The organism is Lysobacter sp. GQ73, from assembly GCF_059758755.1.
Genome location: NZ_JCAXEE010000004.1, coordinates 287,686 through 518,371, shown reverse-complemented (window position 1 = coordinate 518,371; position 230,686 = coordinate 287,686). Strand labels below are relative to the sequence as shown.

Here is a 230,686-nt window from a genome sequence, read left to right as displayed (position 1 = left end):
ACCACCAGCGGCATCGACTTGCCGCTGCTGTCCTTCGGCGTGGTCAGCAGGCCCGACAAGGCCAGGCCGTCGCGCGCGCGCAGGTTGACCGCGCGCATCGGCGCGCGCTGCGCAGGGTCGAACCAGGAGCGGCGGCTCAGCACATGCGAGGCGTGCTTGTTGGCCCGGTCGAACAGGAACAAGTCGCCTGGGCTGCGCTCGTTCCAGACCTGCACCAGCGCCAGCTGGCCGTCGGCGCTCTGCGAGGTGATGCGCACCGCGTCGCCCGGGAACGCCGCCTCCAGGCTGCGGTACTGGCGCGCTTCCGGCGAGGCGTTGTCGAAGAACACCGCGCGCGGCTTGCCGTCGGCGAAGAACACGCCGACCGGGATGCGGGTGTTGTTGCGATAGATGATGCGCTCCGGATCGGCGGTCTTGTCGCGCAGGACTTCCTTGCGGGTGCGGGTGGCGAGGTCGTAGGCAACGATCGCGTCCGGTCCTTGCGTCTGTTCGCTCTGGAAATACGCCACGCTATCGTCGGCGGAGAAGCCGATCGGGTGGTCCATGACCTCGTCCTGGGTATCCGAGCCCAGCAAAGCCCACTCGGCTTTTTCATCCGCACGGTAGAACAGCTTGCGCCTCAGATCAGTGCCGTAGCCGAGCGCGAAGCGGACCACGCCGGCGTTGTCGGTCATGTAACGGGCGTTGCGCACCGGCGCGATCGCGAGCCGGTTGCGCTGGCCGGTGATCGTGTCGAGACGCTCGGCGCGAGTGTAGGCGTCGGCGCTGAACTGCTGCACCGAAATCACCACGCTCTTGTCGTCGCCCGGCAGATCGTCGACCAGGAAGCCGGCGACGTCCTCGACCTTCTTCGGCTGGATGCGCGTGCCGGAGCCGCGGCTTTGCACGCGGTAGCCGATCAGCACGTCGGCGCCGGTGCCGTTGGCGTTGATCGCGAACAGCTCGCCGGTCGAGATCGGTTCGTCGCGCGAGCCGAGCTTCTGGGCCATGCCGATCAGCACGCGGGTCGGGCTGACCCACCAGAAGTCGTCGACGTGATTGTTCTTGCCGACCCGGAAGACGCCGGTGCGCTTCATGTCGGCGCGACTGAAGATCACCAGCGCGGTCTCGTCCTCCATCGGCACCGAGGCGGCGTAGAACTCGCCGGTCGGCGACAGTTTGACGTCGGTGAAGGTGTCCGGCTTGACGAAGGCTTCCACGTCCACCGTCGCAGCGGCGGCGTTTGCGTTCGCCTCGGTGTCCGCCGCGCCCGCGACCGGCGCAGCCGCCAGCCCCGCCAGCAACAACGCGCTTGCCCAATGCTTCATTGCGATCCCCTGTAGTCCATGAGTGGTTCCGTCCAGACGGCCCCGTCAGAACCGACGGCATCCGCCGCCGGCCGGCGCGGACTGCCGTCGTGGAGAAACGCTCGCAAGCCGCGCACTCCTACGCCTTCGCAAGCCGGCTCCCACCGGCCTGCCGCTCCGCCCGCCCCCGCCCCGCGGCGACGCGTCGGCCCGTCGCGTCCGCGACGCAGCGATCATAGAAGGCCGACGGCGCTCACACAATTGGGCCGCGGTAGTGTGCCGCGCGGCCCACGCAGACGTGGCGTCCGCGCGGACAGGCGGATCAGGCGACCGCGGCGTCGAGCGTGGTCTTGAGCGCGTCGCGCCAGTGCGGAATCGACAGACCGTACTCGGCCTGCAACCGGCCGGTGTCGAGCACCGAATAGTTCGGCCGCCGCGCCGGCGTCGGATAGTCGGCGGTGGTGATCGGCAGCACCCGCGGGCGGCGCCCGATCAGGCCGCGGGCCTGGGCGTCTTCGAAGATCGCTTCGGCGAAACCGTGCCAGCTGGTCTGCCCGCTGGCCACGATGTGGCGCACGCCGGACTCGCCGAGGCCTTGGCGCAATACCGCCGCCGCGACGTCGGCGAGCAGCCAGGCCGGGGTCGGCGAGCCGTGCTGGTCGGCGACCACGCGGAGCTCATCGCGCTCGGCGCCGATGCGCAGCATGGTGCGCAGGAAGTTGTGGCCGTGGGTGGCATAGACCCAGGCCGTACGCAGGATCAGATGGGTGGCGCCGCTGGCGCGGATCGCCTCTTCGCCGGCCAGCTTGCTCTCGCCGTAGGCGCTGAGCGGACCGGTCGGATCGGTTTCGAGATACGGCCGGGTGCCGTTGCCGTCGAAGACGTAATCGGTCGAGTAATGGACCAGTTCGATCCCATCGGCGGCGCAGAGCTCGGCCAGCCGCGCCGGCGCCTGCGCATTGACCGCGAACGCCAGCTCGCGCTCGGTTTCGGCGCGGTCCACCGCGGTATAGGCAGTGGCGTTGACGACCCGGTCGGGACGCACACGGCGCAGCAAGGGCTCGATCGTTTCGGCCTGGGCCAGATCGAGCGTTTCGCAGGCGCTGCCGTCGGCGGCCAGGCGTCCGCTGCGGGTCGTCACGACCAGCTCGCCGAGCGGAGCGAGGCTGCGGCGCAGCTCATGGCCGACCTGGCCGTCGCCGCCGAGCAACAACACCCTCATCGCCTGACCTTTCATGGCCCGGCCTTTCATGGAATGTAGACCGGCAAGCGGTCTTCGGCGATGTCCTTGAGCAAGGGCGCAACCGCGTCCTTGGCGGACAACGATGGGTCGCTGACCGGCCAGTCGATCGCCAACTGCGGATCGTCCCAACGCACGCCGGCATCGGCCTTGGCGTCATAGGTGTTGGTGCACAGATAACTGAACACCGCGCGCTCGCTGAGCACGGCGAAACCGTGCGCGAACCCTTCCGGAATCCAGAAATGGCGCTTGTTCTCGGCGCTCAACACCACCGCGGTCCAACGTCCGAAATGCGGCGAGCCGCGACGGATGTCGACCGCCACGTCCCAGACCTCGCCCTCGATCACCGAGACGTACTTGCCTTGCGGGTTGGGCCACTGGTAGTGCAGGCCGCGCAGCACGCCGCGCGCGGACGAGGAGACATTGCCCTGGACGAAGCGCGGGTTGAGGCCGGCGGCCGCAAGCTTGTCCTGGTTGAACGACTCGTAGAAAAACCCGCGGGCATCGCCGAACACTTGCGGTTCGATGACGACGCAGCCGGGCAGATCGGTTTCGATAATCTTCAAAAGCGGTTCCTTTACGGCACGAAGCCGCGCTCGGCCAGGCCGAGCAGATATTGACCATAGCCGTTCTTCGCCAGGGGACGAGCGAGCTCGGCCAGCTGATCGTTGTCGATCCAGCCGTTGTTCCAGGCGATTTCCTCGGGGCAGCAGATGCGCAGACCCTGGCGGGCTTCGATGGTTTCGATGAAGTTGGAGGCTTCGAGCAAGGATTGATGGGTGCCGGTGTCGAGCCAGGCATACCCTCGACCCAACTGCTCCAGATGCAGCGAGCCTTCCTCGAGATAAACCCGGTTGAGGTCGGTGATTTCGAGCTCGCCGCGCGCCGAAGGCTTTAGGCTCGCGGCGAAATCGCTGGCGCGGCCGTCGTAGAAATACAGGCCGGTCACTGCGTAGTTGGAGCGCGGCTTGAGCGGCTTTTCTTCCAGACCGACGACCTTGCCTTCGCTGTCGAAGTCGGCCACGCCGTAACGTTCCGGGTCGCTGACCCAGTAACCGAACACGGTCGCGCCGTGCTGGCGCTGGTCGGCGCGCTTGAGGATCGAGGTCAGGCCGGGGCCGTGGAAGATGTTGTCGCCGAGCACCAGGCAGCTCGGCTGGCCATCGACGAATTCGCGACCGATCAGATAGGCCTGGGCCAAACCGTCCGGGCTAGGCTGCTGCGCATACTCGATGCGCATGCCCCATCGCGAACCGTCGCCGAGCAGAGTCTTGAACAGCGCTTGCTCGTGCGGCGTGTTGATGATCAGCACGTCGCGGATCCCCGCCAGCATCAGCACGCTGAGCGGGTAGTAGATCATCGGCTTGTCGTACACCGGCAGCAGCTGTTTGCTGATGCCTTGGGTAATCGGATACAGCCGCGTACCGGAGCCGCCGGCAAGGATGATGCCCTTACGGTTCATGCGTGATTCCTCTTGAGCGGCCGCTTCAGGCCTGGCCGATGCGTTCCAGTCGATAGCTGCCGTCGAGCACGCGCTGAACCCAGGCCTGGTTGTCGAGATACCAGTCGACCGTACGGGCGATGCCTTCCTCGAAGGTCACCGTGGGCGCCCAGCCGAGCTCGCTCTTGAGCTTGTCGGCGTCGATCGCGTAACGGCGATCGTGACCCGGGCGGTCGGCGACATAGGCGATCAGCGACTCGCGGGCGCGGCCGTCGGCGAGCGGACGACGCTCGTCGAGCAGTGCGCAGATGGTCTTGACTACGACGATGTTGGCGCGCTCGGCGTCGCCGCCGACGTTGTAGGTCTCGCCGATGCGGCCGGCTTCGAGCACGCGCGAAATCGCCGCGCAGTGGTCGCCGACGAACAGCCAGTCGCGAACGTTAAGGCCGTCGCCGTAGACCGGCAACGGCTCGCCGGCCAGCGCCTTGGCGATGATCAGCGGGATGAGTTTCTCGGGGAACTGGAATTGCCCATAGTTGTTCGAGCAATTCGTGGTCAGCACGGGCAGACCGTAGGTGTGATGGAAAGCCCGCACCAGATGGTCGGAAGCGGCCTTCGACGCCGAGTACGGCGAGTTCGGCGCGTACGGGGTGGTCTCGGTGAACTTACCGGTGTCGCCGAGGCTGCCGTAGACCTCGTCGGTCGACACGTGCAGGAAACGGAACGCGTCGCGGGCCGAAGCATCGAGCTGCTTCCAGTAATCGCGCACCTGTTCGAGCAGGCTCAGGGTGCCGACGACGTTGGTCTGCACGAACGCCGCCGGACCTTCGATCGAGCGGTCGACATGGCTTTCGGCGGCGAAATTGATCACCGCCTGCGGGCGGTGCTCGGCGAGCAGCCGCTTCAGCAGGGCGGCGTCGCCGATGTCGCCCTGGACGAACACATGGTTCGGATCGCCGTCCAGGCTGCTGAGGGTGTCGAGATTGCCGGCATAGGTCAGCGCATCGAGATTGACGACCTTGATCCCCTTGCGGACGGCATCGAGGACGAAGTTACCGCCAATGAATCCGGCGCCGCCGGTCACAAGCCAAGTAGGCACTCAGGACACTCCTTATTGATCGACTGAGATCGAACCGGCCAAAGGCCGCAGATGCCTCGACACTGAACCGCAGTCTGAATGCACTGCTGTCCAGCACAAGGCCGGCTCGACAAGTGCGCGATTGTAATGCCTATCCGGGTGAGCCCCGCAAACGACAGGGCCGGCACTTAAGACAGCTGACAGCTTCCTGTCGCGACTCCGGCACGGTGCGAACGTGATGCCGGACGGTCCGGGACCGCCTGCTTCTGAGCCAGCCGGGGGTCGCCTCCCTCTTCACGCCCCGAGCCCGCATGCTGCCGATAAAGCTCGGGCCCGGGGCCAGAAGCTCGGCCATATCACGCGGAAAGCCACGCAATATAAAAAACATCAATTAAAACAATTAGATATAAAGCCAACCGTATCGCAGCATTCATCGGCATTAGTAACTCACGCTCATCTGCCGCATCGCGTCCGACCAGGCACAGCCCCGTCCGGGTCATAGACAGCTCAAGGGCCGGGGCCTCAGGCGCTCGATGGCTTCATTTCGGCCAACGCGCGCACAGGCGAACCGCAGCTTCTAGTCCAGATAAGCCGGGAATACCGGCAGCGCCTTGAAGTCATCCATGGAGTGTTGAATCACCACGCGGGCGCGCTGGTTGTTGACGATCCGTTCGATGCGGTCCATCGACGCCAGGGTCTCGCTGCGGCTGACGTTGAACACCGGCATGCGTTTCTCGGCGCGGTTCTCGCGCGAGTGATACAGGTCGCCCGACAGCAGAACCGGCCCCGAACGCGGCAGGCGCAGCAACAACACCTGGTGGCCCGGCGTGTGCCCGGGCGCTTTCAGGATGCGGACGCTGCCGTCGCCGAACACGTCGTGGTCGCCGTCGATCAACACCGTGGCGGCCTGCTTCTGAGTTTCGATCAGCTTGGCGTTGGTGCGCGGCGGCGCCGGAACGGATTGGATCCATTCGAGCTCCCTGCGATTCACGATCCAGGTAGCCTTGGTCAGGGCGTTGGCGTTGCCGAGATGGTCGCCATGGGCGTGCGAGAAGGCGAAGTACTCGACGTCGTCGAAACTCAAGCCCAGTCGTCCGAGTTGGGCGGCGACGGCGGTATCGACGACGGCGCGGTAGAGAGGAAGCTGAGTGCCGCCCGCCGGCTCGGCGTAGCGGTCGCCCAGGCCGGCTTCCCATAGCAGGTCGCCTTTGGGGTGACGGATCAGGAAGCAGGGCGTCATCAGGGTGCCGGGATGACCGTCGTACTCGCCGGTGTCGGCGAACGGCCCGAGGTCGGCGAACTGGGCGCGACCGCAGTCCATCGCATACAGCTTGATATCCGGCTCGCCGGCCGAGGCCTGCGAAAGCGACGCGAGCAGTACGGCGGGCAGCAGGAAACGTTTCAGCAACGAGGTCATGACCTTGCTCCGAGTGGGGCGATGGCGGGGTGGTAGGCGATCGCGCGATCGCGGGTCAACTGCGTTGACGTCGCCTGGCCAGGCGCTCTTCGATCAGGATCCGGGCGATCTCTTTCGCCGACGAGGACGCTTCCGCAGAGCCGGTGCGCAGGGCGGTGACGATCGCGCCGTCGATCAACATCATCAGTTGATTCGCCAGGTCCGCGGCCGGGCGCACTTGCGCCTCGACCAGCAGGCGTTCGAGATAAGCGGTGACTCGTCGCTTGTGATCGTGGGCGACCGCATGCCCGGCGTGTTCGCGATCGGCCAGTTCGACGATCGAATTGATGAAGACGCAGCCGCGAAAACCGCTGCTGCTCAGGCGCTCGCCTAGCGCGTCGAACACCGCCAAGGGGCGGGCGCTCGGGTCGCCGGACCAGCGATCGACCGCATCGGCCAGCCATTGCCGCCAGGCGACGCCGAGCCGGGTCAGGACTTCGGCGACCAGGTCGTTCTTGGACGGAAAGTGTTTGTAGAAGCTGGCCTTGGCGACGCCCGACCGATCGATGATGGTGTCGATGCCGACCGCGCGTATGCCCTGCGCATAAAACAGCTGCGAGGCGACCGCCAGGATGCGCTCGCGCGGAGGAGGATTCGGGGTTGGCTCGGCGGAGGCCATGGGCCAAATATACAGACAGGTCTGTCTATGTCAAGCGATGCGATCGGGATCGTCGTGCGCCCTGCCCCGGGACTGCCGCCGTCGGTGATCCCGCCAGACTTTTCGACCTGTCCAGACAAAGCAAAGGCAGGAGCCGGAGCCCCTGCCTTTGCGTCAACGCCTGAATGGAGCGCGTTACGGCTTTGGGTCAGAACTTGTAGCCGACGGTGACGCTGTAGCTGCGGCCGAGGATGCTGACGTAGTCGCTGGAGTCGCCGAGGAAGCTGTTCGGGTCGTAGAAGGGCTGGCGATCGAACAGATTCTTGATGGTGAAGCCGACGTTGAGCTTGTCGGTCGGACGCCAGGCCAGGCTCAGGTTGGCCGTCCACCACGACGGCACGTCCTCGCACTGCGCTTCGGGCAAGGGGAGGTAACCGGCGGTACAGGTCTCCGGGTTGTTGTCCTCGGCATCGACGCGGTCCCAGGCCCACTTGGTATGGCCGACGTAGTTGACGAAGAAACTGGTGGTGAACTGGCGATAAGTCCAGTCGGCATTGATCGTGGCGCGCAGGCGCGGATTGCTGTGGTAGCCCACGGTGTTGCCGTAGTACCAGCCGTTCTCGTCGTCGAGGTAGGCCTCCTTGCGGCGCGCGATGGTCGCGGCCACGCCGACGTTGAGGCTGCCCCACTCGCCCAGCGAGAAGCGGGTGCGGGCGTCGATGTCGAAGCCGTCGACCAGGGTGCGGCCCCGGTTCTTGTACTGGCCCACGACGCTGGCCACGTTGCCGACACTGTAGCCCGGCAAGGTGCCCGGACAGGCCACGCCGCTGGCCGGGTCGGCGCACATCGCCGCCAACGCCGCTTGCGCGGCGCGGTCGGAGTCGGTGATCGGCGAGCGGGTCATCGATGCGATGTCTTCGGCCTTGCTGTAGTCCGGCGCGGCGATTTCGTTGCGGCGATAGATGAACCAGTAGTCGGCCGACACCGACAGCCAGTCGAGCGGCTCGAACACGAAACCCAGGGTGGCGATCTTGGCCTTCTCCGGCTTCAAGTCCTGGTTGGGCTGGGTCATGCGCGCCACGGTGCGGCTGCAGTCGCTGTTGAGCAGCGAGTTGCCGAGGTCGACGTCGCCGCCGCGGCGCGACTGGCGCAGCAGGTTGGCGATGGCGTTGGTCTCGGCGCAGCGGACTTCGTCGCGGTAGCCGCCGAGCTGGGCGAACACGCCGCCGGTGCCGGATTCGGCCAGGCTCGGCGCGCGGAAGCCTTCCGAATAGGTACCGCGCAGCAGCAACTGCGGCAGCACCTGGTACTTGAGGCCGATCTTCGGCGCCAGGTTGGCATTGAAGTTCGGGTACTTGTCCACGCGCAGCGCGGCGTCCAGCTCGAGCTTGTCGGTCAACGGCGCGACCGCCTCGGCGAACAGCGCGTAGGTATTGCGCTTGCCGTCGAACCAGGAGCCGCCCTGCTGGGTGATCAGGCCGTTGGCGGCGTCTTCGTTGCCCGGGGTGTAGAAGGTCTCGCGGCTGACGTTGAAACCGAACGCCGCGCGCACCTCGCCGGCGGGCAGGTTGAACAGCGGGCCTTCGATCTTGCCGTCCAGGGTGTGCAGGCGGGTCCAGGACTGGATGTCGAAGGTCGGATAGGCCTCGCGCAGCAAGGCCGCATTGGCTTCGCTGATCTCGCCGAACTTGTACGCCGGATGATCGGAGATGATCACTCGTCCGGTGCCCGGATCGACGGTGAACGGGCCGAACGCCTTACGGAAACCGTCGATGTTGACGTTGACGGTCTGGTAGGTCACCGAATGCGTGCCGGCGGAGGCGAACGCGGTTTCCCAGTTCCAGTCGCCGATGCTGCCGCGCAGGCCGAACAGCCCGCGGTAGCTCTTGTCGGTGTTGCGCTGGCCGAAGTAGTTATCGCCGACGTCCTGCAACAGGTACTGCAGGCCGACCACCCCGCCGTTGATCGCCCTGAGTTCGGGGCTGGCGCGGTTGTACTCGTTGTTCGGGCCGAGGAAGGGATAGCGGAACTGGTTGACCGTGGTGCCGGTGTCGCGCGAGAACCAACTCGTCGGATTGCCGGTGGTGGTGCCGAACGAACGCGGCGTGCCGCCGTTGGCGCGCAGGTCGATGTCGGTATAGGTCAGCTCGGCGAAGGCCTCGGTGTTCTCGCCCACCAGGAAATGGGCGTTGACGTAGCCGGTGAAGCGCTCGGTCTCGGCGCCGGCATCGATCTCGTTGTTCATCCAGGTCTGCCAGATGCAACGCGGGCCGGCGGCTTCGCCGGTCAGCACGTTGTTGCAGCCCGGCGCGGCTTCCTGCACGCGCGCGCCGGTCCTGGGATTGATCGCGAAATAGGTGCCGGGGTTGAACACGCCCGGCTTGCTGCCGGTGCCCAGGCGCAGGTTCTTGAGATAGTTGGGGTTGTTGACGTAGTACTGGTCGGGGCGCTTGTCGTAGAAGTCGCTCAGCGGAATCGCGTCGCGGCGATACATGTTGACCGAGGCGTAGACGTTGTAGCGGTCCTCGTCGAGGTCGCCGAAGCCGGCGGTGATGCTGGCCTGGTGCTCGCCGTAGGAATCGATGCGCGAGGACTTGTCGGTGGTCACGCTGACCTCCGCGCCCTGGTAGTTGCGCTTGGTGATCACGTTGATCACGCCGGCCACCGCGTCGGTGCCGTACACGGCCGAGGCGCCGTCGGTCAGCACCTCCATGCGCTCGATCGCCGCGGCGGGAATCGCATCGATGTTGACGAACTGGGTCTGGAAGCCGGCCGGCGCGCCGTAGTACGACAGGCGGCGGCCGTTCAACAGCACCAGGGTGCCCTGCGCGCCGAGACCGCGCAGGTTGGCCTGCGAGGCGCCGTCGGAACCGGTGAACAGCGAGCGCGAATCCTGCTGCGCCGGACGCGCCGCCGGCAGGTTGTCGAGCACCTGCAACAGGGTGCGCGCACCCATGTTCTCGATGTCCTGCTTGCTGATGACCTGCACCGGCGAGGCGGTCTCGACATCCAGGCGGCGGATGTTGGAGCCGGTCACTTCGATGCGCGACAGTTCGGTGGTCTTGCCGGTGGCGTCCGTGCTGTCGGTCGTGCTCTGGCCATCCTGTGCGGCAGCAAGCGAGACGTGGCCCAGCAGTGCGACGGCCAGGGCCAACGACAGCGGGGTGGCGGGGATACGGGATGGGCAGTGGGCGCGTTGACGGCGCGAACGGCGGCTTGCGGGCAACATCGGAACTCTCCTGGCAGGATCTGCGGCGCGGATGGCGGACGAAAGGCAACAGCGATCCCGGGCCACGGCCAAAGGGCCGCAGTCGGTGTGGGCGGGGGGAGGAGCGGTGTTACGTATTCAGTGGCAGGTATTCGGCGGCGGGTATTCGATGTACTTAGCGGGTGTCGGGTGCTCGGGTCGGATGTTCGAATCGGGTGCTTCTGGCGTTGGCGTTTAGGGTCGAGTGCTCGCTGGGCTCAGGGCGGGAGGATGCTGACGCTGTCGCCTTCCTGGCCGATCAGCGCGGCGTTGGCCCAGTTCGCGCAGACCTGGGCGGGTTGGCTGCCCTGCGCGCCCAAGGTGCGCAGGCTCAGCGAAGACAGGCCGCGGATGTCGAGCTCCGGCTTGACCACGCCGGGCGCTTTCACCAGTCCGCTGTCGTAGAGCAGTCGGTCGTCGCCCCAGACCTGGAACTGCAGGCCGCCGGCGGCGCGACAGGCATCGTCGATGCCGAGGTCGGCGCGCAGCAGACGCCACTGGCCTTGCAAGCGCAGGTCGATGCGGCTGCTCGGGCCGACGCCCAGGCCGCGGCGGAACAGCAGGCCGTTCATGCGCAGCCCGGCGTCGCCGTGGAAGGCGCGATCGGCGCGCGCTTGCCCGGCCAGCGCGGCCGGCAACGGCAGCTCGGAGAGATAGCGCTGCTGTGCCGGCCGCTCCGGCTCCTGGTGTTCGAGGATGTGGAAACTCGACAGCGCGATCGGGCCGACGTCGCGCGGTTGCAAGGCATCGACCGCGCGCGCCGCGCTGCCCTGGGCGGCGGTCACCATCGGGTCGGTGCTGGAGGCGCCGTCGCCCTCGGGGTTCTGGACGCTGAGCACGCGGAAACGCAACAGGCGGCCGGCACGGGCCGGGAAGTCGATGCGCTGCAGCTCCTGCTTCAGTTGCAGGCGGCCGTGCGCGACCGGCTGGCCCCACTCGCCGTTGCTGTCGCCGAGGTAGACCTCGTAGTCGCGCACCTGGCCGTGCTTCCAGTTCTTGTCGTTGCGTGGCGCCAGCTCGATGCCGTCGATCAACTTGCGTTCGCCGAAGCCCACCGTCCATTCGTGCGCGCCGGTGCGCACAGCTTGGTTACGCACGCTGCGGAACCAGGTCTTGGGGTCGTCGTCGAACGCATTCTCCAGCGCGTGACCGGGCTCTTCCGCGGGGCGGTTGACCACCAGCAGGCTGTCGGACGGCAAGGCGCGGCCCTGCGCCGGCGCCGCCGGGAACGCGTCGTCGGCCGCGGCCGCGGCGACCGGGATGTCCAGCGCGAACTCCAGAGGCTTGCGGATGTCGGTGACCGCGGTGCGCACGTGCACGCTGCCCTTGCGATCGGCCGCATCGAAATACCAACCCTCGCTCGCCGCTTGCAGCGCCGCGGCATCGGCCAGCTGCGGCAAGGCGCGCCCGTCCAGCGACACCGCCCGCGGTGTCTGCCGGCTCAGCACCCGCAAGACATAGCGGCGTTGCGGCAACTGGCCTCGGTACTGGCCCTGCACCGCCTCGATGCGCACCGTCACCGGGCCGCTGCCCTGCGCCGGCGCGCTCATGCGCACCTGCTGGGTGCTCGACTCGCCGTGTTCATGGCGACGGGTGTTGCCGTCGTCCTCGTACATCGCGTACTGCGATTCGCCCTGCGGATACAGGTCGAAGGTGATCTCGTCGAGCGGCTTCTCGCCGTCGAACAGCATTGCCGGGTGCATCGGCAGGATCGCACCGGCGCGCACGAACAAGGGCAAGGTGGCGAGGTCGACCTGGCGGTCGAGTTCGCGACCGGCAGCGCCGGCCTGCACGCTGCGCCCGTCCCAATAATCGATCCAGCGGCCGGCCGGCAGATGGATGCCGCGTCGCCAGCCGCGGCTGGCGGCCTGGCTGCGGTAGACCGGCGCCACCAGCAGGTCGCGGCCGAGCAGGAACTGATACTTGTAGGCCTCATCCTGAGCGTGCGGGTCCTGCGGATAATCCCACATCAACCCGCGCACCGGCGGCGCGCCGGTCTGCGCGGCCTGCTGGGTCAGGCCGTACATGTACGGCGTCAGCCGCATCTTCAACTTCAGGTAATCGCGGTTGATGCTGCGGTACGGCTCGTCGAACCACCACGGGTGCTTGCGCGCATTCGACGACCAGCCCGACATGCCCATCAGCACCGGGGTGAACGCCTTCCACTGCAGATCGCGGGTGTAGGTCTCGGCGCTGCCGCCGAAGATCGCGTCGACGTCGCCGGTGGCATAGGCCATGCCCGACAGGCCCGAGCCGATCAGGGTCGGCACGTGCCAGCGGATGTAGTCCCAGCTCGCGCTCTGGTCGCCGGTCCAGGCCACCGCATAACGCTGGATGCCGGCCCAGCCCATCACCGTCCACAGGAACGGGCGCGAGTCTGAGTTGTGGAGGATGCCGTTGAACGCCGACTGGTTGGCGTCCATCGCGAACTGATAGCCCTTGCCGGTCCAGGCCACGTCGAGCTTCTGCACCCGGCTGCCGGCGGTGCCGACTTCCCAGGCGATCTTGTCGACGCCGTTCTCGGTCCACAGGCCGGTGCGGAAACCGTACTTGGCCAGGCCCTTCACGGTTTCCGGCAGTTGCTTGTAGCCGCAACCGTAACCGTCGTTCGGCAGGATCCAGCCGCCGGGCATGTCGTGTTCGCGATACTGGCGCGCGACGCTGTCGACCACGTCCGGCGTAGTGCCGGTGGGACCGTCGTGCCAGCCTTCCGGCACGGTGCCGGGCTTCTTGCCGTTGTCGCCGTCGTTGTAGCAATCGGCATCGCCGTACGACAGCGCCCAGCGCGCCAACAATCCGGGACGGCCGGTCAGCCGGGTGTACCGCTCGAGCAAGCGCGGCAGTTCGCCGACGAAGTAATACGCGTCGAAGCGATCCTCGCGATGCAGCAAGGTGGCCTGGTCGGACTGGCGCAGGTCGTAGCTGCCGTCGCTCCAGGTGTTGCGCAACATGCCCCAGCCGCGCGAGCTCAACAGCATCGGCGCCGGGCTCGGGCGATCGCCTTCTTCCCAGCCGCCGGAATAAGACACTTCCAGTTCTCGGCCCTTGAACTGATAGCGGCCGTTCTGCTGGCCGCCGCCGTAGAACGCCTCGTCGGCCTGCGAAGACAGCACTTGCACGCTCTGCGCGGCGTCGAGGTCGAGCGGTTGCAGTTCCTGCCACAGCGGCGTGCGGCGCTCGCCGTCGATCCGCTCCAGCCGCAATTTCAGCGGTTGCCGTTGAACGTGCAGCACCAGGGCGCCGGTGCGCACGCGCACTTCGGCGTCGTCTTCTTCCAACGCCGCAGCGATTTTTTCCGCCGGCTGCGGCAGCACGATCGGCGCGGCCTTGTCGCCGGCCGGCGACAACTTGCCGCGGCGCCCGGCCTGCACCCGCACGATGTCGTCGGCCAGGACCTCGATGCGCACCACGCTGCCGGTGTCGGTGCTCAGCTCCCAACCCGGCGTCGCGCCGGCCGCGGCGCGCACCGCGCGCAGGTTGCCGACCGGCTCGGCCGCGACCGGCAGCGCCGACGCGGCCAGCGCGGCGAGGATCGCAATCGACAGTCGCGGACGACACACGCGGAATTCCACCTTGCCCCCAGCGCCCGCTCGTCGGGCATAAAAATGTGCTGCGGCCGACTCTAGGGCAGGCTTTCGAAAGCTGTCAATGAATTGAAAGAAAAAAGGAAGAAATTATTTTGTGAAACGAAAGTTTGTGCACCGCAATACTTTCCAAAGTCAGCGAAAAACCCCATTAAGCCTGCAACGAAAGCCGACCCAAGCGAATCTTTCGTTTTATTTCGGAGCAGTCGATCACTAAGCGAATTCGGTCTATTTCTTTTGTTTTACTTTCGATAATTGACATTCCGAAAGAAAACACAGATCGTGCCCTCGCTCAACAGGAATCATCCATGGACGTCACTCCGCTCTCCGACTCCTCCGCCTGGCAGCGCCTGGGCGGAGCCGACACCGCCGCCGAAATCGCCCAGCAACCGGCCTTGTGGAACCGTCTGGCCGAAGATCTGGCGCAGGCCGGCGAACGCGTGCAGGCCTTCCTCGGCGATTGCCTCGACGACCCGCGCCAGCGCGTGCTGTTCACCGGCGCCGGCAGCTCGGGCTTCATCGCCGACCTGGTCGCCGACCGGATCAACGCGCAGTGGCCCGCCGAAGTGCGCGCCGTGCATACCACCAGCTTGCTGACCCATCCGTCGCTGTACCTGCAACGCGACCGCCCCACCCTGCTGGTGTCGTTCGCCCGCAGCGGCTCCAGCCCGGAGAGCGTGGCCGCGGTCGAACTGCTGCGCGCCGAAGTCGAGCACGCGCGCTTTCTCGACATCACCTGCAATCCGGAAGGCGAACTGGCCAAGCGCGGCGCCGGCCGCGAGGACACCTGCACCCTGCTGATGCCGGCGGCGAGTTGCGACCGCGCCTTCGCCATGACCAGCAGCCTGACCTGCATGCTGCTGGCGGCGCTGAGCGTGTTCGACGACGCGCCATGGCCGCAGCGGATCGAACGCCTGCCGCAACTGGCCGGCTTGGTGCGGGAAGGTCTGGCGCAGTGGGACGCACCCGCCGCGACGTTGGCGCAACGTCCGTTCCACCGTGTCATCTATCTGGCCAGCGGCCCGCTCGAAGCGCTGGCGCGCGAAGCCGCGCTGAAGCTGCTCGAACTCACCGCCGGACGCGTGCTGGCCTTGGCCAACACGCCGCTGGGCTTCCGCCACGGCCCCAAATCCACGCTCGACGGCGACACCCTGGTGGTGGTGGTGCGCAGCGCTCACGCCCTGGCGCGCCGCTACGAGCAAGACCTGCTCGACGAACTGCGCCGCGACGGCATCGCCGGACGGGTGCTGGCGATCGGCCCGCATGCCGACATCGGCGCGGACGACGACCACACCCTGCGCGTGCCGGCGCTGGACGACACTTGGCTGGCGCCGGTGTGGCTGAGCTTCGCGCAGATGTACGCTTTGCAGCGCTCGGCCGCGCTCGGCCTGACGCCCGACAACCCCTTCCCGGACGGCACCGTCAACCGGGTGGTCAAGGGCGTCACCATCCACCATGGCTGAAGCACCCATCGCAGAAGCATCGATCGCCGACGCATCGCCCGCGGCGATCTGCTACGGCATCGACATCGGCGGCACCAAGATCGAACTGGTCGCCTGCGATGCCGCGCTGGAGGTGCGCCATCGCCGGCGCATCGCCACGCCGCAGGGCGACTACGCCGCATTCCTGGCCGCGCTGGAGGCGCTGGTGGCCGCGGCCGACGCCGACCTGGGGCTCGTCGACACCGCGATCGGCATCGCCCTGCCCGGCGTGCGCGACCGCCGCAGCGGCCGCCAGCTCAGCGCCAACGTGCCGGCCCTGACCGGCCACAGCGTCGCCGCCGACCTGCAGGCGCGGCTGCGGCGGCCGCTGCACTTCGGCAACGACTTGCAGTGCTTCGCCTTGTCCGAAGCCCACGGCGGCGCCGCCGAGGGCTACCCGAGCATGTTCGGCGCGATCCTCGGCACCGGCGCCGGCGGCGGTTATTGCCTGCACGGCCGTCTGATAGCCGGCTTCAACGGCCTGGCCGGCGAATGGGGCCACTGGAGCGTGCCGGCGCATCTGCTGCAGCGTCACGGCCTGCCGGTGCTGGACTGCGCCTGCGGCCTGCGCGGCTGCGTCGAGCGCTATGTCTCCGGCAGCGGCCTGGTCGCGCTGCATCAGCACTTCGGCGGCGACGCCGTCGATGCCGGCGCAGTGTTCGCCCAGGCCGACGCCGGCGATGCGCGTGCCCGCGAGGTCCTGGCCGTCCATCTCGACCTGCTCGGCCACAGCCTGGCCGCGTTGGTGCTCGCACTCGACCCGCACGTGATCGTGCTCGGCGGCGGCCTGTCGCAACACGCGCCGTTGTACGACGTGCTGCCGGCCGCGGTGTCCGCGCATCTGTTCGCCGGCGTGCAGGTGCCGCCGATCGTGCCGCCGCGTTTCGGCGGCGCCGGCGGCGCGCGCGGCGCGGCGCTGCTGGCCTGGCGCCCGGCTTTGTCCTGAATTCATCTCGTCTGTCTCGTCTTTGCTACGTCGTTTCGACCGCGTTGGAGTTCCCCATGTCGCCCGTGCAATCGCTGATCGCCTCCCACCGCCAGGGCTGCAGTGTCGGTCTATACAGCGTGTGCTGCAGCAACGAACTGGTGCTGCGCGCCGCGATGGACGTGGCCCGCCGTCACGACACCTTGCTGCTGATCGAAGCGACCTCGAACCAGGTCGACCAGTTCGGCGGCTACACCGGCATGACCCCGTCGCAGTACCGCGACTACGTGCTGGGCCTGGCGCGCGATGAAGGCTTCCCGGTGGAACGGCTGGTGCTCGGCGGCGACCACCTCGGCCCCAATGCCTGGCAGAAGCGCCCGGCCGATGAAGCGATGGCGCATGCGCGGGTATTGATCGAGGCCTATGTCGCGGCCGGCTTCCACAAGATCCACCTGGACTGCAGCATGTCCTGCGCGGACGACCCGACCCCGCTCGCCGACGCCACCGTCGCCGCGCGTTCGGCCGATTTGGCGCGCATCGCCGAACGCACCGCCGCCGAACACGGCCTGCCGCCGCCGGTGTACGTGATCGGCACCGAAGTGCCGGTGCCCGGCGGCGAAGCCTCGCTGGCCGGCGGCCTCGCGGTCACCACGCCGCAGGCGGCCGAACAGACCCTGATCATCCACCGCGAGGCTTTCGCCGCACCCGATCTGGCCGGCGCCTGGGAGCGGGTGATCGCGATGGTGGTGCAGCCCGGCGTCGACTTCGACCACAGCAGCGTGCACGACTACGACCCGGCTGCGGCCGCAGACCTGGCCGACTTCCTCGAACGCCAGCCGCGCATCGTGTTCGAAGCGCACTCCACCGACTACCAGCGCGAATCCGGCCTGCACGCGCTGGTGCGCGACCACTTCGCCATCCTCAAGGTCGGCCCGGCCGCGACTTTCGCCTACCGCGAGGCGCTGTTCGCGCTGGCCGCGATCGAGGCCGAACTGCTGCCGCCTGAGCGATGCTCGGCCGTGCCGCAGGTGCTGGAGCGCTGCATGCTCGACAACCCGAAGCACTGGCAGCAGCACTACCACGGCGACGAGCGCGAGTTGCACTTGCTGCGCCTGTACGCGCTCAGCGACCGCTGCCGCTATTACTGGGGCGAACCGGCCCTGGTCGCCGCAGTGCAGCGCCTGTTCGACAACCTGCGCGCGCATGCGCCGCCGGCATTCCTGCTCAGCCAATACCTGCCCGAGCAATACCGCGCGGTGCGCGCCGGAACCTTGGCCAAAACCCCCGAAGCCCTGGTCCGCCACCGCATCGGCCTGTGCCTGGACGAGTACGCCCGCGCCTGCGCTTCGAACGCTGCCGGCGAGCGAGCGGCCGGCGAGCGCACGCAGGCCACGGCCGACGCCGCGGCGAACGGCTGATCTTCGCTTCTTCCCGCGGATCCAGAAATGGCCATACGCAATACCCGCTCGCGCCGGCAACAGATCCTGCAGCGCCTGGTCGAACACGGCTCGGTGCAGGTCGCCGAGCTGGTCGAGCAGTTCGAGGTGTCGGCGGTGACCATCCGCGCCGACCTCAGCCATATCGAATCGCAGGGTCTGGCCACCCGCACCCACGGCGGCGCCACCCTGGTGCGCACGCCGCCGCAGGAACAGGACATCCACGAGAAAGACGCGCTGAACCTGCCGCTGAAGGAATGCATCGGCGCGCGCGCCGCGCAACTGGTGCAGGCCGGCGACAACATCATCATCGATTCCGGCTCCACCACCATGACCCTGGCCCGCCACCTGCGCGGTCATCGCGACGTCGCGGTGATGACCAACGGCCTCAACATCGCCTGGGAACTCGCCAACGCCCCCGGCGTGGACGTGCTGCTGACCGGCGGATTGCTGCGCAAGCAATCGCTGTCGCTGCAGGGCAGCCAGGCCGAGGCCAGCCTGACCGCCTACAGCTTCGACACCCTGTTCCTCGGCGTCGACGGCCTGGACCTGCAGTTCGGCCTGACCACCCACGACGAAGCCGAAGCCCGCCTCAACCACCGCATGGTCGAACGCGCGCGCCGCATCGTGGTGCTGACCGACGCGTCGAAGTTCGGCCGGGTCAGCCTGCACCGCATCGCCCACCTCGACCAGGTCCACGCCATCATTACCGATGCCGGCATCGACGACCGCTACCGCGAGGGCCTGGAGCAACGGGGCATCGAATTGATCATCGCCGAGCCACTGCCGTGACCGAACTGCGCTGCCTGCAAGGCCGCATCCTGACCGCTGAAGGCTGGCGTCGCGGACGCATCGGCTTCGATCACAGGATTCGCGCGATCGAGGAGGGCCCATTCGCAGCGAGCACCGATGCGGACGCCGCCGGCGACGAACTCATCGTCCTGCCCGGCTTCATCGACCTGCACGTGCACGGCGCCGCCGGCGTCGATCTGATGCAGGGAGGCGACGCCGCACGCACCATCGCGCGCACCCACGTGCGGCACGGCACCACCGCGTTGCTGGGCACGACCATGACCGCCGCCGAGGCCGACATCGTCCACGCCTTGCGCGGCCTGGCCGCCGCTATCGCCGCACCCGACCCGGACGCGGCGCAGATACTCGGCGTGCACCTGGAAGGCCCCTTCATCAGCCCGCAGCGTCTCGGCGCGCAGCCGCCGCTGACCGTCGAAGCCACCTTCGAATCCGTGCAGCGCCTGCACGCGCTGGCGCCGATCCGGGTGCTGACCCTGGCCCCGGAAATCGGCGGCCACACTGAGCTCATCCCGCGCTTGAACACGCTCGGCATCCGCGTCCAGATCGGCCACAGCGCCGGCACTTACGAAGAAGGCCTGGCCGCACTGCGCGCCGGCGCCGCCGGCTTCACCCATCTGTTCAACGGCATGACCGGCGTCGACCACTACCGGCCCGGCATCGCTGCGGCCGCCCTCGCCCACGCCGAATACGCCGAACTGATCCCCGACCTGCAACACGTGCACCCCGGCGCCATCCGCCTCGCAGTGCGCGCCATCCCGCGCCTGTATGCGGTCACCGACGCCACCGCCGCCACCGGCATGCCCGACGGCGAATACGCACTCGGCTCGCAGCGCGTGCACAAATGCCTCGGCTGCGTGCGCCTCGCCAGCGGCTCGCTCGCCGGCAGCGCACTGACCATGGACCAAGCCCTGCGCAACCTGGTCGAAGTCGGCCTGGACCTCGCCGATGCCGCGCACCGCGTATCCACCTTTCCCGCCGACTATCTCGGCCTGAGCGACCGCGGCCGGCTGGCGCCTGGGGCTTGCGCGGACCTGGTGGTGTTGGATGCTCAGTTGCGGGTGGTGCGGGTGGTGGTTGCCGGGCGCGAGATCGACCTGTCCTGATTCGGCGACCTCCCCTCGATTGTCTTGCTTGCCGGGCGCGCACCGCCTTCGACGCAGAGCCACTGGCGATATGTAACCGCACGCCCGTCCGCGGACAAACGCGGACGATCGCCCCGCCGCGATCGTGAAGATCATCGGCGAGGACTTTCGAAAGCCCCCGACCCGAACTGGACGGCGATCGGCGCGACCCTGAAATCCCGCATTTCGTGAATGCTCCAGTGGAAAATCGCAGGTATCCGCGGAGCCCAGACGCAAACCCGCGGGAGATCGGCGTGAGCGTCGGTGAGTGAGCGGCGAAGTAGAACCCGCATCACAACGCTTCATACCCACGCCCGATAAACCTGCATCGGACCAAACTCGCGACGCTATCCATCGCGCCCGAGTCTCCTCTTGCGCTTATCGGTCAGGCAAGGAAGTTTCGTACAAGTGTGCGCGTAAGAGCGGACAGGTGGCGGGCGACCGACGGCACCGACCCCACGGGCGCGTTTCTCGGCGGATGAGCTGCCCACTGCGCGAAAAATCCAGCTTTCCAGGAAGCGTTCGCGCCGTCGGGAGCCCGCAATGAATAACGCCACGCAGCACCACTGTAAAACGGTGTCGGACCAGAAATGGTCGCTCAGTACGTTCACGGAGTTTTACGAGCGCGTCCTCGGCCCCCGGCTCTTCAAGCCCTACGGTGAACTGCTCGTCCGGGAGATTCGCAAGGACATCCGCGCGGAAGCGCCGCCTGCGAACATTCTCGAAGTCGCTTGCGGGACCGGCCGCATCACCACCCATCTCTACGAAGACCTGGCCAAACCACTCGACATACGGCTCGTCGCCACCGATCTGTCGAGGATCGCCATCGATATGGCCAAGAAGGTGGTCGGCGAGGAGCTCAGACGAAACGTCGCCTTCCATTCCGACGTGGACATGGCGGAAATGCCGTTTGCGGACGACAGCTTCGACATCATCGTCTGCGGCTTCGGACTGATGTTCCCGCCGGATAAGGCGCGGGTCGCACGGGAGTTCAAGCGGGTGCTGCGTCCCGGCGGAAAGATCTACGGCACCGTCTTTCATTACAACGAGTTGTTCGACCTTGCGCGGCTCCAATCGCAGAAGCACTTCGGAACCCCGTCCGCCATCATGGAGGCGGCGCTCAGCCTGAGCGATCCCACCCCCATCACCCACGCCTTCGCGCTCGAGGGCCTTTGTCGGGGAGTCGACGAGGTACAGACCTCATGCCCCCTGACGTTCTACCTGGACGACGCGGACACCCGCGAGTTTCTCTTCAATGCCTGCATCCTCCTGGAAGAGTTCAACCAATGCGACCGCTCCGCTCGAGAGGGGTATCTGGACACGATGCTCGCGGAGTTCCGCGCGCAAGTGCCCACGCGGCACTACCAGGTCAAGGCCTGGCTGGTGCGCGGGCAGGTCGATCAGGCCTGCAAGGAGTTCGTCGCTTCGAGCTTGGGGCCCGATTTTTCCGAGCTGAGCGCTTTCAGCCGCATGAGGCCGGAACCGGCCGACGATCAGGACCGATCGCTCCAACTCGAAGGCTCCCGCCTGTCGGGGACTTATCAGGCGGGAACTTTTCAGGCGATGAAGGCGGGCTTCCTGGCCGAGTACCCGGCCTACCCTGAAGCCGAAGTCGAAGCCTTGCGCCGAAGCGATTTCTCGCGGCTGGACGTCCATGAGGCCACTTACCTGGACCATGTGGGCGGCACGCTCGCGCCCGAGAGCCTTATCGAGGACGACTATCGCGTGCTCAGGAACACCATCCTCGGCAATCCGCACAGCGGTTCCAGGTCGTCCGGCCAAGCCTACGAGAAGGCCCGCGCGGAAATATTCCGGTTCTTTCGTTGCGCGCCGGATGAGTACGAAATCCTGTTCACCGCCAATGCGAGCGCCGCCATCCGGCTGGTGGCGGAGTCCTTTCCTTTCGAGCCCGGCTCGGAAGTCCTGCTCACCAAGGACAACCACACCTCGGTTCACGGGCTCCGGGAATATGCGAAGTCCAAGGGAGCTTCAGTGAAGTACATCCCGCTGGACAAGGATCTGCGGATTCTCGACAGCTCGATGCGACGCTCGCTGGAGAACCTCGCTCCGGGTCATCCGCACCTGCTGGCCTACCCCGCGCAGTCCAACGCCACCGGCGCGAAACACAGCCTGGAGTGGATCCGGCTCGCACAAGCGCATGGCGCCATGGTGCTGTGCGACGCGGCAGCCTTCGTTCCCCAATCCGTCTTGGACTGTTCCGTGCATCACCCGGACTTCATCGCGATTTCCTTCTACAAGATGTTCGGCTATCCGACCGGGGCCGGGTGCCTGATCGGCAAGCGGTCGTCGCTGCGCAAGCTGACCCCGCCGTCCTTCGCGGGCGGCTCGGTCTGCTACTACTCGGGCCCGTGGTCTCCCACCGACCGACTGCTGCACCAGGAGGACGAAAAGCGTTTCGAGGTCGGCACGCCGAACTACGCGTCGTTCCATGCCATCGCCCAAGGGCTGGAGTTCCTGTCGCGCCACGGACTCGAACACCTCGGCGCGCGCTCAACGGCGCTGGCGAGATGGCTCGAGGCGCGACTGCTCGAGCTGCGGCACGACATCAAGGGCGAGACCCCGCTCTGCCGCATCTACGGCCCTGCGTCCGAGCACAAGGGTGCGACGATCATGTTGAATTTCTTCGATTGCTACAACGCCGTATTTCCGCACGCCCTCGTCAAGCGGGTCGCCGAAACTTTCGGCATCACGGTCCGCAACGGCTGTTTCTGCAACCTCGGCGCGGTGCAGCAGGCCACCTACACCACCGCCGGTGCGGAGCATTGCGAGCTCGACAAGACCGAGAAGATCCTCGACTGCAAGACCTTCGACGACAAAATCCTCAACAAGGGCAATTGCGGCGCCGTCCGTGTCTCCTTCGGTCTCGGCTCGAACTTCCGGGATGCCTATCGCTTCTACCTGTTCGCCAAGGGCCTGATGAACATCGAAGCTGCGCGGCTGGAAGAGGCCCTGACCGACTACCCTGCGAGCAGAGCTTCCGCCCCGCCAGCGGTAGATGCGCTCGAATGCGAGGTATAGCGATCAGGAGTCGCCGAGCGCCCCCCCGGGTTTGAGCGTCTCGCACGACCGCGATGCCCATTCCCGGACCGAGTCGTGGTGGATCGACCAAGCCTCCAGGCGCAGGCCGCCCAGTCCCTTACCGCTTGCTTACGGTCGCTGACCGATCGAGTGCCGGCCACGTCTGCGACGGTGATCGCGCGCGCGACTGCGGCGGCTCCAGCCAGATGCAGCTGTGTTTTCCTTGGCTGCAGCGAGCATCGCGGCATTCGCCTTTTCGGGGGCGAGCCCTTGTTCCGGGAACAGGTGCAAACGCACCAGATGGACGCCGACGGACTGGATGCTTTGCCGGCACGGACGCCCGGGGTGCTGGACCGCATAGGCGTCTACGGACAGGCGATGGATGTCGAAGTACACCGGGTCGCTGTATTCACGCGCAAGCACGTCGCCGAAGGCGGCCCAGCACCCGGGCGACGATTCCATATACGGATGCGTCGGGCCCGGAACATTCGGGAAACAGGCAGCGCAGCCGGAGCATCTTGCCATCGCCATCGCGAGTGGGGCTCTCGGGGTTCAGGGTCGGTAGACGTCCGGGATCATTTCATAGTCTTGGGCGACGACCCGATCGGATGGCGAGGCAGGCTGCGTCGCTCCGGTCTCGGCCCCAATCCGGCGGGCAAAAAAAACGGGAGGCCGAAGCCCCCCGTCTTTGAACGCAGTGATCGGCGCGCCGACTCAGAACGGGATGTCGTCGTCCGCGAAGTCGTCGCCGAAGTCGTTCGACTTGGCCGGGGGCGCTTCGCGGCGCGGCGCGGAGTCCTGGCGTCCGCCGCCATAACCGCCACCGCCGCCACCCGACGGACGCGCAGAACGCTCGCCACCGCCGCCGGAGGAACGCGAGGGGCGTTCGCCGCCACCGCCGCCCGCGTCGCCGCCGCCGAGCATCTGCATCTCGTCGGCGATGATGTCGGTGAAGTACTTCTCGACGCCGTCCTGACCGGTGAACTTGTCGTAGCGGATCGAGCCTTCGATATAGACCTGGCGGCCCTTGCGCAGGTATTCGCCGGCGATTTCGCCGAGCTTGCCGAACAGCTTGACCCGGTGCCACTCGGTGCGTTCCTGGGTCTGGCCGTCCTTGTCCTTGCGGACGCTGGTGGTGGCCAGGCTGAGGGTGGTCACGGCCATGCCGCCCTGGGTGTATTTGGTCTCAGGATCGTTACCGAGGTTGCCGACCAGGATGACCTTGTTGATGCCGCGTGCCATGGGATTCCTTACAAATTGCCGGGGGTACGGCCGGGATGATGGATTATAGCGGCCTCCCCCGCCATCGGAGCCCGGCGCGGCCTGGGGTGGGGTTTGTCCGATGGGGATGTCCGGATTGAGCTTGGGACGGGCTGGGCCGGGAGGGGCTGGAGGCTTGGCTGGCTTGGGTTTGGGGCTCGAGGGAGCGTCTGGGGTAAGCGGGTTCCGTTGGAGACGCGGCGGGGTCTGGAGGCCGGCCTGGAGCCGGGCTGGACGGGCGGAGGCGGTTGCGGGCGCCTCGGGCCAGGTCTGTCTGCCCTGTCTCAGGGGTATCCGTCTTACGCGGCAAGCCGCGCATGGCGGTCGCGGCTTGCGCCGCTCCTACCCGGCGACAGTCGATCGCTTCGCTCGGCGGCACTGGCTCTGTTGCCTCTGCGCGTTCCTTGGTCGGGGCTTGCGTCGCTCCTACAGGGGCTGTGGCCGGATACGCTGCAAGAGCTGTGCGCCGCGGTCGCGGCGGCCCGAACGCACGGTCAAACGCCGGTCCTTGACCCGCCCCCGCTCCGGCCGCCGCGGAATCGGTGGCCCGGCCTGGTTTCGGCGTTCGGCAAGCCCCGCCGGCCCAGTCGGCAAAACCGCCCCGCCTTCACAGCTTCGGGCTCGGGCTTAAGCTCGACGGCGCTCACACTCTATAATCGCGATTCCAACCACTCGGCCGTCCCATGCCTCCCAGCGCCACGATCATGTCCGTCGCCGATCTGGCGACCATTCAATCCCTGGCCCGTGACGACATGGCGGCCGTCGATGCGCTGATCCGCCGGCGCCTGTCTTCCGACGTGGTACTGATCAACCAGGTCGCCGAGTACATCGTCGGCGCGGGCGGCAAGCGCCTGCGGCCGATGCTGTTGCTGCTGGCTGCCGGCGCCCTCAATCATCGGGGCCCGGACGCGCACCAGCTCGCCGCGGTGGTCGAATTCATCCACACCGCCACCCTGCTCCACGACGACGTGGTCGACGAGTCCGACCTGCGGCGCGGGCGCAAGACCGCCAATGCGGTCTGGGGCAATGCCGCCAGCGTGCTGGTCGGCGACTTCCTGTATTCGCGCAGCTTCCAGTTGATGGTCGAACTCGACCGCCTGGAAGTGATGAAGATCCTGGCCGACACGACCAACCAGATCGCCGAAGGCGAAGTGCTGCAGCTATTGCATGTGCGCAACCCGGACACCGACGAGACCGCCTACCTGCGCGTGATCGAGCGCAAGACCGCGGTGTTGTTCGCCGCCGCCACCCGCCTGGGCGCGGTGCTCGCCGGCTCCGACGCCGCGGTGCAGCAGCGCATGCACGACTACGGCATGGCCCTGGGTTACGCCTTCCAGATCGCCGACGACGTGCTCGACTACGCCTCCGACGCCCAGACCCTGGGCAAGAACCTCGGCGACGACCTCGCCGAAGGCAAGGCCACCCTGCCCCTGATCCACGCCATCGCCCACAGCGACGACACCACCCGCGCGCGCCTGCGCGCCGCGGTCGAGCACGGCGACACCGAAGCGATGCCGGAAGTATTGGCCGCGATCCACGCCACCGGCGGCCTCGACTACAGCCGCAAGCGCGCCTGCGATTACGCCGCGGCCGCCGAGGCGGCATTGGATGCGCTGGAGGAGAACGACTACACCTCCGCCTTGCGGGGTTTGGCGCGGTATGCGGTCAGCCGCGACCACTGAGTCGCGGGGGGTGGTTCGGTGGAAGGTCAGCTTCTGTCTGTAGGAGCGGCGTGAGCCGCGACCGCGGGACGCGCGGAATCGACAAGGCCGACAGCGCTCATCGAAGCGGCGCACTCCCGCCAGGGTAGGAGCGGCGCAAGCCGCGACATCGCCGTTACGGTCTGCGGCGCATCGCTCATCGAGCGAGATCAAGATCAAGATCAAGATCAAACCCAAAGCTTCCGCCACTAAAGCGGCGGGTTACTTTCTTTTGTCTAAAGCAACAAAAGAAAGGTAACCAAAGAAAAGTGCTTTCCTTTGAATCACAAGCCCGCACGAGCGGTGCCTCCGCGGTGATTTTTCATACGGGACATCCTTTTCCCGATGAAAAACGGTGCGCATCCCTGCGCGCCGCCCTCCGGGTCTTCGATTGTCTTCGCGAGTGCTCGGCGACGCCAAGCCAAGGCCAAGGCCAAGGCCAAGGCCGGTAATAGTGCATCGGAGCGCGGCGACGTCCCCTGTAGGAGCGGCGTGAGCCGCGACCTCGGGCGCGCAGAATCAATAAGGCCGACGCCCCCCATCGAGACGGCGCGCTTTCGCCGGGGTAGGAGCGGCGCAAGCCGCGACCGCGAATCTGCGGCCGCCGGCGCGGGTGCGAGGTGGCGCGGTCGCGGCTTACGCCGCTCCTACAGTGGACGGTACGCGGCGCCGTTGCCGTGATTTTGATCTTCGCCTCTGCCTTGCCGGTCAAAAGCAGACCCGGAGGGCGGCCCGCAGGGATGCGGGCCGTGCGCAAGCAGGCCATGGATGGCCTGTCTGGAGCATCCCTGCGTCGGCACCGATCGCGCGGGCCTTTGACTCAAAGAAAAGCACTTTTCTTTGGTTACCTTTCTTTTGTTGCTTTAGACAAAAGAAAGTAACCCGGCCGCGTCAGCGGACGGAAGCTTTAGATGTTGATGATGCTTCAAAGCTCTGCGGCCGGGGACGCAACAACCGCCAACGGCGCAGTCGCGACCTGCGTCGCTCCTACCCTGATGGGCTGCCATCGGCGTCGCCGCGAGATTGACGCATCGCGGTCGCGGCTCACGCCTCCTCCAGGAGGCTGCGGCCGAACCGCGAGGTCGAGGCGGCGCGGTCGCGACTTGCGTCGCTCCTACCCTGACGGACGCCGTCGACATCGGCGCAAGATTGACGCATCGCGGTCGCGGCTCACGCCGCTCGTACAGAAGGCTACGGTCGAACGCCGCGAGGTCGAGGCGGCGCGGCCGCGGCTTGCGCCGCTCCTACCCTTCGAAGGCGAAGCGGCGCCGCCGTCAGTTCGCGCCGAACCGCTCGGCGAAGAACGAACGCATCGCCTGGAACGAGCGACGCGCCGCGCGTTCGTCGTAACGGCAGTTGTCGCCAACCGGGTTGTCGGCATCCTCGATCTGCGAGAAGCAATGCACCGCGCCGCTGTAGTTGACGAACTGCCAGTCGGCGCCGGCTTCGTTCATTTCCTTCTCGAACGCGACGATGTCTTCCTGCGGCACCGATTTGTCGGCGGCGCCGTTGAGCACCAGCAGCGGAGTGTTGACCTTGACGCCGTTGCTCGGCAGGTGCGACTTCAGGCCGCCATGGAAGCTGACCACGCCGGCCAGGTTGGCGCCGGTGCGGGCCAGTTCCAGGGCGGCGGAGCCGCCGAAGCAGAAGCCCAGGGCGCCGACCTTGGAGGCGTCCAGCGGCGCGGTCTTGTCCTGCGCCTTCAACGCCGCGACCGCTTCGCCGACGCGCTTGCGCAAGGTGGTGCCGCCATCGGCATAGGCCTTGCCGACCGCGGCCTTGGCCTCGGTCTTGTCCTTCGGGCGCACGCTCTTGCCGTAGACGTCGGCGACCAGCACCACGTAGTCGTCGCCGGCGATGCTCTTGGCCAGCTTGACCGCGTCGTCGGTGACGCCCATCCAGTTCGGCACCATCACCAGGCCCGGGCGCTTGATCCTGTTGACGTCGTCGTAGACCAGCACACCGCTGAAGCTGTCGTCGCCGATCTTCCATTCCACGGGCTTGGCCTGCATCGCCGCGAACGCGGGCGAGGCGCACAGTACGAGCGACAAGGCAAGGGCGAGACGGCGCATGGCAGGGCTCCGGGTTGGCGAGGTCCGCCGGAGACTAGCGCGTTTGGGTTGCCTGGTGTGTGATGGCTAGGGGCCAGGAACTAGTAATCAGAAACTAGGAACTAGTGGTTAGGAACGAGGAACGAGTAAAGGCAAAGGCCAAGACGGCTCCGGCGGCCGCGCCCCGCTCACTACTCAAACTAGTTCCTAGTTTCTGATTACTGGTTCCTGCCTTAATGCCTTAACCAATGCCCAGCCCGGCAATCGCACTGATCGAGTCCGGGTCGAAGCCGGCCAGTTCGGCGAAATGGCGGCCGCGGGCGACGTAGTCGCGGTAGGGGCCGTAGCTCGGCGCGCCCGGCGACAACAGCACCACCCCGTCCTCGCCGCCGTCGGCGCGCAACGCCGCCTGGGCCTGGGCCATCGCCTCGGCGAGGTCCTTGGCCGCGGACAGGCGGAAGTCGGACTGCGCCGCGATCGAGGCCAGCAGTTCGTGGATGCGCGGGCCGTTCTCGCCCATGGTCACGATCGCGACCGGCGCCTGCCGGCGCATCGCGTCGGCGAACACCTGCCAGTCGATGCCGCGATCGTGGCCGCCCAGCAGAATCGCGATGCGGCGACCGGCGAAGCAGTCGAGCGCGGCCAGGCTGGCGTGCGGCGTGGTGCTGATCGAGTCGTTGACGTAGACCAGGCCCTCGCGCTCGCCGAGCGGCTGCAACCGGTGCGGCAGGGGACGGAAGCTCGCCGCGTGCGGCGCCAGCGGCACGGCGTCGACGCCGAGCGCTTCGATTGCGGTCAGCACTGCGCACAGGTTGCCGCGGTTGTGGCGGCCGGGCAGCGGCAGAGCCGAGGTGTCCATGACTTCGCGCGCGCCGCGCCACAGCACGTCGCCGCGCAGATGCCAGCCGTCTTCGCGGCCGAACCAGCGGACCTCGCTGTCGGGCAGGTCGAGGCCGGCGAGCACCGCGTCGTTGGCGTTCAACACCGCGATCTTCGGCTTGCTCGCGGTCAGCAGGCGCAGTTTGTCTTCGACGTAGCGCGCCTGGGAGCCGTGCCAGTCCAGGTGTTCGGGGTAGATATTGAGGGCGATCGCGACCTCGGGACGGGCCCCGCCCGCGGCGACGTCGCCGGTCTGGTAGCTCGACAGTTCGATCGCCCAGAACTCCGGCGGCTGCGCCGGGTCCAGCACTTCGAGCAAGGGCAGGCCGATGTTGCCGGCCAGCGCAGTGCGGTGGCCATCGGCGCGCAGCAGATGCGCGAGCAGCGAGGTGGTGGTGCTCTTGCCCTTGGTGCCGGTTACGCAGATGGTGCGCGCATCGGCATGCTCGCCGAACCACAGCGCGGTACCGCCGATGAAACGGGTGCCCTGCTCGGCCGCGGCCAATGCTTCGGCGCGGTACGGGCTGATGCCGGGCGACTTGACCACCCAGTCGAACGCACTCAGGCGTTCGGCGGTGGCGGCGGTCTCGATCGCCAGGCGGGCATCGTTCAAGCCGCGCGCGTCGGCGGCTTCATCGGCCGGACAAAACAGGGTCAGGGCCAGCTCGGGCAGGCGCGAACGGATCGCCTGATACGCCGCGCGGCCTTCGCGGCCCCAGCCCCACAGCGCGACGCGCTGCCCGTCAAGCTGCGAAATGCGCACGCAGCCGCTCCCACAGTGCCGGCGGCAGGCGCTGTTCGTCGTCCGGCACCAGCAGCGGTTCGATGCGCAGGTCGTCGCCGCCGAGTTGCGGGCGGATCTCGCGGGCGAAGCGTTCGACCAGGGTGTCCTCGCGCCATTCCGGACGCTCGGCCAGCGCCGCCATCGCCGCGCGCGACTCGCGGCCTTCGCCGACGCATTCGAACGGCTTGTGGTTGCGGTATTCCAGCAGCGCGTCGAAGCCGCCGGTCTGGGCCGGGTCGTCGAGCAGGTTGCGGCCGAAGATGCCGACCAGACGCGGCTTGGGCATGAACGGCGCCAGCGCCAGGAACACGAAATGGCACTTCGGGCAGACTCCGCACCAGCGGCTGGCGGGACGCTCGCCGAGAATGTGGAAGTTGCGGTTGCAACTGCTGAAGTGGGTGTCGTAGCGGTCGGTGCGGGCGAACTGGCGCGCCACCGCGAGCTCGCTGAGCGGGCGCAGCAGCGAGTAGTAATGCAGGTCGGCGGCGACGCGGTGCTGGACGTAGTCGCCGAAGGCCTGCTCGCAGGCCCAGCCCTTCGACCACTGGTGATTCACCTCGCCGGTGCCTTCGATCAGGCTGCCGTAACTGGCCGAGCGTTCGTTCGAAAACACCACTTGGTCGACGCCGTGCAGCAACGCGGCCAGGACCATGATCGCCGAGTTCACCACCGTCACCGGGATGTGCCCGTTGTAGGCGCCCTGGCGGTTGAGCTCGAACAACTGCGGCGCCAGCGCGCGGCCGAGGTTGAGGGTCGGCAACTCGGTGCGCTGGGCGCAGGCGGCGATCAGTTGCGAGCCGCCGATCCAGGTCACGGTCTGTTCGACCCCGAGCGTGCGCAGCGCCTCGATGCTGACCAGCGAGTCCTTGCCGCCGCCGATCGCGACCAGGGCGTGCGGTTTCAGGCCGAGCGGGGCCGCCTTGGCGTCGGCCGCGGCGGCCTCGACCGGAAACCGGATCTTGCCGTGCAGGTTCAGCCCGTTGCGGTAGGCGAACTCGCCCAGGCCGTTGACGTAGATCAACTCCAGCAGCGCCGCAGTCTCGGCATCGATCGCATACGAGTCGATGCGGATGGTCCCGGGCACCGCCGCCTTGTAATAGCTCACGCCGGCGATCAGGTGCAGCAGGCGCAGGGCGCGTTCGACCGCGTGCGCACGCGCGCCGGCCAGAGCGAACGGCGCGCCCGGCACGGTGATGGTCTCGATCAGTTCCGGACCGTCGTCGAAAGCGTAGACGAGTTCGGCGACGCCGGTGGCGGCGTCGAGCCCGCAACGCACGAAGCGGAACACGTCGGCTTTGAAGGAACTCTGGGTCGGGATCATGCGTCGGCTCCGGCGGGCGCGGTTGCAGCGATAAACCGGAAAACACGCCGGGCCTGCGACAGCGCCGGGAGATATCCGAACAGGGGTTTGGGTGCGCTCAGGCGCGAGCGCGAGGTGCCGGCGAGGATCATTCGATCACTTCCTCCACCGGCAGCGCGCGCAGGTTGTAGGTGTTGGCCATGGCCATGCCGTAGGCGCCGGCATCGGCGACCAGGATCGTGTCGCCCTCGGCGGTCGCGGCCGGCATCAGGCGTGCGCGTCCGAGCACGTCGCTGCTTTCGCAGACCGGGCCGACCACGTCGAAGGTCGCGGTCTGCCCATCCTCGAAACGGCTGAGGTTGTGGATGCCGTGGTAGGCCTCGTACATGGCCGGGCGCATCAGGGCGTTCATACCGGCATCGCAGCCGATGCGCAGCACGCCGTCCTTCTCGATCACCTGGGTCACGCCGAGCAGCAACACGCCGCATTCGGCGACCAGGTAACGGCCCGGCTCGATGATCAGACCGTAGCGCGGATAGGCGGCCTTGATCTCTTCCAGGCCGGCGCGCCATTGCGCCAGGTCGAACTGCGGCGCTTCCGGGGTGTAGGCGATCGGCAGGCCGCCGCCGATGTCGATGGTCTCGATGGTGCCGACGCTGTCGGCCAGCCCGGCCAGGCTGGCGTAGACGCCGCGCCAGTGCTGCGGGTCGTCGATGCCGCTGCCGAGGTGGGCATGCAGGCCGCTGATGCGCACGCCGAGCTTGCGCGCTTCCTCGACGAAGGCATCGAAGCGCGACAGCGGCAGGCCGAACTTGGCCGCGACCCCGCCGGTGCGCACTTTTTCGTGATGGCCTTCGCCGTGGCCGAGGTCCAGGCGCAGCCACAGCGTGCGGCCCCGGAACACCTCGGGCCAGCGCTTCAGCGCTTCGATGTTGTCGAGGGTGACGATCACCCCGCGCTGCAGCGCCGCTTCGTACTCGTGGCGCGGGGCGAAGCTCGGAGTGAACAGCACCCGCTCCGGCGCCATGTGCGGCACCGCGGCGAACACGCGTTCGATCTCGGCCAGCGACACGCACTCCAGGCCGAAGCCTTCGCCGACGATGGCCTTGAGGATCGCCGGGTGCGAATTGGCCTTCATCGCATAGAAGCAGCGGTCGACCGCTTCGGTGCCGATCAGCGAGCGGGCGCGCTCGCGCACCGTCGCCAGGTCGTAGACATAGCGCGGCGTGCCGGTTTCGGCCATCGCGAGCAGGCGCTCGCGCTTGCCCTGCCACCAGGCCGCCGCGCGCTGCGGCTTGCCGTGCGCGATTTCGCGCCAGCTCGGCCCGAACACGCTGTCGTCGCGCACCGGCATCGCGCCGCTGCGGATCAGCTCGTGGTGCAGATGCGGCAGCAGCCCGTCGGCGTCGGCCTCGTCGATGACGAAGGTCAGGTTGAGGTCGTTCGACGACTGCGAGATCAGGTGCACGCGCTCGCGCCCGAACGCCGCCCAGATGTCGGACAAACGGTGCAGCAGCGAACGCATGCCGCGCCCGACCAGGGTGATCGCCGCGCACGGCGCGATCACCTTGACCCGGCAGACCTCGGCCAGGTCGGCCGACAGCGCTTCGAGCACGTTGCTGCTGACCAGGTTCTCGCTCGGGTCGAGCGAGACGGTGACGTTGGTTTCCGACGAGCCGATCAGGTCGATCGACAGGCCGTGGCGCTTGAAGCGCTCGAACACGTCGGCGAGGAAGCCGACTTGCTGCCACATGCCGATGCTTTCCATCGACACCAGCACGATGCCGTTGCGGCGGCTGATCGCCTTGACCCCGGGCACGGTGACCGCGCTGGCATCGATGCGCGTGCCCGGCAGGTCGAAGCGCTCGGTGTCGAGGATCGCCATCGGTACGCCGGCGTCGCGGCACGGCGCGATCGAGCGCGGGTGCAGCACCTTGGCGCCGGTGGTGGCGATTTCCTGCGCTTCGGCGTAGTCCAGCCGCGCGAGCAGGCGCGCGTCCGGCACTTCGCGCGGGTTGGCGCTGAACATGCCCGGCACGTCGGTCCAGATTTCCACCCGCTGCGCTTTCAGCAGGGCGCCGAAATAGGCGGCCGACGTATCGGAACCGCCGCGGCCGAGGATCGCGGTGCCGCCGTCGCCGTGACGGGCGATGAAGCCCTGGGTGATCAGCATCGCGGTCGGCTGCGCATCGAAGCGCTCGCCGAACCCGGTATCGCCCTGGTGGCGGCAGTTCACCGACAAACGCTGGGCCCAGTCGCTGGCGTTCGGCAGCGACACCGCATCGAGCCAGTCGCGCGCATCGCACCAGCCGAAGTCGTGCCCCTGCGAACGCAGGTAGGCCGAGCCGATGGTCGAGGACAGCAGTTCGCCCTGGCCCAGCACTTCGGCCTGCCAGTCCAGCGCGCGGCTGGCCGCGCGCGGATCGGTTTCCAGTGCGATCAGTTTCGCCAGGCGTTCGCCGAGCACCGCGTCTGGATCGAGCTCGAGTTCGCCGCAGAACGCCCTATGGCGCTCGACCAGACTCGCGAAACGCGCCGCGAAGCCTTCGTCCTGGCCGGCCGGCGCATAGGCGATCGCCTGCAATTCGTTGGTCACGCCCGACAACGCCGAGACCACCACGAGGACGCGGCGGCCTTCCTCGTGCATACGTTTCGAGGCCAAGCGCCCGATCGTGTCCCAACGGTTGCGGCGGGATACCGAAGTACCACCGAACTTGAGCACCACCCAGCCTGTCGCTTGCGCCACCACGTATTCCTCGGTTGTCGTTCCATTCGTCGTACGCCCCGGCACGCTGCCGGAGCGGCTAGATTCAGTTGCAACTAAATCGGCCCGCAACCGGCCTGTCCGGCCGCCGCGGGATTCCACACTTGCAGGCTCGTCGCGCCTAGAATCACGCGCTCGCCCGGGAGCCCGGGCACGAAGCGACGATTCTAGTCGAAACCTGCCGGCTCACGAGCGTGTTCCCGACGCTGTATTCCGGGCCCTGCCGCCCTCACCGCCTGTGTACCGCCACCTGCACGGACTCTTCGGAACCCCAACCGAAATGACGCAACGCCGCTATCTGCAACTGGACGTGTTCGCCGACCGCCCCGGCGCCGGCAATCCGCTGGCCGTGGTCCTCGACGCGCAAGGCCTGGACGACGACGCCATGCAGGCCATCGCCCGCTGGACCCGCCTGCCCGAGACCACCTTCGTGTTCCCGCCGACCCAGCCCGGCGCCAGCTACCGCATCCGCATGTTCAGCCCGCGCCGCGAGGTGCCGTTCGCCGGCCACCCGAGCGTCGGCACCGCCTGCGTGGTGCTCGAGGCCGGCCTGGCCGCGCCGGTCGACGGCCACCTGCTCCAGGAGGGCGTGGTCGGCCTGTTGCCGCTGTCGGTCGACGGCGACGGCGACGCCCGCACCATCGCCGTGCGCACGCCGCGCGCGCGGGTGCTGGAAACCGCTACCGCCGGCGACCCGCGCCTGGCCGAAACCCTGCGCGGGCTGCCGCTGGGCGCCCTGCCGCCGGCCTTGATGGACGGCGGACGACGCTGGTGGCTGGCCGAACTGCGCGACGAAACGGCCCTGCGCGCCGCGACCCCGGACTGGGCCGCGATCGGCCGTCTGGCCGAAGCCACCGAGAGCATGGGCCTGTGCGCGTTCGCACGCGCCGACGCCGGCCAGGACTACGACCTGGTCGTGCGCGCCTTCGTCGGCGCGCCGGCGCAGTTCGAGGACGCCGCCTCGGGCGCGGCCAACGCCACCCTCGCCGCCTGGCTCAACCACAACGGCGCCCTGCCCGGCCGCGACGGCCGCTACACCGTCAGCCAGGGCCGCGAAGTCGGCTTCGATGCGCGCCTGCAACTGCGGGTCGACGGCGACGGCGAAGTCTGGTCGGGCGGCCGGGTCAGCAACGTGGTGCGCGGCCAGATCGACTGGCGCTGAGCGCGATGCGGGTGGCGGGTGGCGGGCTTGGCCGTACCCGGCGGCCCGCCGACCTGGCTCAGGCCGCGCCGACGGCCTCGGCCCGCTCGCGGCGCGCCACCGCACGCCGGCCCAGCGCGACCGCGATGAAGGCCGGCAGGTACATCAACAGGCCGTAGATCGCCGCGGGCACGGCGATCTGCGGCGACTGCAGCAGGGTCAGCGCGATCACGATCGCCAGGGTGCTGTTCTGCACGCCGACTTCCATGCCGACGGTGATCGCATCGCGCAGCGCCAGGCCGGTCAGCCGCGCCAGCAGGAAACCGCCGCCGATCGCCGCCGAGCACATCGCCAGCGCGGCCGGACCGAGCTCCGGCAAGGTGCGCAGCAACAACTCGCTCTGGGTCACGCTGATCGCCACGATCAGCAGCAGCAACAACAGCAGGGCGAAGCGGCTGACCCAGGGTTCGACGCGCAGGGCGAAACCGCTGGCGTAACGGCGCAGGGCCATGCCGAGCAGCACCGGCACCAGTACCAGCGCGGCCAGGTGCATCACGGTCTGGCCGACCGGCAGGCGGATCTCGCGGGTCTCGCCGCCGAACCACTGCAAGGCCAGGTTCACCAGCAAGGGCACGCTGAGGAAGGTCACCAGCGCGCTGATCACGGTCAGGGTGACCGCCAGGGCGACGTTGCCGCGGGCCAGATAAGTCAGCGCGTTGGAGCTGCTGCCGCTCGGGCAGGCGGCGACCAGCACGAAGCCGACCGCGAATTCGAGCGAATGCGGAAACAGCCAGGCGACCGCGAAACCGAGCAGCGGCAGCAGCAGGTAATGGCCGATCAGGCCGACCGCGACCGGGCCCGGATTGCGCCCGATGCGCTGGAAATCTTCGCCGCGCAGGGTCAGGCCGATGCCGCACATGATGATGGCGATCGCGATCGGCAGACCGATCTTGAGCAACACGCTGTCCTGCATGGCGATCTCCTTGAATTCGGTGGGAGTCTGCGCGCCGGTCGTCGCGGCCGTCGTCGATGCCGCATCGGCCGGCCGCGGCCCATCCGAGGATGAGCATGGCGTTGTTGCCGACTTTCGCACATCCGATGCACTGCGGTCGCCCTACCGCGTCGCGGGTTGCGCGACGAGTTGCGTTGCGGGCTCGCGGGCCGCGCGTCCGCGGTCGGCGCGCACGAACGAAAACGCCGGAACCTTTCGGTCCCGGCGTTCGGCCGCGGCGGCGCAGCGTTGCATGCGCCGCTAGAGGCGCGGCTCAGTCCGGCCGCACGTCGACGCGCACGCGGATGCGGTCGCCAGGGTTGTGGTTGGTGCGGGTGCGATAGGTCTTGCCGGCGTATTCGTAGGTCACGTCGTAGGCGCTGACCGAGCGCTCGCCGCCCGAGTAATAGTTGCCGCCGCCGTTGGCCGGCACCGGATCGCAGACCCGCACCGTGCCGGTGCGCGGCTCCTGGCTGCGCTTGCTCTGCTCGTAGATGCTGCGCCCGGCCATGCCGCCGACCATCGAGCCCAGGGCCGAGGTCGCATAGCGCGCGCTGCCGCCGCCGACCTTGCTGCCGAGCACCGCGCCGACGATGCCGCCGACCACGGTCGCGGCGGTGCGGCCGCCCTCGGTGCCGACCGCGCGGCGCTGGTTGCCGTACTGGTCGTAATAACCGTCGTCGCGACGCGGTTCGTATTCGTTGCCGTAATACGAGTCGCCCTGGACGTAGGTCGGGCGCTCGTAGCAGCGCTGGCCCTGGTTGACCGGCTGCGAGCTGTAGTGGTCGAACACCGGGTCGACCCGGATCACTCGCGCGTAGTCGACCTGGCTGCTGTAGTCGCCGGCCGGCTGCGAGGCGCCATAGGACGAACCATACGACGAACCGTAAGGCTGGCCGTACGACTGGGCCGACGCGACGCCGGTGGTGGCGGCCAGACCCAGGCCCAGGGCGGTGACTAGCAAGCGGTTCATCGTGAGCTCCAGGCGCCGACATGGCGCGGGATGGATCGTCGGGCCGCAGCGGTCAACCCGGGCTGAATGCAGTCGGGGACGTGTCGGCGGGGCCGGTATCGTTTACCTCGCCGACAGCCAGTCGGCCGCCTGCGCGGCCAGCCGGGCGGCGTCGCGCCCCAGCAAAGGGCCGACATGGCTCGGCGACGGCCACGTTAACAAAGTCGCGCCGATCGCCGCTGCGAACTGCGCCGACACTTCCGGCGCGACGTCGTCGTCGCGCTGCGAGGCGATGCACAGCACCGGCAGTTCGAGCGCCGGCACCGCGACGCCGGCATGGGCCTCGCGCAGCACCGCGCCGGACTCGTCGCGCCAGCGCCGGAACGCGTACAGCGCGGCGGCCTCGTCGGCGTCGTCCATGGCGCGGCGGGTGGAGGCCAAGCGCGCATCGCGCCGCCACGGCACCACGGCGGGCCAGTCGCGCGCCGGCAACCGCGCCGCCCATGGCGCTGGCGGCAACGGGTTGATCAGCACCGCCGCGTCGGCCAGGTCGGCGCACAGCCAGGCCAGCAGGCCGCCGAGGCTGGCGCCAATCGCCGCGCGCGGCCGCGGCAAAGCGTCGAGTTCGGCGCGGACCTGGCGCCGGTAGTGGTCGAGCGTGGTCGCGGCCAAGCCTTCCGGCGCCGGCCGCAAGTCCGGCGCGGACGTGCTCATCCCACGCGCGCGCAGCACCTCCTGCCAGCAGTTCCACTCCCAGCCGCCGGCGCCGGCCCCGTGGATCAGCAGGGCATGGCGAATGCGGGCGGGTGGCGTCATGGGCGGCGGCGGGCTGGGATCGATCGACATGGAGACCCCTCGCCCGCGGGAAGAGCGAGGCCCGCGGGAAGAGCGAGAGGCTGGAGGAGTACCGGGACGGCGACCGAGTCGAACGACGAACCCGTCTTCCGGCGCCTTGCTGCGAGGCCGGTCCGTTGCCCGCCGACGCGGGAACGGCCGTCCGGTTCAGACCAGTTTCGCTTCCAGGCTGACCGGCACCGCGCTCAGCGCCTTCGACACCGGGCAATTGGCCTTGGCGTCCTCGGCGATGGCCTGGAACTTGGCCGCGTCGATGCCCGGGACCTCGGCGGTGAGCTTGAGGCGGATCTGCGACAGGGACGGCCCGCCTTCCATCGACAGATCGACTTCGGCGCGGGTGTCGAGCTTGGCCGGCGGATGCCCGGCCTCGGTCAGCTTGGCCGACAGCGCCATGGTGAAGCAGCCGGCATGCGCCGCGGCGATCAACTCTTCGGGGTTGGTGCCCTTCTCGTCGCCGAAGCGGCTGTTGAAACCGTAGCGGGTGTCGGCGAGCAAACCGCTCTGCGGCGTGCTCAGGCGGCCCTGTCCGCTTTTCAGATCGCCTTCCCAGTGAGCGGTGGCGTGGCGCGATATACCCATGGTGCCGTTCTCCAACGATGAGGGGCGGCCAGGGTAACCGGTAGAACGTTACCGGCGAGACAAGGGTCCACAAGGAAAAGTGAGGGAGGAGAAGTGAGGAGTGAGCGGAACACAGTGCTCCTGATCTCGCTCACTCCTCACTCCTCACTCCTCACTCCTCGCTCCTCACTCCTAGCTCCTCGCCGCACTGCAACACGCGCAAACGCCAAGCCGTGCACGCTTCGCCGCGCCGGGCTTGACCCACCCCCCCGCCTGCGGGAGGCTGTGATCCCGGCCCCCGCCGGCAGCAACCCGCCATGACCGCCCGCCGAGCGCCGCGCTCGGGCGCGCAGCGCGGACAGCCATGACGGCCTTCCCACCCTAGCCTCAGGGAGAAGTCCGCTCATGTCCTACAGCACTCAATCCATTCGCAACGTGGCCTTGGCAGGCCACCCCGGCGCCGGCAAAACCACGCTCTTCGAAGCCCTGCTGCAGGCCGGCGGCGCAGTCCAGACGGCAGGCAGCATCGAACGCGGCACCACGGTGTCGGATTTCGATCCGATCGAGAAACAACGCGGCCACTCGCTCGACGCCGCCATCGCCAGCACCGATCACGCGGGCATCCACGTCAACCTGATCGACACCCCGGGCTATCCCGACTTCCGTGGCCCGACCCTGTCGGCGCTGGCCGCGGTCGAGACCGTCGCGGTGGTGGTCGATGCCGACAGCGGGGTCGAATACGGCACCCGCCGGATGATGGAACACGCTAAGGCGCGCCGGCTGTGCCGGGTGCTGGTGGTCAACAAGATCGACCACGACGGCGCCGACCCGGGCGCAGTGCTGGACGCGATCCGCGAAAGCTTCGGCCCCGAATGCCTGCCGCTCAACCTGCCCGCCGACGGCGGCAAGGCGGTCGTCGATTGTTTTGCCACCCCCGGCGGCAACGGCGCCGGCGACAGCGATCTCGGCCCGGTCGCCGACTGGCATCAGAAGATCATCGACCAGGTGGTCGAGGTCAACGAAACGGTGATGGAGCACTACCTCGACCTCGGCGAAGGCGGCCTGTCCGGCGAGGAACTGCACGACGCGTTCGAGCAATGCCTGCGCGAAGGCCACCTGGTGCCGGTGTTGTTCTGCTCGGCGCGCACCGGCGTCGGCATAAAGGAACTGCTCGACGTCGCCGAACGCCTGTTCCCGCATCCCGGCGAAGCCAATCCGCCGCCGTTCGTCAAAGGCGTCGGCGAAGACGCCCAGCCCATCGTCGCCACGCCCGACCCGAACGCGCACGTGATCGCCGACGTGTTCAAGATCGTCAACGACCCCTTCGTCGGCAAGCTCGGCGTGTTCCGCGTCTACCAGGGCACGGTGCGCAAGGACACCCAACTGTTCGTCGACGACGGCAAGAAGCCGTTCAAGGTCGGCCACCTGTTCAAGCTCAAGGGCAAGGAACACGTCGAAGTCGACCAGGCGATCCCCGGCGACATCGCCGGCGTGGCCAAGGTCGAGGACCTGCATTTCGATGCAGTCCTGCACGACAGCCACGACGAGGACCAGATCCACCTCGCGCCGCTGAATTTCCCGCGGCCGATGTTCGGCCTCGCGGTCGAGGCGGCGAGCAAGGGCCAGGAGCAGAAGCTCGCCACTGCCCTGCACAAGCTGTCCGAGGAGGACCCCTGTTTCCAGGTCGAGCACGAGGCCGAGACCAACGAGACCGTGATCCGCGGCCTGTCCGATCTGCACCTGCGCATCAACATCGACCGGCTCAAGGACAAGTACGGAGTCGAGGTCACGGCGCGGCCGCCGCGCATCGCCTATCGCGAGACCGTCAGCGGCAAGGCCGAGGGCCACCACCGCCACAAGAAACAAACCGGCGGCGCCGGCCAGTTCGGCGAGGTGTTCCTGCGGGTGGAGCCGCTGCCGCGCGGCGGCGGCTTCGAGTTCGTCGACGAGGTCAAGGGCGGCACCATCCCCGGCCAGTTTCTGCCGGCGGTCGAAAAAGGCGTGCGCCAGGTGCTGCACGACGGCGCGCTGGCCGGCTATCCGATCCAGGACGTGCGGGTGACCGTCTACGACGGCAAATACCACACCGTCGACAGCAAGGAAGTCGCCTTCGTCGCCGCCGGCAAGAAGGCCTTCCTCGATGCGATCGCCAAGGCCCGCCCGCAGGTGCTGGAGCCGATCGTCGACCTGGAGGTCAACGCGCCCGAGCAGCACATGGGCGACATCAGCGGCGGGCTGGCGAGCAAGCGCGCGCGCATCAACGGCACCGACAGCGTTCGCGGCGGCGAGATCGTCGTGCGCGCGCAGGTGCCGTTGTCGGAGCTGGAAGGCTATGCCGCCGAGCTCAAGTCGGTGACCGCCGGACGCGGCCGCTACTCGCTCGACTTCAGCCACTACGAGCCGGTCCCCGGCAACGTCCAGCAGAAACTCATGGAGGCCTACAAACCCAAGCACGAGGAGGACTGAGCGGGGCCCGCGCTGCTAACGTTCGCGGTGCACAGCACCGAACCGCGAATGCCCCAGCACGAGAGCGACCACCGCAGCGCCCGCGAACGCTCCGAGATCCTCAACCGGTACGCGCAACGGCTCTTCCATCGCGGCGGCGAGCGCGAGCTGCATTGGTGCCGGGGCGCGGCCCAGGCCGATCCGACCTGGGCCGCGCCCCGGTTCGACTTCGGCCTGGCGCACAAGTACCGCGGCGAGTGGGCCGAGTCGCTGCAGGCCAACCGCGCCGCGCTGGAACGCCGGGGCGACCACCGCGGCGCCTGCTGGAACCCCGGCATCGCCGCGACCGCGTTGCGCGACCGGAACAGCGCCCGCGAGGCCTGGCGCCGCTACGGCTTGGCCCTGCCGGACGGCGACGGCCCGATCGACGCGCAACTCGGCGCGGTCGGTGTCCGGCTCGACCCTGGCAACAGCGGCGAGGTGGTCTGGGCCGAGCGCATCGACCCGGCGCGGGCGCGCATCCTCAACGTGCCGCTGCCGGGCAGCGGTCATCGCTACCGCGACATCGTCCTGCACGACGGCTCGGTGCAAGGTACGCGCAAGGTCGAAGGCCACGAATACCCGGTGTTCAACGCCCTCTGGCTGCGGCAGGCCTCGGCGTATGCCACCTTCGAAGCACTGATCGAGACCGAGCCGCCGGACACCCTGGCGGCCCTGGTCGAGCGCGTGCGCGAGGGCGATGCCCAGGGTGGGGGCCAGGTCGAGGACTGGACCCACACGGTGCGCTACCTCTGCCGGACCTGCTCCGAAGGCGAGCAAGATCACGAACACCCGCAAGCACCCGCCGCGCACACGCGCTTCCAGCTCGGCATCGCCGCGACCGACGAAGCCTGGCTGCGCGGGGTGCTCGACGAGTGGCTTGGCCGCCACCCGCAGGCGCGCCTGCTGGAGTTCGGTCGCGCCTTTCCCGCCGACGTCACGCCCTGAGGCCGGACAATCGCGGCGGTGCGGTCCCGCCGCTCCGCCGCGGCGGCGCTCACAGCGGCGCTCACAAGCGCCGCGCCGCCTCGTTACCATCGTAAAAAGGAGCGCCACCATGCTCACGACTTCGCCGTTCGATCGTCGCAGTACCCCGGGCCACGCCGCGGGGCCGGCCTGCCTGGTCGCCGTGTTCGCCCTGCTGCCCATGCTCGCCGTGGCCGCCGGCGCCACACCGGCATCGCGCACCGCCCTGCAGAACCGCTGCGGCTGGTTCATCAACCCGACCCCGGCCAACGCCTGGCTCGAGGATCGCGACGGCAGCTGGACGATCGCGCTGCAAGGCGGCCACCAGGCCGACGGCGATTGGCCCGAGTTCGCCGAGAAGGATTTCGTCCACACCAACGGCGCCAGCTATGGTTACGGCTGCGCCTGCATGAAGGTCAAGGCGGATCGCAAAACCATGACCGTGCTGCGGATCGCCTCGGCGCAGAGCAAACCGCTCGCCCAGTGCCGGCGCGACCCGAAACTCAGGGAACCCAAGGACTGAAACGCATCCGCCGCCCATGACCGCCGCCCCGACCGCCCACGCGCCGCCGTCGCTGGAAACCGACCCGGAGATGATGAAGATCGTCTCCGATGCGTTGACGGTCGTTTCCAACCCCACCGATCTGTTGATCACCGTAACGCTGGTGCTCGGCAGCGTGCTGGCCTCGGCGCTGATCACGCGCCGGGTCCGGCCGCGGCTCAAGCACCGCTTCGTCTGGCTGACCCTGCTCGACTACCTCGCCACGCCGCTGCTGACCCTGGCGTTGCTGTCGCTGTTCGGCCTGATCGATCTGTTCGACAACCCGCTGATCGAACTCGGCGCGACCCTGATCGCGCTGTTCTGCGTCCTGCGGGTGTTCGGCGCGACCGTCGAACTGCTGTTCCGGCCGACCGCGACCCTGCGCTTCATGCTGCGCGTGGTCACGGTGCTGTTGTGGATCTATCTGGTGCTGCAGATCTTCGGCACCCGCAACCCGCTGATCGGCGAGTTCTTCGCCGCGCAGTGGAGCGTCCTCGGCTTCAGCCTGACCACCCGCCACATCCTCGACGGCCTCACCGCCGGCGTGGTGATCGTGATCGTCGCGCTGTGGGGCGACAAGGCCATCGGCAATCTGCTGCGGCGCAACCGCACTCTGCAGCCGAACTTCGTCCTCGCCCTGTCGCGCATTTTCAGCGTGTTGATGTGGATCGCCGCGCTGGCGCTGATCTTCTCGATCAGCGGCATCAACTTGACCGCGCTGGCGGCGTTCAGCGGCGCGCTCGGCATCGGCCTGGGGCTCGGCCTGCAGCGGCTCGCGGCGAGCTACATCAGCGGCCTGATCGTGTTGTTCGAGCAGTCGGTGCGGGTCGGCGACAATATCGCCACCAACAACATCGTCAGCCGGGTCACCCGCATGACCGTGCGCTACACCATGATCCGCACCCGCGACGGCGTCGAGGCGATCGTGCCCAACGACAGCCTGACCAGCAACGTCATCGTCAACCAGTCCTGGTCCGACCGCAATCTGCGCCTGGTCTGCGGCGTACTGGTCAAGGGCGACACCGACACTCAGGCCGCACGCGCGCTGTTCCTGGAAGCGATGAACGCCCAGGACCGCGTGCTGCAGCAACCGCCGCCGCACATGTACGTCACCGGCGTCAACGACAAGGGCATCCAACTGGACGGCCACTTCTGGATCAACGACCCCGAGAACGGCCAGCACAACGTCGCCTCCGACATCTACGACGCGGTGCTCCAGTCGTTCCGCAAGAACGGTATCGCCCTGGTGGCGCAGTAAACCTGCGCAGCATCGGCCGGGAGGTGGCCGCGCTGCAGGGCCATGCTTGCGGCGGCGATGCACCGCGGCCTTCGATCGCGCACCGCACTCTCCGGCGCGTCGATGACGCGCGCGTTGCAGATGCTCCGGCAGGAGTAGGATGCGGGCATGAACGACGGTTCCCACCCGCGCTTCTTCTGGCAGTTCCCGATGCGGCCGATCCGCGAGAAGGGCTTGGCCGAAGCCCTGCCCGACGACGGCCGCCTGCGCATCCTGTTCCTGTGGGGCAAGGACTGCCCGAACTGCGACGTCGCCAAGGGCCAGATCCTGCTCACGCCGGAGCGCTTCGTCTGGCCCGATGTCGAATGGCTGCACGCCAACGTCTACGAAGACCCGGCCATGGGCACGCATTTCGGCCTGCACGGCATTCCGGCGTTCTTCGTGTTCCGCGGCGCCAAGAAACTCGGCCGGATCGGCCAGTGGCCCGGCACCGACGCCTTCGTCGCCGCGATCGAGAAGCTGCGCGAGCCGCCGGCCGCTCCGCAACCGCTCTGAGGGCAGGAGCGACGCGAGTCGCGACTACCGCAGCGACGTACGCGAGCGCGGGGACCGAAGACGGGATGTCCGAGCGCGACCCGGGAGGACTGCCGCTTCGGCAGGCACGTGGGATGCGGCCTCTTCGGTGGTTCTCGACTCGCGCCGCTACCATCCCGGAGCGTCGGCGCCCCTGCAACACAGCTTCCCGCCCGGCAGCGAGCGGCGGGCTTGGCGCCCGCGCCGCCGCGGAGCAGACTGGCTCCACCCGCCGCGACCGCACGACGCCGCCATGTTCGATCTCGCCACCCTCGCCGCCTACCTCGCCGCCGCCGCGGTCCTGGTCCTGATTCCCGGGCCCGGAACCGCCTGGATCATCGCCCAGAGCGCCGCCGGCGGGCCCATGCGCGGGGTGCAGGCGGCCTTCGGGCTCGAGACCGCGACCCTGATCCACGCGCTCGCCGCCAGCCTCGGCCTGTCGGCGCTGCTCGCGACCTCGGCGCTGGCGTTCGAGGCCATCAAGTACGCCGGCGCCGCTTATCTGATCTGGCTCGGCATCAAGGCCTGGCGCAGTCCGCCGCCCGCGCCGGCCTCGGCCGACGATGCGCCGCAAGCGGCGAACTCGGGGCACAACATCTACCTGCGCTCGGTGATGACCGGGGTCCTCAACCCGAAGGTCGCCTTGTTCTTCCTCGCCTTCCTGCCGCAATTCGTCCATCCCGAACGCGGCATGGTCTGGCTGCAGTTCCTCGTGCTCGGCGCCTTGCTGTCGTTGATCGGCCTGACCCACAGCGTGATGCTGAGCCTCGCCTTCGGCCATTTCGGCCGCCGCATCGGACGCCGTTTCTCCGGCGGCGGGCGCTGGAAGGAGCGCCTGACCGGCAGCGTGTTCATCGCCCTGGGTCTGCGCCTGGCGGTGCAGCAGCGCAACTGAAGCTCGTCTGCGAACCATCGGACCGCCCGCCACGCCCAACCGCGGATGTACGGCGCCGGCTCTCGAGTCGGCGATGGCCGCGCTTCGGCTTGAAGCCTCGGCCCGGCGCCCACAGGTCGGAGATCCACGACCTCATTCCACGGAGCGCCGCGCATGAAGACACAGGGTTTTCTCGACCAATTGCTGAAGACCGCACAGAGCAGCCTGGGCGGGGCCGGCGGACTCGAAGGCCTGCTCGGCGGCGGCAAACCGCCGGTGCCCTATCAGGACAAGTACGCACAGAACAAATACGCACGGTCTGAACAGCCCGAAGACAAACGCGGCCTGCTCAACGCCGATTTCGGCAAGGGCGCGCTCGCCGGCGGCGCGCTCGGTCTGCTGCTGGGCCATCGCAAGCTGCGCAAGAGCGCCGGCAAGATCGCCCTGTACGGCGGCGTCGCCGCGGTCGGCGTGCTGGCCTACAAGGCCTACGGCGAATACAAGCGGCAGCAGGATGCCGGCGCCGCCGAGCCGCAGACCGTCGACCGCCTGCCGCCGCCGCAGGCCGAGCAACACAGCCAGGCGATCCTGCAGGCGCTGGTCGCCGCGTCGAAGGCCGACGGCCACATCGATGCGCGCGAACGCGAAGCCATCGAGGGCGAGTTCACCCGCATCGACGGCGACCCGGAGCTGCGCCGCTGGCTGCACGACGAACTGGAAAAGCCACTCGACCCGGCCGAAGTGGCGCGCGCCGCGACCACCCCGGAGATCGCCGCGGAGATGTACCTGGCCAGCCTGCTCGCCGCCGATGAGCAAAGCTACATGGAACGCGCCTACCTCGACGAACTGGCGCGCCAGCTCAAGATCGACGATGCGCTCAAGAGCCGGCTCGAACAGCAGTTGCGCGACGCCCGGGCCTGAGGCCGCCCGAACGCTGCGCGGAGCGGAACCCGGTCACAAGCGGACGCGGCGGCGACGCGTCCGCACCGCCGTGGCTGCCGCCGGTCGGCGCGGCGCGCTCATCGGCGACGCCAGCCGTTAGGATCGCAGCGCCGCCCCGACCTGGCGGCGCCACCTTATCGACCGGACCGTCGCCGATGCGTTTGCTGATTCCCGCCCTGTTGGCGCTGACCTTCGTCGGCTGTTCCTGCCAACGCCAGACCGCCCCCGATGCGCCGGCGGCCGATGCGACGACCGCACCGGTCGCCGACGATGCCGCCGCGCGCGCCCGTGCCGACGCCGCCAAACGCGCCGACGCGCTGAGCCAGCAGCGCCTGGATGCGATGAACGAAGCGGTCAACAAGCTGCATCTGTACCTGCAGCAACTCAGCAGCGGCAAACGCGAACAAGCCGACCAGCATTGGGCCTACCAACGCATGCCGCGCGGCAACGAGGAAGCCGACCTGCGTTCGATCAAGCAATTCACCTCGATACGGATCGAGAACGACACGCCGAAACAGCTCGACCAGGAAGCGGTGCCGGAATCGCTGGAAATCCCGGTGGACCTGCGCGTCGACGTCGCCGACGGCGAGCCGCGGCGCTACACCGGCTGGTACCGGATGCGGCGCAGCCCGGTCGACCGCAGTTGGGAACTCACCGCCACTTCGCTCTCGGTCAAGCTGCAGTAAACCGGCGGCTTCGCCGGAGATACCCGCCACCCCGGTCAGCGCCCGTCCAGCGAGCTGAGCCCTCGCTGTGCCCGACTTCCGGCATCTCGCCGCGGTCGAGAAGAGGCTTATACACTGGGCCATCGACGCGCCCTGCAAGAGCGGCGCGCGGTCCATGTCTCCACGGATTCCCGTCATGCGCCCGAACCGTTTCCCCGCCGTCCCGGCCCTTGCCCTCGCACTGTCCCTCCTGCTCGCCGCGTGCGGCGGCAAGGACCAGCCCGCGGACGGTGCCGCGGACGGTGCCGCGGACGGCGACGCCGGCCAGAGCCTGCCGGCACCGGCCGGCGCCGGTCGCGGCGGCGTCACCGGGATGCCCGCGATACCGGGACCCGGCCAAGTCGGCGCTCCGGTCGAGGGCAGCCCCGTCGCCCCGCTGTTCGACGAGAACGGCAATCCGATCCCCGGCAGCGACGCCGGCACGCCGGCGACCGGCATCGACGGCACCTTGCCGCCGCCCGAGGCCGGCAGCGACCTGGGCGTACCGCCGCTCGCCGGCGAACCGACTGCGGAGGACGCCATCGCGCTGGTACGCGACTACTACGCTGCGATCAACGGCGGCAACTATGCGCACGCTCACGCGCTGTGGTCCGACGGCGGCAACGCCAGCGGCCAGAACGCCCAGCAATTCGCCAACGGTTTCGCCGAGACCGCCGGGGTGTCGGTGGAAGTGATGGCGCCGGGCCGGGTCGATGCCGGCGCCGGCCAACGTTATATTGAAGTGCCGGTCGCGATCACCGCGACCCAGCGCGACGGCAGCCAGCGCAAGTACGTCGGCGCCTATACCCTGCGCCGCAGCGTCGTCGACGGCGCCAGCGAGGAACAGCGCGCATGGCGGATCGGCAGCGCCGACATCCGCGAGGTCAAGCAATGAGCCCGCGCGCGACAGCTAGCAAAGTCCTCGTCGCGGTCGTCGCCGCCTTGCTCGGCGCCTGCGAGCGCACGCCGTCCGCCCCGCCTGCCCCCGCCGAACCGGTCGCGCCCGCGCAAACGACAGCGACCGTGGCCGAAAGCCACGGCACCGCTCCGCCGGCCAAACTCGACTACGTCCTGCCGGGCGCGCTGGCGCCGGACTCCGAGCCGGCGCAATTGCGCGCGCTGTTCGGCGCGGATCAGGTCGAGATCTCCGACCACCTGCCGGGCGCGGAAGGCGAAGAATTCCGCGGGGTGATCCTGTATCCCAAGGATCCGGCGTTGCGCGCTTATCTGTACTTCCAGGATTCGCAACAACTGCGCGGCCTGGCCAGCGTGGTCGTGCGCGAGCCCGGCTCGCGCTGGCGCCTCGACAACGGCGTGCGCATGGGCATGCGCCTGGCCGAGTTGGTCCGCCTCAACGGCAAGCCGATCCGTTTCAGCGGCCTGGACTGGGACTACGGCGGCGCCGTCACCGACTGGAACGGCGGCCGGCTTGCCGCGCAGGACGGCGACCCGGTGATCCGGCATGCGCGCCTGGATCGCAACGAACAGGCGTCCACCGCCGAGGATGCCTACCCGTCGGGCGACCGCGAATTCTCCAGCGACGACGAACGCTATCCGCAACAGGGCGAATTGCTTTCGGTCGGCGAGCTGCGGGTGTCGTTCCCGGGCGAGGACGATCTTTGAATCGCGCCGCGAAGGCCCGCGCATGAGCGGCACCGTTCCGCGCATCGTCCTCGACAGCAACGTCTGCCTGGACCTGTTCGCCTTCAAGGACCCGCTGACCGCTTCGCTGCTCGCCGCCTTGCGCGAGCGCCGCATCCAGGCCGTCACCGACACCGCCTGTCGCGAAGAGTGGCAGCGGGTGCTGACCTATCCCAAGCTCGCGCTCACCGATGAGGTGCGCGCCGAGTGCCTGCGCGACTACGACGAACTGCTGCGCCTGCACGAGTACGACAGTGCCCTGCCGATGCGCGCCCTGCCCCGCTGCGCCGATCCCGACGACCAGAAATTCCTCGAACTGGCCCTGGCCGCCGACGCGCGTTGGCTGCTCAGCCGCGATCACGCGCTGCTGGTGCTCGGCCGCCGCACCGCACGCGAGGGCTTGTTCGAGGTGCTGACGCCGCGCGCCTGGGCCGCCCTGCAGACCTTGCGCGAGACGGCATCCGGGGGCTGAAACAGCGCCGCCGACCGTACGCCGGGGCCATGCGATACTCGCCCCATGCAAGGCGTCCCCGCCCAGTTCGTCCACGCCCGCGATGCCGCCGAATTCCGGCAGCCGCCGCATCGCGCCGGCGTCGAGCTGTACCGCGCGCACATCGTCCGCCATGCCTTCGAACCGCATACCCACGAGGCCTTCGGCCTGGGCGCGATCGAATCGGGCGTCGAGCGCTTCCGTTACCGCGGCAGCGAGCACCTCGCACCGCCGGACTCTCTGGTGCTGATGAATCCCGACGTGCTGCACACCGGTCGCGCCGAAACCGAAGGCGGCTGGCGCTATCGCATGATCTATGTCGAACCCGAGGTAGTCGAGGCGGTGACCGGCGAAGCCGGCTGGTGGTTCGACGACGCCGTGCGCCACGACCCCGTACGCGCCCGCCGCATTACCGTGCGGCTCGACGCCTTGTGGAGCGCGGGCGAACCGCTGGCCTTCGACAGCCAGCTGTTCGCCCTGCTGATGGAGTTCCGCGATCACGCTCGCATACCGCGTCGCCTGCGCGGCGAAGCGGCCTCGCGCTTCGGCCCGGTCGTCGACTACTTGCGCGCGCATCTGGCCGAACGCGTCACCCTGGAGGAATTGGCCGCGGTCGCTGGCCTGAGCCCTTTCCATTTCCTGCGCCGCTTCCGCGCCCAGTATCACGTCACCCCGCAGCAGATGCTGATGGCGCTGCGCCTGTACCAGGCCAAGCGCCTGCTCGCCGATGGCGCCCCGCTTGCGTCCATCGCCGCCGACACCGGCCTGACCGACCAGGCCCACCTCACCCGCGCGTTCTCGCGCCGCTACGGCATCACCCCGGCCCGCTACCAGAAGCAAGTCCGTCGCTGAGCGCGAGCGCGGCATAGCAATCTGGTACAAGACCGCGTCGCCGGCCTCGCCCAAGCTGGGCGCATGTGGCTAGGCACTCTCTACGCGCTCGCGGCCGGCCTGATCTGGGGTCTGGTCTTCGTCGGCCCGCTGCTGCTGCCGGAGTACCCGGCGGCCTTGCAGTCGGTCGGGCGCTACCTCGCTTTCGGCCTGATCGCCCTGCCGCTGGCCTGGTTCGACCGCGGCGCCTTGCGCCAGCTGAGCCGCGCCGACTGGATCGAAGCGCTGAAACTGTCGGCGATCGGCAACCTGCTGTATTACCTGTGTCTGGCCAGCGCCATCCAGCGCGCCGGCGGGCCGTTGCCGACCATGATCATCGGCACCCTGCCGGTAGTGATCGCGGTCTGCGCGAACCTGCGCAACGCACGCCGCGACGGCCGCCTGCCGTGGCTGCGCCTGCTGCCTTCGCTGGCTCTGATCGCCACCGGCATAGCCTGTGTCAACCAAGTCGAACTGCAGGCCCTGCGCGCCGACCCCGACGCCGACCTGCGCCGCTACGCCATCGGCGCGGTGCTCGCGGTCGGCGCGGTCGCGTGCTGGACCTGGTATCCCTTGCGCAACGCCGACTGGCTGCGCGACCACCCCGGCCGCCGCCCGCGCACCTGGGCCACCGCGCAGGGCGTGGCGACTCTGCCGCTGGCCTTGCTCGGCTACATCGCGTTGTGGGCGTTCATGAGCGCGGCCGGCCGCGAGTTCCCGATGCCGTTCGGCCCGCGCCCGGGCTTCTTCATCGGCCTGATGGTGGCGATCGGCCTGTTCGCCTCCTGGGTCGGCACCCTGTGCTGGAACGAAGCCAGCCAGCGCCTGCCGACCGCCTTGGCCGGCCAGTTGATCGTCTTCGAAACCGTGGCCGCCCTCGGCTACGCCTACCTCTTGCGAGGCCGCCTGCCGGAACCCTCGACTCTGATCGGCATCGCCTTGTTGATTGCGGGGGTGATCTGGGCGCTGCGGGTAAAGCCGGTGCCGGTGATGGGGAGCGGTTCGGTGCATTGAGGGATGGCTATCGCTGTGCAGCAGGCGGCGCGCGTCCGCCAGTTGCGCGGTCGCGGCTTGCGCCGCTCCTACCCTGGGGCTACTGCATCGGCGTGCAGCTGCGAACCTGCCGCCTGTAGGAGCGACGTGAGTCGCGACAAGGGACGCGCAGCGACGACAAAGCCGTCGCCTTTCAACGAAGGGGCGTGCCTTCGCCAGGGTAGGAGCGGCGCAAGCCGCGACATCGCTGTGGCGGTCTCGCGGCGTCTCGATCCAAAAAATTCAAATCAAGATCAAAAGCTTCCGCCACTAAAGCGGCGGGTTACTTTCTTTTGTCTAAAGCAACAAAAGAAAGGTAACCAAAGAAAAATGCTTCTCTTTGAATCACAAGCCCGCACGAGCGGTGCCGACGCGGGGATTTTTCATACGGGACATCCCTGTCCCGATGAAAAACGGCCCGCATCCTGCGGACCGCCCTTGGGTCTTCTTTAGCCTTCGCTAGTACGAGGCTACGCACAGCAACAGCAACAGCAACAGCAACACGGTCACGTATGCGAGTTCCTGCCCGGCGACGGCCGGCTCGCTGCATGTCGGCCTGGAGTGGCGGCCTAACTGGCGCAATGAACCTGCCGGGTTTACTTTGATCTCGGACAACAACGCAGCCAGACGAACGCCATGGAACAGAAGATCCCTTACCGCAATATTTCTCCGCACGGCTGGTGGATCGCGACCTACATCGAGCGGGCGGCATGGGACGAGGAGCTCTATCCTGCAGACAACAAACGTTGCCTGGCATGGGAAAACACGGTCCTGATCCAGGCATCCGATCGGGAAACGGCCTACGACAAAGTCGTCGCTCTGGGTCTCGCCGGGACCACCGAGTTCAGCGATCCCAATACCGGGAAGACCGGACGCTGGGTATTCGAGGGGCTCCTGAGTCTGCTGCCGGTCTATGAAGAACTGGCCGACGGCGCCGAACTTCTTTGGACCGAACATCGCGGCCGGACCGTCGGCAAGGTCCGCTCGTGGATCAGGCAGAAACATGAGCTCGAAGCCTTCGACGAGCGCCCTTCAACCGATCCGGACGCCAAGTGCTAGTAACCTTCTTCCCGTTCAGATCTCGAAACGGTACGACAGCTTGACCAGCAACTGCTCGCTGTCGCGCAGGTCGAAGGCGTCGCGGAATTCGCGGCCGACGCCACGGTCCAGCCGGCCTTCCTCGTACATCTCGCCGCCGCGCACATAGGCCACGTAGAGATAGGACAGCGGCGCCAGTTCGTAGCGGTAACGGATCTGGAAGCCCAGGTTGCGCACGCGGAAATCCGGGATCGCTTCGTCCACGGCGAGCGGGCGGCCGCCGGCGTCGACGCGGTAGGCCTGCTTCAGGCGCGCGTCCAGGCCGATGGTTTCCAGGCGCACGCGCAGTTCCTGCTTGTCGTCGATGAACCACTGCAGGCCCGCATCGAGCACCAGGCTGTCGGCCCTGAAGGCGCCCAGGCGGTTGTCGCCGCGCCACAGCAGCCAGTCGGGCGCGTGGCTGTACTCGACGCCGGCGAACAGGATCAGGCGGTCGTTGAACTGGTAGTTCGGCTCCAGATACAGCATGGTCTCGCCTTCGTCGATGCCGCCGAGGCCATCGGCGCTGTAGCCGGCCTCGATCGTCAGCGACCACGGGCTGCCGTCCTGGCGCGGCAGCAGGCGTTCGTAGTTGAGGAACAGGCGCGAGGGCACCCGCAGCACGCCGTTGCCGCGGGTGATCAGGTCGTCGTGGCCCGAGGTCCACAGCGCGGCCTCGGCGAACTCGTTGCCGCCGTTGCGCAGTTCGCTACGCCGGGTGATCGCGAAAGCGTCGGCGATGTGCAGCCCGTCGTCGCTGTAACGGCGCGAAGCGGCGTAATGCCAGTCGTGCGAGGCATAGGCCGAGTCGGCCGGCAGGTCGGTGACCCGTCGGCCCAGGTCGTAACGCAGATAGTTGAAGTTGTTGCGTTCCAGATAACCGAAGTCGTTGAGCTGCAGGTTTTTGCCCAGGTGCAGGCCGTACAGCTGCTGGCGCCAGCCGCCGCCCATGTCGTAGTCGATGCGGATCTGCGCGCCGCTGTCGCGCTGCGTCCGGCCGCCCTGCTCCACATCCGAGGCCACCACCGCGCCGCGCACCGCCCATTGCGGGTTCGGCGTCCAGCGCTGGTCGAACTCGTAAACGTCGGCCTGCCGGTCCAGGAACGGACGGTCCACTCGGGTGACCATCGCGCCGAGACCGAAGCCTGCGAAGTCGCGGGTGGCGCGCACGGCGTAGAAGTCGCGGCCGACCTCGTCGCCTTCGTTGGCGGCGAACAGTCCGTAGTTATAGCCGCCGGCGCTGCCGTTGAGCTTGATCGCGGCGGTGACGTCGCCCGAGCCGAGGCCGTCGTCGGTCTTGCCGCCGACGCGGCGGGTATAAATCAGCCGGCTGTTGCTGCTGTAGGAACCGAACGGCACCTCGAAGAAGCCCTGGTTCTCGGTGAAGAACGGGCGCTTGTCGCTGAAGAAGGTTTCGGTGGCGCTGAAGTTGACGGTCAGCTCGTCGCTTTCGACCTGGCCGAAATCCGGGTTGACGGTCGCGCTGAGCTGGAACTTGCCGCTCGGCTTCCAGAACAGGTCGGCGCCGGCATCGAAATCGCCGTCGCGGCCGACCGCGTCGCCGACTCCGACCACGTAGGGCGTGATCGCCAACAGCGACTGACTGTAAGCGGGCACCTCGATGCGGTTGAACGCCGACAGGAAGCGCGCCTCGGTGAAGTGCACCGCCGGCCATGAGGTGCGCTCGCCGGTCGAGGCGATGACCCGGTCGAGTTCGATGCCGAGGGTGCGGGTGCCGTCGGTCGCATCGCGCATCGGCGCGATGTGCCAGGGGATCAGCATCTCGGCCGACCAGCCGCCCTCGTCTTCGCTGGTGGCATGGCGCCAGTCGCCGTCCCAGTCGTCGTTGAACTGGTTCTCGCTGGTGATGGTGGTGTCGACGATGCTGTTGGCCAGGGTCACGGTGAAGTTGTAGCCGGCACGGCCATCGCCGTCGAAATCGACATACAGATTGACCCGGTCGACGGTGGCGTTGCCGTCGCGCTGGGTGTGCTGGCGCAGGCGCGGCACGCCGGCCGGCTGGTGATTGCGGAAGGCCACGGCGAGCCCTTCGGGAGTCGCCAGCAACCAGGCCTCGGTCGGCTGCGAGGCGGCGGCGCGCGACAGAGGCTGGGTCAGGCGGAACTCGTCGATGCGCTGGGCGCCGCGCCATTCCTCCGGGTCGATGCGGCCGTCGATCTCCAGGCCGAAGGCGCAGGGCGAGGCGACCGCGGCGGAAGCCGCGAGCAGGGAGTTGAACAGATTCGTGCGCATACAGCGGCCCCGGTGATGCGGATGGTCCGCATCGCGAACGCCTGCCCTGGCCTTCGTCGATGGCGGATCGCGGCGAACGGCGTCGCGATGCCGCGCAGACTAGCGGTGCGGCGGCTTTTCACCGCATGGCGTAAGTCATGGCAACCCTTGGCCGCCCGCGCGCATCCTTGAGTTCGTGGCCGGCCCGGCAGGGCTGAATGCGCCTGCGCCAGCGTTTGAGTTGCGCATGCGCTCCGTTGCGCCGCCGCTCAGGGCGCGGTGGCGTCGTGGGTGACGAAGGCCGATTCGCCGCTCGGCAACTGCATCCAGTCCGGATGAGCCAGGGCCCGGGCGATGTCGGACTGGCCGGACAGCCAGTGTTCGCGCATGGCGACGCGGCCGAACTGGTAATCCTTGAAATGGCCGATGCGGGCGCGGTCGCGGTAGATCAGATGGATCACGCTGTAGCGGCGGTCGCAGGCCAGCTCGGCGGCGTGCTGGGCCCAGGGGTTGGTCGCGCGCACGTCTTCGGGGATTTCCTCGAGCAGCTCGCGCAGCAGGCGCCGGTAATGCTGGAACACGCGCTGGGTGTCGGTGATCAGGCGGGTGCGGCTGGAGTACTGGATTTCCTTCTGCCGCTCGGCGACGTCGAGCAAGGTCTGCGGCAGGTCGCCGCGCGCGTTCCACAGATCGACCTGGAATACCAGGGTGTCGCGGCGCGGCGACGAGGTCAGCACGTGCGACAGCGGAGTGTTCGAGACCAGGCCGCCGTCCCAGTAGAACTCACCGTCGATCTCGATCGCCGGGAACGCCGGCGGCAAGGCGCCCGAGGCCAGGATATGGCGGGCGTCCAGGCGTATCCGGGTGTTGTCGAAATACTCCAGGTTGCCGGTGCGCACGTTGACCGCACCGACCGAGACCCGGATGCCGCCGTCGTTGAGGCGGTCGAAGTCGACCATGCGTTCGAGCGTGGCGATCATCGGCGAGGTGTCGTACAGGCTGGCCGCCGCCGGCCCAGGCACCGCGAACGGATCCTGGCCGAGCCAGGCGCGCGGGCGGTAGAAGCCGTTCTGGCCCTCGACGATCGCGCGCCAGGCTTCCCAGGTGTCGAGCCAGGCGCGGGTATCGGCGTCCAGATCGGTGAAGCGGGCTTCCTGGCCGAAGGTGGTCGCCGGGAACAGGGTCGGCTGCGAAATCGTGGCCCAGAATTCGCGCAACGCCTCCATGCGCCGTTCCGGCGGATTGCCGGCGATGATCGCGGTGTTGAAGGCGCCGATCGAAATGCCGGCGATCCAGTTCGGCGCGATCCCGGACTCGTACAGGCCCTGGTAGACGCCGGCCTGATAGGCGCCTAGCGCGCCGCCGCCCTGCAGGACCAGGGCGATGTTCTCCGGCAGCACCGGCGCCTGCGCGCGGATGCGTTCGCCGGCGGCCTTGGCCGCGCGCGAGGCGGCCTGCCTGGACGCCGCCCGCTGGTCCGCCGCCGGCTCGGGCGGTTGCTGGGGCGGCTCCTTGCGGGGCGGCGCCTTCGCCGGCGGATCTCGCTTGGCCGGCGTGGCCGGCTTGGGGTCGCGCTTGGCCGGCGTGCCGCGTCCGGGTTCGCGCTGCGGCGGTTCGGCGGCGCGCACCGAGCGGGAGGACACGGAGCGGCCGGTGGAGCGCTTGCTGGGCATTGCGGTTGCCTCTTCGGAAACGTGGCTGCGGCGCGTCGCCATGATGCGTCGCCTGCGCCGTTATCGCCGTGAAGGCGGGTTCGGCCTAACGGCGAGGGCAACGGCAAATCTCCCCTTCCCCTTCGCAGGGAGGGAGAACCAGCTCGCCCATGCCGCCTTTCGCGGATACCTTTACTGCATGTACCAGCCATGGCTGACGACGAAACTCTGACCGGTCAGGGCCGCGCTCGGGAATTCGGCGAGGAAGCGCACGGTCTGGGCGACGTCCTCGACCGTGGTGAACACGCCGTCGACGGTGTTGCCGAGCATGACGTTCCTGATCACCTCGTCCTCGCTGATGCCCAGTTCCTTGGCCTGCTCGGGAATCTGCTTGTCGACCAGCGGGGTACGCACGAAGCCCGGGCAGACCACGTGGCTGCGCACGCCATGCTTGGCGCCCTCCTTCGCCAGCACCCGCGACAGGCCCAGCAGACCGTGCTTGGCGGTGACGTAGGCCGACTTCAACGGCGAGGCCTCGTGCGAATGCACCGAACCCATGTAGATCACCGTGCCGCCCCGGCTCTGGCCCGAACCGTTGTCCTTGTACATGTGCGGCAGCGCCGCCTTGGTGGTCAGGAACGCTCCGTCGAGGTGGATCGCGAGCATCTTCTTCCAGTCGGTGAAGGCGTAGTTCTCGATCGGGTTGACGATCTGGATGCCGGCGTTGGACACCAGGATGTCGAGGCCGCCGAGTTCGGCGACCACGCGCTCGATCCCGGCGTTGACCGCGGCCTCGTCGGTGACGTCCATGGCCACGCCGATCGCGCGCCCGCCGTTGCCGGCGATCTCGTCGGCGACCGCCTGGGCCCCGGCCTGGTTGAGGTCGGCGATCGCGATCGCGGCGCCGGCGCGGGCCAGCTCGTGGGCGATTTCCTTGCCGATGCCGCTGGCGGCTCCGGTGACGACGGCGACCTTGCCTTGGATCGAACTCATGGCGACTCCTGGATGCAGTGCGAGGGGGAGGATGCGTCGGGCCGCCGTGCGGCGCGAGGCGCGAACCGGCGGCCATTGTCGCCGCCGCAGGTTATCGCGGCGTGGCGGCCGGCGCACCGCAGTGTCCCGCGGCGGGGATCGAGCGGCTATCGGACCTTCGTACCCGGTCTGGAGGGATGAAGAGTTTGCGGGATCGGGCGGAATGCCGACCTCGGTACGGAGTGTTGATCGGTGGCGGTGTGGTGTGTTCGTACACCGCGGGAACCCCAATGACGGCACGAGGCCGCCAGATGGCGGTCGCGGCTTGCGCCGCTCCTACCCAAGAGCGGTCGTGAAACCGGCACCGTGCCGTTGCCCTTGCCGTTGCCGTAAGGACTTTCGCGGTTGCTTTGCCGATCAACGGCAGACCCGGAGGGCGGCCCGCAGGGATGCGGGCCGTGCGCAGCCAGGCCATGGATGGCCTGTGCGGAGCATCCCTGCGTCGGCATCGCACCCGCGGGCTCTTGATTCGAAACAGAAGGCACTTTTCTTTGGTTACTTTCTTTTGTTGCTTCAGACAAAAGAAAGTAACCCGCCGCTTTAGTGGCGGAAGCTTTGGGTTTGATCTTGATCCTGATCTTTCTTGAGCCATGCGCCGCGAGACCGCCACAGCGATGTCGCGGCTTGCGCCGCTGCTACCCAAGAGCGGTCGTGAAACCGCCACGGTGCCGTTGCCGTAAGGACTTTCGCAGTTGCTTGCCGATCGACGGCAGACCCGGAGGGCGGCCCGCAGGGATGCGGGCCGTGCGCAGCCAGGCCATGGATGGCCTGTGCGGAGCATCCCTGCGTCGGCTTCGCACCTGCGGACTCTTGATTCGAAACAGAAGGCACTTTTCTTTGGTTACTTTCTTTTGTTGCTTCAGACAAAAGAAAGTGACCCGCCGCTTTAGTGGCGGAAGCTTTGGGTTTGATCTTGATCCTGATCTTTCTTGAGCCATGCGCCGCGAGACCGCCACAGCGATGTCGCGGCTTGCGCCGCTCCTACCCAAGAGCGGTCGTGAAACCGCCAAGGTGTCGTTGCCGTTGCCGTTGCCGTTGCCGTTGCCGCGAAGATTCTGCTGTCGCTGTGCGCAGCCTCGGCCTAGCGAAGGCAATAGACGACCCGTAGGGCGGCGCGCAAGGATGCGCGCCGTTTTTCATCGGGACAGGGAGGTCCCGTATGAAAAATCTCCGCGTCGGCATCGGTCGTGCGGGCCTGTGATTCAAGAAAAAAGCACTTTTCTTTGGTTACCTTTCTTTTGTTGCTTTAGACAAAAGAAAGTAACCCGTCGCTTTAGTGGCGGAAGCTTTGGGTTTGATCTTGATCTGATCTTTCTTGAGCCATGCGCCGCGAGACCGCCACAGCGATGTCGCGGCTTGCGCCGCTCCTACCCTGATGGGCTGCAGGCGGTAACGGCGCGAGATTGACAAGTCGCGGTCGCGACTCACGTCGCTCCTACAGAGATAGGCTCGCAACTACAGGACGGGTTCGCAACGACATACCTGGCCCAGGGCGCGCGCCCCGTCCCTCAGTCTTTCTTCTTGCCCTTCTTCTTGCCCTTCTTCTTGTCTTTCTTCTTTTTCTTGTCTTTCTTCTTGTCCTTGTCCTTCTTCGCCTTCTTTTCCTTCTTCGGCTGCAACATCGTCCCGGTGCAGTTGGCCGAACCGCAGCGGCACTCCCAGATCTTCTTCAGTTCCTTGGTGTGCTTTTCGGCCAGGGTGATGCCGTAGTTGTAGGACAGTTCCTCGCCCGCGGCGATGTCGCGGACCGCCTCGATGAAGACGCGGTCGCGGCGGCGGTCGTCGCCGTCGTCCTCTTCCAGCACCGCTTCGCAGTTCGGCGAACAGCTGTGATTGATCCAGCGCGCGGTGTTGCCTTCGTGATTGGCGTCGATCACGTACTCGTCGTTGAGCGTGAACAGGAAGGTGTGGCCGGACTCGGCGTCGCCGGTCTCGCCCGCGTCGACTTCGGCATGGGTACGGCGAGCGCCCTTGTACTCGACGACCCGCTCGCCCTTGGCGATCGGGGCAATAGCGAACACACCATTACCGTGAATGGCGGAACGACGGGCGGCGATCTTGCGCGGCATAGCGAATCCCAAAATGACGAACCGGCATTCTGACCTGCTTGCATCGCCTTCGCTATCCGGGCCGGCCACAGGGCTCACGGAACGCAGCGCGGCAGGCGCTCGCCCCCGGCCCGCATCCTCGCCGCTGCCGCACGCCGCGCAGGCGGAGCTCGATGGCTGCGCTTGCGAGCCAGCGCTTCGCGCGGCGTTCGACGGCAGGCAATCACTAGGCCCATGCCGGCCGTGGCCGGCATTTCAGCGACATAAACCCCCGGGCGGCGGCGCCCCTAAGAGGACGGTCACCCAAAAGCACGCGCCCAGGCACCCCGCCGGCCGGGCCGGACCCCGCCCGCGAACGCCTGAATCGCGCAAAACCCCCGGCTTGGCCGCGCCCGGAGAAAAACGTACAATTTCGGTACGAATTCCCCCCGAGCCGCGCCGCCGATGCTTCGCGTCACCAAACTCACCGACTACGCCACGGTCGTCCTGACCGTCCTGGCGGCCCAGTCCGACCGCGTCCTGAGCGCGTCGGAGCTGGCCGAACGGGCGGGTCTGGAGGCGCCGACGGTCAGCAAGCTGCTCAAGCCGCTGGCCCAGGCAGGCCTGGTCGAGGGGTTCCGCGGCGCCAACGGCGGCTATCGCCTGGCCCGCCCCGCCGACGAAATCGGCCTGATCGAGATCGTCGAGGCAATGGAAGGCCCGCTCGGCATGACCGAGTGCAGCGTCCACGAAGGCAATTGCGGCCTCGAACACCAGTGCGGCGTACGCGCCAACTGGCGCCGCATCAACGACGTGGTCGTCGAGGCCCTGAGCAGCGTCACCCTCGCCCAGATGCTAGCCCCTACCCCTTCCTTTTCACCCGAACCTGCCGGCCGGCGCATCGATCTGCGCCTGGCCGGCGCTTAGACAGTAGGCAGCCGCCATGGCCACCGACATCATCAAGACGCCCGTTTCCTCGGGCGACACCGGCAATCGTCCGCTTCAGAACGAGGCGATCCACGAGCAGCTCGGGCGTCGCTACGAGGCCGGGTTCATCACCGACATCGAATCCGACAGCCTGCCTCCGGGCCTCGACGAGGACACCATCCGTGCCCTCTCGGCCAAGAAGGATGAGCCCGAGTGGATGACCCAATGGCGGCTGGAGGCCTACCGCCACTGGCTGACCATGCCGATGCCGCATTGGGCCAAGCTCAACATCGCCGCGATCGACTTTCAGGCGTTGAGCTACTACAGCGCGCCGAAGGCCAAGTACAAGTCGCTCGACGAGGTGCCCGAGGAACTCATCGCCACCTACGACAAGCTGGGCGTGCCGCTGCACGAGCGCGCGCGGCTGGCCGGCGTGGCGGTCGATGCGGTGTTCGACTCGGTCTCGGTCGGCACCACCTTCCGCAAGGAACTCGCCGAAAAAGGCGTGATCTTCTGTTCGATGTCGGAAGCGATCCGCGAATATCCCGAACTGGTGCAGAAATATCTCGGCAGCGTCGTGCCGACCGGCGACAATTTCTTCGCCGCGCTGAACTCGGCGGTGTTCTCCGACGGCAGTTTCGTGTTCATCCCCAAAGGCGTGCGTTGCCCGATGGAGCTGAGCACCTATTTCCGCATCAACGCCGGCCACACCGGCCAGTTCGAACGCACCCTGATCGTGTGCGAGGACAAGGCCTACGTTTCCTACCTGGAAGGCTGCACCGCGCCGATGCGCGACGAGAACCAGCTGCACGCCGCAGTGGTGGAGCTGGTCGCGCTGGAAGACGCCGAGATCAAGTACTCGACGGTGCAGAACTGGTACCCCGGCGATGAGAACGGCGTCGGCGGCATCTACAACTTCGTGACCAAGCGCGGCGAATGCCGCGGCGCGCGCAGCAAGATCAGCTGGACCCAGGTCGAGACCGGTTCGGCGATCACCTGGAAATACCCCAGCTGCGTGCTGCTCGGCGACGATTCCAGCGGCGAGTTCTACTCGGTCGCGCTGACCCATCATCGCCAGCAGGCCGACACCGGCACCAAGATGATCCACATCGGCAAGCGCACCAAGTCGAAGATCGTCAGCAAGGGCATCAGCGCCGGCCGCGGCCAGAACACCTACCGCGGCCTGGTCAAGATCGAGAAGAACGCCGCCGGCGCGCGCAACCACACCCAGTGCGACAGCCTGTTGATCGGTAAGAAATGCGGCGCGCACACCTTCCCCTACATCGAGGTCAAGCACCCCGATGCGACCGTCGAACACGAGGCCACCACCTCGAAGATCAGCGACGACCAGCTGTTCTACTGCCGCTCGCGCGGCATCGGCGAGGAAGACGCGGTGTCGATGATCGTCGACGGCTTCTGCAAGTCGGTGTTCCGCGAGCTGCCGATGGAGTTCGCGGTCGAAGCCAAGAAGCTGCTCGAAGTCAGCCTGGAAGGTTCGGTCGGATGACGCCCGCGCGCTTGCTCCCGGCGCTGCTGGCCGCCGCGCTCGCCGCCTGCTCGGCCGCACCGGCTCCGCAACCGGCGGCGTCCGCGGCGGCGCCGGCTTCGTCGGGGTCTGCCGTGCCTGCTCCGGCACCCGGCACCGCGGCGACGCCGGCCGAAGCCCCGCTGGCGCCGCCGGGCACGATCAAGCACGCGCTCGCCGACGGCGAGTACCTGCTGCCGTTCACGATCGCGCCGGAGTTGGCCGAGACCCGCGATCCGCGCGTGCTGCAGTGGAGCGAACATCCCTGCGGCGCGACCCCGTATGCGCGGGTGCGCGCGCTGCCGCTCGACGACAAGCTGCTGATCGCCGACGACGTGATCGAAATCGACGACGCCGGCCGGGAACTGCGCCGTTGGCGCAAGCCGTTCGAGGCCGAGGTGGTCGCCATCGACGGCGAGCGCCTGCGCCTGCGCAGCCTCGACGGCAACGGCGTCGAGCAACTGCTGTGGACCGACCCCGCCGGCGCCCTGGCGCCCGCGCAGGTCGCCGCCGAAGCCGAACCGCGCCTGTTCGACTGCCCGACCTTGAAGGCCTTCGCCGGCTCCGACTTCGTGCAATGCCTGGAGTACGCCGACGCCGGCGGCGCCAAGCGCAAGCTCGCCTACGAAGGCGTCTGTACCTGAGCGCGGGCCCTTCGCCGCCCGCCTTCCCGATACCGGCGCCGCCGCGCCACTCAAGTTTTCTGGACACCGCCATGTTGAAGATCGAAAACCTCCACGTCCGCGTCGCCGGCAAGGACATCCTCAAGGGCCTCACCCTGGACCTGCAGCCGGGCCAGGTGCACGCGATCATGGGCCCGAACGGCGCCGGCAAGTCGACCCTCGGCAATGTCCTGGCCGGCCGCGAAGGCTATGAAGTCAGCGAGGGCACGGTCGAATTCGAGGGCCGCAACCTGCTCGAACTGGAGCCGGAAGAACGCGCCGCCGCCGGCGTGTTCCTGGCGTTCCAGTACCCGGTCGAGATCGCCGGCGTCAACAACACCTACTTCCTGCGCGCCGCGCTCAACGCCCAGCGCAAGGCGCGCGGCGAGGCCGAGCTCGACTCGATGCAGTTCCTCAAGCTGGTGCGCGAGAAGCTCGCCGTGCTGCACCTGAAGGACGAGCTGCTGCACCGCGGCGTCAACGAAGGCTTCAGCGGCGGCGAGAAGAAGCGCAACGAGATCTTCCAGCTCGCCCTGCTCGAACCCAAGTTGGCGATCCTCGACGAGACCGACTCGGGCCTCGACATCGACGCGCTCAAGGCGGTCGCCGACGGCGTCAACGCGCTGCGTTCGCCCGACCGCGCTTTCCTGGTCATCACCCACTATCAGCGCCTGCTCGACTACATCAAGCCCGACGTCGTGCACGTGCTCGCCGAAGGCCGCATCGTCGAGAGCGGCGGCCCGGAGCTGGCCCTGGAACTGGAAGCGCACGGCTACGAATGGCTCAAGGACCGCGTCGCACCGGAGAACGCCGCGTGACCCAGCCCCGCCGCGCCGCCATCGACTTGCATACGCAGTCCCGGGCCCGGATGGGCGTCCGCTGCGCCGCGCCTGCGCGAGGACACTGACATGAGCCTGCTACTCGAAGGATTCGCCGCCTCGTTCGACCAGTTGCCGGCGCGCGAAGCCGCCGGACTGGGCCCGACCCGCCGCGCCGCGCTGGACGCGGTGCTGCGCGACGGCCTGCCCGGCCCGCGCACCGAGGCCTGGAAGTACACCCCGCTGCGCGCGCTCGACCGGCGCGCGTTCGCCGCCGCCGACCTCGTTCCCGGCAGCTTCGATGCCTCGGCCATCGCCGGCATCCCGGCTCCGCGCATCGTCTTCCATAACGGCCGTTACGCCGCCGCGCACAGCGATCTCAGCGGCCTGCCGCAGGGCGTGTCGCTGCAGCCCCTGTCGCAGGTGCTGGCGATCGACGACGCCCGCGAGGCCAACTTCCTCGCCCGCCGCTTCGAGCGCAGCGACGAGGTCTTCGCCCGCCTCAACGCCGCCCTGGCCGACGAGGGCGCGGTGCTGCGCGTCGACGCCGGCGTGCGGGTCGAAGGCGCGATCCATTTCGTGTTCGTCGGCAGCCCGGTCGCCGGCGACCGCGCCTGGCACCTGCGTCATCTGGTCGAGTTGCGCGAAGGCGCCTCGCTGACTCTGGTCGAGCACCAGCTCGCCGCCGACAGCCATACCCACCTGTCGAACAGCCTGACCCACGTGCATCTGGCGCCGAACGCCTCGCTGTCGCATGCGCGCGTGCAGGACGAAGCCACCGGCGCGACCGTGCTCGCGCGTACCGACGCCGTGCTCGCCCGCGCCGCGCGCTACCGCCGCATCGATCTCGAACTCGGCGCGGCGCTGTCGCGCCACGAGCTCAATGCCGCGCTGCATGGCGAAGCCGCGCAGGTGCACGCCAACGGTGTGTTGCTCGCGACCGGTCGCCGTCATCTGGATACGCGTCTGGGCATCGACCACGTCGGCCGCGACAGCCAGTGCGAGCTGACCTGGCGCGGGCTCGGCGCCGGCCGCTCGCGCACCGCCTTCCACGGCGGCATCCTGATCCGCGAGGGCGCCGACGGCAGCAATGCCGCACTGTCGAACAAAAACCTGCTGCTCAACGAAGGCGCCGAGATCGACACCCAGCCGGTGCTCGAGATCCATGCCGACGAAGTCCAGGCCGCGCACGGCGCCACCGTCGGCCAGCTCGACAGCCAGGCGATGTTCTACCTGCGCTCGCGCGGCTTGCCGGCCGAACAGGCGCGGGCGCTGCTGACCGCCGCGTTCTGCCGCGAGACCTTGTCGGTGATCGAGGACGAAGACGTGCGCGCGATCCTGGAAGTGCGCGTGAACCTCGCCCTGGAGCGCTTGCAGATCGTTTAAGGCGAGTAACGAGCGCGTAGCAACGAGGAACGAGTTCCAACGCGGCCTCACCCGTTTATCGTTCCTCTTTACTCGTTGCTGGCTCTGCCGTTTGAAGCTAGGAGTTGGGTGAGGAACGAGTTAAGTGGAACGAGTAACGAGTTCCCGCGTGCTCTTACTCGTTTCTCGTTCCCGTCTATTCGTTCCTATCCACTCGTTCCTGTCTACTCGTCCCGATCTACTCGCTTCTCTCTACTCGTCGCCGCCCTCCCCGGACCTGCCCGATGACCGTCGCCCAACTCCCCGCCGCTCCCGACTGGACCGCCGTCCGCACCGACTTTCCGGTGCTGACCCGCGAGGTCCACGGCAAGCCGCTGATCTATTTCGATTCGGCCAACACCGGCCAGAAGCCGGGCGCGGTCATCGAGGCGGTCGACGATTTCTATCGCCACCACAACGCCAACGTCAGCCGCGCCGTGCACGCGCTCGGCAGCGAGGCCACCGAGGCCTACGAGGGCGCGCGCGCCAAACTCGCGCGCTTCTTCAACGTGCGCGTCGACGAGCTGGTGCTGTGCAGCGGCACGACCTTCGCGATCAACCTGGTCGCTTACTCCTGGGCGCTGCCGCGGCTGCGTCCCGGCGATGCGATCGTGCTTACCCGCATGGAGCACCACGCCAACATCGTGCCCTGGCAATTGGTCGCCCAGCGCACCGGCGCGACCATCAAGGTCGCCGAGATCGACGAACGCGGCCAGCTCGACCTGGATCAGTTGTACTCGTTGCTGACGCCCGAGGCGAAGCTGCTCGCGCTGACCCACGTCTCCAACGTGCTCGGCACCGTCAACCCGGTGCGCGAGATCTGCCGCGAAGCGCGCAAGCGCGGCATCGCCACCCTGGTCGACGGCTCGCAGGCGGCGCCGCACCGGCCGCTCGACATCGCTGCGGTCGGTTGCGACTTCTACGCGATCACCGGCCACAAGATGAGCGGCCCGACCGGCACCGGCGCGCTGTGGGCGCGCCGCGAGCACCTCGATGCGATGCCGCCCTTCATCGGGGGCGGCGAGATGATCAAGGAAGTGCGTTTCGAAGGCACGGTGTTCGCCGAGGGCCCGCGCAAGTTCGAGGCCGGCACCCCGAACATCGCCGGCTTCGTCGGGCTCGGCGCGGCGGTCGACTATCTGTCGGCGCTTGGCATGGCCCATGTCGACGCGCGCGAGCAGGCGTTGCTGGCTTACGCCACCGACGCCCTGGCCCAGGTGCCGGGCCTGCGCATCTTCGGCCAGGCGCAGGAGAAGGCGGCGGTGATCAGCTTCCTGGTCGAAGGCGCGCATGCGCACGACCTGGCGACCCTGCTCGACCTGGAAGGCGTGGCGATCCGCTCCGGCCACCACTGCGCCCACCCGCTCATGCAACACTTCGGCGTGCCGGCGACCTGCCGCGCCTCGCTCGCGTTCTACAACACCCACGACGAGATCGACGCGTTCGTGGCCGCCCTGAACAAAGTCCGCAAACTGCTCGCATGACCCACGACTCCCTGAGCTTCCGCGCCGCCACCCCGGCCGACACCAATGCCCTCGTCGCTCTGGTCGAATCGGCCTATCGCGGCGATTCCAGCCGCGCCGGATGGACCACCGAAGCCGACTTCCTCGACGGCCGCCGCACCGGCGCCGACGACATCAAGGCCTGCCTCGACCGCCCGCAGAGCGTGATCCTGATCGCCGAACGCAACGGCGCCGGCGCCACGCCCGAACTGCTCGCCTGCGCGCACATCGCGGTCGAGGACGGCGCCGGCTATTTCGGCATGTTCTCGGTCAAACCGAGCCTGCAGGGCGGCGGCATCGGCAAGCGCGTGATCGACGAGGCCGAGCGCATCGTGCGCGAAGACTGGAATCAGCCGGCCATGCGTATGACCGTGATCGACATCCGGGACGAGCTGATCGCCTTCTACGAACGCCGCGGCTATGTCCGCACCGGCCACTACAAGCCCTTCCCCTACGGCGACGAGCGCTTCGGCCTGCCCAAGCGCGACGACCTGCGCTTCGAGGTGCTGGAGAAAACGTTCTGATCTCCGAGGCCTGAGGCCTGGGTTGAGAGGGGCGGGTCAGAGCGCCGCCTCCGCCCCCGCTTAGTCGCTTACGATCCGGCCTGCGTCCCTCGGGCCGGTCGTATTCCTCGGCATGGCCGGGAGCGCGCCGCGCACACCCGCCGCGCCGGCTTCTACAATGCACGGCACCGCACTGCCAGCTCTTCAGGAAGCACGCCATGGGCGACTGGGTTTTCGTCTGCGCCACCTCGCAATTGCTGCCCGGCGAGTCGACCGTCGCCTGGGACGGCGACACCGCGATCTTCGTCTGCAACTACGACGGCGATTTCTACGCCCTCGAAGACCGATGCTCGCACGAGGACTTCGAACTGTCCGCGGGCGCCTTCGACGGCGAGGAAGCCACGATCGAATGCGTCCTGCACGGCGCCCGTTTCGACGTGCGCGACGGCCGCCCCCTGTGCGCGCCGGCCTACGAGCCGGTGGCGAAGTTCCCGGTCAAGGTCGAGGACGGCGGGGTCTGGACTCGCGACGACCGCGAGTAAGCGCCGCCTCGTTTCGATCGTTGTCGCCGTAGCTGTTCCCCCTTTGGAAAAGGGGGCTGGGGATTTTCCTTTCGCTTCTTCTCCACGCGGGCAAGAGCAAATCCCCCGCGCCGAAACCGCATTGGACTTCGTGCCTGCACCAGGCGCTCGCCCCCTTTGCAAAAGGGGGCGACAAGTCGCGCCGATCCCGCCGCAGCGTTTTTCCCATTGCACTGCGGTTGCTCTTCCCCCCTTTGAAAAAGGGGGGCTTGGGGGGATTTGCTTTTCGCTTCTCCTTGAACCCAAGAGCAGATCCCCCGCGCCGAAACCGCATCGGGCTTCATGCCTGTCTCCGGCGCTCGCCCCTTTCTCAAAGGGGGCGACGGTCGAGCGACGGGCTACTGCGCGAGTTCGGGGCTTTGGGTCGCGGCTTACGCCGCTCCTACAAGAGGTTGTTACGCGAGTCCGGTGCTTCACGGTCGCGGCTTGCGCCGCTCCTACTCTTTGAAGCACCGATGCCAGCGCTTGTATCGTGGCCCCCTGCGCCCCGCCTGCGCCCGGTTTGCGCACGCATTTACACCGGAAACGGTTACAAGACCCTCGAATTGTTCACAATTCGTTGCAAATGAGAATCCATCTCATTAAGATCGCGGACTGACGCGGCCCCGCGCCGTCTATCCGCAATCCAGAGATCCCCCATGACCACGAAGTTCGTCGTGTCGCCGCTCGCCGGTGCACTTGCCCTCGCCCTCAGCCTGCCCGTGCTCGCCGCACCGGCGCCCGAACCCCAGGCCAAGGACCTCGACGGCGTCGCGGTCCACGGCCATCGCGTGCAGAAGGCCAGCAGCGGCAAGTACACCGCCAACCTGCGCGACACCCCGCAGACGATCAGCGTGATCGACCGCACCACCATCGACGGCCAGAACCTGCTGTCGCTGACCGACATCCTCAGCACCCTGCCCGGCATCACCTTCGGCGCCGGCGAAGGCGGCGGCGGTTTCGGCGACAAGATCAACCTGCGCGGCTTCGACGCCAGCACCGACATCACCGTCGACGGGGTGCGCGACAGCGGCCTCTACAGCCGCACCGATCCGTTCAACCTGGAAGCGGTCGAAGTCGTCAACGGCGCCAACTCGGTCTACTCCGGCGCCGGCTCGGTCGGCGGCACGGTCAACCTGGTCAGCAAGAACGCCAGCCTCAACGAGTTCCACAAGGCGTCGATCGCCGCTGGCACCGACAGCTACACCCGCGTCACCACCGACAGCAACTTCGTCCTCGGCGAAGGCTCGGCGCTGCGCCTGAACGCGATGGCCCACCAGAACGACGTGCCTGGCCGCGACATCGAGCAGAACGAACGTTGGGGCGTGGCCGCCTCGCTCGCCTTCGGCCTCGGCGGCGACACCAGCTGGACCTTGAACTATCTGCATCAGGAAGACGACAACACCCCGCAATACGGCCTGCCGTTCTTCAACGGCGACGGGCTGCCGGGCGTCGACCGCGGCAACTACTACGGTTACAGCAACATCGACCGCCAGGACGTGCAGGTCGATTCGGTCACCTCGATCGTCGACCACGCCTTCAACGACACTTTTAAGCTCCGCAACCTGACCCGCTGGCAGCAGGCCGATCAGTTCTCGCTGGTCGACGCGGTCCAGGGCACCTGGTGCCTGGCCAACAACCTGACCCCGCTCGGCGCCAGCTGCGGCAGCACCCGTCCCGGCAACTACAGCCCGAGCGGCCCGCGCGGTTACGGCCGCGACACCCGCAACACCACGCTGTACAACCAGACCGACCTGACGGTGAGCTTCAACACCGGCGCGATCGAGCACAACCTGGTCGCCGGCTTCTCGGTGCTGCACGAAGAATTCGACCTCGACGTCACCAGCGATTTCCGCAACCCCAACGGCACCAACCCGTACCTGTCGGGCCTGCCGCAGATGAACATCGCGCGTCCGGACCACATCTACCGCGGCCCGGTCAACCGCACCCTGACTGGCCGCAGTGAAGGCGAGCTCGACAACCGCGCCATCTACGTGTTCGACACGCTCAAGTTCAACGAGCAGTGGCAGCTGAGCCTGGGCGCGCGCTATGAGCGTAACGAAGGCGAGACCATCAATGCGGTGGTGGTGCAGGCCCCGACTGCGGCGAACCAGCCGCTGCCGGCCCTGCCGATCGGCACCGTCACCGGCTACGGCGTGCCGTTCAAGAGCAACGACGATCTGTTCTCCTACCGGGCCGGCCTGGTCTACAAGCCGGTCGAGAACGGCAGCATCTACATCGCCTACGGCAATTCGAAGACTCCGTCGAAGGCCTCGGTCAACGGCTCGTGCACCGCGCAGACCTGCTCGGTCGACCCGGAAACCGCGGTCAATTATGAGCTCGGCACCAAGTGGGACTTCCTCGACGGCCGCCTCGCTCTGACCGGCTCGGTGTTCCGCAACGAGCGCGAGAACTACAAGGTCGCCGACCTCGACAACCCGGCCAACCTGTCCGGCCTGCAGCAACTCGACGGCAGCGCGCGCGTCGACGGCGTGATGCTCGGCCTGTCCGGCCTGATCAGCGACCAGTGGGCGGTCTACGCCAACTACGCCTTCCTCGACAGCGAAGTGCTGCAGGGCGTGTCCGACCGCCAGGCCGGCCTGGGCCTGGACTACACCCGCGGCGACCGCCTGACCCAGGTGCCGGAGCACGCTTTCAGCCTGTGGACCACCTACGACATCAGCCCGCGTTGGCAGGTCGGTTACGGCGCGACCTTCCAGGGCAAGATCTGGCTGACCCAGCACAGCGCGACCAACCTCAACGGCCCGCTGACGACCTACGGCAGCTACTGGACCCACCGCGCGATGGTCAATTACAAGATCAACCGCCAGGCCTCGCTGCAGCTCAACATCAACAACCTCACGGACGAGGAGTACTTCACCCGCATCCGCAACAACGGTTGGGCCACCCCGGGCGACGGACGCCAGGTGGTGCTGAGCGCCAACTTCGCCTTCTGAGTGGTACCGAACCTCGAGTTCACGTTCTAATCGGACTTCCACAGTCCAGGCGCGCCGCCCGGGTCCACCGGGCGGCCGCATTGAGGAAACCCATGCTGCTGCACGTGCCCAAGGTGCTCACCGCCGAACAGGTCGGCCATTGCCGCGAACGCCTGGCCCAGGCCGGCTGGAGCGACGGCCGGATCACCGCGGGCCATCAGTCGGCCAAGGCCAAGGACAACGCGCAACTGCCCGAGAACGATCCGGTCGCGCGCGAGCTCGGCCCGCTCATCCTCGACGCCCTGTCGCGCAACCCGACCTTCTTTTCCGCGGCGCTGCCGCAGCGGGTGTATCCGCCGCTGTTCAACCGCTACGCCGGCGGCCAGTCGTTCGGCTTCCACGTCGACAACGCGATCCGCTACGACCGCAGCCGCGGCGGCATGGACGCGGTGCGCACCGACCTGTCGGCCACCTTGTTCCTGAGCGCGCCAGAGGAATACGACGGCGGCGAACTGGTCATCGAAGACACCTACGGCACCCACCAGGTGAAGTTGGCGGCCGGCGACCTGGTGCTGTATCCGGGCACCAGCCTGCACAAGGTCACCCCGGTCACCCGCGGCGAACGTCTCGCCTCGTTCTTCTGGATCCAGAGCCTGCTCGCCGAAGACGCGCAGCGGCGGCTGATGTTCGAGCTGGACGTGTCGATCCGGCGCCTGACCGCCGACGTGCCCGATCATCCCGCGCTGGTTCAGTTGACCGGCGTTTATCACAATCTGCTGCGGCGCTGGAGCCAGACGTGAGCGTGGCCGGCGGCGACGATCGCGCGATCGAGACCGGCTCGATCAAAGCCGGCCCGATCAAAGCCGGCCCGATCAAAGCCGGCCCGATCAAAGGCGAACCGATCAAGGGCGAACCGTTCAAGGGCGAACCGTTCAAGGCCGCTTCGGGCACGATCGATCCGAATCGCCGCTCCTATTGGCTCAAGACCCTGCACCGCTGGCACTGGATCAGCGCCGCGGTGAGCCTGGTCGCACTGCTGCTGTTCTCGGTCACCGGCATCACTCTCAATCACGCCGCCCAGATCGAGTCCGAGCCGGTCGTGGTCAACGTCAAGGAAACCTTGCCGGCGAGCCTGCTGCGCGGCCTCAAGCGCGAGCATGCCGCCGACGCGCCCTTGCCCGGCGCTGTCAACGACTGGCTCGCCGACGCGTTGGATGTGCGCACGGCCGGGCGCAAGGGCGAGTGGTCCGATGCCGATGTCTACGTTTCGCTACCGCGCCCCGGCGGCGATGCCTGGCTCAGCATCGACCGCGCGAGCGGCGCGATCGAGTACGAACGCACCGACCGCGGCTGGATCGCCTGGCTCAACGACCTGCACAAGGGCCGCAACACCGGCGCGGCCTGGCGCTGGTTCATCGACCTGTTCGCGGTGGCCTGCCTGCTGTTCGCCTCGACCGGCCTGTGGCTGCTGCAATTGCACGCGCGCCAGCGGGGCAAGACCTGGCCGCTGGTCGCGGCGGGCCTGGCGGTGCCGCTGCTGCTGATCATCCTGTTCATGCACTGATTCGTTCGCTTACGCATTCCACGCTTTAGAAACCCAGGAGCGATCCATGAAGCTGTCGTCTTTCAAAGTGCTGATCCCGGCGATGGTGCTGCCGATGCCGGCGCTCGCGGCCGATCTCGAACTCAGCATCGAGATCCCGCGCATCAACGCCGCCGAGTACCACCGCCCTTACGTCGCCGCCTGGATCGAGAAGGCCGACAACACCGTCGCCAGCAATCTCGCGGTCTGGTACGACCTGGACATGAAGAACGGCGAAGGCACCAAGTGGCTCAAGGACATGCGCCAATGGTGGCGCCGCACCGGCCGCACGCTGACCATGCCGGTCGACGGCGTCAGCGGCGCGACCCGTCCGGTCGGCCAGCATGCGGTGTCGTTCAAGGGCAACAGCAAAGCCCTCGCCGGGCTGACGCCGGGCCGCTACACCCTGGTCGTGGAAGCCGCGCGCGAAGTCGGCGGCCGCGAAATGCTGAGCATCCCGTTCGAGTGGCCGGCCAAGGCGCAGAACCTGTCGGCGCAGGGCAAGACCGAACTCGGCAAGGTGAAGGTGGTGGTGAAGCCTTGATATTCGGGACTGGGAATTCGGGATTCGCAGTCGCGAAATCCCGGCCCCGGACGCGAATCCAGCCTCACCCGCTTTTGCGAATCCCGAATCCCGAATCACCCATCCCGGACTCAAGCACATGAACCTCAAACTTCTCGCCGCTGTCGTCGTCGCCACCTTCGCGCTCGCCGGCCCCGCCCAGGCGCACAAGGCCTGGCTGCAGCCCTCGCAGACCGTGTTCTCGGACAAGGGCTCGTGGCTGACCGTCGATGCCGCGGTCTCCAACGACCTGTTCTATTTCAACCACGTGCCCCTGCCTTTGGAGCGCCTGCAGATCACCGCGCCCGACGGCGGCAGCGTGCAACCGCAGAACGGTTCGACCGGCAAGCTGCGCAGCGTGTTCGACGTCGAGCTGTCGCAGGAAGGCACCTACAAGATCGCGATGAACAACGAAGGCATGTTCGCCAGCTACAAGCTCGGCGGCGAAGCCAAACGCTGGCGCGGCAAGGCCAGCGAGTTCAAGAGCGGCATCCCGGCCGGCGCCACCGAGGTCAACGCGTCCGAGAGCCTCGGCCGTGTCGAGACCTTCGCCACCGTCGGCAAGCCGAGCACGACCGTGTTCAAGACCACCGGCAAGGGCATCGAGCTGGTGCCGGTGACCCATCCGAACGACCTGTTCGCCGGCGAAACCGCTACGTTCCAGTTGCTCGTCGACGGCAAGCCGGCGGCCGGCCTCAAGGTCGAGATCGTGCCGGGCTCGACCCGTTATCGCGACCAGCAGAACGAAATCAACCTCACCACCGGCAACGACGGCAAGTTCGAGGTCAAGTGGCCGCAGGCCGGCATGTACTGGCTGGAAACCGCCAGCGAAGACGCCAAGACCACGCTGCCGGAAGCCAAGCAGCGTCGCCTGAGCTACGTTGCCGTGTTCGAAGTGCTGCCGCAGTAAAACCGATGCCGGGGTCGACGCCGCAGGTGAGTTGGACGTGGTCGGGCGCATGGGACGCGTGCGAAGCCGCGTCGCTGCATACGCTCGACGGCCTCACCATGGGCACGCGCTGGTCGGTCAAGTTGATCGCCCGCGCCAGCGCTCTGTCGATGTTGGAGCGCGGCATCCAGGCGCGGCTCGACGAGGTCGTCGCCCAGATGAGCACCTGGGAAGCCGGCTCCGACATCAGCCGTTACAACCGCTCAGCGGCCGGCAGCGTGCACACGCTGCCGGCCGAATTTTCCGAAGTGATGGCGGCCGCGCTCGCGCTGGCCGCCGATACCGACGGCGCCTACGACCCGAGCATCGGCCCGCTGGTCGACCTGTGGGGGTTTGGCTCTGCGGGCGCACGCGAGGCCGCTCCCGACCCCGTCGCGCTGGCGAACGCGCAGGCGCGGGTGGGCTGGCGCCGGCTGCGTTTCGACGCCGCCACGCGACGCATGGAACAACCCGGCGGCGCCCATGTCGACCTGTCCTCGATCGCCAAGGGCTACGGCGTCGATCGCGTCGCCGATTATCTGTTCGAACAGGACATCGCCGATTGCCTGATCGAAGTCGGCGGCGAACTGCGCGGGCACGGATGCAAACCCGATGCGACGCCGTGGCGCGTCGCGGTCGAACGACCCGGCGGCGGCGACGACGAAGCCGCCGCGGTCATCGCGCTCGACGGCCTGGCCATCGCGACCTCCGGCGACTATCGCCGCTATTTCGACGCCGACGGCCTGCGCTACTCGCATACTCTCGACCCGCGCAGCGGCCGGCCGATCGCGCATCCGTTGGCGTCGGTCACCGTGCTGCATCCGCAATGCATGCAGGCCGACGCGCTCGCCACCGCCCTGACCGTGCTCGGCGCGCACGCCGGCATGGCCTATGCGAACCGGCACGGCCTGGCGGCGCTGTTCGTGCTGCGCCAGGGCGACGGCTTCGTCACCCGCACCACGCCGGCGTTCGTCGCCCGGCAGCGCCGCCAATGAGCGACGTGTCGCCCGCACCGCGCCGGCGTTTCGACCTCGGCGTCCTGGGCAATCTGCTGGTCGTGCTGGCGTTGGTCGCGCTTGCGCTGGGCTTGTCGCAATGGCAGGCCGAACCACTGCGCTGGAGCTTCCCGGGCCGCGGCCGGCTGTGGGCGGCGGGCGCGGTCGCCGCGTTGTATGCCGGCTTCGTCGCCGCCATCGCGGTTTCGCGCGCACAGCGCGCACGCACGCAGGCCTTGCCGGCGATCTCCGCGCAACAACGCGGAGACTCGCTGGTCGCCTTCGCCAGCCAGACCGGTTTCGCCGAACAGCTCGCGCGCCGCAGTTACGACGCCTTGCGCAGTGCCGGGCTGCGTGCCGACCTCGCGGTGCTCGGCAGCCTCGATGCCGCGCAGCTCGCGCAGTATCGGCGGGCGTTGTTCATCGTCAGCACCACCGGCGAAGGCGATGCGCCCGACAGCGCCGCAGGCTTCGTCCGCCGGACGATGGCGCAGGCCGGCGAACTCGCGGCGACGCGCTACGGCGTGCTCGCCCTCGGCGACCGCGAGTACGCCGAGTACTGCGCGTTCGGCCATCGCCTCGATCACTGGCTGCGCCATTCCGGCGCCCAACCGTTGTTCGACCTGGTCGAAGTCGACAACAGCGACCCCGGCGCCTTGCGCCATTGGCAGCATCACCTCGGTCTGCTCGCCGGCCGCACCGACCTGCCCGATTGGAGCGCACCCGAGTACCGTCCCTGGCGCCTGCGCGAACGCCTGCTATCGAACCCGGGCAGCGTCGGCGGCCCGGTATTCCGACTCGGCCTGATGCCGGCCGACGGCGCCGCGCTCGATTGGCGCGCCGGCGATATCGCCGAGATCGGCCCGCGCAACAGCGCGGCCGACGTCGCGCAGTGGTTGGCGACGCTCGGCCTCGATGGCGCCGAAACAGTGCGGCACGAGGACGTGCAGGAGCCGTTGTCGGCATTGTTGGCGCGTTCGCGCTTGCCCGGCCCCGACGCGGTGCGGGGACAAAGCGCCCAGGCCATCGCTGATGCGCTCAAGCTGCTGTCGCACCGCGAATATTCGATCGCCTCGGTGCCTTCGGACGGCTCGCTGCAACTCCTGGTCCGGCAGATGCGCCACGAAGACGGCCGCTACGGATACGGCAGCGGCTGGCTGACCCATCATGCCGCGTTAGGCGCGGCGATCGACCTGCGCATCCGCAGCAACCCCTCCTTCCACGCACCGAGCGACGCGCGCCCGCTGCTGCTGATCGGCAACGGCACCGGCCTGGCCGGCCTGCGCGCATTGCTCAAGACCCGGATCGCCGCCGGGCATACCCGCAACTGGCTGCTGTTCGGCGAACGCAACGCCGCCTGCGACCTGCATTACCGCGACGAACTCGACGCCTGGCAGGCCGCCGGCGCGATCGAACGCGTCGACTATGCGTTCTCGCGCGACGGCGCAACGCGGACCTACGTGCAGGATGTGTTGCGCGCGCACCTGGACGCGGTGCGCGACTGGATCGCGCAAGGCGCCGCGGTCTACGTCTGCGGCAGCCTCGAGGGCATGGCCCCGGGCGTCGAAGCGGTGCTGCACGAAGCGGTCGGCGTGGACGCGCTGGAGACCATGGCGGCGGATGGCCGCTATCGGCGCGACGTGTATTGAGCGCCGCCGGCGCGTGGACACGCGCGCGGATCGCGCCGTGGAACGGTCGCCGAGGTCATTGGATCCCCGCCTGCGCGGGGAGGGCGGTTCGGGGATGACGGCTCTGGTCGGACGACAGGTCTTGGGAGCCGCGCCAAGCGCACTCAGTCGAGCGGAGCGACCCGCACCAGCAGCACTTCGCCGCCGCCTTCGAGCACGTTGCGCAGGCGGGTACTGCCGGCGGCGAGAATGGCGGTGTCGCCGGCTTGGAGAGGCGGCAGGCCGGAGTCGTCGGCGAACCGCGCCTGGCCGGCCAGCAGGTGCACGGCCCAGGTCTGGCCCGGCTCGGCGAAGATCACCATCGGCCCGACCAGGGGCCGGTGCCAAAGCTCGGCGCGGACCCGGTCGCGGCGCCACATCAGGTTGAAGTCGTGGGTCGGACCATCGAGCAGTTCGCCCTGCACCGCGCGTTCGCCGGCGAAACGCAGCTTGTCGTGCGGCGGCAGCAGTTCGTGAACCTCGCCGTCGTCGAAACGCAGGCGCAGGCCGTTGCCGCTGAGCAGGACCAGCTCGCGGTCGATCCCGGGGAAGGCCGAGAACGGCGCGTCGCGCTCGATCTCGGCGATCGACAGGCGCCAGTCCCAGTCCTCGCCGGGAATCGGGCGATCCAGACCGGCCTCGTTCTGGCGGCTCATGCGCACGATTTCGCGGGTCCAGCCGAATTGGTTGCGCCAGCGTTCGCGGCGGTACTCGTTGGCGGGGATGGACCAGGTCAGGCGGTCGGGCATGGGCGTGGCTGCGGCTGAACGAAGGCGCAGTCTAGTGGTTGGGCCGGGGTGGGCCCAAGCGGGGGGCTGGAAGCGGAGGATGGCGGCCAAAGGCGTTAGGCGAAGCCGGCGAGGCCTGGCCGCGCGGTGGTTCGGCATCGACAGTCGGGATGCGGCTATGGCGCAAGGATCCCTGTGGTTCGGGAGCGAGCGCGGGTGCCAGGGGATTAGCTGGGCCGACAGATGGCGGTCGCGGCTTACGCCGCTCCTACAGGGGCGCGCGCGGGTTGCTGGGGAATTGGCCGGAGCTGATCGATGGCGGTCGCGGCTTGCGCCGCTCCTACCCTCAAAGCAAAGGCAGAGCCAGGAGCCCGGCGCGAGTCCCGAGTCCCGAGTCCCGAGTCCCGAGTCCCGAACCCCGAACCCCGAATCCCGAACAAGGGTGTGCCCCGCCGCAGATCCCTCTGGGGCGGGGCAACGTACTTCCGTGTCCAGGGACCTCCCCCCGAATCCTTTCGGGCCTCCTTGCCCGATTAGCTGCCGACCCCGCGTCCTTACGGCATCGGCAGACTTGTTCAGCGCTTGCTGGCAGCGCGCGGGGCCGCGATGGCTCCGGCGGTGTTGGTCGGACGGACCTGAGCGGCCCCGCCCACCACGATGCGATCCCGATTCTTTTCGACCGTCTTCAGGCCGATTCCCTTGACCAGGGCCAGCTGCTCGACGCTGCGGAAGGCCCCGTTGGCCTTGCGGTAAGCGACGATGGCTTCGGCCTTGGAAGCCCCGATGTTGAGCAGCACGCGGTCCAAGGTGGCCGCGTCTGCACTGTTGATGTTGACCTTTTCCGAGGCGAAGGCACTGCCGGCGAGCATCAGCGACAGAACCAGCGACTTTGCGATGAGGGCAAACGATTTCATGGTTAAAGCTCCTGAGAGTGGATTCCGTTCCTGGCCGGCGGCCTTACGTCCTTGAGTCCTTGTGTCCGCCGGTGGAGACAGTCTCCATGTCTCGACCGGCACAGGTTATCGCCGCAGGGGCCCGTGCGAAGCCGGGGGATGCCGCAGCGCAGGGTAGGAAAAGTCCTACACGGCCCGGGAGGCGTAAAATGCCCCCTTCCCCGCTCCAAGAGGTCCGTCAATGGACGCCAGCAAGGTCGATCGCTACGTCAGCGAGAAGTGGGACGACGAAATCGTCCCGCAACTGGTCGAATACATCCGCATCCCCAACAAGTCGCCGATGTTCGACGCCGACTGGGTCCAGCACGGCTACATGGACGATGCCGTCAGGCTCATGGAAACCTGGGCCCGCGCCCAGTCGATCCCGGGCATGCAGGTCGAGGTGGTGCGCCTGGAAGGCCGCACGCCGTTGATCTTCATCGATATTCCGGCCGCCCATGGGGGCAGCGACGAAGATTGCGTGCTGCTCTACGGCCATCTCGACAAGCAGCCGGAAATGACCGGCTGGGACGACGACCTGGGCCCGTGGAAGCCGGTGATCAAGGGCGACAAGCTCTACGGCCGCGGCGGCGCCGACGACGGCTACGCCATCTTCGGTTCGCTGGCGGCGATCCTGGCCCTGCAGGAACAGCAGCAGCCGCATGCGCGCTGCGTGATCCTGATCGAGGCCTGCGAAGAGTCCGGCAGCTACGACCTGCCCGCCTACGTCGATCACCTCGCCGACCGCATCGGCAAGCCCTCGCTGGTGGTCTGCCTGGACTCGGGCTGCGGCAACTACGACCAGCTGTGGTGCACGACCTCGCTGCGCGGCCTGGCCGGCGGCAACTTCACCGTCAAGGTGCTCAGCGAAGGCGTGCATTCGGGCGACGCGTCGGGCGTGGTGCCGTCGAGCTTCCGCCTGCTGCGCCAGTTGCTGTCGCGCCTGGAAGACGAGAGCAACGGCAAGATCCTGATCGAGGGCCTGTACGTGGACGTGCCGGAGGAACGCCTGGAGCAGGCGCGCCAGGCCGCCAAGGTGCTCGGCACCGCGGTCTACGACAAGTTCCCGTTCCTGCCCGGCATGAAGCCGATGGCCGACGACCTGGCCGAGCTGGTGCTCAACCGCACCTGGCGCCCGGCCCTGTCGGTGACCGGCGTCGACGGCATGCCGGCGCTGGCCTCGGCCGGCAACGTGCTGCGTCCGCATACCTCGGTGAAGCTGTCGCTGCGCCTGCCGCCGACCCTCGACGGCAAGCGCGCCGGCGAGCTGCTCAAGGAGGTGCTGCTGCGCGATCCGCCGAACGGTGCGCAGGTGACCCTGGAACTGGAGAAATCGTCGAGCGGCTGGAACGCGCCGGCGATGTCGTCGTGGCTGTCGAACGCGATCGACGCCTCGAGCCGCGAGTTCTTCGGCCAGCCGGCGGTGTACATGGGCGAAGGCGGCTCGATTCCGTTCATGGGCATGCTCGGCGAGAAGTTCCCCGGCGCGCAGTTCATGATCACCGGCGTGCTCGGCCCGCATTCCAACGCGCACGGCCCGAACGAGTTCCTGCACATCCCGATGGGCAAGCGGGTGACCGCCTGCGTCGCCCGCGTGGTCGCCGAGCATCACCTGGCCGGTCAGCGCGGAGAGACCACCGGCGCGGCGGTGGCCGCCGACAGCGGCGATCGCCACGGCGGGCACGGTTGCTGCTGAGCCTTGCGATTAGTGGATGATGAAAGAAACGGGCCTTCGGGCCCGTTTCTGTTTTGGGGACGAATCGCTTGGATGTGGTTCGCAGAAGGCGACGGCCGTGCCACCGCCGGCGAACGAAGGTTGGCGTTCGTGGCTCCGGTCGATGGCGTTTAAGCGAAAGGTTCTGCGTCCCGGTCGCGGCTTGCGCCGCTGCTGCCCTTTGCCGGCGCTGCTCCTGGGTAGGAGCGGCGCGAGCCGCGACCGTGTGGTCGCACCGTGCGGCGTTTGCCGGGGGGGCTGCGCATGACGATGCGATGGCGGTTTGTTCGCTTCGGTCGAAACGCAGCAGCGGAGTTTCTGCGCATCCCGGTCGCGGCTTACGCCGCTCCTACAAAGGCACGATGCGACGCGGCCACCGTGGGAGCGGCGCGAGCCGCGAGCGCGTTATCGCACGGTGCGGCGTCCTCGGGAGCTTGCTGCGAATGGCTGATGCGGTGGAGGTCGCTGGCTTCGAATCCGCACGCCCCGCCCTCACGCCGCAGCGACGCTGGCCGCCACATGCTCCAGCCGCGTCACCCACCGTCCCCAGGAGGGCAAGCCCATGCTAGGCGGCATTATTTCCACGATCATCATCGGCGCGGTCATCGGCGTTCTAGCGCGCTTCTTCAAGCCCGGCGCGGATCCGATGGGCTGGATTCTCACCATCCTGCTCGGCATCGCCGGCGCCTACATCGGCAGCCTGTTGTACGCCGGCGGCGGGCTGATCGGCCTGATCGTCTCGATCATCTGCGCGATCGTGCTGCTGTTCCTGTACGAGATGATCCGGCGCAAGACAGCCAAACCGTGAAGCGGCGGCGGCATTTACGCGGCTGAGAACAAAACACCCTGGCTCGGGCCGGGGTGTTCGCTTGTCGCCGCGGACGATCTCAATCGCGCAAGTAATCGATCACCCGTTGCGCCAGGACTTGCGCGTCGTCTTCCAGGGTCTCCAGCCGCAGCTCGGCCGCTTCGGGCGCCTCGTACGGCGAGTCGATGCCGGTGAAGTTCGGGATCTTGCCGGCGCGCGCCTTCGCGTACAGGCCCTTGACGTCGCGGCGCTCGGCCTCGGCCAGCGGGGTGTCGACGAACACTTCGACGAATTCGCCGTCCTCGAACAACTCGCGCGCAAGTCGGCGCTCGGCGCGGAAGGGCGAGATGAAGCTGACCAGCACGATCAACCCGGCGTCGGTCATCAGCTTGGCGACTTCGGCGACGCGGCGGATGTTCTCGACCCGGTCCTCGTCGGTGAAGCCCAGGTCCTTGTTGAGGCCGTGCCGCACGTTGTCGCCGTCGAGCACGAAGCTGTGGTGGCCGAGCGCGTGCAGTTGCTTGTCGACCAGGTTGGCGATGGTCGACTTGCCCGAGCCCGACAGGCCGGTGAACCACACACATCGCGGCTTCTGGTGCTTGCTGCGCGCGCGCGCGGCCTTGTCGACGTCGACCGGCTGCCAATGGAGGTTGCCGGCGCGGCGCAGGGCGAAATCGAGGGTGCCGGCGGCGATCGTAGCGTGGGTTTGGCGGTCGATCAGGATGAAGCTGCCGAGCTCGCGGTTGTCGAGATAAGCCTCGAACGCGATCGGCTGGTCCAGGCTCAGGTTGCAGTAGGCGACCTCGTTGAGTTCGAGGTGCTTGGCGGCGAGCTGGGCCTGGCTGTTGACGTCGACCTTGTGCTTGATCTCGGTGACGCTGGCGCTGACCGTGCGCGCGCCGATCTTCAACCAGTACGAGCGGCCCGGCAGCAGCGGCTGCGCGTCCATCCACAGCAGGTGCACGGCGAACTGGTCGGCCACCTGCGCCGGCCGCGCGGCATTGGCGATGACGTCTCCACGGCTGACGTCGAGTTCGTCGGCGAGAGTCACGGTGACCGCCTGTCCGGCGCCGGCGACATCGAGGTCGCCGTCGGCGGTGACGATGCGCTGCACCCGCGAACGGCGGCCCGAGGGCAAGGCGACGACCTCGTCGCCGGGCCGCACCGTGCCCGCGGAGATGGTGCCGGCGAAGCCGCGAAAATCCTGGTTCGGGCGGTTGACCCATTGCACCGGCAAGCGAAAGCCGAGTTCGGCCGCGCTGCGTTCGGTATCTACCGATTCCAGATGCTCGAGCACGCTCGGGCCGTGGTACCACGGCGTCAGCGGCGAACGTTCGGTGAGGTTGTGGCCGTGCAGGGCCGACAACGGCACCGCGGCGACATGTTCGATGCCGAGCTGCGCGGCGAGCTCTCGGTATTCGCCGACGATGCGTTCGAACACGGCCTGATCGAAGTCGACCAGGTCCATCTTGTTGACCGCCAGCAACACATGGCGAATCCCGAGCAAGGACACGATGTAGCTGTGCCGGCGAGTCTGCGTCAGCAAGCCCTTGCGCGCATCGACCAGCACCACCGCCAGGGCGGCGGTCGAGGCGCCGGTCGCCATGTTGCGGGTGTACTGCTCGTGGCCCGGGCAGTCGGCGACGATGAACTTGCGCTTCTCGGTGCCGAAGAACCGGTAGGCGACGTCGATGGTGATGCCTTGCTCGCGCTCGGCGGCCAGCCCGTCGACGAGCAGGGCGAAATCGATCTCGCCGTTCTGGGTGCCGTGGCGACGGCTGTCGGCGTCGAGCGCGGCCAGTTGGTCGTCGAACAGCAGGCGGGTGTCGTGCAGCAGGCGACCGATGAGGGTGCTCTTGCCGTCGTCGACGCTGCCGCAGGTGATGAAGCGCAGCAGGCTCTTGTGCTCGTGCTGCTGCAGGTAGCCGGCGATGCTGGCGGTGGCGGTGGCGGTGGCGGTGGCGGGACTCGGGACTCGGGACTCGGGACTCGCGAATGTCACCACCCTTCCTGATGTCTCGATCGCTTCCGCGTTGCCGCGTTCGGCAGGCTCCATTTCGGTCTGTTCCAATTCGGTCTGTTCCAATTCGGTCTGCTCCAACTCGGTCTGCTCCGGCCCCGGCTCCCGACTCGCGAATCCCGGTTTCATCAGAAGTAGCCCTCTTGTTTCTTGCGTTCCATCGACGCCGACGGGTCGTGATCGATCACCCGGCCCTGGCGCTCGGAGGTGGTCGCGACCAGCATCTCGGCGATGATCGCCTCGAGCGTGTCGGCCTCGGATTCGATCGCGCCGGTCAGCGGGTAGCAGCCGAGCGTGCGGAAGCGCACCTTGCGGGTCTGCGGCATTTCGCCGTCGCGCAGCGGCAGGCGCTCGTCGTCGACCAGGATCAGGCTGCCGTCGCGTTCCACCACCGGGCGTTCGGCGGCGAAATACAGCGACGGCACCGGGATCTTCTCGCGGTAGATGTACAGCCACACGTCGAGCTCGGTCCAGTTGGAGATCGGAAACACCCGCACGCTCTCGCCGGCATGGATGCGGGTGTTGAACAGCGACCACAGCTCCGGGCGCTGGTTCTTCGGGTCCCAGCGGTGCTGCGGATTGCGGAACGAGAAGATGCGTTCCTTGGCGCGCGACTTCTCTTCGTCGCGGCGCGCACCGCCGATGGCGGCATCGAACTTGTTCCAGTCCAGCGCCTGCTTGAGGCCCTGGGTCTTCATCACGTCGGTGTGGACGCTGGCGCCGTGGCTGACCGGGCCGATGCCCTGGGCCAGGCCGTCGGGATTGATGTGCACGCGCAGGTCGACGCCGGTCTCGGCGGCGCGGCGGTCGCGGAAGGCGATCATCTCCGCGAACTTCCAGCCGGTATCGACATGCAGCAAAGGAATCGGCGGGCGCGCCGGATAGAAGGCCTTGAGCAACAGGTGCAGCAGCACCGAGCTGTCCTTGCCGACCGAGTACAGCATCACCGGGTTGCGGAACTCGGCGGCGACCTCGCGCAGGATGTGGATGCTTTCGGCCTCGAGCCGGTCCAGATGACTCAACGCCTGCGCGGGCAGCGGCGGCGGAGCGGACAGCGGCGGGCTCAGGTCGGGTGACGCACTCATGCGGGCGGACTCATCAAGGCGGCGGAGCGGAGGTGGCGAACGGGCGACGCTCGCCGCCCAGGGTACCGGTCGCTGCGGCCGCGCACGGCGGAAAGCAGGCTGATCGAGGCGGACGCGCCGCGCTCGGGGGACGCCCCGGCCCGGCCGGACCGGCGGCTGGGCGTGCGGCCATTAGAATTCCCCCGGTTTCGGGGAGGAAATAAGCGCCGGGCATGAGCGCATTACCGAGCATCCTTTCCGCGGCGCGGGAGCCGCTCGTAGCCTGCAGTTTCCCGAAGTCAGAAGCCGACCGCCGTGCCCGCCGCCGCCCTGTCCGCTCCAGCCGTCTCCGCACCGCCCTCGCTGGCCACTCCGCTGCCCGCGGATCGGCTCGATTCGCTCGTCCGCCTCACCGAGGGCCTGGACCACAACAGCCTGTGGTGGTTGTCCGGCTATGCCGCCGGCTTGGCCCGCGCCGGCGCCGGCAACCTCGCTACCCTCGCGGCGCCGGCCACGGCGCCCGCGGTCGCCGCGCCCGAGGCCCGCGCCAGCGAGCGCCTGACCATCGTCTACGGCAGCCAGACCGGCAACGCCAAGCGCTTGGCCGAGCAGCTCGCCGGCCAGGCCGAGGCCGCCGGCCTCAGCGTGCGCCTGCTGCGCGCCGACGCCTACCCGACCCGCGAACTCAAGAACGAACGCCTGCTGTATGTCGTGATCAGCACCCAGGGCGACGGCGATCCGCCGGACGACTCGCGCGGCCTGATCGACTTCATCGCCGGCAAGCGCGCGCCCGAGCTCAAGGGCCTCAGCTACGCCGTGTTGGGCCTGGGCGATTCGAGCTATCCGGATTTCTGCGCGATCGGCCAGAAGATCGACGCTCGCCTCGGCGAGCTCGGCGCGACCCGGCTGTTCGCCCGCGGCGACGCCGACCTCGATTTCGAAACCGTCTCCACTCCCTGGCTGCAGCAAGCGCTGAGCCAGGCCAAGGAAGCGCTCAAGCCGGTCGCGACCCACCTGGCCACGGTCACGCCGCTGCGCCCGCTCGCCACCGCGCCGGCCTTCCATCGCGACGCGCCGTTCGCCGCCGAACTGCTTAGCAACCAGCGCTTGATCGCGCGCGGTTCCGACCGTCTGGTGCCGGACAAGGACATCCGCCATATCGAGATCTCGCTGGAAGGCTCCGGCCTGCACTACCAGCCCGGCGACTCGCTCGGGATCTGGCCGCGCAACCCGCCGGCCCTGGTCGAGGCGGTGCTTGGCACGCTCGAGCTCGACGGCGACACCGGCGTCGAACACGGCGGCCAGTCGCTGCCGCTGCGCCAATGGCTCAGCGAGAAGCGCGAGCTGACCAAGCTGGCGCGTCCTTTCGTCGCCAGCCATGCCGCGCATGCGCGCAGCGACGAACTCAACCGCCTGCTCGCCCCCGATCACGCCGCCCAATTCGCCGAGCTGCTGGCCAGCAGCCAGGTCATCGACCTGCTGCAGCGCTACGACGGCCAGTGGTCGGCCGAGGAACTGGTCGCCGCGCTGCGCCCGCTGACCCCGCGCATGTATTCGATCGCCTCCAGCCAGAAGCTGGTCGGCGACGAGGCTCATCTCACTGTGGCCCACGTCGAATACCAGAACGCCGGCGCCACCCGCTGGGGCGCGGCCTCGCACCTGCTCGCGAGCGCCGACGAAGGCCAGCGCCTGTCGGTGTTCATCGAACACAACGACCGCTTCCGGGTGCCCGCCGACGGCAGCCGCGACGTCATCATGATCGGCCCCGGCACCGGCGTCGCGCCGTTCCGCGGCTTCGTCCAGGAGCGCGCCGCCGACGGCGCCAGCGGCCGCAACTGGCTGCTGTTCGGCAATCCGCATTTCCGCACCGACTTCCTCTACCAGGTCGAGTGGCAGGCCGCGCTGAAGGCCGGCCAGCTGCACAGGCTGGATCTGGCGTTCTCGCGCGACCAGGCGCAGAAGGTCTACGTCCAGCATCGTCTCGCCGAGCACGGCCGCGACCTGTACGACTGGCTGGAAGGCGGCGCGCACCTGTACGTGTGCGGCGACGCCTCGCGCATGGCCAAGGACGTGCATGCGGCGCTGCTGGCGGCGATCGCCAAGCACGGCGGCAAGGACGAGGAAGCCGCCGAGGACTATCTCAACGAATTGCAGCGGCAGGGCCGCTACGCCCGGGACGTTTACTGATGCAGCCGTTTCGCCATCGCCATTTGTTGGAATCGGGCCGCGCGTCGCAGGCCGATGCGTCCGGCATCGTGTCTACTGCGCTCGACGGCGCTGCCGCGAACGGCATCGCCGAGTACGAATCGTCCGCAACCGGATCGCTGCTTGCCCCGGCGGCCCGGATGGAACGAGGCGACCACACCGCACCGGCAGCACGCGCCGAGCAGAGCGCTTCGCCGGATACGGGCCGCGCTCCATTCGGGCTGCATCCGCTCGGCGCCCCTGCGCAGCGTTTCGCCGCGACCGCCGGGGCGCCGGCATGAGCGCGCATTCGGTCGAAGACATCAAGCGTTCCAGCGCGCGCCTGCGCGGCAGCCTGCTGGAAAGCCTGGCCGATCCGGTCACCGGCGCCCTGCGCGACGACGACCAGACCCTGATCAAGTACCACGGCAGCTACCAGCAGGACGACCGCGACGTGCGCGAGGAGCGCCGCCTCGCGCGCCTGGAGCCGGCCTACAGCTTCATGATCCGCACCCGCACCCCGGGCGGCGTGGTCACGCCGGAACAATGGCTCAAGCTCGACGCCATCGCGACGACATATGCCGAACGCGGCCTGCGCATCACCACCCGCCAGGCCTTCCAGTTCCACGGCGTGATCAAGACCGAGCTGAAGCCGACCATGCAGTCGATCAACGCCGCCTTGATCGACACCCTGGCCGCCTGCGGCGACGTCAACCGCAACGTCGCCGTCGCCGCCAACCCGCAGGTCTCGGCCTCGCATGCGCAGGTGTTCAAGCAGGCCGCGGCGCTGTCCGAGCACCTGCTGCCGAACACCCGCGCCTATTACGAGATATGGCTGGACGAAGAGCGCGTCGACGGCAGCGGCAGCGAGGACGAGCCGATCTACGGCAACGCCTACCTGCCGCGCAAGTTCAAGATCGGCTTCGCCATCCCGCCCTACAACGACGTCGATGTGTTCGCCCAGGACCTGGGCTATATCGCGATTCTGGCCAAGAACGCGGACGGCGCCGACGTACTGCTCGGCTACAACGTCACCGTCGGCGGCGGCATGGGCGCGACCCACGGCGATGCCGAAACCTATCCGCGCGTCGCCGACGTGATCGGCTTCGTCACTCCCGACCAGGTCATCGCGGTCGGCGAAGCGGTGGTCACCGCGCAACGCGATTACGGCAACCGCGCCGTGCGCAAGCGCGCCCGCCTCAAGTACACCATCGACGACCGCGGGCTGGCCTGGTTCAAAGCGGAAGTCGAACGCCGTGCCGGGTTCCCTCTCCTCCCGGCACGGCCGTTCGCCTTCCGTCATAACGGCGACCGCTTCGGCTGGGTCGAGAGCGAAGCCCGCGCCGACGGCGAGGCGCGCGCCCATCTGACCCTGCGCCTGCCGGCCGGCCGCATCGTCGACGGCGCGCTCGACGGGCAGGGTCCCGAGCTGACCCACCTCAGCGGCCTGCGCGCGATCGCGCAACTGCTCAGCGGCCACGACGGCGCCGAGTTCCGCATGACCCCGAACCAGAACCTGGTGGTCGCCGGGGTGCCGTCGGCGCTGCGCGCGCAGGTCGATGTGCTGGTCGCCCGGCACGGCCTCGACGCCTATCGGCAGGCCAGCCCGCTGCGCCGCAACGCCCTGGCCTGCGTATCGCTGCCGACCTGCGGCCTGGCCATGGCCGAAGCCGAACGCTATCTGCCGGATTTTCTCGGCCACGTGGAAGCGCTGTTGGCGCGCCATGCGATCCCCGATGCCGCGATCAACCTGCGCATCAGCGGCTGCCCGAACGGTTGCTCGCGTCCCTACCTCGGCGAGATCGCCCTGGTCGGCAAGGCCCCGGGCCGTTACAACCTGATGCTCGGCGCCGATCACCGCGGCCAGCGTCTGAACACCCTGTACCGCGAAAACATCGCCGAGCCGGAGATCCTGGCCGCGCTCGACCCGCTGTTCGCCGCCTACGCGAGCGGACGCAACGACGACGAAGGTTTCGGCGACTACCTGGTGCGCAGCCAGGTCGTGTCGATTCCGTATCCCACTCCCACCGGTATTCCGATCGCACTAGTCGCAGAGGCGTACGCATGAGCGCTCCCACCGATCCCGTCACCGCCGCCGAATCGCCGCGCGCGTTGGCCGAACTCAATGCCTGGCTGGCGACGCAGAGCGCCGAGCAGCGCGTGGCCTGGGCCCTGGAAAACACCGCCGGCGAGCACGCGCTGTCGTCGAGCTTCGGCGCCCAGTCGGCGGTGTCGCTGCACATGGTGACCCAACAGGCGCCGCGGATCCCGGTGATCGTGGTCGACACCGGCTATCTGTTTCCGGAGACCTACCGCTTCATCGACGAACTCGGCGAGCGGCTCAAGCTCAACCTGAAGGTCTATCGCCCGCAGATCGGCGTGGCCTGGATGGAAGCGCGCTTCGGTCGCCTGTGGGAACAGGGCCTGGACGGCATCGAACGCTACAACCGCCTGCGCAAGGTCGAACCGATGCAGCGTGCGCTCGACGAACTCGGCGTGCGCACCTGGATCGCCGGGCTGCGCCGCAGCCAGTCGGGCAGCCGCGCCAACATCGAGTTCCTGCAGTTGCGCGACGGCCGCTGGAAACTGCACCCGCTGGCAGACTGGAGCGACCGCGACGTCTGGCAGTACCTGCACGCCCACGACCTGCCGTACCACCCGCTGTGGCACGACGGCTACGTCTCGATCGGCGACATCCACACCACCCGCCGCCTCGAACCCGGCATGCGCGAGGAAGACACCCGTTTCTTCGGCCTCAAGCGCGAATGCGGCCTGCATTTCGACAGCGAACCGGTGGCGGAGCATCAGGCGGCTTGATGGGCCGGCTGTTCCGCGAGCCGGCCTGCCTTTACCTTCCCCCGCAAGCGGGGGGAGGTGGCCCGAAGGGTCGGATGAGGGCGCGAGATGCGGCGAAACCGCCCGCTCGCATTCCCTCGCCCCAACCCCTCTCCCGTGAACGGGAGAGGAGCTCTCGCTAGGTCATGGTGGTTTGCGCAGTGGCTGGGACGGATAGCCAGTCCCCGTGCCCCTCGTCGAGAGGAAACGCTTGCGCGGCACTCTTCAGCAGCTTGGCAGACCGCTTACGAACTGATCGGTTGGGTCAGCTCGGTCCAGGTCGGGGCTTTCGGCCACTGCGGTTCCAGGTTGCCTTCGAGCACGCGGCGCAGGTCGCGGCGGTCGATCTGCGGGGCCAGGCCGTGCAGCAGTTCCAGCGCGTAGTCGCGCAGCACGCGCGCACGCGGGATCACCGCCCAGGTGACGCACTCGGGAAACGCGTCCGGTGCGATCAATGCCTTGAGGTCGTCGTCGCGCGAAGTCACCGCCATCTCGGCCAGCACGCCGACGCCCAGGCCGGCGCGTACGTAAGTCTTGATCAGGTCGGCGTCGCGCGCGGTCATCGCCAGCTGCGGCTCGTGGCCGCCGGCGGCGAAGGCGCGGCGCAGCGAGGATTCCGGACGGGTCGAGGATTCGTAGCTGATCAGCGGATGGGTAGCGAGGTCGGCCAGGGTCGGCGCGCGATCGAGCTTGGCCAGCACATGCGTGCGCGGCACCAGCACCACCCGGCGCCAGCGGAACAGCGGCACGGCCAGTCCGCCCTCGGGCGCTGCACCGGCGGTGCTGATCACCGCCAGATCGGCGTTGCCGTGCGACAGGTGCGACAACACTTCGCCGTCGGCGGCGGCCTGCAAATGCACGCTGACCTGGGGGAAGTCGCGTTTGACCTGGGCGATCACCGGCGGCAGTACGTAGCGCGCCTGGGTGTGGGTGGTCGACAGCACCAGGCGGCCGGCATGCTGGCCGCGCTCGTTGGCGGCGTAGGCGCGGATGTTGCCGGCTTCTTCGAGTATGCGGCGCGCGTGTTCGAGCACGCGCTCGCCGGCCGGCGCGATCGCTTCCAGGCTGCGGCCCTTGCGCACGAACAACAGGAAACCCAATTCGTCTTCGAGTTGCTTGAGCTGCTTGGACAAACCCGGCTGGGTGGCGTGGACGCGCTCGGCGGCCAGGGTGATGTTGAGGCCCGAATCGGCAATGGCGACCAGGTAGCGGAGCTGGGTCAGGGTCATGGCGTGGCTATCCGTACGGGTAAAGGATCGGCGGCGGAATGTCGGCGCGGGCGACGACAACAGCCCGCGCCGTGGCGGAGCGGGTCGTGCGGCCGGGACATTCGTTTGCGGATCGCATCCACGTCTTTATCGCTCTATTCGGATATAACGATTTATAGGTTATTCGGCGTATGGTCGGCTTGTCCAGCCCCTGGGCGGCCCGGCGGGGACTCATGCCGTGACGGCATGTGCAAAGGCGGCGACGTCATTTCCGGCCCCGCCCGACGGGCCGTAGGGTCGTCCCATCGTCCCCGGATTGTCCCCCCGCCGCCATGACCAGCTCCCTGTTCCCCGTGTTTGCCGACCTGCGCGGGCGCACCGTGCTCGTGGTCGGTGGGGGCGCGGTCGCGCTGCGCAAGGCCGGCGCGCTGCTGGAGGCCGGCGCCCGGGTCCGGGTCGGCGCGCCCGAACTGGCCCCCGCGCTGGCGGCCTGGGCCGACGAGGGCCGCATCGAGCACCTGCCGGGGCATTTCGTCGAAGACTGGCTGGACCAGGCCTGGCTGGCGATCGCCGCGACCGACGACGCCGCGGTCAACCGCCGCGTCGCCGACGCCGGCGAAGCGCGCCGGGTCTGGGTGAACGTCGTCGACGATGTCGAGGCGTCGAGCTTCCACGTCCCGGCGCGGGTGGTCCGCGGCCCGGTGCAGATCGCGATCTCCAGCGGCGGCGGCGTGCCGATGCTGTCGCGCCATCTGCGCGAAACCCTGGAAACCCAACTCGACGAATCGCTCGGCGCACTCGCGCAGTTGTTGTCGCGCGAACGCGAGCGCATCCGCAAGCACTATCCCGAACTCGGTGCGCGCCGTCGCTTCTTCGACCGCGTGCTGTCGGGCCCGATTCCCTCGCTGCTGCGCCAGGGCCGCGGCGAAGAAGCGCAACGCGCCTTCGTCGCCGCGCTGGTCGAATCCGATGCAGCCGCCGCGCAAGTCGGTTCGGTCGCCCTGGTCGGCGCCGGCCCCGGCGACCCGGGCCTGCTGACCCTGCGCGGCCTGCGCGTGCTCAACGAAGCCGACGTGATCCTGCACGACCGCCTGGTCAGCCCGCAGGTGCTGCAACTGGCGCGCCGCGACGCCGAGCTGATCGACGTCGGCAAGCCGCTCGCCGGCACGCTGTCGCCGGCGAGTCATCACAGCACCCAGGAGCGCATCCACAGCCTCATGCTCGAACATGCCCGCGCCGGCAAACGCGTGGTGCGGCTCAAGGGCGGCGACCCATTCGTGTTCGGCCGCGGCGGCGAAGAACTCGAAGTGCTGCGCGACCACGGCATCGCCTTCGAGGTGGTGCCCGGCATCACCGCCGCGCTGGCCTGCGGCGCCTACGCCGGCGTCCCGCTGACCCATCGCGAGCATGCGCAGTCGCTGCGCCTGGTCACCGCCCACCTCAAGGACGCCAACGACGGCCTCGACTGGCGCGCGCTGGCCCAGGAAAAGCAGACCCTCGCGGTGTACATGGGCGTGTCCGGGCTCGATGTATTGCGCGACAAACTGATCGAACACGGCCGCGCCGCCAGCACCCCGTTCGCGCTGATCGAAAACGGCTCGCGCCCGGAGCAGCGCGTGGTCACCGGCACGCTCGCCGAACTGGCCGAACGCGCCCAGGCCCACCGCGTGCAGTCGCCGGCGCTGTTGATCGTCGGCGAAGTCGCCGCGCTGGCCGCCCGCCTGCACTGGTTCGGCGACGTGCCGCTGACCCAGCTGCCGACGCCGGCCGAAAGCTACGCCGTAGCCGCCTGACCGCCCTCATTCGCACCCACGCCACGGGAACTCACTCATGCCCCTGTACGACAACATCCTCGACACCATCGGCAACACGCCGATCGTCAAACTGCACCGCATCGCGCCGAAGCACGTGACCCTGTACGCCAAGGTCGAATCCTTCAACCCCGGCGGTTCGGTCAAGGACCGCCTGGCCCTGGCGATCGTGCTCGACGCCGAGCGCAGCGGCGCGCTGAAGCCGGGCCAGACCATCGTCGAAGCGACCTCCGGCAACACCGGCATCGCCCTGGCGATGGTCGCCGCGGCGCGCGGCTATCCGTTCGTGGCGGTGATGACCGAGACCTTCTCGATCGAGCGCCGCAAGCTGATGCGTGCCTATGGCGCGAAAGTGATCCTGACCCCGGCCGCCGAGCGCGGCACCGGCATGGTGCGCAAGGCCGCCGAGTTGGCCGAGAAGCACGGCTGGTTCCTCGCCCGCCAGTTCGACAATCCGGCCAACCCGGCCTACCACCGCAACACCACCGGTCCGGAAATCCTGCGCGACTTCGCCGGCAAGCGGCTCGACTATTTCGTCACCGGCTGGGGCACCGGCGGCACCCTCAGCGGCGCCGGTCAGGTACTGAAGCTGGCGCGCCCGGAGCTGAAGATCATTACCTCCGAACCGGCCGGCGCATCGCTGTTGAGCGGCAACGCCTGGCAACCGCACAAGATCCAGGGCTGGACCCCGGACTTCGTGCCGGGCGTGCTCGACCGCGGCATCGCCGACGAAATCCGCCCGGTCGATGACGTCGCCGCGCGCGACACCGCCCGCCGCCTGGCCGCCGAGGAAGGCGTATTCGTCGGCATCTCCGCCGGCGCGACCGTCGCCGCCGCGCTGCAGGTCGCCGAACAGGCGCCGGAAGGCGCGGTGCTGCTGGCGATGCTGCCGGACACCGGCGAGCGTTATCTGTCGACCTTCTTGTTCGAAGGCGTGGCCGAAGGCTCCGACGACGAGTGGCTGGCTTCCCTGGATCGGGAGGAGTCGGCCGCGGCTTGAGCAACAGGCGGGGCGGAGCCGAGCGCGGCCTTCCAGCGCGCACGTGCCGCCGCGTCGGGACGGCTTCGCGCCGGACCCGCCCCGCGCTTCTTATCCAGCAAGGCGTCATGCGGTAACGAATGGCGGCAACCGGGCACCCGTAGGGCGGGGCTCACGACGGCGAGGCGCCGGAAGCAGCGGTGGCGACTGCATCCGGAACAACGTCGGCGTGGGCTTCGCCCTACATCTTTTGTCCGGCGGCGCGGCGACCAAGCTTGAGCCCTCGCCCGCCTCCCAGCGTTGCAATGGCTGCGCTCGCCACCCGCGGGAGAGGCGCTAAAGCTGCCGGGCCGACGCTTCTCCTGCCGGTAAGGGAAGACCGCACGGATTCACCCCCGGACCGCGGACGTTTACCCTGTGCGCTTGCGGCACCCGCCGCGCGGAGCAGGCATGACCCAGTCCCACCCTACCGATCGCGACCTCGCCCGCCTGAACTGGGCCCGCGCCGCGACCGGCGACGACCGCCTCGAACTCGTACGCGCCTCGTTCGACGCCGGTTTCCGCAGCTACTGGCGCGGCGCGACCGGTGTCGGCGCCGACCGGAACCAAACCCAGGACACCGTCATCGTGATGGACTCGCCGCCCGAGCTCGAGGACGCGCGCCCCTGGCTGCGCATGCGCGAGGTCCTGCTCGCCGGCGGCGTGCGGGTGCCGGAGGTGCGGGCCCAGGATCTCGAACACGGTTTCCTGCTGCTCGAAGACCTCGGCCGCGATACCTATCTGCAGGTGATCGACGAGCGCAACGCCGACGCGTTGTTCGACGACGCTTTCACTCAGTTGCTCAAGATCCAGGCGCTGCCCTGCCCCGACGACCTGCCCCCTTACGACGAGGCCTTCCTCGCGCGCGAGCTGCGCCTGTTCGACGAATGGTTCCTCGGCCGCCACCTCGGCATCGAGCTGAGCTGCGGCGACCTGGAGCAACTCGACCTGGCCTATCGGCGCATCCTCGACAACGTGCTCGCCCAACCCCAGAGTTTCGTGCACCGCGATTTCATGCCGCGCAACCTGATGCCGGTGCCCGGCGGCGTGGCGGTGATCGATTTCCAGGGCGCGCTGCGCGGGCCCATCGCCTACGACCCGATCAGCCTGTTCCGCGATGCCTTCCTGAGCTGGCCGGAAGCGCGCGTCGAGGCCTGGCTGGCGCGTTATCACGCGCGGGCCACCGCCGCCGGCATTCCGTTGCCGGAGCTCGCGCGTTTCCGCCGCGACGCCGACTTCGCCGGCCTGCAGCGCCACATCAAGATCCTCGGCCTGTTCGCGCGCCTGCACCATCGCGACGGCAAGCCGAAGTACCTGGCGGACGCGCCGCGCTTCCTCGGCTACCTCGACGTAGTCCTGTCGCGTTATCCGGAACTCGCGCCGCTGGCCGACATCGTCGAACGCTACGTCCGCCCGGCCCTGACCGCCGCCGCTGCGGCCAACGCTGTCGAGGCGGCCGAGGCGGCCGGCTCGGCATGAAAGCGCTGATCTTCGCCGCCGGCCTCGGCGAGCGCATGCGCCCGCTGACCCTGCACACACCCAAGCCCTTGCTCAGCGCGGGCGGCAAGCGCCTGATCGAATGGCATCTGGAAAAATTCGCCGCGCTCGGCATCGACGAAGTCGTGATCAACACCAGTTGGCTCGCGCTGCAGTTCCCCGAGACCCTCGGCGACGGCGCGCGCTGGGGCCTGCGCCTGCGCTATTCCTACGAAGGGCCGACTCCGCTGGAAACCGGCGGCGGCATGCTGCAGGCGCTGTCGTTGCTGCAGGAAGGCGCCGACCCGCAGGCGCCGTTCCTGGTCGCCAACGGCGACATCTGGACCGACTACGACTTCGCCGCGCTGCCGCGCGACTTCGACGGCGACGCGCACCTGCTGCTGGTCGACAATCCGGCACAGCATCCGCACGGCGATTTCCGTCTTGAGGACGGACGGCTGCATAACCACGGGGAGCCGCGCCTGACCTATTCCGGCATCGGCCTGTATCGTGCGTCCCTGTTCGCCGACTGGCGCGCCCGGCTTGGCGAAGCCGCCGGCGCGCAGTTGCAGCCGCCGCGCTTCAGCACCGTGCCGCTGCTGCGCGCCGCCGCCGACGCCGGCCGATTGAGCGGATCGCACCATCGCGGCCGCTGGACCGACGTCGGCACGCCCGAACGCCTGCAGCGACTCGACGCCGCGCTGACTGCGGCGGCGCACGACTGAACGCACTACCCGACTTATCGCGCGGCCTGGACCACCGCAGCCACTTCTCCCTGCGAACTGGAACCCCATGACCGCCGTCAACCTCACCAAGACCAGCAAATTCCTCAGCCTGGTGCTGCGCCACGAACCCGAAGCCATCGGCCTGAGCCTCGACGACAACGGCTGGGCCGACATCGACGAACTGATCGGCCTGGCCAACGCCGCCGGCAAGCCGGTGACGCGCGCGTTGATCGACGAAGTCGTGCGCGACAGCGGCAAACAGCGCTTCGCGATCAGCGACGACGGCGCGCGCATCCGCGCCAACCAGGGTCACTCGATCGAGATCGACCTGGCGCTGACCGCGCTGGCGCCGCCGGCCGTCCTCTATCACGGCACCGCGACCCGCTTCGCCAAGTCGATCCGCAACCTCGGCCTGGTCAAGCAGAGCCGCCAGCACGTGCACCTGTCGTCCGACCCGGACACCGCGACCAAGGTCGGCAGCCGCCACGGCAAGGCCCTGGTGCTGTCGATTCGCGCCGGCGACATGCATGCGCGCGGCCTGAGCTTCTTCCAGTCCGCCAACGGCGTCTGGCTGACCGACGCGGTCGCGCCGGAATTCATCGACTGGCCCGAGCAGGCTTGAAGCGATGCGGCTGCGCGCGATCCAGGGCGACATCACCACCCTGAGCGTCGACGCGATCGTCAACGCCGCCAATTCCTCCCTGCTCGGCGGCGGCGGCGTCGACGGTGCGATCCATCGCGCGGCCGGCCCCGCGCTGGTGGCCGAATGCCGCTTGCTCGGCGGCTGCGAGACCGGCGAAGCCAAACTCACCCGCGGTTATCGGTTGCCGGCGCGACACATCGTCCACACCGTCGGTCCCGTCTGGCGCGGCGGCGAGCACGGCGAACCCGAGCTGTTGGCCGCGTGCTATCGCAACTGCATGTCGGTGGCGGCGCGGCATGGATTGGCCAGCATCGCCTTCCCCTGCATCAGCACCGGCATCTTCGGCTACCCCGCCGACGCGGCCGCGCGGATCGCGGTGGACACGGTACGCGCGCAGGCTGCAACCCGGATCGACGAAGTCGTTTTTTGTTGTTTCTCCGATGCGGATCGCAGGTTGTACGAGGAGTTGTTGGGATGAGTTGCGTCGCGGTGTGATCGATGGGTCCGCCGCATGGCGCTGCAGGGGCTCGCCTTTGTAGGAGCGACGCGAGTGGCGACTGCGACCTCGCACTATCGCGCCGATTCTGGCCGCAGCCTGGGTCAGGGTAGAAGCGAGGCAAGCCGCGACCGCCATGCCTCATTCCGTGCCGTCTTCGGGCGCGCATCCTGTAGGAGCGGCGTGAGCCGCGACCACGGGACGCGCCGAGGCCACAATGCCAATACCGTCCATCGAAGCGGCGCGCTTTCGCCAGGGTAGGAACGGCGCAAGCCGCGACATCGTTGGGACGGTCTTGCGGCGCATCTCTCGTTCAATAGATCAACATCAAGATCAAACCCAAAGCTTCCGCCACTAAAGCGGCGGGTTACTTTCTTTTGTCTAAAGCAACAAAAGAAAGGTAACCAAAGAAAAATGCTTCTTTTTGAATCACCAGCCCGCACGATCGGCGCATACGCAGGGATTTTTCATACGGGACATCCTTGTCCCGATGAAAAACGGCCCGCATCCCTGCGGGCCGCCCTTTGGGTCTTCTTTAGCCGTCGCGAGCGCTCGGCTGCGCATAGCCAGAGCCAGAGCCAGAGCTAACAACAGGAAATCGGAGCACGTCGATCCATCCCTGTAGGAGCGGCGTGAGCCGCGACCAAGGGACGCGCCGAAACCACAAGGCCAATGCCGTCCATCGAAGCGGCGCGCTATCGCCGGAGTAGGAGCGGCGCAAGCCGCGACCGCGAATCTGCGGCTGGCGGCGCGTGCAATCGGGATTGCGCGGTCGCGGCTTGCACCGCTCCTACCCAAAAGCAGGTGCAGCCCATCTGCGGTTGCGGTTGCGGTTGCCTTGATTTTGATTTGTCGCTTTGCCGGTCAAAAGCAGACCCGGAGGGTGGCCCGCAGGGATGCGGGCCGTGCGCAAGCAGGCCAGGGATGGCCTGCCTGGAGCATCCCTGCGTCGGCACCGATCGTGCGGACTGGTGCCCTTACAAGCAGAAGCACTTTTCTTTAGTGACTTTCTTTTGTTGCTTTGGACGAGAAAGTTACCCGCACCCTTTAGGGAGCGGAAGCTTTGCTCTTGATCCAAAGTTACGCAGCAAGGCGCCACAACGCGGTCGCGACTCACGTCGCTCCTACAGGGGCCCAGCCGGTGGCGCAGCGAGGTCGAAGCGGCGCGGTCGCGACTTGCGTCGCTCCTACCCCAACGGGCCACCGCCGGCATCGGCGCGAGATCGAGGACATCGCGGGCGCGAGAACCAAACCGCAACCGACAGTGGGTTCCGGGATTGAATCGGCGAGGGCCGGGTCGAATCGGACCGAGTCGAAATCCAACCGACCGTCCCAACCCCACACACCACGCCCCTACTCCGCCCCAAGGGTCTGCCGCAAAAACGGCACGGTGATTCGCCGCTGCGCCGCGAGCGAGGCGCGATCGAGTTTGTCGAGCAGGGCGGTCAGACCGCCCAGGTCGCGGTCGACGCGCTTGAGCAGCCAGTCCAATGCGGCTTCTTCCAGGGCCAGACCGCGGCGCTGGGCGCGCTGGCGCAGGACTTCGCCGCGGCCTGCGTCGTCGAGCGGGGTCAGCACGATGCGGGTGCACTGCGACAGGCGCGAACGCAGGTCGGGCAGGCTCAAAGGGAGTTCGTCGGGGTTGTCGCGCGCGGCATAGATCAGCGATGCGCCGGCGGCGCGCGCGCGGTTGTGGGTGTCGAACAGGGCGATCTCGTCGTCGCGGTCGCCGGCGATCGCTTCGATGCCGTCGAGCGCCAGCAGGTCGTTGCCTTCGAGGGCGTACAGCGCATCGCGCAGGCGGCCGGCGGCGGCCTGCAAGGGCAGGTAGGCGGCGCGGCGGCCGGCCGATTCGGCGGCGGCGCAGGCGGCCAGCAACAGATGGGTCTTGCCCACTCCGGCCGGTCCGGCCAGATACACCCAGTCGGCGCCGGTCGGGTCGAGGTAACCCGCGGTCTCCTGGGTCTGGGTGGCCAGGGCGCGCAGTTGCGCGATCGCGCCCTCGGGCGCGTCGACATAGGTATCCAAACGCTGGTCCGGCGGATAGCGCAGGGCCAGCGGCAACTGCGGCACGCTCACTGCGGTTCGCGCTCCGCGCGGTCGCCCTGCTCCGCGCTCTTGTTCGACGCGCTCTTGTCGGACCCGCTCTTGTCCTGCCCGCTCTTGTCCGGCCCGCTCTGGTTCGGCCCGCTCTGGTTCGGCCCGCTCTGGTTCGGCCCGTTCTGGTTCGGCCCGTTCTTATTCGGCGCAGGTGCGGCCTTCGGCACGACCGGCGTGGACGCCGGGTCGAGCAGGATGGTCGGGTGATCGCCGGCGTACAGGCGGCTGTGGGTGTAGCGGTCTTGCGCGTAGCGCAACAGCACGTTGGCGACGGCGGCGACCGGCAGGGCCAGCAGCATGCCGAGGAAACCGAACAGGGTGCCGCCGGCGAGCACGGCGAAGATCACCGCGACCGGATGCAGGCCGATGCGGTCGCCGACCAGCTTCGGCGTCAGCCAATAGCTTTCGATGACCTGGCCGACGCCGAACACGGCGAGCACGCCGGCCACGTATTTCCAGTCGCCGTACTGCACCAGCGCGGCGATCACGCCGAGGATGATGCCGCTGGCCGGGCCGAGATAAGGCACGAAGGTCAGCAGGCCGGCGATGATGCCGATCAGGATGCCCAGGTCCAGCCCCACCGCCCACAGGCCGAGGCCGTACATCACGCCGAGCGCCAGCATCACCAGGAACTGGCCGCGCAGGAAAGCGCCGAGTACGTCGCTGGACTCCTTGGCCAGGCGGCTCGCGGTGGCGAGGTGGGCGCGCGGGATCAGCGAGGCGACGCGGTCGACCAGCACGTCCCAGTCGCGCAGGAAGAAGAAGGTCAGCACCGGCAGCAGGGCGATGTTGGCGATCAGGCCCATGATCGCGAAGCCCGAACGCGACAGATAGCCCAGCAGGGTGGTGGCGACGCCGCCGGCGCGCTCCCAGTTGCCGCGGACCAGCTCGATCAGATGATTGAGGTCGAGCCAATTGCTGATCTCGAAACCGGTGCGCTGCTCCAGCCACGGCAGCGCGGTGCCGGTGAACCATTCGCGATAGCGCGGCAGCGATACGATCAGGGTCGAGATCTGGCGTTCGATCAACGGCACCAGGATCACCAGCACCAGGATCACGAGCAGGGCCATCAGCCCGAACACCAGCGACACGGCGACGTTGCGCGAGCGCCCGGTGCGTTCGAGCCGGTCGACCAGCGGGTCGCCGAGCCAGCCGAGCATCGCGGCGATCACGAACGGCGTCAGCACCGGCGCGAGCACCCACAGCAACCAGCATGCGCCCAGGCCGAGCGCGGTCCACTGCAGGCGCCGCAGGAACAGCGCGATGTCTTCCAACGGGGCGCGTTCCATGCGTCAGTGCAGCCGGTACACGGGCGGCTGGCCTTCCAGGCCTTCCAGCGCTTCGAGGGTGTCGCCGCTGTCGGCCATGCGCTTCAGGCCGGGCAGGCCGGAAATCAGGTCGAGGTCGAATTCGACGCTGTCGGGCGTGGCGCGGATCGGAGTCATCTTGCGGATCACCGCCAGTCCCTGCAGATAGCCGGACAGGCGGATGTAGTCGTCTGCGCTGCGCAGGTTGGTGAACACGACCCGGTAAACGCCCGCCGGACCGGCCGCGCTGCGCTTGGCGTAGCGTTTCATCAGCGCGTCGGCCGCGCCGTCGGCGCCGCCGGCCATGACCCTGCGCGCGTCGGGATCGGTGTTGGACCAGCTGCCCAGCACCTTGCCGCCGTCGACGAAGGTCCAGTCGCCCTTCCAACCGCCGGTCTTGACCCGGTAAACCTTGCCGATCAGCTGCATCGGCGGGCTGTAGCGCGAGGAGGCGCGGGCCACCGCGGCGGCGTCGCCGCGCCAGATGGCGCCGACGCTGGCCTGTTCGGCGGCGCTGCCGTTCGGCAGGCCGAGGCGGTAGCCGCGGTCGATCGCGCGGTTCAGCGCCGAACGCGCGGCGTTGACCTGGGGCAGGCCGACCAGGCGCGGGCCGCTGCCGTCGTCGATCGCCATCCACAGCACCGGCTTGGGCCGCGGCTGCGGCCAGATCGGCAGGCCGAGGGTCGAGGCCAGGGTCTCGACCTTGGCCTGGTCGAAATTGACCACCAGGGTGGTCTGGAAGGTCGGCGCGCCGGTCGAGCGCGACACGCCTTCGTCCTGGCGGTAGTCGTAGCCGGTCACGTACTCCTTGGCCCGGCGCAGTTCCTGGCCGACCCCCGGCCGGCTGGCCGCGGCGCGGTCGCCGGACATTTTGCCCAGCACCTGGGCCAGGGCACGCGCCATCGCTCCGTTGCGCTCGGCTTCGCCCTGGCCGTTGACCTGGACCTCGGCCGAATACGGACCCGCCGCCTCGGCGCGGTCGCCCTCGACGCGCTGCGCCGCGGCGGCAAAGCTCGCCAGCATCAGCGCTGCGACCACAAAACTCCGGATTGCCCGAACCATCGCCATCCTTAACTGTATGTAGAAAAACGGGCGTCCCGTCGCCGTTCCAGCGCGAACCGGGACCACCGGCCCGGCATCGTTGCGGCTGGACCCACCACCGTGGGCGAAGGCCGTGCCCTCGCCTCCTGCTTCGGTCCGGCGGTCGCGGGTGCGGTCCGCCGACGGTGCTCAAGGTCCGAAATGTTGCCGTAGTGGGGCCGGCACGTCCATTCGCGCGCCTGAACGGACCGGTTCAGGCAACGCCCGCCGCAGCCTCGGCGCGCGCCCTGCATCGTCTTGGCCGAGGTTCTGCGCAACCCCGGCCCGGCCCGGCTGCGGGTCGAACCGGTTCGGACGCCCCATGGCTGCTAAAATCCCACGTTTCCTTCCGCGACCGCCGGGGCCGCCGTGACCGCATCTCCTTCCGACACCTCCCCCAAGCCGCTGACCTACCGGGACGCGGGCGTCGACATCGACGCCGGCAACCAGGTCGTCGAACGCATCAAGCCCTTGGTCAAGCGCAGCTTCCGTCCCGAGGTCATGGGCGGCCTGGGCGGCTTCGGCGCTTTGTTCGACCTGTCCGGCAAGTACCGCGAGCCGGTCCTGGTCTCGGGCACCGACGGCGTCGGCACCAAGCTCAAGCTGGCCCAGCAGCTCAACCGCCACGACACCATCGGCATCGACCTGGTCGGCATGTGCGTCAACGACGTGCTGGTGCAGGGCGCCGAGCCGCTGTTCTTCCTCGATTACTTCGCCACCGGCAAGCTCGACGTCGACACCACCGTGGCCGTGGTCGGCGGCATCGCCAAGGGCTGCGAGCTCGCCGGCTGCGCACTGATCGGCGGCGAGACCGCGGAAATGCCCGACATGTACCCGCCGGGCGAGTACGACCTGGCCGGCTTCACCGTCGGCGCGGTCGAGAAGTCGCAGTTGCTCGACGGCGCGCGCGTGCGCCGCGGCGACGTGCTGATCGGCATCGCCTCGAGCGGCCCGCACTCCAACGGCTATTCGCTGATCCGCCGGATCTTCGATCGCGCCGGCCGTCCGGGCGATGTCGCCGTCGGCGGCGTGCGCCTGATCGATGCGCTGATGGAGCCGACCGCGCTGTACGTCAAGCCGGTGCTGGAACTGCTGCGCGCCAACGGCGGCGAACACCAGATCCACGCCATGGCCCACATCACCGGCGGCGGCCTGACCGAGAACATCATCCGGGTAATCCCCGACGGCCTCGGCCTGGACATCCGCACCGCCACCTGGACCCTGCCGCCGGTGTTCGACTGGCTGCAGCGCGAAGGCGCGGTGCCGCGCGAGGAAATGTGGCGCACCTTCAACTGCGGCATCGGCTTCGTGCTGGTGGTGCCGGAAGAAGCGGTCGCCGCGACCGAACGCGACCTGAAGCGCCTGGGTCTGTCGCACTGGCGCATCGGCGAAGTCGTCGCCCACTCCGACGGCGAGCGCGTACACATCGGCTGAGCCGCGCGCACGATCGCGATGCATGCAACGGCGGGCCTCGGCCCGCCGTTGTTTTGTCCGCTGCTCGCCCGCTGTCCTGGCCGCCGCCGTGCCGGTTCCCCTGCCGATTCCCTTACCTGCCGCGCTCGGGTAGCGTGTGACGGACCGCTCACTCCATAGACCCCGCACCCGATGACCGCAACGCCGGCAGGACGCACGAGCGTCGCCAAGAAATTCGCCCTGACCGTGGTGTTGACGGTATTCGCGCTGACCTGGATCGACCCGACCAGCCCGTTCGAACAAGGCATGCACAGCGTGCTGACCGTGCTCGGCCTGCTGTGGCTGTGGCGCCACGACCGCCGCTGGCCGCTGCGCGACGGGCACTACCTCGCGATCTGCGCCTTCATGGTCGCGCACTGCCTCGCCGCACGCTGGCTGTATTCCTACGTGCCTTACGACCAGTGGATTCAGGCGCTGACCGGCGGCTGGTCGCTGGATCGCGCGTTCGGCTTCGAGCGCAACCATTTCGACCGCCTGATCCACTTCCTCTACGGCGTGTGCTTCGCCCCGGCCGTGCGCGAATACCTGCGCCAGCGCTGGCCGGCGCTGTCGCCGCGCCAGGCCTTCGTGCTCGCGGTGGCCGCGATCATGTGCACCAGCCTGGTCTACGAGTGGATCGAATGGGCGATCGCGCTGAGCATGTCGCCGGGGGCCGCCGAGTCCTACAACGGCCAGCAGGGCGATGTCTGGGACGCCCACACCGACATGTTTCTTGCGACACTGGGTTCGCTGGCGGCCTGGCCGCGCGCGCGGCGCTGACGATCACGATCCGAGCTAGCCCCGGGGAAGTCATGTCCGAATTCGATCCCGCCGCCGACCGCCATGCCACCGCGACGGATGCGGCCGATGCGGCCGATGCCTCGCAACTGCATACGCTCAGCGTCCTCTACTACGTGTTTGGCGGGCTCAACGCCTTGATGCTGTCGCTGACCCTGCTGTTGGTCGGCGCCGTGGTGGTGCTCGCTGCGCGGGAGCCCGACTCGGCATCCGCGACGGCGGCCGCGTCCGGCGATTCGACGATGGCGACGAGCATCGCCCTGCTGATCTATCTGGCCGTCTTCCTCCTCAGTGCGGTCTGCGCCGTGCTGCAGTTCATGGCCGCGCGGCGTCTGCGCGAACGCCGCAGCTTCCGCTTCTGCCAAGTCGCCGCCGGCCTGAGCTGTCTGTCGGTGCCGCTCGGCACCTTGCTCGGTGCGTTCACCTTCGTCGTCCTGGCGCGTCCGTCGGTGCGAGCGCGGTTCGCCGCGCGCGACTGATTCGCCCCGTCTCCGCAAGCCCGGAATGCGGCCGTAACCTCTCACTCAGGAGATCCATCCATGAACCACGTCCCCGCCGCCGCAGCCGCCGAAAACCCGCAGGACGCGTCGCAGCTCAAGACCCTGAGCATCCTGCACTACGTATTCGCCGCCCTGTACCTGCTGCCGCTGCTGATGGCCTTTCTGTACGTCTTCATGGGGGTCGCGATACTCAACGGCGGCATCCACAGCCAACCCGGCGACGAGGTCGGCGGCTGGGTGCTGATCGGCGTCGCGGTGGCGCTGTTCCTGGTCGCCGTCATCGGCGGCAGCCTGACCTTCCTCGCCGGGCGCCGCCTCAGCCAGCGCCGCAGCCGCACGCTGTGCATGGTCGTCGCCTGTATTTCCTGCCTGTCGGTGCCGCTGGGCACCGCCCTGGGCGTGTTCAGCCTGATCGTATTGAGCCGGCCTTCGGTGAAGGCCTTGTTCGGCGAACGCTAGAGCGAAGCCTCGAATGGGAGCGGCCATGCTGCGATACAGCGACGGACTCGAGGTCAGGCTCGGCGACCGGGTGCTGTCCTACGAGCTCAATCGCGGCCGGATCGTGGCCCTGATCGACCGCGGCGAGTATTCGGCGAAGTTCCCGCAGGCCGAATGGGACTACCTCGAACGCGGCGTGCTGGTCGAAACCGACTTCGGCGGTCTGGTGCACTACCCGAACGGTTTCAAGCACGACGAGTTGTCCCTGATCGAGCGGGGGGCGGAGCCCGAATAGACCCGGTGCACCGTCGCTGCCGGCTGAATATCGCTCGATCGGCCGCGCTGGGCGAACGCAGGCCTCACAATGCAGCGTATCGGTCCGTCCCCTGACGGCTCGCAATTTATCGGCAGGAGTGAATCGATGGGCGCTTGGGGCATTACCACGTTCGACAACGACGATGCGGCGGACTGGCTGGCCGAATTGTCCGATCACCAAAGCCTGGCGCTGGTGCGCGAGACCATCGCCGCCGCGCTCGAGGCGGACGACTACCTGGAAGCGCCGGAAGCTTCGGCCGCGTTGGCCGCCTGCGAACTGATCGCCGCCGCGATCGGCCGCCCTTCGGCCGCGGCGCGCAAGCAGGAGAAGCTGACCCACTGGATCGCGCATCGCAGGCCGTCCCCGGATGCCGCGCTGATCGCCGATGCGCTGCGCAGCATCGATCGCGTGCTCGGCCCGGAATCGGAACTGCGCGAGCTGTGGGAAGAAACCGAGGACTACGCCGCATGGCAGGCCGACGTCGCTCAGCTGCGGTCGCGGCTGTCGCATTGAGGCATCGCCGTCGGCCGTGGCTCTCGGCGGCTTCCGCCTCCGAACTCCGCGCCGATCCAAACGCGGGCTATGGCGGCCTGACCCGCCATAGCCCGCTGCGTCCAGTCCGCTGGCTCCCCCGTCGGACCGACCGCACCCGCCTGGGCCGCGCGTTGCGCGCGGCGCCTCGGCCGCGCCGGACCGTCCTTGGCCGACGCGGGGCGGGCGGCATGTCCCTATGCCTCATCGCCGGCCCGGCGATCGCTGCCTGCGCTCCCACCCGTGAGACTCGCTGGAGTCGCGGAACGTGCACGCGCGATCGCGGCGGGCCGCGAAGCTCATCGCCTGGCGATGCTCACCACAGATCGTTGACGATCTTCGAGCAGGCGCCGGCGGCAGGACCGGCGGCGGCCTGCGCCCCCGGGATCGCGCCGACCGCCACCGCGCAGCCGGCGTCCGCGCCGACCACGCTGACGATCTGCAGCACCACCTGCCACCACTTGCGTTTGGCCTGGACCCGGCCCGCTTCCGGCTGCGCCTCATAGTGCGCGGCCCAGTATTCGAGCGAGTGGCGCGCGGTGCTGATCCCGCCGAGCACGGCCTGCCCCCCCTGGCTCTTCGGGTCCAGCTTGGCGATGGCTTCGCTTTCGATCTCGGCCAGAGCCTTGTCCATCTCGGCGGCCGACTGGGCCTGGCTCGACAACGCCGCATCGATGCGGGTCAGCAAGGCGTACTCGACCGTGCTGAAGTATTGGCGGTAGGGCGCGACGCGTTCGCCGAAGCTCGGCTCGCGCTGGGTCGGCAGGAACGGGGTGTAGCGGGCCACGAATTCTTCGGCGCTGCCCTCGGGGCGATAGCCGCACAGCACGATCAGGTCTTCCAGCTCCGAGCCTTTGCCGGCTCCGCCGGCCGCCTGCGCCATCAGGCAGCCGAGGTAGGCGTTGTGTTCGACCCCCACGTGGTCCATCGGATTGCCCGCCAGGGCCGGCGAGCACGCGCCCGCCACCACGGCGGCCGCGAACCACTGGGTCAGACCGATTCGACGCTTGATTCCCATCGCGATGTTTCTCCTTTGATTGAACGGAACGAGTGCTGACGGATGCCGGCCTTGCCGGCATTTCCGTCGGTCTCGGCCAAGCCCTGGCCGATGAATCGGCCGCGTCGGCATGCGAACGGGCGTGAGCGCTGCCCGATGCGCATGCCGACGCGCCCTGTCGACACGATCGCGGTGCGTCCGTCCGATGGACGAGCCCGGCGTTGACCGGGCCGACGCCGCGTCGGCGACATGTCCATTTACCGTCGGCGCGAATCGATTTGCTAGGAACGTTCAGGGACCGAACCGGGACACGGCGGGAAGGTTTCGCGATCGGGGGCGGCGATGAACGAGCGGATTGCCAAAGAGGTCACAGCACGATCGTGCCGTACGACAAATTCGCGCCGATTCGTTCCCGCTTTGGTCCCCGAATTGCTTGGACGCGGCTTCGGCGCCCTTCGTAGGCTGGGCTTCCATCGAGCTTCGCCTACAGGGGGCGGACATGCGTACGACACTCAAGGGATTCATTCTCGCGGCGGCGTTGTTCAACACCGCCGCCCTCGCCCACGACACCGACGGCGCCTGCGCACAGGAAGGCGCGCGCATGACCGTGGTCGGCTCGTTCAACTTCAGCTCGCAGGACCTGCTCGAGTTCCAGCAGCGCGAACTGAGCGGCGGCATCCGGCTGCCCCCGGGCGGCATGTGCACGCCGAGCAGCTGCGGCATCGTCGACGACCACTGGGCGGTCGCGACCCGCCGCGCCTTCCAGTACTGCGAACAGATCGCCCCGGGCAGCATCGCCCAGGTCAGCTCGCCGGCGACCTACACCGACGCCCTGCTGCACCACTCCGCCTACAGCTTCGGCCCGAACACCCCGAACCTGCAGGGCCTGTGCGTGCGTTGCCAGGTGCCCAGCGGTACGCCGATCAGGCTGACGAAGGCGACTCAGGGGGTGCGGCCGTAAGCGCGAGCGCGGGCCGTAGGAAGCGAGGCCGACTACCCGTAACGGCGAAACACCTCGCCGTAGGCGGCGAAACCGCCCCAGCGTCGCCCCGCGAAAGCGGGGATCCGCAGACTTCGCAGCCATGCCGCGGTAGAGCCCTGGATCCCCGCCTTCGCGGGATGACGAATCGGGGCAATCGCGCAGATCTGAACTCGCTGCGAGCTGAAGTCTCTACGGCCCGGCCAGGGCGTACTGCGCCCGGCGTTCATGGATGCGCAGCGCACCCGTTCACCCGTGCCGCCGCGCGCTGGTGGTTCGATCCGAGGGGGTCGGATCGACGAGCAAGGAGCCGCTCACACCAGCGCGTGGCGTCGCGTATAGGTCAGCACCGTATCGACGTGCTTTTGCAGTTCGCTGCGCACCGGTTCTTCCAGCGGGCACTCGGCCAGCACGTAGTAGGCCGAGCGCAATACGTCGCGCCAGCGCGGCTGGCGCGGCAGCTTGGCGAGGCTCAGGTAACGCTCCATCGCCCGCGCCCGCAAGCGGCCGTCGTCGACGGTGACCCGCCAGATCCGGCTTTTCTCGGCCAGTTCCAGCCGGCCCTGGCCGGTGCTGCGTTCCCAAGCCTCGACCACCGCCAGCATCAGTTCGACCAGGGCGCGACGGAACGACGAGCGCATCGCCTCGTCGGCGGCGGCGCCCAGGGCCGGGCCGGCTTCGACGTCGGCCAGCGCATCGGTCGCGTCCGCGTCGATGCGCAGCGGTTCCAGGCCAACGCGCTCGGCCTGCCCGGCAGCGAGTGGGTCCAGGCCGAGCACGATCAGACCTTCGCCCTGCCCGGTCTCGCTGAGCTGCGCACGCAAGGCGCCGCCGTCGAGGCGGAAATCCAGGCGCTGCGACGCCGAGGACTCGTCGAGCCGCTCCAGGGCCTCGGCGAAACGCGCCCGGTCGGCCTCGCCCAGCAGTTCGCCGAAGCCGCGGCCGGGCAGGCTGTCGCCGGCCTGCCCGAGCAATTGTCCGGCGCTGCGATTGGCCGCGAGCACCTGGCCGCCGCCATCGAGGATCAGCACCGCGTCGTCGCGGCTGTCGAGTGCGGCCTGCAAGCGCTTGCGGTCCACGCCGAGCTCGGCCGCGGCGCGGCGGTAATACTCCACTTCCTCGGCCAGGCGCGCCTGCCGCGCGGCTTCGGCGAGGCGGGCGCGCTGTTGCCGGCGCAGGAAGAACACCAGCAGCCCGAGCACGGCGGCGACCGCCGACACTGCAGTCAGCCACAAGGCCAGCGTGCGTTGCCGGAGACTGAGTGCGCGCACTTCGTTCTCGGCGGCGAGTGCGGCGATGGTGCGGTCGCGTTCGGCGGTCTCGAAGCGGATCTGCATCCATTTCATCTCGCGGTCGTAGCGCGCCTCGCGCAAAGTGCGCGCGGCGATTTCGGACTCGCGCAAGGTCGCCAGCGCGCGCGGCCATTCGCCCAGGGCTTCGTAAGCGTCGGCGAGCTCGGCCAACAGTGCCGGCCGGTCGCTGTCCTGCGCCGGCAGGCTCGACAAGGCATCGCTCAGGCGCACTTGCGCCGCTCGTGCCTGTCCGGACAAACGCGCGGCGCGCGCGGCCTGCAATTGCAGCGGCGCCGGCGGCCGCACGCCGTCTTCGGCCGCCAGGGCGAGACCGCGTTCGGTCCAGTCGCGCGCCTTGGCCAGATCGCCGCGCAGGATCGCGGCGCGGCCGAGTTCGGCATGCACGCGCAACTGATAGGTACGTTCGCCGGCTTTGACGAACGCGGCCAGGGCCTGCTCCAGCAGGGCTTCGGCGCGCTGCGTGTCGCCCGAATCCAAGGCCAGAACGGCCATGCTCTGCAGTACGTGCGCGGCTTCGACCGAGTTGCCGACGCGATGGAACTCGGCCAATGCCTGGTCGTAGTGACGCGCAGCGTTGTCGGTCGCGCCGAGGTCGCGATAGATATCTGCGATGTTGTTGAGCACCGGCCCCAAGGCCGGCTCGCGCGCGCCGCGCTGAATTCTCAGACTCGAAAGGAATGCCTCCAAGGCGCCGCGATAATCGCCCAGACGCCGCAGCGAGGCGCCGATGTTATTCCAGCTCCTGGACTGCGCCGGCGGGTCTTCGTGCCGCTTGGCGATCTGCAGCGCCCGGTGAAACTTGCCCAGGGCTTCGACGGTGCAGTCCTGGCGATAATCGAGCACGCCGCGACGCCGTACGAGTTCGTAATCGACCCGCCAACCGGCGTCGGCACCGGCGACGGCCTGCGCACAATCGAGCGCACCGGCCGCGCCGGCGAAATCGCCGCCGCGCGAGCGCTGGTCTCCGGCCTGGTAGAGCGCGGCGAGCGCATGCGCGCGATCGCCGCCGGGCTTCAGGCCATGGCGCCGCAGGCACTCGTCCGCCTTGGGCAGCGTCGCAGCCGGTTGCGACGGTCGGCATGCCGCGCTTGCGCCGGCCTGCGCTGCCGCCGCCGGCACGTTCAACAGCAAGCCGCTCAGTACCGCAAACGCCCAACACCTCGAACTGTCCTTGCCCACGCCCCGCTCCCGGCTGCCGCTCTGGGCAGCTTTGCCCATCCTGTCGCGAAGCGGAAGCGATGGGGTTGCGGAAAGTCTTCATCGATCCGATTCATTTAGCGCACCCGGTCACACTGGCCGTGGACTCGATCGACACCCGCGCAGACGTGGCGCCGCTCGTCTGCGCCGCCCAGACTTCACACTGACAGCCGGAACGGGCCGCGGCCTCGAGACCGGATGGTCGCGGCAGCGCCCTGGCGAGCGGCGATCCCCGGCCACCCTCGGCAACGACACGAACACAAGCCCTCTCCACCTCCCCTTTCACCTCCCCCAACCGCCAGATCGCGCACCCGGCGAATCGCTTAAAATGCCGGCCTGTCTCGACCTGATGGCCCGCAATGTCCCAGCCGCTTCCCCGGATCGCCGTCCTCGCATCGGGCCGCGGCAGCAATCTGCAGGCCGTGCTCGACGCCATCGGCGCCGGCCGGCTGGCCGCCGAGGTGGTCGGGGTGTTCTCCGACAAACCCGGCGCGGCCGCGCTGGAGCGCGTGCCCGAGGCCCTGCGCTGGTCGGCCCCGGCGAAGGCCTACCCGAGCCGGGAGGCCTTCGACGCCGATCTCGCCGACGCCGTCGCCGCCAGCCGGCCCGACTGGATCCTCTGCGCCGGTTACCTGCGCATCCTCGGCGACGCCTTCGTCGAACGCTTCCGCGGCCGCACCATCAACATCCATCCCTCGCTGCTGCCGAAGTTCCGCGGCCTGCACACCCACGCCCGCGCCCTCGCCGAGGGCGAGCGCGAGCACGGCGCCAGCGTGCACTTCGTCATTCCCGAACTCGACGCCGGCGCGGTCATCGCCCAGGCCGTCGTCGCAATCGAACCCGGCGACACGCCCGAGGCCCTGGCCCAGCGCGTGCTCGGCGTCGAGCATCCGCTCTTGCTCGCGGTCATGCGACTGGCCGCCAGCGGCCGCCTGGCTGAACACGGCGCAACCGTCACCCTCGACGGTCATCCGCTATTTACGCCGCTGCGTTTAGATTTCGCCGGCGATCTGACCCACCCGGCCACCGGCCTCGCGGCCTGAACGCCACGCCCCGCGCAGGGGTCCAACGCGTTTCGCACACGCGGTCCACGCACCGCCAATCGAGCCCTCCAGGATCTCCGCGTTGCCCATGAAGTCCTCTCTGCCCTTGCTCATGGCTGTGCTGATCGGCGCGGCCCTCCCCGGCAGCGCTGCCGCGCTGGAACCGTTCGTGGCCAATTACCAGGTCTTCAACAGCGGCAAGGCGCTTGGCGATGCGACCATGCAGGTCAAGCCCGAGGGCAGCCACTGGCGGATCGACCTGAACATCCATGCCGAGCGCGGCATGATGGGCCTGGCCGGCGCCGCCGCGCAGCAAAGCACCTTGTTCGAAACCGTCGGCGACGGTTACCGCCCGCTCAGCCAGACCATGGTCCGCAAGGTCCTGTTTTCCAAGCGCACGATCACCGGCGTTTACGACTGGAACAAGCGCAGCGCGCAGTGGAGCGGCGACGTCAAGGAGCACCGGCGCAAGCCGATCCCGCTGGTCGACGGCGACATGAGCGGCCTGCTTATCAATCTCGCCGTGGTCCGCGACGCCCAGCCGGGCAAGACCCTGAATTACCGCTTCGTGGATTCCGGCCGTGCCCGCCCCCATCAATACCTGGTGGCCCAGGAGCTGGAAGGCGTCAAGGTCGACGACATGAGCTTCAACGCGATGCGCGTCAACCGCGTGCAGAGCGGCAACGAGGAAACCTCGATCTGGGTGGTCGACGGCGTTCCCACCCCGGTGCGCATCCTGCAGCGCGAAAATGGCCAGGACACGTACGATCTGCGTCTGGTCGAATACAAAGGAGTCAACGAATAAATGACGACCCACACGAATAGTCGAATCCCCAGGATTCGTTTTGCCTTGCTCGCTGCCGCGCTGGCCCTCGCCAGCGCCCCGGCGCTCGCGGTCAAGCCGTTCAGCGCCGACTATTCGGCCAGCTACATGGGCATGCAGGGCAACGGCCGCATGACCGTCGCCGCCGCCGGCGCGAACCGCTGGAAGTACAGCCTGGCGGTGACCAGCCCGCTGGCGAACCTGCAGCAGTCGACCGTGTTCGAGGAAAAGGCCGGCCAGTTGCGCCCGCTCAGCGGCAGCGACAGCAGCAAGGTGCTGACCAAGAACAAGAACAAGAACGCGAGCTACGACTGGGCGCGCGGTGTCGCCACCTGGACCGGCGACGTCAAGCCCGACCGCGCCGGGCCGATCAAGCTGCAGGCCGGCGACCTGGACGCGTTGTTGATCAACCTCGCGCTGGTCCGCGACGCCTCCGCCGGCAAGCCGTTGAGCTACCGCATGGTCGAGGACGGCCGGGTCAAGCAGTTGACCTACACCGTCGAAGGCAAGGAGGCGATCACCGTCGGCGGCAAGTCGCAGCAGGCGACCAAGCTCGTCAGCAAGAACGGCGACAAGGAAACCATCGCCTGGGTGGTCCCGGGCATGCCGGTGCCGGCGCGCATCCTGCAGCGCGACAAGGGCGCCGACGCGATCGACCTGCGCGTGCAGTCGGTGCGCTGAGCCTGCCCCGCCACACCACGCCGGCATCGCATCGCTGCGACGCCCAAGAGCCCCGCTTCGGCGGGGCTTTTTGTTGTTGGAAGATGGAGCGAATTGCGTCGAGAGCCTCGGCACCCCTTCCGCAGAGGGATTCGACTTAGCAGCGCGAACAGGAAATTTGCTCCGCTTTATAGCCGCAATTTTCGCCGAACGCAGAGCAGTCCCCGCGCCAGCCGATTTCATCGGCACCCGAACAACGCAAGGCGCAGCCCCCTTTGCAAAGGGGGCGAATTACCAAGGGGAACGGACGGTCGCGAATGCGTCGAGAAAAACCCGCTTACACCCGGCGGATCTTCGCGCCCAGCTTGGACAGCTTGGCTTCGATGTTTTCGTAGCCGCGGTCGAGGTGGTAGATCCGGTCGATCGTGGTCTCGCCCTGCGCCACCAGGCCGGCCAGGATCAGCGAGGCCGAGGCGCGCAGGTCGGTCGCCATCACCGGGGCGCCGCTGAGTTTGGGCACGCCGCGGATCACCGCGGTGTGGCCGTCCACGCGGATGTCGGCGCCCAGGCGCAGCAGTTCGTTGACGTGCATGAAGCGGTTTTCGAAGATCGTCTCGTTGATCACGCCCACGCCTTCGGCCACGCAGTTGAGCGCCATGAATTGCGCCTGCATGTCGGTCGGGAACGCCGGATACGGCGCGGTCACCATGTCGATGGCGCGCGCGCGGCGGCCGCCCATGTCGAGGGTGATGCGGTCGCCGTCGACTTCGATATGGGCGCCGGCGTCGCGCAGCTTGTCGAGCACCGAGTCCAGCGTGTCGGCGCGGCTGTGGGTCGCGGTGACACGGCCGCCGGTCATCGCCGCGGCGACGAGGAAGGTGCCGGTCTCGATGCGGTCGGGCAACACGTCGTGGCTGCCGCCGTGCAATTTTTCGACGCCATGCACGACGATGCGACCGCTGCCGGCGTTCTCGACCCGCGCGCCGAGCGCATTGAGGCAGTCGGCCAGGTCGACGATCTCGGGCTCCATCGCGGCGTTTTCGAGCACGCTGGTGCCCTCGGCGAGCACCGCGGCCATCAGCACGTTCTCGGTGCCGGTGACGGTGACCACGTCGAACACGAAGCGCGCGCCCTTCAGGCGACCCTTGCGTTGCGCCTTGATGTAGCCGTTCTCGACGGTGATCTCGGCGCCGAGCGCCTGCAGGCCCTTGATGTGCTGGTCGACCGGACGCGAACCGATCGCGCAACCGCCCGGCAGCGAGACCTCGGCTTCGCCGTACTTGGCCAGCAGCGGGCCGAGCACGAGCACCGAGGCGCGCATGGTCTTGACCAGTTCGTACGGGGCGACATGGCTGTTGACCGTGGTCGGGTCGACCGTGATCGTCGCGCCTTCGCTGCGCACGCCGGCACCGAGCTCGCCGAGCAGCTTGGCGGTGGTCAGCACGTCGTGCAGCTGTGGCACGTTGCGGATCGTCACCGGCGCATCGGCCAGCAAGGTCGCGCACAGGATCGGCAACACGGCGTTCTTGGCGCCGGAAATCTGGACTTCGCCATTGAGCGGCTGCCCGCCTTCGACCACGATTTTTTGCATTTAGGGAGCCGGGTATGGGAAATGGAGAATCGTTAATGGTAAGAGCAGACGGCCGGGGACGGGTGAGGTCCCGGTGAAGTGCCGCCGGGCACCGGCCCGGTGGCGGCCGCTCGCGGCGCAGCCGCTTGGCTGGCCGCGCATCCTCGACTGCCTGCTCGGGCCGCTTGCCCGGGCCGCTTACTTCGGGTTGCCCGCTTCTTCGGGCGTCAGGGTCTTCAGCGCCAGGGCGTGGATCTCGCCGCCCATGCGCTCGCCCAGGGTCGAATAGACCAGGCGGTGGCGCGCCAGCGGCAGCTTGCCGCGAAAGGCTTCGGCGACCACGGTGGCCTCGAAGTGGACGCCGTCGTCGCCGCGCACTTGCGCTTGCGCGCCGGGCAGGCCTTGTTCGATCAGGGTGCGGATGGTTTCGGCGTTCACTACTCGAGCCTCTGGAGGATGCGGCCCGTTGCGCGGGCCAAACGATGGAGCGGCAAGCGGACGACGCAGGCGCGCTGCGCGGCCGGAGGCCGGCTGAATACGGGGTGGCCGCTGCCCAGAGCGGATCCTGCCGGGAGGGGATCCGCCGCGGGGGACGGCGCTGGGCGGACGAACCGCTTAGAATTGACGGATTAGCCTAGCGGAAAGCCCTCCGGTCCGAAATGGCGACCTTCGACACGGCCTCTCTATGACCAGCTCCGCACGCCCCGCCCTCGATCCCACCGTCCTGCAGTCGCCCGCGGCGCAGGCCGGTCTGGCCCAGAGCGGCCGGCGCGTGTTCGAGATCGAGGCCGAGGCGCTGGCCGCAGTCGCGGCCCGCATCGACGGCGATTTCACCGCCGCCTGCAACCTGGTCCTGGCCGCGCGCGGCCGGGTCGTCTGCACCGGCATGGGCAAGTCCGGCCACATCGCGCGCAAGATCGCCGCGACCCTGGCCTCGACCGGCACCCCGGCCTTCTACGTCCATCCGGGCGAAGCCGGCCACGGCGACCTGGGCATGATCACCGACGCCGACGTGGTCCTGGCCCTGTCCTATTCGGGCGAAAGCGACGAAGTGCTGATGCTGCTGCCGGTGCTCAAGCGCCAGGGCAACCGCCTGATCGCGATGACCGGCCGGCCGCAGTCGACCCTGGCGCGCGAGTCCGACGTCCACCTCGACGTCAGCGTGCCGGCCGAGGCCTGCCCGCTCGCCCTGGCGCCGACCTCCAGCACCACCGCCTCGCTGGCGATGGGCGACGCGCTCGCGGTGGCCCTGCTCGAAGCGCGCGGCTTCACCGCCGACGACTTCGCCCGTTCGCACCCGGCCGGCGCGCTCGGCCGGCGCCTGCTGCTGCACATCACCGACATCATGCACGCCGGCGACGAAGTGCCGCGGGTCCACGCCGATGCCAGCATCAGCGAAGCCCTGGTCGAGATGAGCCACAAGCGCCTGGGCATGACCGCGATCGTCGACGACGCCGGTTGCCTGATCGGTCTGTACACCGACGGCGACTTGCGCCGCACCCTCGACGACGCCGGCGTGGACCTGCGTTCGACCCGCATTTCCGAGGTCATGACCCGCTCGCCCAAGACCATCGGTGCCGACGCGCTCGCGGTCGAAGCCGCGCAGCTGATGGAGACGCACAAGATCAGCGGCCTGCTGGTCGTGGACACTGAACGCCGCGTGGTCGGCGCGCTCAATATTCACGACTTGTTGCGTGCGAGAGTGGTTTAAGAGCCGGGACTCGGGACTCGGGACTCGGGACTCGGGACTCGCAACAGCATCAGAGCTTTCCTGCCAAATTCCAAATTCCCGAAATCCGAGTCGAGTCCCGAAACCCGAGTCCCGAGTCCCGAAATACCGAGCGCCAAACCTGTGCCCTACAGTCACCTCAACGATTACCCCGCCGAAGTCCGCGAACGCGCCGCCCGCATCCGGCTGGCCTGCTTCGACGTGGACGGCACCCTGACCGACGGCCGGCTGACCTACGACAGCGAGGGGCGCGAGCTCAAGAGCTTCCACGTCCAGGACGGCCAGGGCCTGTCGCTGCTGGGCAGGTACGGCATCGCCGTGCATTTCGTCACCGCCCGCGGCGGCGTCATCGCCGCTCAGCGCGCGGCCGAGCTCGGCGCCACCGCCCACGGCGACGTCGCCGACAAGCTCGCCTGCGTGCGGCAGATCGCCGCCGGCCTGGGGCTGTCGCTGGACCAGGTCGCGTTCATGGGCGACGACCTCGCCGACCTCAAGATCCTGCCCCACGTCGGCCTGTCGGTCGCCCCCGGCAACGCCCACCCGTGGGTGCGCGAGCGCGTGCACTGGCGCACCGTGGCGCGCGGCGGCGAAGGCGCGGCGCGCGAACTGTGCGACCTGCTGCTCGGCGCGCAAGGCCATGCCGAGCGCGTGCTGACCGGTGCGCTCGGATGAGCTGGCGCGGCATGCTGACCCTGATCCTGATGGCCGCCGCGGCGCTGAGCGGCTGGGCGCTGTGGTCGCAGCGCGACAAGAACGGCGGCGACGGCCGCGCCGAGGCGCGCCCGGACTACGTGCTCAACCAGTTCGAGGCGGTCGTGCTCAACAGGCAGGGCAAGGAATCGTTCACCTTGCGCGCGCCGAAGCTGACCCGCGACCCGAACGAGAAGACCCTGGACGTCACCACCCCGCTGTTCCTGATCCCGCCGAAGGCCGGCGGCAACGGCGGGGCCTGGGAAGTGCGCTCGCAACGCGGCTGGGTCAGCGCCGAGGGCGACGAAGTGCGCCTGCGCGGCCAGGTCAAGGCCGACAGCACCAATGCCGAGGGCAAGCCGATCAACATCACCACCGAGGAACTGAACCTGTTCCCCGACACGAACAAGGCCACCTCGGCCGTTCCGGTGACGTTGATACAGCCCGGCACTATAATGAACGGGTCGGGATTGCAGGCCGATCTCGAAACCAAGAACGTCACCATTCCCAACGTCAAGGTCCGCTATGAAGCGAAAGCCCGCTAACTGGCCGGCGCTGTGCCTGGTCGCCCTTCTGCTGGCGCCGGCGGCCGCGCTCGCGCGCTCTTCGGACCGCAACCAGCCCATGGATGTCGGCGCCGACAGCAGCAACTGCTCGGTCAGCTCCGACTCCGGCCCCTGCGTGCTCACCGGCGGCGTCAAGATCGTCCAGGGCACGTTGGTCATCAACGCCGCCAAGGCCGACATCAAGCGTGCCGCGGGCGACATCAGCTTCGTCACCCTGACCGGCTCGCAGGCGACGCTGAAGCAGGAGCTCGACGACGGTTCGCCGTTCAACGGCCGCGCCAACAAGATCGAGTACGACATGCCGAAGGACACCATCGTCCTGACCGGCAACGCCTACGTCGACAAGAACGGCGACACCATCAAGAGCGAACGCATCGTCTACAACTCCAAGACCGGCCAGGTCGAGAGCGGCGGCACCGGCGGCCGCGTGAACATGCGCCTGCAGCCCAAGAGCAAGACCGCCGCGCCGGCCAAGGGAGGCGGCTGATGCTGGTCGCGCAAGGCCTGCGCAAGGCCTACCGCTCGCGCGAAGTAGTGCGCGACTTCGGCCTGACCCTGGATGCGGGCGAAGTCGTCGGCTTGCTCGGCCCCAACGGCGCCGGCAAGACCACCTGCTTCTACATGATCGTCGGCCTGGTCCCGGCCGATGCCGGCCAGATCGTCCTCGACGGCAAGGACATCACCGCCGAGCCGATGTACGCCCGCGCCAAGTACGGCGTCGGCTATTTGCCGCAGGAACCCTCGGTGTTCCGCAAGCTCAGCGTCGCCGACAACCTGCGACTGGTGCTGGAACTGCGCGACGACCTCGACCGCGCCGGCATCGAGCGCGAGCTGGCCAGCCTGATGGAGGAACTGCAGGTGACCCACGTCGCCGAGCAGCTCGGCGCCAGCCTGTCCGGCGGCGAGCGCCGCCGGGTCGAAATCGCCCGCGCCCTGGCCGCCCGCCCGCGCCTGATGCTGCTGGACGAACCCTTCGCCGGCGTCGACCCGATTTCGGTCGGCGAGATCCAGCGAATCGTGCGCCATCTCAAGAATCGCGGCATCGGAGTGTTGATCACGGACCATAACGTCCGTGAAACCTTGGGCATTTGCGACCGGGCGTATATCCTGAACGACGGTGGCGTGCTCGCGCAGGGGGCTCCGGACGCGCTGCTGGCCAATCCCGATGTCCGTCGTGTCTATCTGGGCGAACAGTTCCGTCTGTAACCTTGCGGTTACCGGGCGCGGACGACGCCCACGACGCGCGGCCCGGGCCGACAGCCATCTCAGGTCGCGTTAGCAATCGATGATGAAGCCTCGCCTCCAAGCCTCGCTCGGACAACAGCTGGTGATGACACCGCAATTGCGGCAGGCGATCCGCCTGCTGCAGTTGTCGGCTGTCGAACTGGAAGCCGAGCTGGCCACCGCGATCGAGAGCAATCCGCTGCTCGACTGGACCGATCCGTCCGCGGTCAACGAAGACGAGCCGCGCGCGCCGCCGAGCGTCGAGGAAGGCGCCGAAGCGCCGACCGCTGAGCCGGAATGGACGATGGACGACGGCGAGACGTGGTACGAACGGGTCGGCCCTTCCGACCACGACGAAGACTCGCCCGCGGCCGAACAGGTCGCCGAGGCCGAGACTCTGCACGATCACCTGCTGTGGCAACTGCACCTCAGCCCGCTGTCGCAGCGCGACCGCAGCATCGGCGTGGCCCTGATCGAGGCGATCGACGACGACGGCTATCTGCGCGAAAGCCTGTCGGCGATCGTCGAATCGCTGGCGATGGGGGTCAGCGAGGAAGAAGTCGCGACCGTGCTGCACCAGGTGCAGCGCTTCGACCCGGTCGGCTCCGGCGCGCGCTCGCTCAGCGAGTGCCTGAGCCTGCAGCTCAGCACCTTGTCCGACGACACCCCCGGCAAGACCCTGGCTTTGGTGATCGCCGGCGAACCGCTCGAACGCCTGCCGCGGATCGGCGCGACCGGGCTGGCCAACGAACTCAAGCGCGACATCGCCGAGGTCGAGACTGCGGTGCAGTTGCTGCGCTCGCTCGACCCGCGTCCCGGCGCGCAGATGGGCGCGATCTCTACCGACACTTACGTGACCCCGGACGTGGTGATCTGGCGCCAGAACGGCCTGTGGCGGGTGGCGCTGTCGGAAGCGATGCGCCCGCGCATCTCGATCCATCGCGGCTACGAAAGCATGATCCGCCACGCCAGCGCTTCCGACGCCAGCTATCTGCGCGGGCATCTGCAGGAAGCGCGCTGGCTGCTCAAGAGCCTGGAAGCGCGCGGCGACACCTTGCTCAAGGTCGCGCGCTGCCTGCTCAAGCAACAGGCCGGCTTCCTCGAATTCGGCGACAGTGCGCTGCGCCCGCTGACCCTGCGCGAGGTCGCCAACGAAGTCGGCCTGCACGAGTCCACGGTCTCGCGCGCGATCGCCCGCAAGTACGCGCGCACCCCGCGCGGGACCATGCCGCTGCGCGCCTTTTTCGCCTCCGGCATCGACACCGGCTCCGGCGGCGAGGCCTCCAGCACCGCGATCCAGGCCATGATCCGGCGCCTGATCGAGGCCGAGAACCCGCGCAAACCCTTGTCCGACGCGCGTCTGGCCGAAACTCTCAAGGCCACCGGCGTGCCGGTCGCGCGCCGCACCGTGGCCAAATATCGCGAGGCGATGAGCATCCCCTCGTCGCAGGAACGCGTGCGCATGGCGTAAGCCCGCCAGATTCCGCAAATCCGCCGGATTTCGGCTCTATTTCCCAACGAATCAGCGACTTAGGCCCGGCCTACGACCATTGTTGCGGTCTGGCCACTTGCACCTGGAACTGGGCGTGCGATGCTGGAATCCCTGGCCCCGGCCAGGGCGTCAAACAGGCCCCCGGAGCCGTCGACGACCGACGGCCCGGAGCCCAGTCTGCATTCTCCCGCGACGTGAAGGAGGTCTCCGATGCGTATCGAAACCCACGGCCAGCAACTGGAAGTCACCGCAGCCCTGCGTGACTATGTGGAAACCAAGCTGGCCCGCCTGCAGCGCCATTTCGACCAACCCTTCGACGTGCGTACCCAGCTCAGTCTCGACAAGCCCGACCATCGCGCCGAGGCCACCGTGCTCATCGCCGGCCGCACCCTGCACTGCGACGCCGCCGCCATCGACATGTACGCCGCCATCGATCTGCTCGCCGACAAGCTCGACCGCCTGCTGATGAAACACAAGAGCAAGCAAGTCGACCATCACCGCGGCGAAAGCCTCGCACGCAACGGCGAATTCGTCGGCTGAAACCGGTTTACGGGGCCCGGTCATCGATCCAGACACGCCGTCATGCCGCTTTATGAATTACTGAGTGCGGAACGGGTCGCGATCCTGGTCGAACCCGGCGATCGCAATACCGTGCTCGATGTCGCCGCGCGCATGCTCTGCGACGGTAATTCCTCCACTGCGTTCGCCCTGCGCGCAAGCCTGGGCGAACGCGAACGGCTCGCCAGCACCGCGATCGGCCACGGCGTCGCCATCCCGCATGCGCGCACGCCCCTGTTCGAACACAGCCGCGGCGCCTTTCTCAGGCTGGCCCAGCCGGTCGATTTCGGCGCCATCGACGGACGCCCGGTCGACCTGATCCTGGCCATGGCCATTCCCGAGCACCACGTCCAGCAGCATCTGCTGTTGCTGGCCGAGCTCGCCGAACGCTTCGCCGACGGCAGCTTCCTCGAGCGATTGCGCTCGGCGCCGACCGTCGCCGAGCTGAGCTACCGCCTGCTCGATCATTGCCGCCGCAGCGCGGCCTGAGCCCTGCCTTCGCAGAAACCTCGATTCGAGCGGCGCTCGCTTCGAAGCGCTTTTCCGGCAAGCGTCCCGGCGCCGCGTCGGCCCAGCGCTTTCACGCCGCAGGAGCCCCCGCCGGCTGCGCATCGGTGCGGACACTGCCATCGCTTTGCTCGTAAACTTGCGCCCATGAGCAAGAGCATCCGTGCAGGCGAACTGTTCGAACAGCAGCGCGAGCGGCTCGCCCTGCGCTGGGTGGCCGGCCAACGCGGCGACGGCCGCCTGGTCGAGGCGGTCAACACGGTCGCGCGGCGCCCGTCGCTGGCCGGCTACCTCAATGCGATCTATCCCAACAAGGTGCAGATCCTCGGCACCGAGGAGCTGACCTGGCTCGACGGCCTGGACTCGCGGCTGCGCTGGGAAACGATCGAGAAGATCATCCAGTTCCGGCCCCTGGCCCTGGTCATCAGCAAGGACCAGCCCTGCCCCGAGGACCTGCGCATCGCCGCCGAGGAAACCGACACCCCACTGTGGGTTTCGCCGCGCCGCGGCCACGAATTGCTCAACCACCTGCAATACCACCTGGCGCGCGCGCTCGCCCCGCAGATCACCCTGCACGGGGTGTTCATGGAAATCTATTCGATCGGCGTGCTGATCACCGGCGAATCCGGATCGGGCAAGAGCGAACTCGCGTTGGAGCTGGTCACCCGCGGCCATCGCCTGGTCGCCGACGATGCCCCTGAATTCACCCAGATCGCGCCCGACGTGCTCGACGGCACCTGCCCGGACATGCTCCAGGACCTGCTCGAAGTGCGCGGCCTGGGCGTGCTCAACATCCGCCAGATGTTCGGCGACACCGCGGTCAAGAACAACAAATACCTGCGCCTGATCGTGCACCTGACCAAGCCGATGAGCGAACCGATACCCGCCGGAATCGAACGCCTGACCGGCGACACCGGCATCCGCCGCGTGCTCGACCTCGACGTGCCGATGATCACCCTGCCGGTCATGCCCGGCCGCAACCTCGCCGTGCTGACCGAAGCGGCGACGCGGCTGCACAGCCTGCGCATGAAAGGCCTCGACCCGGCCGCGGCCTTCATCGCCCGGCACAGCAACTTCCTGGAGCGCGGCGAATCGTGAGCAACTCCCCTTTCGATCCCGCCGCGTCCGGCGAGGGCAGTGCCTTCACCCTGGTCATCGTCAGCGGCATGTCCGGCTCGGGCAAGTCGGTGGCGCTGAACACCTTCGAGGACCTGGGCTTCTACTGCGTCGACAACCTGCCGGCGGAACTGCTGCCGCAGTTCGTGCAGAACGTGATCAAGGCCGAGGAAGGCATGCCGACCAAGCTCGCGGTCGGCATCGACGTGCGCAACCGCCACAGCGACCTGGCCAACATCCCGGAATGGCTGTCGGCGGTCGGTGCGCTCGGTGCCGACCCGCGACTGGTGTTCTTCGAATCCAGCGACGGCGTGCTGCTCAAGCGCTACGCCGACACCCGCCGCCGCCATCCGCTGAGCCAGTTCGGCCTGGCCCTGGCCGATGCGATCTCGCTCGAACGCCAGGTGCTCAAGCCGCTGCGCCAGATCGCCGATGCGATCGTCGACACCAGCGAACTCAACGTCCATCAGCTGCGCCGCCACGTCATCACCGAATTCGCGATGGGCGGCGACGCCGGCATGTCGCTGCTGTTCGAATCCTTCGCTTACCGCCGCGGCGTGCCGGCCGATGCCGACTTCGTGTTCGATGCGCGCGGGCTGCCGAATCCGCACTGGAATCCGGCGCTGCGGCCCTTGTCGGGCCGCGACGGCGGCGTGCGCGACTATCTGGAAGCGCAGGCCGACGTGAACCTCTACGTCGAGCAGATCAGCCAGTTCCTCGACACCTGGCTGCCGCGCCTGCAGGCCGACAGCACCCGCAGCTACGCGACCATCGCCTTCGGCTGCACCGGCGGCCGGCATCGCTCGGTCTACCTGGCCGAACGCATGGCCGAACACGCCCGTACCCGCGGCTGGAACGAAGTCGCCGTGCACCATCGCGAACTCGACTGAGTACGCTGCGCGACGCTCGTCCGGCCTCGATGCGGTTTTTTTTTAGAGGTCCAGAGTCGCTAAGGAGCCGAGGGCCGCGCAAGCAGGCGACCTCGCGCGAACGGCCCCCCCCGCGCCGCTCGTCTCCGCCGCGGCTTCGCACCACGCCCGGCGCCGCCCCTGTGCATAGGCGCACTGCCGTTGGCGCGAATGGCCGCAGCGGACAAGCAAGCCATCCGTGCTGCGCCCATCGCGGCGATCTGAACCGTTCCGAGCCTCGCCGTCGACCGGCTCGGCATCCTTACAAAATTTTCCCATTGCCGTGTCGCGACGCTTGCAGGCCTCGCATTAGGTTCGGCCTGTGCCGGATGCCGAGCGCTCCGGTGCGTCCCTCCTACGGAGCACCGCCATGAAAAGCACGATCCGCCGCCTCACGCCGATGCTGCTTGCGGTCGGCGCGCTCGCCCTGGCGCCGGCGGTAATGGCCCAAGCACAGTCCGCGCCACCGGGCGATGCGATGCAGCGAACCGAGCCGCCGGTCAACGATCAACGCGGCCAGGCGCCGATGCCTCCGCCGGCCGATACCACCGTGCCGGCGAACTTTGCCGACCTCGACAGCAACGGCGACAGCAAGATCAGCCGCGACGAAGCCGCGCTCGATGCGCGCCTCGCCGCCAATTTTGCCACGCACGATCACGACGGCGACGGTGCCCTGTCCCTGGCCGAGTACCAAGCCGGTCACGGCCAGCGCAGCGGCGACAAATAACCTCTTCCCGCCGCGACCCTCCTTCCCGACAGCTGAGGATCACGATGAATACTTCCCCGACACACCCTCGCGCCCTGGCCCTGGCCTTGGGCGCCTTGCTTGCGGCCGGCCTGCTGAGCGGCTGCGACAAGCCCGACCCGGCGCCGATGGAGTCGAACGGGCCGGCTCCGGCCACGACCGACCCGGGACCGGCGCCCGCACCGGCCACGGACACCAGTCCGCCGGCCGACGCTGCACCCTCGGACTTGCCTGCGACTCATTTGCCGCCGCCGACCGATACCCCCACCGACACCCCGCCGACCCAGAATCCGCAACCGACCCCGACCGACCCGACCGCGCCCCCACCGCCGACCGCGGACCAAGCCCCGTCGAAGCAGTGACGCCGCCTCACCGATAATGCAGCGGGTCGTTTTCGCGGCCCGCTGCGTTCGTGAACCCGGTCCGCCGGCCCTGGCCAGCGCGCCTTCGATCCGCTGCCTCTCATCGCTTGGGGCGGCGTTCCGGCAACGACTGCGCGCTCCGACGCGGCGCCCTGCCCCACCACCGCCCGCTCCCTCCAGCGATCCGCGAACGCAGAATCAAACAGTTGCCCGCGCTCCCCGGCGCTCGGCCGGGCCCTGCGCTGCCATGCCCGCGGACCGCCGCATTCGGCGCTTCCGGCTTGTCACTCCGCTCTGTTAAGTTGGCGGCATGTCAGTCGGCGTCCTTCTCATCACCCATTCCGGTATCGGCAGCGCTTTGGTCGCCGTCGCCAACCGCCTGCTCAACCCCTTGCCGTTGCGCACTGAAGCGTTGGAGGTCCCGTTCGACGCCGACCCCGACGCTCTGCTGCCGCTGGCGAGCGCGGCGCTGCGCCGCGTCGACGACGGCGACGGCGTGCTGGTGTTGACCGACCTTTACGGCGCCTCGCCGAGCAACCTCGCCGCGCGCGTGTCGCGGCTGGGCACGCCGGTGCGGCGAGTGTCGGCCCTGAACCTGCCGATGCTGCTGCGGGTGATGAATTATTCGGAGCTGGAACTGGACCAACTGCCCGCGGTCGCCTCCGCCGGCGCCCGCAACGGTGTGATCCTGGATGACGCCTGACCGCATGACGCGACTCGCAACGACGCGTAAGACCATTGCCTGAGGACCCCGACATGATCGAACGCGACCTGACTGTTTCCAACCGACTCGGCCTGCACGCCCGCGCCACCGCCAAGCTGGTCCAGGTGCTGTCGGCCTTCCGCAGCAACGCCACGCTCACCGCCAAGGGCCGCGAGGTCAACGCCAAGAGCATCATGGGGGTGATGCTGCTCGCCGCCGGCCAGGGCACCCACGTCAAACTGCGCGTCGAGGGCGAGGACGAAACCAGCGCCGCCGACGCGGTGATCGCCCTGTTCGATCGTCGCTTCGACGAAGACAGCTGAGCCGGAGGCGCGCATGAGGCAGGAATTCCAGGGTCATGGTGCCTCGCGCGGCAGCGCGCTCGGCCGTGCCCGCGTCCGCTTGCCGCATGCGCTGGAAGTCGCCGAGGAACGCATCGGCCACGACCAGGTCGAGGCCGAACTGGCCCGCCTGCACGTCGCCATCGACACCGTGCGCAACGAAATGCACACCCTGCGCGAGCGCCTGCACGGCGCGCTCGCGCACGAGGTCGGCGAATTCCTCGATCTGCATACCCTGCTGCTCGACGACCCGGAGCTGCTGCACGGCCTCGACGAGCTGATCCGCAGCGGCCACTACGCCGCCGACTACGCCCTGCGTCTGCAGCGCGACCGCATCGCCTCGGTGTTCGAGGCCATGGACGACGCCTACTTCCGCAGCCGCGTCGACGACATCGACCAGGTGATCGGGCGCATCCACGCCGCGCTGCACCGGCGCGACCACGATACCTCCGGGGTAGCCGGCGAGATCCTGGTCACCGACAACGTCGCCCCGGCCGAGCTGGCGCAGTTGCAGGCCCAGGGGGTGATGGCGATCGTCACCGCCGCCGGCAGCACCCTGTCGCACAGCGCCATCCTCGCCCGCAGCCTGCATCTGCCGCTCGTGGTCGGCACCGCCCAGGCGCTGCTCAAGATCAACGACGGCGACGCCCTGGTCGTCGACGGCGCCACCGGCACGGTCATTCTCGAACCCAACGCCGAGGACCTGCGCAGCCACCGCGTGCGTACCCGCGAGCTCGCCCGCGAACGCAAGCAGTTGCACCGCCTGCGCCGCGAGCCGACCCGCACCCTCGACGGGGTCGACATCAAGCTGTACGCCAACGCCGAATCGCGCGAGGACGTAGCCGAGGCGCATTCGCTCGGCGCCGCCGGCGTCGGCCTGTACCGCACCGAATTCCTGTTCCTGCAGCGCAACGAACTGCCCGACGAAGACGAACAGTTCCGGGTCTATCGCGACGTCGTGCTCGGCATGACCGGCCGCATGGTCACCATCCGCACCCTGGACCTCGGCGCCGACAAGGCCGACAAGACCGGCCTGGCCCTGCGCGACGAACCCAACCCGGCGCTCGGCGTACGCGGCGTGCGCCTGTCGCTGGCCCGCGACGGCCTGCTCGAGACCCAGTTGCGCGCGATCCTGCGCGCCTCCGGCTACGGCCCGGTGCGGATCCTGGTGCCGATGGTCAGCTCGGCCGAAGAAATGCGCACCGTGCGCGGGCTGTTGAACCGGGTCGCCGCCGACCTGCGCCGGCAGGGCCATGAGATCGCCGATCAGGTGCCGCTCGGGGCGATGATCGAAGTGCCGGCCGCGGCGATCGCCCTGCCCGGCTACATCAACACCATCGATTTCCTGTCGATCGGCACCAACGACCTGGTCCAGTACCTGCTCGCGGTCGACCGCAACAACGAGGCGCTGAGCGAGCTGTATACGCCGCTGCATCCGGCGGTGCTGAAGGTGATCCGCGACGTGATCCGCCTGGCCCAGGCGCGCGGCAAGCCGGTCGCGGTGTGCGGCGAAATGGCCGGCGATTCGAACTTCGCCCCCTTGCTGCTGGCGCTGGGGCTCGAGGAATTCAGCCTGCACCCGGCGACCCTGCTCGAGCTGCGCCGCGCGATCCGCGGCCTCGACCTCGGCGTGCTGCGCAAGCGCGCGCCGGCACTCTTGCGGGCCCGCGACCGCGCCGGCATCGAGGCCTGGCTGCGCGCTTGAGCGCGGCCTCGGCCCGCGCTGCCTCGGCTCGGTACGTCGCGTCGTTCATCCGGGCGGCCCGATCACGCTGTCTTCCGACGCGAACGTGAAAGCTGGGCTTTGTAAGCTGCAGGGGCGATAATCGCCGCATGAACATCTGACCCTCGCCGGCTTCGTGGCCGCGTCCGTCACCCGCCAGGAAGTACCGTATGGCCGAAGCCGTCCGCCACGACAAAACCGCACGTCAGCTGCGCCTGCTTTCCGACGCACTCGACAGCGGTCGTCTGGGGCCGGTGCGGCGCCTGGTCAACACCCTGTCCCCGGCCGAGATCGGCAACCTGCTCGAGTCGCTGCCTCCGGGCAAGCGCGTGGTGGTATGGGGCCTGGTCGACCCGGAAGACGACGGCGAGGTGCTGGTCCACGTCGGCGAGGAAGTGCGCGAAAGCCTGCTCGCGGACATGGACACCGACGAGATCGTCGCCGCGGTCGAAGACCTCGACATCGACGACCTCGCCGACCTGGTCGAAGACCTGCCCGACACCGTCATCGACGAAGTGCTCAAGTCGATGGACCGCGAGAACCGCGAGCGGCTCGAACAGGTCCTGTCGTATCCGGAAGATACCGCCGGCCGCCTGATGAACCCGGACGTGGTGACGGTGCGCGCCGACACCACCATCGACGTGGTGCTGCGCTACCTGCGCCTGCGCGGCGAATTGCCCGAACACACCGATCACCTGTACGTGGTCAGCCGCCGTCATCAATACCTCGGCCGCATCGCCCTGGCCGCCCTGCTCACCCACGAGCCCGGCACCGCGATCAACAAGCTGATCGACGACGAACAGCCGGCGATCGACGTCGGCGAGACCGCCGCCGAAGTCGCCCGCCAATTCTCCGACCACGACTGGATCAGCGCCCCGGTCGTCGACGACAACAACATCCTGCTCGGCCGCATCACCATCGACGACGTGGTCGACATCATCCGCGAACAGGCCGAACACCAGGCCTTGAGCGCGGCCGGCCTGGACGAGGACGAAGACTTGTTCAGCCCGGTGCGGCGCGCGTTCCGGCGCCGCCTGATCTGGCTGTCGATCAATCTGTGCACGGCCTTCCTCGCCGCCAGCGTGGTCGGCCAGTTCGAGGACAGCATCGCCAAGCTGGTCGCCCTGGCGGCGCTGATGCCGATCGTCGCCGGCATGGGCGGCAACGCCGGCACCCAGGTGCTCGCGTTGATGATCCGCGGTCTGGCCCTCGGCCAGATCGGCGCCTCCAACGTCGGCGTGCTGCTGCGCAAGGAATTGATGGTCGCGCTGATCAACGGCCTCGTGCTCGGCGTGGGCCTGGGCCTGATCGTACTGGCCTGGTTCCGCCAGCCCGGCCTGTCGCTGGTGATCGGCGCCGCCCTGACCATCAACCTGCTGACCGCCGCCGCGGGCGGCGTGCTGGTGCCGATCACGCTCAAGCGGCTCGGCTTCGACCCGGCCCTCGCCGGCGGCGTGATGCTGACCACCCTCACCGACGTGATGGGCTTTCTGAGCTTCCTCGGCCTGGCGACGCTGATTTTGATTCGCTAGTCCTGATTCGCCAGCGCCGATTCGCCAGCGCTGATCCCCGAGTCCTGATTGCCAGTCCTTGTCAGGCACCGAGCGCGACCGTTCGTACCCGGACGAGCGGCGACGGCGCCGCCGCAGCCGCCGGCTAAGATCGCCGCATGTTGCAGGAAGCAGACATCGAACAGGCCGTGGACCTGCAGGCGCGCAGCTACGCCCTGCTGAAGTGGATGGCCGAAGGAATCCGGCGCGGCTTCATCGGCTTCGACGCCGCCCATGCCTATGCCCACGACGCCCAGGCCGCCGCGGCCTGGATCGAACGCCATTACGCCGATCTGCCGCCGGCGGCGCGTCCGCCGCGCGAACACCTCGCCGCGTTCTGCCGTTTGTTCACGACGTATCTCGACGGCGGCCAGCGCTTGGTCCGCGATCCGGGCCAGCGCCTGTACTCGCCGGATGCGCATTGCTTCTGCGAGATGTGCAGTTGGTACATCCACAACGCCTCGCTGAAGGCGCGCACGATCTCCAGCGGCGACCGCCGTCGTGCCGACCGGCAGATGCGCCACAGCCTCGACGAACTGGCGCTGGAGCACGACCGCCTGCTCGAAGACGGCGAGGTCGACCGGCTGATGCGCGATGCCTCGTTCCGCGAAGCCCTGGCGCTGTATGCCTATACCGAGACCCTGCTGCGCCGGCTGCGCGGCGGCGGCGCCGAGATCGGTGTGCCGCTGGTGCTGTGGCGGCGCTTCGCCTGGACCGAACAGGGCGCGCCCAAGCGCAAGTACCGCCTCAGTGCCGTGTCGATCCTCGAGGCGTCGGCCCTGCTGCGGCAGCGCCTGGCCGCGCTGGGCTGAAGTGGACCGTACGAAGTCGATACTGCGACGCCGGTAGCGCGTCGCGCTTGAACCGCTGCCGGACGCGGCCGATGATGCGGGCAACCGCTCCGGAGAATGCCGATGCCGACTGGCCGCCCGCTTCGTCTCGCCGTCGCGTTATTGCTGGGCGGCTCGCTGCTGTTCGGCGCCGCTTGCGCCCCTTCGTCGACCCGACCCGATACCGCCTCCATGTCCGACCCGAGAACGCACGGCCAGTTCGTTTCGCGCCAACTCGAGCGCGACGGCATCGTCCATCGTTACCAGGTGTTCCTGCCTTCGCGCCGCGCCGGCGGCGAGCGCCCCGCGCTGATCATGTTCCTGCACGGCTCGGGCGAACGCGGCAACGACAACCGCAAGCAGGTCGAGGTCGGGCTCGGGCCGGTGGTCCGTTCGCGTCTCGACGAATTCCCGGCGATCGTCGTGTTCCCGCAGATTCATTCCGACGAGGCCGACCTCGAACGCTTCGGCGATACCGCTTTCGCGATCCTCGATGCGGTGCAGGCCGAGTTCGGCGGCGACCCACAGCGGGTGTTGCTGACCGGCTTGTCGCTGGGCGGCTACGCGAGTTTCGAACTCGCCCTGATGCAGCCCGAGCGCTTCGCCGCGGTGGTGCCGATCTGCGGCGGCTTCGACCCGCCCGAAGCGCAGTTCGTCGCCCGCCGCAAGGCCCTCGGCGGCGTATCCAGCCACGACGAAGCCGCACGCAAACTGCGCGGCATTCCGTTCTGGGTCTTCCATGGCGCGAAGGACGACGTGGTCTCGGTGGAGAACTCGCGCCAGATGGTCGATGCCCTGAAGCGCGCCGGCGCCGACGTGCGCTACACCGAATTTCCGGACACCGGCCACAACGCCTGGGACCCGGCCTATGCGACCGCCGAGCTATGGCCGTGGCTGTTCGCGCAGCGGCGTTGAGGGTGGACGCGCGGATGGGTGCGGGGAGAGCCAATCCCCACCCCTCCCGAATAGGGGAATCATTCGGGAGGGTTTTAAAGCGACTGGGTTCTTCGCGATACGATTCGGAAGCGTCTCGGTACGTCGTGGGCCCGGCCGGCGATCACGACGCAGCCGGCTCGAAGATTCTTGTCTTCGGAACACGGCGAAATCGCCCGAGCCCCCTTTTGGGAGGGCGCTGTTGCTGTTGTACCTACCCTAGCCGCAGCCTCTACCCGGCAACCCCGCTCAAGCCTTCTTCAGGAACTCGGTCTTCAGGCACCAGCCCCTTGACCTTGTCGACGTTGCACTCGATCTCGCCCTCCTCGTCAGTCAGGCGGATGTTCTTGCACAAGGTGCCGCGCTTGAGGGTCACCGAGGTGCCCTTCACTTTCAAATCCTTGATCAGCAGCACCGAGTCGCCATCGGCGAGCGGGGTGCCGTTGCTGTCTTTCACGATCATGTCGGTATCCGGTAAGCGGCCGCACCGAAGGGCACGGCGAAGGTTCAGCCCCTGAGCAGGGCCTCGAGCACCGCCATGCGCACGGCGACGCCGTTGGCGACCTGGGTCAGGATCAGCGATTGCGGGCCGTCGGCGACTTCGTCGGTGATCTCGACGCCGCGGTTCATCGGCCCCGGGTGCATCACCACCGCATCGGCCGCCGCGCGCTTGAGGCGCGCCGAGGTCAAACCGTAATCGCGGTGGTAGTCCTGCAGGGAACTGACCAGTCCCTCTTCCATGCGCTCGCGCTGCAGGCGCAGCATCATCACCGCATCGACGCCGTCGAGTGCGGCGTCGAAGTCCTGAGTCACGGTGCAGCCGTCGAGGGTGCCGTCGTCGGGCAGCAGCGACACCGGGCCGCAGACGCGGATCTCGCCGGCGCCGAGCGTGCGCAGGGCCTGCAAATCCGAGCGCGCGACGCGCGAATGCTTGACGTCGCCGATCAGCGCCACCCGCAGGCGCGAGAAGTCGCGGCCCTTGGCTTGGCGCAGGCTGAGCATGTCGAGCAGGCCCTGGGTCGGGTGCGCGCTGCGGCCGTCGCCGGCGTTGACCAGGCAGGTGCCTTCGCGCGCCTGTGCGGCGAGCGCGGCGACGGCGCCGTCTTCGCGATGGCGGACGATGAAACCGCGCACGCCCATCGCCTCGATGTTCTTGAGGGTGTCGAGCGCGGTCTCGCCCTTGCTGGTCGACGAGGTCGAGGCGTCGAAATTCAACACATGCGCGCCCAATTGCTGCGCGGCGAGCTGGAAGCTCAGGCGGGTGCGGGTGGAGGGTTCGAAAAACAGGGTGCAGACCGCGATGCCGTCGAGCGCGCGGCGGTCGTAATGGCCCTCGGCGAAGGCTTGGGCGCGGATCAGCAGGGCTTCCAGCGTGTCGCGCGAGGCGTCGGCCAGGCTCAGCAGATGGCGCGAGCCGGCGACGGCGGAAACAGGGGCATTCATATGTGCGGAAGCTCGTCGATATCGGTTGCGTCGTCGGGTGAAGCCAGCCAGCGCTCGACGATCACCGCCGCGGCCACCGCATCGAGCGCCTCGGCATCGCGGCGGCGTTTGCGGCCTTCGGCGCGATCGGCGGCGAAACGGTGCGCGGCCTCGATCGAGCTGGAGCGCTCGTCGACCAGCACTACCGGTAGCTTGTAGCGCACGCGCAGTTGCCGGGCGAAATCGAGAGCGCGGGTACGCGCGGGCTGATCGCCGCCGTCCAGGGTCATCGGGTCGCCGACGATGAAACCGTCGGGTCGCCATTCCTTATGCAGGCGGTCGATCGTGCCCCAATCGGGGCCGGCGCCGTGCACGTCGATGACCGCCAGCGCGCGTGCGCCGTAGCCGAAGGCGCTGCCGACGGCCACGCCGATGCGGCGCGAACCCACGTCGAACCCGAGCACGGTACCGTCCCGACGGATGCTGGGGGGCTTGCTCGCCACCGAACTCATGCGTGACCGGCGTAGTCGGCCAGGTGGGCGAAATCGACGCCGATGCGCCCCGCCGCCGCCTGCCAACGCGCGTCCAGCGGCAGCTCGAACAGCAGCTCGGCGTCGGCCGGCGCAGTCAGCCAGTCGTTCTCGGTGATCTCGTGTTCGAGCTGGCCCGAACCCCAGCCGGCGCAGCCCAGGGCGACGATGGCGTTGTCCGGGCCTTCGCCCTTGGCCATCGCCTCGAGGATGTCGCGCGAGGTGGTCAGGAACAGGTCGTTGCCGATCACCAGGGTCGAGTCCCAGCGGGTGCCGCCGTCGTGCAGCACGAACCCGCGTTCCGGATGGACCGGGCCGCCGGCCAGCACGACCTGCGAACGCAGCGACTCGTCGCCGCCGTCCACGCCCATCTGCCCGAATACTTCGCCGAGCGTGTATTCGGACGGGCGGTTCACCACGATGCCCATCGCACCGTCGTCGTCGTGCTGGCAGATCAGCGCCACGCTGCGCGAGAAATTGGTATCGGCCAGCGCGGACAGCGCGATCAGGACCTGATTGGCGAGGGGTGTGGGCATCACGGACATGGCCCCATTCTAACCGCCCCAGCGTGAAATCGGACTCGATAACCTCCGGTCCGCGGCTGCCGCCGGCGGGCCTGCGTCCCGAATCCGGGACCTGTCCCGGCTTGCGTCCAGCTTGCGTTCCGGCTTGCGTCTGGGCGCGCGACCGGCCTATCGACCACGCCCCCGCCTCTGGATTCCCCTGGGCCCGGGCACCACAATCCAGGTCCGCGTCCCACGAGGTTCCCATGTCGGGCTATTGCGACATCGCGCCGGGCCATCCGGTCCACGGCGACTATCACGATCACGAATACGGCTATGCGCGGCGCGACGAAGCCGAGCTGTTCGAGCGCCTGATCCTGGAGATCAACCAGGCCGGCCTGAGCTGGGAAACGATCCTGCGCAAGCGCGAGGGCTTCCGCCGTGCGTACGACGGATTCGACGTCGACACCGTCGCCGGGTACGGCGAGAGCGAGCGCCTGCGCCTGCTCGAAGACGCCGGCATCATCCGCAACCGGCTCAAGGTCGACGCCGCGATTCACAACGCCCAGGTGATTCAGGGGCTGCGCGCCAGCCACGGCGGCTTCGCCGAATGGCTGGACGCCCACCTGCTGCTGGACGGCCGCCCGCGCGACAAGGCCGCATGGATCAAGCTGTTCAAGCAGACCTTCCGCTTCACCGGGGGCGAGATCACCAACGAATTCCTGATGAGCCTGGGCTACCTGCCCGGGGCGCATCGCGAAGATTGCCCGGCCTACCGGCGCATCGAGCAGCAGGGCCCGTATTGGCGGCAAGCCCAGGCTCAGGCCGATACGGCGCCGGCGGCGTCCAAGGCGGTGCCCAAGCCCGCTGCGAAAAAAACCGCCGCGAAACAGGCCGCCACGAAACAGCCGGCGGCAAGAACGGTCGCGAAAAAGCGCGTGGCGAAAAAACCGGCAGCGAAACCGGCCACGAAAAACACCGCCGCGAACAAGGCCGCGAGCAAAGCACCCGCGCGTAAGCCGCGCCGTAACGGCTGAAACCGAACGCCGCCGACGGCAACGCCGCGCCCGCCTTCGGCCGGGCCGGCATTGCCGTAAGGACCGCGGCCCCCGATCAAGGACCGACCATGAGCACGCCCCCCGCACTGCCCCGTTCCACGCGCGTCTTCATCGTCGCCATCGCCCTGCTGCAAGGCCTGTTGCTGTACTTGGCCCGCAGCGGCCACGGCTTCGAGGGCCACGGCGCGCAGATCGGCTGGTATGCGATGGTGCTGTCGGTGCCGAGCGCGATGATCCTGTCGGTGCAGGCCTTGCGCGACCGCCGCTTTTGGGAACACAGCCTCGGCTTGGCCGCGATCTGCGCCGCCCTGGCCGGGTGGGCCGGCTGGAGCGCCACCGGTGCACCCGACATCAAGGCCGGCGCGGTGCTGTGGCCGTTCGGCGTCAGCCTGGCGCTCGCCACGTTCATCGCCCTGCCCTACCTGCAATGCCGGATCCAACACCGGCGCTGGAGCGCGCCGTACCCGGATCTGTTCGAGTACGGCTGGCAGAACGCCCTGACTTTGATCCTGACCGGCGTGTTCGTCGGCATCAGCTGGAGCGTGCTCGCGCTGTGCGCAGTCTTGTTCGAATTGATCGGCATCGAGTTCTTCGGCGAACTGTTCGCCGATCCGCGCTTCGTCTTTCTCGCCACCGGCACCATGGCCAGCCTCGGCATCCTGGTCGGCCGCACCCAACAGCGGCCGGTGCAGGTCGCGCGCCAGATCCTGTTCGCGATCTTCAAGGGCCTGTTGCCTTTGCTGTCGCTGATCGCGGTGCTGTTCGTCGCCAGCCTGCCGTTCACCGGGCTCGAAGCCCTGTGGCGCACGCGCTCGGCGAGCATGATCCTGATGAGCCTGATCGCGGTGCTGGTGCTGTTCGTCAACGCGGTCTACCAAGACGGCCAGGGCGAACCGCCCTACCCAGCGTGGCTGCGGCGCATCGTCGAGGCCGCCCTGCTGAGCCTGCCGATCTATGCCGCCCTCGGCCTGTACGCCCTGGGCCTGCGCATCGCCCAGCATGGCTGGACCGGCGACCGCTTCTGGGCCCTGGCCGCCTCGCTGCTGCTGAGCGGGTATGCCTTCGGCTACGCCTGGGCCGCATTGCGCCCGCGCATGGGTTGGCTGCAGCCGCTGATGCGGGTCAACATCGTCGTCTCGTTGGCGGCAATGGCGATCGCCATCGCCGCCAACTCCTGGCTGCTCGACCCGCACCGGCTCAGCGTCGGCGACCAACTCGCGCGCCTGCACGACGGCCGCATCGCCGCGGAAGACTTCGACCTCAAGCACCTGCGCTTCCACAGCGGCCGCCGCGGCTACGAGGCGTTGCTGGCCCTACGCCGGGACCCGAAGTTCGCCACGGCCGCGGAGAAAGCCGAGCTCGAACGCGTGATCGCACTCCAACACCCGTGGGGCTACAACGCCAACCGCTACGGCAAAACACCGAGCAGCCTGGCCGCAATGAGCCGGCACATCAAACCCGCACCCGGCGCCGACGCACCCGACCCGGCCTGGTTGCAGAACGTGCTCGACAGAAAGCTGTCCACGCCCGACTGCCTCGACGAACAGGCCGAATGCCTGCTGTTTACCCCCGACCTGGACCGCGACGGCCGCAACGACTACCTGCTGTGCAGCACCCACCAGTACGGCGCCAGCTGTTTCGTCTACGCCCTCGACGACGGCGCCTGGGTCAAGATCGGCAGCAGCTACCTCGGCGACCGTTTCGAAGCGATCCAACCGGCCCTGCGCAAAGGCGACATCCGCCCGGTGCCCCGCCGCTGGGCCGATTATCAATTCGGCGAGGGTGGCGAGGTAATTCGGCTGGAGCTTGAGCGCGTGGAGCGGGCAAAGGCGACTGCGCCGACTGCTACTGCGAAACCTGAGTAACCCCAACTGCGCCTGATCGCCGCTTCCTTGTAGGAGCAGCGTAAGCCGCGACCAAGCTTCGCGGTGGTGGGACGGCTCAGCTTGTTCCCATTCGTAATGGTACCAAGCCAGCCCGAACGACACCGCTTCATTGCTCCCTGCGCACACTCATAGCGTCATCTCAAATAAATATCGATCGGAAACAGCTTGCTCAGCTCGGACACTCTCTTTGCCCGGACCAAGCCATTGCAGCCTGATATTTCACTTTCACGAAAATGTGCCTAATCGAGCCCCGGCACTCACTCAACACCAGACACCCCTCCTCTTCGCCAAGTACGTACCTGTTCGCTGCTAAAGCAAATATCGCAGTTCTCTGACGACATATATGTGCCGCCTTTGTGCAAGTTGAAGGAGCTGGCGACTCATATCCTCAGACCCGAGCGTCTCCATGTGCCTCGCCCCTCTTCTCTGCCCATGTAAAACAGGGCAAGACCAAAATCAGCGATGCGGCACCGACGCAGGAAACAGCATAGGAACGCACACCAATCACACCAAGGATGATTTCTTAATAAATTTCACCCTAGCTATTCATTAATCGCAAATCAGAGCAATCACTCCGGACGGAGCAAGCTTTTCCTATGCAAAGCCCCCCTTTCGATTTCCACAAACCACGTCCTTCGTACTTTCGAAGGTGTACGAGCCTCAATGGGCACAACATATCGTTCCTGGCAAACAGAAACGGGGCCTATGTCGATGATATCAACTTTTAACCCGACCTCCAAAATGAAGAAGTCTGCAGCACCCCTCTCCATTTCAGAACCTTCTTCACCTTGCATTAGAACGCAGCCAGGCGCCAAAGGAGCAACAGGAGCAACAGGAGCAACATACGTGTCATTTTTTTCCACGCAACAAGAACATAGAAAGCAGCTAGCTACCACCCACGCGAATCGCATTGGTATCTCCCGCGATAGTAATTAGCACCCCTGATATATTCTTCAATATCGTACCGGCATGACGAATCAAGACACCTAGTACCTTTGAAATTTTCCGCGCACTTTTTCCCAGCCGAAATAGCAGCGCATTCAAACCTATACCACTGGTACGGGCTCTTCATATCCGAAGAAAGAGTAGGATTATCGCCTCGCTTTTTACCCCGGCAACGCCCTGGCGCACGAGTAAGAAATAACTCTTTGTGCTTTTCTTCATGAACACGCGTACATTCCTTTGAACACCCCTTATTACAAACACGCATCTCGAATCCATTATTTCCATCACACAAAGTTATCCCGTTACCGCCATCACAGCCAACTAGAATCGGTTCCTGTCCATCGGGGTCAGAATAGCTTGTAGGCCTGTTAACAGAATAGCTATAGAGTGCGATATCGCCGTACAACCCCTTGGGGTCACCCGTCAGATACCTCCCAGATCGAGAATCATAATCTCTAAAATAATTGTAATTAGAATCAGTAAATCGGTCATATATTTGACCTGGGAATCTCATATCAAGCACAAATAACGCACCATCCAGATCTGGATCCTGATTTGGCGGATTGTTGCCAAACACCTCACTCTTCGCATCCCAGCTCCAGATCACGACATTCCGAACAGCGTCGATCACCGTACGCGGAGTAGCCAAGTGATCCGTTTGAATGTAATGCAGTTTCTGCACTACATCAGCACCAGCCAACAGACCGACCGGCGCCTCATCCAGCCAAACTACTTGTTGCGTAACAACACCGCTAGCATCGTAGTCGCCTAGCCAATGGCCGGCTTCGTCGTACAGCATATAGCCGGTGGTCGCGCCGGTCGCGTTGTCGGCCCGCGAGACTCGCTCGCCCTTGGCGTTGTACCGGTAGCTGGTCTTGAGCATACCGGCATGCTTGACCTGGCTCAGGCGGTCGTTGGCGTTGTAGACGAGCTCTTTCGTCGCTCCGCCGATCGAGATAGTATTACCGACCGCATCATAGCCCCGACTGATATTGCCGACATTGCTTAAGCGATGGCTATCGGACGGATAGCTGTAGCTCGTAGTGGCGCCGGCATGTAGCAAGCTGGTGCGATTACCCGTGGCGTCGTAGCCGTATGTTTCTATCGGGGTACCGGTCGGACCATCGCGGGTAATTTTCAGCCGGCCGAGCATGTCGTAATCGTACTTAGCAAGGGATGCACTCTGAAGACCGTCCATGAGTTCGGTCAGCTCCCCGACTTCGTTGTAGCTGTAGGACAGTGACAAACCACCACTGGCGGCATCAAAGATCGACTTCTGACGGTAATCCTGGTCGAAGGTCCGCTGCAGGCTGCGACCATTGCCATAAGTCCACCCAGCCACCGGACCGAAGGGCTTATAAGTCGCATTGTTAAGCAACACGCTGCGCACGCCGCCTACCGGCGTCACGCCAATCTCGCTGACCCGCCCCTGGTTGTCGCGGACGTAATCGGCGACCGCTCCATCTGGATACGTCAGAGCTTGCAGGTGCCCAGCCAGTGTGTAGGCGTAACGCAAGGTGAAGCTCTGGCTGTCGACCGACTGCACTTTGCGTACGACCTGGCCGAAGCGGTCGTAGCAGTACTTCAGCTCCGTGCCTTCGGTACGCATCGCGGTCACGCGGCCGACTGCGAAGGTTTCTCCGGCGGCACAAACTGAGTTGACGGTGTCGTAGTCGTATTCGACATCAGCGCTTCCGCTGCCGTAGGACACTGTCTTCGGGCGGCCCAATGCGTCGTAGGTGTAGGTGTGCGGGACGGCATCATTGGCGTCCTGTTTGGTCGCCACCTGGCCAGCTGCGTTGTAGCTGAAGTTCGTGACGCCCGTGTCCGGACTCGACAGTTGTACCTGATCGCCCAAGCCGTTGTAGCTGTAGGTGGTATTCAAGCCCTTGGGGTCGGTGACCTGGGTCAGCCGGTCGAGCGCGTCGTACTTGTATTCGATCTTGGCATTGATGCCGCCGACGTCCTGCAGAGTCTTGGTCAGACGGTTGAGCGGGTCGTAGTCATTGTCGGTCTTGCGGCCGAGCGCATCGGTGGTGATGTCGCCGTTGCCGTTGGCGTCGTAGCTGAAGCCGGTGGCGTGATCCTGCGCGGTCTTAGCCGTCTTGAGTTGCCCCAATTGGTTATAGACGCGCGACAAGGTGCGCATCAGGGCGCCACCGCTGTCGTTCGTGTCTTCCTTGGTCCGGTTGCCGGCGCTGTCGAGCGTGTAGTGGATGCGGTTGCCGGCGTTGTCGTAGATGTCGGTCAGGCGATGCGCCGCGTCGTATTCGTAGCGCAAGAACATGCCGTCGGGCTGGATGACTTTCTTGACCTGGCCGATCAGGTCGTACTCCATGCGGGTGATCGCATCGTCGGTTTCCGAACTGTTATTGGCGCCGCGCACCTTGCGCGCCGCCAACCAACCGCGCGGGGTGTATTCCAGGTCGGTCACGACACCGTTCGCGTCCTTGGATGATTTAACTCGCCCAACGCCGTCGTATTGGAGGTATTCGACGACCGTCTGCCCCAATGCATTGACGATCTTGCGAAGATCGCCCTTTCGATAGCTGCAAGTAGATGGTGTCACTGCACAACTTGCATCATCAGCAGCGTAGTAGACGCGTGAGGTCGTATCGATCACATCGGAACGAGGACCGTCGGTCGACGTCACGAGCCCGATCAGAGGACAAGTTCCCGCATCAATATTGACCTGCTCGCAGTAGGCCGTTTTTGCGACCCGATCCAGCAACTGCCCTGCTGGATCGATCTGAGCATCAGTGAGCGCCTGCCCACGCGAGTTATATGACCAAGCTTGCTTATGCACAATCGTCCCTGCGGCATTAAGCACGCGTCGTTCCGAAGGCGCAAAAAACTGCGGATGCCAATCCGTCTGCGTGGCGCGGCGAAAACCCGCCGTATCGCTTGTCGCTTCGACCTTACCCAGTAAACGTCCGTTCGCGTCGTAGTCGTAGTCGTTTTGGGCGCCCCCGGAGGTGACCACATCGGGACGACCATTCGCATCATACGAATACTGCTTCGATTCGGACACACAATCCTGGCATGTCGTGCTCTGACCGTTCGGAACGGCAACTCCGTTAAGAACGGTGAAGTTCATCGAGCGGGTAGCGCCGCTTGGCAAAGAGATCGAAGCCTGCGTAACTATGTCGCCGGTCGCAGCATAATTAGCTACGTACAGATCAACGCCACCGGCAAGATAAGTTGAAATGGCTCTTGATTTTGCATCGTAAGTCGTAGACGAATATCTACCTTGAGCCTCGTCAACCACCCCAGTCAACGAACCAACGGCGGTTCCGCTGGATACCAAACCGGACTCGTCGTACAAGTACTGCACATAACTGCCGTCCGCATACTCGACCCGCGAAAGGTCCTTGCCCGACGTGTAAGCAAACGCGACGTAACCGCCATCCGGAAGATTCAACCTGCTAATCAGCTTAGAGGTGTTGTAAATGAATTCGATAGAGCGACCATTGTGGTCGGTAATACGTTGCAGTTGTCCGGCAGTACCCGCGTACGTCAGACTCTGAGCGAACCCGAAGCGATCCAGAACTTTGATCAATCGGCCCTGAGCATCGAAGATTTCGCGGCCGCCGCTTTCGTCATCGAACTGCCAGCCACTGATCGAACCGGACTCGTTGAGCTGTGTCAATCGTCCGGCGCTATGCAGATCGGCAATCCAAACCCCGTTAGCGCTGGCGAAACGCAGCACTTTCCCATCAGGTCGCGCCAAGTAGGCCAGATCGACCGTACGGAAATGCATCAAGGAGGCAGAGTAACTATGCGTACGATTTCGACCTAGTGTCGTCGCTTCGACGCGCAACACATTGGCCGCACTGAAGCTGTTATAGGTCCAGGCAAAGCCAAGCGGGAAAACACCCTCTCCTCGATACTCAGTACGTGTCTCGAACTTATTGCCCGTGCCAGCATTTACCGGATCACCGAAGCACTGATCAGGACACGGGGGAGGCCCCGCATTATCGCTTGGCTTCGTTTCACTCACTACGGGAGTATGAAACCCGCCGTAGTACCAAATGTAAGCACCTTGCGCATTCTTTTCATTACTGCGGAAATTCCCACCGGTATAGTACTGAGTGCCGCCCGAACTACCTCCGAGGCAGCCACCTTGATTAAATCGGCTCGCAAACGCCTGACACGCCAGACGGGCCGCCTCCAACGTCGGGCATTTGCCATCGACTCGTGCGGAAGTTGGAGACAACAACTTCGCACTGATATCGCAAGTATTCGCAGATGCGAAATCAGAAAAGCACAGTATCGCAAGCCCAAGGAATATTGCGACCAGACTAACCATCCGATGGCGTATAGAGTCATGCATATCCAGATCCTAGGCTTGTTATCGACACGTGTTGTCGCGTCACTTTATAACGGGCAACCTTGAAAAACCATTACAAGCTGAGGCGCTTTATTCTTCGTACGGCCATCTCCAATGCAGCTTATGGCACACGATTGATATGGACACCAAGGCATAAAGCACCTAAACACAATCAACAAAAAACCCGGCCGAAGCCGGGTTCTTCATTTCTGACGATGCGCCGATGCTTACCGCACTTCGGCCACTTCTACACCATCCATGCCTTGCGACAGAGTGCGCGCGTCGCCGCCCTGGGCGAGCTTGATGCGCAGGCGCACTTCGTTTTGCGAGTCGGCGTAGCGCAGGGCGTCTTCGTAACCGATCTCGCCGGCCTGGTAGAGCTCGAACAAGGCCTGGTCGAAGGTCTTCATGCCGAGCTGCACGGATTCCTTCATCAGCTCCTTGAGCTTGTGGATCTCGCCGTCGCGGATGTAGTCCTGGGCCAGCGGGGTGCCCAACAGGATTTCCATGGCGACGCGGCGGCCCTTGCCGTCCGGGGTCGGGATCAGCTGCTGCGCGACCACGCCCTTGAGGTTCAGCGACAAGTCCATCAACAACTGGTCGCGGCGGTCCTCGGGGAAGAAGTTGATGATGCGGTCCATCGCCTGGTTGGCGTTGTTGGCGTGCAAGGTGCACAGCACCAGGTGGCCGGTTTCGGCGAAGGCGATGGCGTGGTCCATGCCTTCGCGGGTGCGCACCTCGCCGATCATGATCACGTCCGGCGCCTGGCGCAGGGTGTTCTTGAGCGCGTTCTCCCAGCTGTCGGTGTCGATGCCGACTTCGCGCTGGGTGATGATGCAGCCTTCGTGGCGGTGGACGAATTCGATCGGGTCTTCGATGGTGATGATGTGGCCGGTCGAGTTCTGGTTGCGGTAGCCGATCATCGCCGCGAGCGAGGTCGACTTGCCGGTGCCGGTCGCGCCGACGAAGATGATGATGCCGCGCTTGGTCATCGCCAGCGTCTTGATGATCGGCGGCAGGTTCAGCTCTTCGACGGTCGGGATCTTGGTCTCGATGCGGCGCAGGACCATGCCGACCTGGTTGCGCTGGTAGAAGCAGCTCACGCGGAAGCGGCCGACGCCGGTCACGCCGATGGCGAAGTTGCACTCGTGGGTCTTTTCGAACTCTTCGCGCTGCTGCGGGCTCATCACGTTGAGCACGAGATCGCGGCTCTGCTGCGGCGTCAGCGGGTTCTGGGTGATCGGGCTGATCTTGCCGTGGACCTTCATCGACGGCGGCATGCCGGAGGTGATGAACAAGTCCGAGGCGCGCTGGTGCGCCATCAGCTTGAGGAAGGAAGTGAAGTCGATGGCGCCGGTGGCGGGACTGGCCGGGCCGGCCGGATTGGGATTGGCTGGGTTGTTCATGGGGCTACCTCCTCGGGAGGTCTGAAACCAGGGGATGTGGTGCGCAAGCGGCTATCGGCGCGAAGCGGAGGCCGGCGAAGCGGGCGCTTCGCCGGCGGGCGCGTCAGTCGAACAGACGCTTGTCCTTCGCGTACTCGCGCGCCTGCGGACGCAGGATCATGCCGCGCTTGACGAGGTCTTGCAGGTGCTGGTCGAGCGTCATCATGCCGTGGCTCTGGCCGGTCTGGATCGCCGAATACATCTGCGCGACCTTGTCTTCGCGGATCAGGTTACGGATGGCGGGGATGCCGACCATGATTTCCCAGGCCGCGGTACGACCGCCGCCGACCTTCTTGAGCAGGGCCTGCGAGATCACCGCGCGCAAGGACTCCGACAGCATCGAACGCACCATCGGCTTTTCGCCGGCCGGGAACACGTCGATGATGCGGTCGACGGTCTTGGCCGCCGACGAGGTATGCAGGGTGCCGAACACCAAGTGGCCGGTTTCGGCCGCGGTCAGCGCCAGGCGAATGGTTTCCAGATCGCGCAACTCGCCGACCAGGATGTAGTCGGGGTCTTCGCGCAAGGCCGAACGCAGCGCCTCGTTGAAGCCGTGGGTGTCGCGGTGGACTTCGCGCTGGTTGATCAGGCACTTCTGCGAGGTATGCACGAACTCGATCGGGTCTTCGACCGACAGGATGTGCGCGTACTCGTTCTTGTTGATGTGGTCGATCATCGCCGCGAGCGTGGTCGACTTGCCCGAACCGGTCGGGCCGGTCACCAGGATCAGGCCCTGCGGCTGCTCGATGAGCTGGCGGAAGATCGGCGGGCAGCCGAGGTCTTCCAGCGACAGCACTTCCGAGGGAATGGTACGGAACACCGCGCCGGCGCCGCGGTTCTGGTTGAAGGCGTTGACGCGGAAACGCGCCAGGCCCGGAATCTCGAACGAGAAGTCGACCTCGAGGAATTCTTCGAAGTCGCGGCGCTGCTTGTCCGACATGATGTCGTAGACGAGCGCATGGACCTGTTTGTGGTCCAGGGCCGGGATGTTGATCCGGCGCACGTCGCCGTCGACCCGGATCATCGGCGGCAGACCCGCCGACAGATGCAAGTCGGATGCTTTGTTCTTGACCGAGAACGCCAGTAATTCGGCGATATCCATGCGTGCTCCCCGCACTGCAGGGACCCGTCAACCGGGTCCGTGAAAAGCCAGCCTCATGGGCTTGATTGCAACTTCAAGCTGGAACCAAACCACCCCTGCGAGGCAGTATAGCCCCCTGACGGCGTGTCCGATCCAGCCCACCTCACAACAGGATTCCCCTCGTGCACGAGCACGTCCTGCACGACATCTTGCATCAGTTGGCGCGTGCGGCGCATGACGCCGCAAGGCCGGTACCTCGATTGCTTGCGGTCAGTAAGACCCGGGATGAGACGGCGGTCGCGAATCTGGCGCTGAAAGGGCAGACCGCGTTCGGGGAGAACTACGTTCAGGAGGCTCTGGCCAAGCAGGCGGCCATGGCCGGCACCGCCGCGGCCGGGTTGGCGCTGGAGTGGCACCTGATCGGCCATCTGCAGTCGAACAAGGCCGCCGAGGCCGCCGTGCGCTTCGATTGGGTCCAGACCGTCGACCGGCCGAAGCTGGTGACCGCGCTCGCCCGCCACCGGCGCCCCGACCAGCCCGCGCTCAACGTATTGATTCAAGTGAATATCGACGACGAAGCCAGCAAGCACGGCTGCCGTCCGGACGAGGTCGGAACGCTGGCGGCGGCGGTCGCGGCCGAGCCGCGGCTGTGCCTGCGCGGGCTGATGGTGATCCCGGCGCCGCACGACGACCCGGAACTGCTGCGCCCGGCGTTCCGGCGCAGCAAGCAGTTGTTCGACTCGCTCACTCAAACTCACCGCAGCGTCGACACCTTGTCGATGGGCATGAGCGACGACTATGCGGTGGCGATCGCCGAGGGCTCGACCATGGTCCGGATCGGCACCGCCCTGTTCGGCGCAAGGGCCAAGCCGCCGGCCTGACCGGCCGGAGGTCCAGGCAGCGCAGCGTGCGCGGCGGACGCCGCCGACGCCGGTTGTTATCCTGCGCTCCGGTCTCCGCAGTGGTCGAACATGTCCGAACCCGCTTCCCTTCCCTCCGGGCCGATCGCCTTCATCGGCGGCGGCAACATGGCGCGCAGCCTGATCGGCGGTCTGGTCGCCCGCGGCGTCGCCGCGCGCGAGATCCGCGTCGCCGAACCGGTCGAGTCCCTGCGCGAGGCCTTGCAGCGCGACTTCGGCGTGCAGTGCTTCGACAACGCCGGCGCCGCGGCCGAGGGCGCGTCGGTGTGGCTGCTCGCGGTCAAGCCGCAGGTCATGCGCGAGGTTTGCGCGAGCCTGGCGGCGCAAGCCGCCGCGCAAAGTCCGCTGGCGATCTCGATCGCCGCCGGCATCACCGCCGGCCAGCTCGACCGCTGGCTCGGCGGCGGCGTCGCGGTGGTGCGGGCGATGCCGAACACCCCGGCCCTGCTCGGCGCCGGCATCACCGGCCTGTACGCCAATGCCGCCGCGGCCCCGCGTTTCGGCCAGGCGGCGAGCCTGCTCGAGGCGGTCGGGCCGACCGTGCGCATCGACGAGGAAGCGCAGATGGATGCGGTGACCGCGGTCTCCGGCAGCGGCCCGGCCTACGTGTTTCTGCTCGCCGAGGCGATGCAGCAGGCCGGCCAGGCCCAGGGGCTCAGCGCCGACGCGGCGCGCGCCCTGGTCCAACAGACCCTGCTCGGCGCGGCGACCATGCTGACCCGCACCGACGACCCGGCCGAGGTGCTGCGCGCCAGGGTGACCTCGCCGGGCGGCACCACCCAGGCCGCGATCGAGGCCTTCGAGGCCGGCGGTTTTCGCGCCCTGGTCGACCGCGCCATCGCCGCCGCGACCGAGCGCGGCCGCCAACTGTCGGCGGCGAACGAATGAACCGGCTCGCAGGCAAGGCCGCGGCCGCGATGATGCCGGCCCCGCTGCTGGCGCTGCTGCTGGCGCTGCTGCTGGCTATGCTCGGGGGCTGCGGCGGCGCGGGCCCGGCGCCGGCACCGAACCCGAACGCCGCGCGCAGCGAGGAAGTCGTGCGGGTCGGCGACATCAGCGTGCGCGCCAGCGCGATCCAGGCCAGGCAGTTGTCGCCGGCGATCGCCCAGCGTTACGGCGCGAGCCACGACGAACGCACGGTGCTGCTCGTGGTGTCGCTGCGCAAGGGCGACGACGCGACCTCGGTGTCGGTGCCGGCCAAGGTCACGGCGACCAGCATCGACCTGCTCGGCCGCAAACAGGCGGTGAGCATGCGCGAGATGCGCGACGGCGACCTGCTCGACTACGTCGGCGTGGTCGCGATCTCCCCGCCGGACACCCTGCGCTTCGACGTCACCGCGATCGGCGAGCACGGGCAGCGCTATACCTTGCAGTTCAATCGGGATTTTTTCTGAGGCGGCCGGTCGCGCATCCATTCATCGAGCTTTCGCCGGGATGAGCCAGCGGCAGGCGTTTGACAGGACCGTCGCATGGACGCAACGGTTGACCATGGCGGTCGGCTTGCGTCGCTTCTACCCCTGGCCGACGCAGGCAAGGGTAGGAGCGGCGCAAGCCGCGACCACGGTACGAGGCGGTTATGGTCAACACACGCCACGCCGCACCATACGGCTAGGAACTGTGATCCGGCCGTGCGAATCCGCTGTTCACCCCGCCCCCGGGCGGTCCGGCGATTGCTGCGCCGCACCCAAATCTGCGCGCGGCGCCGTCAACGCGTCGGCGGGCGCATCGGCTAGTGCATCGGCAAGCGCGCCCTCGCCGCGGGGCGCCGGCTTGGCCGACAATCCCCGCTTCGCTTTCAGTATCGGAACTCCATGGGCCCGCAACGCATCGTCTGCCTCACCGAGGAACCCACCGAAACGCTGTACCTGCTCGGCGAACAGCACCGCATCGTCGGCATCAGCGGGTTCACCGTGCGGCCGGCGATCGCGCGCAAGGAAAAGCCCAAGGTCAGCGCCTTCACCAGCGCCAAGATCGGCGAGATCCTCAAGCTGCAGCCCGACTTCGTGGTCGGCTTTTCCGACATCCAGGCCGAGATCGCCAGCGAGCTGATCAAGCACGGCATCGAGGTGTGGATCAGCAATCACCGCAGCGTGGCCGGCATCCTCGACTACATCCGCCGCCTCGGCGCGCTGGTCGGCGCCGGCGACCGCGCCGACGCCCTCGCCGGCGAATACGAAAGGCGCATCGCCGACGTGCAGGCGCGCGCCGCGGCGATGCCGCGCCGGCCGCGGGTGTATTTCGAGGAATGGGACACGCCGCCGATCACCGGCATCCGCTGGGTTTCGGAACTGGTCGGCATCGCCGGCGGCGACGACGTCTTCCCCGAACGCGCGGCGATGTCGCTGGCGCGCGACCGGATCCTGGCCGACCCGCTCGAAGTGGTCCGACGCGCGCCGGACCTGATCCTCGGCAGTTGGTGCGGCAAGAAGTTCCGCCCCGAGCAAGTGGCCGCGCGCGAGGGCTGGGACGCGATCCCGGCGGTGCGCGACGGCGAACTGCACGAGATCAAGTCGCCGATCATCCTGCAGCCCGGCCCCGCCGCGCTGACCGCGGGGTTGGATGCACTGAGCGCGATCGTCCAGGCCTGGTCGGCGAAGCATCGCTGAGTCCGCCGGCGGCGAGTGCGCGATTGCACCGCGGCGCGGGCGATGCGATGGTGTCGCCATGGCCGCGCCCGTCCGCATCGTCTACGCCCGCGAACCGACGATCGAGGTCGCCGAGTTCCGCCAGGTACTCGAGCGTTCCGGCCTCGGCGCGATCCGTCCGGTCGCCGACGAGCATCGCCTGCAGGCGATGCTGTCGGCGGCGAACCTGATCGTGACCGCGCGCCTGGACCAGGCCGATGCGACCCTGGTCGGCCTGGCCCGCTGCGTCACCGATTTCGCCTGGTGCTGTTATCTGTCCGAACTGGCGGTGTCGGCCTCGGCGCAGGGGCTCGGGATCGGCAAAGGCCTGCTCGACACCGTGCGGCAGCAGGTCGGGCCCCAGGTCAGCGTGATCCTGGCCTCAGTGCCGGACGCGGTCGGTTTCTACGAGCGCGCCGGCATGGCGCGGATGCAGGACACCTTCTGGTACAAGCGCGAGCATTGAGACGCGCTGCGAGCTTCTTCCCTGAACTCGCGCGGCGACGGCGCCCTGCCACCTCCTGCGCTTCAGCGCGGCTCGCACAGCCGCTTGCGGAAATACACCACCCGCTCGGTCTCTTCGAAACCGCAGGCTTGGTGAGCACGATGGCCGGCATCGTTGTCGAGCAAGGCATCCGAGGCCAGCTCGCTGACCCCGTGTTGCGCGGACCAGTGCTCGACCGCGGCGATCAGGGCGCGCCCGCCGCCGTGGCCGCGCCAGTCCGCCTGCACGTACCAGCCTTCCAGAAAGCCCACCGGCGAGCTTTCGGTACCGTTGACGTAATCGCGGCGCAGGCTCGCCTCGGCGAAGCCGCGCGCCTCGCCTTCGGCATCGACGAGAAGAAAAGCGGCAGCGTGCTCGGGCCGGGCCAACATCTGCTCGATGTCGCCGGCGTGCTGGCCCGGGTCGGCTTGCGGCCACAGCGCCTGGCGCAGCCGCGACCAGGCGGCGGCGTCGGCGGCGGTCGCGGCGCGCACCCGCCATGCCGCGCTCATGGATACAGCATCCGCTTGCTCCAGTCGCCGGCGCGGTCGCTTTCGTAGGACCAGCGTTCGTGCAGGCGGAAATCGGCGCCGTACCAGAACTCGATCTTCTCGGCGCGCACGCGCAGGCCGGTCCAGCGCGGCGGGCGCGGCACCTCGCGGCCCTCGAACTGTTGTTCGACCTGGGCCAGGCGTTGCTCGAAGGTTTCGCGGTCGGCCAGGGTCTCGGACTGCTTGGAGGCCCAGGCGCCGAGCTGGCTGCCGCGCGCGCGCGTGGCGAAATAGGCATCGGCCTCGGCATCGCCGACTACTTCGACCGTGCCCTCGATGCGCACCTGCACGCCGTGGCGCACGCGCGGCCAATGGAACAGCAGCGCCGCATGCGGGTTGGCCTGGAGTTCGCGGCCCTTGCGCCCGTCGAGATGGGTGTAGAAGACGAAACCGCGCGCGTCGTGGGCCTTCAGCAGCACGGTGCGCGCCGACGGCCGCGCATCGAGCGAAGCGGTGGCGACGGTCATCGCGGTCGGGTCGGGCTCGCCGGCGACGGAGGCTTCTTCGAACAGCGTATCGAAGGTGGCGAGGGCTTCGTTGAGCAGGTCGTGGGTCGTGGTCATTGCGCTATTGTGAGCCGATGTCGCCGCGCCTGCATCCGCCCGCCCGTCCAGGCACCGAGCCCGGCAAAGCGCCCGGCCAGGAGGCCGATCGCGGTGCCGGAGCGGGCGGCGCCGAAGCGGCCGGCTTCGCACCGCGCTGGGTCGAACGCGTGCTCGACGACGCGCTGGCCGCGAACGCCCGCGTTTACGCCATTTGCGGCCTGCAGGGCAGCGGCAAATCGACGCTGGCGGCGCAGCTCGCCGCCCTCGCGCGTTCGCGCGGGCTGCGCGCGGTGGTGTTGTCGATAGACGACTTCTATCTGGGCCGGCGCGAACGCCTGCGCCTGGGTCGCGAGATCCATCCCCTGCTGGCTACGCGCGGACCGCCGGGTACCCACGAGGTCGAGTTCGCCTGCGACGTGCTAGACCGCCTGCGGGCCGGCGCCGCGGTGCGTTGGCCGCGCTTCGACAAGCTGCGCGACACCCGGCTGGCGCCGTCGCGCTGGGTGCGGGCGGAGGCGGCCGACTTGATCCTGTTCGAGGGTTGGTTCCTGAAGACCCCGGCTCAGGCCGAGGCCGAACTGATCGCGCCGGTCAATGCGCTGGAACGCGACGAAGACGGCGATGGCCGCTGGCGCGCCTACTGCAACGAGGCACTGGGCCGCGACTATCCGGCGTTGTGGTCGCGCCTGGACCGTCTGCTGTTCCTGCAGCCGCCGGGTTTCGGGGTCGTGGCGCAGTGGCGCTGGCAACAGGAATGCGCGATGCAGGCCCGGCGCCCGAACCGCCACGCGATGACGCGGGCGCAGGTGGAACGCTTCGTGAGCCTGTTCGAGCGAGTCAGCCGCCAGGCACTGGCGCGGTTGCCGGGGATCGCCGACGCGGGCCTGCGCCTGGACGCCTCGCGGCGGGTGCTTTCGGCCGCCAGCGGCCGGTAAGCCCGCGAGTGACGAAGCCACGGCATTGCCGGCTTCGTCACTCCCGATCGGCTGCGGCGGTCGCGCTTACTTCACGACGAAGGTCACCTTCAGGTTGACCCGCCATTCGGTGATGTTGCCGGAATCGTCGGTCACCACCTTGACGTCGTTGACCCAGGCGCCCTGGATGTTCTTGACCGACTCGGCACATTTGGCCAGGCCGGTCTTGACCGCGTCCTCGATGCCGATGGTGGACGAGGTATTGAGTTCGATGACTTTGGCGACCGCCATGGTGCTTCTCCTGATGGATGCTGCGAATGGGCGTCCCGGAGGACTGCCCGCCGCCTGCGCGGCGACGGAGATCCGAGCCTAGGCCGGTGCCCGTTAAGAAGACGCAAGCACGGTCGTGCGGCTGCCGCACGGCCGCCCTACGGCCTGTCCTGTTGGGTGCCCTACAATCGAGGGCATGAACCCCGCCAGCAATCTGATCCTGGTCGGCCCGATGGGCGCCGGCAAGACCTGCATCGGCAAACGCCTCGCCGAGCGTTTCGGCCTGCGCCTGGCCGATGCCGACCGCGAGATCGAGCAACGCACCGGCACCAGCGTGGCGGCGATTTTCGAGCACGAAGGCGAAGCCGGTTTCCGCGCCCGCGAGAGCGCGGTGCTGGCCGAGCTGCTGGAAGGCGAAGGCCTGCTGCTCGCCACCGGCGGCGGCGCGGTGCTCGCCGCAGACAACCGGCGCCTGCTGCGCGAGCGCGGCTTCGTGGTGCAGTTGTTGGTAACGGTCGAGCAGCAGCTCGAACGCCTGGCCCTCGACCGCAGCCGGCCCTTGCTCGCCGGCAGCGACCGCGAGCAGGTGCTGCGCACCCTGGCCGAACAACGCGCGCCGTTGTACGCCGAAGTCGCCGACCTGCGCTTCGACACCGGCGCCCTGAGTTCGGCCGATGCCGCGAACGGGCTCGCCGAACAGCTCGCCCGGCTCTGGCGACGTCCGCAGGCCCCATCGGCGCCCCAACCCCATTCCGGAGTCAACGCATGAGTGCGGTACGCAAGGTCGAAGTATCCGGCGAGTCCGCCTACAGCATCGAAATCGGCGCGGGCTTGCTCGACGACGGCGCGCGCCTGGGCCGCAGCGTGCGTGGCCGCCATGCGTTGATCGTCAGCGACGAGAACGTCGCGCCGCTGTATCTCGCCCGCGTCGAAGCCGCCTTGCGCGCGGCGAAGCCGAACCTGAGCCTCGCCCGCTTCGTGATCCCGCCCGGCGAACACGAGAAGACCCTGGCGCGGTTCGGCGAATGCCTGGAAGCGCTCGCCGCGCTCGGCGCCACCCGCGACGCCAGCGTGATCGCGCTCGGCGGCGGCGTGGTCGGCGACCTGGCCGGTTTCGCCGCCGCGTGCTGGATGCGCGGCATCGATTGCGTGCAGGTGCCGACCACGCTGCTGGCGATGGTCGACTCCTCGGTCGGCGGCAAGACCGCGGTCGACCTGCCCAGCGGCAAGAACCTGGTCGGCGCGTTCCATCCGCCGCGCGCGGTGATCGCCGACACCGCCGCCCTGCGCACCCTGCCCGACCGCGAGCTGCGCGCCGGCCTGGCCGAAGTGGTCAAGTACGGCGCGATCTTCGACGCCGGTTTTCTCGACTGGCTGGAAGCGCACGCCGAGGCCCTGCTGGCCCGCGACGGCGAGGCCCTGGCCGAAGCGGTCGCGCGCAGTTGCGGCTACAAGGCCGACGTGGTCGCCCGCGACCTGTACGAACACGGCGACCGCGCCATGCTCAATTTCGGCCACACCTTCGGCCACGCCATCGAAACCGAGCAGGGTTACGCCGGCACCCGCGGCGATGGCCTCAACCACGGCGAAGCGGTCGCGGTCGGCATGGTCCTGGCGGCGCGCCTGTCGGCGGCGCTGGGACGCGCGAGCGCGGCCGACACCGATCGCCTCAGGCACCTGCTGGAGCGGCTGGACCTGCCGACCTCGATCCCCGACGGCCTGGCGCCGCAGGCGCTGCTGGCGCGCATGCGCCTGGACAAGAAGGCCGATGCGGCCGGCCTGCGTTTCATCCTCTGGGACAAGGCCGGCGCGGCGCGGATCGTCTCGGACGTGGCCGACGACGCGGTGCTGGCGGTGCTGGCCACCGGTTGAGTGGCACCGCGCGCGCAGCGCGACGGCTGCGGTGCCCACCTTCGCGGGAACGACGGCAGGTGACTTCGCGGTTGAATCTTTCAGCTCGCTACGCGGGTCGAATCTTCAGCTCGTCTTCTCCGCGAGGGCGAAGATCCAGAGACTTCAGAGTCATTCCTCGATCAGGCCCCGGGGGTTCGGCTCCGCCGAAGTAAAACGGAGCCGGCCTTCGCGGGAACGACAAGGGGTAGCTTTCGTGGGCGATCCATCCAACGCCTGCATCGCGCGCCTCCACTCACGGCCAACCCACCGCGTGCTGCAGATACTCGACGTGCCCTGGCAGCAGTTCGGTAACGTAGAGCGTGGTCAGGATAGGGTGATTGCCCCAGACGATGCCGCAGCGCGTGTTGACCGGGTTCACGCCGGCGTCGCGTTGGGTGTACTGGACCGCCGGGTTTTCCGGCGCGCCTACGTTGTTCGCCAGGCCGAGCGCCCAATGTTCCCAGGTCCGCCAACCGTCCGAGGCCATGACGATGGAGTACTGCGTCGGCGCGGTTCCGTCGTCGCCCGATAAGGTCAGGCCGGCGAGGATCATGCACAGCCGCGCGAGCGCGCCGGTGCAGGCCTGCTTCGCCGCGGCGCTGCCAGGCGCGTCGTCGTCGCCGGCGGCGGCGGCGTTCGCCGCGACGATCTGCGCCTGCGCATCGGCGGCCGCGTTGCCGAAGGTGGCGTGGACCCAGTCGACGAAGCCCGGGTTGAGCACGAAGTCTTCGGCTTCGGCGTCGAACGACCAGGCCTGTTCGAAGATCGTCGGCGGCGTGTTGGCGGCATGCCCGCCCGGTCCTGCGAACAGTGCATAGCCCCAGCACGGCGCATCGGGCCAGGGGTCGGGCCAATCGGGGTCGAGTTCGGTGCCGGCATCGAGGCGGTTGCTGGCGAGTCCTTGCAGTTGTGCGGGGGTCAACACGGGCATCGGGGCGGCTCCTGGTGGTCGCAACGAGATCGAAGGCGACGCGCGCAGCGAACGCCCTGTCTGGATCCATTACCCGAACTAACGCCGCCGCGCCGCGTCCGTGAACCCGGGCGCCGGCGCGCACCCGCGCTTCACAACCCGCCTGCCCCCGCGTTTCCAGCTGTGCACCGCCCCGCGCTGAGGATCGGCACCGCATGGCCCTGAACCCCCTGGAATTGCTGCTTCTGCACAAGGCCCTGACCCAGCCGTCGCCCGCGACGGATGCGGCGGGCGCCGGCCCGACCACTTCCGCCCCCTCCGCCGCACCCTCCGCCGCCGTCACCACCAAGGAGCCGTCCATGGCCAACCAGTTCGAATTCCTCGACAAGCACTTCGACCCCACCGACATTCCCGAGGTCGCCGCCCAGACCGCCTTCGAGCGCTTCGGCAACTATCCGAACGCGCGCACCAGCACGGTGATCTTCAACATCAGCTGGAACGCGCTCACCGACGCGATCAAGCACGCGGTGCTGAACTTCAACAACGGCGGCGTCTACGACTCCTCGGCCTTCGCCACGCTCAGCGCCGACGGCAATCAGTGGAACATCGTCCTGACCGGCCTGCAGTACGTGAACGCCACGCGCACGATCGTACGCGGCCGGCCCGAGTACGAGATCAACGAGTACAACAACGGCTCGGTCTTCATCAAGGCCGAGGCGCTCGGTGCGCAGTTGCTCGGCGAGGTCGTGCATCTGGACACCGGTTTCGGCACCTGGGTGCAGCAGATCCAGCTCAAGAACCCGCCGACGTTCTGAACCCGCCCGAGCACCGACAGACGAAGCCCCGCCATGGCGGGGCTTCGCATTGCGCGGTGGTCGGGCCGGATCTGGTTGGGCGCGGACTGCGCCGGGTTTCAGGCGGCGGCCAGGTTGCGCGCGCGTGCGCGCTGGTTCGACGCATGCGGGTTGTCGAGCTGCGGCACCGCGCCGGTGTGCAGCGCATCGATCCATTCCTCGGTGCTCAGCACTGCGGCGAAGCGGCTCTGGAACACCACCATGAAGACCCGGTGGATCTCCTCGGCGCTGGCATGGCCGGCGCTGTTCTCGTACGACAGCGAGCCGCTGGCGTCGTGCAGGAACTCCACGTTCAAGTTCAGGTGCGCGGCCTCGAACACGGTGGACGCGTCGCAATTGTGAGTCATGTAGCCGACTACGCTGAGGGTGTCGATGCCGTTGCGCTCGATCCACCGCCCGAAGTCGGTGCCGGTGAACACGCTCGGATAGTTTTTCTCGATGTAATGATCGCGCGGGCGGCTGGCGACCACCTCGTTGAGTTCCCAGCCCGGCGTGCCCTTGTCGAACACCGGCGAGCCGGCGGGCGCGGTGTTCTGCACCACCACCACCGGCACGCCGGCGGCGCGCGCGGCGTCCATGGCGCGGCCGATGTTCGGCAGGGTCCTGGCGACCGGCGGGTATTCGATCGGCAGGCCGTCGGCGAAGTAGTCGTTCTGCACGTCGATGACGACGAGGGCGCGTTGGCTGCGGTTGGAAGCGTTCATGAGCGGTCTCCAGGGCAGGGAATGTTGCGAAGTGGGCTCATTGTTGGCTTGCGCCGGCCTCTTCGATACTGGCCCGAATGACAATATTCGATAGGATCGGGCCATGTAGAATCGGGCCATGAACGAATCCGCCGCTACCCGCCGCCTCGCCGTGGTCGCCTTCGACCGCATCAGCCCCTTCCACCTGTCGGTGCCTTGCCTGGTGTTCGACAACCGCGAAAGCGAGAGCGATCGCGACCCCGACCTGCCGCGATTCGACCTGCGAGTCTGCGCCGCCGAGCCCGGCCGCCTGCGCACCCGCGCCGGTTTCAGCATCGAGACGCGCTACGGGCTGCAGGCGCTGCGCAGCGCCGATACGGTCATCGTGCCGTCCTGGCGCGACGCCGACGAACGCCCGCCGGAGCCCCTGCTCAAGGCCCTGCGGGGCGCCCACGAACGCGGCGCGCACATCGTCGGCCTGTGCCTGGGCGCGTACGTGCTGGCCGAAGCGGGCCTGCTCGACGGGCGCCGCGCGACCACCCACTGGCATTGGAGCGAGCACTTCGCCGCGCGCTATCCGCAGGTCGCGCTGCAGCCCGACGTGCTCTACGTCGACGACGAACGCATCACCACCTCGGCCGGCACCGCCGCCGCCCTGGATTGCTGCCTGCATCTGCTGCGCGGCATGCACGGCGCCGAGATCGCCAACCGCATCGCGCGCCGCCTGGTGATCGCGCCGCACCGCCAGGGTGGGCAGGCCCAGTACATCGAACAACCCCTGCCGGCCTCGGCCCAGGACGACCGCCTGGCTGCGGTGCTGGCCTGGGCGCTGGCTCACCTGGACCAGCCGCACAGCCTCGACGCCCTGGCCGAACGCGCGCTGATGAGCCGGCGCACCTTCACCCGCCGCTTCCGCGACAGCACCGGCACCACGGTCGGGCAATGGCTGATCAGCCAGCGCCTGGCGCGGGCGCAGCGCCTGCTGGAAACCAGCGACGCCGGCCTGGACACCATCGCCGCCGAGACCGGCTTCGGCAGCCCGGCTTCGCTGCGCCAACACTTCGCCGCCCAGCTCGGCACCTCGCCCTCGGCCTACCGGCGCGGTTTCCGCGGCGCCTGAAAGCCCCGCCGGCGCAACGCTGCGGGGTACGGACCGCGACAACGCGCCCGGTCGGCGCGGGCCCGGTACCCGCTACAATCGCCGGGTGCGCCTCCTTCTCCAACAACGGCCCGAAGGCCGCGAAGCTCCCCGCTTCGTACAGCTGATGCTGCAGCCCGATTTGCTCGGCGGCTGGACGCTGGTGCGCGAAAGCGGCCAGATCGGCGGCCGCAGCACGGTCCGGCGCGAGCAGTTCATGGACCAGCCCAGCGCCCTGGCCGCGCTCGAGCAGGCACGCGACCAGCAGCTCAAGCGCGGCTTCCAGCTGATGTTCTCGCAGGGCGCCGAAGCGCCGCGATGAGGCTTTCCGTGGTTCGGTCCGGTCGGGCGGGAACAGCAAATCCCCCCTGCCCCCCTTTGGCGAAGGGGGGAGCGACGTGTGGCTCGGCGATCGTCGACCGCCGGCCGCTGCCTTCGCACCGCCTCGCATCGCCCCCTTTTAAACGCGCTCTCTCGCTGAGATCTTCCGCGTTCGAAAAGGAAGGCCGAGGGGGATTTGCTTTGCCTGGCCACGGCCACCACTCCGCCCCACCCCCGCGCCGCCTCACCGGCGCGCGGCGCGCCCCCTTTTCCTCCCCTTGACGGCGTTCCCCGCCACGGTTCTTTCATGTCCAATCCTTCTCCCGTCAACGACCGCTTCCTGCGCGCGCTGCGCCGCCAACCCGTCGACCGCACCCCGGTCTGGCTGATGCGCCAGGCCGGCCGATATCTGCCGGAATACCGCGCCACCCGTGCCCAGGCCGGCAGCTTCCTCAACCTGGCCAAGAACCCGGAGCTGGCCTGCGAGGTCACTCTGCAGCCGTTGCGCCGCTTTCCGCTCGATGCGGCGATCCTGTTCTCCGACATCCTGACCGTGCCCGACGCGATGGGCCTGGGCTTGTATTTCGCCGACGGCGAGGGCCCGAAGTTCGAGCGTCCGATCCGCTCCACCGCCGACATCGACCGCCTGGCCGTGCCCGACATGGGCCAGGAGCTGCGCTACGTGATGGATGCGGTCAGCACCATCCGCCGCGAACTGAACGGCTCGGTGCCGCTGATCGGTTTCTCCGGCAGCCCGTGGACCTTGGCCTGCTACATGGTCGAAGGCGGCGGCAGCGACAACTACGGCAAGGTGAAGTCGCTCGCGCTCAACGACCCGGCGGCGATGCACCGCCTGTTGAGCGTGGTCACCGATGCGGTGATCGAATACCTCAAGGCCCAGCACGCCAGCGGCGCGCAGGCGCTGCAGGTGTTCGACACCTGGGGCGGCGTGCTGTCGCCGTCGATGTATCGCGAGTTCTCGCTGCGCTACCTGCAGCGCATCGCCGCCGAATTGCCGCGCGGCGAGGGCGACGAGCGCGCGCCGCTGATCCTGTTCGGCAAGGGCAACGATCCCTATATCGAAGACCTCGCCGCGAGCGGCGCGGAAGCGGTCGGCGTCGACTGGACCATCGGCCTGGGCGACGCCGCGCGCCGCATCGGCGGGCAGGTCGCGATCCAGGGCAACCTCGACCCGGTCACCTTGTACGCCACCCCCGAAACGATCCGCGGCGAAGTCGGCCGCGCGCTCGACGATTACCGCGACGGCAACGGCGGCTCGCGCGAAGGCCACATCTTCAATCTCGGCCACGGCATGTCGCCCGACATGCAGCCCGAGCACGTCGCGGCGATGGTCGCGGCGGTGCACGAGCTCAGCGCGCGCTGAGGCGCGTTGGGTCGGTGAGGGCCGCAGTGGCTGGCGCTCTCACCCCAATCCTCTCCCGCGAACGGGAGAGGGCAAAGCGATCATCGCGACGCCATCCCTTCTCCCGCGGGCGGGAGAAGGTGGCCGAAGGCCGGACGAGAGCACGCCATAACGTCAAACGTTCGAGCCGGACCGTCAGAGCGAGATCAACCGCCCGCCTTGCGCGCCAGCACTGCGTCCATGGCTTCGCGCAGCATCGAGCCGGTCACCGGTTTGCGCAGGAAACGGTCGAAACCGGCGGCGCTGGCCTGCGGTTCCGCGTCGGCGTCGGCTCGCGCGGTCACTGCGATCAAGGGCTGGGCGAAACCCTGCGAACGCAGCTGCCGGGCCAGGTCGAGGCCGTTGATGCCGGGCAGATCGAGATCGAGCAGAGCCAGGTCGAAATGCCCGGTCGCCACTTCGGTCAAGGCCGCCAGGCCGTTGCCGACATGGGCCACACGATGCCCCTGCGCGCGCAACAGGCCGGCGATGACTTCGGCCACGGTCGCGTCGTCCTCCACCAACAGCAAAGACAGCGGTCTGCCGTGCAAACCGCGCGAGGCGGGCTCCGACGCCGACGGCGCCGCGCGCGGCGGCACCGCCACCGGCAGCGGCAGGTCGAACACGAAGCGCGCGCCCTGCCCCGGCTCGCTGTAGACGGTGATGTGCCCGTCCATCGCCGCAGCCAGCTCCTGGCAGATCGCCAGGCCCAGGCCGCTGCCGCCGTAGCGCGCCGCGGTGCGGGCGCCGTCGCCCTGTTCGAAGCGGCGGAACAGGCGGTTCTTCTGCTCTTCGTTGAGGCCGGGGCCGGTGTCGGCGATCTCGAAGCGCACGCCCTGCGGCTTCAGCGCTTCCACGCGCAGGCTGACCTTGCCTTCGTCGGTGAACTTGATCGCGTTGCCGAGCAGGTTGAGCAGGATCTGGCAAACCCGGCTGACGTCGCCGCGCAACCCCGCCGGCGCGCCGCTGGAAATATCGATCTCGAAGGCGAGGCGGCGTTGGCGCGCGAGCGGCGCCATCAGGTTGCTGGCCTCTTCGACCAGCGCGCGCAGGTCGAAGGCTTCGTCGGCGAGTTCGAGCTTGCCCGATTCGATCCGCGCCAGGTCCAGCGCATCGTTGACCAGGCGCAACAGATGTTCGCCGGCGCGGCGCACCGCCAGGGTGTAGCTGCGCTGGCGTTCGTCGAGCGGGGTGTCGAGCAGGAGTTCGCTCATGCCGAGCACGCCGGTCATCGGTGTGCGCACTTCGTGGCCGAGGGTGGCGAGGAAGCGGGTCTTGGCCAACGAGGCCTGCTTGGCGACTTCGCGTTCGTGCTCGGCGCGCTGCCAGGCCAGGCGCCGCCGCGCGCGCCGGCGATAGGCGAACCAGAGCAGGCCGAGCAGCGACAGCACCAGGGCGATGAAACCGGTGATCGCCCACGGGCTCCACCACCACGGTGAATCGACGTGGATGGCGATCGCCTGCACCGGCGTCCACACGTTGTCGGCGCTCTTGGCCTTCACTTCCAGACGGTAGTCGCCCGGGGCGAGCTGCGAGAAGCTGCGTTCGCCGCTGGCGCCGACGTCGACCCAGCCCGGGTCGTAATTGCTGAGCCGGAACCGGTAGCGATTGGTCTGGGCGTTGTTGAACGACAACAGCCGCGCCACGATGCGCAGGTCGCGATCGCCATCGGCGATCGTAATGGGTGCGATGCCATCGGCGATCGTAATAGGCGCGATGCCGTCGGCGATCGTCATAGGCGCGATGCCGTCGGCCTTGGCGATCGGCGCGACGCCATCGACCGCGGCAGTCGTCGCCGCATTCGCCACCGGAAACGCGATGCGCTCGTTGCGCCTGCGCACTTCGATGGTCTCGATGATCAACGGCGGCGCGCGGTCGACCGGCCGCACCACCGCCGGGTCGAACAGGATCAGACCTTCGGGACTGCCGACGAGGATGCGGCCGTCGCTCGGGCGCGCCTGCGGCCGCTCCAGGAATTCCTGGCTCGGCAGACCGTCCTTCACCCCGTACACGCGCACCGAGCGCAGTTGCGGATCGACCCGCACCAGGCCGCGCGTGGTGGTCATCCAGATCAATCCGGCGCTGTCGACGATCAGCCCGCGCGCTTCGGTCAGCGGCAGGCCGGCCCGTGCGCCGAGGCTCGATTCGCGTTGCAGGCGCACGCCGTCCCAATGATAGGCCTCGAGCGTGCCGAAGCCGGCCGCCCACATCCGCGTGCGTCCTTCGAAGGCGAAGGCGTGCACCGGCTGCGCCGGCGAACCGGGCACCGCCTCGAAGCGGCGCGCGGCTGCATTCCAGCGCCACAGCCCTTGCGAGCTGGACACCCACAAGGCGCCGTCGGGGCCGCTGCTGCCTTGTTCGAGGGCGGCGTCCTTCGGCAGTCCTCGCTCGCCGAACGAAAACGACTCGCGCACTCGGCCGTCGAGGTCGCGCGCCTGCAGGTCGCCGTCGCTGCCGAGCAGCCAGATCAGGCCCTGGCTTTCGACCAGCTCGGCGGTGGTGCCGCCGACCGTCGGGTCGCGGGCGCTGTCGAGGCTCCAGTTGCGATACGCGCCGGTGGCCGGATCGATTCGCGCCAGGCCGCCGTAGTAAGTCACCCAGACCCGGCCGGCGCGATCCTGCAGCACCCTGTCCAGGCCTAGGTTGCCGCTGAAGCCCTGGGCGACATGCACCACATGCCCGCTCTCGGGATCGAGCCGGTCGAGCACGCCGCCGCTGCCGACCAGCCACATGTCGCCGCCCTGCGCCGGCGCGATGCCGCGCACGCTGGCGTTCGCCAGGGTCGAGGGGTCGTCGATGCGCCGCGTCAGCACCGAAAACTGGCGCCAGTTCGGCGGCAGATACCACAGGCCGTGGCCGTTGCTGGCGAACCACAGGCCGCCTTCGCGGTCCTCGTAGGCGCCCGACCAGTTCGGCCGCACCAGGCCCTGGCTGGTGCTGCTGAACAACGGCACCACCGCCACCCCGTCGGCGTTGCCGATGCCCAGGCCCTCGGGCAGGTCGAACCAGTATTGGCCGGTGCGGTCGCGGCGCAGCACGTCGATGATGGTCTTGTCGGGGGCGAAGCGCGCCCACGGCTGCGCCTCGTAGCGGCCGTCGGGACGGCGCACGCCGACGCCGTGCGGAGTGCCGAACCAGGCGGTGCCGTCGCTCTCGAAGGTGATGGTGTTGACGATGTCCGAGGTCAGCGCGCGTTCGGGCACGCGCTCGAAATCGCGCCCGGTCCAGCGCGCCGCGCCGGCCAGCGTGCTCACCCACAGGCTGCCGTCGGGAGCGACGCTGAGGTTGGCGATGCCGTCGCTCGGCAGGCTGCGCGGATCGCCTTCGCGGGCGACGTAGCGGGTGATGCCGCCGTCGGCCGCCATCCGGTGCAGGCCGCCGTGGGCGGTGCCGAACCACAGCGCGCCGTCAGGCGTGGAAGCGATCGACCAGATGTTGTTGTCGCCCAGCCCGGGGGTGTTGGCGCGGTCGTAGTAGCGGAACTGCTTGCGCTCGGCGTCGAGCATCGCCAGGCCGGACTGGCTGGTGCCGATCCAGACCCGGTTGTGCGCATCGACATGCACCGCCCACAGGAAGTTGTCGCGCAGGCCCTGTTCGCGCCGCCACACCCGGTAGCCGCTGCCGTCGTAGCGGGCCAACCCTTCGCTGGTGGCCAGCCACAGATAGCCTTGGCGGTCTTCGGCGATGCGATTGACGGTGTTGGACGGCAGGCCGTCGGCGACGGTGAGCTGGCGCGGTCGCGGCGTCTCGGGCAGGCCGGCCGCGGCGGTCGCGATCACGCTGTTCAAGATCGAGCCGGGCGGCGCCACGACACAGGACAGCGCCGCCAGGCACAGCGCGAACAGCCAACGAATAGTGCGCCGCATCCGGACTCCCTCGCCACAACGCGCGGCGATCCGGGATCGTCGCAATGTGTGTGTTATCGCGCAAGCGCAGCCGCGGCGGGGCTGCGCCGCCATGCTCCGGCGCGGGCCGCCTGCACTGGCATCGCGCCTATTCCGGGGCTGCGCCGTCCATCGTCGCGGCGATCGCCTCGGCCAGCATCGCACCGGTGACCGGCTTGCGCAGGAAGCGGTCGATGCCGGCCTCGCGCGTTTGCGGCTCGGCGTCCGGGTCGGTGCGCGCGGTCACCGCGATCAGCGGCCGCAGGAAGCCCTGCGCGCGCAACTGCCGCGCCAGGTCCAGCCCGTTGAGCCCGGGCAGATCGAGATCGAGCAGGGCCAGGTCGAAGTGCCCGGTCGCCACTTCGGCCAGCGCGGCCAGGCCGTTGGCGACATGGGTGACGCGATGGCCTTGCGCGCGCAGCAGCCCGGCGATGACTTCGGCCACGGTGGCGTCGTCTTCGACCAACAGCAGCGCCAGCGGCCTGCCCCGCAGGCCGCGCGAGGCAGGCTCCGGCGGCGACGACGAAACCTCGTGCGCCGGCGCCGCCACCGGCAACAGCGGCACGTCGAAGATGAAACGCGCGCCCTGGCCGGGTTCGCTCTGCACCGCGATGTGCCCTTCCATCGCCGCGGCCAGCTCCTGGCAGATCGCCAGGCCCAAACCGCTGCCGCCGTAGCGCGCCGCGGTGCGCGCGCCTTCGGCCTGTTCGAAGCGGCGGAACAGCCGGGTCTTCTGTTCCTCGTTCAAGCCCGGGCCGGTGTCGACGACCTCGAAACGCACGCCCTGCGGCGCCAGCGCATCGACGATCAGGCTGACCTTGCCCTGCTCGGTGAATTTGATCGCGTTGCCGAGCAGGTTCATCAGGATCTGGCAGACCCGGCTCGGATCGCCGCGCAGGCCTTGCGGCGCGCTCGAAGTGATCACCACCTCGAAGGCGAGTCCGCGCTGGCGTGCCAGCGGCTGCATCAGCCCGGTGACCTCGTCGACCAGCGCGCGCAGGTCGAAGGCGCGGTCCTCGAGTTCGAGCTTGCCCGATTCGATCCGCGCCAAGTCCAGCGCGTCGTTGACCAGCCGCAGCAAATGCTCGCCGGCGCGGCGGATCGCCTCGGTGTAGCTGCGCTGGCGCTCGTCCAGCGGCGTATCCAGCAGCAGCTCGCTCATGCCGAGCACGCCGGTCATCGGCGTGCGCACTTCGTGGCCGAGGGTGGCGAGGAAGCGGGTCTTCGCCAGCGAGGCCTGTTCGGCCAGTTCGCGCTTGTGCACCGCGAGCTGCCAGGCGCTGCGTCGGCCGAGCCGGCGCCGGTACCCCAGCGCGCCGATCCCGAGCAGCAACAAGCCCAGCAACACGAACCCGGCCTGGGCCCAGGTCGCGCGCCACCACGGCGGTTTGACGTGCAAGGTGAAAGCGGCCGGGTCGGACCAGATGCCGTCGGCGCCGGCGGCCTTGACCTGCAGGCGGTACTCGCCCGGTTCCAGGCGCGAGAACACCCGCTCGCCGTTGGCGCGTTGCTCGATCCAGTCCGGGTCGTAGCCTTCGAGCTTGAAACGGTAGGTGTGCGAACGCGGGTCGAGGAAGGACATCAACCGCGCGACCACGCGGAAATCGCGGTCACCGGATTCCAGTTGCACCGTGTCGTGCTCGATCGGCAACGCCCACTCGTCCTCTTCGCGGCGCACGCTGAGGCTTTCCAGCGACAGCCGCGGCGGCCGCGAACGCGGGAACGGCGTATTGAGGTCGAACAGCACCATGCCGTCGAGCGACAGGGTCGCGGCAATGCCCTTGGCCCCGCGCTGCGGCGCGGTCCGGTTCAATTCGACATTCGGGATGCCGTCGCCGAGGCCGAACAGGCGCAGGCGCTTGTCTTTCGGCGAGACCAGCAGCAGCCCGCGCGAGGTCGTCGCCCAGACCATGCCGGCGTCGCTGACCAGCAGGCCGGACACGCTGGTGTCGGGATAACCGGCGCTGTTGTCGATGCGTTGCTCGAACACGAGCTGACCCTCGGCCCAGCGATACGACTCCAAGGCACCGTTGCGCGCGACCCACAGCCGGTGCGGGCCGGCGAAGGCCATCGCCTGGACGTCGCCGAACGCGCCGCCCGGCACGGCGACGAAGCGCTTGCCGTCCCAACGCCATAAACCCGCGGTGCCGGCGAACCAGGGCCGTTCGCCGGGGCCGACCACGAAGGTCGCCGCGCCGGTGGTGAAACCGGCGGTCGCGAACACGCGTTCGATCTCGCCCGAGGGCAGGCGTTCGCCCGCGGCGTTGTAGCGGCGCGCGCTGCCGTCCGAGAACCACAGCCACAGGCCGCCGTCGGGCAACTCGTGCAGGAACCACACCGTAGTGCCGAGTTCGCCGGCGCCGAACGGCCAGCTGCGCGCCGTGCGCGTGGCCGGGTCGAACAGGCTCAGGCCGCTGGAATGGCCGATCCACAAGGTGCCGTCGGGGCGCAGATACAAGGTGTGCATCCACTTCAGGCCGAGCTGCCGGTTGTCGGCGACCGGTTCCAGCACCCGCGCATCGCGGCGCAGGCGATACAGATCGGTGGCCGACAACATCCAGAAGCCGCCCTCGCCGTCGGGCGCGATGTCGCGCACGTCGAGGCGGTCGATCTGCACGCCCCCAACCGAGGTGATCGAAGCGAAACGGTTCCAGTCCGGCGGCAGATACACCAGCCCCTGCGAATAGGTCACCAGCCACAGCCCGCCTTCGCCGTCGCGCAGCATCTGCTGCAGGCCGCTGCGGCGATCCCAGATGCCGTCGCCGGCGTCATCCTGCAACAGCCGCGCCTCGCCGTTGCGGTCGACCCGGTACAGGCCGGCAGTGGTGCCGATCCAGCGTCCGCCGGACTGGTCGCCGACGACGATGGCGTTGGTGGTCTGCTCGCCGAGCGCCCACGGCGCCGGAGTCATGCGGTCGTCGGTACCGAGCCGGAACAGCCCGCGCTGGCTGCCGACCCAGATCGAACCGTCGGCATCGCGCGACAACTCGCCGATCCGCACACCGGCGGTGTCGTCGCCGCCGATCGGGCCGAAGCGGCCGCGCTCGAACCGCACCAGCCCATGCATGGTGCCGACCAGCAGGCGGCCGCGGTCGTCGCTGAGCAGCGCGGTCACCGGTCCCGGCGGCAGCCGCTTGCCGGCGCCGACGCCGGGGGTATAGCGCGACAGACGGCCCTCTGCGTCGATGCGGCACATCTCGCCGTCGTAGGTCGCGGTCCAGATCGCGCCGTCGGGCGTGCCGGTCATGTACGAGACATCATCGCTGCACGAGGCGTCCTGGCCCTCGAAGACGACGCGGACGAATTCCTTGCGATCGCTGCCGAGCCAGCTCAGGCCATCGCGGCTGGCGACCCAGACGCGGTCGCGGCCGTCGACATGAACGTCTTCGATCGAATTGTCCGGCAGCGAGCCGGACAGGCCGATGACATGGCGCCAGACGGTGAACTCGACGCCGTCGTAGCGGGCCAGCCCGTCCTCGGTCGCGATCCACAGATAGCCCTGGCGATCCAGGTCCATGCTGACGACCGACTTGGGCAGGCCCTGTTCCTGGCCGTAGCGGCGGAAACGCGGCGTTTCGGGAAGGCGTGCCTCTGCCTGCATGGCGAACAGCAACATCAGCAGACACAGACAACGTCCCAGCACGGGTACCTCCTGGACCGCGAGCGAAGCCCCCGGTGCGGTCGAACGCTATCGTCGCAACGGTGTTCCGCAGGCGCAAGCGTGACTCATTGTGCGACATCCATCCGGTTCATCGGGTGCCCCCGGCGAGCACGCGGATCTCAACTGCGCATCGGGTCACGCTTGTCGGCGCTCGGGCGACAGCGCGCGGCGCTCAAGGCTTCGGCGCCTGCACCGCCGCGACGGTGTCGGCGAGCATCGCGCCGGTCACCGGCTTGCGCAGGAAGCGGTCGAAGCCGGCCGCGCTCGCCTGCGGTTCGGCATCGGCGTCGGCGCGCGCGGTCACCGCGACCAGGGGCGCGGCGAATCCTTGCGCGCGCAGTTGCCGGGCCAGATCGAGGCCGGTGATGCCGGGCAAGTCCAGGTCGAGCAGCGCCAAATCGAAATGCGCGGTGGTGACTTCGGCGAGCGCCGCCAGGCCATTGGCCACATGGGTGACGCGGTGGCCCTGCGCACGCAGCAGGCCGGCGATGACTTCGGCCACGGTCGGATCGTCTTCGACCAACAGCAACGCCAGCGGCCCCACCTGCACGCCGCGCGAGGCAGGTTCCAGCGTCGACGAAGGCGATACCGGTGGTTCGGCGCTCGGCAACGGCAGCTCGAACACGAAATGCGCGCCCTGGCCGGGCTCGCTGTGGACCGCGATATGCCCTTCCATCGCCGCGGCCAGCTCCTGGCAGATCGCCAGGCCCAAACCGCTGCCGCCGTAGCGCGCCGCGGTGCGCGCGCCGTCGGCCTGCTCGAAGCGGCGGAACAGGCGCGCCTTTTGCTCTTCGTTCAAGCCCGGACCGGTGTCGGCGACCTCGAAGCGCACGCCCTGCGGCGCCAGCGCATCGACGATCAGGCTGACCTTGCCGTGCTCGGTGAACTTGATCGCGTTGCCGAGCAGGTTGAGCAGGATCTGGCAGACCCGGCTGGCGTCGCCGCGCAGGCCGCGCGGCGCGCTCGGCGCGATCAGCACCTCGAACGCGAGCCCGCGCTGCTGCGCCAGCGGCCGCATCAGTTCGGCGGCCTGTTCTATCAGCGCGCGCAGGTCGAAGGACTCGTCGGCGAGTTCGAGCTTGCCCGATTCGATCCGGGCCAGGTCCAAGGCGTCGTTGACCAGCCGCAGCAGGTGCTGGCCGGCGCGCAGGATCGATTCGGTGTAGCCGCGCTGGCGCTCGTTCAAGGGCGTGTCGAGCAGCAGCTCGCTCATGCCGAGCACGCCGGTCATCGGCGTGCGCACTTCGTGGCCGAGGGTGGCGAGGAAGCGGGTCTTCGCCAACGACGCCTGCTTGGCGACTTCGCGCTCGTGCTCGGCGGCCTGCCAGGACAGCCGGCGTTGCAGGCGGCGCCGGTACGAGGCCGCGACCCACCACACCAGCAAAGCGATCAACCCGGCCAGCGCCGCCAGCGCCGGCGGCGTGCGCCACCACGGCGGGCGCACGTTGAATTCGAGGGTGCGTTCGACCGCGGCGTTGCCGTTGGCGTCGACCGCACGCGCATGCAGCACGTAGCTGCCCGACGGCAGTCCGGCGAACACCCGCTCGCCGCTGTTGCCGACCGATACCCAGTCGCTGTCGTAGCCTTCCAGGCGGGTGTAATACCGATTGCCCTGCGGATCGTCGAACGACAGCAGGCGCAATTGCACGCGCATTTCGCGGTCGTCCGGCGCCAGCGAAGGAATCGTCGCGTAACGCGCGGCGCGGGTCGCGCCCGCCGGCAGCGACGAGCCGTGCAGCGGCAGCGGCACCCAGCGGCCGTGCCGGCGCACGTCGAGCTGATGCCATTGCAGCCGCGGTTGGCGCGGCGGCGGGTCGGCCAGCTCGGTATCGACCAGCACCACGCTGCCGTCCGACAACGCCGATGCGAGCACGCCGCGCGGGGTCATGACCGAACCGCGGCGGATGAACTCCTGGCTGCTCATGCCGTTCTGCACGCCGAAGTGGCGCAGTTGCCGTTGCTTGGGATCCCAGCGGAACAGGCCGCGCGAGGTCGGCATCCAGATCCGGCCGAGGCGGTCGCGGAACAGGTCGGTCGCCTCGACCGCGGGAATGCCCTCGGCCACACCGACCTGCGAGTGCAGGCGCCAGTGCGCGCCGTCGCGGCGATATCGCGCCAACCCCTTGAGGGTCTGCAGCCACAGGCTGTCGGGGTCGTCGAAGACGAAACCGAACACCCGCTCGCGCGGCAGGCCTTGCACCGGCCGCATGCGGTTGCCGGCGGCATCGTGGCGCAGCATGCCCTGCCCCGACGCCACCCACAGCACGCCGTCGGGCGCGATCTTCATCGAACCCAGGTCGCCGACGCCGATGCCCTGCTCGGGCCCGACCAGGATCGTCGACAACACCTTGCCGGTGTCGGTGTCGCGCTGCTGCAACCCCTGGGTCAGGAACGAGATCCACAGGCTGCCGTCGCGCGCGATCAGCATCCGCTCCGGCTCGCCGTTGAGCGCCGGTTCCGGCGTGTCCACGGTCCAGTCGCGCCACACGCCGGAAGGATCGATCCGGACCACGCTGTTGCGGCTGGTCGCGACCCACAACCGGCCCTTGCGGTCTTCGACCGCGGCATTGGGCAGGCTGTGGCCGATCGAGTCGTGCGGCCCGTCGCTGACCGGCTCGACCACGCCGTCGGCGCCGAGACGTTCGATCTCGCCGCGCGCGCCAAGCAGCCACAACCCGCCGCTCGCCGACGGCGCCAGCGAGGGATACAGCTCGCTCGACAAGGTGCCGCGTTCGCGCGAGTACTGGGCGATGCGGCGCCAGTCCGAACGCAGATAGCCCACGCCGGTGCCGGCGAACGGAAACCAGAACGAACCGTCGTCCTGGCCGACGATCTGCTGCACCGGCCGCGCCGGCCGGGCCGGGCCGAGCGTGGCCGGCACCGGCACCGCGCCCGGCGCGACCCGCCAGATGCTGCGCTGGGTGCCGAGCCAGAAATTGCCGCCGCGATCGGGCGCCAGGCTCAGCACCGCGTTGAGGTGGCCGAACATCACCGAGTAGTCGGGATCGGTCCAGCGGCCGTCGCGCTCGCGCCGGTACAGGCCGGTCTTGGTGCCGACCCAGAGCTGGTCGCCGACCGGGGTGACCGAGAAGATCCACGGCGCCGGCTCTTCGCCGGGCACGTCGATACGTTCGAAGTCGCTGCCGGTCCAGCGCGCCAGGCCCTTGAAGGTGCCGACCCACAGATCGCCGCGGGCGTCGTAGGCCAGCGACAGCACCGTTTCCGCCGGCAGGCTGCGCAGATCGCCGGGCTTGGGCACGAAGCGGGTGATGCGGCCGTCGCGGTCGAGCCGGTGCAGACCGCCTCCGTAGGTACCGAACCATATCTCGCCGTTGCGGCTGGCGACGGCGAAGGTGTCGTCGCTGCCTATCTCGGGGCGGTCGGCCTGACGGTAGTGGACGAAGCCCTCGCGCTTGCCGTCCATCATGCTCAGGCCGCGGCCCTCGGCCGCGACCCAGATGCGGTCGCGATCGTCGACCGAGACCAGGGTCAGGTCGTTGCCGGGCAAGGAGGCCGGGTCGCCGGGCGTATGCCGCCAGACCTTCATGCCGATGCCGTCGTAGCGGGCCAGGCCGTCGGTCGTGGCCAGCCACAGGTAGCCGGCGTGGTCGAAGGCCATGCCGTTGACCTTGCTCGACGGCAACCCGTCGGCGACGCCGATGATGCGCGCGCGCGGCACTTCGGGCACGGCGGCTCCGGCCGCCCAAGGGGCGCCCAGGCACAGACAGGCGGTTAGCAGCGCACGCAGCATTCGGTCCCCTCCCCGGGTGGAACGCGGCGTCCCAGCGCCCGTCTTGTTCGTTCCCTCGCCCACTAGGCTCGGCGATACCGCCTGTACGAAGCAAGAGGCGCCGTTCGCCGGCCCCGAACTCCCGCCGCTAGGGCCGGTCGAAACGGATCGTTGCACGGGCCTAGACACGACTTTGCGCGGCTGTGCCTAGAATCCCCCGAACCCTGCCGGAGCCGCCATGCCTCTCATCCGCCGTTGCGCCGCCCTGACCGCCGCGCTGGCCGCGATGCCGTTCGCGTTGGCCTCGGCCGTCGCGAGCGCGGCGCCGCCGCAGCGCTACGGCCTGGACCCGGTGCATACCCGGGTGATGTTCGCGGTCTCGCATGCCGGCTTCTCCCAGGCCCTCGGCACCGTGTCGGGCGCTCGCGGCAGCCTGCTGTTCGACCGCGACGACTGGCGCAGCGCCAAGCTCGAGGTCAGCCTGCCGCTGGCCCGGCTGGACCTCGGCGACGCCAAATGGAATGCCGCCACGCTCGCCGCCAACCTGCTCGACGGCAAGCGCCATCCGCTCGCCCGCTTCGTTTCCGAGACCGTCGAACCGCTGCCGGCCGAGGGCGAGCACCGCGCCGACCGCGCCCGGGTCTGCGGCGCCCTGAGTCTGCACGGCGTCACCCGTCCGCTATGCATGGAGGTGCGGCTCAATGCCTACAAGCGCCACCCGCTGCCGCCGTTCCGCCATACCGCCGGCTTCTCGGCGACCGCGCGCCTGAGCCGCGCCGCGTTCGGCATCGACGCCTGGAAGTCGGTGATCGGCGACGAGGTCGAGCTGCGCATCGAAGCCGAGGCGGTACGCAACCAGTATCTCGACAACGGCCCCGCCGACGACAGCGAGCCGATTGCGGACGACGCTCTGCCTGCCGCCGGCGACGAAGCCGCCGATCCTTCTCCTCGCCCAGCCACGCCCGAACCGGAGCCTCGCCGATGACGTTCAAGAACACCGCCGACCGCTGGGGGCCGATCAGCCAGTTGCTGCACTGGGCGGTCGTGCTGCTGATCGCGGCGATCGCGATCATCGGCCTGACCATGACCGACATGAGCAACGGCCCGTCGAAGATCAAGATCTACGCGCTGCATAAATCGCTGGGCCTGACCCTGTTGAGTCTGGTCGTGCTGCGGCTGCTGTGGCGGCTGTACGCCGGCGCCCCGCGCCCGGTGGCCGGCACCCCGCATTGGCAGGAACGCATCGCCTCGCTGACCCATTGGGCCCTGTACGCGTTGATGTTCGCCCTGCCGATTTCGGGCTGGGTATTCAATTCGTCCTCGGGTTACCCGTTGCAGTACTTCGGCCTGTTCAATCTGCCGCGTATCGCCGAGCGCAGCGAAGACCTGTCGCGCCTGAGCCGCGACCTCCACGAATACGGCTTCTGGCTGCTGCTCGCCCTGGTCCTGGCGCATGCCGGCGCGGCCTTCTATCACCACCTGTTCCAGAACGACGCCACCCTGACGCGGATGCTGCCGGGCCGTCGCCAACTGCGGCCCGCCCCGGCCGCCTCGCCTTCGCCTGCCGCCTCGCCTGTCCCCTCCTCTTCCCCTTCGCCTACGCAAGTTCCGGAGCAACCCGATGCCGATTAAATCCCTCGCCCTGGCCGGCCTGCTGTTCGCCGCCACCGCGCCCGCCCTCGCCGCCGACTACGTTCAGCAGCCCGGCTCCAGCCTGACCTTCGCCACCAAGTACCAGGGCGAGGTGTTCGCCGGCAACTTCCCCGGCTTCACCGCCCGCATCAGCTTCGACCCCGCGCAGCTGAACGCCTCCAAGCTCGACGTGGTGATCCCGTTGGCCGGCACCAACACCAAGAACAGCGAACGCGACGACACCCTCAAGGGCGCCGACTTCTTCAGCATCGCCAAGTTCCCGCAGGCCCGCTTCACCGCGACCAAGTTCCGCAGCCTGGGCGGCAACAACTACGCCGCCGACGGCAGCCTCAACCTGCGCGGCGCGACCAAGCCGGTCACCCTGACCTTCACCTGGACCGCCGGCGCCAAGCCCGTGCTGGCCGGCAAGGCCACGGTCAAGCGCCTGGACTTCGGCGTGGGCGGCGGCGACTGGGCCGACACCTCGATCATCCCGAACGAAGTCGCGGTCAGCACCAAGGTGGTGTTCGCGCCGGCGAAGTAAGTTGCGCGGCGCGGTGAATGCGATGCGAGCGTCTGCGTCGTCGAGCGCCCGTTTTCGACGGCATTTTGCGTTGCCGTTGCCGTTGCCGTTGCCGTTGCCGTTGCCGTTGCCGTTGCCGTTGCCGTTGCCGTGATTTTGATCTGCTTTGCTGCATTGCCGGACAAAAGCAGATCCGTAGAGCGGCCCGCAGGGGTGCGGGCCGTGCGCAAGCAGGCCATGGATGGCCTGTCTGGAGCATCCCTGCGTCGGCAGCGATCGCGCGGGCTTGTGCCCTTGCAGGGAAGGCCTTTTCTTTGGTTATCTTTCTTTTGGGCCAGCAAAAGAAAGTAACCCGGCCGCGTCAGCGGACGGAAGCTTTGCTCTTTACTCAGGGTGCAGCGAACTCCCTTTGTAGGAGCGACGTGAGTCGCGACCGCGGAACGCGCAGCGGTACCAAGGCTCATGTCGTTCATCGAAGCGGCGGGCTTTCGCCAGGGGTAGGAGCGACGCAAGCCGCGACATCGCTGTGGCGGTCTCGCGGCGCTTCTTTCGTTCACTAGACAAGATCAAGATCAAACCCAAAACTTCCGCCCGTAACGGCCGGGTTACTTTCTTTTGTCATAAGCAACAAAAAAAGGTAACCAAAGAAAAGTGCTTTTCTTTGAGTCAAGGGCCCGCACGTCCGATGCCGACGCAGGGATTTTTCATACGGGACATCCTTGTCCCGATGAAAAACGGCCCGCATCCCTGCGGGCCGCCCTCCGGGTCTTCTATGGCCTTCGCTAGTGCTCGGCTGCGCACAGCAGCAACAGCAACAGCAAAATATTTAGCGCGACGGCGGCGGCAAGATCTTAGGGCAACGGCAAATCCCCCTTACCCACTTTTCAAAAGGGGGAAACGTAGACGCAACCCGGCCGCTCAGTCCTCACCCCAGCCGCCCCAGCAACACCGCGACCGCCGCCGCATCGAACGGCCAATCCAACTCGATTCCGGCCGCCTCATCCCGCAACACCGGTACCCGCATCCCGTACAGCGCCTCCAGGCCCTCGTCCTCGTCGATGAAGACACTCTCGAACTCGGGCGCGCGGGCCTGCGCCAGCACCTCCAGCGCGAGGTCGCACAGGTGGCAGTCGTCGCGCTGGAACAGGGTCAGGACGGGAGCGGTGGTGATCATGGCAATGCGGCGCGGTATGGCGTCGGGAACAGGTCGACCCGGGTAGAATAAGCGGCTCCGCGCCTGCCGCGGCATCGCGGTCCGGATGCCGGCGACGCGGTCCGCCAGCATCGTCCGACTTCTTCCCTCGTTGGAGCAGCAAGCCCGTGGCAGTCAGCAGTTTCGACCTGTTCAAGATCGGCATCGGCCCGAGCTCGTCCCATACCGTCGGCCCGATGCGCGCCGCCGCGCGCTTCATCGAGCGCTGGCTCATCGAGGGCTGCAACGCCGAAGCCGAAGGCGCCGACCTCGCCCGCACCGCACGCGTGCGCGCCGAGGTGTTCGGCTCGCTCGCCCTGACCGGACGCGGCCACGGTACCGACAAGGCGGTGCTGATGGGACTGGAGGGCCACTGGCCGAACCAGATCGACCCCGACATCATCCCGGCGGCGCTCGAGCGCATCCGCACGACCAAGCGCATACGCTTGTTCGGCCGCCACGAGATCGGCTTCGACGAGAAGCACGACCTGATCATGAACAAGCGCCAGAAACTGCCGTTCCACACCAACGGCATGCGCTTCACCGCCTACGACGCGGCCGGCGAAGTCATCGCCACGCGCGACTACTATTCGGTCGGCGGCGGCTTCGTCGTCAACCAGGACGAAGCGGCCGAAGACCGCATCGTCGCCGACACCACCGAGCTGCCGTATCCGTTCCACTCCGGCGACGAGCTGCTGGCGCAGGCGCAACGCAGCGGCCTCAGCATCGCCGAGATGATGATGGCCAACGAGCGGGTCTGGCGCACCAGCGAAGAGATCAACGACGGCCTCGACGCGATCTGGAACGCGATGCAGTCCTGCGTGGCGCGCGGCATCCGCGAGACCGGCACCCTGCCCGGCGGCCTGCACGTGTCGCGGCGCGCGCCGGCCTTGTTCGCGGAACTGTCGAGCAAGCCCGAAGCGGCGATGCGCGATCCGCTGACCGTGCTCGACTGGGTCAATCTGTACGCGCTCGCGGTCAACGAAGAGAACGCCGCCGGCGGCCGCGTCGTCACCGCGCCGACCAACGGCGCCGCCGGCATCATCCCGTCGGTGCTGCACTACTACGACCGATTCTGCCCCGGCGCCAACCTGCAGGGCGTGCGCAACTTCCTGCTGACCGCGGCCGCGGTCGGCATCCTGTACAAGGAAAACGCCTCGATCAGCGGCGCCGAAGTCGGCTGCCAGGGCGAGGTCGGCGTGGCCTGTTCGATGGCGGCGGCCGGTCTGGTCGCCGCGCTCGGCGGCACCCCGAGCCAGATCGAGAACGCCGCCGAGATCGGCATGGAACACAACCTCGGCCTGACCTGCGACCCGATCGGCGGGCTGGTGCAGATCCCCTGCATCGAGCGCAATGCGATGGGCGCGGTCAAGGCGATCAATGCCTATCGCATGGCCATGCGCGGCGACGGCAAGCACAAGGTCAGCCTCGACAAGGTCATCAAGACCATGCGCGACACCGGCCGCGACATGCAGGACAAGTACAAGGAAACTTCGCGCGGCGGCCTGGCGGTCAACGTCATCGAGTGCTGAGGCGGCGATGAGCGCGCCGCGCCGGCACCGCGACGAAGGCCGCAGCCTCGGCGTCTTCGCCGACCGCATCGAGGTCCGCTGCCCGCGCTGCGGGCAGGCCGGCACCGTGTGCGCCGACTGGCGCGACCGGCAATGGCATGCGCGCTTCGTCTGCGCGCACTGTGCGCTGGAAGCGCGCGGCGCCCGTTGCGACTGGTTCGGCGAGGTCCGCGTCTACGGAAGAAGACCCTGCGGCTACTGCGGCCACCAATGGCTGTGCGTCGACCGGATTCGCCCCGCGTCCAGCCAGGCCCGGCACGTGCACGAATGCAGCTCGACGCATCTGGGCGAGTCGCTGCCGGTGCAATGCCCGGTCTGCGAGCGCAGCAGCGAGGTCCAGGTCGATGCCATGCGGCGACGCGGGAACGCGGGGCTCGACCCGCACTTCGGTCTGCCGTTGCGGCTGGTCGAACCGACCCGGGCCGGCCTGTTGTGGGCGTATAACGCGCAGCACCTCGACGAGCTGCGCCGCTACATCGCGGCCGACCAGCGCGAACGCCGCGGCGTCGCCCACCGGAGCATGGTCTCGCGCCTGCCCACCTGGATGAAACTCGCGCGTCATCGCCCGTTGCTGCTGAAGTCGCTCGACCGGCTCGGCGCGCTATCGGACCCGCAACCGCGCGCATGACGCCGATGCGCTGCATCGTGCTGCCCGGCATGGACGGCACCGGCGAGCTGCTGACGGACTTCGTCGCGGCGATGGCGCCGGCCTTCGCCGCCGAGGTGATCGCCTACCCGCGCGATCGCCCGCTGGGCTACGACGAACTGGTCGAATTGGTGCGTCCGCAGTTGCCGGCCCACGCCCCCTATCTGCTGCTCGCCGAATCGTTCTCCGGCCCGATCGCGATCCGTCTCGCCGCATCCAGGCCGCCGCAGCTCGCCGGGCTGGTGCTGTGCGCCTCGTTCGCGCGCGCGCCGCGGCCGCCCGGCTCGCCCCTGAGCGCGGCGACGCTGTCGCGGCTCGCCGGGCGCTTGCCGCTGGCCCGAATGCCGACGCGCTGGGTCGCCTCGGCCATGCTCGGCCGCTGGTCTTCGCCGTCGTGGCGCGAGCGCCTGGGCCCGCTGTTGGCGTCGCTGGACCCGGCGGTGATGCGCCATCGCCTGCGCGAAGGCGGCGCGGCCGACGTCACCGCGGCGCTGGCCGACATCGCCTGCCCGCTGCTGTATCTGCGCGCCCGCCGCGACCGCCTTGTATCGGGCGACAGTTGGCGGCGCATCGGCCGAGCCCGGCCGGATGCGCGCTGCATCGAGGTCGACGCGCCGCACTTCCTGCTGCAGGCCCGCGCCCAGGCCGCGGCCGACGCGATCCGCGGCTGGCGCGACGAATTCGCCGGCGCCGTCCGCGGCTGAGCCGAGCGCCGCGGCCGCGCCGGCTGCCGGCGGATCTGTCGAATCGCGCGATTTCACCGCATATTGCCGCGCAACATGTGACTACTATCGGCCAGCGCCAGCCGGAGTCAGCCATGCCAGCCCGCTTGAGCCGTCGCGATTTCCTCAAAGGCAGCCTGGTGGCCGGGATCACGGTGTACATCGCCGCCCCGGGCAGCGCCGCCATCGCCGCCCTGTTCGAACGCGAGCGCATCCGGCCCGGGCCCTGGGACGCCAAGACCGGGCACATCCGCTACCGCAGCGATGCCACCGCCAAGGTCACCGGCGAGAAGCTCTTCAGCTACGACATGCGTTCGCGCGACCTGCCCGGTTGGCCGCGCGCGCAGGCCCACGCGATGCTGCTGCGGGTGACCCGCGCCGATCGCGTGTTCGAAGGCATCGACCTGTCGTCGCTCGACGCCGGGCTGCAGCCCGACCGCATCGTCACCGCGGCCGATCTGCTGCGCGACGGGGTCGCCTTTCCCAAGTTCTACGGCGAGGACATGCTGCTGCCGGCCGGCAAGACCCCGGCTTACCTCGGCCACGCCGTGGCCCTGCTGATCTGGCATGACTTCGCCCGCTTCCGCGCCGCCAAGAGCCGGCTCAAGTTCCGCGACGGGCTGATCCGTTGGGGCGCGCAGAGCGGCCCGTTGGAGCGCACGCCCTGGGCCAGCTTCCGCTACGTGCGCGTGGGCGGGGCGACGCCGTTCGACGACGACACGTACTCCAGCCTCAAGGACACCCCGCTGTTTCCGGCCGGCTATCGCAAGCTGGCCCCGCAATGGCCGCTGGCCGACGCGATGGGCACGATCGATGCGCAGGGCATGGCCCATGCCGAGGCGATGACCGCCGAACTCGACCGGCCCGGCGCCGACAAGCAAGTGTTCGAGCGCGAGTATTTCTCGCAGTCCATCGACACCGCGGCGATGGAACTCGACAACGGCAACGGCTGGTTCGATGCCGCCACCGGCACCGTGCACGCCGTGTCGGCGACGCAATCGCCCAACGAAGTCGCCGAGGACGGCGCGCGCATGCTCGCGGCCAGCCGGTTCGCGGTCAAGAGCCTGATCCTGCACCCTTGCTATACGGTCGGCTACGGTTCAAAAGACCACAATCCTTACCCGTTCTACGCCCTGGCCGCCGCGCTGTACGGCGACGGCCGGCCGGTGCGGCTCGCCAACGACCGCTATGAGCAGTTCCAGTCGAGTCTCAAACGCCACAGTTTCCGCATGCACTATCGGCTCAAGCTCGATCGCGCGAGCGGCAAGTTCGAGGTATTCCAGGGGCGCATGCAGGGCGACGGCGGCGGCCGGATGAATTTCTCGCCCTCGGTGTGCCTGGTCGCGGCGACCGCCGCGCAATCGATCTATTACTTTCCGCGCAGCGACCTGGCCAGCACCGTGATCGCCTCGCGCGCGCTCGATGCCGGCTCGGCGCGCGGCTACGGCACCCTGCAGAGCATGGGCGCGACCGAGATGCTGGTCGACGAGATCGCCCACGAGCTCGGGCTCGACCCGATCGAACTGCGCCTGCGCAACGTGTTCGAGACCGGCATGAAGAACACCCAGGGCGCGATTCCGGGCGGCCTGCAACGCGCCGAGGAGATCCTGCGCAAAGCGCGCGCGCATCCGCTGTGGAGCCGACGCGCGGCGCGCAAGCGCGAGTACGAGGCGGCGCACCCCGGCCGGCGCTACGGAGTCGGCTTCGGCTGCGTGCAGAAGGATTACGGGACCGGCGCCGAGGCCGCGTTCGCCGAAGTGGCGCTCGACCGCGATGGCCGCATCGTCCTGCGCCACATCGGCATCGAGATGGGCACCGGTATGGCCACCAGCCAGGCCGCGGTCTGCGCGCAATGGCTGGGCCGGCCGGCCGACGAGATCCGCACCGGCGAAACCGACTGGCGCGAGCTGCCGATGTTCGCCACCGACGATCCCTGGCTGATGACGGCCGAAGTGCAGGCCGCCCACATCGGCGACCCGCGCTGGACGCCGAATTACGCCAGCCCCAGCAGCGCCAGCAACTCGGCCTATTTCTTCAGCCACGCCACCCGCGAAGCGGCGCGGCTGGTGTTCACCCAGGGCCTGTGGCCGGCTGCCCAGGCGATCTGGAGCCAGGGCTACGGCGGCGGCCAACTCTCGCCGCTGGCGATACGGCGCGAGGATGCGCGCTGGGTCGAAGGCCGGCTCACCGCCGGCGGCCTGGCGCCGCTGAGCCTGCAGCAGTTGACCGTGAAGGCCTACGAACTCGGCCTCGTCACCGGCGCGATCGTGCACACCTTCAATCGCTGGCAATGGGCCGAAGCCGAGTTTCCGTTGCGCGACGACGCGCGCCTGCCGCTGGACGGTCTCGCCCTGCGCTGGGGCGACGGCGCCGAAGCCCCGGCAAGCGGAAGACCCGGCACGCCGACCGCCAACGGCTACCGCATCGTCGAACGCACGCGCGTGTTCTACCCGCCGCCGCAACGCAATAACGCCGGCGTCGTCTATTACAGCGCCATCGGCACCATCGCCGAGGTCGCGGTCGACACCGCCACCGGCCGCGTCGAACTGCTCGACCACCATTCGATCCTCGAATGCGGTACGCCGATCGTGCCCGAGTTGGTATCGAGCCAGTTGCAAGGCGGACTGGCGATGGGCATCGGCCACGCCCTGCACGAGTTCCTGCCGCTGTACGAAGACGGCCCCGGCAACGGCAGTTGGAACTTCAACCGCTACGTCCTGCCGCGCGCGCGCGACGTCGCGGTGTGGAAGCAGAGCGGCGAGTTGCTGCCGCCGCTGTCGCAGACCGATGCGCCGAAGGGCATGGCCGAGGTGGTGATGATCGCGGTGGTGCCGGCGATCGTGAACGCCATCGCCCACGCCACCGGCCACCGGTTCCGCGAACTGCCGGTGACCCCGGACAAGATCCTCGCGGCTGCCGCCGACGACGAGACCGCCGCTGCCGCCCAGGAGGCCCGCGCATGAGCGCCTCGCCGATCCGCACGCGCCCGCTCGCGCTCGACATCAACGGTCGTCGCCATGGGCCGCTCGAGGTGCCCGAGGACATGATGTTGGTCGACGTCCTGCACGAGTACCTCGGCCTGACGGGTACCCGCTTCGGCTGCGGCCAGGGCGTATGCCGCGCCTGCACCGTCATCGTCGACGACGAACACGGGCCGCGCGAAGTGCGCAGTTGCATCACCGGCGCGCACTATTTCAACGGCAAACGCATCCGCACGGTCGAAGGCCACGCGCAGCGCGACGAGGCCGGCGCGATCAAGGCGCTGTCGCCGGTGCAGCAGGCCTTCCTCGATCATTTCAGCTTCCAGTGCGGCTATTGCACGCCGGGCTTCGTCAACGCCGCCACGGTGTTGCTCGAGCGCCTGGCCAAGCGGCCGATCGCGCATAGCGAAATCGAGGCCACCATCACCGACGCGCTCGATCCGCACCTGTGCCGCTGCACCGGCTATGTCCGCTATTACCAGGCGGTCAAGGAGTTGGTGCTGAAAACGCCCGGCCTGGTCCGCGGCGCCGATGCCGCGCGCGGCCGGCGGGAGGACGCGCCATGAGCCGGCGCCGCTGGAAACGCCTTGGCCTGTGGGCGCTGATGCTCGCCGCGTCGATACTGGTGTGGATGCTGGGCAGCTGGCTGGTGCAGCGCTGGCACCAGCGCGGCCCGGCCGTGCAAGTCCGGGCCAGCGCCGCACAGATCGAACGCGGCCGTTACCTCGTCGCCGCGGGCGACTGCGCGGCCTGCCATACCGCCGACGGCGGCGCGCCGTTCGCCGGCGGAGTGCCGCTGGCCTCCCCGTTCGGCGTGATCCACGGCACCAACATCACCCCCGATGCGCAGACCGGCATCGGCCGCTACAGCGCCGACGAGTTCTTCCACGCGGTCACCCGCGGCGAGGCGCGCGACGGTCACCAGTTGTACCCGGCGATGCCGTATGTCTCCTACAAGACCCTGGCGCGGGCCGACAGCGATGCGATCTATGCCTATCTGATGACGCGTCCGGCGGTGCAGCAGGCCAACCGCGCCAACGGCGTCGGCTTCCCCTTCAACATCCGCACCGGCATCCACGCCTGGAACCTGCTGTTCGCCGGCGCCGATGCGCAGCCCGCCTCGCAGGGTCGTTCGGCGGCCTGGAAACGCGGCGAATACCTGGTCGAAACGCTGGGCCATTGCGGCGAGTGCCATAGCCCGCGCGGTTGGCTCGGCCAAGTCGATCGCGAGCGCCCGTTGACCGGCAACGACGAGCTCGGCCGTTACGCCGCGCCGGATCTCACCCCGACCGGACTCGCGGCGCGCGGTTGGGACCGCGCCGGTCTGCGCGCTTACCTCGCCACCGGCATCGCTGCGCAGGCGGTGGCCTCGGACGAAATGCTCAAGGTGGTGAACCTGTCGACCAGCCGACTCGCCGGCCCGGACCTCGATGCCATCGCGACCTATCTCACCGGCGATTCGCCCCGCCCCGCCGCGGCGCTCGCGCACTCGGCCGGCGAGGTCGCCGCGACGCCGGCGCAGGACCGCTATCTCGCGGTCTGCGCCGGTTGCCACGGCCGCGACGGCCAGGGCGTGCCGCACGTCGCCCCGGCCCTGCGCGGCAACAGCGGCCTGCGCGATGCGAATCCGCACAACGTAATCGTCGCGATCCTCGACGGCTTGCCCGAACACGATCTGCCCGGCCTGGAACGCATGCAGGAGATGCCTGGGTTCGGCGACCAGTTCGACGACGCCCAGGTCGCCGAACTCGCCACTTGGCTGCGCGCACGCTACGGCGGCCGCACCGAGCCGGTCCCGGCCGGCCGAGTGCGCGCGCTGCGCTCGGCAGCGCCGCAGTCGGGGCATCGTTGATGCCTGCGGCGCCTGAGCCGCAGGCGCTCGCGCACTCCCGGGCATCACTCGCCGCCCTGTCGCCGGGCGTTCGGCCAACCCGGTCGCCGCCGTGGCGATGCGGCTGCACGGCTTGGATAAGATGCATGCTCCCCCTCATGGAGCGCTCCCGGTGCGCAAGTCCCTCCTCGCCGCCCTGCCGGCGCTGTTCGCGCTTTCGTCGGGCGCCGCCGAACCGGCGATGCCTTCGTTCGGTCCGCAACTCGAAGGCTTCGACTATCCGCACCCGGTGCAGCGCCACGCCATCCGGTCGCAAGGCGAACCCCTGCAGATGGCCTATATGGACGTGCGTCCGCAGCGCGCCAACGGCCGCGTCGTGGTGCTGCTGCACGGCAAGAATTTCTGCGCGGCCACCTGGGAATCCAGCATCGCCGCGCTGCGCGACGCCGGCTATCGGGTGATCGCGCCCGACCAGATCGGCTTCTGCAAATCCAGCAAGCCCGTGCATTATCAGTACAGCCTGCATCAGCTCGCCGCGAACACGCATGCGCTGCTGCAGTCGTTGCGAATCGAACGCGCCAGCATCATCGGGCATTCGATGGGCGGCATGCTCGGCGCGCGCTATGCCTTGATGTATCCGCAGGCCAGCGAGCGTCTGCTGCTGGTCAATCCGATCGGCCTGGAAGACTGGAAAGCGCTCGGCGTGCCGTGGCGCAGCGTCGACGAGGCCTATGCGCGCGAACTCAAGACCAGTTTCGCCTCGATCAAGCAGTATCAACTCGAGGTCTACTACGGCGGCCAATGGAAACCCGAGTACGACCGCTGGGTCGGCATGCTCGCCGGGCTCTACGCCGGTCCGGGCCACGAACGCGTGGCCTGGAACCAGGCACTGACCTCGGACATGATATTCACCCAGCCGGTGGTGCACGAGTTCGGCAACCTGCGCGTGCCGACCACCTTGTTGATCGGCCAGCGCGATCGCACCGCGATCAATCGCGACCTCGCCTCGGCCGAGCTCAAGCCGAAGCTCGGCCTGTATCCCGAGCTGGGCCGTCGCGCAGCGCGCGCCATCGCCCACTCGACCCTGATCGAATTCGACGACCTGGGCCATTCACCGCAAGTCGAAGCGCCCGACCGCTTCAACCGCCATTTGATCGAAGCGCTCGCCGCCCCCGCCACCAAGCCATAGCGGCCGCACGATTACCGCTGGCTGGCCCTGACGCTAACGTTGTTGTTGCTGGTGCTGTTGGTGCTGTTGCTGCTGTTACTGTTGCTGTTGCTGTTGCTGTTGCTGTTGCTGTTGCTGTGCGCAGCTTCGCACTAGCGAAGGCTAAAGAAGACCCAAAGGGCGGCCCGCAGGGATGCGGGCCGTTTTTCATCGGGACAGGGAGGTCCCGTATGAAAAATCACCGCGGAGGCATCGCTCGTGCGGGCCCTTGATTCAAAACAAAGCAACTTCTTTGGTTACCTTTCTTTTGTTGCTTTAGACAAAAGAAAGTAACCCGCCGCTTTAGTAGCGGAAGCTTTAGGCTTGATCTTGATCTTGATCTTGATTCTGGCTCTAACCTTACTAGACAGAGACGCCGAGACCGTCGCAGCGATGTCGCGGCTTGCGCCGCTCCTACCCTGACCGGCTGCGGCTACCATCGACGCGAGATTGAGAGGTCGCAGTCGTGGCTTGCGTCGCTCCTACCCCGACCGGCTGCGGCCACCATCGGCGCGAGATTGAGAGGTCGCAGTCGCGGCTTGCGCCGCTCCTACCCCGACCGGCTGCGGCCACCATCGGCGCGAGACTGAGAGGTCGCAGTCGCGGCTTGCGTCGCTCCTACCCTGCGAGAGCACGCAGCTTCTACGGCCGGCAACGGCCTCGTCGTCTCTGCTCGTCCGTGATCGCGGCTACGCCGCTCCTACCCTCGCGACGGCTCCGACCTCCGATCGACGACGTAGGCGTTGTGAACTCTGCGCGTCCCATGGTCGCGACTCACGCCGCTCCTACAGGAGCTTCTTAAACGCCACCGCGCCGACCCGGGCCTCGTCGCCGCGCGCATCGTAATCGCGCAATGCCGATGTTGCGCCGCGTCATCGCACACTCCAACAACTCCAATGACCTGCGATGGACATCAATGTCTTTGAGACATCGTCGTATGTCACTGTTTCTAAAGATAAGTCAATTTTCCTTCGCGCTGCGACGCAGCAAATTCCGTCGCATTCGGCGAACGTTGTCATCGTGTTCTGTGAACCACACCGCAAAGGCTGGAATCACAAGTTGACAACGTTGTCACGCAAGGCCAGTTTGCCCACCAGCGAGCAGGCGCCGTCCGGCGCTCCGACGCAGCGGTCATCGCAGGGAGGATGCCGAGGGATCGCGGCCCAAGCCGCATAGCGACATGCGTACGACCGGCCTATCGCACCGGTCGCGCCGCCACGGCGGCAGTGCGCCGCAGGACCGCAGCACAGGACACGACGGCGCGAGCGCCGATCACTCGAGGAGGCACGAGCCTCCCATGCAGGACGGAAGGCCATGGCCTTTCTTCAAACACGGCGGGGAACTGCCGCTGGCCGGTCATGGCCGGCTCTGTCTTGACTATGCACGGGAGAGAGGAAGCATCATGAGACACGCACGGTCCGCCAACCTGCTGTTGCTGTCCGCCATGCTCGCCGCGTCGTCGCTATCGACGGCGTATGCGCAGGGCGCGTCCTGCACCGGAGTTCCCGCCTGGAACCCCTCGACGATCTACAACGCTGGCGACAAGCTGACGTACCAGAACCATCTGTACCAAGCCGCCATTCAGATCTGGAACACCCCGCCGACCCATTGTGCGAGCTGCGGCTGGTACGTTGATCTGGGCGTGTGCGGCACCGGTCCCGGCAATCAGTCGCCGACCGTCTCGCTGACCGCGCCGAGCAACGGCGCCAACTACAACGCCGGCGCCAACATCGCCGTCAGCGCCAACGCGGCCGACAGCGACGGCAGCATCGCCAGCGTCGAGTTCTTCCGCGGTAGCGCCTCGCTCGGCGTCGACACCAGCTCGCCCTACGGCGTGAGCTGGAACAACGCGACCGCCGGCAACCACAGCTTCACCGCCGTGGCCAAGGACAACCAGAACGCGACCACCACCTCAGCCGCGGTCAGCATCACCGTCGGCGCCGGTCCCACCGACACCACACCGCCGAGCGTGCCGAGCGGCCTGTCCTCGCCGTCGCAGACCTCCAGCAGCATCTCGCTGGCCTGGAACGCATCGACCGACAACGCCGGCGGCAGCGGCGTGGCCGGCTACGACGTCTACCGCAACGGCAGCCTGGTCGGCTCGCCCACGAGCAACAGCTACGTCAGCAGCGGCCTGGCCGCCAGCACCAGCTACAGCTTCACCGTGCGTGCGCGCGACAAGGCCGGCAACGCCTCGGCTCAGACCGCATCCATCAGCGCGACCACCAAGCCGACCGGCCCGGGCGGCAACAAAAAGGTGATCGGCTACTTCGTCCAGTGGGGCATCTACGGCCGCAACTACCGGGTCAAGAACATCGACACCAGCGGCTCGGCAGCGAAGCTCACCCACATCAACTACGCCTTCGGCAACGTCCGCAACAACCGCTGCGAAGTCGGCGTGACCGTTCCGTCCGACCCGAACACCGGCGTCGGCGGCGACGCCTTCGCCGATTACACCAAGGCCTTCCAGGCCGGCGAAAGCGTCAGCGGCGCAAGCGACACCTGGGACCAGCCGCTGCGCGGCAACTGGAACCAGCTCAAGCAGCTCAAGGCCAAGCACCCGAACCTCAAGGTGCTGATCTCGCTCGGCGGCTGGACCTGGTCGCGCGGCTTCTCCAGCGCGGCGCGTCCTGAGAACCGCCAGGCCTTCGTCGCGTCCTGCGTGGATGCCTACATCAAGGGCAACCTGCCGGTCACCGACGGCGCGGGCGGCCCGGGCGCGGCAGCCGGCGTGTTCGACGGCATCGACATCGACTGGGAATACCCGGTCGCTTGCGGCATCGCCTGCGGCACCCCGGAAGACAACGCCAACTTCACCGCGTTGATGGCCGAGTTCCGCAAGCAGCTAGATGCCGTTCGACCGGGCCTGTTGCTGACCGTCGCCGTCGGCGCCGGCATCGACAAGATCCGCGTGACCAACCCGGCCGCGTACCACCCCTATCTCGACTTCATCAACGTGATGACCTACGACTTCCACGGCGCGTGGGACCCGAAGACCAACCATCACTCCGCCCTGTTCGCTTCGCCCAACGATCCCTCGACCGGCGACCAGAAGTTCTACAACTCCAACGACGCCATCGAAGCCTTCCTGTCGCGCGGCGTGCCGGCCTCCAAGCTCAACCTCGGCATCGGGTTCTACGGCCGCGGCTGGACCAACGTGCCGAACGTCAACAACGGCCTGTACCAAAGCGGCACCGCGGCCCCGGGCACTTACGAAGCCGGCATCGAGGACTACAAGGTCCTGAAGAATCTCGCCGGCACCGTCCACACCGATGCCAACGCCACCGCGACTTGGAAGTACAACGGCACCACGTTCTGGAGCTACGACACCCCGGCGCTGGTCACGCAGAAGATGAGCTACGTCAAGGCGCAGAACCTCGGCGGCGCGTTCTTCTGGGAGTTCAGCGGCGACGACGCCCAGGGCAGCCTGGCCACCGCGATCAGCGACGGCCTGAAGTAAGACGGCGAAATAATCACCAGTAAGGCCCTCTCCCCACGCGGGAGAGGGTTGCCGGGACGTTGCTCGCTTAACGACGATCAATCGCAGCGCGACGGATATTCGGCTGATCGGAGGCAGACGTCCTCAGGTCCGGCCAGCATCGCGCATCGCACATCGCGGATCGGAGCCTTGCTGCAGCATCGCCAACGCTCTTCAGTCACGTTTTACGAAGGCCAGCCGATTGGCGCGCCCTCGGTACAGTTTTGCAAAGCCGCGGCGAGCGATACGTCGCGGTGATATGCAACGGAGCGCCGATCATCCCCCCGATCGGCGCTCCGATTTCGTTTCTGGTGGTCGCGTTTCGCGGCCGGATCTATGCGCCGGCCCAGAGCTTCTAGAAGCGGCGCAAGCCGCGACCGCGCAAACGCGATCGCCCGCGCCGGCAACCGCAGATTCGCGGTCGCGGCTGCGCCGCTCCTACAGGAGGATGCCTGCGTGGCTCCGATGACAGCTGCAGTCGTCGCGGGTGCCGTGTGTAGCCGCGAACTCGCGAAGGCAAGAGAAAGACCCGGAGGGCGGCCCGCAGGGATGCGGGCCGTTTTTCATCGGGACAGGGATGTCCCGTATGAAAAAGCCCCGCGTATGCGTCGCGCGTGCGGGCCCTTGATTCAAAACAAAGCAACTTCTTTGGTTACCTTTCTTTTGTTGCTTTAGACAAAAGAAAGTAACCCGCCGCTTCAGTGGCGGAAGCTTTGGACTTGATCTTGATCTTGATCTTGTTTGAGAGAGACGTAGCGAAACCGCCGCAGCGATGTCGCGGCTTGCGCCGCTCCTACCTCTCGAGAGCACACCGCTTCTACGACCGGCGACAGCCTCGCCGCCTCTACGCGTCCCATAGTCGCGACTCACCTCGCTCCTTCAGGGGCACAACCGAAGGCGACGCGACATTGGGACATGGCGGTCGCGGCTCGCGCCGCTCCGGCCCTATAAGCCGCTCCGCGAGCGAACGATCACCCCACCAGCCGCAATACATCGTCCAACAGCCCCGCCGCGGTCACTTCCGCGCCCGCACCCGGGCCCTGGATCACCAGGGGCTGTGCGCGATAACGGTCCGACCAGATCGCGACCTTGTTGTCGGTGCCGGCGCCGCCGGCCAGGGGATGGTCGCCGGGCAGGGATTCCAGGCCGACCTTGGCCGAGCTGCGGCCGTCGTCGCGACGCTCGAGGCGGGCGATGAAGCGCAGCTTCTCGCCGTTCTTGTAGGCTCCGGCATAACGCTCGCGCAAGGGCGCATCGAGCGCCGGCAGCGCCGCGTCCACGCCGTCGCGCGACAGGATCGCCAGTTCCGGCGGCACCAGCGAAGCCACTTCGACCTCGCCGGCGTCCAGAGCGACGCCGGCGGCGCGGGCCAGGATCAACAGCTTGCGCCGCACGTCCTCGCCGGACAGGTCGTCGCGCGGGTCGGGCTCGGTATAGCCGGCATCGCGCGCCTGGCGTACCAGCGCCGAAAACGGGCGCATGCCGTCGTAGTGATTGAACAGCCAGGCCAGCGAGCCCGACAGCACGCCGGCGATGGCGTGGATACGGTCGCCGCCGGCCTGCAGTTCGCGCAGGCTGCGCAGCAGCGGCAAGCCGGCGCCGACCGTGGCGCTATCGCCGTAGCCGCTGCCGCCTTGCGCGCAGGCGTCGCGGATCGCGCGCCACCGCGCCAGGGTAGTGCCCTGCCCGATCTTGCAGGCGGTGACCACATGGATGCCCTGCGCCAACCACTGCGCGTGTTGTTCGGCGACCGCTTCGCTGGCGGTCGCATCGATCACCACCCGCGCACCCTCGCCTTCGAGCGCCAGCGCGATATCGCCCAGCGAACTAGGCTGCACCGAATCGGCCAGGGCGGCGACCGCCCGCTCCGGCGAAATGCCGTCGAGGCCGACCGCGGCGCGGCGCGAGTTCGCGACATGCACCAGCGACAGGCGTTCGCCGAGCGCGGTGCCGCGCCACGAGGTCAGCCGCGCGATCACCGCGCCGCCGACGGTGCCGGTGCCGAGCAAGGCGACCTTCGCCGGTGCCGACCGGGCCGCGGCGGCGCTGGTCGGGCGCGGCCGCGCCTGCGGAGCCTGCCCGTGCAGGGCGCTGGCCGCGGCGTTCATCGTTTGACGCGCGCCGCCGTGGCCACCGCGGCGGCGGCGCGTTCGAGCGCGGCTTCGAGGTCGGCGACCAGGTCGTCGACGTGTTCGATGCCGATCGACAGGCGCAGCAGACCGTCGCTGATGCCGGCGGCGGTGCGCGCTTCCAGCGACATCGCGGCGTGGGTCATGGTCGCCGGATGGGCGATCAGGCTTTCGACGCCGCCCAGCGATTCGGCCAGGGTGAAACAACTTAGCCCTTCGACGAAGGCCCGCACCGCCTCCTCGCCGCCTTCGATCTCGACGCTCAGCATCGCGCCGAAGCCCTTCTGCTGGCGCGCGGCGAGCGCATGGCCGGGATGCGATTCCAGGCCCGGGTAATGCACGACGCGCACGGCCGGATGGTTGTCGAGCAGGGCCGCGATGGCCCGGGTGTTTTCCTGGTGCACGCGCAGACGCGCATCGAGGGTGCGCAGGCCGCGCAGGGTCAGGAAGGCATCGAACGGCGAGCCGGTCAGGCCGAGCGCATTGGCCCACCAGGTCAGCTGCTGGTGATGCTCCGCGCTCTTGGCGACCACCGCTCCGCCGACGACGTCGCTGTGGCCGTTGATGTACTTGGTCGTCGAATGCACGATCAGGTCCGCACCGAACGCGATCGGGCGCTGCAGCGCCGGCGACAGGAAGGTGTTGTCGACCACGGTCAGCGCGCCCTGGGCGTGTGCGGCCTCGATCACGAAGCGCAGGTCGGTGATGCGCAGCAGCGGGTTCGACGGAGTTTCGATCCAGACCACGGCCGGCTTGGTCGCCAGCGCTTCGGTCAGCGAGCGCGGGTCGGTCAGGTCGGCGGTGATCAGTTCGAACGCGCCTTTCGCCGCCAGCGCATTGAACAACCGCCAGCTGCCGCCGTAGCCGTCGTGCGGCACGACGATGCGGTCGCCGGGCTTGAGGAAGGCGTGCAGCACCAGGGTGATCGCCGACATGCCGGTCGAGGTGACGACGCCGCCGGCGCCGCCTTCGAGTTCGGCCAGGGCTTCGCCGAGCAAGTCGCGGGTCGGATTGCCGCTGCGGGTGTAGTCGTACTGGCGCTTGTCGTTGAAGCCGGCGAAGCTGAAGTTCGACGACAGCACGATCGGCGGCGTCACCGCGCCATAGGCGATGTCGCGGTCGATGCCGGCGCGCACCGCGGCGGTGCAGGTGCTGCGGATGCTGGTCGTGCTGGGGGTCGTGATCACTGGTGCCGCTCCGTTGTTCTGAGTGCTCATGCGGCCGCCTGCGTACAGTCGGCCAGCGCTTCGCGCAGGATGGTGTCGATGTCGGATTCTTCTTTCAGGCACGCGTCGTGCCCGTAGATGGAGCGCAGTACGCGCAGGCGGGTTTCGCCGCGCAGGCGTTCGATGAGGTCGTAAGACTCGCTGAGCGGGATCAGGCGATCCTCGCTGACCGCGACCACGGTGACCGGCACGCGGATCGTCGAGGGATCGATCTGCTGCAGGTCGATCGATTCGGACAGGCGCAGGAAGGCGGTGGCCGGCGTGCGCGCGACGTACTTGTTGCCGCAGTGGTCGAGGTAGTCCTCGGCGGCGACGCGGACGCGGCCGTCGCGCACCTCGGCGTTGCCGAAGCGTTCGGCGAACTCTTCCGGGGTGCGATAGCTCAGCACCGCCAGTTCGCGCGCCAACGCCAGGCCCTGGCTCTCGTCGCACTGCAGCGCACCGAGCGCGACCGCGCGGCGCTGCAGCGCGCGCCAGGCGGCGGCATAGGGATGGGCGCGGTGGGTGCCGCTGATCGAGACCAGCTCGCCCAGGCGCGCGGCATGCCGCGAGGCGAACTGCAGCCCGACCATGGCGCCGTAGGAATAGCCGATGAAGGCCTGCAGGCGTTCGATGCGCAGCGCGTCGAGCAAGGCGGCGATGGCGTCGGCCTGATCGGCCGGGTCGAGTGCGATGTCGAGGGTCCCGTCGGCGCCGATCCAGTCGAACGAGACCAGGTGGTGCCGGGCCGGATCGAGCGAACGGCCGGGCCCGACCTGGCTCTGCCACCAGCCTGGCTCGCCGAATTCGCGGCTCGGCGCCAGGTGGCGGTGCGCCGAAATGCCGCCGGCGACGAACAAAGCCGGCAGGCTGCGGTCGCCCTGGGTTTCGTAGCGCAAGGTCAGGCGGCGGCGGCCGGCGTGGCGCAGGTCCAGTTCGACCTCGATCTCGCCGCGGATGGCGGCGGCACGGCCGCTGCGCTCGAACACGTCGGGGGAAACGATCGCGGGCGAAGCGTAGGAAACGAAGCTGTCGCTGCGTTCGAACGTGGTGGCGGGGCTGTTGGCGAAGCTCATGGCGGTCATCCGAAGTGAACGGGCCACCGAGCTGCAAGTCGCAAGTGCGCCGGAAGCGCACTTCGCAACCATCTTCCGACCGACGCCATGAGGCGGGCCGCAGGAATTGGCACCTTCACGCAGCTTGCGCCGCGTTGGGTTGCCCCGGCTTCTAAGGGCCTGTCCCTCAGCCGGTCTCGATGGATGGCCTCAGTCTGCCGACCGGCGGCAGACGTGTCAATCGCTTCATCCGCATATAGCGATTTATCATGTAGCCCCACTCGACCGTCACGGTGGCCACCCCGTTGCCACCGCCCGCGCATACACTTGGGATGATGAATAGCCGCCTCGTTGCCGCCGTCCTGGCCACCGTCCTGCTGTCGGCCTGCGCCACCCGCCCGGTCCTGGAATCGGAAACCCGCACGACCAGCGCCGGTCGGGCCGGAGTGCGGATCGTGCCCGAACGCTTCGTCTCGGCCGAAAGCCCCGAGGACGAACTCGATTCGCTGGCCACCTGGCCGACCGAGGACGGCGCCACCTGGCTGATCGCCAGCGCCAAATCGACCCATCGCCTGGCGGTCTACGACGCCGGCAGCGGCCAGCGTCTGCGCACGGTCGGCGGCAAAGGCCAGGCGCTCGGCCAGTTCAAGCGCCCGAACGGGCTGACCGTGTTCGGCGACCATCTGTTCGTGGTCGAGCGCGACAACCACCGCGTCCAGGTACTGCGCCTGCCCGACTTCGTCCCGCTCGGCAGCTTCGGCGACGCCGAATTGCGCAGTCCCTATGGCGCGTGGATCAACGAGATCGCGCCCGGCGAACTCGAGGCCTACATCACCGACAGCTTCATGTACGGCGACAAGCACGACCGGGTGCCGGAGCTGAGCGAGCTCGACCAGCGCGTGCGCCGCTACAAGATCCATTTCGACGACGGCGATGCGATGCGCAGCGAATATGTCGGTTCGTTCGGCGACACCAGCGAGGAGGCCGCCCTGCGCGTGGTCGAGTCGATCGCCGGCGACCCCGCCAACGACCGCCTGCTGATCGCCGACGAGGACGCCCGCCGCCTCTCGACCTTGCGCGAATACACTCTGGCCGGCCGCTACACCGGCCGCCGCCTGCCCGACCGCAGCTTCGACGCCCAGGCCGAGGGCGTGGCCCTGTGGAGCTGCCCGAACGGCGCCGGCTACTGGATCGCCGTGGACCAGCTGATGCCGCGTACGATCTTCCACGTCTTCGACCGCGTCAGCCTGATGCAGCAGGGCAGCTTCAGCGGCGAGGTCACCGCCCACACCGACGGCATCGCCCTGCACGCCGCCGGCACGAGCGCATTCCCGACCGGCGCCTTGTACGCGGTGCACGACGATCGATCGGTGACTGCGTTCGACCTCGGCGACATCGCCCGCTCCCTGCAACTGCAGTCCGGCTGCCTGAATTGACCCTCCAGACCTAGCCACCGCCCAGACCTCGCTCACGCTGCACCGACGCCGCCCTACGAACCCGACCATGCCGCGCCTTACCGCCCTGATCGCCGCCTGTCTTTGCACCAGCCTGCTCGCCGTCCCGGCAGTGCAGGCCGCCAAGCTCTACCGCTGGACCGACCGCAGCGGCATCAGCCACTACGGCGATCGCCCGCCCGGGGCCGCGCCGCCCTCGGAAGTGCAGGTCATCCCGTTCCGTGCCGAACCCGGCGCGATCGCGCGCCTGCGCGTGCAGCAGGACGGCGACCGCTACCTGGCCTGGGCCGACAACAGCCTGTCCGGGCCGATCGAGGTCCGCCTGGATTTCACCCACAGCAACAACATCGCCGGCTCGCCCTCGCTGCCCGCCTTCGCCACCGTGGGCGCTCGCGGCAGCGCCGTGGTCGCGGTGCTCAGCGCCCAGGACCCGACCCGCGGCGGCGACTTCGAGCTGAGCCTGCGCAGCACCCCGGGCGACCCGGCCGCGCGCGCGCAAAACGTGGACTACCTGCTGCCGCTGCAGCAGCAGCAATTCCGCATCGACCAGGGCTATGGCGGCCATTTCAGCCACACCGAACCCGAACACCGTTATGCGGTCGATTTCGCCGCCGACATCGGCACCCCGGTGCTGGCCGCACGCGACGGCTCGGTCATGCAGGTCGAGTCCGATTTCGACAAGGCCGGGCTCAACCTGGAAAAGTTCGGCGACCGCGCCAACTTCGTCCGCATCCTCCACGACGACGGCAGCATGGCCTTGTACGCCCACCTCAAGGCCGACGGCGGCGTGCTGGTGCGCACCGGCCAGCGCGTGCGCGCCGGCCAGCAGATCGGCCTGTCCGGCAACACCGGCTTCAGCACCGGCCCGCACCTGCATTTCGCCGTGCAGATCAACCGCGGCATGAAGCTGGAATCGATCCCGTTCCGCATGAGCGGCCCGCAAGGCCCGCTGCGCCTGAGCGGCGGCACGCGCTGAGGTCGGCCGGTTCTGGGCAGAGCGGCGCGAGCCGCGGCCACGTCCCTCGCCCGCAGCGACGCCACCTGCGGCAGCCCTGCGGTCGCGGCTCGCGCCGCTCGGCCCCGATAGTCCGCCCCGGCGATCCGGCCATCGCCCGGCGCCCGCCGGCCCAGGCGCGCCGCCCGGGTATACTTCCGCCCTTCCTCTTGCCTCCCGACGCGCCCCGGGCGCGCCGTTCCCATGTCCGAAGTCTCCCAAGAAGCCCTCCGCCGCCGCACGTTCGCGATCATTTCGCACCCCGACGCCGGCAAGACCACGTTGACCGAAAAGCTGTTGCTGTTCGGCGGCGCCATCCAGATGGCCGGCTCGGTCAAGGGCCGCAAGGCCGCGCGCCATGCCACCTCGGACTGGATGGCCCTGGAAAAGGAACGCGGCATCTCGGTCACCTCCTCGGTGATGCAGTTCCCCTACGAGGGCCGCATCGTCAACCTGCTCGACACCCCCGGCCACGCCGACTTCGGCGAGGACACTTACCGCGTGCTGACCGCGGTCGACTCGGCGCTGATGGTCATCGACGTCGCCAAGGGCGTCGAGGAACGCACGATCAAGCTGATGGAGGTCTGCCGCCTGCGCGACACGCCGATCATGAGCTTCATCAACAAGCTCGACCGCGAAGGCAAGAACCCGATCGAGCTGCTCGACGAAGTCGAATCGGTGCTCGGCATCCAGTGCGCGCCGATCACCTGGCCCATCGGCATGGGCCAGCGCCTCAAGGGCGTGGTCCACCTGCTCAGCGGCGAGGTGCACCTGTACGAGCAAGGCCGCAACTTCACCCGCCAGGACTCGACCATCTACGCCTCGATCGACGACCCCGCGTTCGAAGCGCGCATCGGCGCGCCGATGCTGGCCGAACTGCGCGAGGAGCTGGAACTGGTCGAAGGCGCCTCGCATCCGTTCGACAAGGCCAAGTACCTGGCCGGCGAGCAGACCCCGGTGTTCTTCGGCTCGGCGGTCAACAACTTCGGCGTGCAGCTGCTGCTGGATTTCTTCATCGAGCACGCCCCCGCGCCGAAGCCTCGCGAGACCACCACCCGCGAAGTGCAGCCGACCGAAGACAAGCTCAGCGGCTTCGTATTCAAGATCCAGGCCAACATGGACCCGCAGCACCGCGACCGGGTCGCCTTCATGCGCATCTGCTCGGGCAAGTTCAGCGCCGGCATGAAGGCCTTCCATGCCCGCACCGGCAAGGAAGTGAAGCTCGCCAATGCCCTGACCTTCATGGCCAGCGACCGCGAAATCGCCGAAAGCGCGTTCCCGGGCGACGTCATCGGCATCCACAACCACGGCACGATCTCGATCGGCGACAGCTTCAGCGAAGGCGAAGCGCTGTCGTTCACCGGCATCCCGAACTTCGCCCCGGAACTGTTCCGCCGCGCGCGCCTGCGCGATCCGCTCAAGCTCAAGCAGTTGCAGAAGGGCCTGGCGCAGTTGTCGGAGGAAGGCGCGACCCAGTTCTTCCGCCCGCTGATGAGCAACGACCTGATCCTCGGCGCGGTCGGCGTGCTGCAGTTCGACGTCGTCGCCTACCGCCTCAAGGACGAGTACGGCGTGGACGCGAGTTTCGAACAGGTCGGCGTGGCGACCGCGCGCTGGATCCGCTGCAACGACGCCAAGAAGCTCGAAGAGTTCCGCGACAAGAACGCGCTGAACCTGTCGGTCGACGCCGCCGGGCAGTTGGTCTATCTCGCGCCGACCCGGGTCAACCTGCAACTGGCCCAGGAACGCGCGCCCGGCGTCGAATTCCTCGCCACCCGCGAACACGCGCACGCAGTGGCGCTCGATTGATGCAGGCGCTGCGGCGATGGTGGCGGCATTTGCCGAACACGCGTTGCTGAGCAAGCGCAGCGAAGTCGCCGCGCTCGACTGCAAGGACGCCTATCCGGTCAAGGCGGTGCTGGACATCCCTCGCCTGCGCAGCGGCAAGGCCCAGGCGGTGGCGCCGCTGCATGCCCTGCATCCGATCCACCGCATCGACCGCGACTCGGCGCTGCAGGCCACCCGCGCGCGGGCTCGGGCGCTGCGGGCGCGACGCGAGGACGTGCCTGCTCGCGGGGACTGGACCTGACGATGTTGAACGACATCGTCCCTGCGGTCTCGCAGATCAAGTCGTGCGCGACGGCGAGCGCTGGTTCGCCTCCGAGGGCAACGGCCGCCTCTACGCGATGCGCGAGGCGCTCGGCTAAGACAGGGGTGTTGATCGAAGTCGAGGAATACCGATTCGACCGCCTGCACAAGATCCAACGCCGGCTGCTGCGGGTGCGCCGCTTGAACTGACCCGGATAAGCGTCGACCGGCGCCGTGTGGATATCCGGCCCACGCATCGCGCCGTCGCTCGCTGTCGCCCTGTCCTGCGGTCCGAGGCCCCTCACCGGACTGCGCCGTTCTTCGCGTTTCGCCGATGCTGCGCGGCAGCATCGACTAGGATCGGCCGGCCGGCCACTCGAGCCGGCATCAACCAGGAGGGGGACGTATGTATTACTTGGGCATCGTGTTGTGCCTGATCGGCGGTCTGTGGATCGTCGTCAACGCGTTTCGCAAGAGCATCTGGTGGGGACTGGGTTCGCTGCTGATCCCGTTCGTGGCGGTGATATTCGCGGTCATGAACTTCGCCCAGAACAAGATTCCGCTGATCATCTACATCGTCGGCTTCGTCCTGCTGATCGTCGGCATGCCGTCGATGAGCCAGATGGCGGCCGTCCCGGCGGCCTGAGCCGCCGCCGCGATCCGGCCCGGGGCCCAACCGCCTCGGCCGGGTCGCTCGCCCTGCGCCGGCCTCCAGGCTTGCGTCTCCTGCAGGCCGCGGGCGTTCTGGCCCCTCCCCGCGCCCGTGACCCGGGTCGCGAAACCGGACCGCCGGCACCTTACCGTCCCTGTCCTTTCATCCTGACTGCGGGCATTTGCCCCAGACCGCGCTAGGATGCCGGAACCATGCCACTCGCCCATGCCCCCGCTCACGGCGAACACTCGATCCGCGAAGAGATCGCCAACGCACTGACCCACGGTCTCGGCGCCACCGCGGCCTTGGCCGGCGGCGCCGTCATGATCACCCTGACCGCGATCTACGGCGACGCCTGGCAACTCGGCAGCGCGATCGTGTTCGGAATCAGCCTGCTGCTGCTGTATCTGGCCTCGACCCTGTACCACGCGATCCAGCATCCCGTGCTCAAGGGCCGGCTCAAGGTCTTCGACCACTGCGCGATCTATCTGTTGATCGCCGGCACCTACACGCCCTTCACCCTGATCGGCCTGCGCGGCCCATGGGGCTGGGGCCTGTTCGCGGCGATCTGGGGCCTGGCCTTCGCCGGCATCGTGTTCAAGCTGTTCTACACCGGCCGCTTCAAGCTGCTGTCGACGATGATCTACATCGCGATGGGCTGGCTGGTGCTGGTCGCGATCAAGCCGCTGCTCAACGCCCTCGATGCCTGGACCCTGAGCTGGCTGCTGGCCGGCGGCCTGTGCTACACGCTCGGCACGGTGTTCTATCACCGGCCCTCGCTGCGCTATTCGCACGCGATCTGGCACCTGTTCGTGGTCGCCGGCAGCGTCTGCCATTACATCTCGGTGTTCGCCCAGGTCGTCCCCTCGCCGGCCTGAACACCGCACGCCGCGTCCACGGCGTATTCACCTTCGCTTTACCGGCCTGCCGCAATGGTGAGGGCATCGTAGCGAACAGGTCCCGCCGCGCGGGCCGATGGCGAACGCATCGCCGGCATGATCGGCCTCCGCGCTTGATGCAATGAGCGCGTCTCCCACTCCTCCCGTATCTGCGTCCGCCCCTGCCGATTCTTCGACTTGGCGGACGAGTCTGCGTCGCCATCCCTGGCGCGCCGCATTGGCGTTGCTGGCCCTCGGCATCGCCGCCTTGCTGTGGCTGTGGGACTGGAACTGGTTCAAGGGCCCGATCGAACGCCAGGTCGAGGCGCGCACCGGCCGACGCCTTGAGATCGCCGGCGACCTCGACGTCGATCTCGGGCGCGTGCCGGTGATCCGCGCCGACGGCTTGAGTTTCGCCAATGCCGACTGGGCCCAACAGCCGCTGATGGCTTCGGCGCAGCGCCTGGAACTGGCGGTCGAATTCTGGCCGCTGCTCAAGGGCGAAGTGCGCATCCCCGACATCCGCCTGACCCGTCCGCAGCTGAATCTGCAGACCGACCCCAAGCACGGCGGCAACTGGAAATTCGGGCGCGACGGCGGCGGCGAGCTGCCGGTGTTCCGCCGCATCTGGATCGACGACGGGCGCTTGCGGTTTCTCGACGCCGCCGGCAAGACCGACATCGACCTGGCCGTCGCCAGCCGCGAGGCGCGGCGCGAGGACGCCGCGCCGCCGGTCGAGGTCGAAGGCGGCGGGCGTTGGAAGAACAATCGCTTCACCCTCGAAGGCCGGGCCGAATCGCCGCTGGAGCTGCGCGACGCGCAACGTCCGTATCGGATGAACCTGCGCGCCGTGGCCGGCGCCACCCGCGCGCACGCCCGCGGCGAACTGGTCGACCCCTTCCATCTGGGCGACTTCGAGCTGCAGCTCGCCCTGGCCGGCAAGAACCTCGCCGACCTGTATCCGCTGCTCGGCATCGCGCTTCCGCCGACCCCGCCTTATGCGCTCGACGGGCGCCTGGGCCGCGACGGCGGGCGCTGGAACTACGACCGATTCACCGGCAAGGTCGGCGACAGCGATCTCGCCGGCAGTGCCAGCGTCGACACCGGCGGCGCGCGGCCGTATCTGCGCGCCGACCTGGTGTCCAAGCGCCTCGACATGGACGATCTGGCCGGCTTCGTCGGCGCGCCGCCTCAGACCGGGCGCGGCGAAAGCACCAACCCCGAACTCGCCGCCGAACATGCGCGCCTGGATGCCAGCGCGAAGCTGTTGCCGGACACGCCGTACCGGCTCGACAAACTGCGGGCGATGGATGCGGACGTGAAACTCAAGGCCGCTCGCATCAACGCGCCGGGCTGGCCGATCGAGGACATGCAGGCGCACCTGCTGCTCGAAAACGGCCTGTTGAAACTCGACCCGCTCAACTTCGGCGTCGCCGACGGCGACATCCGCTCGGTCGTCAGCATGGACGCACGCCGGTCGCCGATCCGCACCCGCGCCGAGATCACCGCGCGCAAACTGACCCTGGCCAAGCTGCTGCCCAAGGTGAAACTGGCCCAGGACGCGGTCGGCAAGGTCGGCGGCCGCATCGCCCTGACCGGCAACGGCAATTCGGTCGCGAGCATGCTCGCGACCAGCGACGGCGACGTCGCGGTCGGCATGGGCCAGGGCCAGATCAGCAACCTGCTGATGGAATTCGCCGGGCTCGACCTGGCCGAGATCCTCAAGTTCAAGCTGACCCACGACCGCAAGATCCCGATCCGTTGCGCCTTCGGCGATTTCGCCGTCGCCGACGGCGTCATGACCGCGCGTTCGCTGGCCTTCGACACCAGCGACACCATCCTGGTCGGCAGCGGCACCATCGACCTCGGCGACGAGCGACTCGACCTGCTGATCCGCCCGCGCCCGAAAGACCGCAGCCTGTTCGCCCTGCGCACCCCCCTGACCGTCACCGGCACCTTCAAGCAACCCAACGCCCGCCCCGACTTCAAGCGCCTGGGCCTGCGCGGCGCCGTCGCCGTGGCGCTGGGCAGCATCGCCCCGCCCGCCGCCCTGCTGGCCACGATCGAACTCGGCCCGGGCAAGGATGCCGGGTGCGCGGCGCACGTGGTGAATTGAGCGACGTGGGTTCTTACGCACCACCCGGCCAAGCCGCCTAAGGCTGCCGCTGTGCCAGTAACGGTTGCCGTATCGCCGTCGCTGTTACCCCCTCTGCCACATCCAGATTGACCGCAAGCGTCGAAGTCACCGCCGTTGTGACTGTTGATGTCGCTGACGCTGTTGTTGCGGTTGCCGTTGCCGTTGCGGTTGCGGTTGCGGTTGCGGTTGCCATGCGTAGCCTGGCACTAGCGACGGCTAAAGAAGACCCGGAGGGCGGCGCGCAGGGATGCGCGCCGTTTTTCATCGGGACAAGGAGGTCCCGTATGAAAAATCCCCGCGGATGCATCGAACGCGCGGGCCCTTGATTCAAAACAAAGCATTTTTCTTTGGTTAGCTTTCTTTTGTTGCTTTGGACAAAAGAAAGTAACCCGCCGCTTTAGTGGCGGAAGCTTTGGGTTTGATCTTGATCTTGATCTTCCCACGAGAAAAGCGCCGCGAGACCGTCGCAACGATGTCGCGGCATGCGCCGCTCCTACCCTGGCGAACGCACGCCGCTTCGATAAAGGACGACGGCCCTGCCGTGTCTGTGCGTTCCGCGGTCGCGACTCACGTCGCTCCTACAGGGACTCACCCGAAGAGGACGCGACATTGGGGCATGGCGGTCGCGGCTTGCGCCGCCCTGGCGAAAGCACGCCGCTTCGACAAAGGACGACGGCCCTGCCGCACCTGCGCGTTCCGCGGTCGCGACTCACGTCGCTCCTACAGGGACTCACCCGAAGACGACGCGACATTGGGACATGGCGGTCGCGGCTTACGCCGCTCCTACCCTGGCGAAGGCACGCCGCTTCGACAAAGGACGACGGCCCTGCCGTGTCTGCGCGTTCCGCGGTCGCGACTCACGTCGCTCCTACAGGGACACACCCGAAGACGACGCGACATTGGGACATGGCGGTCGCGGCTTGCGCCGCTCCTACCCTGGCGAAGGCACGCCGCTTCGACAAAGGACGACGGCCCTGCCATGTCTGCGCGTTCCGCGGTCGCGACTCACGTCGCTCCTACAGGGGCACACCCGAAGACGATGCGATATTGGGACATGGCGGTCGCGGCTCGCGCCGCTCCTACCCTGGCGAAGGCACGCCGCTTCGACAAAGGACGACCGCCTTGCCGTGTCTGCGCGTTCCGCGGTCGCGACTCACGTCGCTCCTACAGGGACACACCCGAAGACGATGCGATATTGGGACATGGCGGTCGCGGCTTGCGCCGCTCCTACCCTGGCGAAGGCACGCCGCTTCGACAAAGGACGACCGCCTTGCCGTGTCTGCGCGTTCCGCGGTCGCGACTCACGTCGCTCCTACAGGGATACACCCGAAGACGACGCGACATTGGGACATGGCGGTCGCGGCTTGCGCCGCTCCTACCCTGGCGAAGGCACGCCGCTTCGACAAAGGACGACGGCCCTGCCGTCTCTGCGCGTTCCGCGCTCGGGACTCACGTCGCTCCTACAGGGCAAGGTTTATGCGCCAGGCCGATGCGTTCGCTCTCGGACAGGAGCGACGCAAGTCGCGACCGCGCCGCCGCCCGCTGCGTCCTACGTCTCGGCGCCCTACATCGTCACCCCCGCCCCCGGATGGGCTAGGTCGTACTCGAGGTGCACGTCCCAGGTATCCCCTGCGGGGTAGGTCCGCTTGAGGTCGTACTCGACTCGCCCGTCGGGAAAACGGCGCTCCGCGACCGGGCGGATCCGCTCCAGACAGGATTCGAAGCTCTGCGAGCCGGTGACCATGTTGTCGTGGCCGTCGAAGGAAATCTCGCGCAATACGATCTCACGCCCTTCACGGCAGCGTCCGCCTTCGGCCTTCGGGTCGCTCGGCCCTTCGATGCGCAGCAACAGATCGAAACGTTCGCCGCGATCCTCCTGCCCCAGGATCGCGACCCGGTCGATGCGCGGGGCCCGGCCAGCGAACACGTCGTCCGCTTCGATCGGAAAATCGAGCACCGCGGTCGCCACGTCGATGCGCTTGCCGTCGTCCGCGACCGATACCTTCGCCGGGCGCTGCGGCGGGGGCGCCGGCTTCGCAGCGACGCCCTTGGCCGGTGTTTGCGCGGCCCCGGCAGGCGGGTCGGACGAGGCGGCGCATCCGGCCATCGCTACGGCGGCGACGAAGGCAAGGGACAGGCGCAAGGCGGTGGCGCGGAATCGGCTCATGGTGATCCTTCACGGGAATGACGCAGGACGGCCATCATCCCATCGCGTGCCTGTTTCCTGCGAGAACGGATCGCCGCGCGTGTGCCGCCTGCGACGCCAGGCGGCGCGGCCTCGCCTGCCATGCCCTGACTGGCGCCGCTCTCATCGGCGCCGCTTTCATCGGCACCGCTCTCAACTGGCGATGTAACGCTGCAGCTGATCCAGTTCGACCTGTTGGTCCTCGATCACCGCCTTGACCAGGTCGCCGATCGAGACCACGCCGACGACCCGGCCCGATTCGACCACCGGCAGATGGCGGATGCGCCGGTCGGTCACCAGTTGCATGCAATGGTCGGCGCTGTCGCCGAGCCCGACCACCACCACTTCGGCGGTCATGATCGCGCGCACCGGGGTATCGGCGGAGGAGCGGCCCTGCAATACGATCTTGCGGGCGTAATCGCGCTCGGACAGGATCCCGGCCAACTGCGCGCCGTCCATCACCAGTACCGCGCCGATGCGTTTCTCGGCCATCAGCCGGATGGCGTCGATCACCGGCGCGTCGGGACCGATCGCATGGATCTCAGGCGCTTTCGCCTCCAACAGCTGTCTTACGGTGCGCATGACTGTCTCCTTCCGCGAGCTGGGGAAACCGTGTCTGGTCCGAGGATACTCCTGGCGCGGGCTGCCAGGTGTCGATGAGGTAAAGCGGGCGCTGTTTCGATTCCTCGTACAGCCGGCCCAGGTATTCGCCGATCAGGCCCAGTGCGATCAACTGCACACCTCCCAGGAACAGGATCACCGCCATCATCGTCGGCCAACCCTGGACCTGGTCGCCGAACAGCAACGCTTTGAGCACCACCTTGGCGCCGAACGCGAACGCCACCAGCGCCGTCGCCAGGCCCAGGTACGTCGCCAGGCGCAGCGGCGCGGTCGAGAAGCTGGTGATGCCTTCGAGGGCCAGGTTCCACAGCCGCCACAGGTTGAACTTGCTGGCCCCGGCCACGCGCGCTTCGCGGTGATAGGGCAAGGCGATGCGGTTGTAGCCGACCCAGCCGAACAGGCCTTTCATGAAGCGGTGGCGTTCGCGCAATTGCCGCAACGCGTCGAGCGCGCGCGGCGACAGCAGGCGGAAGTCGCCGGTGTCGGCCGGGATCGGGGTGCGCGAGAGCCGCCCGATCACCCGATAGAAAGCGTGCGCGGTGGCGCGCTTGAACCAACCCTCGCCCTCGCGCTCCAGGCGCGTACCGTAGACGTCGTCGTAGCCTTCGCGCCACTTGGCGACGAACTGCGGGATCAGTTCCGGCGGATCCTGGCCGTCGGCATCGAGGATCAGGGCGGCGCCCTGCTCGACCCGGTCCAGGCCCGCGGTCAAGGCCGCTTCCTTGCCGAAATTGCGCGACAGCCGCAGCAAGGCGACCCGCGGATCGGCCGCGGCGATGCCTTGCAGGATTTCCCAGGTGCGGTCGCGGCTGCCGTCGTCGATGTACAGCACTCGCCCGTCGACGCCTTGCGCGGCCAGCGCATCCAGGGCCGCGGCGATGCGCGGCTGCAGCAGCGGCAAGCTCGGCGCCTCGTCGAAGGCGGCCAGGACGACGGTGATTAGATCGCGATTCATGCCCGACATAGTAGCGGCGACGCCGGCCGCGCCGATGTGATCGCCGCTCGGCGCCGCGAGCTCGGGCCGTGCCGCGGTGCGGCGCCCGTCCCGGCCTGTTGGCCCGAATCGCCTGGCCCGCCCCGGCTCAGTCGATCTGCTTCAGATACCCGTTGCCGCCGATCGAGCGCATCTGCCGCTGGATCGCGCCGGCGCGGCGCTGCACGTAGGGGCCGGGCCGGGAAATGCTGTAGCGCTTGGGATTCGGCAGCACCGCGGCCATGCGCGCGGCCTCGGCCGCGCCGAGCTGGCGCGCGTCCTTGCGGTAATAAGTGCGCGCCGCCGCCTGGGCGCCGTACACGCCGTCGCCGAACTCGGCGAAGTTGGCGTACATCTCGATGATCCGGTGCTTGGACCACATCGATTCGATCAGCAGGGTGTACCAGGCCTCGACGCCCTTGCGGATCCAACTGCGGCCGCTCCACAGGAACAGGTTCTTCGCGGTCTGCTGGCTGATCGTGCTGCCGCCGCGGACCTTGCGGCCGCGCGCATTGTTCTTGCGCGCCTTCTCGATCGCCTTGAGGTCGAAGCCGAAATGCTCGGCGAAATTCTGGTCTTCCGAGGCCACCAGCGCGACCGGCACGTTCGAGGACATCTCTTCGAGGTCGCGCCAATCGTGGGCAAGACGAAAGCCGAAATCGCCCGAGCCCCAGGCTTCGAGCTGGCGGATCATCATGAACGCCGAGAACGGCGGGTCGACGAAGCGCAGGGTCGCGACCTGCAGCACCGAGGCCAGCACGAACAGGAACGGCAGGGCGATCAGCCAGCGCAGCCAGCGGCGCAGACGCCGCGGGCGCGGCGCCGGCGCGGCCGGCTCGCCTGCGGCGGGCGAGGACACACGCTCGGTCAAGCCTTGCACCGCATCGCCTCCGTCCCCACTCTTGCCCCGTGGCCGCGCGAGCGCCCATATGCCGGCACTGCTGAAATTCGCTCCGAACGCATCGGCATGCTTTCCCTCCCCCCTTCACAGGACCCCGCGCATTATCCGCGATGCGGCGTCCCGCATTCGCATAACCGCACGATCCGCGCGACCGAGAGTACGACGATGACCGAAGCCCGCCCCGCCGCCCAGCCCGACGACCGCGACCGCCTGACCCGCTTTTTGATCGAAGGGGCCGGCGTCCGCGGCGTGCGCGTCCATCTGCACGATACCTGGCGGCAGATCCGCGAACGCTCCGACTACCCGGCCGCCGCGGCCGAGCTGCTCGGCGAGGCGGCCGCGGCTGCGGCGTTGTTCACCGGCCACGCCAAGGTCGACGGCCGGCTGTCGGTGCAACTGCGCGGCAACGGCGCGCTGCGCACCTTGTTCGCCGAATGCACCGCCGCCGGCACCCTGCGCGGCATCGCCCAGCTCGACGAGGATGCCGGCGAGGTATCGCGCGACCTGCGGACCATGGGGCCGGACGCGATGCTCGCCATCACCATCGAGAACCCGGGCCTGCACGGCCGCGAACCGGTCCGCTACCAGGGCCTGGTCGGGTTGGAGTCCGATTCGCTGGCCGGCGCGTTCGAGGGGTATTTCCGCCAGTCCGAGCAGCTGCCGACCCGCTTGCTGCTGGCCGCCGACGAACGGCAGGCCGCCGGCCTGATGCTGCAGAAGCTGCCCGGCGACGAAGGCGACGACGACGGCTGGGTACGGGCCGGCGCCCTGTTCGACACCCTCACCGCCGCCGAGTTGCTCGAGCTGCCGACCGACACCCTGCTGACCCGGCTGTTCCACGAGGACGGTATCCAACTGCTCGGCGGCAAGCCGCTGGGCTTCGCCTGCTCGTGCTCCCGGGAGCGGGTCGAGGCCATGCTGGTCTCGCTCGGCCGGGAAGAAGCCGAGGCGGCCGCGGCCGACGGCGAAGCCGAGATCCGCTGCGAGTTCTGCGGCCAGCGCTATGGTTTCGACCGCAACCAAATTGCCGGCCTGTTTGCCGCCGCAGGCCACGAAATAGAGGCTCCCGACCGGCTACAGTGAGGGCGCATCGGTCGGATTTGAGACATCGTCCCGATTGTTAAATAAACATAAACCGGCTATAGTCGGGCGGCAAGAAATGGGGAACTTGGCCGGCTTCACTCGGTCATAACGACGGTCTGCACACCTAAAGAATCCATGCTCAAGCACCTGCGCCAATTGCCGCTCGTCCTGTCGCTCGCCTTTGGCGTGGCTGCGGGCGCGCATGCGCAGGCGCTGCCGGGCAAGCGTGCGGAGCCCACTTATCTGCCGGTCTGGAACCAGAACAACGGCAAGCTGGAATACCTGCTGCAGTTGGAGCCCGCGAGCAATCAGGTAGCCGGCGCACGCTGGAAAGCCGGCAGCAACATCTTCGATGCGACGCTCGGCCTGGAAGCCGGCGACGGCCTCGGCCTGGTCTGCGATCGCAAGACCGGCCTGGCCGGCGTGGTCGGCAACCTCGCCAATCACTGCCTGCTCGCCAGCCTCGACGACGATGCGCGCAACGACAGTCGCCAAGTGACCGCCGGTGCCAGCATCAGCCGTCCTGGTGGACGCGTCGGCGTCTCCGTCGGTACCGGCCGCGACACCATGCCGGCTTGGCTGAGCCCGAACAGCCGACCCAGCCGGGTCGAACAGAACACCCTGACCGTTTACGGCCAGAAAGACATCGGCAGCGGTTATGCGATGGTCTCGATCGGCGGCACCCGCGCGCGCGCGCGCCTGATCCCGGCCGGCGAAATGCCGGGCCTCGCCGATCGCTGGAGCAGCAAGAGCCTGACCCTCGGTGCCGGCATCGGCAACTTCGGCGCCAACATCATCGGCCGCGTCGTCGACACCCCCGGCCCTGGCCAATGGGAAGGCCTTGGCGTCGGCCTGACCTGGCGCACGCCGTGGAGCGGCCAGCTCACCGTCGGCGCCGAAAACGTCGTTACGCGCGGCAAGAATCCGTTCGCCCCCGGCAACGGCGAAAAGGACGAAGGCACCGTGCCCTACGTCCGTTACGAGCAGGATCTCTGATCGGGTTTCGGCCCGGGACGCGCGATCCACCCGGGGCGATGCCTCGCGGCCTTACCTCTCAAACGCCTCAAGCGCCCGGCCATGACGGCTGCGAAGCTCGCAATATGCTGCGCATCGGCTGCGTTCCGGCTATGCGGCCGACGCCGTTTGCGCGCCCGGGGCAACACAATCGATTGCCCGTGATCGGCTTTTCGAGCGCCGGGCCTCGATTTATCGGCATCGGCCTCGCTCCTGGCCGCGCCCGGCGCTCGGCCTCTGCCCCACCTCAGCCGGCCGCTCAGCTAGCTGAATAGGCACATTAGCCGACGTGACGGCCGTTCCCAGAAAAAATACGCGAAAGTACGGTGGAGACTGGCTCACAGCCCTCGCGCCGCATACGTCACAAATAGACGCTTAACGACACTTTAATTTTTCCGAAGGCGCGGTTAGGATCGGCGAACCTTGCCGGCCTTGGCGTCTGATTTGACTCCTCCGGCGGGATACACGGGTACACCAGACCGATTCGGAGAGAGAGAATGACTTTTAAAACCACCAAGCTCCGCGACGCGATCACCTTCGCGCTCGCAGTGGGCTCGACGGCCCTCGCAGGTGCCGCCGGCGCGCAGGACGCGAGCGCCCCCGCCCAGAAGGAAGCGACCACCCTCGATCGCATCGAGGTCACCGGTTCGCGCATCCGTCAGGTCGATCTCGAAACCGCTCAGCCGGTTCTGTCGATCACCCGCGCGGATATCGAAAAGCAAGGCTTCCAGTCGGTCGCCGAAATCCTGCAGAACATCTCTGCAGTCGGCGCACCGGCGATCAGCCGCGCGATGCCGCTGTCGGCCGGCGAAAACGTCGGCGGCCAGTTCATCAGCATGCGTAACCTCGGCGCCACCCGCACCCTGATCCTGGTCAACGGCAAGCGCCTGGGCATCAGCACCAGCGGTCTGCAGGACGTCTCGCTGATCCCGACCGCTGCGGTCGAGCGCATCGAAGTGCTGAAGGACGGCGCCTCGTCGATCTACGGCTCCGACGCCATCGCCGGCGTGGTCAACATCATCACCCGCACCAACTTCGAAGGCGCCACCGCCAACGCCTACTACGGCCAGTACAGCGAGGGCGACGGCGAAACCACCCGCGCCGACTTCGTCCTCGGTTTCACCGGCGACCGCGGTTCGCTGACCGCCGCCGTCGAATACCGCAAGGAAGAAGCCGTGTTCTCGGGCGACCGCGAATTCTCGGCTTATCCGCAGGGCCCGATGCATCCGACCCGCGGCTGGACCACGGTCAGCCAATGGGGCGTGATCAACCTGCCGGCCGCGCTCGGCGGCAACCGCGTGCTCAACGCCGGCGCCGACTACCGCAACATCGCCAACTACCACGCGCAGAACGCGAACACCGGCGGCACCGCTGCCGATCCGAACGGTTCGACGATCGACAAGAGCAACACCAACCTGCAGACGCACCTGCGTACGCCGTTGGAAAGCCGCTCGCTGTTCGTCAACGGCGTGTTCGACATCAACGACAAGCTGCGCTTCCGCAGCGACATCCTGTACTCGTCGCGCGATGCCGAGCGTCAGGTCGCCGGCTATCCGTTCCAGAGCGCGTCGGCCGGTCCCGTCCCGGGCGGCTTCCGCATGTCGCGCGACAGCTACTACAACCCGGTCGGCTCCCACCACGGCTTCGCCACCCCGCAGGACGTGAACTTCTGGCGTCGTACCTGGGAAGTGCCGCGCACCGACAAGCCCACCTCGACCACCTGGCGTTTCGCCGCCGGCCTCGAAGGCAACTTCGATCTGGGCGAGCGCACCTTCGATTGGGACGTGGGCTACCTGTACAACAACAACAAGGTCACCCAGGAAAACTACGGCAACCTGAACATCGAGCGCACCAAGCAAGCGGTGGGCCCGTCGTTCCTCAACGCCAATGGCGTGGTCCAGTGCGGCACGGCCGCCAGCCCGATCCCGCTGACCCAGTGCGTGCCGTGGAATCCGTACATCCCGTTCGGCCGCACCGGCGACGGCGGTCTCACCGGCAACCAGGCCCTGCAGGACTTCCTGTTCCAGCGCCTGAACTCCAGCGGCGAGACCGAAACCAGCGTGTACAGCGCCAACCTCGCCGGCTCGTTGTTCGCCCTGCCGGGCGGCGACATGGGCTTCGCGGTCGGCTATGAACACCGCAAGGAAGAAGGTCGCTTCATCCCCGACGCGCAGGCCGTGACCGGCAACTCGACCACCCTCGCCGGCGGTCCGACCCAGGGTTCGTACAAGGTCGACGAGTTCTTCGTCGAGCTCGCGATCCCGCTGCTCGCCGATCTGCCGGGCGCCAAGGAACTGAGCTTCAGCGTCGCCAGCCGTTATTCGGACTACGACACCTTCGGCGACACGGTCAACAACAAGTTCGGCTTCAAGTGGAAGCCGATCGACTCGTTGCTGGTCCGCGGCACCTGGGCTGAAGGCTTCCGCGCTCCGACCATCAACGATCTGTACGGTGGCGGCTCGCAGACCTTCTCGTTCTTCACCGATCCCTGCGACACGACCTTCGGTGCCGCTCGCGGCAACGCGCGTTGCTCGGCCGACATCGTCAATGCGGCGGCTTTCCGTCAGCTGCAGCAGGGCTTCGTCCCGGCGACCGGCACCAATGCGCAGACGCCGGTGGCGTTCTTCTCCGGTTCGAACCCGAACCTGATTCCGGAAACCTCGGAGTCGAAGACCCTGGGTCTGGTCTGGAGCCCGGGCTTCGTCGAAGGCCTGAACGTCAGCCTCGACTGGTGGACCATCAAGATCGAAGACACCATCGTCGCCGACACGCCGACGCAGATGCTCAACGACTGCTACCTGCAGAACGACGCTGCGCGTTGCGCCGGCTTCACCCGCGATCCGGTCCTGGGCTACGTCAACAGCCTGAACTTCACCAGCATCAACGCCGGCTACCGCGAGACCGAAGGCTACGACTTCGAGTTGAATTACCGCCTGCCCACGCAGGTCGGCAACTTCAACCTGAACTGGCAGACGACCTACACCGTCCAGGATGAGATCAAGACCGACACCAACCCGACCACCCTGCCGCAGCAGCTGGTCGGCTACGCGACGTCGCCGGGCTTCATCGGCACGTTCCGTGTCCGTTCGAACGCCAGCCTGAGCTGGGAGAAGGGTCCGGTCAGCGCAACCTGGGGTGCTCGCTACTACTCCTCGATGAAGGAAACCTGCTTGTCGGCCACGCTCTTCCCGAGCGAGTGCGACAACCCGACCTTCCGCGCCGCCAACCCGGCTCAGACCCGTCCGACCAACAAGCTGGGCTCCAACACCTTCCACGACCTCGAAGTCCGCTTCGCGACCCCGTGGAATGCGACTGTCGCGCTGGGCGCCAACAACGTGTTCGATCACGTCGGCCCGACCGTGTACAGCCAGCCGAGCGCGAACGTGTCCTACCAGGGCCAGTTCGACATCGGTCGCTTCGTGTACATGAAGTACCAGCAGCGCTTCTAAGCAACACGCGTTGCCGCAACACCGGAACGGCCTCCTTCGGGAGGCCGTTTTCTTTTGCGCGGCCGAAAACCCGTGTCGCAGCGGCCTTTGCGACAAAAAAGCACTTAACAACACTTTAATTACTCGGCCAAGGCGTCTACTATCGGGCCGGCTTTGCCAATTTAGGCCTTTAAATATGCGCCGTTTGGCCAGCCCCTTTGCTTGGGACCCGTTCGTTCAGGACAGACTTGGAGAGAGAGATGACCCTGAAGACCACCAAACTGCGCGACGCGATCGTATTCGCGTTGTGCGTGGGCGCGACCAGCCTGGCCGGTACCGGCCTCGCCTCCGCCCAGGACGCTGCGGCACCCGCCGCCGCGCCCGCCGAAGACGCCACCACCCTGGATCGCATCCAGGTCACCGGTAGCCGCATTTCGATTCCCGGCCTGACCACCAACAGCCCGGTCATGACCGTCGATCGCGAAGAAATCGACCGCAACCAGCCGGTCACCGCCGAAGACTTCCTCAAGGTCCTGCCCGGCGCCGTGCCGGCCATCGGCCCCGGCACCAACAACGGCGCCAACGGCGGCGCCACGATCAACCTGCGCGGCCTCGGCGACAATCGCACCGTGGTGCTGATGGACGGCCGTCGCGTCGTTCCGTTCAACCTGTTCGGCGTGGTCGACACCAACGTCATCCCGGTCGCGCTGATCGACAGCGTCGACCTGGTCACCGGCGGCGCATCGGCCGTGTACGGCGCCGACGCCGTCTCGGGCGTGGTCAACTTCGTCCTCAAGCGCAATTTCGAAGGCGTCGAGGTCAACACCAGCTACGGCCAGTCGAGCAAGCAGGACGGCGACCGCCGCAACACCACCGTCACCCTGGGCATGAACCTGGACGACGGCCGCGGCAATTTCGTGCTGAGCCTGGGCAAGACCGACAACGATCCGCTGCTGCAGGGCTCGCGCGGCTTCTCCGAGTTCAACCTCGACTCGACCAGCGGCGAAGCCGGCGGTTCGGGCACCTCGATCCCGACCCGCGTCGGCCCGCTCGGCCAGATCAATCCGGCCACCGGCCGCTTCGACGGCATCGTCACCCCGTTCAACTACAACCCGTTCAACTTCAACCAGACCGCGCTGGACCGCTGGCAGGCCACCGCACTGGGCCGCTACGAAATCAACGAGCACGCCGAGGCTTACACCCAGCTGCTCTACACGCGTTCGAACGTGTTCTCGCAGATCGCCCCGGGCGGCCTGTTCGGCGGCCGCTTCGACCTGGGCATCGGCAACCCGCTGATCCCCGAGCCGGCCCGCCAGCAAATCTGCACCCAGTTCGGCGTGCCGGCGGCCAACTGCGTGGTCGGCAGCCCGACCACGGTCAACACCACCTTGAACCGTCGTACCACCGAGCTCGGCACCCGCTCGACCGACTTCCAGAACAAGGTCTTCCAGGCCACCCTGGGCCTGCGCGGCAACATCACCGACAACTGGCGCTACGACGCCTACTGGTCGCACGGCGAGGCCGATCAGCTGACCGTCTCGGCCGGCTTCCTGTCCAAGGCCCGCACCCAGCAGGCCTTGCTGTCGACCGACGGCGTCAACTGCGTCGACCCGACCAACGGCTGCATCCCGCTGAACCTGTGGGGCGCGGAAGGCACGATCAGCACCGACTCGAAGAAGTTCCTCGAAGTGCTGACCTTCGCCACCCAGCGCGTCGAACAGGAAGTCTGGTCCGGTTCGGTCAACGGCGACCTGGGCGACAACTTCAAGAGCCCGTGGGCCGATTACCCGATCGGTATGGCGTTCGGCCTGGAAGGCCGCAAGATGACCGCGCTGAACCGCGCCGATGCGGCTTCGCGCGATCCGGAAGAAGTGCAGGGTTCGGGCGGCGCCAACCCCGACGTCGAGGGCAGCCTGAAGCTGCGTGAGGCTTACTTCGAAACGATCGTGCCGCTGATCAGCGGCAAGACCGGCGCGTATGCCTTGAACTTCGAGGCCGGCTACCGCCACACCGAGTTCAAGTCGGGTCAGACCGACACCGACTACGGCAGCTACAAGTACGGCCTGGAATGGGCGCCGATCGAAACGCTGCGCTTCCGCGGCATGTTCCAGCGCGCGACCCGCGCCCCGAACATCAACGAGCTGTTCCAGCCGGTCGTCACCGGCCTGGACAACACCGCGGTAGATCCCTGCGAAGCCTCGCAGCTGGCGCTCAACGGCGGCGTGACCGGTTCGGTGGCCGCGCTGTGCGTCGCGACCGGCGTGCCGCAGGCGATCCTCGACAGCCAGGGCGGCGTCGACGGCCCGAGCGCGGGTCAGGCCAACGCTTTCGTCGGCGGCAACCCGATCCTCGGCCCGGAAAAGGCCGACACCCAGACCCTGGGCCTGGTGTGGCAGCCGATGGAAGAGCTGGCGATCACCCTGGACTACTGGAAGATCGACATCAAGGACGCGATCACCCGTCCGGTGCTCGGCGATGCGCTGTTCGGTTGCTACGACCGTCAGTTCAACCCGACCCTCAGCATCACCCACCCGATGTGCCAGCTGATGATCGGCGCGCGCGAAGCGGTCGACGGTTCGCTCAACGGCGAAGCGCGCGGTCCCTTCCTCAACCGCTCGAACAAGGGCCGCATCACCACCGACGGCTGGGACCTGGGCGTTCGCTACGGCATCCCGCTGAGCAACGAGTGGGGCCGCCTGGACTTCGCGCTCGACCTGACCAAGACCGACACTTACGACTATCAGGGCGATCCGCAGGTCGGCAAGCACGACTGCGTCGGCGTCTACGGCGTGTCGTGCAACGTCATCGCCGGCATCGTGTACGACTACAAGTCGAACTTCCGCGCGGTGTGGTCGATCAAGGACTTCGAGCTCGGCTTCAACTGGCGTCACCTGAGCGCGGTCGACGTCGAACCGGGTCCGATCGAGTGGTTCCCGGACTACACCTCGATCGATTCGTACGACTACTTCGATCTGACCATGGCGTATGAACTGCCGTGGAACGCTCGCATCAACTTCACCGTCAACAACGTCGCCGACAAGAAGCCGCCGGTCGTGGGCAGCAACATCGGCAGCACCGGCTTCAACAGCGGCAACACGTTCCCGCAGTACTACGACACCCTGGGTCGCTACTACACCCTGGGCCTGACGATGCGCTTCTAATAAAAAGCATCATCCGAGTCGAATTGAGGCGGGCTTCGGCCCGCCTTTTTTTGTGGGCGGCCGGAAACGGCGGGGATGGGTTCTGGCGTCGTCTGGGCCTGTCTGGCCCGATCCCTGCCGTAATCCGACCGCGTCAGCGGACGGGAGTTTTGCGCTTGATGTACCCCCTCTGTCCGACGGCCGGACGCGCCGGCGCACGACAGGACGCGGTCGCGACTTGCGTCGCTCCTACCCTGACCGGCTGCCGTCGGCATCGGCGCGAGATTGATGGGTCGCGGTCGCGGCTTACGCCGCTCCTACAGGGGATGGACTCGCAACACGGCGTTACACGCCCCCTCTGTAGGAGCGGCGTGAGCCGCGACCACGGGACGCGCAGAGGTGCCAGGGCGGATGTCGTCCATCGAAGCGGCGAACTCTCGCCAGGGTAGGAGCGGCGCAAGCCGCGACCGCGTCGTTACGGTCTCGCGGCGCATCGTTCATCGAACGATGATCAAAGATCAAGATCAAAACCAAAGCTTCCGCCACTAAAGCGGCGGGTTACTTTCTTTTGTCTAAAGCAACAAAAGAAAGGTAACCAAAGAAAAGTGCTTTTCTTTGAATCAAGGGCCCGCACGATCCATGCAGACGCGGGGATTTTTCATACGGGACCTCCCTGTCCCGATGAAAAACGGCGCGCATCCCTGCGCGCCGCCCTCCGGGTCCTCTATTGCCTTCGCTAATGCCTGGCTACGCACAGCAACAGCGGCCAAGACTAAAGCCGGCATGGGGAATCAGATGCGGCGAGACCATCCCTGTAGGAGCGGCGTGAGCCGCGACCACGGGACGCGCAGAGGTGCCAGGGCGGATGTCGTCCATCGAAGCGGCGAACTCTCGCCAGGGTAGGAGCGGCGCAAGCCGCGACCGCGTCGTTACGGTCTCGCGGCGCATCGTTCATCGAACGATGATCAAAGATCAAGATCAAAACCAAAGCTTCCGCCACTAAAGCGGCGGGTTACTTTCTTTTGTCTGAAGCAACAAAAGAAAGCTAACCAAAGAAAAGTGCTTTTCTTTGAATCAAGGGCCCGCACGATCCATGCAGACGCGGGGATTTTTCATACGGGACCTCCCTGTCCCGATGAAAAACGGCGCGCATCCCTGCGCGCCGCCCTCCGGGTCCTCTATTGCCTTCGCGAATGCCTGGCTACGCACAGCAACAGCGGCCAAGACTAAAGCCGGCATGGGGAATCAGATGCGGCGAGACCATCCCTGTAGGAGCGGCGTGAGCCGCGACCACGGGACGCGCAGAGGTGCCAGGGCGGATGTCGTCCATCGAAGCGGCGAACTCTCGCCAGGGTAGGAGCGGCGCAAGCCGCGACCGCGTCGTTACGGTCTCGCGGCGCATCGTTCATCGAACGATGATCAAAGATCAAGATCAAAACCAAAGCTTCCGCCACTAAAGCGGCGGGTTACTTTCTTTTGTCTAAAGCAACAAAAGAAAGGTAACCAAAGAAAAGTGCTTTGTTTTGAATCAAGGGCCCGCACGATCGATGCCGGCGCGGGGATTTTTCATACGGGACCTCCCTGTCCCGATGAAAAACGGCGCGCATCCCTGCGCGCCGCCCTCCGGGTCTTCTATTGCCTTCGCGAATGCCTGGCTACGCACAGCAACGACTACCACCAAGGCCAAGGCCAAGGCCAGGATCAGGGTCGGGGTCGGGGTCGGGGTCGGAACTGAAGCTAGAACTAGGAATTGCGGGCTATGTTAGGCCTGGGCTGGAACAGCGGCCCAGCCGGAACCTACAACGCCCGCCAACGCCCTACCCCGCGGCGGCGCCCCTCAACCCGCCAGAAAATCGCGGTGCGCGCGCATCATCGCGTCGACCATGTCGCGTTCGGCAAGCGACAGCAACGGGTTCCACACGTCGAAGATCAGCACCACGCGCAGTTCGTCGCTGTCGTTGCGCGCTTCGTGTTCGATCGAGTCGTCGAAGATCAGCACTTCGCCGACCTTCCATTCGCGCCGCTCGAAACCGACCCGGTAACTGCAGCGCTCGGGCACGATCAACGGCAGGTGCACGACCAGGCGCGCGTTGGTCTCGCCGTGGTGCGGAGGGATATGGGTGTGCGGCGCCAGCGCCGAGAACATCGCGTTCGGGCAAACATCGGCGATCTGGGCCATCTCCACCGCTTCCAGCGCGGCGCGGGTCTGCGGGCACAACGCCAGGTGTTCGTGCACAGGCTGCGCGTAGCTCCACAATTTGTAGGTGCTCCAGCGCCGCGAATGGTTGAGCTCCTGCCACTGGTTGACCGGGTCGCCGGGCTGGTACTCGATGTAGGGCGTGAACTCGGCCTGCTCGTTGCGCAGCACCTCGCGCATTTCGCGCTGGATCTCGTAGGTGCGCGCTTCCAGTTCGGGCACCCAGGGGAACTGGGTGCGCTCGTGGAACGGGATCGCCGGCAGCCGCGGCACGCACAGTTGGTTGCAGTCGGAGTGATACGGCTTGCTGCGCCCGACCATGATCGAGGCGGCCTCGTCCCAGCGGCCGAGCACGCCGGCCTCGAGCGCGGCGCGCGGGCCGCCGACGCGGTGGGCGAGAAATTCGCTGAACTCGTCGGAATGTTGCTGGACTTTGCTCTTGGCGTGGAGCAACTGGGTCTTCAGCATGTCCGGCCAATGCGGCTCCGGCGGCGCGACGGTCAGCGCGTTGCGATAGGCCTGGGCCGCCGCCCGCGCCTTGCCGGTGCGTTCGAGAAACGCCGCCTTGGCCAGCAGCCCGGCCAGGAAATACGGATCGGCCACGAGCGCGGCGCTGATCGCCTCCCACTCGGCGGCAGCATCGCCGCGTTCGCGCTGGACCATGCCGATCGAGAGCAGGATCATCGGGTCGTTCGGCGCAGCGCGATGCGCGGACTGCAGCAGCTCGACCGCGCCGCGGGTATCGCCGCGCTGCAGGGCATGGATGCCGAGGCTGTACAGCGCCTGCGGATGCTGCGGCGCGAGGGTGCGCACTTGGCTCCACAGCGCTTCGGCCTCCTGCCAACGGCCTGCGCGCGAGGCCAGGCCGGCGGCCTGGACCAGTTGATTGACCTGTTCGTTCAAGACCGCTTCCCTCGCCGGACGGAACTGCGATAGCGCTCGAGGCGCGATCGGCGCTGCTTCGATGGCGCGCCGGGCGCGCCTAGGCGAGGAACATACACCGGCGGCGTTGCGCCGCCCAGAGCGGCTGCGGTTGCGGCCTGCGCGCCGGGACAGGCGATTCCGGAGCCCCCCCGCGCGCCAGCGGTAATCAGTTCAGCTCCAGGGCCGCGTCGCCGGAGAACGTCTCGATCTTGATCGACCCACTGCCGTTGCCGTAGCGGTGCTCGAAGCTCGAACCCGGGCCGTGCTTCGGCCGGACGATCTGCACGTCCGGCGCGCTGAGGTCGCCGCTGAAACTCTGTCCGCGCACGCTCGCCGACAGCGCGCGCGGCAGCGACAGGCGGACGTCGCCGCTGACCGTTTCCAGCGAAATCTCGCCGCCGTCGGCCAGGGCGCCAGCCACGCGCAGGTCGCCGGACACCGAATTGCCCGACAGCTTGGTCAGCCGCGACTCGCGGGTGGTCACATCGACCCTGCCCGACACCGTCTCGATGTCGACCTCGCCGTTGAGCCGGCCGCGCAGGTTGAGGTCGCCGCTGACCGTCTGGGCCGAGACCTTCGGACTGTTGAGGGTCAGACGCAGGTCGCCGCTGACGCTTTCGATCTCGGCCTCGCGCGGGGCCGCGGCGACGATCACGTCGCCGCTGACGCTGTCGATACTGAGATCGCGCGGTGCGACGCCGTTGACGTCGACGGTGGCCGAGACCGCATCGATCTCGAGCTTGGCCTGCAGCGGCACCATCAGGCGCAGCTCGGTCGGTTCGCTGTTGTCGCCGCCCACCAGAAAGCCCATGCCGCTGCCGCGGTTGGGATAGCGGACCTTGATCGACAGGTGCTCGCGGTCGCCTTCGATCTCGAGCTTCTCGACGCCTTCCCCGAGGCTGCCTTCGATCTTGACCTCGGAGCGATCCCAGGCGCGGACCTGGATCAGGCCTTTGACGTTGTCGATCTCGATGCTGCCCAAGGGGTTGAGCGGACGGGTCTGGTTGATCGGCGTCGCGGCGCAGGCCGGCAACGCCGCGACCAGCGCCCATGCCAACAGGCCGAATACGGGAACGGCATGGCGGCGATTGCGGAGAGCGCTGCGGTACTGGGGGTGAGCGGTGGTCATCGTGGCGTCCTCCGTGGATCAGGTGTAGACCACGCGCTGTGCGAGCGCGAGGCGACGGGCATAGGTGCGGCGCAGTTGCTCGAGCAACAGCCGCGAATCGGGGTCATGGGCGAGCGCATCGAGGATCAGCGCGGCGTTGCGGTCGAGTTCGTCGAACGCCGGCTGCATCGCCTTCGCCCGCTCGGTGGCCGGGCCGATCTCGCGGATCGCCGCCTGGTACTGCCGGGTCATGCCGTCGGCTTCGCGTTGCATCAGGCTCGCAGGCGCGCTGGGCTGAGCGGCGACCGACGGCGACGACTCGGGCTCGGCGCGGTACTGCCCGGCGATGCCGATCGCCAATGCCGCAACACTGGCCGCCAGCGCGAGCGGCGCCATCCAACGGTGGCGGGTCCGTTCGCGCGGGCGCAGCGCGGTCACCGGCGCGCCGGCTTGCATCCCGTCGGGGGCGGCCGGCGTTTGCGCGGCGACCGCCGGTGCCTGCTCGCCCAGACGCGCGGCGATGGCGGGCCACAGATCACGGGTCGGCGGCGCATCCCGGCGCAGCGCACGCAACTGCCAGCGCAAGGCGTCGGGCAGCTCGCCTTCCGGGGTGTTCGCTTCGGGGATTCGGTTGTGGTCGCTCATGCCTGCTCTCCAAGGCGCGTCCGCAGCAGACTGCGGGCGCGATGCAACTGTGCTTTGGAACTGCCGACCGCCATGCCGAGTTCGGCGGCGATCTCCTCATGCTTCCAGCCTTCGACGTCGTACAGCACCAGCACGGCCCGGGCGCGGGGCGGCAGGGTAGCGACGGCGCGCTCGAGATCCATCGACAAGGCCATCACATGGCCGGCCGAGTCCGCGCTGCCGATCAGCTCGAACGCCTCCTCGTCGCTGTCCTCGAACGGCCGGCTACGCCGTCCGCGCAGCTCCATCAGGGCGGTGTTGACCGCCAGCCGGTGCAGCCAGGTGCCGAACGCCGATTCGAAGCGGAAGTTCGGCAGCGCCTGCCAGGCGCGGACGAAGGCTTCCTGGGTGAGGTCCTCGGCGCGGGCGCCGTGGTAACCGACCAGCCGGGCGATCACACCGTGGACCCGGCCGGCGTGGCGGCGGTACAGCGCTTCGAAGGCGGCGACGCCGCCGGCCGCGGCGGCGGCGACCAAGGCCCGGTCGTCGTCGACTTCGATCGGGGCTGCGGTGTCTGGCATGTGGTCGTTCACGGCGGTCAGCATACTGAGTCCGATGCGGGGTCGGGGCTCAGGGTTTAAGGGCAGGCGGTGGATCGGGAAGAGTCGAGAGGAACGAGAGGGGTCGCGTCCGGCCCGCTCCCTCGCCCGGCGGCAGCCCGCCGGAGGAGAAGCCGATATGAGGCAGGAACTAGAGATCAGGACCGAGGAACGAGAGGTGGCGCGACCGGCCCCTCTCCTGGCCCGGCGGAGGTCGCCGGCGGCTGGGCCGGAGACGAAAGAGGAAACGGAGCGCCCCGCCCCTCCCCTGGCCCGGCGGAAGTCTGCCGGCGGCTGAAGGCCCGAAAACGAAAGAGGAACGAGCCCCGAGCAGGCCGGACCGCGGCCCACTCGTTACTCGTTCCTCTCCACTCGTTCCTAAGAAGCGACAGCCTCAGCCCTTGAGCACCGCCGCGATCCGCTGCTGCTCGTCGTGCAGGGCCTGCGGCATGCGCGGGCCGTATTCGCGCAGGTACTCGCCGATGCTGTCGAACTCGGCGGTCCAACCGGCATGGTCGAAGCCGAACAACTTGGCATAGGCCTCGTCGCTGAGGTTCACCCCGGACAGGTTGAGATCCTGCGCATCCGGCAGGTAGCCGATCGGCGTTTCGGTGGCGCCGGCTTCGCCCTTGACCCGGCCGATCATCCACTCGATCACGCGCAGGTTGTCGCCGAAGCCCGGCCACAGGAACTTGCCGTCGTCGCCCTTGCGGAACCAGTTGACGTGGAAGACCTTCGGCAGCTGCGCGCCGTCGCGGTCGAACGACAGCCAGTGGCTGAAGTAGTCGGCGAAGTTGTAGCCGCAGAACGGCTTCATCGCCATCGGATCGCGGCGCATCACGCCGACCGCGCCGGTCGCGGCGGCGGTGGTTTCCGAGCCCATCGCGGCGCCGACCAGCACGCCGTGGGTCCAGTCGCGCGCCTCGAACACCAGCGGCACCAGCGAGGCGCGGCGGCCGCCGAACACGATCGCCGAGATCGGCACGCCGGCGGGGTTCTCCGCTTCCGGGGAGTAGCTCGGGCACTGCTTGGCCGACACGGTGAAGCGGGCGTTCGGATGCGCGGCCGGGCCCTTGGCGGCATCGTAGGCGTTGCCGCGCCAGTCGGTGACCGGGGTCTGCCCGTCGTCCAGGCCTTCCCACCACGGCTGGCCGTCGGCGGTCACGCCGACGTTGGTGAAGATGGTGTTGCTCTGGATCGACTTGAGCGCGTTCGGGTTCGACTTGGCTGAGGTGCCCGGCGCGACGCCGAAGTAACCGGCTTCGGGATTGATCGCGTACAAGCGGCCGTCGGCGCCCGGGCGCATCCAGCAGATGTCGTCGCCGACCGTCCACACCTTCCAGCCGGCATGCCGGTAGCCTTCCGGCGGAATCAGCATGGCCAGGTTGGTCTTGCCGCAGGCCGACGGGAACGCGGCGGCGACGTAGTGGGTCTCGCCGAGCGGGTTCTCGATACCGACGATCAGCATGTGCTCGGCGAGCCAGCCTTCGTTGCGGGCCTGGTGCGAAGCGATGCGCAGCGCGTGGCACTTCTTGCCGAGCAGGGCGTTGCCGCCGTAGCCCGAGCCGAACGACTTGATCGCCAGCTCGTCGGGGAAATGCATGATGAAACGGCGCTCGGGATCGAGCTCGCCGATCGAGTGCAGGCCGCGCACGAAGCTGCCTTCGCGCTCGATGCGCGCCAGCGCCTGTGCGCCCATGCGCGTCATCACGCGCATATTGGCGACCACGTACGGCGAGTCGGTGATTTCCACGCCGCAACGCGCCAGCGGCGAGTCGATCGGGCCCATGCAGTACGGAATCACGTACAGGGTGCGGCCGCGCATGCAGCCGTCGAACAGCGCGTCCATCTTGGCGTGCGCCTGCGCCGGCGCCATCCAGTGGTTGTTCGGGCCGGCGTCTTCGCGATCGTTGGTGCAGACGAAGGTCAGGTGCTCGACCCGGGCCACGTCGTCGGGATGCGAGCGGTGCAGATAGCTGCCCGGGTGCGTGTCCTGGTTCAGCGTTTCGAGGGTGCCGTCGGCCAGCATCTGCGCGACCAGGGCGTCGTATTCGGCATCGCTGCCGTCGCACCAGTGGATCTTGTCGGGACGGGTCAGCGCGGCGACTTGCGCGACCCATTCGTTGAGTGCGACCAGCAGGCTGCCCGCGCTCCCCGGCACGGCAGTCGCGGGGGCGGCGTCTTTCAAATTGGCATTCACGGCATTGCTCTCCAGCCGGGGGAACGGGAAAAAAAGCGAATCAAGTGGAAACAAGGCTCATGACGAAGGAATCAGCGTGGCCATCATGTGCTCGACATAGGCCTCGAATTCGTCGTGTTGCATACGGGTCTGGTGCAACTGCAGGTTCAGTTGCAGGAAGCCGACATAGGCGGCGTAGAGCAGGCGCGCGCGATGCTGGGCATCGGTGCGGCTGAGGCCGGCCTGGCGGAAGGACGCGGTGAGGTAATCGAGGCGGCGTTCGGAGACGCGCCCGATCACCGGCTGCACGGCGGGATGGTCCAGCGCCTTGAGCAACTCGGAATAGATGATGTGCGACTTGACCTCGTGGGCGACGAGGTGGAACAGCGAACGCAGGCGCTGGCGCGGATCGGGGATCGGCTCGAGCTGGCCGAACACGGTTTCCTGCTCGACTTTTTCCCAACGCTCCAGCGCGGCGACGAGCAAGGCATCGCGCGAAGGGAAGTGCCAGTAGAAGCTGCCCTTGGTGACGCCGAGCCGGCGCGCGAGCGGTTCGACCGCCACCGCCGCGACGCCTTGTTCGGCGATCAGGTCGAGGGCCGCCTGGGCCCAGTCGTCGGCACTGAGGCGGCCGCTGCGCTCGGGCTTGGCCTCCGGCTTGGCGTCGGCGGCCGGGACGGCGGGCGGGGTGTCGAGCTTCGGCTCGGACTTGTTCGAGACAGGCTGGTTCATGGATGACAAGTTTAACCATACGCCACGGTCGGGAACAGTACGCAGTGCAGCAAAAAGCGACCGGCTTGGGTATTCGGGATTCGGGATCGGTACAGCAAGAGCCCGGATTTGCCGCGCAAGAAATCGACTCTGCCGCCAGGTACGCCGCCTGTTCCCGAATCCCAATCCCGAATCCGGCTCCTCGGTTGACAGCTCGAAACGGCGATTCCATACTCGGCCGTATGTTAAGCGTTTGATGCCAGCGTTTGAATGCCGATGGTCTGCCGGTTTGGAGCATCGTTTCCGCATTGACGTCACACGTGTCCCATTAGCTTGAGTCTTAGCCGCATCCTCCGGAGCGCCGCCATGAGTATCGCGATCCCCTTCCTTGCCTTCCTTCTGGTCGGCGCCATCGCCGCCTATCACCGCCTGCGCCTGCCGGTCTGGGCCGCGCTGACCGCGACGGTGCTGGTGGGCTGTTATCTGCTGGGCGCCAACCCGGTCGCGACCATCCTCGCCGCGGCCCTGGTCGCGCTGATCGCGGTGCCGCTGCTGGTGCCGGCGATCCGCCTGCCGCTGATCACCAAGCCGCTGCTCGGCTTCTACACCAAGATCCTGCCGCCGCTGTCGGAAACCGAACGCACCGCGCTCGAAGCCGGCACAGTCGGGTTCGAAGGCGAGCTGTTCTCGGGCAAGCCCGACTGGCAGCAGTTGCTGTCGCAGCCCAAGCCGGTGCTGAGCGCCGAGGAACAAGCCTTCCTCGACGGTCCGGTCGAAGAGCTGTGCAAGATGACCAACGATTGGCAGATCACCCACGTCGATGCCGATCTGTCGCCGGAGCTGTGGGGCTACATCAAGAAGAACAAGTTCTTCGGCCTCAACATCCCGAAGGAATACGGCGGCCTGGGCTTCACCGCGCTGGCCAACCACAAGGTGATCCAGAAGCTCGCGTCGGTCTCCAGCGTGGTCAGCTCGACCGTCGGCGTGCCGAACTCGCTCGGCCCGGCCGAGTTGCTGATGCACTACGGCACCCAGGAACAGAAAGATCACTACCTGCCGCGCCTCGCCGACGGCCGCGAGGTCCCCTGCTTCGGCCTGACCGGTCCCTGGGCCGGCTCGGACGCGACCTCGATCCCGGACTTCGGCATCGTCACCATGGGCGACTGGAACGGCGCGCGCGTGGTCGGCGTCAAGCTGACCTTCGACAAGCGCTATATCACCCTGGCCCCGGTCGCGACCCTGATTGGCCTGGCCTTCCGCATGTACGACCCGGACGGCCTGATCGGCGACAAGCGCGACATCGGCATCACCCTGGCGCTGCTGCCGCGCGATACCGCCGGCGTCGAAGTCGGCCGTCGCCACTTCCCGCTCAACTGCACCTTCCAGAACGGTCCGATCCGCGGCAAGGACGTCTTCATTCCGCTGAGCCAGCTCATCGGCGGTGAAGCCTACGCCGGCAAGGGCTGGCAGATGTTGGTCGAATGCCTCTCGATCGGCCGTTCGATCACCCTGCCCTCCTCGGGCAGCGGCGGCGCCAAGATGGGCGCCATCGTCACCGGCGCCTACGCCCGCATCCGCAAGCAGTTCGGCTTGTCGATCGGGCGCTTCGAAGGCGTCGAGGAAGCGTTGGCGCGCATCGCCGGCCACGCCTTCGCGGTCAGCGCGCTGTCGCAGGCCACCGCCGCGGCGGTCGCGCGCGGCGAAAACCCGGCGGTGCCGTCGACCATCGCCAAGTACCACTGCACCGAGATGGCCCGCGAAGTCGCCAAGGACGTCATGGACATCCACGGCGGCAAGGGCATCATCCTGGGGCCGAAGAATTACGCCGGCCGCAACTGGCAGGCCCTGCCGATCATGATCACGGTGGAAGGCGCGAACATCATGACGCGCTCGCTGATGATCTTCGGCCAGGGCGCGATCCTGTGCCACCCGTGGGTGCTCAAGGAAATGAAGGCGGCGATGCTGCCCGACGAAACCGAGCGGCTGCGCGAATTCGACAAGAACCTGTTCGGCCACATCGGCTTCGCCATCTCCAACGCGGTGCGCAGCTGGTGGTACGGCCTGACCGCGGCGCGCATCGGCGCGGCCCCGGGCGACGCCTACACCCGCCGCTACTACCGCAAGCTCAACCGTTATTCGGCGACCTTGGCGGTGATGGCCGACACCTCGATGCTGCTGCTCGGCGGCAAGCTCAAGTTCAAGGAATCGCTGTCGGGCCGCCTCGGCGACGTGCTGAGCCAGCTCTACATCGCCAGCAGTATGCTCAAGCGCTACGAAGACCAGGGCCGTCCGGCCGGCGACCAGCCGCTGCTCGCGTGGGCCTTCCACGACGCCGTGCACAAAATCGAACTGGCGCTGTCTGGCGCCCTGCGCAACTTCCCGATCCGTCCGGTCGGCTGGCTGCTGTGGGCATTGATCTTCCCCTGGGGCCGCCGCGCCCAGGCGCCGAGCGACCGCCTCGGCCACCGCGCCGCGTCCTTGCTGATGTCGCCGAACGATGCGCGCGACCGCCTCGCCGAGGGTCTGTTCATCACCCCCTGCGAGAACAACCCGGCCGGCCGCATCAACAGCTATCTGCAGAAGGTCATCCTGGCCGAGCCGGTCGAGCGCAAGTTCCTCAAGGCGCTCAAGAACAGCGACATCGAAGCGCTGGACTTCCCGAGCCAGCTCGACGAGGGCGTGCGCGAAGGCTGGATCACCGCCGAGGAACGCAAGCAACTCGAAGAGCTGCGCGAGATGACCATCGATGCGATCAGCGTCGACGACTTCGACGCCGCCGAGCTGCGTTCGGCCGGCTACAAGGCAAAGCACGAAGCCGATCACGGCGACGCCCGCGCCGCGGCCTGACCCGGCGACCACGCATGCGATACGACGCTTGAACGAAACGGCGGGCCTTCGGGTCCGCCGTTTTGGTTTCGGGCATCCGACACTCGGCGTCCAATGCCCCCCGCGTCGCGCCCGCTGCCGTCATCCCCGCGAAGGCGGGGATCCAGAGACTTCAGAGCGATGTCGCGGTAAAGCCCTCGGGTCCGCGCCTGCGCGGGGACGACGGTCCGAAAGTACTCCTCGCACTCAACCTTCAACGACGGCCAACGCCCATGAGCACCGACGTCCTGTCCCTGTACAAGAAGATGACCCGTTGGCCGGCCGGCCACTGGCTGTTCTCCCGCGCCATCTGCTGGAACGCGCCCTACTTCGCCAGCATCTCGCCGCGCTTCGAATCGCTCGAACCCGGCCGCTGCAGCGCGACCATGCGCCATCGCCGCAAGATCACCAACCACCTCGGCACCGTGCACGCGATCGCCATGTGCAACCTGGCCGAGCTTACCGGCGGCGTCATGACCGACGTCAGCATCCCGCGCTCGATGCGCTGGATCCCGGTCGGCATGAGCGTGGAATACCTCAAGAAGGCAGCCGGCCAGGTACGCGCCGTCGCCACCCCGGCCGCGCCCATCGTCGAGTCGGCGAGCGCCTATGATCTGCCGGTCGACGTCGTCGTTACCGACCCCGCCGGCGACACGGTGTTTCGCGCCCGCATCAACATGCGCGTCTCGCCCAAGCCCAAGCGCGGCTGATTCGCGCCCCCCGCACAGCCTACAGCCGGTGCCCGGCGTAGCATCCCACAGAAAGCAATCCGCATCGGGAGCCCCCCTCATGAGCGCAAATGCCTGGATTTGGCTCGGCGGCCTGCACAGCCTGGCCTTCGCCGTCTTCCACATGGCGTTCTGGAAACTGTTCGGCTGGCGCCGCAGCCTGCAGAGCGCCACCGTCGCCGACCGCGCGATCCTGCAGATCCTCAACCTGCGCCTGATCTACGTCTTCCTCGGCGTCGCCACCCTGTGCTTCTTCTATACCGACGAACTGCTGAGCACCGCGCTGGGCCGCGCGCTGCTGGTCGGCATGTCCTTGTTCTGGGTCGGGCGGACGATCGAGCAGTTCGTGTTCCTGCGGATCAACCGGCCGATGATTCATGTGTTGACTGCGCTGTTCGTGCTGGGCGCTGCGATCTTCGTCATGCCTTTGTTGCCGGCGACGTGCTTGTACACTGGGTGTGAGTGACCGAAAACGGCGAAAACGGGGTCAGAGCCACTTTCAACTGCTGCAGTCAAACGGCCTTGCGTGGTCGGTGCACGGGGCCTCACCCCGGTGAAGCGGCCGAGCTGCGCTGCGACGGCTTGCTGGAACTTTGGACTACCCCATGCCCGCTGATGCTGCAAATAGATTCGAGCCTCGTCCATATCCTGCTCACTTCAAAACTGGGGAAAAACCGGGGCAGAGCCCTTCGCTGTCCTCATGCCGTCACGACGGCCAGACCGGGCCGCGTCGACGACTCACCGCCACTCGTTCAACGCACGTATCTTGGATTGGCGAACGCAAGACCGGAGCAAGTAATGACGCCCTTGGACACGGATACGCCTTCAAGCGTCTGAAGGATATATTTCTTGCTTTCGAACGACGATTCGTTGTCCTGATACAGGTAGCCGACGAACTCCGCGGGCAATTGCTCCAGAATCAATCGGGCCAGAAGCCTTGGCTCGCGCTCGGCCATTATTGAAAAAGCAGGATAACCGGCGGATTTGAGTTCCAGATAAATCCCGCTGGGCTCATAGTCCGAGCCGTCGTCTTCGCCTTCTCTAGCCAAGAAGTCGCTGAAGTACGCGCCAAAGCAGCCGTCCGCCGTGTCCACGTCGACACGGATGCTGTAGGGCAGCGAATCCACTCCCGGATTCCGCCCGAACGAAACCGAGCCGACCCTGATCAACGCAGGCTCGATTTCCACCGAGTCAATGATGCAAGTTTTCATTCAACGAAATCCCGGACAAAGTGAGGTGATGGTTCCATTGAGGAAAACGGGGTCAGAGCTACTTTTCAACTGCTGCAGTCAAAACGGCCTTTCGTGGTCTATGCGCGGGCCTCACTTCTGTAAAGCGGCCGAGCTGCGCCGCGATGGCTTGCTGGAACTTTGGACTACCCCATACCCGCTGCTGCTGCAAGTAGATTCGGATCTCGTCCATATCCTGCTCACTCAGGACTTCGTCGAACAGTCCACGATACGCGACTGCGCACTCCTCGGCTTGTCGCCCAAGCCCCAAATACACTTCATGAGGCTGTACTGTCGAATCGGCTTTACCCAGCGCATTACAGCGATAACTAGACCAGGCGTACTCCTCGGGACGAACCACCATTCGGGCGCGCACTGGATTCAGCTCTATGTAGCGCTGACAGCGGAGCAAGTAGGCGTCCGTATCCACCAGACACGACTTGAAGCGCCCTTCCCACAGCGTACCGGTACGCCGATAATGGGCATTCACGTAGGTCACATAGCTGCGCCCCAGACTCTGCATCATATGCGACACGGCGCCCGCCGCTGCAGGCGTAGCCAGCAGGTGCACATGATTAGTCATCAGTACGTAGGCGTGGACCGCTATGCCGTAACGTAGCGACGCTTCACGTAGCGCAAAGAGGTAGCGCACGTAGTCAGCCGGCCTGAAGAAGCAAGGCTGACGGTCGTTGCCGCGTTGAACTACGTGGTGCGGCACGCCGGCGAGATCGGGGCGTGGCTGACGGGGCATAAGGGCCTCCTTTGCAGCCCCTTACCCTAGTTAAGACGTATTGCCCCTAACTATAGGAGTTCGCCGCCCGGCTCTATCGGAAAGGGGCTCTGACCCCGTTTTGGTGTGACCCCGTTTTGGTGTGGCTGACGGGGCATAAGGGCCTCCTTTGCAGACCCTTACCCTAGTTAAGACGTATTGCCCCTAACTATAGGAGTTCGCCGCCCGGCTCTATCGGAAAGGGGCTCTGACCCCGTTTTGCCGGACCCCGTTTTGCCGGCCCACGCGATTCGCCCAGGCGAACCGCGCGGTGCCTCCCGCTCAACTTGTGCAATCCACTGCTTCGACCGGCTCAGGCCGCTCACCGGCCGACATCAGCACGACGCCCACCAGCACCGACACCCCCACGATCGCCGCGGCGGCATAGCCGAGGCCGCCGACGCCGATCGCGTCGATGACCCGGCCGCCGACGATGGCGCCGACGCCGATGCCGAGGTTGGCGCCGGAGATGTTCAAGGACGCGGCGAACGCCGGCGCCTCGGGCGCGGACTTCATCACCCGCACGTGACTGACCGGGAACAAGGCGGCCTGGGTCACGCCCCACAGCGCCAGGGTCGCGGCGAACAGCGGCAGCGAGTGGATCGACGGCACCACCAGCACCAGGCCGAGCGCCATCGGCACGCTGAAGATCATCGAGGCGGCGAGCGGGTTGCGGTCGACGATGCGGCCGCCAAGGGTATTGCCGATCAGGCCGACGGCGCCGAACCCCATCAGCGCCCAGCCGACCACCGAGCCGTTGAAGCCGGCCAGGCGCTCGAACATGTCGGCCAGGTAGGTGTAGGCGGTGAACATGCCGGTGAACAGCAGCACCGACAGCAGCACGTGCCCGCTCACGCGCGGATCGCGCAGCACCCGGAACTGCTGGCTCAGCTTCACCTGCGGCTTGTCCATGCGGCTGTCCGGCAGGAACACGAACAGCAGAGTCGCCTTCAATAACGAGGCGATCGACAGCGCGACGAAAGCCGCGCGCCAGCCGAAGGCGTCGGCGATCAGGGTGCCGGTCGGCACGCCGATCACGGTGGCGCAGATCACGCCGAAGGAAATCACCGAAATCGCGCGGCCGGCGCGTTCCTGGCCGGCGAGGTCGACCGCGGTTTCGCTGGCCAGCGCCCAGAACACCGGCACGCCCAGCGCCGGAATCAGGCGCGCGAACGCCATCACGCCGAGATTCGGCGCCATCGCCGCGACCGCATTCGAGGCCGCAAACAACAGCAGCACCACGATGAACAAGCGCTTGCGCTCGAAGCGCGAAAAGTACGCGGTCAGGAACGGACCGCTGGCGGCGACCGCGAAGGCGAACAAGGTCACCAGCAGGCCGGCCTGCGACACGCTGATGCCAAGATCGCGCGCCAGCGACGGCAACAGGCCGACCAGGATGAATTCGGTCGTCAGCACGGTAAAACCGGCCGCCGACAACAGTAGAAGAGGCAGTAGCAAGACGGACTCCAGGGACGGGCACGCCGCGGCCGGAACGATCGGGCCGGGGTGGAAGATGAGGGAAGAATCGCGGCGCGCCGATGCGGCGCATGCGGTCAATCTAGAAAATCGCGAAGGGCGGATAAACCGCATCGCGACGATTTCATCGTTCCGGGCGGCGAACGATGGGCGCAGGCCGCGCCGCTGCGCGGGTTGGCGAATTTACCGCGATTCGGGACTGTCCATCCCGGATCGCGGTCTAGTCGGTGAGCGCGCGATGCGGCAGGCTGTACGATCTGCGTCGCACGCGCGGCGCGATCGCCGTCACGCCGCGCCATCGCATCCTCACGCGGCCTCGAACCTCACCGTCCTAGGCTCGATGGCCTATTCGGCGAGAGGGTTAGGCCATGGCGAAGATCCTGGTGCTGTATTACTCGGCTTATGGCCATATCGAGACGATGGCGCAGGCCGTCGCCGAAGGCGCCCGCGAGGCCGGCGCGCAGGTCGACATCAAGCGCGTGCCCGAACTGGTGCCGGACGAGATCGCACGCAAGTCGCACTACAAGCTAGACCAGCAGGCGCCGATCGCCAAGATCGCCGAACTGGCCGATTACGATGCGATCATCGTCGGCACCGGCACGCGCTTCGGCCGCATGTCGTCGCAGATGGCGAATTTTCTCGACCAGGCCGGCGGCCTGTGGGCGTCGGGCGTGCTGCACGGCAAGGTCGGCGCCGCCTTCACCTCGACCGCGACCCAGCACGGCGGCCAGGAGACCACCTTGTTCTCGATCATCACCAACCTGCTCCATTTCGGCATGGTGGTCGTCGGCCTCAACTACGGTTTTCCGGGGCAGACACGCCTGGACGAAGTTACCGGCGGCGCGCCTTACGGCAGCACCACCATCGCTGGCAGCGACGGCTCGCGCCAGCCGAGCGACAACGAACTCGATGCGGCGCGCTATCAGGGCCGCGAGGTCGCCGAGGTCGCGAAGAAACTGCACGGTTGAGCGGCGGCGCCGGCCAGGCGGCCGGTGGCGGGGTGTGGCTGGCGGCTGTTTTGTACGTCGCCATCTGCGACCGGTCCGGATTGATTACCGCCGATCAGGGCAAATCATGGCCCTGTCGGCGACGCGATTGCGTACGTAAGGTGTGACAGGAACGTCGATGACACCCGCGCGCCTCTTTGGCGCCGCATCGGCAACCGCTTCCCGGCATGCAGTTGCGCCGTGCACGGACCGCAACTGTCGAAGGAACGCAACCATGTCGTCTCCCGCACGTGAATTGATCGATCGCCTGCCGCTGGTCGGCGAGGGGGCCGCCGCCGCTCAGGCGCGCGAGCTGTTGGCGATGGAGGTCGGATGGGCTTCGATCCGGGGCCAAGCTTCGCCGGCTCCGGCCTGGCGCCCCAGCCAGGCCTTCCTGATCGTCGAAGGCTCGCTCGACCTCGCCGGCAATGCGGTGATCGGCGCCAGCGAGCATGACCGGGGCGCAGTGATCGTGCTCGGCGACCTGCGCTGCCGCAACCTGGTGGTGGCCCACGACTTCCATCTGGTCGTCACCGGGGATCTGATCGCGAGCGAAGCCGTGGTCGCCGACCTCGGCGACAGCACCGCCCATGTCGCCGGCGCGGTGCAGGCGCCGGTGCTGCTGTCCGGCGATGCCGGCTGGTTGACCCTCGATCGCGCCGACGGCCTGCGCGTGGCGCGCACCAGCGCCTACGTCATCGTCGATGAACAACCCCTGCCCTTGCCGCCGCACAGCCTCAGCGAACTCGTCGAAGACGGAGTGCTCGATCGGGAAGAATGGGACGGCCTGGGCGCGGACGAGCGCGAAGGCCAGGACATCGACGAGTTCGTCGCACTCGACGAAGCGCTCGTGCTCAAACGGCTCGCCGCGGGCGATTCGATCCTGCGCCGCTGAGGCCGTGGATGCAGGGACCTGCCTTAGCAGGGCCTGCATAGTCAGGGCCGCTCTACCGTGTGCGGGCAGCGAACGCGCTCAGTGCAGCCACACCGCCAAAAAGCCCAGCAGAGCCGGCAGCGCCTGGATGAAGAAGATCTTGCGGCTGACAGTGGCCGCACCATAGACGCCGGCGATCACCACGCAGGCCAGGAAGAACAGCGCGACGTCCTGCCGCGTGCATATCAGCGACCAGATCAGGCCGGCGGCGAGGAAGCCGTTGTACAGCCCCTGGTTCGCGGCCAGCACCTTCGACTGTTCGGCCTTCTCCAGGCTCTGGCGGAACACCTTGAGCCCCAGCGGCCGGGTCCACAAGAACATCTCCAGCACCATGAAATACAGGTGCAGCAGCGCGACCACGACGATCAGGGCGACGGCGATCCAGTGCATCGGCTGGCTCCTAGGTATGGCGGGTATCGGGGCTCCAGGATACGAGAGTTGAGAGTGAGGAGTGAGGAGTGAGAGGTGAGGGGCGAGGGGAGGAACTAGGAACTAGGGATTAGGAACGAGTAAAGCCTCGGGCTTCCGGCTTTTCGCTCACTTCTCACTCTTCCGCGCTCACTACTCCGCTCTCACTCCTCCGCACTCACTTCTCCTGCTCCTGCCCCCGCTCCTTCCCCTTCGCCGCCTCGGCGCTGGCGTGCCAAGCCTTCAACACCTCCGCCTCGCGTTGCGGCGCGATTCCGGCCTTGGGCTTGGCGCGGCGTTCGGCCGGCAGGCCCTGCCAGTAAGCGAGCGTGTCGCGCACGGTCTCGCCCAACGGCCGATAGCTCAAACCGGCCGCGCGCGCCTTCGCCACCGAGGTACGGCCGAAGCCGGCGTATTCGCCGCGCGCCGGAATCCACGCCGGCATGTCCTGCCAGGGCGACACTTTCTGCGCTTCAAGGAAGTCCGCCGGCACCCAGGTGACCGTCGACTTTGCCTTGGCCGCGCGCTGCGATTCGGCCAGCACCGCGCCCATGGTCAGCGCGCCCGGCGCGCCGTCGGCGTTATAGATACCGAAATGGCCGCGTTCGATCGTCGCCAGCAGGAAGGCCGCCAGGTCGCGCACGTCGATGAACTGGGTCGGGTCTTGCGCACTGCCCGGCGCCAGAATCTCGCCGCCGCGGTCGGCGCGCGCCGGCCAGTAAGTGAAACGGTCGGTGGTGTCGCCGGGGCCGACGATCAGGCCCGGCCGGACCACGGTGGTGCGCTTGGGCAGTTCGCGCTCGGCGGCCTGCTCGCACAAGGCCTTGAGGCCGCCGTAGGTTTCGCCCGTGACCTCGGTGACGTTCGGATCGGCCAGCACCGCAAGCGGCGAATTCTCGTCGCTGGGTACGTCGTTCTTGGCGTAAACCGAAATCGTCGACACCAGCACGTACTGCTTGACCCGCGGCGCGAGCAGCTTGGCCGAGCGCGTCACGTCCGCCGGCAGATACGCCGAGGTGTCGAGCACCGCATCCCACCGGCGCTCGCCTTCCAGCGCTTTCATGTCGGTCTTGCGATCGCCGTGCAATTGCTCGATATCGCTGAACTGCTCGCCGGAGAACTTGCCGGGATTGGTCTTGCCGCGATTGAACAGGGTCAGGGTGTGACCGTGCCTGCGCGCGATTTCGACGAAGTGCGGGCCCAGAAAGCCGGTACCGCCGAGCACCAGCAACTTCAACCGCGCCGGTTTGCGCAGGCTGCGCCCGAACGAGGGCAAGGCGAGCAGGCCGGCGCCGGCGGCGCCCGCGGCCAGGAAATCGCGACGACTGGTTTTCATGCTTCACCTCGTAGAGATCGGATGTCGGTGGGAAGATTCGAGGCCGCGCCCGGCAGGCCGCGTTGGGCGCGCACGATGCTCCAGGCGCTCACGGTCATGCCGGCGGCGGCGAGCACGCCGGCGGCGAATACCGCCTGGGTGCCGAATACGGCCAGGCCCTTATGGATCCAGACGAAAGCCAGGTCGGTGCCGCGGAACACCGCAGTGTCGATCACCGCCTTGCCCTTGTAGCGCGAGGGCCGGTCGACGCGGGTGTACAAGGTCTCGCGCGCCGGCTTGGCCAGGGCGAATTCGCCTGCGCGCTGCAGCACCTGCACGATCGCGACCATCACCGGCAACGGCGAGGCCAGCAGCACGCCGAAACCGAGCAGCAGAGTCAGGCCCGGCATCAATAAGGCCGGAGCGACGCCGTGGCGATTCAGCAGCCAGCGGGTCAGCAGCAACTGGGTCAGGATCGCGAGCAGGTTGACCGCGCTGTCGATGCGGGCGAAGTAACGCGTAGCGGCCTCGGCGCTGGGATAGAACTCGCGCGCGATCGCCGCCTGCTGGTTGTAGAGCAGGGTCGCCGCGCCGACGCTGAAGAACAGGGTGACCGCCATCGCACGCAGCACCGGCCGCTGCCAGACCAGCCGCAAGCCGGCCCAGATCGAGCCGCCCATCGCGCCCTCGCCGCTGGCGAGCCCGTGCTCGCGCTCGCGCCGGATCGCCCACGGCCGTAGCCGCACGATGCAAAGCACGCAGACCGACAGGAACGCCACCGAGACCAGCAGCAGATTGGCCACGCCGAGCGGTTGCACCAGCCATTGGGTCAGGATCGGACCGAGCACCGCCCCGGCGGTGCCGCCGGCACCGATATAGCCGTACAGGCGACGTGCCTGCGCGTCGTCGAACACGTCGGCCATGTAACTCCAGAACACCGTCACCGCGAACAGGTTGAACACCGCGGTCCAGACGAAGAACACCATGCCCCGCCCCGGCACCCCGGCATTGAAGGCCCAGTGGAAGGCCAGCAGGCAGGCGATGAACAGCACGTACACCACCGGCAGGAACACCCGCCGCGGAAACCGCGCGACCAGGGCGCCGTAGACCGGCTGCAAGGCCAACATCGTCACGAACGTGCAGGTGAACAACAACTGCAGCACGAAGTCCTTCAGCTCCAGGCCGTGCGCCTGCGCCCAGGCGATCATCGCCTGCGGAAACACCGTGGCCGCATCGGCCGAGGCGCCCATCGCATCGCGCACCGGACGCAGCACGTAATAGCCGCAGAGCAGGCAGAAGAAATACAGCAGCGACCACCACAGTGGCGCGTTCGCCGCGGCTTTCGGCGCAGCCTTCATCGCGCGCCCCCATACGGCGCACGCGGCATCGCAACACAACGCGCCGCGCCGCGCCGGCCGGCGTTCGGGCGATGCGCACCGGACCGGGCAGGATTGCGTCGGCCGGCCCTGCACTGAGCCGCGCTGCGCCGAGCCGCGCCGTACCGATTCGCACCGCGCATGCTGCGCCTCCTGATTCGCCCTCGCCCACCTTATCCAGCGCGGCGCCGGGCCGGCCTCTGCGGTTGGTCACACCCACTTCTGGCCTACGGTCGGCGGCGCCGGCACAGCACCGGATGCCGGTCGCGCGAAGCGTGTCCTCAGTGCGATTGGCCCCCGCCTTCCGCAGCCGCCCGCCCGATGCCCGTGCTCGCCGGCCGCGCCGCCGCCCGCAGGGTCAAGCGCGAAATCTCCGGCGGCACGCCGAAACGCACCGGCAGGATGCTGGTGCCGATGCCGGTCGAGACGAACAGGGACTTGCCGTGTTCGATCAGATAGCCGGCGGCGTAGCGCTGGTCGGCCGGCAGCACCGGGGTACCGATCCACGGCAGGCGCACCTGGCCGCCGTGGGTGTGCCCGGCCACGGTCAGCGAGGCGCGCGGCGGGATGTCGGGAAACAGGTCGGGGTTGTGGGTCAGGGCCAGTACCGGCGCCTCGTCGGTGACGCCGGCGAAGGCGCGGTCGATGTCGTGCGCGGCCTCCCATTTGTCGCCGATGCCGACCATCCACACCCGGCAGGCGCCGAGCTGCACCGCCTGCGCCTGATCTTCGAGCACGATCACGCCGGCCGACTCCAACGCCGCACGCACCCGTACCCCGTCCTTCCACCAGTCGTGGTTGCCGAGCACCGCGTAGACCGGCTTGCGCCGGGTCAGGGGCCGCAGGTGCGGCGCCATCTGCTCGGCCGACACATAGGTGCCGCCGAGCACGCTGAGTATCACGTAGTCGCCGGCCATCATCACCGCCTGGGCGTCGCTCGCGACCAGCCGCTCGACGATGCGGTCGAGCCGGTCGAGGCCGTTGTGCGGCGAGCCGGTGTGCAGGTCGGCGACGACGTCGACGCGCAGGCCTTCGCAGTCGCGCGACCAGTGCGGCAGACGAAACGCGTAGTCGCGTTCGACCAGTTGCCGCGGCTCCCAGAAGAAGCCCCAGGCGAAGCAACCGAGCCCGCACAGCACCGTACCGACGAACAAACGCTGCAGCCACAACTGTCGCGGCCAGGGCCGCCAACCGCGTTTCATGCCTTGGAAGTCTCCTGGGTTTCGGACGCGCCGCCGCGTTGCACCCAGCGCGCGACGTTCCAGCCGATCAATCCGGCGCCGGCGGCGACCGCGGCGCTGATGCCGGCCAGACCGGCGATGCCGACACCGACACTGCGCAGGCCGACCATCGTGGTCGCAACGGCGACGTCGCCGAAACGCCAGGCGGCGGTGTCGACCGCGTTCTTGCCCTTGTAGCGCAGGGTGCGCGCGGCGCTGCTGAACAGACTTTCGCGGGCCGGGCCGACCATGCCGTAGGCGAGCCCGCGGCTGATCACCAGCGCCATCGCCACTGCCGGCATCGGCAGCAGCATCGCCGCCATGCCCTGCGGCAGCATCGCGACCAGCGCGCCGTAGCCCGGGAACAACCGGGTCAGCGGCGCGTGCGGGTCGGCGACCAGCGCGACCAGCGACAGGATCGACACCGTCACCACCGACCAGACTCCGATCACCACCGCCGCGCCGCGTCGCGCCAGCAGCCACGGCGTCAACAGCAACTGCGCCGCCAGCGCGATCATGTTGGTCATCAGGTCCAGGTCGGCGGCGAAGCGCGTGCGCGCGACCGCGTCGACGAAGGTCGCCTTCGAGTAGTCCACCACCAGGCCGTAGTTGACCGTGCCGATCCAGTCGCCGAGCAACAGCAGGGCCGCCATCGAGCGCATGAACGGATTGGCGAACACCTGCTTGAGGCCGTCGAGCATGCCGCCGCCGATCGCCGATTCGTGCGAGGCCTCGAAGCGGCGGGCGCCGTGGACGCGCGCCCAATGCCCGAGCAAGGCCACGAACATCAGCGCCAGGCCGAGCAGGCCGGCCGAGACCATCAGCAGCGGCGCCACTCCGATCACCCCGACCAGCAGCCGGGTCAGCGCCGGCCCCGCCAGCGAACCGAGCGTGCCGGCGACCGCGATCAGCGGGAACAGGCGCCGCGCCTGGCCTTCGCTCCAGATGTCGGTCATGAAGCTCCAGAACACCGACACCACGAACAGATTGAAGACGCTGATCCAGACGAAGAACACGGTGCCGAGCGCGCGCGGGCTGAGCACGCCGTGGGCGCCGAACAAGGGCACGAAGCCGATCAGGCAGGCGATGAAGAAGCCGTACACCAGCGGCACCACGATCCGGCGCGGGTAACGCGAGACCAGGGCCGAGAACACCGGCGTCAGCGCCAGGGTCGCCAGGAAGGTCGCCGCGTAGAACCAGGGCAACTGGGTCGAGCCGACCGCGCCGCTGAGCTGGTCGCGGACCGGGCGGATCACGTAATAAGCGGTCAGCACGCAGAAGAAATACGCCAGCGAGAACGCGACTGCGCGCCACTCCCCGCTGTGGACGCGCCCGGTCTGCAGGCTGGCGCCTTGGACTGCCGACATTCCGTCGCTCCGTTGGACTGCCGGCGGTGCCGACGGTGGTGCGGGTGGTCGGCGCGCCGCCGGGCCGGGCCCGGTCTGATCGCCGCTGGCGGCGCCGCAAAGCGCCCGCCCGCTCGTTGCCGGCACGGTAGCCCAAGGCGTCGCGCACCGCCAGCGCCGCGTCCGGCGGCATCGGCATCGCGATTGGGAGCATATGCTCTAGTTTTGCCGCTTACGTTCGCGGCACGGTAAAGCGACCGATGCAGAGCAGCCCGAGAATGTCCCAAGAGTTCGACTACATCATCGTCGGCGCCGGTTCG

The 230,686-nt window shown here is 67.9% G+C and carries 186 protein-coding genes, 5 pseudogenes and 1 riboswitch (2 of these 192 running past the window's edge); of the genes and pseudogenes, 119 read left to right on the top strand and 72 right to left on the bottom strand.

The features are described from left to right. The 9 genes from AC6CH2_RS14790 to AC6CH2_RS14750 form a co-directional block, all read right to left on the bottom strand. Positions 1 to 1,307 carry the 5' portion of an alpha/beta hydrolase family protein gene (locus AC6CH2_RS14790; protein WP_498269872.1) on the bottom strand. The gene continues 718 nt to the left of window position 1, outside the view, so the window shows 1,307 of its 2,025 coding nt (coding positions 1-1,307); the start codon lies at positions 1,305 to 1,307; the stop codon falls past the left edge of the window. A gap of 301 nt (positions 1,308 to 1,608) precedes the next feature. Beyond that, positions 1,609 to 2,508: a dTDP-4-dehydrorhamnose reductase gene (gene rfbD, locus AC6CH2_RS14785; protein ID WP_498269936.1), complete on the bottom strand. Its 900-nt coding sequence runs from the start codon at positions 2,506 to 2,508 to the stop codon at positions 1,609 to 1,611. Between the two features lie 26 nt (positions 2,509 to 2,534). After that, on the bottom strand, positions 2,535 to 3,092 hold the full coding sequence (gene rfbC, locus AC6CH2_RS14780) for a dTDP-4-dehydrorhamnose 3,5-epimerase (protein WP_498269871.1): 558 nt from the start codon (positions 3,090 to 3,092) through the stop codon (positions 2,535 to 2,537). A gap of 11 nt (positions 3,093 to 3,103) precedes the next feature. After that, positions 3,104 to 3,988 carry a glucose-1-phosphate thymidylyltransferase RfbA gene (gene rfbA / locus AC6CH2_RS14775; protein WP_435394990.1) on the bottom strand — a complete coding sequence of 295 codons (885 nt, stop codon included), beginning with the start codon at positions 3,986 to 3,988 and terminating at the stop codon, positions 3,104 to 3,106. A gap of 25 nt (positions 3,989 to 4,013) precedes the next feature. Continuing rightward, on the bottom strand, positions 4,014 to 5,066 hold the full coding sequence (rfbB, locus tag AC6CH2_RS14770; RefSeq protein WP_498269870.1) for a dTDP-glucose 4,6-dehydratase: 1,053 nt from the start codon (positions 5,064 to 5,066) through the stop codon (positions 4,014 to 4,016). 556 nt (positions 5,067 to 5,622) lie between these two features. Then, complete coding sequence (locus tag AC6CH2_RS14765; protein WP_498269869.1) at positions 5,623 to 6,462, bottom strand: N-acyl homoserine lactonase family protein; 840 nt, start codon at positions 6,460 to 6,462, stop codon at positions 5,623 to 5,625. A gap of 55 nt (positions 6,463 to 6,517) precedes the next feature. Continuing rightward, positions 6,518 to 7,120, bottom strand: a complete 603-nt coding sequence (locus AC6CH2_RS14760; protein WP_498269868.1) for a TetR/AcrR family transcriptional regulator — start codon at positions 7,118 to 7,120, stop codon at positions 6,518 to 6,520. 187 nt (positions 7,121 to 7,307) lie between these two features. Continuing rightward, complete coding sequence (locus tag AC6CH2_RS14755) at positions 7,308 to 10,259, bottom strand: TonB-dependent receptor domain-containing protein (RefSeq protein ID WP_498269935.1); 2,952 nt, start codon at positions 10,257 to 10,259, stop codon at positions 7,308 to 7,310. Positions 10,260 to 10,564: 305 nt separating this feature from the next. Then, positions 10,565 to 13,918, bottom strand: a complete 3,354-nt coding sequence (locus AC6CH2_RS14750; protein WP_498269867.1) for a TIM-barrel domain-containing protein — start codon at positions 13,916 to 13,918, stop codon at positions 10,565 to 10,567. Positions 13,919 to 14,238: 320 nt separating this feature from the next. Between AC6CH2_RS14750 and AC6CH2_RS14745 the strand changes: the two genes are divergently transcribed. The 6 genes from AC6CH2_RS14745 to AC6CH2_RS14720 all read left to right on the top strand — a co-directional run bounded on the left by AC6CH2_RS14745 (position 14,239) and on the right by AC6CH2_RS14720 (position 22,745). Continuing rightward, on the top strand, positions 14,239 to 15,393 hold the full coding sequence (locus AC6CH2_RS14745) for an SIS domain-containing protein (protein ID WP_498269866.1): 1,155 nt from the start codon (positions 14,239 to 14,241) through the stop codon (positions 15,391 to 15,393). Continuing rightward, positions 15,386 to 16,357: an ROK family protein gene (locus tag AC6CH2_RS14740; protein ID WP_498269865.1), complete on the top strand. Its 972-nt coding sequence runs from the start codon at positions 15,386 to 15,388 to the stop codon at positions 16,355 to 16,357. Before AC6CH2_RS14745 ends, AC6CH2_RS14740 begins: the two co-directional genes overlap by 8 nt. A gap of 56 nt (positions 16,358 to 16,413) precedes the next feature. Continuing rightward, entirely contained in the window at positions 16,414 to 17,754 is a 1,341-nt protein-coding gene (locus AC6CH2_RS14735) for a D-tagatose-bisphosphate aldolase, class II, non-catalytic subunit (RefSeq protein WP_498269864.1), read from the top strand. A 33-nt stretch (positions 17,755 to 17,787) separates the two neighbouring features. Continuing rightward, positions 17,788 to 18,564 carry a DeoR family transcriptional regulator gene (locus tag AC6CH2_RS14730; RefSeq protein ID WP_498269934.1) on the top strand — a complete coding sequence of 259 codons (777 nt, stop codon included), beginning with the start codon at positions 17,788 to 17,790 and terminating at the stop codon, positions 18,562 to 18,564. Next, positions 18,561 to 19,688, top strand: coding sequence for an N-acetylglucosamine-6-phosphate deacetylase (gene nagA, locus AC6CH2_RS14725; protein ID WP_498269863.1), 1,128 nt, complete (start codon positions 18,561 to 18,563; stop codon positions 19,686 to 19,688). Before AC6CH2_RS14730 ends, nagA begins: the two co-directional genes overlap by 4 nt. Before the next feature lie 561 nt (positions 19,689 to 20,249). Then, entirely contained in the window at positions 20,250 to 22,745 is a 2,496-nt protein-coding gene (locus AC6CH2_RS14720) for an aminotransferase class V-fold PLP-dependent enzyme (protein ID WP_498269862.1), read from the top strand. Positions 22,746 to 22,874: 129 nt separating this feature from the next. Here the strand turns inward: AC6CH2_RS14720 and AC6CH2_RS14715 are convergent, their stop codons facing one another. Beyond that, positions 22,875 to 23,270: a DUF5946 family protein gene (locus AC6CH2_RS14715; RefSeq protein ID WP_498269933.1), complete on the bottom strand. Its 396-nt coding sequence runs from the start codon at positions 23,268 to 23,270 to the stop codon at positions 22,875 to 22,877. A 189-nt stretch (positions 23,271 to 23,459) separates the two neighbouring features. Beyond that, positions 23,460 to 23,987, bottom strand: a complete 528-nt coding sequence (gene ssb, locus AC6CH2_RS14710) for a single-stranded DNA-binding protein (protein ID WP_498269861.1) — start codon at positions 23,985 to 23,987, stop codon at positions 23,460 to 23,462. 722 nt (positions 23,988 to 24,709) lie between these two features. Between ssb and AC6CH2_RS14705 the strand changes: the two genes are divergently transcribed. Beyond that, positions 24,710 to 25,687 (top strand): polyprenyl synthetase family protein, encoded by a 978-nt coding sequence (locus tag AC6CH2_RS14705; RefSeq protein WP_498269860.1) that lies wholly within the window; start codon positions 24,710 to 24,712, stop codon positions 25,685 to 25,687. A 1,292-nt stretch (positions 25,688 to 26,979) separates the two neighbouring features. On the opposite strand, the gene AC6CH2_RS14700 is transcribed toward AC6CH2_RS14705, so the two are convergent. The 4 genes from AC6CH2_RS14700 to AC6CH2_RS14685 all read right to left on the bottom strand — a co-directional run bounded on the left by AC6CH2_RS14700 (position 26,980) and on the right by AC6CH2_RS14685 (position 33,468). Beyond that, complete coding sequence (locus tag AC6CH2_RS14700) at positions 26,980 to 27,777, bottom strand: dienelactone hydrolase family protein (protein WP_498269859.1); 798 nt, start codon at positions 27,775 to 27,777, stop codon at positions 26,980 to 26,982. A 220-nt stretch (positions 27,778 to 27,997) separates the two neighbouring features. Continuing rightward, positions 27,998 to 29,398: a UDP-N-acetylmuramoyl-L-alanine--D-glutamate ligase gene (murD, locus tag AC6CH2_RS14695; protein ID WP_498269858.1), complete on the bottom strand. Its 1,401-nt coding sequence runs from the start codon at positions 29,396 to 29,398 to the stop codon at positions 27,998 to 28,000. After that, positions 29,379 to 30,740 (bottom strand): UDP-N-acetyl-alpha-D-muramoyl-L-alanyl-L-glutamate epimerase, encoded by a 1,362-nt coding sequence (gene murL / locus AC6CH2_RS14690; RefSeq protein WP_498269857.1) that lies wholly within the window; start codon positions 30,738 to 30,740, stop codon positions 29,379 to 29,381. The genes murD and murL overlap by 20 nt, the downstream gene beginning before the upstream one ends. A gap of 127 nt (positions 30,741 to 30,867) precedes the next feature. After that, positions 30,868 to 33,468, bottom strand: a complete 2,601-nt coding sequence (locus AC6CH2_RS14685) for a bifunctional aspartate kinase/diaminopimelate decarboxylase (protein ID WP_498269856.1) — start codon at positions 33,466 to 33,468, stop codon at positions 30,868 to 30,870. A gap of 295 nt (positions 33,469 to 33,763) precedes the next feature. Here AC6CH2_RS14685 and AC6CH2_RS14680 point away from each other — a divergent pair, with 295 nt between their 5' ends. Next, complete coding sequence (locus tag AC6CH2_RS14680) at positions 33,764 to 34,645, top strand: PhzF family phenazine biosynthesis protein (protein WP_498269855.1); 882 nt, start codon at positions 33,764 to 33,766, stop codon at positions 34,643 to 34,645. A 58-nt stretch (positions 34,646 to 34,703) separates the two neighbouring features. Here AC6CH2_RS14680 and AC6CH2_RS14675 read toward each other — a convergent pair whose 3' ends face one another. The 4 genes from AC6CH2_RS14675 to AC6CH2_RS14660 all read right to left on the bottom strand — a co-directional run bounded on the left by AC6CH2_RS14675 (position 34,704) and on the right by AC6CH2_RS14660 (position 38,001). Further along, positions 34,704 to 35,597 (bottom strand): bile acid:sodium symporter family protein, encoded by an 894-nt coding sequence (locus AC6CH2_RS14675; protein WP_498269854.1) that lies wholly within the window; start codon positions 35,595 to 35,597, stop codon positions 34,704 to 34,706. A 292-nt stretch (positions 35,598 to 35,889) separates the two neighbouring features. Beyond that, positions 35,890 to 36,588: a glycine zipper 2TM domain-containing protein gene (locus tag AC6CH2_RS14670; protein ID WP_435396425.1), complete on the bottom strand. Its 699-nt coding sequence runs from the start codon at positions 36,586 to 36,588 to the stop codon at positions 35,890 to 35,892. Between the two features lie 102 nt (positions 36,589 to 36,690). Next, a complete protein-coding gene (locus tag AC6CH2_RS14665) occupies positions 36,691 to 37,383 on the bottom strand; it encodes an alpha/beta fold hydrolase (protein ID WP_498269853.1) in 693 nt (230 codons plus the stop codon). Between the two features lie 186 nt (positions 37,384 to 37,569). Next, a complete protein-coding gene (locus AC6CH2_RS14660) occupies positions 37,570 to 38,001 on the bottom strand; it encodes an OsmC family protein (protein ID WP_435396269.1) in 432 nt (143 codons plus the stop codon). Positions 38,002 to 38,385: 384 nt separating this feature from the next. Here AC6CH2_RS14660 and fusA point away from each other — a divergent pair, with 384 nt between their 5' ends. From fusA to AC6CH2_RS14590, 14 genes are all read left to right on the top strand, one after another. Beyond that, positions 38,386 to 40,446: an elongation factor G gene (gene fusA / locus AC6CH2_RS14655; protein WP_498269852.1), complete on the top strand. Its 2,061-nt coding sequence runs from the start codon at positions 38,386 to 38,388 to the stop codon at positions 40,444 to 40,446. Positions 40,447 to 40,494: 48 nt separating this feature from the next. After that, positions 40,495 to 41,412 carry a hypothetical protein gene (locus AC6CH2_RS14650; RefSeq protein ID WP_498269851.1) on the top strand — a complete coding sequence of 306 codons (918 nt, stop codon included), beginning with the start codon at positions 40,495 to 40,497 and terminating at the stop codon, positions 41,410 to 41,412. Between the two features lie 109 nt (positions 41,413 to 41,521). After that, positions 41,522 to 41,953 carry a DUF4087 domain-containing protein gene (locus tag AC6CH2_RS14645; protein WP_435396272.1) on the top strand — a complete coding sequence of 144 codons (432 nt, stop codon included), beginning with the start codon at positions 41,522 to 41,524 and terminating at the stop codon, positions 41,951 to 41,953. Positions 41,954 to 41,969: 16 nt separating this feature from the next. After that, a complete protein-coding gene (locus AC6CH2_RS14640; RefSeq protein WP_498269850.1) occupies positions 41,970 to 43,229 on the top strand; it encodes a mechanosensitive ion channel family protein in 1,260 nt (419 codons plus the stop codon). Between the two features lie 147 nt (positions 43,230 to 43,376). After that, positions 43,377 to 43,763 (top strand): thioredoxin family protein, encoded by a 387-nt coding sequence (locus tag AC6CH2_RS14635; RefSeq protein ID WP_498269849.1) that lies wholly within the window; start codon positions 43,377 to 43,379, stop codon positions 43,761 to 43,763. 271 nt (positions 43,764 to 44,034) lie between these two features. Then, the gene (locus AC6CH2_RS14630; RefSeq protein WP_498269848.1) at positions 44,035 to 44,676 is read left to right on the top strand and encodes a LysE family translocator; all 642 of its coding nucleotides are present in this window, start codon (positions 44,035 to 44,037) and stop codon (positions 44,674 to 44,676) included. Between the two features lie 153 nt (positions 44,677 to 44,829). Continuing rightward, positions 44,830 to 45,576 (top strand): tellurite resistance TerB family protein, encoded by a 747-nt coding sequence (locus tag AC6CH2_RS14625; RefSeq protein WP_498269847.1) that lies wholly within the window; start codon positions 44,830 to 44,832, stop codon positions 45,574 to 45,576. Positions 45,577 to 45,752: 176 nt separating this feature from the next. After that, entirely contained in the window at positions 45,753 to 46,283 is a 531-nt protein-coding gene (locus tag AC6CH2_RS14620) for a hypothetical protein (protein ID WP_498269846.1), read from the top strand. A gap of 175 nt (positions 46,284 to 46,458) precedes the next feature. Continuing rightward, positions 46,459 to 47,196: a hypothetical protein gene (locus AC6CH2_RS14615; RefSeq protein WP_498269845.1), complete on the top strand. Its 738-nt coding sequence runs from the start codon at positions 46,459 to 46,461 to the stop codon at positions 47,194 to 47,196. Positions 47,197 to 47,324: 128 nt separating this feature from the next. Then, positions 47,325 to 47,924 carry a hypothetical protein gene (locus tag AC6CH2_RS14610; RefSeq protein WP_498269844.1) on the top strand — a complete coding sequence of 200 codons (600 nt, stop codon included), beginning with the start codon at positions 47,325 to 47,327 and terminating at the stop codon, positions 47,922 to 47,924. A 22-nt stretch (positions 47,925 to 47,946) separates the two neighbouring features. Further along, a complete protein-coding gene (locus AC6CH2_RS14605; protein ID WP_498269843.1) occupies positions 47,947 to 48,414 on the top strand; it encodes a putative toxin-antitoxin system toxin component, PIN family in 468 nt (155 codons plus the stop codon). A gap of 45 nt (positions 48,415 to 48,459) precedes the next feature. Continuing rightward, positions 48,460 to 49,284: an AraC family transcriptional regulator gene (locus tag AC6CH2_RS14600; RefSeq protein WP_498269842.1), complete on the top strand. Its 825-nt coding sequence runs from the start codon at positions 48,460 to 48,462 to the stop codon at positions 49,282 to 49,284. Between the two features lie 63 nt (positions 49,285 to 49,347). Continuing rightward, positions 49,348 to 50,316, top strand: a complete 969-nt coding sequence (locus AC6CH2_RS14595; protein WP_498269841.1) for a DMT family transporter — start codon at positions 49,348 to 49,350, stop codon at positions 50,314 to 50,316. Between the two features lie 654 nt (positions 50,317 to 50,970). Then, a complete protein-coding gene (locus tag AC6CH2_RS14590; protein ID WP_498269840.1) occupies positions 50,971 to 51,393 on the top strand; it encodes a DUF4288 domain-containing protein in 423 nt (140 codons plus the stop codon). A gap of 15 nt (positions 51,394 to 51,408) precedes the next feature. Here the strand turns inward: AC6CH2_RS14590 and AC6CH2_RS14585 are convergent, their stop codons facing one another. From AC6CH2_RS14585 to AC6CH2_RS14570, 4 genes and pseudogenes are all read right to left on the bottom strand, one after another. Further along, complete coding sequence (locus AC6CH2_RS14585) at positions 51,409 to 53,664, bottom strand: DUF5916 domain-containing protein (protein ID WP_498269839.1); 2,256 nt, start codon at positions 53,662 to 53,664, stop codon at positions 51,409 to 51,411. Between the two features lie 248 nt (positions 53,665 to 53,912). Beyond that, on the bottom strand, positions 53,913 to 55,286 hold the full coding sequence (locus AC6CH2_RS14580; protein WP_498269838.1) for a DUF3734 domain-containing protein: 1,374 nt from the start codon (positions 55,284 to 55,286) through the stop codon (positions 53,913 to 53,915). A 201-nt stretch (positions 55,287 to 55,487) separates the two neighbouring features. Continuing rightward, positions 55,488 to 56,288, bottom strand: a complete 801-nt coding sequence (locus AC6CH2_RS14575) for a 3-hydroxybutyrate dehydrogenase (RefSeq protein WP_498269837.1) — start codon at positions 56,286 to 56,288, stop codon at positions 55,488 to 55,490. A 1,643-nt stretch (positions 56,289 to 57,931) separates the two neighbouring features. Continuing rightward, positions 57,932 to 58,396 (bottom strand): annotated as a pseudogene (locus tag AC6CH2_RS14570) (SET domain-containing protein); the annotation flags it as partial. A 423-nt stretch (positions 58,397 to 58,819) separates the two neighbouring features. Here AC6CH2_RS14570 and AC6CH2_RS14565 point away from each other — a divergent pair. The 15 genes from AC6CH2_RS14565 to AC6CH2_RS14495 all read left to right on the top strand — a co-directional run bounded on the left by AC6CH2_RS14565 (position 58,820) and on the right by AC6CH2_RS14495 (position 74,907). Continuing rightward, the gene (locus AC6CH2_RS14565; RefSeq protein ID WP_435396287.1) at positions 58,820 to 59,281 is read left to right on the top strand and encodes an SUF system Fe-S cluster assembly regulator; all 462 of its coding nucleotides are present in this window, start codon (positions 58,820 to 58,822) and stop codon (positions 59,279 to 59,281) included. Between the two features lie 16 nt (positions 59,282 to 59,297). Next, the gene (gene sufB / locus AC6CH2_RS14560) at positions 59,298 to 60,788 is read left to right on the top strand and encodes a Fe-S cluster assembly protein SufB (protein ID WP_498269836.1); all 1,491 of its coding nucleotides are present in this window, start codon (positions 59,298 to 59,300) and stop codon (positions 60,786 to 60,788) included. Then, a complete protein-coding gene (locus AC6CH2_RS14555; protein WP_498269835.1) occupies positions 60,785 to 61,450 on the top strand; it encodes a hypothetical protein in 666 nt (221 codons plus the stop codon). The genes sufB and AC6CH2_RS14555 overlap by 4 nt, the downstream gene beginning before the upstream one ends. 71 nt (positions 61,451 to 61,521) lie before the next feature. Then, a complete protein-coding gene (sufC, locus tag AC6CH2_RS14550) occupies positions 61,522 to 62,286 on the top strand; it encodes a Fe-S cluster assembly ATPase SufC (protein WP_435396456.1) in 765 nt (254 codons plus the stop codon). Between the two features lie 90 nt (positions 62,287 to 62,376). Further along, a complete protein-coding gene (sufD, locus tag AC6CH2_RS14545; protein WP_498269834.1) occupies positions 62,377 to 63,672 on the top strand; it encodes a Fe-S cluster assembly protein SufD in 1,296 nt (431 codons plus the stop codon). 263 nt (positions 63,673 to 63,935) lie between these two features. Then, positions 63,936 to 65,174 carry a cysteine desulfurase gene (locus AC6CH2_RS14540; protein ID WP_498269833.1) on the top strand — a complete coding sequence of 413 codons (1,239 nt, stop codon included), beginning with the start codon at positions 63,936 to 63,938 and terminating at the stop codon, positions 65,172 to 65,174. Further along, positions 65,171 to 65,716: a GNAT family N-acetyltransferase gene (locus AC6CH2_RS14535; protein ID WP_498269832.1), complete on the top strand. Its 546-nt coding sequence runs from the start codon at positions 65,171 to 65,173 to the stop codon at positions 65,714 to 65,716. Before AC6CH2_RS14540 ends, AC6CH2_RS14535 begins: the two co-directional genes overlap by 4 nt. Positions 65,717 to 65,913: 197 nt before the next feature. After that, positions 65,914 to 66,237, top strand: coding sequence for a Rieske (2Fe-2S) protein (locus tag AC6CH2_RS14530; RefSeq protein WP_435396452.1), 324 nt, complete (start codon positions 65,914 to 65,916; stop codon positions 66,235 to 66,237). 677 nt (positions 66,238 to 66,914) lie between these two features. Continuing rightward, positions 66,915 to 69,212: a TonB-dependent receptor gene (locus AC6CH2_RS14525; RefSeq protein WP_498269831.1), complete on the top strand. Its 2,298-nt coding sequence runs from the start codon at positions 66,915 to 66,917 to the stop codon at positions 69,210 to 69,212. A gap of 92 nt (positions 69,213 to 69,304) precedes the next feature. Then, complete coding sequence (locus tag AC6CH2_RS14520) at positions 69,305 to 69,991, top strand: Fe2+-dependent dioxygenase (protein ID WP_498269830.1); 687 nt, start codon at positions 69,305 to 69,307, stop codon at positions 69,989 to 69,991. A gap of 152 nt (positions 69,992 to 70,143) precedes the next feature. Continuing rightward, positions 70,144 to 70,755, top strand: coding sequence for a PepSY-associated TM helix domain-containing protein (locus AC6CH2_RS14515; RefSeq protein WP_498269932.1), 612 nt, complete (start codon positions 70,144 to 70,146; stop codon positions 70,753 to 70,755). Between the two features lie 46 nt (positions 70,756 to 70,801). Continuing rightward, positions 70,802 to 71,317 (top strand): DUF2271 domain-containing protein, encoded by a 516-nt coding sequence (locus tag AC6CH2_RS14510; RefSeq protein WP_498269829.1) that lies wholly within the window; start codon positions 70,802 to 70,804, stop codon positions 71,315 to 71,317. Between the two features lie 118 nt (positions 71,318 to 71,435). Beyond that, on the top strand, positions 71,436 to 72,245 hold the full coding sequence (locus AC6CH2_RS14505; RefSeq protein ID WP_498269828.1) for a DUF4198 domain-containing protein: 810 nt from the start codon (positions 71,436 to 71,438) through the stop codon (positions 72,243 to 72,245). A 98-nt stretch (positions 72,246 to 72,343) separates the two neighbouring features. After that, the gene (locus tag AC6CH2_RS14500; RefSeq protein ID WP_498269931.1) at positions 72,344 to 73,258 is read left to right on the top strand and encodes an FAD:protein FMN transferase; all 915 of its coding nucleotides are present in this window, start codon (positions 72,344 to 72,346) and stop codon (positions 73,256 to 73,258) included. Beyond that, positions 73,255 to 74,907 (top strand): sulfite reductase subunit alpha, encoded by a 1,653-nt coding sequence (locus AC6CH2_RS14495; protein WP_498269827.1) that lies wholly within the window; start codon positions 73,255 to 73,257, stop codon positions 74,905 to 74,907. The genes AC6CH2_RS14500 and AC6CH2_RS14495 overlap by 4 nt, the downstream gene beginning before the upstream one ends. A gap of 143 nt (positions 74,908 to 75,050) precedes the next feature. Here the strand turns inward: AC6CH2_RS14495 and AC6CH2_RS14490 are convergent, their stop codons facing one another. Both AC6CH2_RS14490 and AC6CH2_RS14485 read right to left on the bottom strand, forming a co-directional pair. Further along, the gene (locus tag AC6CH2_RS14490; protein WP_498269826.1) at positions 75,051 to 75,674 is read right to left on the bottom strand and encodes a HutD/Ves family protein; all 624 of its coding nucleotides are present in this window, start codon (positions 75,672 to 75,674) and stop codon (positions 75,051 to 75,053) included. Positions 75,675 to 76,228: 554 nt separating this feature from the next. After that, complete coding sequence (locus AC6CH2_RS14485; RefSeq protein ID WP_435396445.1) at positions 76,229 to 76,567, bottom strand: ComEA family DNA-binding protein; 339 nt, start codon at positions 76,565 to 76,567, stop codon at positions 76,229 to 76,231. Between the two features lie 220 nt (positions 76,568 to 76,787). Here AC6CH2_RS14485 and AC6CH2_RS14480 point away from each other — a divergent pair, with 220 nt between their 5' ends. Beyond that, positions 76,788 to 78,281 carry a M20 family metallopeptidase gene (locus AC6CH2_RS14480; protein ID WP_498269825.1) on the top strand — a complete coding sequence of 498 codons (1,494 nt, stop codon included), beginning with the start codon at positions 76,788 to 76,790 and terminating at the stop codon, positions 78,279 to 78,281. A 580-nt stretch (positions 78,282 to 78,861) separates the two neighbouring features. Further along, positions 78,862 to 79,107 carry a GlsB/YeaQ/YmgE family stress response membrane protein gene (locus AC6CH2_RS14475; protein WP_435396443.1) on the top strand — a complete coding sequence of 82 codons (246 nt, stop codon included), beginning with the start codon at positions 78,862 to 78,864 and terminating at the stop codon, positions 79,105 to 79,107. 79 nt (positions 79,108 to 79,186) lie between these two features. Here AC6CH2_RS14475 and cysN read toward each other — a convergent pair whose 3' ends face one another. Both cysN and cysD read right to left on the bottom strand, forming a co-directional pair. After that, the gene (gene cysN / locus AC6CH2_RS14470) at positions 79,187 to 81,256 is read right to left on the bottom strand and encodes a sulfate adenylyltransferase subunit CysN (protein ID WP_498269824.1); all 2,070 of its coding nucleotides are present in this window, start codon (positions 81,254 to 81,256) and stop codon (positions 79,187 to 79,189) included. Then, complete coding sequence (cysD, locus tag AC6CH2_RS14465) at positions 81,256 to 82,212, bottom strand: sulfate adenylyltransferase subunit CysD (RefSeq protein ID WP_498269823.1); 957 nt, start codon at positions 82,210 to 82,212, stop codon at positions 81,256 to 81,258. Before cysD ends, cysN begins: the two co-directional genes overlap by 1 nt. Positions 82,213 to 82,521: 309 nt before the next feature. Here cysD and AC6CH2_RS14460 point away from each other — a divergent pair, with 309 nt between their 5' ends. From AC6CH2_RS14460 to AC6CH2_RS14445, 4 genes are read left to right on the top strand one after another with little or no spacing between them, the layout of a single operon-like run. Beyond that, positions 82,522 to 84,378 (top strand): assimilatory sulfite reductase (NADPH) flavoprotein subunit, encoded by a 1,857-nt coding sequence (locus AC6CH2_RS14460; protein WP_498269930.1) that lies wholly within the window; start codon positions 82,522 to 82,524, stop codon positions 84,376 to 84,378. Further along, positions 84,378 to 84,677: a hypothetical protein gene (locus tag AC6CH2_RS14455; RefSeq protein WP_498269822.1), complete on the top strand. Its 300-nt coding sequence runs from the start codon at positions 84,378 to 84,380 to the stop codon at positions 84,675 to 84,677. The genes AC6CH2_RS14460 and AC6CH2_RS14455 overlap by 1 nt, the downstream gene beginning before the upstream one ends. After that, on the top strand, positions 84,674 to 86,443 hold the full coding sequence (gene cysI / locus AC6CH2_RS14450; protein ID WP_498269821.1) for an assimilatory sulfite reductase (NADPH) hemoprotein subunit: 1,770 nt from the start codon (positions 84,674 to 84,676) through the stop codon (positions 86,441 to 86,443). The genes AC6CH2_RS14455 and cysI overlap by 4 nt, the downstream gene beginning before the upstream one ends. After that, entirely contained in the window at positions 86,440 to 87,192 is a 753-nt protein-coding gene (locus AC6CH2_RS14445; RefSeq protein WP_498269820.1) for a phosphoadenylyl-sulfate reductase, read from the top strand. The genes cysI and AC6CH2_RS14445 overlap by 4 nt, the downstream gene beginning before the upstream one ends. 263 nt (positions 87,193 to 87,455) lie before the next feature. Here the strand turns inward: AC6CH2_RS14445 and AC6CH2_RS14440 are convergent, their stop codons facing one another. Continuing rightward, positions 87,456 to 88,439 (bottom strand): LysR family transcriptional regulator, encoded by a 984-nt coding sequence (locus tag AC6CH2_RS14440; protein ID WP_498269819.1) that lies wholly within the window; start codon positions 88,437 to 88,439, stop codon positions 87,456 to 87,458. Positions 88,440 to 88,750: 311 nt separating this feature from the next. Here AC6CH2_RS14440 and cysG point away from each other — a divergent pair, with 311 nt between their 5' ends. The 6 genes from cysG (at position 88,751) to AC6CH2_RS14410 (ending at position 94,569) form a co-directional block, all read left to right on the top strand. Continuing rightward, positions 88,751 to 90,211: a siroheme synthase CysG gene (cysG, locus tag AC6CH2_RS14435; protein WP_498269818.1), complete on the top strand. Its 1,461-nt coding sequence runs from the start codon at positions 88,751 to 88,753 to the stop codon at positions 90,209 to 90,211. 37 nt (positions 90,212 to 90,248) lie between these two features. Continuing rightward, complete coding sequence (cysK, locus tag AC6CH2_RS14430) at positions 90,249 to 91,229, top strand: cysteine synthase A (RefSeq protein WP_498269817.1); 981 nt, start codon at positions 90,249 to 90,251, stop codon at positions 91,227 to 91,229. Positions 91,230 to 91,658: 429 nt separating this feature from the next. Further along, on the top strand, positions 91,659 to 92,726 hold the full coding sequence (locus AC6CH2_RS14425; RefSeq protein WP_498269816.1) for an aminoglycoside phosphotransferase family protein: 1,068 nt from the start codon (positions 91,659 to 91,661) through the stop codon (positions 92,724 to 92,726). Then, a complete protein-coding gene (murU, locus tag AC6CH2_RS14420; protein WP_498269815.1) occupies positions 92,723 to 93,448 on the top strand; it encodes an N-acetylmuramate alpha-1-phosphate uridylyltransferase MurU in 726 nt (241 codons plus the stop codon). The genes AC6CH2_RS14425 and murU overlap by 4 nt, the downstream gene beginning before the upstream one ends. 67 nt (positions 93,449 to 93,515) lie before the next feature. Continuing rightward, the gene (locus AC6CH2_RS14415; protein WP_498269814.1) at positions 93,516 to 94,070 is read left to right on the top strand and encodes an RNA 2'-phosphotransferase; all 555 of its coding nucleotides are present in this window, start codon (positions 93,516 to 93,518) and stop codon (positions 94,068 to 94,070) included. A gap of 4 nt (positions 94,071 to 94,074) precedes the next feature. Beyond that, positions 94,075 to 94,569, top strand: coding sequence for an O-acetyl-ADP-ribose deacetylase (locus AC6CH2_RS14410; RefSeq protein WP_498269813.1), 495 nt, complete (start codon positions 94,075 to 94,077; stop codon positions 94,567 to 94,569). A 1,371-nt stretch (positions 94,570 to 95,940) separates the two neighbouring features. Here AC6CH2_RS14410 and hda read toward each other — a convergent pair. The 3 genes and pseudogenes from hda to AC6CH2_RS14395 all read right to left on the bottom strand — a co-directional run bounded on the left by hda (position 95,941) and on the right by AC6CH2_RS14395 (position 99,062). Then, positions 95,941 to 96,666, bottom strand: coding sequence for a DnaA regulatory inactivator Hda (hda, locus tag AC6CH2_RS14405; protein WP_435394381.1), 726 nt, complete (start codon positions 96,664 to 96,666; stop codon positions 95,941 to 95,943). A gap of 191 nt (positions 96,667 to 96,857) precedes the next feature. After that, positions 96,858 to 97,976, bottom strand: a pseudogene (locus AC6CH2_RS14400) (AI-2E family transporter); the annotation flags it as partial. Positions 97,977 to 97,979: 3 nt separating this feature from the next. Continuing rightward, positions 97,980 to 99,062, bottom strand: coding sequence for a DUF2066 domain-containing protein (locus tag AC6CH2_RS14395; protein WP_498269812.1), 1,083 nt, complete (start codon positions 99,060 to 99,062; stop codon positions 97,980 to 97,982). A gap of 381 nt (positions 99,063 to 99,443) precedes the next feature. On the opposite strand from AC6CH2_RS14395, the gene purM reads away from it, so the two are divergent. The 6 genes from purM (at position 99,444) to AC6CH2_RS14365 (ending at position 103,091) form a co-directional block, all read left to right on the top strand. Next, positions 99,444 to 100,508 (top strand): phosphoribosylformylglycinamidine cyclo-ligase, encoded by a 1,065-nt coding sequence (gene purM / locus AC6CH2_RS14390; protein WP_498269811.1) that lies wholly within the window; start codon positions 99,444 to 99,446, stop codon positions 100,506 to 100,508. Positions 100,509 to 100,679: 171 nt separating this feature from the next. Continuing rightward, positions 100,680 to 101,306 carry a DUF2238 domain-containing protein gene (locus AC6CH2_RS14385; protein WP_498269810.1) on the top strand — a complete coding sequence of 209 codons (627 nt, stop codon included), beginning with the start codon at positions 100,680 to 100,682 and terminating at the stop codon, positions 101,304 to 101,306. A gap of 32 nt (positions 101,307 to 101,338) precedes the next feature. Continuing rightward, positions 101,339 to 101,803, top strand: a complete 465-nt coding sequence (locus AC6CH2_RS14380; protein ID WP_498269809.1) for a hypothetical protein — start codon at positions 101,339 to 101,341, stop codon at positions 101,801 to 101,803. 60 nt (positions 101,804 to 101,863) lie between these two features. Beyond that, positions 101,864 to 102,283: a hypothetical protein gene (locus AC6CH2_RS14375; RefSeq protein ID WP_498269808.1), complete on the top strand. Its 420-nt coding sequence runs from the start codon at positions 101,864 to 101,866 to the stop codon at positions 102,281 to 102,283. A gap of 25 nt (positions 102,284 to 102,308) precedes the next feature. Continuing rightward, complete coding sequence (locus AC6CH2_RS14370) at positions 102,309 to 102,557, top strand: hypothetical protein (protein ID WP_498269807.1); 249 nt, start codon at positions 102,309 to 102,311, stop codon at positions 102,555 to 102,557. A gap of 126 nt (positions 102,558 to 102,683) precedes the next feature. After that, positions 102,684 to 103,091: a DUF4259 domain-containing protein gene (locus AC6CH2_RS14365; protein ID WP_498269806.1), complete on the top strand. Its 408-nt coding sequence runs from the start codon at positions 102,684 to 102,686 to the stop codon at positions 103,089 to 103,091. Between the two features lie 334 nt (positions 103,092 to 103,425). Here AC6CH2_RS14365 and AC6CH2_RS14360 read toward each other — a convergent pair whose 3' ends face one another. After that, entirely contained in the window at positions 103,426 to 104,127 is a 702-nt protein-coding gene (locus AC6CH2_RS14360; protein WP_498269805.1) for a hypothetical protein, read from the bottom strand. Between the two features lie 478 nt (positions 104,128 to 104,605). Between AC6CH2_RS14360 and AC6CH2_RS14355 the strand changes: the two genes are divergently transcribed. Then, the gene (locus AC6CH2_RS14355) at positions 104,606 to 105,067 is read left to right on the top strand and encodes a hypothetical protein (protein WP_498269804.1); all 462 of its coding nucleotides are present in this window, start codon (positions 104,606 to 104,608) and stop codon (positions 105,065 to 105,067) included. A 332-nt stretch (positions 105,068 to 105,399) separates the two neighbouring features. On the opposite strand, the gene AC6CH2_RS14350 is transcribed toward AC6CH2_RS14355, so the two are convergent. Further along, the gene (locus AC6CH2_RS14350; protein WP_498269803.1) at positions 105,400 to 107,577 is read right to left on the bottom strand and encodes a tetratricopeptide repeat protein; all 2,178 of its coding nucleotides are present in this window, start codon (positions 107,575 to 107,577) and stop codon (positions 105,400 to 105,402) included. A gap of 377 nt (positions 107,578 to 107,954) precedes the next feature. Between AC6CH2_RS14350 and purN the strand changes: the two genes are divergently transcribed. The 3 genes from purN (at position 107,955) to AC6CH2_RS14335 (ending at position 110,142) form a co-directional block, all read left to right on the top strand. Beyond that, positions 107,955 to 108,638, top strand: a complete 684-nt coding sequence (purN, locus tag AC6CH2_RS14345; RefSeq protein WP_498269802.1) for a phosphoribosylglycinamide formyltransferase — start codon at positions 107,955 to 107,957, stop codon at positions 108,636 to 108,638. An 88-nt stretch (positions 108,639 to 108,726) separates the two neighbouring features. Beyond that, positions 108,727 to 109,443, top strand: a complete 717-nt coding sequence (locus tag AC6CH2_RS14340) for a DUF3108 domain-containing protein (protein WP_498269801.1) — start codon at positions 108,727 to 108,729, stop codon at positions 109,441 to 109,443. Further along, positions 109,444 to 110,142: a DUF3108 domain-containing protein gene (locus AC6CH2_RS14335; RefSeq protein WP_498269800.1), complete on the top strand. Its 699-nt coding sequence runs from the start codon at positions 109,444 to 109,446 to the stop codon at positions 110,140 to 110,142. It abuts the gene before it with no gap. Between the two features lie 316 nt (positions 110,143 to 110,458). Here AC6CH2_RS14335 and murA read toward each other — a convergent pair whose 3' ends face one another. Both murA and AC6CH2_RS14325 read right to left on the bottom strand, forming a co-directional pair. After that, a complete protein-coding gene (murA, locus tag AC6CH2_RS14330) occupies positions 110,459 to 111,712 on the bottom strand; it encodes a UDP-N-acetylglucosamine 1-carboxyvinyltransferase (RefSeq protein WP_498269799.1) in 1,254 nt (417 codons plus the stop codon). A 177-nt stretch (positions 111,713 to 111,889) separates the two neighbouring features. Further along, entirely contained in the window at positions 111,890 to 112,129 is a 240-nt protein-coding gene (locus AC6CH2_RS14325) for a BolA family protein (protein ID WP_435394365.1), read from the bottom strand. A gap of 247 nt (positions 112,130 to 112,376) precedes the next feature. On the opposite strand from AC6CH2_RS14325, the gene AC6CH2_RS14320 reads away from it, so the two are divergent. From AC6CH2_RS14320 to AC6CH2_RS14235, 18 genes are all read left to right on the top strand, one after another. Beyond that, complete coding sequence (locus AC6CH2_RS14320) at positions 112,377 to 113,402, top strand: KpsF/GutQ family sugar-phosphate isomerase (protein ID WP_498269798.1); 1,026 nt, start codon at positions 112,377 to 112,379, stop codon at positions 113,400 to 113,402. Positions 113,403 to 113,543: 141 nt separating this feature from the next. After that, the gene (locus AC6CH2_RS14315) at positions 113,544 to 114,092 is read left to right on the top strand and encodes a KdsC family phosphatase (protein ID WP_498269797.1); all 549 of its coding nucleotides are present in this window, start codon (positions 113,544 to 113,546) and stop codon (positions 114,090 to 114,092) included. After that, a complete protein-coding gene (gene lptC, locus AC6CH2_RS14310; RefSeq protein ID WP_498269796.1) occupies positions 114,089 to 114,655 on the top strand; it encodes an LPS export ABC transporter periplasmic protein LptC in 567 nt (188 codons plus the stop codon). Before AC6CH2_RS14315 ends, lptC begins: the two co-directional genes overlap by 4 nt. Then, positions 114,636 to 115,163 (top strand): lipopolysaccharide transport periplasmic protein LptA, encoded by a 528-nt coding sequence (gene lptA / locus AC6CH2_RS14305; RefSeq protein ID WP_498269795.1) that lies wholly within the window; start codon positions 114,636 to 114,638, stop codon positions 115,161 to 115,163. The genes lptC and lptA overlap by 20 nt, the downstream gene beginning before the upstream one ends. Next, positions 115,163 to 115,882, top strand: coding sequence for an LPS export ABC transporter ATP-binding protein (gene lptB, locus AC6CH2_RS14300; RefSeq protein WP_435394360.1), 720 nt, complete (start codon positions 115,163 to 115,165; stop codon positions 115,880 to 115,882). Before lptA ends, lptB begins: the two co-directional genes overlap by 1 nt. A gap of 82 nt (positions 115,883 to 115,964) precedes the next feature. After that, positions 115,965 to 117,371, top strand: coding sequence for an RNA polymerase factor sigma-54 (locus AC6CH2_RS14295; protein ID WP_498269794.1), 1,407 nt, complete (start codon positions 115,965 to 115,967; stop codon positions 117,369 to 117,371). A gap of 231 nt (positions 117,372 to 117,602) precedes the next feature. Next, positions 117,603 to 117,932, top strand: coding sequence for a ribosome hibernation-promoting factor, HPF/YfiA family (gene hpf, locus AC6CH2_RS14290; RefSeq protein WP_031370939.1), 330 nt, complete (start codon positions 117,603 to 117,605; stop codon positions 117,930 to 117,932). Between the two features lie 42 nt (positions 117,933 to 117,974). Continuing rightward, positions 117,975 to 118,439 (top strand): PTS sugar transporter subunit IIA, encoded by a 465-nt coding sequence (locus tag AC6CH2_RS14285; protein ID WP_498269793.1) that lies wholly within the window; start codon positions 117,975 to 117,977, stop codon positions 118,437 to 118,439. Positions 118,440 to 118,604: 165 nt separating this feature from the next. Next, the gene (hprK, locus tag AC6CH2_RS14280) at positions 118,605 to 119,555 is read left to right on the top strand and encodes an HPr(Ser) kinase/phosphatase (RefSeq protein WP_441330420.1); all 951 of its coding nucleotides are present in this window, start codon (positions 118,605 to 118,607) and stop codon (positions 119,553 to 119,555) included. Beyond that, a complete protein-coding gene (rapZ, locus tag AC6CH2_RS14275; RefSeq protein ID WP_498269792.1) occupies positions 119,552 to 120,463 on the top strand; it encodes an RNase adapter RapZ in 912 nt (303 codons plus the stop codon). The genes hprK and rapZ overlap by 4 nt, the downstream gene beginning before the upstream one ends. Positions 120,464 to 120,851: 388 nt before the next feature. After that, positions 120,852 to 121,208 carry an EF-hand domain-containing protein gene (locus tag AC6CH2_RS14270; protein WP_498269791.1) on the top strand — a complete coding sequence of 119 codons (357 nt, stop codon included), beginning with the start codon at positions 120,852 to 120,854 and terminating at the stop codon, positions 121,206 to 121,208. 44 nt (positions 121,209 to 121,252) lie between these two features. Continuing rightward, on the top strand, positions 121,253 to 121,588 hold the full coding sequence (locus AC6CH2_RS14265) for a hypothetical protein (RefSeq protein WP_498269790.1): 336 nt from the start codon (positions 121,253 to 121,255) through the stop codon (positions 121,586 to 121,588). 310 nt (positions 121,589 to 121,898) lie between these two features. Next, positions 121,899 to 122,291 (top strand): PTS sugar transporter subunit IIA, encoded by a 393-nt coding sequence (locus AC6CH2_RS14260; protein ID WP_435394354.1) that lies wholly within the window; start codon positions 121,899 to 121,901, stop codon positions 122,289 to 122,291. A gap of 53 nt (positions 122,292 to 122,344) precedes the next feature. Beyond that, the gene (locus AC6CH2_RS14255; protein WP_498269789.1) at positions 122,345 to 122,614 is read left to right on the top strand and encodes an HPr family phosphocarrier protein; all 270 of its coding nucleotides are present in this window, start codon (positions 122,345 to 122,347) and stop codon (positions 122,612 to 122,614) included. Between the two features lie 13 nt (positions 122,615 to 122,627). Then, on the top strand, positions 122,628 to 124,337 hold the full coding sequence (ptsP, locus tag AC6CH2_RS14250; RefSeq protein ID WP_498269788.1) for a phosphoenolpyruvate--protein phosphotransferase: 1,710 nt from the start codon (positions 122,628 to 122,630) through the stop codon (positions 124,335 to 124,337). Between the two features lie 188 nt (positions 124,338 to 124,525). Beyond that, positions 124,526 to 125,887, top strand: a complete 1,362-nt coding sequence (mgtE, locus tag AC6CH2_RS14245; RefSeq protein WP_435394352.1) for a magnesium transporter — start codon at positions 124,526 to 124,528, stop codon at positions 125,885 to 125,887. 137 nt (positions 125,888 to 126,024) lie between these two features. Continuing rightward, complete coding sequence (locus AC6CH2_RS14240) at positions 126,025 to 126,717, top strand: hypothetical protein (protein WP_435394351.1); 693 nt, start codon at positions 126,025 to 126,027, stop codon at positions 126,715 to 126,717. Positions 126,718 to 126,927: 210 nt separating this feature from the next. Next, positions 126,928 to 127,650 carry a carboxylesterase family protein gene (locus tag AC6CH2_RS14235; RefSeq protein ID WP_498269787.1) on the top strand — a complete coding sequence of 241 codons (723 nt, stop codon included), beginning with the start codon at positions 126,928 to 126,930 and terminating at the stop codon, positions 127,648 to 127,650. A 267-nt stretch (positions 127,651 to 127,917) separates the two neighbouring features. Here the strand turns inward: AC6CH2_RS14235 and AC6CH2_RS14230 are convergent. The 4 genes and pseudogenes from AC6CH2_RS14230 to AC6CH2_RS14215 form a co-directional block, all read right to left on the bottom strand. Continuing rightward, positions 127,918 to 128,128: pseudogene (locus AC6CH2_RS14230) on the bottom strand (alkylphosphonate utilization protein); the annotation flags it as partial. A gap of 47 nt (positions 128,129 to 128,175) precedes the next feature. Further along, on the bottom strand, positions 128,176 to 129,111 hold the full coding sequence (locus AC6CH2_RS14225) for an aspartate carbamoyltransferase catalytic subunit (protein WP_498269786.1): 936 nt from the start codon (positions 129,109 to 129,111) through the stop codon (positions 128,176 to 128,178). Then, positions 129,108 to 129,593 (bottom strand): Holliday junction resolvase RuvX, encoded by a 486-nt coding sequence (gene ruvX, locus AC6CH2_RS14220; RefSeq protein ID WP_435394348.1) that lies wholly within the window; start codon positions 129,591 to 129,593, stop codon positions 129,108 to 129,110. The genes AC6CH2_RS14225 and ruvX overlap by 4 nt, the downstream gene beginning before the upstream one ends. A gap of 5 nt (positions 129,594 to 129,598) precedes the next feature. Beyond that, positions 129,599 to 130,165 carry a YqgE/AlgH family protein gene (locus AC6CH2_RS14215; RefSeq protein WP_435394347.1) on the bottom strand — a complete coding sequence of 189 codons (567 nt, stop codon included), beginning with the start codon at positions 130,163 to 130,165 and terminating at the stop codon, positions 129,599 to 129,601. 224 nt (positions 130,166 to 130,389) lie between these two features. On the opposite strand from AC6CH2_RS14215, the pseudogene AC6CH2_RS14210 reads away from it, so the two are divergent. Both AC6CH2_RS14210 and AC6CH2_RS14205 read left to right on the top strand, forming a co-directional pair. Beyond that, a pseudogene (locus tag AC6CH2_RS14210) lies at positions 130,390 to 130,956 on the top strand (DNA-3-methyladenine glycosylase I); the annotation flags it as partial. A gap of 293 nt (positions 130,957 to 131,249) precedes the next feature. After that, the gene (locus tag AC6CH2_RS14205) at positions 131,250 to 133,046 is read left to right on the top strand and encodes a DUF4153 domain-containing protein (protein WP_498269785.1); all 1,797 of its coding nucleotides are present in this window, start codon (positions 131,250 to 131,252) and stop codon (positions 133,044 to 133,046) included. Between the two features lie 910 nt (positions 133,047 to 133,956). On the opposite strand, the gene AC6CH2_RS14200 is transcribed toward AC6CH2_RS14205, so the two are convergent. The 3 genes from AC6CH2_RS14200 to AC6CH2_RS14190 form a co-directional block, all read right to left on the bottom strand. Then, positions 133,957 to 138,345, bottom strand: coding sequence for an RHS repeat-associated core domain-containing protein (locus AC6CH2_RS14200; RefSeq protein ID WP_498269784.1), 4,389 nt, complete (start codon positions 138,343 to 138,345; stop codon positions 133,957 to 133,959). 224 nt (positions 138,346 to 138,569) lie between these two features. Then, positions 138,570 to 139,748 (bottom strand): PilT/PilU family type 4a pilus ATPase, encoded by a 1,179-nt coding sequence (locus AC6CH2_RS14195; RefSeq protein WP_051884544.1) that lies wholly within the window; start codon positions 139,746 to 139,748, stop codon positions 138,570 to 138,572. A 103-nt stretch (positions 139,749 to 139,851) separates the two neighbouring features. Then, positions 139,852 to 140,889, bottom strand: coding sequence for a type IV pilus twitching motility protein PilT (locus tag AC6CH2_RS14190; protein ID WP_031370959.1), 1,038 nt, complete (start codon positions 140,887 to 140,889; stop codon positions 139,852 to 139,854). A 176-nt stretch (positions 140,890 to 141,065) separates the two neighbouring features. Here AC6CH2_RS14190 and AC6CH2_RS14185 point away from each other — a divergent pair, with 176 nt between their 5' ends. From AC6CH2_RS14185 to AC6CH2_RS14165, 5 genes are all read left to right on the top strand, one after another. Then, positions 141,066 to 141,749, top strand: a complete 684-nt coding sequence (locus AC6CH2_RS14185; protein ID WP_498269929.1) for a YggS family pyridoxal phosphate-dependent enzyme — start codon at positions 141,066 to 141,068, stop codon at positions 141,747 to 141,749. Between the two features lie 90 nt (positions 141,750 to 141,839). Further along, a complete protein-coding gene (gene proC, locus AC6CH2_RS14180; RefSeq protein WP_498269783.1) occupies positions 141,840 to 142,676 on the top strand; it encodes a pyrroline-5-carboxylate reductase in 837 nt (278 codons plus the stop codon). Then, the gene (locus tag AC6CH2_RS14175; protein ID WP_498269782.1) at positions 142,673 to 143,182 is read left to right on the top strand and encodes a DUF4426 domain-containing protein; all 510 of its coding nucleotides are present in this window, start codon (positions 142,673 to 142,675) and stop codon (positions 143,180 to 143,182) included. Before proC ends, AC6CH2_RS14175 begins: the two co-directional genes overlap by 4 nt. 417 nt (positions 143,183 to 143,599) lie before the next feature. Next, positions 143,600 to 144,394 carry a cobalamin-binding protein gene (locus tag AC6CH2_RS14170; protein ID WP_498269781.1) on the top strand — a complete coding sequence of 265 codons (795 nt, stop codon included), beginning with the start codon at positions 143,600 to 143,602 and terminating at the stop codon, positions 144,392 to 144,394. A gap of 58 nt (positions 144,395 to 144,452) precedes the next feature. Further along, positions 144,453 to 144,878, top strand: a complete 426-nt coding sequence (locus tag AC6CH2_RS14165; RefSeq protein ID WP_498269780.1) for a GNAT family N-acetyltransferase — start codon at positions 144,453 to 144,455, stop codon at positions 144,876 to 144,878. A gap of 62 nt (positions 144,879 to 144,940) precedes the next feature. On the opposite strand, the gene aac(6') is transcribed toward AC6CH2_RS14165, so the two are convergent. Beyond that, complete coding sequence (gene aac(6') / locus AC6CH2_RS14160) at positions 144,941 to 145,408, bottom strand: aminoglycoside 6'-N-acetyltransferase (protein WP_498269779.1); 468 nt, start codon at positions 145,406 to 145,408, stop codon at positions 144,941 to 144,943. Further along, a complete protein-coding gene (gene pdxH / locus AC6CH2_RS14155) occupies positions 145,405 to 146,010 on the bottom strand; it encodes a pyridoxamine 5'-phosphate oxidase (RefSeq protein ID WP_435394340.1) in 606 nt (201 codons plus the stop codon). The genes aac(6') and pdxH overlap by 4 nt, the downstream gene beginning before the upstream one ends. Before the next feature lie 17 nt (positions 146,011 to 146,027). On the opposite strand from pdxH, the gene AC6CH2_RS14150 reads away from it, so the two are divergent. After that, on the top strand, positions 146,028 to 146,927 hold the full coding sequence (locus AC6CH2_RS14150) for a kinase (protein ID WP_498269778.1): 900 nt from the start codon (positions 146,028 to 146,030) through the stop codon (positions 146,925 to 146,927). Positions 146,928 to 146,993: 66 nt separating this feature from the next. Here AC6CH2_RS14150 and AC6CH2_RS14145 read toward each other — a convergent pair whose 3' ends face one another. Beyond that, on the bottom strand, positions 146,994 to 147,197 hold the full coding sequence (locus AC6CH2_RS14145; RefSeq protein WP_435394339.1) for a dodecin family protein: 204 nt from the start codon (positions 147,195 to 147,197) through the stop codon (positions 146,994 to 146,996). Between the two features lie 175 nt (positions 147,198 to 147,372). Between AC6CH2_RS14145 and AC6CH2_RS14140 the strand changes: the two genes are divergently transcribed. Then, the gene (locus AC6CH2_RS14140) at positions 147,373 to 147,945 is read left to right on the top strand and encodes a shikimate kinase (protein WP_498269777.1); all 573 of its coding nucleotides are present in this window, start codon (positions 147,373 to 147,375) and stop codon (positions 147,943 to 147,945) included. After that, positions 147,942 to 149,048, top strand: coding sequence for a 3-dehydroquinate synthase (gene aroB, locus AC6CH2_RS14135; RefSeq protein ID WP_498269776.1), 1,107 nt, complete (start codon positions 147,942 to 147,944; stop codon positions 149,046 to 149,048). Before AC6CH2_RS14140 ends, aroB begins: the two co-directional genes overlap by 4 nt. 274 nt (positions 149,049 to 149,322) lie before the next feature. On the opposite strand, the gene AC6CH2_RS14130 is transcribed toward aroB, so the two are convergent. After that, positions 149,323 to 150,000 (bottom strand): hypothetical protein, encoded by a 678-nt coding sequence (locus AC6CH2_RS14130; RefSeq protein WP_498269775.1) that lies wholly within the window; start codon positions 149,998 to 150,000, stop codon positions 149,323 to 149,325. Between the two features lie 194 nt (positions 150,001 to 150,194). On the opposite strand from AC6CH2_RS14130, the gene AC6CH2_RS14125 reads away from it, so the two are divergent. Further along, positions 150,195 to 150,794 (top strand): hypothetical protein, encoded by a 600-nt coding sequence (locus AC6CH2_RS14125; protein WP_498269774.1) that lies wholly within the window; start codon positions 150,195 to 150,197, stop codon positions 150,792 to 150,794. A 98-nt stretch (positions 150,795 to 150,892) separates the two neighbouring features. Here AC6CH2_RS14125 and AC6CH2_RS14120 read toward each other — a convergent pair whose 3' ends face one another. Continuing rightward, entirely contained in the window at positions 150,893 to 151,537 is a 645-nt protein-coding gene (locus tag AC6CH2_RS14120; RefSeq protein WP_498269773.1) for a cysteine hydrolase family protein, read from the bottom strand. A gap of 118 nt (positions 151,538 to 151,655) precedes the next feature. Here AC6CH2_RS14120 and AC6CH2_RS14115 point away from each other — a divergent pair, with 118 nt between their 5' ends. The 3 genes from AC6CH2_RS14115 to hemE all read left to right on the top strand — a co-directional run bounded on the left by AC6CH2_RS14115 (position 151,656) and on the right by hemE (position 154,359). Then, positions 151,656 to 152,636 carry a helix-turn-helix domain-containing protein gene (locus AC6CH2_RS14115; RefSeq protein WP_498269772.1) on the top strand — a complete coding sequence of 327 codons (981 nt, stop codon included), beginning with the start codon at positions 151,656 to 151,658 and terminating at the stop codon, positions 152,634 to 152,636. Between the two features lie 85 nt (positions 152,637 to 152,721). Continuing rightward, positions 152,722 to 152,976 carry a WGR domain-containing protein gene (locus AC6CH2_RS14110; RefSeq protein ID WP_435394332.1) on the top strand — a complete coding sequence of 85 codons (255 nt, stop codon included), beginning with the start codon at positions 152,722 to 152,724 and terminating at the stop codon, positions 152,974 to 152,976. Positions 152,977 to 153,282: 306 nt separating this feature from the next. Then, a complete protein-coding gene (gene hemE / locus AC6CH2_RS14105; protein ID WP_498269771.1) occupies positions 153,283 to 154,359 on the top strand; it encodes a uroporphyrinogen decarboxylase in 1,077 nt (358 codons plus the stop codon). A 185-nt stretch (positions 154,360 to 154,544) separates the two neighbouring features. Here the strand turns inward: hemE and AC6CH2_RS14100 are convergent, their stop codons facing one another. From AC6CH2_RS14100 to AC6CH2_RS14090, 3 genes are all read right to left on the bottom strand, one after another. Further along, the gene (locus AC6CH2_RS14100) at positions 154,545 to 158,243 is read right to left on the bottom strand and encodes a hybrid sensor histidine kinase/response regulator (RefSeq protein WP_498269770.1); all 3,699 of its coding nucleotides are present in this window, start codon (positions 158,241 to 158,243) and stop codon (positions 154,545 to 154,547) included. 127 nt (positions 158,244 to 158,370) lie between these two features. Next, positions 158,371 to 161,904, bottom strand: coding sequence for a hybrid sensor histidine kinase/response regulator (locus AC6CH2_RS14095; RefSeq protein ID WP_498269769.1), 3,534 nt, complete (start codon positions 161,902 to 161,904; stop codon positions 158,371 to 158,373). A 190-nt stretch (positions 161,905 to 162,094) separates the two neighbouring features. Continuing rightward, on the bottom strand, positions 162,095 to 165,610 hold the full coding sequence (locus tag AC6CH2_RS14090) for a sensor histidine kinase (RefSeq protein WP_498269768.1): 3,516 nt from the start codon (positions 165,608 to 165,610) through the stop codon (positions 162,095 to 162,097). Positions 165,611 to 165,890: 280 nt separating this feature from the next. Here AC6CH2_RS14090 and AC6CH2_RS14085 point away from each other — a divergent pair, with 280 nt between their 5' ends. From AC6CH2_RS14085 to AC6CH2_RS14075, 3 genes and pseudogenes are all read left to right on the top strand, one after another. Continuing rightward, the gene (locus AC6CH2_RS14085) at positions 165,891 to 166,637 is read left to right on the top strand and encodes a YceI family protein (protein ID WP_498269767.1); all 747 of its coding nucleotides are present in this window, start codon (positions 165,891 to 165,893) and stop codon (positions 166,635 to 166,637) included. Then, a pseudogene (locus tag AC6CH2_RS14080) lies at positions 166,634 to 167,197 on the top strand (cytochrome b); the annotation flags it as partial. The gene AC6CH2_RS14085 and the pseudogene AC6CH2_RS14080, both read left to right, overlap by 4 nt. A gap of 76 nt (positions 167,198 to 167,273) precedes the next feature. Beyond that, positions 167,274 to 167,828: a YceI family protein gene (locus tag AC6CH2_RS14075; protein WP_435394326.1), complete on the top strand. Its 555-nt coding sequence runs from the start codon at positions 167,274 to 167,276 to the stop codon at positions 167,826 to 167,828. Positions 167,829 to 168,732: 904 nt separating this feature from the next. On the opposite strand, the gene AC6CH2_RS14070 is transcribed toward AC6CH2_RS14075, so the two are convergent. Next, positions 168,733 to 168,981 (bottom strand): glutaredoxin family protein, encoded by a 249-nt coding sequence (locus AC6CH2_RS14070; protein ID WP_498269928.1) that lies wholly within the window; start codon positions 168,979 to 168,981, stop codon positions 168,733 to 168,735. A 146-nt stretch (positions 168,982 to 169,127) separates the two neighbouring features. Between AC6CH2_RS14070 and AC6CH2_RS14065 the strand changes: the two genes are divergently transcribed. The 8 genes from AC6CH2_RS14065 to AC6CH2_RS14030 all read left to right on the top strand — a co-directional run bounded on the left by AC6CH2_RS14065 (position 169,128) and on the right by AC6CH2_RS14030 (position 181,417). Then, a complete protein-coding gene (locus tag AC6CH2_RS14065) occupies positions 169,128 to 170,531 on the top strand; it encodes an L-serine ammonia-lyase (protein ID WP_498269766.1) in 1,404 nt (467 codons plus the stop codon). 7 nt (positions 170,532 to 170,538) lie between these two features. Beyond that, entirely contained in the window at positions 170,539 to 171,198 is a 660-nt protein-coding gene (locus AC6CH2_RS14060) for a hypothetical protein (protein WP_498269765.1), read from the top strand. After that, on the top strand, positions 171,195 to 171,920 hold the full coding sequence (locus AC6CH2_RS14055; RefSeq protein ID WP_498269764.1) for a serine aminopeptidase domain-containing protein: 726 nt from the start codon (positions 171,195 to 171,197) through the stop codon (positions 171,918 to 171,920). The genes AC6CH2_RS14060 and AC6CH2_RS14055 overlap by 4 nt, the downstream gene beginning before the upstream one ends. Before the next feature lie 113 nt (positions 171,921 to 172,033). Next, a complete protein-coding gene (locus tag AC6CH2_RS14050; protein WP_498269763.1) occupies positions 172,034 to 174,901 on the top strand; it encodes a xanthine dehydrogenase family protein molybdopterin-binding subunit in 2,868 nt (955 codons plus the stop codon). Beyond that, entirely contained in the window at positions 174,898 to 175,485 is a 588-nt protein-coding gene (locus AC6CH2_RS14045; protein WP_498269762.1) for a (2Fe-2S)-binding protein, read from the top strand. Before AC6CH2_RS14050 ends, AC6CH2_RS14045 begins: the two co-directional genes overlap by 4 nt. Beyond that, positions 175,482 to 176,771, top strand: a complete 1,290-nt coding sequence (locus AC6CH2_RS14040; RefSeq protein WP_498269761.1) for a c-type cytochrome — start codon at positions 175,482 to 175,484, stop codon at positions 176,769 to 176,771. Before AC6CH2_RS14045 ends, AC6CH2_RS14040 begins: the two co-directional genes overlap by 4 nt. 220 nt (positions 176,772 to 176,991) lie before the next feature. After that, the gene (locus tag AC6CH2_RS14035; protein WP_498269927.1) at positions 176,992 to 177,939 is read left to right on the top strand and encodes an alpha/beta fold hydrolase; all 948 of its coding nucleotides are present in this window, start codon (positions 176,992 to 176,994) and stop codon (positions 177,937 to 177,939) included. 1,420 nt (positions 177,940 to 179,359) lie between these two features. Next, positions 179,360 to 181,417: a glycosyl hydrolase family 18 protein gene (locus tag AC6CH2_RS14030; RefSeq protein WP_435394318.1), complete on the top strand. Its 2,058-nt coding sequence runs from the start codon at positions 179,360 to 179,362 to the stop codon at positions 181,415 to 181,417. A 989-nt stretch (positions 181,418 to 182,406) separates the two neighbouring features. On the opposite strand, the gene AC6CH2_RS14025 is transcribed toward AC6CH2_RS14030, so the two are convergent. The 3 genes from AC6CH2_RS14025 to metX are packed head-to-tail and all read right to left on the bottom strand — an operon-like array spanning position 182,407 to position 185,845. Then, entirely contained in the window at positions 182,407 to 183,543 is a 1,137-nt protein-coding gene (locus AC6CH2_RS14025; protein ID WP_498269760.1) for a homoserine dehydrogenase family protein, read from the bottom strand. Beyond that, on the bottom strand, positions 183,540 to 184,751 hold the full coding sequence (locus AC6CH2_RS14020) for an O-succinylhomoserine (thiol)-lyase (protein WP_498269759.1): 1,212 nt from the start codon (positions 184,749 to 184,751) through the stop codon (positions 183,540 to 183,542). The genes AC6CH2_RS14025 and AC6CH2_RS14020 overlap by 4 nt, the downstream gene beginning before the upstream one ends. Before the next feature lie 26 nt (positions 184,752 to 184,777). Next, the gene (metX, locus tag AC6CH2_RS14015; RefSeq protein WP_498269758.1) at positions 184,778 to 185,845 is read right to left on the bottom strand and encodes a homoserine O-succinyltransferase MetX; all 1,068 of its coding nucleotides are present in this window, start codon (positions 185,843 to 185,845) and stop codon (positions 184,778 to 184,780) included. Positions 185,846 to 185,910: 65 nt separating this feature from the next. After that, positions 185,911 to 186,031: riboswitch (SAM riboswitch) on the bottom strand. Positions 186,032 to 186,159: 128 nt separating this feature from the next. Here metX and AC6CH2_RS14010 point away from each other — a divergent pair. The 7 genes from AC6CH2_RS14010 to AC6CH2_RS13980 all read left to right on the top strand — a co-directional run bounded on the left by AC6CH2_RS14010 (position 186,160) and on the right by AC6CH2_RS13980 (position 194,006). Further along, positions 186,160 to 187,260 carry a phytase gene (locus AC6CH2_RS14010; protein WP_498269757.1) on the top strand — a complete coding sequence of 367 codons (1,101 nt, stop codon included), beginning with the start codon at positions 186,160 to 186,162 and terminating at the stop codon, positions 187,258 to 187,260. Between the two features lie 67 nt (positions 187,261 to 187,327). Beyond that, on the top strand, positions 187,328 to 188,254 hold the full coding sequence (locus AC6CH2_RS14005) for a peptidoglycan DD-metalloendopeptidase family protein (protein ID WP_435395034.1): 927 nt from the start codon (positions 187,328 to 187,330) through the stop codon (positions 188,252 to 188,254). Between the two features lie 222 nt (positions 188,255 to 188,476). After that, positions 188,477 to 190,081, top strand: coding sequence for a peptide chain release factor 3 (locus AC6CH2_RS14000; RefSeq protein ID WP_435395033.1), 1,605 nt, complete (start codon positions 188,477 to 188,479; stop codon positions 190,079 to 190,081). 16 nt (positions 190,082 to 190,097) lie between these two features. Further along, positions 190,098 to 190,361 (top strand): hypothetical protein, encoded by a 264-nt coding sequence (locus tag AC6CH2_RS13995; RefSeq protein ID WP_498269756.1) that lies wholly within the window; start codon positions 190,098 to 190,100, stop codon positions 190,359 to 190,361. A 405-nt stretch (positions 190,362 to 190,766) separates the two neighbouring features. After that, positions 190,767 to 191,006, top strand: coding sequence for a hypothetical protein (locus AC6CH2_RS13990; protein ID WP_498269755.1), 240 nt, complete (start codon positions 190,767 to 190,769; stop codon positions 191,004 to 191,006). 218 nt (positions 191,007 to 191,224) lie between these two features. Continuing rightward, positions 191,225 to 191,890: a PAQR family membrane homeostasis protein TrhA gene (gene trhA, locus AC6CH2_RS13985; protein ID WP_498269754.1), complete on the top strand. Its 666-nt coding sequence runs from the start codon at positions 191,225 to 191,227 to the stop codon at positions 191,888 to 191,890. 142 nt (positions 191,891 to 192,032) lie between these two features. Continuing rightward, positions 192,033 to 194,006 (top strand): AsmA family protein, encoded by a 1,974-nt coding sequence (locus AC6CH2_RS13980; RefSeq protein WP_498269753.1) that lies wholly within the window; start codon positions 192,033 to 192,035, stop codon positions 194,004 to 194,006. 1,585 nt (positions 194,007 to 195,591) lie between these two features. Here AC6CH2_RS13980 and AC6CH2_RS13975 read toward each other — a convergent pair. The 4 genes from AC6CH2_RS13975 to mtgA form a co-directional block, all read right to left on the bottom strand. Next, positions 195,592 to 196,194, bottom strand: a complete 603-nt coding sequence (locus tag AC6CH2_RS13975) for a hypothetical protein (RefSeq protein ID WP_498269752.1) — start codon at positions 196,192 to 196,194, stop codon at positions 195,592 to 195,594. 171 nt (positions 196,195 to 196,365) lie between these two features. Continuing rightward, positions 196,366 to 196,794 (bottom strand): CBS domain-containing protein, encoded by a 429-nt coding sequence (locus AC6CH2_RS13970; protein WP_498269751.1) that lies wholly within the window; start codon positions 196,792 to 196,794, stop codon positions 196,366 to 196,368. Then, positions 196,754 to 197,788, bottom strand: coding sequence for a glycosyltransferase family 2 protein (locus AC6CH2_RS13965; RefSeq protein ID WP_498269750.1), 1,035 nt, complete (start codon positions 197,786 to 197,788; stop codon positions 196,754 to 196,756). The genes AC6CH2_RS13970 and AC6CH2_RS13965 overlap by 41 nt, the downstream gene beginning before the upstream one ends. A gap of 127 nt (positions 197,789 to 197,915) precedes the next feature. Beyond that, positions 197,916 to 198,665, bottom strand: a complete 750-nt coding sequence (mtgA, locus tag AC6CH2_RS13960; protein ID WP_435395038.1) for a monofunctional biosynthetic peptidoglycan transglycosylase — start codon at positions 198,663 to 198,665, stop codon at positions 197,916 to 197,918. Between the two features lie 207 nt (positions 198,666 to 198,872). On the opposite strand from mtgA, the gene hslO reads away from it, so the two are divergent. From hslO to AC6CH2_RS13940, 4 genes are all read left to right on the top strand, one after another. Next, complete coding sequence (gene hslO / locus AC6CH2_RS13955; RefSeq protein ID WP_498269749.1) at positions 198,873 to 199,790, top strand: Hsp33 family molecular chaperone HslO; 918 nt, start codon at positions 198,873 to 198,875, stop codon at positions 199,788 to 199,790. Positions 199,791 to 199,925: 135 nt separating this feature from the next. Next, positions 199,926 to 200,786 carry an XOO1806 family protein gene (locus AC6CH2_RS13950; protein WP_498269748.1) on the top strand — a complete coding sequence of 287 codons (861 nt, stop codon included), beginning with the start codon at positions 199,926 to 199,928 and terminating at the stop codon, positions 200,784 to 200,786. A 515-nt stretch (positions 200,787 to 201,301) separates the two neighbouring features. Next, positions 201,302 to 204,253 (top strand): TonB-dependent receptor, encoded by a 2,952-nt coding sequence (locus tag AC6CH2_RS13945; RefSeq protein ID WP_498269747.1) that lies wholly within the window; start codon positions 201,302 to 201,304, stop codon positions 204,251 to 204,253. 239 nt (positions 204,254 to 204,492) lie between these two features. Then, entirely contained in the window at positions 204,493 to 207,393 is a 2,901-nt protein-coding gene (locus AC6CH2_RS13940) for a TonB-dependent receptor domain-containing protein (protein WP_498269746.1), read from the top strand. Positions 207,394 to 209,209: 1,816 nt separating this feature from the next. Here AC6CH2_RS13940 and AC6CH2_RS13935 read toward each other — a convergent pair. The 6 genes from AC6CH2_RS13935 to AC6CH2_RS13910 all read right to left on the bottom strand — a co-directional run bounded on the left by AC6CH2_RS13935 (position 209,210) and on the right by AC6CH2_RS13910 (position 215,735). Next, positions 209,210 to 210,472, bottom strand: coding sequence for an aspartyl/asparaginyl beta-hydroxylase domain-containing protein (locus AC6CH2_RS13935; RefSeq protein WP_498269745.1), 1,263 nt, complete (start codon positions 210,470 to 210,472; stop codon positions 209,210 to 209,212). Between the two features lie 187 nt (positions 210,473 to 210,659). Beyond that, positions 210,660 to 211,622 (bottom strand): DUF4097 family beta strand repeat-containing protein, encoded by a 963-nt coding sequence (locus tag AC6CH2_RS13930; RefSeq protein ID WP_498269744.1) that lies wholly within the window; start codon positions 211,620 to 211,622, stop codon positions 210,660 to 210,662. A gap of 18 nt (positions 211,623 to 211,640) precedes the next feature. After that, complete coding sequence (locus AC6CH2_RS13925) at positions 211,641 to 212,246, bottom strand: hypothetical protein (protein ID WP_498269743.1); 606 nt, start codon at positions 212,244 to 212,246, stop codon at positions 211,641 to 211,643. Further along, the gene (locus tag AC6CH2_RS13920) at positions 212,243 to 212,806 is read right to left on the bottom strand and encodes an RNA polymerase sigma factor (protein ID WP_435395017.1); all 564 of its coding nucleotides are present in this window, start codon (positions 212,804 to 212,806) and stop codon (positions 212,243 to 212,245) included. The genes AC6CH2_RS13925 and AC6CH2_RS13920 overlap by 4 nt, the downstream gene beginning before the upstream one ends. Positions 212,807 to 213,218: 412 nt before the next feature. Further along, positions 213,219 to 215,024, bottom strand: coding sequence for a phosphoenolpyruvate carboxykinase (GTP) (locus AC6CH2_RS13915; RefSeq protein ID WP_498269742.1), 1,806 nt, complete (start codon positions 215,022 to 215,024; stop codon positions 213,219 to 213,221). Between the two features lie 57 nt (positions 215,025 to 215,081). After that, a complete protein-coding gene (locus AC6CH2_RS13910; RefSeq protein ID WP_498269741.1) occupies positions 215,082 to 215,735 on the bottom strand; it encodes a TetR/AcrR family transcriptional regulator in 654 nt (217 codons plus the stop codon). Between the two features lie 345 nt (positions 215,736 to 216,080). Between AC6CH2_RS13910 and AC6CH2_RS13905 the strand changes: the two genes are divergently transcribed. The 3 genes from AC6CH2_RS13905 to AC6CH2_RS13895 all read left to right on the top strand — a co-directional run bounded on the left by AC6CH2_RS13905 (position 216,081) and on the right by AC6CH2_RS13895 (position 219,773). Next, complete coding sequence (locus AC6CH2_RS13905; RefSeq protein WP_498269740.1) at positions 216,081 to 218,561, top strand: acyl-CoA dehydrogenase; 2,481 nt, start codon at positions 216,081 to 216,083, stop codon at positions 218,559 to 218,561. A 251-nt stretch (positions 218,562 to 218,812) separates the two neighbouring features. After that, positions 218,813 to 219,289 (top strand): hotdog fold domain-containing protein, encoded by a 477-nt coding sequence (locus tag AC6CH2_RS13900; protein WP_498269739.1) that lies wholly within the window; start codon positions 218,813 to 218,815, stop codon positions 219,287 to 219,289. 79 nt (positions 219,290 to 219,368) lie between these two features. After that, positions 219,369 to 219,773, top strand: a complete 405-nt coding sequence (locus AC6CH2_RS13895; RefSeq protein ID WP_498269738.1) for a hypothetical protein — start codon at positions 219,369 to 219,371, stop codon at positions 219,771 to 219,773. Between the two features lie 286 nt (positions 219,774 to 220,059). On the opposite strand, the gene AC6CH2_RS13890 is transcribed toward AC6CH2_RS13895, so the two are convergent. The 3 genes from AC6CH2_RS13890 to AC6CH2_RS13880 form a co-directional block, all read right to left on the bottom strand. Next, positions 220,060 to 220,518 (bottom strand): hypothetical protein, encoded by a 459-nt coding sequence (locus AC6CH2_RS13890; RefSeq protein WP_498269737.1) that lies wholly within the window; start codon positions 220,516 to 220,518, stop codon positions 220,060 to 220,062. Between the two features lie 58 nt (positions 220,519 to 220,576). After that, positions 220,577 to 221,287, bottom strand: coding sequence for a transposase (locus AC6CH2_RS13885; protein ID WP_498269736.1), 711 nt, complete (start codon positions 221,285 to 221,287; stop codon positions 220,577 to 220,579). Positions 221,288 to 221,587: 300 nt separating this feature from the next. Further along, positions 221,588 to 222,763 carry an MFS transporter gene (locus tag AC6CH2_RS13880; protein ID WP_498269735.1) on the bottom strand — a complete coding sequence of 392 codons (1,176 nt, stop codon included), beginning with the start codon at positions 222,761 to 222,763 and terminating at the stop codon, positions 221,588 to 221,590. 386 nt (positions 222,764 to 223,149) lie between these two features. Here AC6CH2_RS13880 and wrbA point away from each other — a divergent pair, with 386 nt between their 5' ends. After that, a complete protein-coding gene (gene wrbA, locus AC6CH2_RS13875) occupies positions 223,150 to 223,749 on the top strand; it encodes an NAD(P)H:quinone oxidoreductase (protein ID WP_498269734.1) in 600 nt (199 codons plus the stop codon). Between the two features lie 253 nt (positions 223,750 to 224,002). Then, a complete protein-coding gene (locus AC6CH2_RS13870) occupies positions 224,003 to 224,662 on the top strand; it encodes a polymer-forming cytoskeletal protein (RefSeq protein WP_498269733.1) in 660 nt (219 codons plus the stop codon). 78 nt (positions 224,663 to 224,740) lie between these two features. Here AC6CH2_RS13870 and AC6CH2_RS13865 read toward each other — a convergent pair whose 3' ends face one another. The 5 genes from AC6CH2_RS13865 to AC6CH2_RS13845 form a co-directional block, all read right to left on the bottom strand. Continuing rightward, positions 224,741 to 225,091, bottom strand: a complete 351-nt coding sequence (locus tag AC6CH2_RS13865; protein ID WP_498269732.1) for a DUF1304 domain-containing protein — start codon at positions 225,089 to 225,091, stop codon at positions 224,741 to 224,743. Between the two features lie 196 nt (positions 225,092 to 225,287). Further along, positions 225,288 to 226,445, bottom strand: a complete 1,158-nt coding sequence (locus AC6CH2_RS13860; protein ID WP_498269731.1) for an NAD-dependent epimerase/dehydratase family protein — start codon at positions 226,443 to 226,445, stop codon at positions 225,288 to 225,290. After that, positions 226,442 to 227,782 (bottom strand): NTP/NDP exchange transporter, encoded by a 1,341-nt coding sequence (locus AC6CH2_RS13855; RefSeq protein ID WP_435395005.1) that lies wholly within the window; start codon positions 227,780 to 227,782, stop codon positions 226,442 to 226,444. Before AC6CH2_RS13855 ends, AC6CH2_RS13860 begins: the two co-directional genes overlap by 4 nt. Before the next feature lie 299 nt (positions 227,783 to 228,081). Further along, the gene (locus tag AC6CH2_RS13850; protein WP_498269730.1) at positions 228,082 to 229,002 is read right to left on the bottom strand and encodes a metallophosphoesterase; all 921 of its coding nucleotides are present in this window, start codon (positions 229,000 to 229,002) and stop codon (positions 228,082 to 228,084) included. Then, the gene (locus AC6CH2_RS13845) at positions 228,999 to 230,387 is read right to left on the bottom strand and encodes an NTP/NDP exchange transporter (protein WP_498269729.1); all 1,389 of its coding nucleotides are present in this window, start codon (positions 230,385 to 230,387) and stop codon (positions 228,999 to 229,001) included. Before AC6CH2_RS13845 ends, AC6CH2_RS13850 begins: the two co-directional genes overlap by 4 nt. A gap of 257 nt (positions 230,388 to 230,644) precedes the next feature. On the opposite strand from AC6CH2_RS13845, the gene AC6CH2_RS13840 reads away from it, so the two are divergent. After that, positions 230,645 to 230,686: the beginning of a GMC family oxidoreductase gene (locus AC6CH2_RS13840; RefSeq protein WP_498269728.1), read on the top strand. Its footprint extends 1,551 nt past the window's final position; 42 of the gene's 1,593 nt are visible here — the first part of the coding sequence; its start codon is at positions 230,645 to 230,647; the stop codon falls past the right edge of the window.

What these genes read in the sequence shown, in the direction of transcription:
- fusA (WP_498269852.1), top strand. Translation starts at nt 38,386, where the DNA reads ATGTCCTACAGCACTCAATCCATTCGCAACGTGGCCTTGGCAGGCCAC.
- AC6CH2_RS14490 (WP_498269826.1), bottom strand. Translation starts at nt 75,674, where the DNA reads ATGCCCGACCGCCTGACCTGGTCCATCCCCGCCAACGAGTACCGCCGC.
- AC6CH2_RS14605 (WP_498269843.1), top strand. Translation starts at nt 47,947, where the DNA reads ATGAGCGGCACCGTTCCGCGCATCGTCCTCGACAGCAACGTCTGCCTG.
- AC6CH2_RS14150 (WP_498269778.1), top strand. Translation starts at nt 146,028, where the DNA reads ATGTCGCCGCGCCTGCATCCGCCCGCCCGTCCAGGCACCGAGCCCGGC.
- AC6CH2_RS14530 (WP_435396452.1), top strand. Translation starts at nt 65,914, where the DNA reads ATGGGCGACTGGGTTTTCGTCTGCGCCACCTCGCAATTGCTGCCCGGC.
- AC6CH2_RS14170 (WP_498269781.1), top strand. Translation starts at nt 143,600, where the DNA reads ATGGGCCCGCAACGCATCGTCTGCCTCACCGAGGAACCCACCGAAACG.
- lptC (WP_498269796.1), top strand. Translation starts at nt 114,089, where the DNA reads ATGAGCTGGCGCGGCATGCTGACCCTGATCCTGATGGCCGCCGCGGCG.
- AC6CH2_RS14625 (WP_498269847.1), top strand. Translation starts at nt 44,830, where the DNA reads ATGAAGACACAGGGTTTTCTCGACCAATTGCTGAAGACCGCACAGAGC.
- AC6CH2_RS14765 (WP_498269869.1), bottom strand. Translation starts at nt 6,462, where the DNA reads ATGACCTCGTTGCTGAAACGTTTCCTGCTGCCCGCCGTACTGCTCGCG.
- AC6CH2_RS14375 (WP_498269808.1), top strand. Translation starts at nt 101,864, where the DNA reads ATGAACCACGTCCCCGCCGCCGCAGCCGCCGAAAACCCGCAGGACGCG.
- AC6CH2_RS14740 (WP_498269865.1), top strand. Translation starts at nt 15,386, where the DNA reads ATGGCTGAAGCACCCATCGCAGAAGCATCGATCGCCGACGCATCGCCC.
- sufB (WP_498269836.1), top strand. Translation starts at nt 59,298, where the DNA reads ATGGCCACCGACATCATCAAGACGCCCGTTTCCTCGGGCGACACCGGC.
- AC6CH2_RS13975 (WP_498269752.1), bottom strand. Translation starts at nt 196,194, where the DNA reads ATGAGCCGATTCCGCGCCACCGCCTTGCGCCTGTCCCTTGCCTTCGTC.
- cysI (WP_498269821.1), top strand. Translation starts at nt 84,674, where the DNA reads ATGAGCGCGCATTCGGTCGAAGACATCAAGCGTTCCAGCGCGCGCCTG.
- AC6CH2_RS14285 (WP_498269793.1), top strand. Translation starts at nt 117,975, where the DNA reads ATGCCGCTTTATGAATTACTGAGTGCGGAACGGGTCGCGATCCTGGTC.
- AC6CH2_RS13895 (WP_498269738.1), top strand. Translation starts at nt 219,369, where the DNA reads ATGAGCGCAAATGCCTGGATTTGGCTCGGCGGCCTGCACAGCCTGGCC.
- AC6CH2_RS13890 (WP_498269737.1), bottom strand. Translation starts at nt 220,518, where the DNA reads ATGAAAACTTGCATCATTGACTCGGTGGAAATCGAGCCTGCGTTGATC.
- AC6CH2_RS14485 (WP_435396445.1), bottom strand. Translation starts at nt 76,567, where the DNA reads ATGAAATCGTTTGCCCTCATCGCAAAGTCGCTGGTTCTGTCGCTGATG.
- AC6CH2_RS14445 (WP_498269820.1), top strand. Translation starts at nt 86,440, where the DNA reads ATGAGCGCTCCCACCGATCCCGTCACCGCCGCCGAATCGCCGCGCGCG.
- AC6CH2_RS14040 (WP_498269761.1), top strand. Translation starts at nt 175,482, where the DNA reads ATGAGCCGGCGCCGCTGGAAACGCCTTGGCCTGTGGGCGCTGATGCTC.
- metX (WP_498269758.1), bottom strand. Translation starts at nt 185,845, where the DNA reads ATGAGCTTCGCCAACAGCCCCGCCACCACGTTCGAACGCAGCGACAGC.
- AC6CH2_RS14585 (WP_498269839.1), bottom strand. Translation starts at nt 53,664, where the DNA reads ATGCGCACGAATCTGTTCAACTCCCTGCTCGCGGCTTCCGCCGCGGTC.
- pdxH (WP_435394340.1), bottom strand. Translation starts at nt 146,010, where the DNA reads ATGACCACGACCCACGACCTGCTCAACGAAGCCCTCGCCACCTTCGAT.
- AC6CH2_RS13885 (WP_498269736.1), bottom strand. Translation starts at nt 221,287, where the DNA reads ATGCCCCGTCAGCCACGCCCCGATCTCGCCGGCGTGCCGCACCACGTA.
- cysG (WP_498269818.1), top strand. Translation starts at nt 88,751, where the DNA reads ATGACCAGCTCCCTGTTCCCCGTGTTTGCCGACCTGCGCGGGCGCACC.
- AC6CH2_RS14500 (WP_498269931.1), top strand. Translation starts at nt 72,344, where the DNA reads ATGGGCACGCGCTGGTCGGTCAAGTTGATCGCCCGCGCCAGCGCTCTG.
- lptB (WP_435394360.1), top strand. Translation starts at nt 115,163, where the DNA reads ATGCTGGTCGCGCAAGGCCTGCGCAAGGCCTACCGCTCGCGCGAAGTA.
- AC6CH2_RS14010 (WP_498269757.1), top strand. Translation starts at nt 186,160, where the DNA reads ATGAATAGCCGCCTCGTTGCCGCCGTCCTGGCCACCGTCCTGCTGTCG.
- AC6CH2_RS13940 (WP_498269746.1), top strand. Translation starts at nt 204,493, where the DNA reads ATGACCCTGAAGACCACCAAACTGCGCGACGCGATCGTATTCGCGTTG.
- AC6CH2_RS13980 (WP_498269753.1), top strand. Translation starts at nt 192,033, where the DNA reads ATGAGCGCGTCTCCCACTCCTCCCGTATCTGCGTCCGCCCCTGCCGAT.
- AC6CH2_RS14555 (WP_498269835.1), top strand. Translation starts at nt 60,785, where the DNA reads ATGACGCCCGCGCGCTTGCTCCCGGCGCTGCTGGCCGCCGCGCTCGCC.
- AC6CH2_RS14295 (WP_498269794.1), top strand. Translation starts at nt 115,965, where the DNA reads ATGAAGCCTCGCCTCCAAGCCTCGCTCGGACAACAGCTGGTGATGACA.
- AC6CH2_RS13855 (WP_435395005.1), bottom strand. Translation starts at nt 227,782, where the DNA reads ATGAAGGCTGCGCCGAAAGCCGCGGCGAACGCGCCACTGTGGTGGTCG.
- AC6CH2_RS14000 (WP_435395033.1), top strand. Translation starts at nt 188,477, where the DNA reads ATGTCCGAAGTCTCCCAAGAAGCCCTCCGCCGCCGCACGTTCGCGATC.
- AC6CH2_RS13905 (WP_498269740.1), top strand. Translation starts at nt 216,081, where the DNA reads ATGAGTATCGCGATCCCCTTCCTTGCCTTCCTTCTGGTCGGCGCCATC.
- sufC (WP_435396456.1), top strand. Translation starts at nt 61,522, where the DNA reads ATGTTGAAGATCGAAAACCTCCACGTCCGCGTCGCCGGCAAGGACATC.
- AC6CH2_RS14360 (WP_498269805.1), bottom strand. Translation starts at nt 104,127, where the DNA reads ATGGGAATCAAGCGTCGAATCGGTCTGACCCAGTGGTTCGCGGCCGCC.
- AC6CH2_RS14575 (WP_498269837.1), bottom strand. Translation starts at nt 56,288, where the DNA reads ATGAGTTCGATCCAAGGCAAGGTCGCCGTCGTCACCGGAGCCGCCAGC.
- AC6CH2_RS14045 (WP_498269762.1), top strand. Translation starts at nt 174,898, where the DNA reads ATGAGCGCCTCGCCGATCCGCACGCGCCCGCTCGCGCTCGACATCAAC.
- AC6CH2_RS14255 (WP_498269789.1), top strand. Translation starts at nt 122,345, where the DNA reads ATGATCGAACGCGACCTGACTGTTTCCAACCGACTCGGCCTGCACGCC.
- AC6CH2_RS14540 (WP_498269833.1), top strand. Translation starts at nt 63,936, where the DNA reads ATGACCGTCGCCCAACTCCCCGCCGCTCCCGACTGGACCGCCGTCCGC.
- trhA (WP_498269754.1), top strand. Translation starts at nt 191,225, where the DNA reads ATGCCACTCGCCCATGCCCCCGCTCACGGCGAACACTCGATCCGCGAA.
- AC6CH2_RS14745 (WP_498269866.1), top strand. Translation starts at nt 14,239, where the DNA reads ATGGACGTCACTCCGCTCTCCGACTCCTCCGCCTGGCAGCGCCTGGGC.
- AC6CH2_RS14145 (WP_435394339.1), bottom strand. Translation starts at nt 147,197, where the DNA reads ATGGCGGTCGCCAAAGTCATCGAACTCAATACCTCGTCCACCATCGGC.
- ssb (WP_498269861.1), bottom strand. Translation starts at nt 23,987, where the DNA reads ATGGCACGCGGCATCAACAAGGTCATCCTGGTCGGCAACCTCGGTAAC.
- cysD (WP_498269823.1), bottom strand. Translation starts at nt 82,212, where the DNA reads ATGAGTGCGTCACCCGACCTGAGCCCGCCGCTGTCCGCTCCGCCGCCG.
- AC6CH2_RS14115 (WP_498269772.1), top strand. Translation starts at nt 151,656, where the DNA reads ATGAACGAATCCGCCGCTACCCGCCGCCTCGCCGTGGTCGCCTTCGAC.
- hslO (WP_498269749.1), top strand. Translation starts at nt 198,873, where the DNA reads ATGACCGAAGCCCGCCCCGCCGCCCAGCCCGACGACCGCGACCGCCTG.
- aroB (WP_498269776.1), top strand. Translation starts at nt 147,942, where the DNA reads ATGAGTGCGGTACGCAAGGTCGAAGTATCCGGCGAGTCCGCCTACAGC.
- AC6CH2_RS14680 (WP_498269855.1), top strand. Translation starts at nt 33,764, where the DNA reads ATGACGCAACGCCGCTATCTGCAACTGGACGTGTTCGCCGACCGCCCC.
- AC6CH2_RS14380 (WP_498269809.1), top strand. Translation starts at nt 101,339, where the DNA reads ATGTCCGAATTCGATCCCGCCGCCGACCGCCATGCCACCGCGACGGAT.
- AC6CH2_RS14510 (WP_498269829.1), top strand. Translation starts at nt 70,802, where the DNA reads ATGAAGCTGTCGTCTTTCAAAGTGCTGATCCCGGCGATGGTGCTGCCG.
- AC6CH2_RS13920 (WP_435395017.1), bottom strand. Translation starts at nt 212,806, where the DNA reads ATGCCAGACACCGCAGCCCCGATCGAAGTCGACGACGACCGGGCCTTG.
- AC6CH2_RS14565 (WP_435396287.1), top strand. Translation starts at nt 58,820, where the DNA reads ATGCTTCGCGTCACCAAACTCACCGACTACGCCACGGTCGTCCTGACC.
- AC6CH2_RS14030 (WP_435394318.1), top strand. Translation starts at nt 179,360, where the DNA reads ATGAGACACGCACGGTCCGCCAACCTGCTGTTGCTGTCCGCCATGCTC.
- AC6CH2_RS14660 (WP_435396269.1), bottom strand. Translation starts at nt 38,001, where the DNA reads ATGGGTATATCGCGCCACGCCACCGCTCACTGGGAAGGCGATCTGAAA.
- murA (WP_498269799.1), bottom strand. Translation starts at nt 111,712, where the DNA reads ATGCAAAAAATCGTGGTCGAAGGCGGGCAGCCGCTCAATGGCGAAGTC.
- AC6CH2_RS14130 (WP_498269775.1), bottom strand. Translation starts at nt 150,000, where the DNA reads ATGCCCGTGTTGACCCCCGCACAACTGCAAGGACTCGCCAGCAACCGC.
- AC6CH2_RS14475 (WP_435396443.1), top strand. Translation starts at nt 78,862, where the DNA reads ATGCTAGGCGGCATTATTTCCACGATCATCATCGGCGCGGTCATCGGC.
- AC6CH2_RS14125 (WP_498269774.1), top strand. Translation starts at nt 150,195, where the DNA reads ATGGCCCTGAACCCCCTGGAATTGCTGCTTCTGCACAAGGCCCTGACC.
- murU (WP_498269815.1), top strand. Translation starts at nt 92,723, where the DNA reads ATGAAAGCGCTGATCTTCGCCGCCGGCCTCGGCGAGCGCATGCGCCCG.
- AC6CH2_RS14480 (WP_498269825.1), top strand. Translation starts at nt 76,788, where the DNA reads ATGGACGCCAGCAAGGTCGATCGCTACGTCAGCGAGAAGTGGGACGAC.
- AC6CH2_RS13970 (WP_498269751.1), bottom strand. Translation starts at nt 196,794, where the DNA reads ATGCGCACCGTAAGACAGCTGTTGGAGGCGAAAGCGCCTGAGATCCAT.
- AC6CH2_RS13945 (WP_498269747.1), top strand. Translation starts at nt 201,302, where the DNA reads ATGACTTTTAAAACCACCAAGCTCCGCGACGCGATCACCTTCGCGCTC.
- AC6CH2_RS14355 (WP_498269804.1), top strand. Translation starts at nt 104,606, where the DNA reads ATGCGTACGACACTCAAGGGATTCATTCTCGCGGCGGCGTTGTTCAAC.
- AC6CH2_RS14240 (WP_435394351.1), top strand. Translation starts at nt 126,025, where the DNA reads ATGTTGCAGGAAGCAGACATCGAACAGGCCGTGGACCTGCAGGCGCGC.
- AC6CH2_RS14235 (WP_498269787.1), top strand. Translation starts at nt 126,928, where the DNA reads ATGTCCGACCCGAGAACGCACGGCCAGTTCGTTTCGCGCCAACTCGAG.
- AC6CH2_RS14670 (WP_435396425.1), bottom strand. Translation starts at nt 36,588, where the DNA reads ATGAACCGCTTGCTAGTCACCGCCCTGGGCCTGGGTCTGGCCGCCACC.
- mgtE (WP_435394352.1), top strand. Translation starts at nt 124,526, where the DNA reads ATGGCCGAAGCCGTCCGCCACGACAAAACCGCACGTCAGCTGCGCCTG.
- AC6CH2_RS13860 (WP_498269731.1), bottom strand. Translation starts at nt 226,445, where the DNA reads ATGAAAACCAGTCGTCGCGATTTCCTGGCCGCGGGCGCCGCCGGCGCC.
- AC6CH2_RS14370 (WP_498269807.1), top strand. Translation starts at nt 102,309, where the DNA reads ATGCTGCGATACAGCGACGGACTCGAGGTCAGGCTCGGCGACCGGGTG.
- AC6CH2_RS14665 (WP_498269853.1), bottom strand. Translation starts at nt 37,383, where the DNA reads ATGACGCCACCCGCCCGCATTCGCCATGCCCTGCTGATCCACGGGGCC.
- AC6CH2_RS14385 (WP_498269810.1), top strand. Translation starts at nt 100,680, where the DNA reads ATGACCGCAACGCCGGCAGGACGCACGAGCGTCGCCAAGAAATTCGCC.
- cysK (WP_498269817.1), top strand. Translation starts at nt 90,249, where the DNA reads ATGCCCCTGTACGACAACATCCTCGACACCATCGGCAACACGCCGATC.
- AC6CH2_RS14760 (WP_498269868.1), bottom strand. Translation starts at nt 7,120, where the DNA reads ATGGCCTCCGCCGAGCCAACCCCGAATCCTCCTCCGCGCGAGCGCATC.
- AC6CH2_RS14025 (WP_498269760.1), bottom strand. Translation starts at nt 183,543, where the DNA reads ATGAACGCCGCGGCCAGCGCCCTGCACGGGCAGGCTCCGCAGGCGCGG.
- AC6CH2_RS13910 (WP_498269741.1), bottom strand. Translation starts at nt 215,735, where the DNA reads ATGAACCAGCCTGTCTCGAACAAGTCCGAGCCGAAGCTCGACACCCCG.
- AC6CH2_RS14395 (WP_498269812.1), bottom strand. Translation starts at nt 99,062, where the DNA reads ATGGCGATGGTTCGGGCAATCCGGAGTTTTGTGGTCGCAGCGCTGATG.
- AC6CH2_RS13925 (WP_498269743.1), bottom strand. Translation starts at nt 212,246, where the DNA reads ATGAGCGACCACAACCGAATCCCCGAAGCGAACACCCCGGAAGGCGAG.
- AC6CH2_RS14525 (WP_498269831.1), top strand. Translation starts at nt 66,915, where the DNA reads ATGACCACGAAGTTCGTCGTGTCGCCGCTCGCCGGTGCACTTGCCCTC.
- AC6CH2_RS14225 (WP_498269786.1), bottom strand. Translation starts at nt 129,111, where the DNA reads ATGAATGCCCCTGTTTCCGCCGTCGCCGGCTCGCGCCATCTGCTGAGC.
- AC6CH2_RS13990 (WP_498269755.1), top strand. Translation starts at nt 190,767, where the DNA reads ATGTATTACTTGGGCATCGTGTTGTGCCTGATCGGCGGTCTGTGGATC.
- lptA (WP_498269795.1), top strand. Translation starts at nt 114,636, where the DNA reads ATGAAGCGAAAGCCCGCTAACTGGCCGGCGCTGTGCCTGGTCGCCCTT.
- AC6CH2_RS13850 (WP_498269730.1), bottom strand. Translation starts at nt 229,002, where the DNA reads ATGAAACGCGGTTGGCGGCCCTGGCCGCGACAGTTGTGGCTGCAGCGT.
- AC6CH2_RS14615 (WP_498269845.1), top strand. Translation starts at nt 46,459, where the DNA reads ATGCGCCCGAACCGTTTCCCCGCCGTCCCGGCCCTTGCCCTCGCACTG.
- AC6CH2_RS13845 (WP_498269729.1), bottom strand. Translation starts at nt 230,387, where the DNA reads ATGTCGGCAGTCCAAGGCGCCAGCCTGCAGACCGGGCGCGTCCACAGC.
- rfbA (WP_435394990.1), bottom strand. Translation starts at nt 3,988, where the DNA reads ATGAACCGTAAGGGCATCATCCTTGCCGGCGGCTCCGGTACGCGGCTG.
- AC6CH2_RS14630 (WP_498269848.1), top strand. Translation starts at nt 44,035, where the DNA reads ATGTTCGATCTCGCCACCCTCGCCGCCTACCTCGCCGCCGCCGCGGTC.
- AC6CH2_RS13995 (WP_498269756.1), top strand. Translation starts at nt 190,098, where the DNA reads ATGGTGGCGGCATTTGCCGAACACGCGTTGCTGAGCAAGCGCAGCGAA.
- sufD (WP_498269834.1), top strand. Translation starts at nt 62,377, where the DNA reads ATGAGCCTGCTACTCGAAGGATTCGCCGCCTCGTTCGACCAGTTGCCG.
- AC6CH2_RS14205 (WP_498269785.1), top strand. Translation starts at nt 131,250, where the DNA reads ATGAGCACGCCCCCCGCACTGCCCCGTTCCACGCGCGTCTTCATCGTC.
- AC6CH2_RS14595 (WP_498269841.1), top strand. Translation starts at nt 49,348, where the DNA reads ATGTGGCTAGGCACTCTCTACGCGCTCGCGGCCGGCCTGATCTGGGGT.
- AC6CH2_RS14590 (WP_498269840.1), top strand. Translation starts at nt 50,971, where the DNA reads ATGGAACAGAAGATCCCTTACCGCAATATTTCTCCGCACGGCTGGTGG.
- AC6CH2_RS14175 (WP_498269782.1), top strand. Translation starts at nt 142,673, where the DNA reads ATGAACCGGCTCGCAGGCAAGGCCGCGGCCGCGATGATGCCGGCCCCG.
- AC6CH2_RS14495 (WP_498269827.1), top strand. Translation starts at nt 73,255, where the DNA reads ATGAGCGACGTGTCGCCCGCACCGCGCCGGCGTTTCGACCTCGGCGTC.
- AC6CH2_RS14075 (WP_435394326.1), top strand. Translation starts at nt 167,274, where the DNA reads ATGCCGATTAAATCCCTCGCCCTGGCCGGCCTGCTGTTCGCCGCCACC.
- AC6CH2_RS14650 (WP_498269851.1), top strand. Translation starts at nt 40,495, where the DNA reads ATGCCCCAGCACGAGAGCGACCACCGCAGCGCCCGCGAACGCTCCGAG.
- AC6CH2_RS14505 (WP_498269828.1), top strand. Translation starts at nt 71,436, where the DNA reads ATGAACCTCAAACTTCTCGCCGCTGTCGTCGTCGCCACCTTCGCGCTC.
- AC6CH2_RS14195 (WP_051884544.1), bottom strand. Translation starts at nt 139,748, where the DNA reads ATGAACAACCCAGCCAATCCCAATCCGGCCGGCCCGGCCAGTCCCGCC.
- AC6CH2_RS14600 (WP_498269842.1), top strand. Translation starts at nt 48,460, where the DNA reads ATGCAAGGCGTCCCCGCCCAGTTCGTCCACGCCCGCGATGCCGCCGAA.
- AC6CH2_RS14520 (WP_498269830.1), top strand. Translation starts at nt 69,305, where the DNA reads ATGCTGCTGCACGTGCCCAAGGTGCTCACCGCCGAACAGGTCGGCCAT.
- AC6CH2_RS14735 (WP_498269864.1), top strand. Translation starts at nt 16,414, where the DNA reads ATGTCGCCCGTGCAATCGCTGATCGCCTCCCACCGCCAGGGCTGCAGT.
- AC6CH2_RS14455 (WP_498269822.1), top strand. Translation starts at nt 84,378, where the DNA reads ATGCAGCCGTTTCGCCATCGCCATTTGTTGGAATCGGGCCGCGCGTCG.
- AC6CH2_RS14190 (WP_031370959.1), bottom strand. Translation starts at nt 140,889, where the DNA reads ATGGATATCGCCGAATTACTGGCGTTCTCGGTCAAGAACAAAGCATCC.
- AC6CH2_RS14100 (WP_498269770.1), bottom strand. Translation starts at nt 158,243, where the DNA reads ATGCGGCGCACTATTCGTTGGCTGTTCGCGCTGTGCCTGGCGGCGCTG.
- AC6CH2_RS14340 (WP_498269801.1), top strand. Translation starts at nt 108,727, where the DNA reads ATGAAGTCCTCTCTGCCCTTGCTCATGGCTGTGCTGATCGGCGCGGCC.
- AC6CH2_RS14215 (WP_435394347.1), bottom strand. Translation starts at nt 130,165, where the DNA reads ATGTCCGTGATGCCCACACCCCTCGCCAATCAGGTCCTGATCGCGCTG.
- AC6CH2_RS14645 (WP_435396272.1), top strand. Translation starts at nt 41,522, where the DNA reads ATGCTCACGACTTCGCCGTTCGATCGTCGCAGTACCCCGGGCCACGCC.
- AC6CH2_RS13870 (WP_498269733.1), top strand. Translation starts at nt 224,003, where the DNA reads ATGTCGTCTCCCGCACGTGAATTGATCGATCGCCTGCCGCTGGTCGGC.
- AC6CH2_RS14415 (WP_498269814.1), top strand. Translation starts at nt 93,516, where the DNA reads ATGACCGCCGTCAACCTCACCAAGACCAGCAAATTCCTCAGCCTGGTG.
- AC6CH2_RS14085 (WP_498269767.1), top strand. Translation starts at nt 165,891, where the DNA reads ATGCCTCTCATCCGCCGTTGCGCCGCCCTGACCGCCGCGCTGGCCGCG.
- AC6CH2_RS14410 (WP_498269813.1), top strand. Translation starts at nt 94,075, where the DNA reads ATGCGGCTGCGCGCGATCCAGGGCGACATCACCACCCTGAGCGTCGAC.
- hpf (WP_031370939.1), top strand. Translation starts at nt 117,603, where the DNA reads ATGCGTATCGAAACCCACGGCCAGCAACTGGAAGTCACCGCAGCCCTG.
- proC (WP_498269783.1), top strand. Translation starts at nt 141,840, where the DNA reads ATGTCCGAACCCGCTTCCCTTCCCTCCGGGCCGATCGCCTTCATCGGC.
- AC6CH2_RS14335 (WP_498269800.1), top strand. Translation starts at nt 109,444, where the DNA reads ATGACGACCCACACGAATAGTCGAATCCCCAGGATTCGTTTTGCCTTG.
- hprK (WP_441330420.1), top strand. Translation starts at nt 118,605, where the DNA reads ATGAGCAAGAGCATCCGTGCAGGCGAACTGTTCGAACAGCAGCGCGAG.
- AC6CH2_RS14640 (WP_498269850.1), top strand. Translation starts at nt 41,970, where the DNA reads ATGACCGCCGCCCCGACCGCCCACGCGCCGCCGTCGCTGGAAACCGAC.
- AC6CH2_RS14120 (WP_498269773.1), bottom strand. Translation starts at nt 151,537, where the DNA reads ATGAACGCTTCCAACCGCAGCCAACGCGCCCTCGTCGTCATCGACGTG.
- AC6CH2_RS13930 (WP_498269744.1), bottom strand. Translation starts at nt 211,622, where the DNA reads ATGACCACCGCTCACCCCCAGTACCGCAGCGCTCTCCGCAATCGCCGC.
- AC6CH2_RS14675 (WP_498269854.1), bottom strand. Translation starts at nt 35,597, where the DNA reads ATGCAGGACAGCGTGTTGCTCAAGATCGGTCTGCCGATCGCGATCGCC.
- AC6CH2_RS13950 (WP_498269748.1), top strand. Translation starts at nt 199,926, where the DNA reads ATGCTCAAGCACCTGCGCCAATTGCCGCTCGTCCTGTCGCTCGCCTTT.
- murL (WP_498269857.1), bottom strand. Translation starts at nt 30,740, where the DNA reads ATGATCCCGACCCAGAGTTCCTTCAAAGCCGACGTGTTCCGCTTCGTG.
- AC6CH2_RS14365 (WP_498269806.1), top strand. Translation starts at nt 102,684, where the DNA reads ATGGGCGCTTGGGGCATTACCACGTTCGACAACGACGATGCGGCGGAC.
- AC6CH2_RS14320 (WP_498269798.1), top strand. Translation starts at nt 112,377, where the DNA reads ATGACCAGCTCCGCACGCCCCGCCCTCGATCCCACCGTCCTGCAGTCG.
- AC6CH2_RS14265 (WP_498269790.1), top strand. Translation starts at nt 121,253, where the DNA reads ATGAATACTTCCCCGACACACCCTCGCGCCCTGGCCCTGGCCTTGGGC.
- AC6CH2_RS14165 (WP_498269780.1), top strand. Translation starts at nt 144,453, where the DNA reads ATGGCCGCGCCCGTCCGCATCGTCTACGCCCGCGAACCGACGATCGAG.
- AC6CH2_RS13965 (WP_498269750.1), bottom strand. Translation starts at nt 197,788, where the DNA reads ATGAATCGCGATCTAATCACCGTCGTCCTGGCCGCCTTCGACGAGGCG.
- purN (WP_498269802.1), top strand. Translation starts at nt 107,955, where the DNA reads ATGTCCCAGCCGCTTCCCCGGATCGCCGTCCTCGCATCGGGCCGCGGC.
- AC6CH2_RS14070 (WP_498269928.1), bottom strand. Translation starts at nt 168,981, where the DNA reads ATGATCACCACCGCTCCCGTCCTGACCCTGTTCCAGCGCGACGACTGC.
- AC6CH2_RS14705 (WP_498269860.1), top strand. Translation starts at nt 24,710, where the DNA reads ATGTCCGTCGCCGATCTGGCGACCATTCAATCCCTGGCCCGTGACGAC.
- AC6CH2_RS14060 (WP_498269765.1), top strand. Translation starts at nt 170,539, where the DNA reads ATGAGCGCGCCGCGCCGGCACCGCGACGAAGGCCGCAGCCTCGGCGTC.
- AC6CH2_RS14620 (WP_498269846.1), top strand. Translation starts at nt 45,753, where the DNA reads ATGCGTTTGCTGATTCCCGCCCTGTTGGCGCTGACCTTCGTCGGCTGT.
- AC6CH2_RS13900 (WP_498269739.1), top strand. Translation starts at nt 218,813, where the DNA reads ATGAGCACCGACGTCCTGTCCCTGTACAAGAAGATGACCCGTTGGCCG.
- AC6CH2_RS14260 (WP_435394354.1), top strand. Translation starts at nt 121,899, where the DNA reads ATGTCAGTCGGCGTCCTTCTCATCACCCATTCCGGTATCGGCAGCGCT.
- AC6CH2_RS14440 (WP_498269819.1), bottom strand. Translation starts at nt 88,439, where the DNA reads ATGACCCTGACCCAGCTCCGCTACCTGGTCGCCATTGCCGATTCGGGC.
- AC6CH2_RS14720 (WP_498269862.1), top strand. Translation starts at nt 20,250, where the DNA reads ATGAATAACGCCACGCAGCACCACTGTAAAACGGTGTCGGACCAGAAA.
- AC6CH2_RS14050 (WP_498269763.1), top strand. Translation starts at nt 172,034, where the DNA reads ATGCCAGCCCGCTTGAGCCGTCGCGATTTCCTCAAAGGCAGCCTGGTG.
- wrbA (WP_498269734.1), top strand. Translation starts at nt 223,150, where the DNA reads ATGGCGAAGATCCTGGTGCTGTATTACTCGGCTTATGGCCATATCGAG.
- AC6CH2_RS14270 (WP_498269791.1), top strand. Translation starts at nt 120,852, where the DNA reads ATGAAAAGCACGATCCGCCGCCTCACGCCGATGCTGCTTGCGGTCGGC.
- cysN (WP_498269824.1), bottom strand. Translation starts at nt 81,256, where the DNA reads ATGAAACCGGGATTCGCGAGTCGGGAGCCGGGGCCGGAGCAGACCGAG.
- ptsP (WP_498269788.1), top strand. Translation starts at nt 122,628, where the DNA reads ATGAGGCAGGAATTCCAGGGTCATGGTGCCTCGCGCGGCAGCGCGCTC.
- AC6CH2_RS14700 (WP_498269859.1), bottom strand. Translation starts at nt 27,777, where the DNA reads ATGCGCCGTCTCGCCCTTGCCTTGTCGCTCGTACTGTGCGCCTCGCCC.
- hemE (WP_498269771.1), top strand. Translation starts at nt 153,283, where the DNA reads ATGTCCAATCCTTCTCCCGTCAACGACCGCTTCCTGCGCGCGCTGCGC.
- AC6CH2_RS14425 (WP_498269816.1), top strand. Translation starts at nt 91,659, where the DNA reads ATGACCCAGTCCCACCCTACCGATCGCGACCTCGCCCGCCTGAACTGG.
- AC6CH2_RS14005 (WP_435395034.1), top strand. Translation starts at nt 187,328, where the DNA reads ATGCCGCGCCTTACCGCCCTGATCGCCGCCTGTCTTTGCACCAGCCTG.
- AC6CH2_RS14535 (WP_498269832.1), top strand. Translation starts at nt 65,171, where the DNA reads ATGACCCACGACTCCCTGAGCTTCCGCGCCGCCACCCCGGCCGACACC.
- AC6CH2_RS14055 (WP_498269764.1), top strand. Translation starts at nt 171,195, where the DNA reads ATGACGCCGATGCGCTGCATCGTGCTGCCCGGCATGGACGGCACCGGC.
- AC6CH2_RS14715 (WP_498269933.1), bottom strand. Translation starts at nt 23,270, where the DNA reads ATGGCAAGATGCTCCGGCTGCGCTGCCTGTTTCCCGAATGTTCCGGGC.
- AC6CH2_RS14635 (WP_498269849.1), top strand. Translation starts at nt 43,377, where the DNA reads ATGAACGACGGTTCCCACCCGCGCTTCTTCTGGCAGTTCCCGATGCGG.
- AC6CH2_RS13865 (WP_498269732.1), bottom strand. Translation starts at nt 225,091, where the DNA reads ATGCACTGGATCGCCGTCGCCCTGATCGTCGTGGTCGCGCTGCTGCAC.
- AC6CH2_RS14140 (WP_498269777.1), top strand. Translation starts at nt 147,373, where the DNA reads ATGAACCCCGCCAGCAATCTGATCCTGGTCGGCCCGATGGGCGCCGGC.
- rfbD (WP_498269936.1), bottom strand. Translation starts at nt 2,508, where the DNA reads ATGAGGGTGTTGTTGCTCGGCGGCGACGGCCAGGTCGGCCATGAGCTG.
- AC6CH2_RS14200 (WP_498269784.1), bottom strand. Translation starts at nt 138,345, where the DNA reads ATGCATGACTCTATACGCCATCGGATGGTTAGTCTGGTCGCAATATTC.
- AC6CH2_RS14035 (WP_498269927.1), top strand. Translation starts at nt 176,992, where the DNA reads ATGCCTTCGTTCGGTCCGCAACTCGAAGGCTTCGACTATCCGCACCCG.